This window comes from Methylobacterium sp. CM6257 (assembly GCF_054611515.1).
In genome coordinates this window covers 1080948-1304859 of sequence record NZ_CM137735.1, presented here as the reverse complement: position 1 = coordinate 1304859, position 223912 = coordinate 1080948, and the positions used below count along the sequence as shown (strand labels likewise).

General features: G+C 68.4%; 205 protein-coding genes, 1 tRNA gene and 1 pseudogene (2 of these 207 only partly in view). 87 read left to right on the top strand and 120 right to left on the bottom strand.

From position 1 onward, the window contains the following. From ACYCO6_RS06255 to ACYCO6_RS06235, 5 genes are all read right to left on the bottom strand, one after another. Nucleotides 1-397, bottom strand: the 5' portion of a protein-coding gene (locus ACYCO6_RS06255) for a response regulator (protein WP_459770387.1). 59 nt of this gene lie to the left of the window's left edge; only the first 397 of its 456 coding nucleotides appear in the window; its start codon is at nucleotides 395-397; the stop codon falls past the left edge of the window. Nucleotides 398-586: 189 nt separating this feature from the next. Further along, nucleotides 587-1459 carry a dienelactone hydrolase family protein gene (locus ACYCO6_RS06250; protein WP_459770384.1) on the bottom strand — a complete coding sequence of 291 codons (873 nt, stop codon included), beginning with the start codon at nucleotides 1457-1459 and terminating at the stop codon, nucleotides 587-589. An 82-nt stretch (nucleotides 1460-1541) separates the two neighbouring features. Next, a complete protein-coding gene (locus ACYCO6_RS06245) occupies nucleotides 1542-1946 on the bottom strand; it encodes a hypothetical protein (protein WP_459770382.1) in 405 nt (134 codons plus the stop codon). 119 nt (nucleotides 1947-2065) lie between these two features. Further along, nucleotides 2066-2596, bottom strand: a complete 531-nt coding sequence (locus ACYCO6_RS06240) for a DUF192 domain-containing protein (RefSeq protein ID WP_459770380.1) — start codon at nucleotides 2594-2596, stop codon at nucleotides 2066-2068. A 115-nt stretch (nucleotides 2597-2711) separates the two neighbouring features. Further along, nucleotides 2712-3275: a cold-shock protein gene (locus ACYCO6_RS06235; protein WP_459770379.1), complete on the bottom strand. Its 564-nt coding sequence runs from the start codon at nucleotides 3273-3275 to the stop codon at nucleotides 2712-2714. Between the two features lie 395 nt (nucleotides 3276-3670). Between ACYCO6_RS06235 and ACYCO6_RS06230 the strand changes: the two genes are divergently transcribed. Next, nucleotides 3671-4681, top strand: coding sequence for a heparan-alpha-glucosaminide N-acetyltransferase (locus ACYCO6_RS06230; RefSeq protein ID WP_459770378.1), 1011 nt, complete (start codon nucleotides 3671-3673; stop codon nucleotides 4679-4681). Nucleotides 4682-4726: 45 nt separating this feature from the next. On the opposite strand, the gene efp is transcribed toward ACYCO6_RS06230, so the two are convergent. Further along, nucleotides 4727-5293, bottom strand: coding sequence for an elongation factor P (efp, locus tag ACYCO6_RS06225; RefSeq protein ID WP_459770376.1), 567 nt, complete (start codon nucleotides 5291-5293; stop codon nucleotides 4727-4729). Between the two features lie 266 nt (nucleotides 5294-5559). Between efp and epmA the strand changes: the two genes are divergently transcribed. The 5 genes from epmA to ACYCO6_RS06200 all read left to right on the top strand — a co-directional run bounded on the left by epmA (nucleotide 5560) and on the right by ACYCO6_RS06200 (nucleotide 9934). Then, entirely contained in the window at nucleotides 5560-6615 is a 1056-nt protein-coding gene (gene epmA / locus ACYCO6_RS06220) for an EF-P lysine aminoacylase EpmA (protein ID WP_459770373.1), read from the top strand. Beyond that, a complete protein-coding gene (locus tag ACYCO6_RS06215; RefSeq protein ID WP_459770372.1) occupies nucleotides 6612-7655 on the top strand; it encodes a lysine-2,3-aminomutase-like protein in 1044 nt (347 codons plus the stop codon). The genes epmA and ACYCO6_RS06215 overlap by 4 nt, the downstream gene beginning before the upstream one ends. A gap of 15 nt (nucleotides 7656-7670) precedes the next feature. Continuing rightward, a complete protein-coding gene (locus ACYCO6_RS06210; RefSeq protein WP_459770369.1) occupies nucleotides 7671-8282 on the top strand; it encodes a glutathione S-transferase family protein in 612 nt (203 codons plus the stop codon). Nucleotides 8283-8459: 177 nt separating this feature from the next. Continuing rightward, entirely contained in the window at nucleotides 8460-9107 is a 648-nt protein-coding gene (locus ACYCO6_RS06205) for an RraA family protein (RefSeq protein ID WP_459770367.1), read from the top strand. 5 nt (nucleotides 9108-9112) lie between these two features. After that, nucleotides 9113-9934: a YdcF family protein gene (locus tag ACYCO6_RS06200; protein ID WP_459770366.1), complete on the top strand. Its 822-nt coding sequence runs from the start codon at nucleotides 9113-9115 to the stop codon at nucleotides 9932-9934. Here ACYCO6_RS06200 and ACYCO6_RS06195 read toward each other — a convergent pair. The 8 genes from ACYCO6_RS06195 to ACYCO6_RS06160 form a co-directional block, all read right to left on the bottom strand. Continuing rightward, nucleotides 9877-10179, bottom strand: coding sequence for a DUF3253 domain-containing protein (locus ACYCO6_RS06195; RefSeq protein ID WP_459770364.1), 303 nt, complete (start codon nucleotides 10177-10179; stop codon nucleotides 9877-9879). The genes ACYCO6_RS06200 and ACYCO6_RS06195 overlap by 58 nt on opposite strands. Further along, the gene (locus ACYCO6_RS06190; RefSeq protein WP_459770362.1) at nucleotides 10176-10937 is read right to left on the bottom strand and encodes a DUF599 domain-containing protein; all 762 of its coding nucleotides are present in this window, start codon (nucleotides 10935-10937) and stop codon (nucleotides 10176-10178) included. Before ACYCO6_RS06190 ends, ACYCO6_RS06195 begins: the two co-directional genes overlap by 4 nt. A gap of 96 nt (nucleotides 10938-11033) precedes the next feature. After that, nucleotides 11034-11318 carry an acylphosphatase gene (locus tag ACYCO6_RS06185; protein WP_459770360.1) on the bottom strand — a complete coding sequence of 95 codons (285 nt, stop codon included), beginning with the start codon at nucleotides 11316-11318 and terminating at the stop codon, nucleotides 11034-11036. Nucleotides 11319-11375: 57 nt separating this feature from the next. Next, nucleotides 11376-12221 (bottom strand): formate/nitrite transporter family protein, encoded by an 846-nt coding sequence (locus ACYCO6_RS06180; protein WP_459770358.1) that lies wholly within the window; start codon nucleotides 12219-12221, stop codon nucleotides 11376-11378. A 146-nt stretch (nucleotides 12222-12367) separates the two neighbouring features. After that, nucleotides 12368-12799, bottom strand: a complete 432-nt coding sequence (locus tag ACYCO6_RS06175; RefSeq protein ID WP_459770356.1) for a gamma-glutamylcyclotransferase family protein — start codon at nucleotides 12797-12799, stop codon at nucleotides 12368-12370. 232 nt (nucleotides 12800-13031) lie between these two features. After that, entirely contained in the window at nucleotides 13032-15035 is a 2004-nt protein-coding gene (locus ACYCO6_RS06170) for an acetyl-CoA carboxylase biotin carboxylase subunit (RefSeq protein WP_459770354.1), read from the bottom strand. Nucleotides 15036-15135: 100 nt separating this feature from the next. Further along, the gene (locus ACYCO6_RS06165) at nucleotides 15136-15576 is read right to left on the bottom strand and encodes a hypothetical protein (protein WP_459770352.1); all 441 of its coding nucleotides are present in this window, start codon (nucleotides 15574-15576) and stop codon (nucleotides 15136-15138) included. Nucleotides 15577-15738: 162 nt separating this feature from the next. Then, the gene (locus ACYCO6_RS06160) at nucleotides 15739-16317 is read right to left on the bottom strand and encodes a L,D-transpeptidase (protein WP_459770350.1); all 579 of its coding nucleotides are present in this window, start codon (nucleotides 16315-16317) and stop codon (nucleotides 15739-15741) included. A gap of 180 nt (nucleotides 16318-16497) precedes the next feature. On the opposite strand from ACYCO6_RS06160, the gene ACYCO6_RS06155 reads away from it, so the two are divergent. Further along, entirely contained in the window at nucleotides 16498-17427 is a 930-nt protein-coding gene (locus tag ACYCO6_RS06155; protein WP_459770348.1) for a histone deacetylase family protein, read from the top strand. 159 nt (nucleotides 17428-17586) lie between these two features. Next, entirely contained in the window at nucleotides 17587-18204 is a 618-nt protein-coding gene (locus ACYCO6_RS06150; RefSeq protein WP_459770346.1) for a LysE family translocator, read from the top strand. 9 nt (nucleotides 18205-18213) lie between these two features. On the opposite strand, the gene ribB is transcribed toward ACYCO6_RS06150, so the two are convergent. The 4 genes from ribB to ACYCO6_RS06130 all read right to left on the bottom strand — a co-directional run bounded on the left by ribB (nucleotide 18214) and on the right by ACYCO6_RS06130 (nucleotide 22278). Then, a complete protein-coding gene (ribB, locus tag ACYCO6_RS06145; RefSeq protein WP_459770344.1) occupies nucleotides 18214-19290 on the bottom strand; it encodes a 3,4-dihydroxy-2-butanone-4-phosphate synthase in 1077 nt (358 codons plus the stop codon). Between the two features lie 35 nt (nucleotides 19291-19325). Continuing rightward, nucleotides 19326-20426, bottom strand: a complete 1101-nt coding sequence (aroC, locus tag ACYCO6_RS06140; RefSeq protein ID WP_459770342.1) for a chorismate synthase — start codon at nucleotides 20424-20426, stop codon at nucleotides 19326-19328. A gap of 101 nt (nucleotides 20427-20527) precedes the next feature. After that, a complete protein-coding gene (locus tag ACYCO6_RS06135) occupies nucleotides 20528-21148 on the bottom strand; it encodes a DUF3578 domain-containing protein (protein WP_459770340.1) in 621 nt (206 codons plus the stop codon). Further along, a complete protein-coding gene (locus ACYCO6_RS06130) occupies nucleotides 21145-22278 on the bottom strand; it encodes an anhydro-N-acetylmuramic acid kinase (RefSeq protein WP_459770338.1) in 1134 nt (377 codons plus the stop codon). Before ACYCO6_RS06130 ends, ACYCO6_RS06135 begins: the two co-directional genes overlap by 4 nt. Nucleotides 22279-22402: 124 nt before the next feature. Here ACYCO6_RS06130 and tyrS point away from each other — a divergent pair, with 124 nt between their 5' ends. Then, a complete protein-coding gene (tyrS, locus tag ACYCO6_RS06125) occupies nucleotides 22403-23674 on the top strand; it encodes a tyrosine--tRNA ligase (protein ID WP_459770335.1) in 1272 nt (423 codons plus the stop codon). A 40-nt stretch (nucleotides 23675-23714) separates the two neighbouring features. Further along, nucleotides 23715-24401 carry a response regulator gene (locus ACYCO6_RS06120; protein WP_459770333.1) on the top strand — a complete coding sequence of 229 codons (687 nt, stop codon included), beginning with the start codon at nucleotides 23715-23717 and terminating at the stop codon, nucleotides 24399-24401. A 24-nt stretch (nucleotides 24402-24425) separates the two neighbouring features. Here ACYCO6_RS06120 and ACYCO6_RS06115 read toward each other — a convergent pair whose 3' ends face one another. Then, nucleotides 24426-25553, bottom strand: a complete 1128-nt coding sequence (locus ACYCO6_RS06115) for an acyltransferase family protein (protein WP_459770331.1) — start codon at nucleotides 25551-25553, stop codon at nucleotides 24426-24428. A gap of 325 nt (nucleotides 25554-25878) precedes the next feature. Here ACYCO6_RS06115 and ACYCO6_RS06110 point away from each other — a divergent pair, with 325 nt between their 5' ends. Continuing rightward, a complete protein-coding gene (locus ACYCO6_RS06110; RefSeq protein ID WP_459770328.1) occupies nucleotides 25879-26772 on the top strand; it encodes a glycosyltransferase family 2 protein in 894 nt (297 codons plus the stop codon). Between the two features lie 196 nt (nucleotides 26773-26968). Here ACYCO6_RS06110 and tatC read toward each other — a convergent pair whose 3' ends face one another. From tatC to ACYCO6_RS06075, 7 genes are all read right to left on the bottom strand, one after another. After that, nucleotides 26969-27769 carry a twin-arginine translocase subunit TatC gene (gene tatC, locus ACYCO6_RS06105; RefSeq protein WP_459770326.1) on the bottom strand — a complete coding sequence of 267 codons (801 nt, stop codon included), beginning with the start codon at nucleotides 27767-27769 and terminating at the stop codon, nucleotides 26969-26971. After that, complete coding sequence (gene tatB / locus ACYCO6_RS06100) at nucleotides 27766-28332, bottom strand: Sec-independent protein translocase protein TatB (protein WP_459770324.1); 567 nt, start codon at nucleotides 28330-28332, stop codon at nucleotides 27766-27768. Before tatB ends, tatC begins: the two co-directional genes overlap by 4 nt. Nucleotides 28333-28419: 87 nt before the next feature. Then, nucleotides 28420-28692 carry a twin-arginine translocase TatA/TatE family subunit gene (locus ACYCO6_RS06095; RefSeq protein WP_459770321.1) on the bottom strand — a complete coding sequence of 91 codons (273 nt, stop codon included), beginning with the start codon at nucleotides 28690-28692 and terminating at the stop codon, nucleotides 28420-28422. Between the two features lie 147 nt (nucleotides 28693-28839). Further along, on the bottom strand, nucleotides 28840-29844 hold the full coding sequence (nagZ, locus tag ACYCO6_RS06090) for a beta-N-acetylhexosaminidase (RefSeq protein WP_459770319.1): 1005 nt from the start codon (nucleotides 29842-29844) through the stop codon (nucleotides 28840-28842). Nucleotides 29845-30140: 296 nt separating this feature from the next. Continuing rightward, the gene (locus ACYCO6_RS06085; RefSeq protein WP_459770317.1) at nucleotides 30141-31523 is read right to left on the bottom strand and encodes an SPOR domain-containing protein; all 1383 of its coding nucleotides are present in this window, start codon (nucleotides 31521-31523) and stop codon (nucleotides 30141-30143) included. A 48-nt stretch (nucleotides 31524-31571) separates the two neighbouring features. After that, nucleotides 31572-33323, bottom strand: coding sequence for an arginine--tRNA ligase (gene argS / locus ACYCO6_RS06080; RefSeq protein WP_459770315.1), 1752 nt, complete (start codon nucleotides 33321-33323; stop codon nucleotides 31572-31574). Between the two features lie 413 nt (nucleotides 33324-33736). Next, nucleotides 33737-34984, bottom strand: a complete 1248-nt coding sequence (locus tag ACYCO6_RS06075) for a deoxyguanosinetriphosphate triphosphohydrolase (RefSeq protein ID WP_459770313.1) — start codon at nucleotides 34982-34984, stop codon at nucleotides 33737-33739. Nucleotides 34985-35136: 152 nt separating this feature from the next. Between ACYCO6_RS06075 and ACYCO6_RS06070 the strand changes: the two genes are divergently transcribed. The 3 genes from ACYCO6_RS06070 (at nucleotide 35137) to ACYCO6_RS06060 (ending at nucleotide 38108) form a co-directional block, all read left to right on the top strand. Continuing rightward, nucleotides 35137-35463 carry a HesB/IscA family protein gene (locus tag ACYCO6_RS06070; RefSeq protein WP_459770312.1) on the top strand — a complete coding sequence of 109 codons (327 nt, stop codon included), beginning with the start codon at nucleotides 35137-35139 and terminating at the stop codon, nucleotides 35461-35463. 146 nt (nucleotides 35464-35609) lie between these two features. Further along, nucleotides 35610-37544 (top strand): hypothetical protein, encoded by a 1935-nt coding sequence (locus ACYCO6_RS06065; protein ID WP_459770310.1) that lies wholly within the window; start codon nucleotides 35610-35612, stop codon nucleotides 37542-37544. A 45-nt stretch (nucleotides 37545-37589) separates the two neighbouring features. Beyond that, a complete protein-coding gene (locus ACYCO6_RS06060; protein WP_459770308.1) occupies nucleotides 37590-38108 on the top strand; it encodes a DUF2165 family protein in 519 nt (172 codons plus the stop codon). Here ACYCO6_RS06060 and ACYCO6_RS06055 read toward each other — a convergent pair. Genes ACYCO6_RS06055 through ACYCO6_RS06045 form a run of 3 tightly spaced genes read right to left on the bottom strand, consistent with a single transcriptional unit; the run spans nucleotide 38095 to nucleotide 40582 of the window. Next, nucleotides 38095-38829: an ABC transporter ATP-binding protein gene (locus ACYCO6_RS06055; RefSeq protein ID WP_459770306.1), complete on the bottom strand. Its 735-nt coding sequence runs from the start codon at nucleotides 38827-38829 to the stop codon at nucleotides 38095-38097. The genes ACYCO6_RS06060 and ACYCO6_RS06055 overlap by 14 nt on opposite strands. Further along, the gene (locus tag ACYCO6_RS06050; RefSeq protein ID WP_459770303.1) at nucleotides 38810-39547 is read right to left on the bottom strand and encodes an ABC transporter permease; all 738 of its coding nucleotides are present in this window, start codon (nucleotides 39545-39547) and stop codon (nucleotides 38810-38812) included. Before ACYCO6_RS06050 ends, ACYCO6_RS06055 begins: the two co-directional genes overlap by 20 nt. A gap of 51 nt (nucleotides 39548-39598) precedes the next feature. Beyond that, nucleotides 39599-40582: an ABC transporter substrate-binding protein gene (locus ACYCO6_RS06045; RefSeq protein ID WP_459770300.1), complete on the bottom strand. Its 984-nt coding sequence runs from the start codon at nucleotides 40580-40582 to the stop codon at nucleotides 39599-39601. A gap of 189 nt (nucleotides 40583-40771) precedes the next feature. On the opposite strand from ACYCO6_RS06045, the gene ACYCO6_RS06040 reads away from it, so the two are divergent. After that, the gene (locus tag ACYCO6_RS06040; RefSeq protein ID WP_459770297.1) at nucleotides 40772-41149 is read left to right on the top strand and encodes a 4a-hydroxytetrahydrobiopterin dehydratase; all 378 of its coding nucleotides are present in this window, start codon (nucleotides 40772-40774) and stop codon (nucleotides 41147-41149) included. Between the two features lie 12 nt (nucleotides 41150-41161). Here ACYCO6_RS06040 and ACYCO6_RS06035 read toward each other — a convergent pair whose 3' ends face one another. From ACYCO6_RS06035 to ACYCO6_RS06020, 4 genes are all read right to left on the bottom strand, one after another. Then, nucleotides 41162-41383, bottom strand: a complete 222-nt coding sequence (locus ACYCO6_RS06035; protein WP_459770295.1) for a hypothetical protein — start codon at nucleotides 41381-41383, stop codon at nucleotides 41162-41164. A 176-nt stretch (nucleotides 41384-41559) separates the two neighbouring features. After that, nucleotides 41560-44622 carry an efflux RND transporter permease subunit gene (locus ACYCO6_RS06030; protein ID WP_459770293.1) on the bottom strand — a complete coding sequence of 1021 codons (3063 nt, stop codon included), beginning with the start codon at nucleotides 44620-44622 and terminating at the stop codon, nucleotides 41560-41562. 22 nt (nucleotides 44623-44644) lie between these two features. Beyond that, a complete protein-coding gene (locus tag ACYCO6_RS06025; protein ID WP_459770291.1) occupies nucleotides 44645-45751 on the bottom strand; it encodes an efflux RND transporter periplasmic adaptor subunit in 1107 nt (368 codons plus the stop codon). Then, nucleotides 45748-46851: an efflux RND transporter periplasmic adaptor subunit gene (locus tag ACYCO6_RS06020; RefSeq protein WP_459770290.1), complete on the bottom strand. Its 1104-nt coding sequence runs from the start codon at nucleotides 46849-46851 to the stop codon at nucleotides 45748-45750. The genes ACYCO6_RS06025 and ACYCO6_RS06020 overlap by 4 nt, the downstream gene beginning before the upstream one ends. 97 nt (nucleotides 46852-46948) lie before the next feature. On the opposite strand from ACYCO6_RS06020, the gene ACYCO6_RS06015 reads away from it, so the two are divergent. Next, the gene (locus ACYCO6_RS06015; RefSeq protein WP_459770287.1) at nucleotides 46949-47512 is read left to right on the top strand and encodes a TetR/AcrR family transcriptional regulator; all 564 of its coding nucleotides are present in this window, start codon (nucleotides 46949-46951) and stop codon (nucleotides 47510-47512) included. A gap of 10 nt (nucleotides 47513-47522) precedes the next feature. Here the strand turns inward: ACYCO6_RS06015 and ACYCO6_RS06010 are convergent, their stop codons facing one another. Genes ACYCO6_RS06010 through ACYCO6_RS06000 form a run of 3 tightly spaced genes read right to left on the bottom strand, consistent with a single transcriptional unit; the run spans nucleotide 47523 to nucleotide 50916 of the window. Then, entirely contained in the window at nucleotides 47523-48587 is a 1065-nt protein-coding gene (locus tag ACYCO6_RS06010; RefSeq protein ID WP_459770284.1) for a response regulator, read from the bottom strand. Further along, complete coding sequence (locus tag ACYCO6_RS06005; RefSeq protein WP_459770282.1) at nucleotides 48584-49036, bottom strand: response regulator; 453 nt, start codon at nucleotides 49034-49036, stop codon at nucleotides 48584-48586. The genes ACYCO6_RS06010 and ACYCO6_RS06005 overlap by 4 nt, the downstream gene beginning before the upstream one ends. Further along, nucleotides 49033-50916 (bottom strand): MHYT domain-containing protein, encoded by a 1884-nt coding sequence (locus ACYCO6_RS06000; protein WP_459770280.1) that lies wholly within the window; start codon nucleotides 50914-50916, stop codon nucleotides 49033-49035. The genes ACYCO6_RS06005 and ACYCO6_RS06000 overlap by 4 nt, the downstream gene beginning before the upstream one ends. A 509-nt stretch (nucleotides 50917-51425) precedes the next feature. Between ACYCO6_RS06000 and ACYCO6_RS05995 the strand changes: the two genes are divergently transcribed. Beyond that, nucleotides 51426-52127 (top strand): hypothetical protein, encoded by a 702-nt coding sequence (locus tag ACYCO6_RS05995; protein ID WP_459770278.1) that lies wholly within the window; start codon nucleotides 51426-51428, stop codon nucleotides 52125-52127. A 6-nt stretch (nucleotides 52128-52133) separates the two neighbouring features. Here the strand turns inward: ACYCO6_RS05995 and ACYCO6_RS05990 are convergent, their stop codons facing one another. Continuing rightward, nucleotides 52134-52418 (bottom strand): hypothetical protein, encoded by a 285-nt coding sequence (locus ACYCO6_RS05990; RefSeq protein WP_459770276.1) that lies wholly within the window; start codon nucleotides 52416-52418, stop codon nucleotides 52134-52136. A gap of 453 nt (nucleotides 52419-52871) precedes the next feature. Between ACYCO6_RS05990 and frc the strand changes: the two genes are divergently transcribed. Next, a complete protein-coding gene (frc, locus tag ACYCO6_RS05985) occupies nucleotides 52872-54149 on the top strand; it encodes a formyl-CoA transferase (protein WP_459770274.1) in 1278 nt (425 codons plus the stop codon). 232 nt (nucleotides 54150-54381) lie between these two features. Then, the gene (locus ACYCO6_RS05980) at nucleotides 54382-55314 is read left to right on the top strand and encodes a methionyl-tRNA formyltransferase (RefSeq protein ID WP_459770271.1); all 933 of its coding nucleotides are present in this window, start codon (nucleotides 54382-54384) and stop codon (nucleotides 55312-55314) included. A 40-nt stretch (nucleotides 55315-55354) separates the two neighbouring features. Here ACYCO6_RS05980 and ACYCO6_RS05975 read toward each other — a convergent pair whose 3' ends face one another. Continuing rightward, the gene (locus ACYCO6_RS05975) at nucleotides 55355-56011 is read right to left on the bottom strand and encodes a class II aldolase/adducin family protein (RefSeq protein WP_459770267.1); all 657 of its coding nucleotides are present in this window, start codon (nucleotides 56009-56011) and stop codon (nucleotides 55355-55357) included. 90 nt (nucleotides 56012-56101) lie between these two features. After that, complete coding sequence (gene oxlT / locus ACYCO6_RS05970; RefSeq protein ID WP_459770264.1) at nucleotides 56102-57379, bottom strand: oxalate/formate MFS antiporter; 1278 nt, start codon at nucleotides 57377-57379, stop codon at nucleotides 56102-56104. Between the two features lie 480 nt (nucleotides 57380-57859). Here oxlT and ACYCO6_RS05965 point away from each other — a divergent pair, with 480 nt between their 5' ends. From ACYCO6_RS05965 to ACYCO6_RS05950, 4 genes are all read left to right on the top strand, one after another. Next, on the top strand, nucleotides 57860-58552 hold the full coding sequence (locus tag ACYCO6_RS05965; RefSeq protein WP_459770261.1) for a GntR family transcriptional regulator: 693 nt from the start codon (nucleotides 57860-57862) through the stop codon (nucleotides 58550-58552). Between the two features lie 406 nt (nucleotides 58553-58958). After that, on the top strand, nucleotides 58959-59219 hold the full coding sequence (locus tag ACYCO6_RS05960) for a hypothetical protein (protein WP_459770255.1): 261 nt from the start codon (nucleotides 58959-58961) through the stop codon (nucleotides 59217-59219). A gap of 111 nt (nucleotides 59220-59330) precedes the next feature. Continuing rightward, nucleotides 59331-60404, top strand: a complete 1074-nt coding sequence (locus ACYCO6_RS05955) for an HD-GYP domain-containing protein (protein WP_459770252.1) — start codon at nucleotides 59331-59333, stop codon at nucleotides 60402-60404. A 129-nt stretch (nucleotides 60405-60533) separates the two neighbouring features. After that, nucleotides 60534-61028 (top strand): CAP domain-containing protein, encoded by a 495-nt coding sequence (locus tag ACYCO6_RS05950; RefSeq protein WP_459770250.1) that lies wholly within the window; start codon nucleotides 60534-60536, stop codon nucleotides 61026-61028. A gap of 9 nt (nucleotides 61029-61037) precedes the next feature. Here ACYCO6_RS05950 and recJ read toward each other — a convergent pair whose 3' ends face one another. From recJ to ACYCO6_RS05915, 7 genes are all read right to left on the bottom strand, one after another. After that, nucleotides 61038-62864 carry a single-stranded-DNA-specific exonuclease RecJ gene (recJ, locus tag ACYCO6_RS05945; RefSeq protein ID WP_459770247.1) on the bottom strand — a complete coding sequence of 609 codons (1827 nt, stop codon included), beginning with the start codon at nucleotides 62862-62864 and terminating at the stop codon, nucleotides 61038-61040. A gap of 128 nt (nucleotides 62865-62992) precedes the next feature. Continuing rightward, complete coding sequence (locus ACYCO6_RS05940) at nucleotides 62993-64390, bottom strand: NAD(P)(+) transhydrogenase (Re/Si-specific) subunit beta (protein WP_459770245.1); 1398 nt, start codon at nucleotides 64388-64390, stop codon at nucleotides 62993-62995. Nucleotides 64391-64394: 4 nt separating this feature from the next. After that, nucleotides 64395-64850 carry a proton-translocating transhydrogenase family protein gene (locus ACYCO6_RS05935; protein ID WP_459770243.1) on the bottom strand — a complete coding sequence of 152 codons (456 nt, stop codon included), beginning with the start codon at nucleotides 64848-64850 and terminating at the stop codon, nucleotides 64395-64397. A 22-nt stretch (nucleotides 64851-64872) separates the two neighbouring features. Further along, on the bottom strand, nucleotides 64873-66042 hold the full coding sequence (locus ACYCO6_RS05930) for a Re/Si-specific NAD(P)(+) transhydrogenase subunit alpha (protein ID WP_459770240.1): 1170 nt from the start codon (nucleotides 66040-66042) through the stop codon (nucleotides 64873-64875). A 207-nt stretch (nucleotides 66043-66249) separates the two neighbouring features. Further along, on the bottom strand, nucleotides 66250-66543 hold the full coding sequence (locus tag ACYCO6_RS05925; protein WP_459770237.1) for an aa3-type cytochrome c oxidase subunit IV: 294 nt from the start codon (nucleotides 66541-66543) through the stop codon (nucleotides 66250-66252). 122 nt (nucleotides 66544-66665) lie between these two features. After that, a complete protein-coding gene (locus tag ACYCO6_RS05920; RefSeq protein ID WP_459770234.1) occupies nucleotides 66666-68027 on the bottom strand; it encodes an ABC1 kinase family protein in 1362 nt (453 codons plus the stop codon). A gap of 138 nt (nucleotides 68028-68165) precedes the next feature. Continuing rightward, on the bottom strand, nucleotides 68166-70037 hold the full coding sequence (locus ACYCO6_RS05915; RefSeq protein WP_459770231.1) for a M3 family oligoendopeptidase: 1872 nt from the start codon (nucleotides 70035-70037) through the stop codon (nucleotides 68166-68168). A 272-nt stretch (nucleotides 70038-70309) separates the two neighbouring features. Between ACYCO6_RS05915 and ACYCO6_RS05910 the strand changes: the two genes are divergently transcribed. The 3 genes from ACYCO6_RS05910 (at nucleotide 70310) to ACYCO6_RS05900 (ending at nucleotide 75709) form a co-directional block, all read left to right on the top strand. Then, nucleotides 70310-71794, top strand: a complete 1485-nt coding sequence (locus tag ACYCO6_RS05910; RefSeq protein ID WP_459770228.1) for a sigma-54-dependent transcriptional regulator — start codon at nucleotides 70310-70312, stop codon at nucleotides 71792-71794. Nucleotides 71795-72038: 244 nt separating this feature from the next. After that, the gene (locus tag ACYCO6_RS05905) at nucleotides 72039-74042 is read left to right on the top strand and encodes a L,D-transpeptidase family protein (protein WP_459770226.1); all 2004 of its coding nucleotides are present in this window, start codon (nucleotides 72039-72041) and stop codon (nucleotides 74040-74042) included. A gap of 161 nt (nucleotides 74043-74203) precedes the next feature. Continuing rightward, a complete protein-coding gene (locus tag ACYCO6_RS05900; RefSeq protein ID WP_459770224.1) occupies nucleotides 74204-75709 on the top strand; it encodes a DUF882 domain-containing protein in 1506 nt (501 codons plus the stop codon). 46 nt (nucleotides 75710-75755) lie between these two features. On the opposite strand, the gene ACYCO6_RS05895 is transcribed toward ACYCO6_RS05900, so the two are convergent. From ACYCO6_RS05895 to ACYCO6_RS05825, 15 genes are all read right to left on the bottom strand, one after another. Further along, nucleotides 75756-76010, bottom strand: coding sequence for a hypothetical protein (locus ACYCO6_RS05895; RefSeq protein WP_459770221.1), 255 nt, complete (start codon nucleotides 76008-76010; stop codon nucleotides 75756-75758). Nucleotides 76011-76200: 190 nt separating this feature from the next. Then, on the bottom strand, nucleotides 76201-78891 hold the full coding sequence (gene ppdK / locus ACYCO6_RS05890) for a pyruvate, phosphate dikinase (RefSeq protein ID WP_459770218.1): 2691 nt from the start codon (nucleotides 78889-78891) through the stop codon (nucleotides 76201-76203). 375 nt (nucleotides 78892-79266) lie between these two features. Continuing rightward, a complete protein-coding gene (locus tag ACYCO6_RS05885; protein ID WP_459770216.1) occupies nucleotides 79267-79410 on the bottom strand; it encodes a DUF3096 domain-containing protein in 144 nt (47 codons plus the stop codon). 115 nt (nucleotides 79411-79525) lie between these two features. Further along, nucleotides 79526-80623, bottom strand: coding sequence for a photosynthetic reaction center cytochrome PufC (pufC, locus tag ACYCO6_RS05880; protein ID WP_459770214.1), 1098 nt, complete (start codon nucleotides 80621-80623; stop codon nucleotides 79526-79528). Between the two features lie 10 nt (nucleotides 80624-80633). After that, on the bottom strand, nucleotides 80634-81614 hold the full coding sequence (pufM, locus tag ACYCO6_RS05875; protein WP_459770211.1) for a photosynthetic reaction center subunit M: 981 nt from the start codon (nucleotides 81612-81614) through the stop codon (nucleotides 80634-80636). Nucleotides 81615-81691: 77 nt separating this feature from the next. Further along, entirely contained in the window at nucleotides 81692-82516 is an 825-nt protein-coding gene (pufL, locus tag ACYCO6_RS05870) for a photosynthetic reaction center subunit L (RefSeq protein WP_459770209.1), read from the bottom strand. A gap of 78 nt (nucleotides 82517-82594) precedes the next feature. Continuing rightward, entirely contained in the window at nucleotides 82595-82786 is a 192-nt protein-coding gene (gene pufA, locus ACYCO6_RS05865) for a light-harvesting antenna LH1, alpha subunit (RefSeq protein WP_459770207.1), read from the bottom strand. A 10-nt stretch (nucleotides 82787-82796) separates the two neighbouring features. Further along, on the bottom strand, nucleotides 82797-83033 hold the full coding sequence (gene pufB / locus ACYCO6_RS05860; protein WP_012319767.1) for a light-harvesting antenna LH1, beta subunit: 237 nt from the start codon (nucleotides 83031-83033) through the stop codon (nucleotides 82797-82799). A gap of 127 nt (nucleotides 83034-83160) precedes the next feature. Further along, complete coding sequence (locus ACYCO6_RS05855; protein ID WP_459770205.1) at nucleotides 83161-83382, bottom strand: hypothetical protein; 222 nt, start codon at nucleotides 83380-83382, stop codon at nucleotides 83161-83163. A 35-nt stretch (nucleotides 83383-83417) separates the two neighbouring features. After that, nucleotides 83418-84884: a chlorophyllide a reductase subunit Z gene (gene bchZ, locus ACYCO6_RS05850; RefSeq protein WP_459770202.1), complete on the bottom strand. Its 1467-nt coding sequence runs from the start codon at nucleotides 84882-84884 to the stop codon at nucleotides 83418-83420. Next, entirely contained in the window at nucleotides 84884-86413 is a 1530-nt protein-coding gene (gene bchY / locus ACYCO6_RS05845; RefSeq protein ID WP_459770200.1) for a chlorophyllide a reductase subunit Y, read from the bottom strand. Before bchY ends, bchZ begins: the two co-directional genes overlap by 1 nt. A 3-nt stretch (nucleotides 86414-86416) precedes the next feature. Further along, entirely contained in the window at nucleotides 86417-87421 is a 1005-nt protein-coding gene (locus ACYCO6_RS05840; RefSeq protein ID WP_459770198.1) for a chlorophyllide a reductase iron protein subunit X, read from the bottom strand. Continuing rightward, nucleotides 87418-88356: a chlorophyll synthesis pathway protein BchC gene (bchC, locus tag ACYCO6_RS05835; RefSeq protein WP_459770196.1), complete on the bottom strand. Its 939-nt coding sequence runs from the start codon at nucleotides 88354-88356 to the stop codon at nucleotides 87418-87420. Before bchC ends, ACYCO6_RS05840 begins: the two co-directional genes overlap by 4 nt. A 92-nt stretch (nucleotides 88357-88448) precedes the next feature. Then, a complete protein-coding gene (locus ACYCO6_RS05830; RefSeq protein ID WP_459773449.1) occupies nucleotides 88449-89609 on the bottom strand; it encodes a methyltransferase in 1161 nt (386 codons plus the stop codon). Continuing rightward, nucleotides 89606-90475, bottom strand: coding sequence for a polyprenyl synthetase family protein (locus ACYCO6_RS05825; RefSeq protein WP_459770193.1), 870 nt, complete (start codon nucleotides 90473-90475; stop codon nucleotides 89606-89608). The genes ACYCO6_RS05830 and ACYCO6_RS05825 overlap by 4 nt, the downstream gene beginning before the upstream one ends. Before the next feature lie 108 nt (nucleotides 90476-90583). Here ACYCO6_RS05825 and crtD point away from each other — a divergent pair, with 108 nt between their 5' ends. Both crtD and ACYCO6_RS05815 read left to right on the top strand, forming a co-directional pair. Then, the gene (crtD, locus tag ACYCO6_RS05820) at nucleotides 90584-92119 is read left to right on the top strand and encodes a 1-hydroxycarotenoid 3,4-desaturase CrtD (RefSeq protein ID WP_459773447.1); all 1536 of its coding nucleotides are present in this window, start codon (nucleotides 90584-90586) and stop codon (nucleotides 92117-92119) included. Beyond that, nucleotides 92116-92976 (top strand): carotenoid 1,2-hydratase, encoded by an 861-nt coding sequence (locus tag ACYCO6_RS05815; protein ID WP_459770191.1) that lies wholly within the window; start codon nucleotides 92116-92118, stop codon nucleotides 92974-92976. Before crtD ends, ACYCO6_RS05815 begins: the two co-directional genes overlap by 4 nt. Here the strand turns inward: ACYCO6_RS05815 and ACYCO6_RS05810 are convergent. Continuing rightward, complete coding sequence (locus ACYCO6_RS05810; protein WP_459770189.1) at nucleotides 92973-94286, bottom strand: glycosyltransferase family 87 protein; 1314 nt, start codon at nucleotides 94284-94286, stop codon at nucleotides 92973-92975. The genes ACYCO6_RS05815 and ACYCO6_RS05810 overlap by 4 nt on opposite strands. Nucleotides 94287-94432: 146 nt before the next feature. Between ACYCO6_RS05810 and ACYCO6_RS05805 the strand changes: the two genes are divergently transcribed. Genes ACYCO6_RS05805 through ACYCO6_RS05770 form a run of 8 tightly spaced genes read left to right on the top strand, consistent with a single transcriptional unit; the run spans nucleotide 94433 to nucleotide 105711 of the window. Further along, nucleotides 94433-95671, top strand: a complete 1239-nt coding sequence (locus ACYCO6_RS05805) for a glycosyltransferase family protein (RefSeq protein WP_459770187.1) — start codon at nucleotides 94433-94435, stop codon at nucleotides 95669-95671. Continuing rightward, nucleotides 95668-96948, top strand: coding sequence for a glycosyltransferase (locus tag ACYCO6_RS05800; protein WP_459770185.1), 1281 nt, complete (start codon nucleotides 95668-95670; stop codon nucleotides 96946-96948). Before ACYCO6_RS05805 ends, ACYCO6_RS05800 begins: the two co-directional genes overlap by 4 nt. Further along, the gene (locus tag ACYCO6_RS05795) at nucleotides 96936-98888 is read left to right on the top strand and encodes a glycosyltransferase (protein ID WP_459770182.1); all 1953 of its coding nucleotides are present in this window, start codon (nucleotides 96936-96938) and stop codon (nucleotides 98886-98888) included. Before ACYCO6_RS05800 ends, ACYCO6_RS05795 begins: the two co-directional genes overlap by 13 nt. Then, entirely contained in the window at nucleotides 98885-100726 is a 1842-nt protein-coding gene (locus tag ACYCO6_RS05790; protein WP_459770180.1) for an ABC transporter ATP-binding protein, read from the top strand. The genes ACYCO6_RS05795 and ACYCO6_RS05790 overlap by 4 nt, the downstream gene beginning before the upstream one ends. Next, nucleotides 100726-101607 carry a hypothetical protein gene (locus tag ACYCO6_RS05785; RefSeq protein WP_459770178.1) on the top strand — a complete coding sequence of 294 codons (882 nt, stop codon included), beginning with the start codon at nucleotides 100726-100728 and terminating at the stop codon, nucleotides 101605-101607. Before ACYCO6_RS05790 ends, ACYCO6_RS05785 begins: the two co-directional genes overlap by 1 nt. Then, nucleotides 101604-103538: an ABC transporter substrate-binding protein gene (locus ACYCO6_RS05780; RefSeq protein ID WP_459770176.1), complete on the top strand. Its 1935-nt coding sequence runs from the start codon at nucleotides 101604-101606 to the stop codon at nucleotides 103536-103538. The genes ACYCO6_RS05785 and ACYCO6_RS05780 overlap by 4 nt, the downstream gene beginning before the upstream one ends. Then, entirely contained in the window at nucleotides 103535-104551 is a 1017-nt protein-coding gene (locus tag ACYCO6_RS05775) for an ABC transporter permease (protein WP_459770174.1), read from the top strand. Before ACYCO6_RS05780 ends, ACYCO6_RS05775 begins: the two co-directional genes overlap by 4 nt. 11 nt (nucleotides 104552-104562) lie before the next feature. Next, a complete protein-coding gene (locus ACYCO6_RS05770; protein WP_459770173.1) occupies nucleotides 104563-105711 on the top strand; it encodes an ABC transporter permease in 1149 nt (382 codons plus the stop codon). Between the two features lie 21 nt (nucleotides 105712-105732). Here the strand turns inward: ACYCO6_RS05770 and ACYCO6_RS05765 are convergent, their stop codons facing one another. Together ACYCO6_RS05765 and ACYCO6_RS05760 are read right to left on the bottom strand one after the other, a co-directional pair. Next, nucleotides 105733-107949, bottom strand: coding sequence for a sensor histidine kinase (locus tag ACYCO6_RS05765; protein ID WP_459770171.1), 2217 nt, complete (start codon nucleotides 107947-107949; stop codon nucleotides 105733-105735). Between the two features lie 55 nt (nucleotides 107950-108004). Further along, the gene (locus ACYCO6_RS05760) at nucleotides 108005-108268 is read right to left on the bottom strand and encodes an Rdx family protein (RefSeq protein ID WP_459770169.1); all 264 of its coding nucleotides are present in this window, start codon (nucleotides 108266-108268) and stop codon (nucleotides 108005-108007) included. A gap of 452 nt (nucleotides 108269-108720) precedes the next feature. On the opposite strand from ACYCO6_RS05760, the gene ACYCO6_RS05755 reads away from it, so the two are divergent. Next, nucleotides 108721-108795, top strand: a tRNA-Val gene (locus ACYCO6_RS05755). Between the two features lie 157 nt (nucleotides 108796-108952). Further along, nucleotides 108953-110485 carry an acyl-CoA carboxylase subunit beta gene (locus ACYCO6_RS05750; RefSeq protein WP_459770166.1) on the top strand — a complete coding sequence of 511 codons (1533 nt, stop codon included), beginning with the start codon at nucleotides 108953-108955 and terminating at the stop codon, nucleotides 110483-110485. A gap of 34 nt (nucleotides 110486-110519) precedes the next feature. Here the strand turns inward: ACYCO6_RS05750 and ACYCO6_RS05745 are convergent, their stop codons facing one another. Further along, complete coding sequence (locus ACYCO6_RS05745; RefSeq protein WP_459773445.1) at nucleotides 110520-110981, bottom strand: ABC transporter ATPase; 462 nt, start codon at nucleotides 110979-110981, stop codon at nucleotides 110520-110522. A 71-nt stretch (nucleotides 110982-111052) separates the two neighbouring features. Further along, nucleotides 111053-111973 carry a metallophosphoesterase gene (locus ACYCO6_RS05740; RefSeq protein ID WP_459770163.1) on the bottom strand — a complete coding sequence of 307 codons (921 nt, stop codon included), beginning with the start codon at nucleotides 111971-111973 and terminating at the stop codon, nucleotides 111053-111055. Nucleotides 111974-112171: 198 nt separating this feature from the next. On the opposite strand from ACYCO6_RS05740, the gene hemC reads away from it, so the two are divergent. Beyond that, nucleotides 112172-113095 (top strand): hydroxymethylbilane synthase, encoded by a 924-nt coding sequence (hemC, locus tag ACYCO6_RS05735; protein WP_459770159.1) that lies wholly within the window; start codon nucleotides 112172-112174, stop codon nucleotides 113093-113095. 10 nt (nucleotides 113096-113105) lie between these two features. After that, nucleotides 113106-113978, top strand: coding sequence for a PhzF family phenazine biosynthesis protein (locus tag ACYCO6_RS05730; RefSeq protein WP_459770157.1), 873 nt, complete (start codon nucleotides 113106-113108; stop codon nucleotides 113976-113978). A gap of 145 nt (nucleotides 113979-114123) precedes the next feature. On the opposite strand, the gene ACYCO6_RS05725 is transcribed toward ACYCO6_RS05730, so the two are convergent. Together ACYCO6_RS05725 and ACYCO6_RS05720 are read right to left on the bottom strand one after the other, a co-directional pair. Further along, a complete protein-coding gene (locus ACYCO6_RS05725; protein ID WP_459770155.1) occupies nucleotides 114124-115194 on the bottom strand; it encodes a phytoene/squalene synthase family protein in 1071 nt (356 codons plus the stop codon). After that, a complete protein-coding gene (locus ACYCO6_RS05720) occupies nucleotides 115175-116698 on the bottom strand; it encodes a phytoene desaturase (RefSeq protein WP_459770153.1) in 1524 nt (507 codons plus the stop codon). The genes ACYCO6_RS05725 and ACYCO6_RS05720 overlap by 20 nt, the downstream gene beginning before the upstream one ends. 246 nt (nucleotides 116699-116944) lie before the next feature. Between ACYCO6_RS05720 and fcl the strand changes: the two genes are divergently transcribed. From fcl to ACYCO6_RS05705, 3 genes are read left to right on the top strand one after another with little or no spacing between them, the layout of a single operon-like run. Continuing rightward, on the top strand, nucleotides 116945-117916 hold the full coding sequence (gene fcl, locus ACYCO6_RS05715; RefSeq protein ID WP_459770151.1) for a GDP-L-fucose synthase: 972 nt from the start codon (nucleotides 116945-116947) through the stop codon (nucleotides 117914-117916). 42 nt (nucleotides 117917-117958) lie between these two features. Beyond that, on the top strand, nucleotides 117959-119002 hold the full coding sequence (locus ACYCO6_RS05710) for an SGNH/GDSL hydrolase family protein (protein ID WP_459770149.1): 1044 nt from the start codon (nucleotides 117959-117961) through the stop codon (nucleotides 119000-119002). A gap of 4 nt (nucleotides 119003-119006) precedes the next feature. Further along, nucleotides 119007-119681 (top strand): GDSL-type esterase/lipase family protein, encoded by a 675-nt coding sequence (locus ACYCO6_RS05705; RefSeq protein ID WP_459770147.1) that lies wholly within the window; start codon nucleotides 119007-119009, stop codon nucleotides 119679-119681. Here the strand turns inward: ACYCO6_RS05705 and ilvD (ACYCO6_RS05700) are convergent, their stop codons facing one another. After that, on the bottom strand, nucleotides 119682-121511 hold the full coding sequence (gene ilvD / locus ACYCO6_RS05700; protein ID WP_459770144.1) for a dihydroxy-acid dehydratase: 1830 nt from the start codon (nucleotides 121509-121511) through the stop codon (nucleotides 119682-119684). A 128-nt stretch (nucleotides 121512-121639) separates the two neighbouring features. On the opposite strand from ilvD (ACYCO6_RS05700), the gene ade reads away from it, so the two are divergent. Together ade and ACYCO6_RS05690 are read left to right on the top strand one after the other, a co-directional pair. Continuing rightward, nucleotides 121640-123361, top strand: a complete 1722-nt coding sequence (gene ade, locus ACYCO6_RS05695; RefSeq protein WP_459770140.1) for an adenine deaminase — start codon at nucleotides 121640-121642, stop codon at nucleotides 123359-123361. A gap of 89 nt (nucleotides 123362-123450) precedes the next feature. Continuing rightward, nucleotides 123451-123876 carry an organic hydroperoxide resistance protein gene (locus ACYCO6_RS05690; protein ID WP_459770138.1) on the top strand — a complete coding sequence of 142 codons (426 nt, stop codon included), beginning with the start codon at nucleotides 123451-123453 and terminating at the stop codon, nucleotides 123874-123876. Between the two features lie 237 nt (nucleotides 123877-124113). Here ACYCO6_RS05690 and ACYCO6_RS05685 read toward each other — a convergent pair whose 3' ends face one another. The 6 genes from ACYCO6_RS05685 to ACYCO6_RS05660 form a co-directional block, all read right to left on the bottom strand. Continuing rightward, nucleotides 124114-124947, bottom strand: coding sequence for an HTD2 family dehydratase (locus ACYCO6_RS05685; RefSeq protein WP_459770136.1), 834 nt, complete (start codon nucleotides 124945-124947; stop codon nucleotides 124114-124116). Between the two features lies 1 nt (nucleotide 124948). Further along, nucleotides 124949-126097 (bottom strand): acyl-CoA dehydrogenase family protein, encoded by a 1149-nt coding sequence (locus tag ACYCO6_RS05680; protein ID WP_459770134.1) that lies wholly within the window; start codon nucleotides 126095-126097, stop codon nucleotides 124949-124951. Between the two features lie 10 nt (nucleotides 126098-126107). Next, nucleotides 126108-126857: an SDR family oxidoreductase gene (locus ACYCO6_RS05675; RefSeq protein ID WP_459770132.1), complete on the bottom strand. Its 750-nt coding sequence runs from the start codon at nucleotides 126855-126857 to the stop codon at nucleotides 126108-126110. Nucleotides 126858-126899: 42 nt separating this feature from the next. Further along, nucleotides 126900-128036 (bottom strand): CaiB/BaiF CoA transferase family protein, encoded by a 1137-nt coding sequence (locus ACYCO6_RS05670; protein WP_459770130.1) that lies wholly within the window; start codon nucleotides 128034-128036, stop codon nucleotides 126900-126902. A 154-nt stretch (nucleotides 128037-128190) separates the two neighbouring features. After that, entirely contained in the window at nucleotides 128191-131355 is a 3165-nt protein-coding gene (locus tag ACYCO6_RS05665; protein WP_459770128.1) for an efflux RND transporter permease subunit, read from the bottom strand. Between the two features lie 49 nt (nucleotides 131356-131404). Beyond that, nucleotides 131405-132694 carry an efflux RND transporter periplasmic adaptor subunit gene (locus ACYCO6_RS05660; RefSeq protein ID WP_459770126.1) on the bottom strand — a complete coding sequence of 430 codons (1290 nt, stop codon included), beginning with the start codon at nucleotides 132692-132694 and terminating at the stop codon, nucleotides 131405-131407. 297 nt (nucleotides 132695-132991) lie between these two features. On the opposite strand from ACYCO6_RS05660, the gene ACYCO6_RS05655 reads away from it, so the two are divergent. Both ACYCO6_RS05655 and ACYCO6_RS05650 read left to right on the top strand, forming a co-directional pair. Continuing rightward, on the top strand, nucleotides 132992-133219 hold the full coding sequence (locus tag ACYCO6_RS05655) for an HOOK family protein (RefSeq protein WP_459770124.1): 228 nt from the start codon (nucleotides 132992-132994) through the stop codon (nucleotides 133217-133219). A gap of 416 nt (nucleotides 133220-133635) precedes the next feature. Next, nucleotides 133636-133815, top strand: a complete 180-nt coding sequence (locus ACYCO6_RS05650; RefSeq protein WP_459770122.1) for a hypothetical protein — start codon at nucleotides 133636-133638, stop codon at nucleotides 133813-133815. 15 nt (nucleotides 133816-133830) lie between these two features. Here the strand turns inward: ACYCO6_RS05650 and ACYCO6_RS05645 are convergent, their stop codons facing one another. Together ACYCO6_RS05645 and ACYCO6_RS05640 are read right to left on the bottom strand one after the other, a co-directional pair. Next, a complete protein-coding gene (locus ACYCO6_RS05645; protein ID WP_459770119.1) occupies nucleotides 133831-133992 on the bottom strand; it encodes a hypothetical protein in 162 nt (53 codons plus the stop codon). 46 nt (nucleotides 133993-134038) lie between these two features. Continuing rightward, nucleotides 134039-134653, bottom strand: a complete 615-nt coding sequence (locus ACYCO6_RS05640) for a cysteine hydrolase family protein (RefSeq protein ID WP_459770117.1) — start codon at nucleotides 134651-134653, stop codon at nucleotides 134039-134041. 53 nt (nucleotides 134654-134706) lie between these two features. Here ACYCO6_RS05640 and ACYCO6_RS05635 point away from each other — a divergent pair, with 53 nt between their 5' ends. From ACYCO6_RS05635 to ureG, 7 genes are all read left to right on the top strand, one after another. Beyond that, on the top strand, nucleotides 134707-134919 hold the full coding sequence (locus tag ACYCO6_RS05635) for a hypothetical protein (RefSeq protein ID WP_459770115.1): 213 nt from the start codon (nucleotides 134707-134709) through the stop codon (nucleotides 134917-134919). Nucleotides 134920-134986: 67 nt separating this feature from the next. Beyond that, the gene (locus ACYCO6_RS05630; protein WP_459770113.1) at nucleotides 134987-136000 is read left to right on the top strand and encodes a LysR family transcriptional regulator; all 1014 of its coding nucleotides are present in this window, start codon (nucleotides 134987-134989) and stop codon (nucleotides 135998-136000) included. Between the two features lie 68 nt (nucleotides 136001-136068). Further along, the gene (locus ACYCO6_RS05625) at nucleotides 136069-136689 is read left to right on the top strand and encodes an urease subunit gamma (RefSeq protein WP_459770111.1); all 621 of its coding nucleotides are present in this window, start codon (nucleotides 136069-136071) and stop codon (nucleotides 136687-136689) included. Nucleotides 136690-136691: 2 nt separating this feature from the next. Further along, nucleotides 136692-138419 (top strand): urease subunit alpha, encoded by a 1728-nt coding sequence (gene ureC / locus ACYCO6_RS05620; RefSeq protein ID WP_459770109.1) that lies wholly within the window; start codon nucleotides 136692-136694, stop codon nucleotides 138417-138419. 13 nt (nucleotides 138420-138432) lie between these two features. Next, nucleotides 138433-138924, top strand: a complete 492-nt coding sequence (locus tag ACYCO6_RS05615) for an urease accessory protein UreE (RefSeq protein ID WP_459770107.1) — start codon at nucleotides 138433-138435, stop codon at nucleotides 138922-138924. Beyond that, nucleotides 138887-139600 carry an urease accessory protein UreF gene (locus ACYCO6_RS05610; protein WP_459770104.1) on the top strand — a complete coding sequence of 238 codons (714 nt, stop codon included), beginning with the start codon at nucleotides 138887-138889 and terminating at the stop codon, nucleotides 139598-139600. The genes ACYCO6_RS05615 and ACYCO6_RS05610 overlap by 38 nt, the downstream gene beginning before the upstream one ends. Before the next feature lie 9 nt (nucleotides 139601-139609). Next, nucleotides 139610-140227 carry an urease accessory protein UreG gene (ureG, locus tag ACYCO6_RS05605; RefSeq protein WP_459770102.1) on the top strand — a complete coding sequence of 206 codons (618 nt, stop codon included), beginning with the start codon at nucleotides 139610-139612 and terminating at the stop codon, nucleotides 140225-140227. A gap of 48 nt (nucleotides 140228-140275) precedes the next feature. Here the strand turns inward: ureG and ACYCO6_RS05600 are convergent, their stop codons facing one another. Continuing rightward, complete coding sequence (locus ACYCO6_RS05600; RefSeq protein ID WP_459770100.1) at nucleotides 140276-140503, bottom strand: hypothetical protein; 228 nt, start codon at nucleotides 140501-140503, stop codon at nucleotides 140276-140278. Nucleotides 140504-140700: 197 nt separating this feature from the next. On the opposite strand from ACYCO6_RS05600, the gene ACYCO6_RS05595 reads away from it, so the two are divergent. Beyond that, nucleotides 140701-140904 (top strand): DUF3311 domain-containing protein, encoded by a 204-nt coding sequence (locus ACYCO6_RS05595; RefSeq protein ID WP_459770097.1) that lies wholly within the window; start codon nucleotides 140701-140703, stop codon nucleotides 140902-140904. Continuing rightward, on the top strand, nucleotides 140901-142364 hold the full coding sequence (locus ACYCO6_RS05590) for a sodium:solute symporter family protein (protein ID WP_459770094.1): 1464 nt from the start codon (nucleotides 140901-140903) through the stop codon (nucleotides 142362-142364). Before ACYCO6_RS05595 ends, ACYCO6_RS05590 begins: the two co-directional genes overlap by 4 nt. 6 nt (nucleotides 142365-142370) lie before the next feature. On the opposite strand, the gene ACYCO6_RS05585 is transcribed toward ACYCO6_RS05590, so the two are convergent. The 4 genes from ACYCO6_RS05585 to ACYCO6_RS05570 form a co-directional block, all read right to left on the bottom strand. After that, complete coding sequence (locus ACYCO6_RS05585) at nucleotides 142371-143144, bottom strand: ABC transporter permease (protein ID WP_459770092.1); 774 nt, start codon at nucleotides 143142-143144, stop codon at nucleotides 142371-142373. Further along, the gene (locus ACYCO6_RS05580) at nucleotides 143141-144046 is read right to left on the bottom strand and encodes an ABC transporter permease (protein WP_459770090.1); all 906 of its coding nucleotides are present in this window, start codon (nucleotides 144044-144046) and stop codon (nucleotides 143141-143143) included. Before ACYCO6_RS05580 ends, ACYCO6_RS05585 begins: the two co-directional genes overlap by 4 nt. 67 nt (nucleotides 144047-144113) lie before the next feature. Next, nucleotides 144114-145172, bottom strand: coding sequence for an ABC transporter ATP-binding protein (locus ACYCO6_RS05575; RefSeq protein ID WP_459770088.1), 1059 nt, complete (start codon nucleotides 145170-145172; stop codon nucleotides 144114-144116). 4 nt (nucleotides 145173-145176) lie between these two features. Beyond that, nucleotides 145177-145863, bottom strand: coding sequence for a Crp/Fnr family transcriptional regulator (locus tag ACYCO6_RS05570; protein WP_459770086.1), 687 nt, complete (start codon nucleotides 145861-145863; stop codon nucleotides 145177-145179). A gap of 245 nt (nucleotides 145864-146108) precedes the next feature. On the opposite strand from ACYCO6_RS05570, the gene ACYCO6_RS05565 reads away from it, so the two are divergent. Then, the gene (locus ACYCO6_RS05565) at nucleotides 146109-147020 is read left to right on the top strand and encodes a UDP-3-O-acyl N-acetylglycosamine deacetylase (protein WP_459770084.1); all 912 of its coding nucleotides are present in this window, start codon (nucleotides 146109-146111) and stop codon (nucleotides 147018-147020) included. A 20-nt stretch (nucleotides 147021-147040) separates the two neighbouring features. Here the strand turns inward: ACYCO6_RS05565 and ACYCO6_RS05560 are convergent, their stop codons facing one another. Then, entirely contained in the window at nucleotides 147041-148102 is a 1062-nt protein-coding gene (locus ACYCO6_RS05560; RefSeq protein ID WP_459770082.1) for an HD-GYP domain-containing protein, read from the bottom strand. 321 nt (nucleotides 148103-148423) lie between these two features. Between ACYCO6_RS05560 and ACYCO6_RS05555 the strand changes: the two genes are divergently transcribed. After that, complete coding sequence (locus ACYCO6_RS05555; RefSeq protein WP_459770079.1) at nucleotides 148424-150289, top strand: ABC-F family ATP-binding cassette domain-containing protein; 1866 nt, start codon at nucleotides 148424-148426, stop codon at nucleotides 150287-150289. Nucleotides 150290-150360: 71 nt separating this feature from the next. On the opposite strand, the gene ACYCO6_RS05550 is transcribed toward ACYCO6_RS05555, so the two are convergent. Then, a complete protein-coding gene (locus ACYCO6_RS05550; protein ID WP_459770077.1) occupies nucleotides 150361-151662 on the bottom strand; it encodes an aspartate aminotransferase family protein in 1302 nt (433 codons plus the stop codon). A 95-nt stretch (nucleotides 151663-151757) separates the two neighbouring features. Here ACYCO6_RS05550 and ACYCO6_RS05545 point away from each other — a divergent pair, with 95 nt between their 5' ends. Beyond that, on the top strand, nucleotides 151758-152612 hold the full coding sequence (locus tag ACYCO6_RS05545) for a LysR substrate-binding domain-containing protein (protein ID WP_459770075.1): 855 nt from the start codon (nucleotides 151758-151760) through the stop codon (nucleotides 152610-152612). Between the two features lie 110 nt (nucleotides 152613-152722). On the opposite strand, the gene ACYCO6_RS05540 is transcribed toward ACYCO6_RS05545, so the two are convergent. Next, nucleotides 152723-153403, bottom strand: a complete 681-nt coding sequence (locus ACYCO6_RS05540; protein ID WP_459770073.1) for a hypothetical protein — start codon at nucleotides 153401-153403, stop codon at nucleotides 152723-152725. A gap of 956 nt (nucleotides 153404-154359) precedes the next feature. Between ACYCO6_RS05540 and ACYCO6_RS05535 the strand changes: the two genes are divergently transcribed. Continuing rightward, the gene (locus ACYCO6_RS05535) at nucleotides 154360-155424 is read left to right on the top strand and encodes a WcbI family polysaccharide biosynthesis putative acetyltransferase (RefSeq protein ID WP_459770071.1); all 1065 of its coding nucleotides are present in this window, start codon (nucleotides 154360-154362) and stop codon (nucleotides 155422-155424) included. Between the two features lie 96 nt (nucleotides 155425-155520). After that, nucleotides 155521-156555: an alpha/beta fold hydrolase gene (locus tag ACYCO6_RS05530; protein WP_459770068.1), complete on the top strand. Its 1035-nt coding sequence runs from the start codon at nucleotides 155521-155523 to the stop codon at nucleotides 156553-156555. 64 nt (nucleotides 156556-156619) lie between these two features. Here ACYCO6_RS05530 and ACYCO6_RS05525 read toward each other — a convergent pair. Both ACYCO6_RS05525 and ACYCO6_RS05520 read right to left on the bottom strand, forming a co-directional pair. Continuing rightward, nucleotides 156620-157680, bottom strand: a protein-coding gene (locus ACYCO6_RS05525) for an IS630 family transposase (RefSeq protein ID WP_459762340.1) whose coding sequence is annotated in 2 segments (ribosomal slippage) — nucleotides 156620-157179 and nucleotides 157179-157680 — 1062 coding nt in all. Because the reading frame shifts where the segments join, the coding sequence is not laid out codon by codon here. 35 nt (nucleotides 157681-157715) lie between these two features. Further along, nucleotides 157716-158084, bottom strand: coding sequence for a dihydrofolate reductase family protein (locus tag ACYCO6_RS05520; RefSeq protein WP_459770066.1), 369 nt, complete (start codon nucleotides 158082-158084; stop codon nucleotides 157716-157718). Here ACYCO6_RS05520 and ACYCO6_RS05515 point away from each other — a divergent pair. From ACYCO6_RS05515 to ACYCO6_RS05495, 5 genes are all read left to right on the top strand, one after another. Next, complete coding sequence (locus tag ACYCO6_RS05515) at nucleotides 158055-158204, top strand: hypothetical protein (RefSeq protein ID WP_459773900.1); 150 nt, start codon at nucleotides 158055-158057, stop codon at nucleotides 158202-158204. The genes ACYCO6_RS05520 and ACYCO6_RS05515 overlap by 30 nt on opposite strands. A gap of 376 nt (nucleotides 158205-158580) precedes the next feature. Further along, nucleotides 158581-159018: a GlcG/HbpS family heme-binding protein gene (locus ACYCO6_RS05510; RefSeq protein WP_459770064.1), complete on the top strand. Its 438-nt coding sequence runs from the start codon at nucleotides 158581-158583 to the stop codon at nucleotides 159016-159018. Nucleotides 159019-159020: 2 nt separating this feature from the next. Beyond that, nucleotides 159021-160610 (top strand): peptide ABC transporter substrate-binding protein, encoded by a 1590-nt coding sequence (locus ACYCO6_RS05505; RefSeq protein ID WP_459770062.1) that lies wholly within the window; start codon nucleotides 159021-159023, stop codon nucleotides 160608-160610. Beyond that, a complete protein-coding gene (locus ACYCO6_RS05500; RefSeq protein WP_459770060.1) occupies nucleotides 160607-161530 on the top strand; it encodes an ABC transporter permease in 924 nt (307 codons plus the stop codon). The genes ACYCO6_RS05505 and ACYCO6_RS05500 overlap by 4 nt, the downstream gene beginning before the upstream one ends. Then, entirely contained in the window at nucleotides 161527-162630 is a 1104-nt protein-coding gene (locus ACYCO6_RS05495; RefSeq protein WP_459770059.1) for an ABC transporter permease, read from the top strand. The genes ACYCO6_RS05500 and ACYCO6_RS05495 overlap by 4 nt, the downstream gene beginning before the upstream one ends. A 2-nt stretch (nucleotides 162631-162632) precedes the next feature. On the opposite strand, the gene ACYCO6_RS05490 is transcribed toward ACYCO6_RS05495, so the two are convergent. The 6 genes from ACYCO6_RS05490 to ACYCO6_RS05465 form a co-directional block, all read right to left on the bottom strand. Then, nucleotides 162633-163589 (bottom strand): D-2-hydroxyacid dehydrogenase family protein, encoded by a 957-nt coding sequence (locus tag ACYCO6_RS05490; protein WP_459770057.1) that lies wholly within the window; start codon nucleotides 163587-163589, stop codon nucleotides 162633-162635. A 224-nt stretch (nucleotides 163590-163813) separates the two neighbouring features. Further along, a complete protein-coding gene (locus ACYCO6_RS05485) occupies nucleotides 163814-165451 on the bottom strand; it encodes a dihydroxyacetone kinase subunit DhaK (RefSeq protein WP_459770056.1) in 1638 nt (545 codons plus the stop codon). A 54-nt stretch (nucleotides 165452-165505) separates the two neighbouring features. Continuing rightward, entirely contained in the window at nucleotides 165506-166393 is an 888-nt protein-coding gene (locus tag ACYCO6_RS05480; protein WP_459773444.1) for a carbohydrate ABC transporter permease, read from the bottom strand. A 47-nt stretch (nucleotides 166394-166440) separates the two neighbouring features. Continuing rightward, the gene (locus ACYCO6_RS05475; protein ID WP_459770053.1) at nucleotides 166441-167397 is read right to left on the bottom strand and encodes a carbohydrate ABC transporter permease; all 957 of its coding nucleotides are present in this window, start codon (nucleotides 167395-167397) and stop codon (nucleotides 166441-166443) included. A gap of 23 nt (nucleotides 167398-167420) precedes the next feature. Further along, nucleotides 167421-168731 (bottom strand): ABC transporter substrate-binding protein, encoded by a 1311-nt coding sequence (locus ACYCO6_RS05470; RefSeq protein WP_459770051.1) that lies wholly within the window; start codon nucleotides 168729-168731, stop codon nucleotides 167421-167423. A 76-nt stretch (nucleotides 168732-168807) separates the two neighbouring features. After that, nucleotides 168808-169869 (bottom strand): ABC transporter ATP-binding protein, encoded by a 1062-nt coding sequence (locus tag ACYCO6_RS05465; protein ID WP_459770048.1) that lies wholly within the window; start codon nucleotides 169867-169869, stop codon nucleotides 168808-168810. A gap of 334 nt (nucleotides 169870-170203) precedes the next feature. On the opposite strand from ACYCO6_RS05465, the gene ACYCO6_RS05460 reads away from it, so the two are divergent. Genes ACYCO6_RS05460 through ACYCO6_RS05450 form a run of 3 tightly spaced genes read left to right on the top strand, consistent with a single transcriptional unit; the run spans nucleotide 170204 to nucleotide 173115 of the window. After that, the gene (locus tag ACYCO6_RS05460; RefSeq protein WP_459770046.1) at nucleotides 170204-171397 is read left to right on the top strand and encodes a fumarylacetoacetate hydrolase family protein; all 1194 of its coding nucleotides are present in this window, start codon (nucleotides 170204-170206) and stop codon (nucleotides 171395-171397) included. Nucleotides 171398-171431: 34 nt separating this feature from the next. After that, entirely contained in the window at nucleotides 171432-172823 is a 1392-nt protein-coding gene (locus ACYCO6_RS05455) for an FAD-binding oxidoreductase (RefSeq protein ID WP_459770043.1), read from the top strand. 10 nt (nucleotides 172824-172833) lie between these two features. Continuing rightward, nucleotides 172834-173115: a DUF167 domain-containing protein gene (locus ACYCO6_RS05450; protein WP_459770041.1), complete on the top strand. Its 282-nt coding sequence runs from the start codon at nucleotides 172834-172836 to the stop codon at nucleotides 173113-173115. 103 nt (nucleotides 173116-173218) lie between these two features. Here ACYCO6_RS05450 and ACYCO6_RS05445 read toward each other — a convergent pair whose 3' ends face one another. The 5 genes from ACYCO6_RS05445 to ACYCO6_RS05425 are packed head-to-tail and all read right to left on the bottom strand — an operon-like array spanning nucleotide 173219 to nucleotide 179785. Further along, the gene (locus ACYCO6_RS05445) at nucleotides 173219-174148 is read right to left on the bottom strand and encodes a beta-keto acid cleavage family enzyme (protein WP_459770040.1); all 930 of its coding nucleotides are present in this window, start codon (nucleotides 174146-174148) and stop codon (nucleotides 173219-173221) included. A gap of 2 nt (nucleotides 174149-174150) precedes the next feature. Continuing rightward, nucleotides 174151-175074, bottom strand: coding sequence for a 3-hydroxyacyl-CoA dehydrogenase (locus ACYCO6_RS05440; RefSeq protein WP_459770039.1), 924 nt, complete (start codon nucleotides 175072-175074; stop codon nucleotides 174151-174153). Beyond that, nucleotides 175071-177629 (bottom strand): branched-chain amino acid ABC transporter ATP-binding protein/permease, encoded by a 2559-nt coding sequence (locus ACYCO6_RS05435; RefSeq protein ID WP_459770037.1) that lies wholly within the window; start codon nucleotides 177627-177629, stop codon nucleotides 175071-175073. Before ACYCO6_RS05435 ends, ACYCO6_RS05440 begins: the two co-directional genes overlap by 4 nt. 13 nt (nucleotides 177630-177642) lie before the next feature. Continuing rightward, nucleotides 177643-178518, bottom strand: a complete 876-nt coding sequence (locus ACYCO6_RS05430) for a branched-chain amino acid ABC transporter permease (RefSeq protein WP_459770035.1) — start codon at nucleotides 178516-178518, stop codon at nucleotides 177643-177645. A gap of 7 nt (nucleotides 178519-178525) precedes the next feature. Next, a complete protein-coding gene (locus ACYCO6_RS05425) occupies nucleotides 178526-179785 on the bottom strand; it encodes an ABC transporter substrate-binding protein (protein WP_459770033.1) in 1260 nt (419 codons plus the stop codon). Nucleotides 179786-179904: 119 nt separating this feature from the next. Between ACYCO6_RS05425 and ACYCO6_RS05420 the strand changes: the two genes are divergently transcribed. The 5 genes from ACYCO6_RS05420 to ACYCO6_RS05400 all read left to right on the top strand — a co-directional run bounded on the left by ACYCO6_RS05420 (nucleotide 179905) and on the right by ACYCO6_RS05400 (nucleotide 187138). After that, nucleotides 179905-180618, top strand: a complete 714-nt coding sequence (locus tag ACYCO6_RS05420; protein WP_459770031.1) for a GntR family transcriptional regulator — start codon at nucleotides 179905-179907, stop codon at nucleotides 180616-180618. 2 nt (nucleotides 180619-180620) lie between these two features. Continuing rightward, nucleotides 180621-181388 carry an SDR family oxidoreductase gene (locus tag ACYCO6_RS05415; protein ID WP_459770030.1) on the top strand — a complete coding sequence of 256 codons (768 nt, stop codon included), beginning with the start codon at nucleotides 180621-180623 and terminating at the stop codon, nucleotides 181386-181388. Between the two features lie 140 nt (nucleotides 181389-181528). Further along, nucleotides 181529-183334 (top strand): IlvD/Edd family dehydratase, encoded by a 1806-nt coding sequence (locus tag ACYCO6_RS05410; protein ID WP_459770027.1) that lies wholly within the window; start codon nucleotides 181529-181531, stop codon nucleotides 183332-183334. A 115-nt stretch (nucleotides 183335-183449) separates the two neighbouring features. Further along, complete coding sequence (locus ACYCO6_RS05405; RefSeq protein WP_459770024.1) at nucleotides 183450-186398, top strand: FAD-binding and (Fe-S)-binding domain-containing protein; 2949 nt, start codon at nucleotides 183450-183452, stop codon at nucleotides 186396-186398. Between the two features lie 59 nt (nucleotides 186399-186457). Then, nucleotides 186458-187138, top strand: a complete 681-nt coding sequence (locus ACYCO6_RS05400) for a GntR family transcriptional regulator (RefSeq protein ID WP_459770022.1) — start codon at nucleotides 186458-186460, stop codon at nucleotides 187136-187138. A 15-nt stretch (nucleotides 187139-187153) separates the two neighbouring features. Here the strand turns inward: ACYCO6_RS05400 and ACYCO6_RS05395 are convergent, their stop codons facing one another. Beyond that, the gene (locus ACYCO6_RS05395; protein ID WP_459770020.1) at nucleotides 187154-187807 is read right to left on the bottom strand and encodes a GntR family transcriptional regulator; all 654 of its coding nucleotides are present in this window, start codon (nucleotides 187805-187807) and stop codon (nucleotides 187154-187156) included. 191 nt (nucleotides 187808-187998) lie between these two features. On the opposite strand from ACYCO6_RS05395, the gene dctP reads away from it, so the two are divergent. From dctP to ACYCO6_RS05375, 4 genes are all read left to right on the top strand, one after another. Further along, nucleotides 187999-189021, top strand: a complete 1023-nt coding sequence (dctP, locus tag ACYCO6_RS05390; protein WP_459770017.1) for a TRAP transporter substrate-binding protein DctP — start codon at nucleotides 187999-188001, stop codon at nucleotides 189019-189021. After that, nucleotides 189018-189710 (top strand): TRAP transporter small permease, encoded by a 693-nt coding sequence (locus ACYCO6_RS05385; RefSeq protein ID WP_459770015.1) that lies wholly within the window; start codon nucleotides 189018-189020, stop codon nucleotides 189708-189710. The genes dctP and ACYCO6_RS05385 overlap by 4 nt, the downstream gene beginning before the upstream one ends. Next, the gene (locus ACYCO6_RS05380) at nucleotides 189707-191059 is read left to right on the top strand and encodes a TRAP transporter large permease (protein ID WP_459770013.1); all 1353 of its coding nucleotides are present in this window, start codon (nucleotides 189707-189709) and stop codon (nucleotides 191057-191059) included. The genes ACYCO6_RS05385 and ACYCO6_RS05380 overlap by 4 nt, the downstream gene beginning before the upstream one ends. Before the next feature lie 266 nt (nucleotides 191060-191325). Then, a complete protein-coding gene (locus ACYCO6_RS05375) occupies nucleotides 191326-191793 on the top strand; it encodes a YbaK/EbsC family protein (protein WP_459770011.1) in 468 nt (155 codons plus the stop codon). A 7-nt stretch (nucleotides 191794-191800) separates the two neighbouring features. On the opposite strand, the gene ACYCO6_RS05370 is transcribed toward ACYCO6_RS05375, so the two are convergent. From ACYCO6_RS05370 to ACYCO6_RS05355, 4 genes are all read right to left on the bottom strand, one after another. Then, complete coding sequence (locus ACYCO6_RS05370) at nucleotides 191801-192613, bottom strand: enoyl-CoA hydratase/isomerase family protein (RefSeq protein ID WP_459770009.1); 813 nt, start codon at nucleotides 192611-192613, stop codon at nucleotides 191801-191803. Between the two features lie 23 nt (nucleotides 192614-192636). Next, nucleotides 192637-193857 carry a CaiB/BaiF CoA transferase family protein gene (locus tag ACYCO6_RS05365; protein ID WP_459770007.1) on the bottom strand — a complete coding sequence of 407 codons (1221 nt, stop codon included), beginning with the start codon at nucleotides 193855-193857 and terminating at the stop codon, nucleotides 192637-192639. A gap of 7 nt (nucleotides 193858-193864) precedes the next feature. After that, nucleotides 193865-195157, bottom strand: coding sequence for an MFS transporter (locus ACYCO6_RS05360; protein WP_459770005.1), 1293 nt, complete (start codon nucleotides 195155-195157; stop codon nucleotides 193865-193867). Between the two features lie 221 nt (nucleotides 195158-195378). Beyond that, the gene (locus ACYCO6_RS05355) at nucleotides 195379-196629 is read right to left on the bottom strand and encodes a nitrate/nitrite transporter (RefSeq protein ID WP_459770003.1); all 1251 of its coding nucleotides are present in this window, start codon (nucleotides 196627-196629) and stop codon (nucleotides 195379-195381) included. 486 nt (nucleotides 196630-197115) lie between these two features. Here ACYCO6_RS05355 and ACYCO6_RS05350 point away from each other — a divergent pair, with 486 nt between their 5' ends. Then, nucleotides 197116-198051, top strand: coding sequence for a L,D-transpeptidase (locus ACYCO6_RS05350; protein ID WP_459770001.1), 936 nt, complete (start codon nucleotides 197116-197118; stop codon nucleotides 198049-198051). A 101-nt stretch (nucleotides 198052-198152) separates the two neighbouring features. Here ACYCO6_RS05350 and glpX read toward each other — a convergent pair whose 3' ends face one another. The 3 genes from glpX to ACYCO6_RS05335 form a co-directional block, all read right to left on the bottom strand. Then, nucleotides 198153-199136: a class II fructose-bisphosphatase gene (gene glpX, locus ACYCO6_RS05345; protein WP_459769999.1), complete on the bottom strand. Its 984-nt coding sequence runs from the start codon at nucleotides 199134-199136 to the stop codon at nucleotides 198153-198155. A gap of 145 nt (nucleotides 199137-199281) precedes the next feature. Beyond that, entirely contained in the window at nucleotides 199282-200598 is a 1317-nt protein-coding gene (locus tag ACYCO6_RS05340; RefSeq protein WP_459769997.1) for a homoserine dehydrogenase, read from the bottom strand. Nucleotides 200599-200707: 109 nt separating this feature from the next. Then, on the bottom strand, nucleotides 200708-201394 hold the full coding sequence (locus ACYCO6_RS05335; protein WP_459769995.1) for a ceramidase domain-containing protein: 687 nt from the start codon (nucleotides 201392-201394) through the stop codon (nucleotides 200708-200710). Nucleotides 201395-201489: 95 nt separating this feature from the next. On the opposite strand from ACYCO6_RS05335, the gene xth reads away from it, so the two are divergent. Together xth and ACYCO6_RS05325 are read left to right on the top strand one after the other, a co-directional pair. Then, complete coding sequence (gene xth / locus ACYCO6_RS05330) at nucleotides 201490-202284, top strand: exodeoxyribonuclease III (RefSeq protein WP_459769993.1); 795 nt, start codon at nucleotides 201490-201492, stop codon at nucleotides 202282-202284. 70 nt (nucleotides 202285-202354) lie between these two features. Beyond that, nucleotides 202355-202978 (top strand): glutathione S-transferase family protein, encoded by a 624-nt coding sequence (locus tag ACYCO6_RS05325; RefSeq protein WP_459769991.1) that lies wholly within the window; start codon nucleotides 202355-202357, stop codon nucleotides 202976-202978. Between the two features lie 24 nt (nucleotides 202979-203002). Here ACYCO6_RS05325 and ACYCO6_RS05320 read toward each other — a convergent pair whose 3' ends face one another. The 9 genes and pseudogenes from ACYCO6_RS05320 to poxB all read right to left on the bottom strand — a co-directional run bounded on the left by ACYCO6_RS05320 (nucleotide 203003) and on the right by poxB (nucleotide 214050). After that, nucleotides 203003-203905 carry a tetratricopeptide repeat protein gene (locus ACYCO6_RS05320; RefSeq protein WP_459769989.1) on the bottom strand — a complete coding sequence of 301 codons (903 nt, stop codon included), beginning with the start codon at nucleotides 203903-203905 and terminating at the stop codon, nucleotides 203003-203005. Further along, nucleotides 203892-205622 carry a dihydroxy-acid dehydratase gene (gene ilvD, locus ACYCO6_RS05315; RefSeq protein ID WP_459769986.1) on the bottom strand — a complete coding sequence of 577 codons (1731 nt, stop codon included), beginning with the start codon at nucleotides 205620-205622 and terminating at the stop codon, nucleotides 203892-203894. Before ilvD (ACYCO6_RS05315) ends, ACYCO6_RS05320 begins: the two co-directional genes overlap by 14 nt. Before the next feature lie 501 nt (nucleotides 205623-206123). Next, complete coding sequence (gene eutC, locus ACYCO6_RS05310) at nucleotides 206124-206915, bottom strand: ethanolamine ammonia-lyase subunit EutC (RefSeq protein WP_459769984.1); 792 nt, start codon at nucleotides 206913-206915, stop codon at nucleotides 206124-206126. Further along, a complete protein-coding gene (locus tag ACYCO6_RS05305; protein WP_459769982.1) occupies nucleotides 206912-208291 on the bottom strand; it encodes an ethanolamine ammonia-lyase subunit EutB in 1380 nt (459 codons plus the stop codon). Before ACYCO6_RS05305 ends, eutC begins: the two co-directional genes overlap by 4 nt. Before the next feature lie 64 nt (nucleotides 208292-208355). Next, entirely contained in the window at nucleotides 208356-209216 is an 861-nt protein-coding gene (locus ACYCO6_RS05300; protein ID WP_459769979.1) for a transglutaminase-like domain-containing protein, read from the bottom strand. A 123-nt stretch (nucleotides 209217-209339) separates the two neighbouring features. Then, nucleotides 209340-209945, bottom strand: coding sequence for a LutC/YkgG family protein (locus ACYCO6_RS05295; RefSeq protein WP_459769977.1), 606 nt, complete (start codon nucleotides 209943-209945; stop codon nucleotides 209340-209342). Further along, entirely contained in the window at nucleotides 209942-211513 is a 1572-nt protein-coding gene (locus tag ACYCO6_RS05290; protein ID WP_459769975.1) for a lactate utilization protein B, read from the bottom strand. The genes ACYCO6_RS05295 and ACYCO6_RS05290 overlap by 4 nt, the downstream gene beginning before the upstream one ends. After that, on the bottom strand, nucleotides 211510-212253 hold the full coding sequence (locus tag ACYCO6_RS05285) for a (Fe-S)-binding protein (protein WP_459769973.1): 744 nt from the start codon (nucleotides 212251-212253) through the stop codon (nucleotides 211510-211512). Before ACYCO6_RS05285 ends, ACYCO6_RS05290 begins: the two co-directional genes overlap by 4 nt. 65 nt (nucleotides 212254-212318) lie before the next feature. Beyond that, a pseudogene (gene poxB, locus ACYCO6_RS05280) lies at nucleotides 212319-214050 on the bottom strand (ubiquinone-dependent pyruvate dehydrogenase). A gap of 221 nt (nucleotides 214051-214271) precedes the next feature. Here poxB and ACYCO6_RS05275 point away from each other — a divergent pair. Then, nucleotides 214272-214664 (top strand): DUF2267 domain-containing protein, encoded by a 393-nt coding sequence (locus tag ACYCO6_RS05275; protein WP_459769971.1) that lies wholly within the window; start codon nucleotides 214272-214274, stop codon nucleotides 214662-214664. Nucleotides 214665-214837: 173 nt separating this feature from the next. Further along, on the top strand, nucleotides 214838-215056 hold the full coding sequence (locus ACYCO6_RS05270) for a hypothetical protein (RefSeq protein ID WP_459769970.1): 219 nt from the start codon (nucleotides 214838-214840) through the stop codon (nucleotides 215054-215056). A gap of 12 nt (nucleotides 215057-215068) precedes the next feature. Here ACYCO6_RS05270 and ACYCO6_RS05265 read toward each other — a convergent pair whose 3' ends face one another. Both ACYCO6_RS05265 and ACYCO6_RS05260 read right to left on the bottom strand, forming a co-directional pair. Beyond that, on the bottom strand, nucleotides 215069-215977 hold the full coding sequence (locus ACYCO6_RS05265; protein ID WP_459769968.1) for a hypothetical protein: 909 nt from the start codon (nucleotides 215975-215977) through the stop codon (nucleotides 215069-215071). Between the two features lie 84 nt (nucleotides 215978-216061). Then, a complete protein-coding gene (locus tag ACYCO6_RS05260; protein ID WP_459769966.1) occupies nucleotides 216062-218137 on the bottom strand; it encodes a M3 family metallopeptidase in 2076 nt (691 codons plus the stop codon). 157 nt (nucleotides 218138-218294) lie between these two features. On the opposite strand from ACYCO6_RS05260, the gene ACYCO6_RS05255 reads away from it, so the two are divergent. The 3 genes from ACYCO6_RS05255 (at nucleotide 218295) to ACYCO6_RS05245 (ending at nucleotide 221075) form a co-directional block, all read left to right on the top strand. Then, nucleotides 218295-219209, top strand: a complete 915-nt coding sequence (locus ACYCO6_RS05255) for an extensin family protein (RefSeq protein ID WP_459769964.1) — start codon at nucleotides 218295-218297, stop codon at nucleotides 219207-219209. Between the two features lie 75 nt (nucleotides 219210-219284). Further along, nucleotides 219285-220424, top strand: a complete 1140-nt coding sequence (locus ACYCO6_RS05250) for a L,D-transpeptidase family protein (protein ID WP_459769962.1) — start codon at nucleotides 219285-219287, stop codon at nucleotides 220422-220424. A 261-nt stretch (nucleotides 220425-220685) separates the two neighbouring features. Continuing rightward, the gene (locus ACYCO6_RS05245; protein ID WP_459769960.1) at nucleotides 220686-221075 is read left to right on the top strand and encodes a response regulator; all 390 of its coding nucleotides are present in this window, start codon (nucleotides 220686-220688) and stop codon (nucleotides 221073-221075) included. 9 nt (nucleotides 221076-221084) lie between these two features. On the opposite strand, the gene ACYCO6_RS05240 is transcribed toward ACYCO6_RS05245, so the two are convergent. Together ACYCO6_RS05240 and rsmI are read right to left on the bottom strand one after the other, a co-directional pair. After that, nucleotides 221085-221474, bottom strand: a complete 390-nt coding sequence (locus tag ACYCO6_RS05240; RefSeq protein ID WP_459769959.1) for a YraN family protein — start codon at nucleotides 221472-221474, stop codon at nucleotides 221085-221087. Beyond that, a complete protein-coding gene (rsmI, locus tag ACYCO6_RS05235; protein WP_459769958.1) occupies nucleotides 221471-222445 on the bottom strand; it encodes a 16S rRNA (cytidine(1402)-2'-O)-methyltransferase in 975 nt (324 codons plus the stop codon). Before rsmI ends, ACYCO6_RS05240 begins: the two co-directional genes overlap by 4 nt. A gap of 136 nt (nucleotides 222446-222581) precedes the next feature. Between rsmI and ACYCO6_RS05230 the strand changes: the two genes are divergently transcribed. Next, nucleotides 222582-223847, top strand: coding sequence for a penicillin-binding protein activator (locus ACYCO6_RS05230; RefSeq protein WP_459769956.1), 1266 nt, complete (start codon nucleotides 222582-222584; stop codon nucleotides 223845-223847). Here the strand turns inward: ACYCO6_RS05230 and hemW are convergent, their stop codons facing one another. Beyond that, nucleotides 223848-223912, bottom strand: the 3' end of a protein-coding gene (gene hemW / locus ACYCO6_RS05225) for a radical SAM family heme chaperone HemW (RefSeq protein ID WP_459773443.1). 1111 nt of this gene lie beyond the right edge of the window; only the last 65 of its 1176 coding nucleotides appear in the window; its start codon lies off the right edge, out of view; it ends in the stop codon at nucleotides 223848-223850. It lies immediately after the preceding gene.

The window sequence follows — 223912 nt, the reverse complement described above, 5'->3', positions numbered from 1 at the left end:
AGGTGCTCGACGGCCGGCCCGCAGCCTGCTCCACCCAGGCCAAGATGTCCTCGGCGCGCCAGGGCTTCGGGATGAAGGTTGCCGAAACGCGCAGGTCGCTCGGCTGGTCGCCCGCGTCGCCGGAGGTCAGGAGCACCCTCACCCGCGGCCAGGTCACACCGATTATCCGCGCCAGCTCGAAGCCGCCGATCGGACCGGGCGTGCGCACGTCCGAGAACACGACGCTCACCTCGTCGGCCCGGTCGTTCAGGATGGCCAGCGCCCGGTCGGCCGTCTCGGCCTCGATGACCGTGAAGCCCGTATCCTCCAGAAGCGTAGCCGCAAGGAAGCGCTCGTCGGGTTGATCTTCCACGACGAGGATCACGGGCTTCTGGCCGGGCTGTACAGAATCGCTCATGGGCCAGGACACTCTACAGGGGCTGAACGGCGGCCGCTTCGATCGGTTCAACGCACGAACGTCGCGGTGGGCCGGACCCGCGCAGGCACAGATCCTCCTTTGATCCTTGCACAATCGACAAGTTGTGGCCGTGTCTTAGGTAACACAGCCCGCGAGGAACGTCCCGGCCAGCGGTGTATCGGCGTCGTGTCAGCCGACGCCGTGCGCCTTCAGGAAGGCGAGTGCGCGGGTCCAGCCGTCTTGGGCGGCGTCCGGGCGATAGCTCGGACGATAATCCGCGTGGAAACCGTGCGGAGCGTCGGGATAGATCACCAACTCGACACTCTTGCCGGCGGCCTTCGCCCGGTCGCGCGCCTCCTGCACGGAGGCGACCGGAATGCCGGTATCGGCACCCCCGTAGAGGCCGAGCAACGGCGCGTTGATCTCGGCGGCCACGTCGCCCGCCGTGCGCGGCTGGATGTCAGTGCGCTCGCCGCCGACCGGCCCGTACCAGGCGACCGCAGCCTTCAGGTCGCGACGATGCGCCGCGTACAGCCACACGTCCCGTCCGCCGCGGCACCAGCCCATGACCCCAAGCCGGCTGAGGTCTCCCTTCGCCGCCGAGGCGGCCCAGGCCGCCGTCGCGTCCAAGTCGCCGATCCATTGGACATCCGGCGTCTTCGCGATCACGTCCCGAATGATCGCCTTAGGGTCGGTCATGGTCGAGAGGTCGCCTTGCCGGGCATAGAGCTCCGGGGCGACCGTGCAGTACCCCGCCTTCGCCAGCCGGCGGCAGATGTCCTTGATGTACTCGTGGACGCCAAAGATCTCCTCGATGACCAAGACGATCGGGAAGGGACCTGCCCCGTCCGGAACGGCGCGGTAGGCCGGCATCGGTCCGTCGGCGGCGGGAATCTTCACCTCGCCGGCTTCGATACCGTCTGTGTCGGTGCGGATCACCTGTGCCTCGACCCGGGTGGTCGCCAGGGTCAACCCGCTCGTCAATGTGGTCATGACAAACCCGCGCCGCGACAGCGGCGGCGTTATCAACCCGTCGAGGCCCGTCTGATCCTGAACCGCCATGTGATGATCACTCCTCGCTTTGCAGCGAGGGCTATCCGGGCGTGGCCGGCGCGGTCAAATCAGCGGGCGGAGCGCGAAGCGATCACGCTCCGGCGGCAGCGAGTGCGCGGGACGGGCGACGTGCAACCACCCTGACCGTTTCCGGAGCCTCGCGCGGCTGCAGCACGTCGGCGAGGGCGACGAACGTCTCGCCGACCGGCGATTCCACCGCGCGGATCCCGAAGCCCAAAGCGAAGGTGCGGCTCAGCGCGGCGTCACGCGCAATCCCGAAGCGATCGAGCGCGGCCAGGAATGCCTCGCGGAACAGGCTTGGCCGACACCACCGCTTTTCGGCCATCTGCAGGGGCCAGTCCCACAGCCCCTCAGCCCGACGTGCCGGGAGCACGTCACGCGCGATGAAATAGCCGGTGGCACGGTGCTCGATCCCGTCCGCACATACCGACCAGTCGTCGTTGCCGAACAGCTCGGCCACGGCTGCATCGCTCATCGGGTCCTCCGCGCTGCGTCGGCGTCCCGGCGCACCGGAACATTGCCGGAACACTGCCGCGGATCCCCGCGTTGGTCAAGGCACTTGTTCCCGGTGCGTTCGCGATTTGCCCGGAGCTGTCAGCGCGCCTTGAACATCGGATGCTCGATCCGGTCGCCGGGTTGAATCCCGAGCTTGGCGGCCGTACCGGCATTGAGTTCCAGAACTGCGAGGACCGGACTTCCGGAAGAGATGATCGCGGTCGACAGGGGCTCGGTGTCGGCCGCGATCCGGCTGATCGTTCCGTCCCTCTGGATGAAGACCATGTCGAGCGGCAGGTAGGTGTTCTTCATCCACATTGTCACGGGTTCGTCCCGCTCGAAATCGAACAGCATGCCGTGGTCGGCCGGCATATGCCGCCGGAACATAAGACCGCGGGCACGGCCGGCATCGTCGCGCATCACCTCCACATCGAACCGCTTCGGTCCAGACTTCGTGAGAATTGTCAGCGGCTCGGACTTGGCGGTGGCGGCACGCGCCGGGGCCTGCGCGAGAGCCGCCGGGAGGGGCACGGCGGCGGTCAGGATCAGGCAGGCGACGGCCGCCGCCTTCACGACGGGGAATCCGGATTTCACAGGCGCAGGCCTTTCTTGGGACGACAAAGGGGCCATCCGGCCCGCTGCAGACATAGAACAGGACGCCGACGAGGGGAATCGACGTCCGGAATCATCATGCAAGACAACGGGATAGCTTGAACTGGCCCGGCTCGATGCCCGCTCCGCCCCGTCAGTGCGAGGCCGGCAGCGTGCCGTCGATCAGGCGGACCTCGGCGGCCATGACTCCCTTCGAGCCGTCCCCGTAGCGCACGAGAACCGCTTCCCCAGGCTTCAGCTCGGCGATGCCGTAACGGCGCAGCGTCTCCATATGCACGAAAATGTCGGGCGTACCGTCGCCACGGGTCAGGAAGCCGAACCCGCGCAGGCGGTTGAACCATTTCACCACGGCGGTTTCCAGGCCACTCGTCGGCGTCACCGTCACATGCGTCCGCGGCAGCGGCATTTCGGACGGATGGACCGCCGTGGCCTGATCCAGCGAGATGACCCGGAAGGCCTGCCACCCGCGCGGGCGCTCCACGGCCTCGACGACAATCCGCGCGCCCTCGCTCGCCGCCTGATAGCCGTCACGTCGCAGGCAGGTCACGTGCAGCAGGATATCGGGCGCGCCATCATCGGGGACGATGAAGCCGAAGCCCTTCGCGACGTCGAACCATTTGATGCGCCCCGCGACCTCGACGAGATCGAGGGCCTCGTCGCCATTCTGGCCGGCCTCGTCAGCCCGGGGGCCCGTCATCCGATCAGGGTTCTCCGGCCCGGATCCGCGTTCGTCAGACATGGCCGAGCAACCTACACCGAATCACGCCACGCGCTCTCAGAGCAAGATTAACGAAGTCCTGATCTCCGGGAAGCCCATTTCGCCGGCAAGCGAGCCCCGCCAAGATGCAATCTTGGCCCTGGGAGGCAGGGCCGCAACAGTCGATCCGCCAAGCTTGGCCCGTCAGTGATCGTTTAAGCATCGGGACGGCCGGGCGGATTTCCGGGTTCGCAGCACACGGCCGAATGGTGGCCGTAGCTCGAGAGTGCCTTTCACGTTTTCGAGAGCGTTCCGCCGTCAGGCGCGGCGGGCCGGGCCGCGGAACGGCCGACATGGTGGCGTTGCCCGTCCCGACATGGTTTGGGATCCGCCTTATGTCCGTTGATGCCGTCCTCGACCGTCCAGCCGCCGCGACCGCAGCGACGCCGCTGCGCCGCCTTCCGGTGATCGATGCGGCTCGGGCCGCCGCCCTGGCCGCGATGGCGAGCTATCACTCGATCTGGGATCTGGGCTACTTGCGGCTGACGGCGGAGAACTACGCCGTGACGCCCACGGGGCGTCTCGCTGCCCAGATGATCGCCGGCAGCTTCCTGGTGCTCGTCGGTGTCGGCCTCGTGATGATGAACGGCCGTGGCATCCGGCCGAGACCGACGCTGCTGCGTCTCGCGCGGATCGGAGGCGCGGCGCTCCTCGTGACCCTGGGGACCCGGATCGCCTTTCCCGACTCCTACGTGTTCTTCGGCGTTCTTCACTGTATCGCGGTCGCGAGCGTTTTCGGCCTGCCGTTCCTGTTCCTGCCGATCCCCGTGACGGCACTGGCGGCCGCCGCGGTAATCGCCGCGCCGCATCTCGTGCACGCCCCCGTCCTCGACGCGCCGTCCCTCTTCTTCCTGGGCCTCGGCGCTGTGACGCCCCGGACCAACGATTACGTACCGCTCTTCCCGTGGTTCGGATTGGTTCTGGCCGGGATCGTCCTCGGCCGACTGGCCATGCCCAGCTTGGCGCGTTCGCGGCTGGGCGCTTGGAGGCCCCACTCCGCGCTCGGCCGCGCTTCAACCTTCGCGGGGCGCCACAGTCTCGCGATCTACCTCATTCACCAGCCGGTTCTGCTGGCGCTGCTCACCGGCGTGGTGGCGATGACGGGCGCAAACCCGCGAGCGGGGCTGCGGGCGTTCCGGGCCGATTACGTGACGATCTGCACGCGGACCGGCGGGGAACCACCCCTGTGCCGGATCGCCGCCCGATGCACCTCCGACGCGCTGCTCCGGGAGGATCTCTTCCGGGAGGATGGCCGGCCCTTCTCGGGGCCGGAACGCCTGCGGGCGCAGGCGCTCTCGCAGGGATGCTACGCGACGCTCGAGAACGCCGCCCGGTCGGCGCGCTGACGCGGGCCGACCCGGGTGCCGGACAGGCGTTCCGACCGCTCCGGCTCAGTCCTTCGCGCGCTCCACGTAGGAGCCGTCCGCGGTCATGACGACGATACGTGTGCCGGCGGCGATGTGGGGCGGCACGGTGGTGCGGACTCCGTTCGACAGCGTCGCCGGCTTGTAGGAGGACGACGCCGTCTGGCCCTTGAGCACCGGCTCGGTCTCGGCCACCTCCAGGGTCACACGCTGGGGCAGCTCGATGGTCAGCGGAACGCCGTTATGGATCGAGAGCATCACGGCCATGCCCTCCTGAAGGTAGGGTGCGGCATCGCCGACGACGTCCGCCGGCACTGCGACCTGCTCGTAGTTCTCCGGGTTCATGAAGTGGAACCCTTCGCCGTCGCTGTACAGGAAGGTATGCTCACGATCCTCCACGAAGGCACGCTCGACCTGCTCGGTGGTTCGATAGCGCTCGGACACCTTCACCCCATCCGTGATGCGGCGCATGTCGAGCTGTGTCACCGGGGTGCCCTTGCCGGGGTGGATGTTCTCGGCGAACAGGATCACGTAGAGCTTGCCGTCCTTCTCGACGACGTTGCCCTTACGGAGCGTAGAAGCGATCACCTTCACGGAATTACGTCCTGCATTGACAAGGGGGGGCGGCACGCCCCAAGCGCGGGCGCTGCATTTCGGACACCGCCACTATCCCATCTGCGGCGCGGTTGCCAGCGGGCGGGGGTACCCCGTCAACGGTCGCCGCAGCCCGCGCGGCTCATCACTGTGCCTGGGAGCCGGATCGAACAAAGTATGAGCTTGCTCCGGAACGTCCTGTCCGCAGGGAGCCGCCCGCGTCGACGCGAGCCGCCTTCGCGGCCCTCCGAAAGCGAAGGCCATCTGTGAGCGCGTCCGCATCCCCTTGGTGGTCCCCGGGCCGCCACGCCGACCGGCGGCCGGCCCTGCTCCTGCGCAACCGTGTTCTGGCCGCGTTCCGTGCCTGGTTCGCCGAGCGGGACTTCGTCGAGGCCGAGGCAGCCTGCCTCCAGGTCTCGCCGGGCAACGAGGCGCACCTGTCGGCCTTCGCCACGGAGGCGCTCGGCGCGAGCGGGGCGCGCACGCCCCTCTACCTGCACACGTCGCCGGAATTCGCCTGCAAGAAGCTGTTGGCCGCGGGCGAGACGCGGCTGTTCAGCGTCGCCCGCGTCTTCCGCAACCGCGAGCGCGGACCGCTGCATCACCCTGAATTCACGATGCTGGAATGGTACCGGACCGGCGTGCCCTATACGGCGCTGATGGAGGATTGCGCCGACCTGCTCCGGCTCGCGGCCGAAACGGCTGGCGCGCGCCACTTCGTTTTCCGCGGCCGGGAGGCCGATCCTCAGGCGGAGCCGGAGCGGCTGACCCTGGCCGAGGCCTTCGACCGGTTCGCCGGCATCGACCTGCTGGCCACCGTGGCGCGGACCGGCGAGACCGACCGGGATGGTCTGGCTTCGGCTGTCGCCGACGCTGATCTCCGGGTCGCTCCGGACGATACCTGGGCCGACCTGTTCTCCCGCGTGCTGGTGGCACGGATCGAGCCCCATCTCGGCCTCGGCCGCCCAACCATCCTCTGCGAGTATCCGGTGAGCGAGGCGGCCCTGGCCAGGCCGGCGCCGCACGATCCGCGCGTGGCCGAGCGCTTCGAGCTCTATGCCTGCGGGGTCGAACTCGCCAATGCCTTCGGCGAACTGACCGACGCGGCCGAGCAGCGCCGCCGCTTCGAGGCCGAAATGGCCGAGAAGCTCCGCGTCTACGGGGAGCGTTACCCGATCGACGAGGATTTCCTCGCCGCCCTCGCTGTGATGCCGGAAGCTTCGGGGATCGCGCTGGGCTTCGACCGGTTGGCGATGCTGGCCTGCGGGGCGAGTCGCATCGACGAGGTGATCTGGACGCCGGTTGCGGAGACCCGTCCGTGAACCGGGTCCTGCGCAGCGCCGACGACCTGGCCGCCGCCGGCCTGATCTCCGGCCCCGAGGCCGAGGCCCTGCGCGGGGTCCTCGCCCGCTACGCCGTCTCGGTGACGCCCGACATGGCCGAATTGATCGACGTGAGCGATGCCGACGATCCGATCGCGCGCCAGTTCGTCCCGCGCGCCGAGGAATACAGGGTCGAACCGGAGGAGCGTGCCGATCCGATCGGCGATGCAGCCCACGCGCCCGTGACGGGGATCGTCCACCGGTATCCCGATCGTGTGCTCCTGAAGCCGCTGCACGTCTGCCCGGTCTATTGCCGCTTCTGCTTCCGCCGGGAGATGGTCGGGCCCGACGGTCTCGGAACACTGAGCGATACGGAACTCGACGCCGCCCTCGCCTACATCGCGGCCGATGCGCGAATCTGGGAGGTGGTGCTCACCGGCGGCGATCCGTTCGCACTCTCGTCCCGGCGGCTCGGCGCCATCGCCGAGCGCCTTTCGGCCATTGACCACGTGCGCGTGATGCGGATTCACACGCGCGTGCCCGTCGTGAAGCCCGACCTCGTGTCCGACACCCTCGTGCAGGCCTTGAAGCGCTTCGGGCGCGCGGTCTTCGTAGCCTTGCACGCCAACCACCCGCGCGAATTCGCGCCGGCGGCCCGTGCTGCCTGCGCCCGACTGGTCGACGCCGGCATCCCGATGGTCAGCCAGTCGGTGCTGCTGCGCGGCGTCAATGACGATGCCGGGACACTCGAACGGCTGATGCGCGCCTTCGTGGAGAACCGGATCAAGCCGTACTACCTGCATCACGGCGATCTGGCGCCCGGCACCGCGCATCTGCGCACCGACCTCGCCGAAGGGCAGACGCTGATGCGTGCCCTGCGCGGTCGCCTCTCGGGCCTGGCGCAGCCGACCTACGTTCTCGACATCCCCGGCGGCCATGGCAAGGTGCCGGTCGGGCCCGACTACCTGCGGGATTCCGAGGACGGGCTCCGGGTGACCGATCCGAACGGGTGCGAGCACCCCTACCCGCCGAAAGCGTGACGGAGATCTTTGACAATGCGCAGGCTTTGGGGGCGGCTCACCTCGGTAAACGTGCAGAAGGCGGTCTGGGGGTTGGACGAAGCCGGCCTCGGCTACGAGCGTGTGGAAGCCGGCGGCGCCCACGGCGTGGTCAACGATCCGGCGTATCGCGGCCTGAATCCGAATGGCTTGGTCCCGACGCTTGAGGAGGACGGTTTCGTCCTCTGGGAGTCGAACGCCATCCTGCGCTATCTCGCGGCCACGAGCACTGCCCTCGCGCTTCCGGACGATCCCAGGACGCGCGCCCATGTGGAGCAATGGGTCGACTGGCAGGCCACGAGCTTCACACCGGCGATGCGCGACGCCTTCTGGCAGCTCTTCCGATCTGCCGAGCCGGACAGGACCGTGATCGCGGACTCGCTGAAGAAGAGCGACGCGATGGCCGAGATCCTCGACCGCCATCTGGCCGGTCGTGACTTCGTGGTCGGCGACCGGTTCAGCATCGCCGATATCGCGCTCGGCTGCGCGGCGCATCGCTGGCTCAACCTGCCGGCTGAGCGTGCCGAGCGCCCAGCGCTGCGCCGCTGGTACGAGCGGATCGCTGCCCGGCCGGCTGCCAGTCGGGCCCTCGGCGAGCCGATTGCCTGAGCGATTGTCGCTGCACGGGCATCCGGCCGGACCGAGCCCGATGGAGCTCGGCGAGTCCCGACGGCCTCGTGCGATCCGGGACCGATTGGGCCGGTGTGGCCTTGCCGGCGCGTTTGCGTGTTCCACCTTGCCCTGGCTCGCTGCCCGGAACGGCGCCGGGCTTCCACGGAGCCCTTGATGGCGATCGACTCGACCCTGCGCGACGCGCTCTCTGCGGTGACGCCGGCAAGCCTGGCTCGCGCCCTGACGCGAGCTGGCGTGAAAGCCTTCAGCCCACGGGGGCTGTCCGCAAGCGGCGGGACCGCCATCGGACGGGCCTACACCGTGCGGATGATCCCGGCCCGCGATGATGCCGTGGGTGATGTCGCCGCCGCCATAGACGCCGTTCCGGAGGGCGCGGTGGTGGTGATCGATGCCGCCCGCTCCGGACTGGCGCTGCCCTTCGGGCCGATCCTGGCGGCGCGACTGACCCAGCGGGGCGCTGCTGGCCTGATCACCGACGCCGCCCTGGCCGAGGATGTCGGGCTTCCGGTGTGGTCTGCGCCAGAATCCGGGATTGGCGCGCTGGCTCTGGTCGGCACGCAAGAGCCCGTTGCCTGCGGCGGCGCGACGATACATCCGGATGATATCATGGTCTGCGGACCTGGCGGCATCGTGGCCCTTCCGGCCGGCATCGCAGAGCGGATTGCGCTGGAGGCCGTAGAGCAGCAGCGGCTCGATCTCTGGATCCAGCGCGAGGTCGAGAAGGGTGAGAGCCTCGCAAGCCTTCTCCCGCCGGATACGGCCGCGCTGGCCCGATTCGAGGTCGAGACCAAGCCGGCCTGAGCGCCGTGTTCTTCCCGCTCTCGAAGGTGATCTACTTCCTGATCACGCCGTCGAACTTCTTCATCTTCGCGGCCCTGGCCGGGCTGATCCTGCTCGCCGCGACACGCCTGCGGCGGACGGGGCTCGTGCTCGCCCTGCTCGGACTGCTGGGGCTCGGGCTCGGCGGATTGTCGCCGCTCTCGGAGATCGCCCTGCTGCCCCTGGAGCAGCGCTTCGCCCCCCACCCCGCCGACGGGCCCGCCCCAACCGGCATCATCGTGCTCGGCGGCGGCATCGAGGCGGGCCTGTCCGAGGCGCGTGGCCAGGTGATCGTCAATGATGCCGGCGAGCGGCCGATCTACCTGGCCGATCTGGCGCGGCGCTTTCCGGCAGCGCGGCTGGTGTTCTCGGGCGGCAGTGGCTTCATCGGCGGCGGGATTGCGGAGGCCGACATCATCAGCCAGCAGGCGGACGTCCTCGGCGTGCCCCGCGCCCGCCTGATTCTGGAGAACCGGTCACGCAACACGCACGAGAACGCGACCTTTTCGGCAGCCCTGGTTCAGCCGAAGCCCGGAGAGCGCTGGCTGCTCGTGACCTCGGCTTGGCACATGCCCCGGGCGGTCGGATGCTTCCGGCAGGCCGGCTTTACGGTGGACGCCTTCCCGGTGGATTACCGGACTCGCGGCTGGGGCGACTTTGCCCGATTCAACGGCTTCGCCTCGGACGGCCTGCTCCAGCTCGATCTCGCCGTGAAGGAGTGGCTCGGGCTCGTAGCTTACCGATGGTCCGGCTACACGTCGGACTTGCTGCCGGGACCCGAGCGGTCGGCCGGCAGCGACAGCCGGTAGACACCGCGGAAATCGTCCGGATCCACCGGCTTGCCCTTGCGCAGGATCGCGATCCGGCCCGCACGGGCGAGGCGCACGGCCGTGCGCCGCACCGGCTGCATGAGCGGCCCCCAGCCGTCCGGGTGCGGACCGCCCAGGGCGCGTGCAACCTCCGAGGGGCAGACCGTCTTGTCTGCACCGCGCTCCGCCACGAGGTCGAGCATCGTCGTCTCGATCGCCGCGTCGTCCGTTTTCACGTCGGTCATGTCCGCGCCTCCTCCGCCGGCGCCAAGAGCGGACCCTCGTGCGGCCCCTCCCCTGCCTCAAGCAGCGCCCTGCGGATCTCCGAGGCGAACTGCCGACGCCACATGATGATCACCACCGCGGTTGTCGAGGCGATGAGCACGTAGGGGCTCACGAACCAGCCCAGATAGGCGAGCGCGAAGAAGAATGCCCGCTGCCCGCGGGCGAAGTGCCGGCCGGCGCTGACATTCATCGCCGCGAGGCGGCGCACTGCCCGCAGCATCTCGGCCTCGCTCGCCCCGGATCCCTTCGGTGGCACGGCACCGAGCAGGATCGCCGCATAGTTGAACAGCCTGTAGGCCCAGGCGAACTTGAAGAAGGCGTAGACGAACACCACCGCGAGTCCGGCGACCTTCAACTCCCAGGTAAGGCGGTTCGCCACCGTCCCGAACGGCAGCGTGGCGAACAGGTTCAGCACGTCGTCGCCGGAGCGCGACAGGGTGAGCACCGAGCCGAGGGCGATCAGCGAGGTCGAGGCGAAGAAGGCGGTACCGTTCTGCAGGGAGGCGTTGATCTGCGTGTCGACCACGCGGTTCTCGCGCCCGATCACCTGCCGTGCCCAGTTCGAGCGGTGGCCGTTCATGATCTGGCTGAGGGAGACCATCCGTCCGCGCAGGCGCCCCACCGACAGGCCGTAGGCGACCCAGGCAAGGACGAAAAAGAGCAGCGCCCCGAGATCGATGGGCGAGAAGGCGGCACTGCCGCTCGACAGGTCGGTCATGATCTCCGGACGGCGGAATCGCAGTGGTCGCGAGGCCATACCAGTCCGGGCGGCGATGCAGAACCCATCCGAAACGGCCCGGCGATCACCGCGGTTTCAACGACGCAGGATCTCGAAGCCCTCTGCGGCCGGACGATCGTCCATCTCGCGGACAGTGACTTCGGTGACGCGGGCGCCGGGCGGTCCCGACCAGCACAGCGTCTCCATCAGTGCGACGGCGTCCGGCGCTCCGCTGAAGACCGCCTGGACCGAACCATCGTCACGGTTGCGCACCCAGCCCGAGAGCCCCCGGGCTCGGGCCTCGGACTGCGTCCAGGCGCGATAGGACACTCCTTGGACCCGGCCTCTGATCACGACGGAGATCGTCCGTGTTTCGATCATTCGGGCCATACCCGCCTGGAAGTGGCCCGCGCGATGATGGCGCGGGCCCGGATTGCCTCACTCGGCCGCCACAGGGCGACGGAGGCTCACGCCCACCGCCGCCCGCGTTGCGCCGGTCCTAACGTGCGTGGAGTAGAGCATCAGGCCCGTGAAGGCGATGCCGCCGACGATGTTTCCGATGAGCGTCGGGATCTCGTTCCAGAGCAGGTAGTCCATGACCGTCAGGTGGCCGCCCATGAGGATCGCCGATGGGAACAGGAACATGTTCACCACCGAGTGCTCAAAGGTCATGAAGAAAAAAACCGTGATCGGCATCCACATCGCGATCACCTTGCCGGGCACCGAGGTCGACAGCATTGCGCCGATGACGCCCGTGGAGACCATCCAGTTGCACAGCATTGCACGGACGAAGAGCGTCAGCATCCCGGAGGCGCCGTACTTCTCGTAGCCGAGCGTGCGGGCCTCGCCGATGCCGGCGATCAGCTTGCCCACGGCGTTCGGCTCGGTGGCGAAGCCGAAGGTGAACACGATCGACATCATCACGGCCGTGGTGAGCGCGCCGGCGAAGTTGCCGAAGAAGACAAGCACCCAGTTGCGGGTGACGCCCGCGACCGTCACGCCGGGGCGCTTGTCGATGAGGGCGAGAGGTGTGAGCACGCAGACGCCGGTGAACAGGTCGTAGCCCAGCAGGTAGAGCATCGAGAAGCCGACCGGGAACAGAAGGGCCGCGACCAGCGGCTGGCCGGTGGTCTGGTTGATGGTGACCGCGAAGGCAGCGGCGAGCGCCAGGATCGCGCCGGCCATGTAGGCACGGATGAAGGTGTCTTTGGTGGCCATGAAGACTTTCGATTCACCGGCATCGACGGCCTTCTTCACGAAATCGGCTGGCGCCAGATACGACATGCGGAGCTCTCCCTCGCAGGCACGTGCCGATCGCCGTTGACCGACGGGCGCGCTGCGCAATCACGGACGGCTGGCCGGGCGCAGTGATCTCGTCCACACGCCCGGTGGATCGTGGGCAAGCATGTTGCGTACCAATTCCGAGCTTGTCAGGCGGGTGCTCCCCGCCGCCAACCATTGAGTTCGCGGATATAGGCGGCTGGCAGTTGAGCGGCGCGTGCAGCGGCGAGGACGGCTTCGAGATAGCCCGGGCGTGGGCGGCCGGGCGCGGTCGAGCCGCCGAGATAGATCAGGGCGCGCTTGACCCCATCCGTCGCTCTCACAGGAAGCGTGGCTTTCACGTAGAGGCCGGCGGCGACGCCCTCGTATCGATCGAGAGCGGGGATGTCGTCCAGGGCGAGTTCCCACAGCACGCCCCAGACGGTTCGGGCCGGATCTCGTACGACCGAGGCGTAGCCCTCACGCATGATGATGAAGCGGTGGTTCGGCAGGTGACCGCCGCCGACAAGCCGCGAAACCGGGCAGCGCAGCGCCATCGCGGCGGCATCCATGTTGGCGCCGTAAGCGAAGTAGAGGGCCATGCCGGTCAGCCAAGCGAGAAGAGTGCCGCGCGACAGCTCAAAAGCCGGAGGTGGTGTCCAGCCAGCGAGCCGTGCGCTCGTTCAGAGATACGGACGGACGGCCAGGGGCCGAATGCCACATCGCAGTATGATCACGTTGATCGCTCGATACGCCACCGCGATGGAGCGCAACGCGGTGGCAAACACGGTCATGGCTACGCCGTGATCCGTACGGATTGAGCGCTCTCACCGCTCAGGCAAATTCCAGGATCACGGCATCGACCGCGAGGCTGTCGCCCTCCTTGGCGTGGATCTTGGCCACCTTCGCGTCGCGCTCGGCGCGCAGCACGTTCTCCATCTTCATCGCCTCGACGATGGCGATCGGCTCGCCGCTCTTCACTTCCTGGCCTTCGGACACGAGGATCTGCTTCACGAGACCCGGCATCGGGCAGAGCACCTGCTTGCCCGAACCCGCCTGCTCCTTCACCGGCATCAGCGCGGCGAGCTCGGCCTCGCGGCGGGTGTAGACCCGGGCGTCGCCAGCCGCTCCGGCATGCTGCAGGAACACGCCGTTGAGCAGGCTTCGCACTTGGATCGCCACGCGGTCCGATCCGATCGTGCCGATCCAGACCGGCTCGCCCGGACGCCATGCGCTGGCCACGGTCAGCGCGGTGCCGTCCTCCTGGGTCACCAGAAGATCCGGACCCTCCGGCTCTACGGTGACCGGGTAGGACTGTCCCGCCAGGATCACGACGCGGTCCCGCTCGAAGGCAAAGAGTCCCGGCGCGCGCATCTGTCCGGTGATGCCGCGCTTGCGCTGGTTGAGCTTGTGATCGATGGCCGCGGCCGCCGCCATCATGCGGACCGCCGTTTGGCCCGCAGGCTCCGGGGCGGTGAAGCCCTCCGGGAATTCCTCCGCGATAAAGCCGGTGGAGAGGCGGCCCTCCTGCCACCGGGGATGGGCCATCAGCGCCGACAGGAACGGGATGTTGTGGCGGATGCCGTCGATGGCGAAGGCATCCAGCGCCTCGGCCTGCGCGGCGATCGCTTCATCGCGGGTCGGCGCCCAGGTCACCAGCTTGGCGATCATCGGATCGTAGTGGATGGCGATCTCGCCGCCCTCCTCCACGCCGGTATCGTTGCGCACGATGGCGGCACCCTGCCGACCTTCTTCCGGCGGACGGTAGGTCGTCAGCCGCCCGATCGACGGAAGGAAGTTGCGGGTCGGATCCTCGGCGTAGACGCGACTCTCCACCGCCCAGCCGTTCAGCTTCACGTCGTCTTGGGTGATCGGAAGCTTCTCGCCGGCCGCGACCCGGATCATCAGCTCGACGAGGTCGAGGCCGGTGATCATCTCGGTCACCGGATGTTCAACCTGCAGGCGGGTGTTCATCTCCAGGAAGTAGAACGACTTGTCCTGACCGGCGACGAATTCGACCGTGCCGGCCGAATCGTACTTCACCGCCTTGGCGAGGGCGACGGCCTGCTCGCCCATCTTCCGGCGGGTCTTCTTGTCGAGGAGCGGCGACGGCGCTTCCTCGATCACCTTCTGGTTACGCCGCTGAATCGAGCACTCGCGTTCGCCGAGATACACGACGTTGCCGTGCTTATCGCCGATCAGCTGGATCTCGATGTGGCGCGGGTCTGTGATGAACTTCTCGATGAAGACGCGGTCGTCGCCGAAGGAGGAGGCGGCCTCGGAGCGCGCGCGGGCGAAGCCCTCGGCCACCTCGTCGCCCGAGAACGCGATTCGCATCCCCTTGCCGCCGCCGCCCGCGGAGGCCTTGATCATCACCGGGTAGCCGATCTCATCGGCGATCTTCCTGGCGTGCTCAGGGGATTCGATCACGCCGAGGAAACCCGGCACGGTCGAGACCTCGGCCGCCGCTGCGGCCTTCTTCGATTCGATCTTGTCGCCCATGGCGGCGATGGCGCCGGGATTCGGGCCGATGAACACGATACCGGCGGCTTCGAGTGCCTTCGGGAAGGCCTCGCGCTCGGAAAGGAAGCCGTAACCGGGATGGACCGCCTGGGCGCCAGTCTGCTTGCAGGCGGCGACGATCTTGTCGATGACCAGATAGGACTCCGCCGCTGCGGCGGGGCCGATGTGGACGGCCTCGTCGGCCATGGCGACGTGCACGGCGTCGCGGTCGGCGTCCGAGTAGACCGCTACGGTCCTGATGCCCATTCTCCGGGCGGTCTTGATGACCCGGCAGGCGATCTCGCCCCGGTTGGCAATCAGGATCTTGTCGAACATCGCTGGCGCACTGCTTTCGAGATCGCCGGATTGCACACCGGCTTGACTGTCCCGATAGATCAGTTGCGCGGCGGACGGAAGCTGCGCCTTTGTCGAAGGCTCACGCCGCCAGGGCGAAGGTGATACGCGCGGGCTCGGCCGTGTCGCGGACTCGGCGGTTGGCCTCGAGGGCGAAGACCATCAGCGATTCGGCGCTGCCCTGCGCCTCACGCACGACCTCCATGGCGATCCGGGCGCCCACCGGGCTCGGGCCGTCGCGGCCGCTGAGCGAGGCGGCGAGCCAAGCCGCGACGTCGCGGTCGATATAGCCCGTCGGGCGCGTGCCCCACACCGCGAAATCCACCACCGAAGCCACCAGGAAGTCGGCGAAGGCGTCGGACCCGATCACCGCCCGCTCGAGAGCGATCAGCAGGTCGGCATCCTCCCGGCTCATGAGGCCGTCCGGCAGGACCTCGCGCTTTAGGACGATCAGGTCCTCGTCGCTGATCGTGCCCGCCGACACAGCATGGTTGCAGAACTGTTGAACGGAAATCATGGTCATGGTCGCCTGCTCCTCCGACCTTTGCTGCGGTCGGTGCTTGTCCCTGTGTGTCTTCAACTTACGGGACGGCTTCCCTGCCAGAAGTTAATGGCCAGATCTGAACGGAAGTTCAGGTAAACACGTCCCGAGCAAGCAGGCTTATTGGGACGTTGATCCGTTGCGTTACCGGACGATGACCGTGGCCCCGACGGGGACGCGATTGTAGAGATCGACCACGTCGATGTTGCGCATGCGGATGCAGCCGGAGGAGACCGCCCGACCGATCTTCTCCGGCTCGTTGGTGCCGTGGATCCGGTACAGCGTGTCCTTGCCGTGATCGGACAGGTAGAGGGCGCGAGCACCGAGCGGGTTCATCGGGCCGCCCTGCATGGCGTGGACATGCGGCCAGCGCTTGATCATCTCGGCCGGCGGGTTCCAGGCCGGCCATTCCGCCTTGCGGTCGACCTTCGCCGTGCCGCTCCAGCCATACGCCTCGTCGCCCACCGACACGCCGTAGCGGATTGCCTTCCCCTCCGGCAGGACGAGGTAGAGCTGCCGCTCCTTCGTCTCGACCACGATGGTGCCGGGCGGCTGATGCGTTGAGTCGCTCACCTCGTAGCGTGCGAAATGAGGGTCGAACTCCGCCTCGGGAACGAGCGCCATGAATTCCGCATCCCGTGCGGTCAGAGCCGGATCGGGAACCCCCTTGAAGTTGCAGCCCGACAGCAGAAGGGCGCAGGCCAGAACAGGAATGACGCGCATCGGGCCGCCCTCGACAGGTGGACGCGCTCCGGACGCGTCGTCCTACGGCCGTTTCGCGCGAGAGAATCGGGCAACCATAACCAGGGCGGGCACCCGCCCGTAGTCCGCGCGTTTCGCCCATGGCACATTGCCGGCTCCTGTTGCAGGCACGCGACAGGACCGCATCCCGGAGCGACCGTCGTGACCACCCTCTACGTGAGCCATCCCGCCAGCTTCGATCACGAGGTTCCGGAGGGACATCCGGAGCGGCCGGCCCGGATGCGGGCCGTCGAGCGCGCACTGGAGGACGAGCGTTTCGCCGGCCTCGTGCGGGCGTCGGCACCGCGCGCCGCCGTCGAGGTCGCCACGCTGGCCCACCCGCGCGAATACGTCGACGCGCTGGTCGCCGCGATCCCTGAGCACGGCATGGTCGGGATCGACTCCGACACGATCCTGTCTCCGGGCAGCCTGGAGGCGACCCTGCGGGCCATCGGTGGCGCGACGCACGCCCTCGACGCGGTCATCGCCGGCGAGTGCCGGAACGCGTTCGTCGCCATGCGGCCGCCGGGTCATCACGCCGAACGAACCCGCTCGATGGGGTTCTGCCTGTTCAACCACGCCGCCATCGCGGCGCGCTACGCCCAGGAAAAGCACGGTGCCGAACGGGTCGCCCTGGTGGATTGGGACGTCCACCACGGGAACGGCAGCCAGGACATCTTCTGGGACGATGCCTCCGTGCTCTACTGCTCCACGCACCAGATGCCGCTCTACCCGGGCACGGGCGCCTCATCCGAGCGGGGCGACAAGGATACGATCGTCAACGTGCCGCTGCGGCCGAACGACGACGGCGAGGTTTTCCGCGAAGCCTTCGAGACGGGCATCCTGCCGCGCCTGGAGGCCTTCCGGCCGGACGTGATCGTGATCTCGGCGGGATTCGACGCGCACCGGCTCGACCCGCTGGCGAATCTGCGGCTCGAAGCGGAAGATTTTGGCTGGGCGACGCGCCGGCTGATGGAGCTGGCAGAACGGTGCGCGGGCGGCCGCATCGTCTCCGTGCTGGAGGGCGGCTACAGCCTGGAAGGGCTCGGCAAATCGGTCGCGGCGCACGTGGACGCCCTGATGGGGCGCTAGGCCTCAATCCGCAGGCCGGCGATCGGCGCCGGCCCGGATCGGGCTTTATCCTGCCGCTCGAGGGAAGCGGATCGTGAGCACATCGGATCGTCTCATCATGGCCGTTTGGATGCATGGCCGGGTTGGCGCGGCCTGTCCCCGGCGTCCGGGAAAGATCCGATGACAGCGGACGGCTTCCTGACCTACGCGCTCGCGCTGGGCGTGGTCGCCGCGGTTCCGGGTCCGGGCGTCATCGCCCTCGTGGCCCGCGCGCTCGGATCGGGCTTCCGATCCGCCATGGCCTTCGCGCTGGGCCTTATCCTGGGCGACCTGACCTACCTCGCCGCCGCGGTGTTCGGGCTGACCCTCGTCGCGGAAAGGCTCGGCCCTGTCTTCGTCGTCGTGCGCGTCATGGCCGGCCTGTACCTGGCCTATCTGGCCTTCCGCCTGTGGCGCTCGACCGCGGCGGCGACGGGAGTCGAGGGCGATGCAGCCGACGGACCGCTCGCGAGTTTCGGCGCCGGACTCAGCATCACCCTCGCCAATCCGAAGACGATCGTCTTCTACCTAGCCGTGCTGCCCACCCTGATCGACCTCGGCGCCGTCACCCGCCAGGACTTCGCTGCCCTGGTTTCGCTCACCGCGCTGGTGCTCGTGACGGTCATGACCCCCTACGCGGCACTGGCCTCGCGGGCGCGGGTGGCGCTGCAGAAACCGGTCTTCCGCCGCCGACTCAACCGGAGTGCGGCCGCGGTCATGGCCGGCGCCGCGATCTGGACGGTCGCGCGGCGCCCCTGACGCGCCCGCTCAGCCGTCCAGCGGCTCGTCGCCCAGAAGTTCGATGCCGAAGCCCGAGAGGCCGACATAGGAGCGCGACGAGGTCGCGAGATTGCGGATCGAGACGACGCCGAGGTCGCGCAGGATTTGCGCGCCCAGACCGATTTCGCGCCACTGCCGGGCGCGCAGGGCCTCCGTACCCTCGTCGGTGACGCTCTTGACCGGGACGCCCGCGGTGCCGTCCCGGAGATAGACCAGAACGCCCCGGCCCACCGCCGCGAAGCGCTTCAGCACCGCGTCGATCTGCTTGCCCCCGCCGATCACGTCGGCGACGACATTCGAGCGGTGCAGGCGCACGAGTACGTCCCGGCCGTCGCCGATCTCGCCCATCACGAAGGCGAATTGCTGGATCGTCTCGAACGGGGTCGAGAACACGTAGGCGTTCATGTCGCCGTGGTTCGAGCGCACCGGGAAATGACCGACCCGCTCCACCAGCCGGTCCCGGGCCTGCCGGTAGGCGATCAGATCGGCGACCGAGACCTGCTTCAGCCCATGCGTCTCGGCGAAAGCCTCGATCTGCGGCCCCTTCATCACCGTGCCGTCGTCGTTGGCGAGTTCGCAGATCACGCCCACGGGCGGCAATTCTGCCAGGCGGCAGAGGTCGACCGCGGCCTCGGTATGGCCCGAGCGCATGAGCACGCCGCCGTCGCGGGCGATCAGCGGGAAGACGTGCCCCGGACGCACGAAATCGCCCGCGCCCATGTTGCCGTTGGCGAGCGCCCGCACCGTGTTGCAGCGCTGCTCCGCCGAGATGCCGGTCGTCAGACCGTGCTTCACATCCACCGTGACCGTGAACGCCGTCCCGAGGGGCGCGTCGTTCGAGGCGACCATCGGGGCGAGTTGCAGGCGGCGCGCCTCGCTCTGGGTGATCGGCGCGCAGACGATGCCGCAGGTGTTGCGGATGATGAACGCCATCTTCTCCGGCGTGCAGAGCGAGGCCGCGACGACCAGGTCGCCCTCGTTCTCGCGATCATCGTCGTCGGTGACGACCACGATCTCGCCGCGGGCGAAGGCCGCGATGGCCTCGGTGACGGTGCAGTGGGGCACGGGCAATCTCGAATCAATTGAGGCCAAGGCCGGGATCAGGGCTGCGGCCCGACCTGCCCCCGATGGCGCAGATAGTGATCGGCCAGCACGCAGGCCATCATGGCCTCCGCCACCGGCACGGCGCGGATGCCGACGCAGGGATCGTGGCGGCCCTTCGTGACGAGGTCCACCTCGGTGCCGTCGCGGGTGACCGAGCGGCGTGGCGTCAGGATGGAGGAGGTCGGCTTCACGGCGAAGCGGACCACCACGGGCTCACCGTTGGAGATGCCGCCCAGGATGCCCCCCGCGTGGTTGGCCAGGAAGCGCGGCCGACCGCCGTTGCCGGCGCGCATCTCGTCGGCATTGTCTTCGCCACGCAGGGCCGCGGCGGCGAAGCCGTCGCCGATCTCGACGCCCTTGACGGCGTTGATCGACATCATCGCGGCGGCGAGGTCAGCGTCGAGCTTGCCGTAGACCGGCGCGCCGAGGCCCGGGGGCACGCCCTCGGCCACCACCTCGATCACCGCGCCGACCGAGGAGCCGTCCTTCCGGATGCCGTCGAGGTAGGCCTCGTAGTGCGCGGCGGCCTCGGCGTCCGGGCAGAAGAACGGGTTGTTGCCCACCTCGGCCCAGTCCCAGCGCGACCGGTCGATGGCGTGCGGGCCCATCTGCACGAGCGCTGCGCGGATGGTGACACCCGGGATGATCTTGCGCGCCACGGCGCCGGCCGCGACCCGCGCCGCGGTCTCGCGCGCGGAAGAGCGACCGCCGCCGCGATAGTCGCGGATGCCGTACTTGGCGTCGTAGGTGTAGTCCGCGTGACCCGGCCGGTAGCTGTCGCGGATCTCGGAATAATCCTTGGAGCGCTGATCCGTGTTCTCGATCATCAGCGCGATCGGTGTACCGGTGGTGAGCTGACGCCCGCCGGTGCGGTCATCGGAGAACACCCCCGACAGGATCCGGACCTGATCGGGCTCCCTGCGCTGCGTGGTGAAGCGCGACTGGCCGGGTTTGCGGCGGTCGAGCTCGGCCTGGATCTCCTCGGCCTCAAGCGGCAGGCCGGGTGGACAGCCATCGACCACGCAGCCGAGCGCGACCCCGTGGCTCTCGCCGAAGGTCGTGACGCGGAACAGGTGGCCGAAGGTGTTGTGAGACATGACGCCGGTGCCTTAGCGCGGGAGCGGCGGGGGCACAAACGGCACCGCACCCGGCTGCGACGAAGATCCGGCGGTCGCGGCGCGTCGACGGATGCCGCGGTTCAAGCCGGGCCGGTTCCACGCGCCCCGGGCAGATCGAGCCCGCCCCGTGCCTTCAGCGCGCGGTAGGCCGCGACGGCTGCGGCGAGATCACGGCGCAGACGCCTCTCGTCGCTGAGTGCGTCGCGATCGTAGCTGAGCCCGCGAATATGCGCGGCCTCGTAGCCCTCCGGGAGCTCACCGGCACTTCCCAGCGTGATGGTCGCGTCGGGCAGCGCGTCGGCGAAGTCTGACAGCCGGGCCCGCAGCGCGTCGCCGCTGGCGCGCAGATGGGTGCCGGCGCGCGGCCCGTGCTCGCGGAGCGCCGCCACGGTTCCTTGCGCCAGCGACAGGTAGACCGCTTCGCGATGCGCCGGGAACAGGTAGACGAGATAGAAGCCCCGCGTGGCGCTCGTCGTGACGGCGGGATCGAAGATCGCGATCCACGGGACGGCCGCCCAATGGCTGCCGCGCCCGGAGCTTCCCCTGATCAGGAACGGCCCGTCGATCGGCGCCAGGGCCGCGCGCAGCTCGTCCGGCGCGCCTCTGCGGATGACGGCCGCCAGGGGATGCCCGGCCACCGGCTCGACGCGAGCGAGCGGGTATTCCTCAACGATCCGCCGAAGGGCGAAGCCGAGGCTCACGGCCGCGCGAGCACACCGCCGGTCATCGCCTCGCGCACACCAGTGGTCGCGGGAAAGGTGATCGGCAGGCCCTGGAGCGAGCGCACCGCCAGGTAGGCGAAGGCTTGCGCCTCCAGATAGGCCGAGGACCAGCCGATGGCGTCGGCCGTCGTGATCTCGGCCCGGAGATGGTAGTTCAGGAGCCGCACCAGCTCGCCGTTGCGCGCGCCGCCGCCGGCCACGATCCAGCGGGTCGGGATCTCGGGGGCATGGTCCAGCGCCCGCGCCACCGCCCGCGCCGTGAAGGCCGTGAGCGTCGCCGCGCCGTCCTCAGTCGAGAGCTGGCCCGCGAGCTTGTGCGAGAACCAGTTCCGGTCGAGCGACTTCGGGGGCTTGCGGAAGAAGAACGGATGCGTCAGCAGCCAGGCGAGCAGCTGCTCGTCGGGCCGGCCCCGGGCAGCGGTGCGGCCGCCGTCGTCGAGGTTCTTGCCCTCGCGCTCCTGCATCCACTCGTCGATCAGGGCGTTGCCGGGGCCGGTATCGAAGGCGATCACGCCGCCCTTCGAATCGATCAGCGTCGCGTTCGCCACGCCGCCGATGTTGAGGATGCCGAATGGGCCGTCGAAGCCCGAGGCTTCTGCGAGTGCCTTGTGGAAGACCGGCACCAGCGGCGCCCCCTGCCCGCCCGCCTCGATATCGGCGCGGCGCAGGTCCGAAACAACCGGAATGCCGAGCCGGGTCGCCAGCGCCTGACCGTCGCCGATCTGGATCGAGATGCGCTGGTCCGGCCGGTGAATCACCGTTTGGCCGTGAAAGCCGATCACGTCGATGTCGGCCGCACCGAGGCCGTTCTCCTCTAGGAAGCGCTCGACGGCCTCCGCATGGGCCTGGGTGACGAACTCCTCCGCCTCGGGCAGGCGCCCGGGCCGGTCGCCCGGATGAAGCACCGACTCCGCGTCCTTCGTGGCCGCGCGCAGGAGCGCCTTCTCGTCATCCGTGTAGCCGCGGTAGCCGGTCGGCCCGAGCGGCTCCAGGAAGTTGTTGTGGCCCTTGACCACGTGGACCCGCTCTCCGTCGGTCTCGATCAAGGCGATGTCCACGCCGTCGAGCGAGGTGCCGCTCATCAGCCCGATCGCGCGCATCATCGCCATGCCGCCCTGCCCCGTGCCTTTCGGCCAACGCCCTGCTAAGAGCGCGCCGTATCCTGAACCCAGCGCGAGCTAGCACGCGGAGCCTCGGCCTGTCGCGCGAAGCCCGCGACCCGAGATTGAATCCATGACCGCCGAGAGCTTCGCGCCGAAATCCGACTTCCTGCGGATCCTGACCGAGCGCGGCTATATCCACCAGACCTCCGACCTCGCCGGGATCGACGCCGCAGCCCTCGAAGGCCGGTTGACCACCTATGTCGGCTACGACTGCACAGCGCCGTCGCTCCATGTCGGGCACCTCCTGTCGATCATGATGCTGCATTGGCTCCAGGCCACCGGCGGACGTCCGATCGCGCTCATGGGCGGAGGCACCACCCGGGTCGGCGACCCGTCCGGCCGCGACGAGACCCGCAAGATCCTCACCGTCGAGCAGATCGACACCAACAAGGCCGAGATCCGCAAGACCTTCGACCGGTTCCTGCGCTTCGGTGAGGCCGCGGGCGACGCCGTGATGGTCGACAATGCCGAATGGCTGACCAAGCTCAACTACATCGAGATGCTGCGCGACGTCGGTCGCCACTTCTCGGTGAATCGCATGCTGTCCATGGACAGCGTCCGCCTGCGCCTGGAGCGCGACCAGGAACTCTCGTTCCTGGAGTTCAACTACATGATCCTGCAGTCTTACGACTTTGTGGAGCTGAACCGCCGCTACGGCTGCATCATGCAGATGGGCGGATCGGACCAGTGGGGCAACATCGTCAACGGCATCGATCTCGGCCGGCGCATGGGCACGCCGCAGCTCTACGCGCTGACCTGCCCGCTCCTGACCACGTCGTCGGGCGCCAAGATGGGCAAGACCGCGGCCGGCGCCGTCTGGCTCAATCCGGACATGCTCAAGCCCTACGATTACTGGCAGTTCTGGCGGAACACCGAGGATGCGGACGTCGCTCGCTTCCTCAAGCTTTTCACGCTGCTGCCCATGGAGGAAATCGCGCGCCTCGCGGCGCTGGCGGGCTCCGAGATCAACGCCGCCAAGACGGTCCTGGCCACCGAGGCGACCGCGCTGATGCACGGCCGCGAGGCCGCCGAGGCCGCCGCCGAGACGGCACGGAAAACCTTTGTGGAAGGCACTTTGGCCGCGGATCTCCCGAGCGTGACGGTGCCTGCCGCCACGCTGGAATCAGGGCTGGGCGTGCTGACCGCCTTCGGGCCGGATGTCGCCAAACTGGTGCCGTCGACGAGCGAGGCGCGGCGGCAGATCAAGGGCGGCGGTCTTCGCGTCAACGACGTACCGGTCACCGATGAGAAGGCGGTTCTGACGCGGACCGACCTGACCCAGGACGGCGTGATCAAGCTCTCGTTCGGCAAGAAGCGGCACGTCCTGCTGCGGGCGGAATGAGCCGCCGCCCGCACCGTAAGCCCGCTGGAGACGCCGACGCTTGAGCGCTTCCGCGCGCATCCTGGTCATCGACGACGAGCCGCCGATCCGTCGGCTGCTCCGGACCGGTCTCGGCACGCAGGATTACGCGGTGATCGAGGCCGCCGACGCGGCCGCGGCGCTTGCCGCCCTGGATGCGGGGGGTGTCGACCTCGCGATCCTCGATCTCGGTTTGCCCGACATGGCCGGCCACACGCTGCTCGCCGCGGTCCGCGAGCGCTGGCCCGACCTGCCGATCCTGGTCCTGTCGAGTCGAGACGACGAGCGCGGCAAGGTCGAGGCCCTGGATCTCGGCGCGGACGACTACGTCACCAAGCCCTTCGGCATGAACGAGCTCTTGGCGCGCATCAGGGCCGCCTTGCGTCACCGCCTTGCCATGCAGGGCGAGCGGCCGGTCTTCCGGCTCGACGATCTCTCGGTCGATCTTGTGCGGCGGATCGTGCGCGTCGGGGATCGCGAGGTGAAGCTGTCGCCGCGCGAATACGAGTTCCTGCGGGTGCTGGTGCAGCATGCCGGCAAGGTGCTCACGCATGCGCAGCTGATGCGCCACGCGCCCTCCTCGTCGGATCCGCAATACCTGCGCGTCTACATCCGCCAGCTCCGCCAGAAGCTGGAGCCGGATCCGGAGCGTCCCCGCTATCTTCTGACCGAGACCGGTGTCGGCTACCGCCTGCGCGCTCCGGAGTGATCGTTGTTCCGGGGCTGCCGAGCCTCAGCCCCTCTCATTGCGCCGCATGAGGCCATCCGGCGAACCGGGCGCTTGCCGGTACCAGCTCTCGACCCATCGCCCGAGCTTCTGGCCTGGGACCTCGACGAGGTAATAGCCCAGGACCGAAAATACGAGGGCCAAAACCAGAGACACGACCAGGACACCGCCGGCAGCGACGTAGTCCTGGGCGATGTCCATCGCGAAGCCGTGGAGGAGGTAGGTGGAGAAGCTGATTGCCCCGAGCCAGCCGATCACCCGGCTGTTGACGAGCCGCGAATCCCGCACCTGCGGCAGCAGTGCCACGACGGCGAAGAGGATCGGCGCAGCGACCCACGGATAGACAGCCTGGCCCATCGTGATGTTCGGGTGCCGAAAGTATCCGAAGGACACGACGTTGCAGATCGTCATGACGGCCATGAAGACCAGCAGATCGACGAGAACGCGATCCCGGCTCACGGTGCCACTCTGTCCCCGGTAGAAGCGTGCGCCGAGAATGGCGGCGTAGACCATGGCCATGCGCGCCAGCGGCAGCCGGTGACCGGAGGCGAGCGACAACAGAGCCAGGCCCAGCAGGAGGATCGGTGCGGCGATCGCGAGCCGGTCGTCGAAGCGGGGACCGATCACGAGCAGCGACAGGGCGAAGAGGGTGTACCACGCTATTTCCAGGTTAAGGGTCCAAGTGACGCCCCAGAGCGGGAGGGCGCCGACATAATCCTGAACGAGGAGCAGGTTCGCGATCCAGTCACGGGCTGTCGCATCCTTCAGGTAGGACAGGCTCGGCAGGAGGCCGCTGTACCCGACGACCGCCAGAAGTGCGAACGTCGTCAGAACCAGCGGATAGATCCGGAATACCCGCCGCAGCGCGAATGTCCCCAGGCTCAGGCGCTTCTTCGCCGTCATCGGGATCACGAAACCGCTGATGATGAAGAACAGGACGACGCCAAACACGCCGGGGGACAATGCCGCGACAACGGCCTGACCCCACGGGCCCTCACGCTCGATGACATGCTGAAATACGACGGCTGCAGCGGCGACGAAGCGCAGGGCGTCCAGGAAGACGATGCGAGGGCCCGTGGGAGATCGGACACGATCACCCTGCCCCGGGATGCGTCCTTCTGCGACGGAGTGCATCGCTTCGAGGCTCACTGACCGATCACCGGACGCCAATCGCATTCCAAAATCTCCACACATGTCGCCGGTCCGAAAAGAGAGGCAAAGTCTTCCCGCAAGCGCGATCACACCGTCACCGTGCAACCCCTGCTAGGTTTCGACCCTTGATCGGACCCATGCGGGTGCTGTGCCGCGGCGATTGCCGCGGCCCAACGCATCGCGCGTTCCGAATGTGCTTCTGGAACATAATGCTGAGCGCAGCTGGATTCGAGAATACGGGCTTGACACAACAGATTTGACATGTCACGCATATTCGATTCTCTATAGTATTGTTTTCGTATGGCCAATGGAAAATCTTCCGGCATTAAGAGTTGCTATTGTCATAGCAAGCAAGGGGCGTCCGCATACACTTTCTCAGTGGCGCGAACTGCTTGAGGATCAGACGATTAAGCCGTCCAGCGTCGTGTACTCGGTTTCACACGACCGCGATTTGCCCGAGGAGAACCGGCTTTTTCCCTCGCATGTGATCGTCAAAGGGGCGGCAGGTGCGTCGCGGCAACGGAACCGAGGTATCGAAGCGGTCCTGCACGACTGCGATTTATTGGCTTTTTTCGATGACGACTACATCCCGGCGACGAACTGCATCGAAAATATCGCGGAATTCATGCATCGCAATCCGGATGTTGCCGGCGCGAACGGATTGCTGTTGCGCGATGGCATCAACAGCGAGGCCGTCGATTTCGAGGACGCGAAGGCGATCTTGAAGGACTATATCGAAGGTCAGCCGGACGACTTCAGCATCAAGAAAGATTTGGTCGGCCTCTACGGCTGCAACATGGTCTTTCGCGCGTCCGCAATCGGGAACATCAGATTCGACGAGAAGTTGCCGCTGTATTCCTGGCAGGAAGATATCGATTTTGCGGTTCAGGTCGGAAGGAATGGTCGCACTGTCGCCACGAACAGCTTCGCGGGCATTCACCAGGGCATCAAATCCTCACGGACGTCCGGAAAGCAGCTCGGATACTCGCAGATCGCGAACCCGATCTACCTGATCCGCAAAGGAACGATGCCCGCCACATTCGGCGTGCGACTGATGATCAAGAACGTCATCAGCAATCATGTAAAGTTATTCAAGCCGGAGCGCTGGGTCGATCGCCGGGGGCGCACCGTGGGTAACTGGCTGGCCATCCGGGATCTGCTGACCAACAGACTCGATCCAGAGAAGATACTGCGCTTTTAGATCGGTACCGAGAACGAGCCGGCCAGCATTTCCTTGCTCGAGGGATAGGCGCGCATGGCGATTTCGGCCATTCCACAATCAAGACGCGGGCTCGGATCGGCGCTCTGAATGTGAGCGTCTTCGGCCGGGATGGCGTTCCTTCACGCGTGCGCACCGACTTGACGTTGCCCCCTCTCGGGGGCCGGCGAACGAGCTCTCAGGGGTCCAGCCCCTCTTGGATCCGCCGCGCAGCGCGCAGCTTCTCGACCCGGGCCACCGAGAAGACCGAAGCCTCGTAGAGAAGCAGCATGGGCAGCGCCAGGGACAGCTGCGAGATCACGTCCGGCGGCGTCAGCACGGCGGCGGCCACGAACACCAGCACGATGGCGTAGCGACGCTTGTCCCGCAGGAAGGCCGAATCGATGATCCCGATCTGACCCAAGAGGGTCAGGATCACCGGGAGCTGGAACGCGATGCCGAAGGCAAAGATCAGCGTCATGATCAGCGAGAGATACTCGTCGACCTTCGGCAGCAGCTTGATCGTCGGCTCTCCGGCTACGCCCACCTGCTGGAGCGAGACCGAGAACTTGATCAGGAGCGGCATCGCCAGGAAGAAGACCACCAGCGCGCCCAGCACGAAGAAGATCGGCGTCGCCACGAGATAGGGCAGGAAGGCCTTTCGCTCGTTTCGGTAAAGACCCGGTGCCACGAAGGCGTAGATCTGTGTGGCGATCACCGGGAAGGCAAGGAAGGCCGCGCCGAAGACGCTCAGCTTGATGTTGGTGAAAACCTGCTCGAGGAAGTGCGTCGCGATCAGCTCGGCGTTCTGCGTACCCACCACTGACGTGTAGGGGTAGACGAGCACGTTGTAGATGTCGCGCGAGAAGAAGAAGCAGACGAAGAACATCACCACGAAGGCGATCAGCGACTTGATCAGCCGTGAGCGCAGCTCGATCAGGTGCTCGAGCAACGGTGCCCGGGACGCCTCGATCTCGGCCTCGTCCGCCTCGGTAATCATCGGGCTGCTGCGCCGTTCTTCGGATCCACAGATGTTTCGTGCGGGGTGCGCGGCTCCGCCGGCGGGCCGAAGGGGTCGTCGACAGAGGCTGGGACCGGGAGCGGCACGTCGGGCGCCGGAGCCGTCACGGCATCCGCGGCCGCCGCTTCAGGAGCGTGGACCGAACCGACGGCCTCCTGCTCGGCCTTGAGCTGGGCGGTCGCGTCGGCGAGCGAGCGGACTTCCGGAGCCGGTTGCTCGGGGCCAAGCTTCTCGGGCCCGAGCTTGGCCGTGCGTCCTTCCACGGCCCCCTTCAGTTCATCGCGGATGGTCTGAACGGGGTTGAAGCTGGAGCCCGCGGAGCGAACGGTGTTGCGGATGCCGTCGACCTCGCGCCGGACCTCGTCGAGTTCGGCCTCGCGGATCGCCTCGTTGAACTGCATCTGAAACTCGCCGGCCATGCGGCGCAGCTTGGACGTGATCTGCCCGACGGTGCGTAACGCCTTCGGCAGGTCCTTCGGTCCGATGACGATGAGGGCGACGCCGCCGATCAGCATCACCTCGCCCCAGCTCATGTCCAGCATGTCGTCGACGGTCCTGCTGCCCCGAGATCCGGACCTGCGTCCGGTCCCCGTCAGGCTCTACACGAGCGCGCGCGCCCTGACAGTCCTTCAGACCGGCTTGCGTTCACCACCCGGCAGGTGGCTCGCCGGGATCGCCGTGCCGGGGCTGGTCTCGGTCGCATGCGGGATGGTGCGGACCGGCTCGCTCGGCGGTGCCACGGTCTGATTCGCCTGAGGGGCCTCGTCTTCGGCCATGCCCTTTTTGAACGCCTTGATGCCCTTGGCGACGTCGCCCATCAGGTCCGACACCTTGCCGCGTCCGAAGAGCAGCATCACGATGACGGCGACGATGACCCAGTGCCAGATACTCATGCTGCCCATGGCAACCTCCTGCGTGCGCCCCCTCGATACGAGAGCGTGACGCCACGTCCGGTTGATGATTTCCGGGCGAACCTAGGGATCGCGCCGCCCGAACACAAGCAGAGGCGATATCAGGGCCGGTGGAAGGCCGCGGTGCGAGGTCGCGGGTCAGGCCGCAGCGAGTGCGGCCGCGAAGCGCGCGCGCGCTTCCGGCAGGTCGAGCGCGTCGCCGGCCGGATCGAGGCGCGCAAGCGCGGCGGCCGCCCGCTCGGCCGCCTTCCCCTCGAGGACGGGTGCAGCTTCGGCGACCGCCCGCATCTCGTCCATGGCACCGTTGCAGTGCAGGCCGACATCAATACCCGCCGCGAAAGCCAACTGCGCCCGCTCGCGGAAAGTCCCGGAGAGCGCGTGCATGGAGAGATCGTCGGTCATCAGCAGGCCGTCGAAGCCGATCGCGGTGCGGATCACATCCCGGATGACGGTCGCCGACTGGGTTGCCGGCCGCTCCGGGTCGATGGCCGTGAAGACCACATGGGCACTCATCGCCATGGGCAGGTCGGCAAGCGCCTGGAAGGGCCGGAAATCCTGAGCCGAGAGGGCTTCCCGGCTCGCCTCAACCACCGGCAGGCCGTGATGGCTGTCGCAGGCCGCGCGCCCGTGCCCGGGGATATGCTTCATCACCGGAAGGACACCGCCGGTCATCAGGCCCTCGGCGATCGCGCGGCCGATCTCGGCGACGGACTCCGGATTCGTCCCATAGGCGCGGTCGCCGATGATGTCGTGGGAGCCCGGCGCCGGCACGTCGAGGACGGGCGCGCAGTCGACGTTGATGCCGACCTCGGCGAGATCGTGCGCCATTAGCCGCGCGCCGAGCCGGGCGATCGCGGTGGCGCTGCCGTTCAGGCGCCCGTAGCGGCCGCCGGCCGGATAGGCCGGCCAGTGCGGCGGCCCCATGCGCTGCACTCGGCCACCCTCCTGGTCGATCAGGATCGGCGCCTCGGCGGAGCCGAGGCAGTCCCGCAGCGACTCCGTCAGCGCCCGCACCTCGTCGGGCGTGCCGATATTGCGCTTGAACAGGATGAAGCCCCAGGGCCGCACGTCGCGGAAGAAGGCGACCTCCTCGGCGGAGAGCGACTTGCCGGCGCAGCCGAGGATCAGGGCACGGGAGGTCATGAGGACGGCTCGGAGACTTCTCGGTTGCTGCGCGCAGGAGGCAGAAAAAACGTCGGGCGAGCGGAATCGATGCGGGCAGACTCGGGCGGGATCGGGGTGGCGGCAAGACGAAACCGCGCCCGCGGGGCCGTTGCTGATTGAAGGGGTGGCCGGTGTTGCCCGGCGGACTCGGATTTGCGCGACCGGGCGTGGCGGGCCCGGATCGCGTTGGCCCAGGGCCGCCGTCCCAGGGAGGCAAGGTGGGCAGCCCGGGCTCGACCGCTCCGGCCGGCTCGGCGCCGGCCGTCAGTGGCCCATCAATTCTTCGCCACGAAGCACTGACCGCCCGCGCCCTGCAGCGCGCTGCACAAGCTCGCGGCCTCGGATTTCTCGAGCGGTCCGACGCGGACGCGATAGAGCGTCTTCCCGTTGACCTCGGCCTGCCGGATCAGCTCCGGCTTGCCGGCGAGCTGCGTGTACTTGGCCTGCATCTGACGGAAGGCCGCCTTCGCCTCGGCGGCGCTGCTGCGCACGCCGAGCTGAACCGAGAACCCGCTGACCGGGCCGGATTTGATCGCCGCGTCGTCGCTGCCCGTCACGCTGCCGGTCGATTCCTGCGCCGTTGCGGATACGGGGGCCGCCGCGGCGATCCGCTGCGCGGCTTTCGGCGGCGGCTTCACGGCGACGGGCTTGGGCGCCGGCGGCTCTACCGGGGTCGGCGGCGGCGGTGCCTCGACCGGCGCGGGGACGGCCGGGGGCATGCTGGCCGCGGCTTGCCGGACAGGCTTTGCCTTGGCCTGCGCAGCCGGCGGAGGCTCGTCCGTCGGCAGGACCATCGTGGGAATCGGGGCCGGCCCGGCGTCGGCCTGGGCTTCCCGCTGCGGCGGGGGAGCCGGCGGCGCCTCGGGCTTCACCGCGACGGTACGGACCCGCCGCGGCTCGCCGAACGCCTCGAACGGGCTGCTGCCCGGCGTCGTGCCGCTCTGCGCGCCCGGAGCGGGATTGGGCCCCTGCGCGGTGCGCGCGGCCTCGGCCACGTCGAGGGGCTGTTCCTCGCGGTTCACGATCTTGATCTGGCCGTCCTTCTTGCCCTTCGGATCGTAGATCTGCCGGTTCTGATCGGGGATCTCGACTCCGTCCGCCACCTTCGGGGCGACCTTGAGGGGGGTCGAATCGGCCTGGACGACGGGCACGCCGGTGTGCCCGGAGCCGTGGAGCCCCTTGTAGGTCAGGGCCCCTGTGACGGCGACGGCGACGACGGCGATACCGGCACCGACCGAAACGAGCCGCCGGCGCGGATTCACGCGCCGAAGCGTGTGGCCATCCTCGTAGGCGCCATCGGCACTCTGGCGCGCCTCGTCGCCCTGCCCGGCATAGGCCGGCGCCTCCTGATGCGTGTCGCGCTCGACCGAGGCGAGGTACTGGTCGAAGGCGTCGGCCGGGGTCGACTTTGCCGGCTCAGGCGAGAAGCTCGGCTCGACACGGCCGTTCCAGTCAGGCTGTGCGTGCGACGGCGCGCCGGTCCGCATCCCGTCTCGGGCAGCCAGCAGCGCCCGGAAAGGGTCGTCCTGGCCGACGATCCGCGCCAGTTCCGCCAGAGGGTCGGGCTTGCCCCCCGCCTGCGGCGCACGGGCATTCTCCTGACGCAGATCGCGCGCGAGGGCGTCCAGATCGACCTGAGCGCGCGAAGCGTTCGTCATGGCAGCATCCTCACATCAGCGCCGGTCACCGGCCCGATGCTCCCGGGCCTATCGCATCTCGTCGGGCGCGGTCACACCGAGAACCGCGAGGCCGGCAGCTAGCGTGCTCCGGAGAGCTTCGATGAGCGCCAGCCGGGCCCAGGTCGACTTTCGGTCGGTTGCATTAACAAACCGTAATTGCGGCAAGTCTTTGCCCTTGTTCCAGAAACTATGAAGCGCGGAGGCTAGTTCATAGAGGTGGAACGCGATTCTGTGCGGCTCATGCGCCAGGGCTGCGGATTCCAGGACACGCGGGTACTGGGCGATGAGGCGCATCATCTCGATCTCGCCCGGGTCGGTGAGCAGCGAGAGATCAGCCTCGCGCAAAAGTCCGGCCACCGAAAGGTCCGCGTCCGGGAAGGCCTCCCGCGCCTGCCGCTGCACCGAGCGTACCCGGGCGTGGGCGTACTGTACGTAGAAGACCGGGTTGTCCTTGGATTGCTCGACAACCTTGGCGAGGTCGAAATCCAGCGTCGCGTCGTTCTTGCGGTAGAGCATCATGAAGCGGATGGCGTCGCGTCCGACCTCATCGATCACATCGCGGAGAGTGACGAACTCGCCGGCCCGCTTGGACATCTTGACGGGCTCGCCTGCGCGCAACAGCCGCACCAGCTGACAGAGCTTGACGTCGAGCGTCGCCTTGCCCTCGCTGACCGCCTTCACGGCGGCCTGCATGCGCTTCACGTAGCCGCCGTGGTCGGCGCCGAGCACGTCGATCAGCTCGGTGGCACCCGCGAGGTACTTCGCCCGGTGATAGGCGATGTCGGAGGCGAAGTAGGTGTAGGAGCCGTCCGACTTCAGCAGCGGCCGGTCGCTGTCGTCGCCGAACTCCTTGGTGCGGAACAGCGTCTGCTCGCGATCCTCCCAGTCCTCGGGGAGCTGACCCTTCGGCGGCGGCAGCCGGCCCTCGTAGACGAGGCCCTTCTCCCGCAGCTCCTGGAGCAGCGCCTTAACGGCGCCGCTCTCCTGGAGCGTGCGTTCGGAGAAGAACACGTCGTGCCGGATCCCGATCGCCTCCAGATCGGCCCGGATCATGTCCATCATCATGCCGAGCGCGGTCGCGCGCACCACCGGCAGCCACTCCGCCTCGGGCTGGTCGAGAAGTGCGCGTCCGTAGAACTCGGCGAGCTTGGCGCCGACGGGCTTGAGATAGTCGCCCGGATACAGACCCTCGGCGATGGCGAAGGGCTCGCCCAGCGCCTCCCGGTAGCGCTGGAACGCCGAGCGGGCGAGCACGTCGACCTGTACGCCGGCATCGTTGATGTAATATTCCCGCGTCACCTGCCGGCCGGCAGCGACCAGAAGGTTGCACAGGGCGTCGCCGAATACGGCGCCTCGGCCATGGCCGACATGCATCGGCCCGGTGGGGTTGGCCGAGACGTACTCGACGTTGATCGGGCCGCCGGGCAGCCTGGCGCGGCCGAAAGCCTCCGGCTCGGACAGCGCGCTGCGCAGGACCTCGTGAAAGATCTCCGGCATCAGGCGCAGGTTGATGAAACCGGGCCCGGCCACACTCGCCTCCGCGATGCGCGGATCGGTGCGCAGCTCCGCCGCCAGCGCCTCACCCAGAGCCTTGGGGTTTGTCCGCGCCTCCTTGGCGAGCACCAGGGCGGCGTTGGTGGCGAGATCGCCGTGCGACGGGTCGCGCGGCGGCTCCACAACCACGCGACCGAGGTCGAGGCCCTCAGGCAGTCGGCCGGCGCGCGTCAGCGCCTCCACGGCCTCGCGCACGCGCGCCTCGAACAGGGCGAAGATGTTCATCGATCTCGGTCTCGCTTGCGCGGGAGTCTCGTCGCCCGGCCGACCCGGCCTGCGCCCGCCCGGGCCGTCTAGCAAGGGGGCGTAAGGGTGTCACGGCGCGGGATGGGCGCGCAGCGCATGCGGGCTCGACGATCCGGGCAGGGAACCGGTGACCGGGCAGGCCGGCTAAGACCTACGGCCGGGGAGACCTACGGCCGGGGCTACGGCTATCGGTACGGTTACGGCCGTGGGCTCGGCTACGGCCTGGCCGGCGCTGGCAGCGGCCTGGGACTCGGGCTGGCGGCGGGCAGCCGGGCCGCGGGGTACGGCTATGGCGGTAACGGATACGGGTATCCGGCCTCATAGGGCGGGTATGGCTACGGCGGCTTCACCTACGGCTGCGATTGCTGATCAACGCCGCTCCTCGCCGCTCTTCAAGGATCGGTGAGGGGCAGTCCCCGGCTCGGCAACTCCCAATGCAGGTCCGGAGTCGTGTCGTAGAGCTTGCGGTGCGCGAGCACCGCGTAGGTGTCGGTCATGCCGGCGATGTAGTCGGCGACCCGGCGGGCGATGCGTCCCTCCGAGGCGCCGCCGAGCCCGGCGCTCCACTCGTCGGGCATCCGCGCGGGCGCAGCCGTGAACGCCCTGAACAGGTCGTTGACGATGGCGTCTGCCTTTCTGCGCACCGCCACGACGCCCGGATGCCGGTACATGCGCGCCCAGAGAAAGCGCATGATGTCGGCGTCGGCCGCCGCGATATCGGGCGAGAACGCGATGACCGGAGCCTCCGCCCGGCGGATGTCCTCGACCTGCCGGGGATCGAGCGCGGCGATCCGGCGTCCGCCCTCGCGGATCACGTCCTCGACGAAGCGCGTGATCACGCGCCGCGCCAGCTCGTGGATCTTGCGCGACGCCTCCAGGCCCGGATGGAGCCGGTCGATCTCGTCGAGGAGATCGGCCAGGAACGGGACCTCGCGCAGCTCCGGAATCTCGAACAGTCCCGCCCGCAGCCCGTCGTCGAGATCGTGGGCCGCGTAGGCGATATCGTCGGCGAGTGAGGCCGCCTGCGCCTCCGGTCCGGCCTGGCTCCACAGGTCCAGTGGGTTCAGCGCGTCGTATTCCAGGATGGCGGCCGGGATGCCGCGCTCGGCGTAGCGGGGAGTCGGCTGCCCGTCGGCGGTGAGCAGCGGCCCATTGTGCTTGACGAGCCCTTCCAACGTCTCCCAGGCGAGATTGAGCCCGTCGAAGCTGGCATAGCGCCGCTCAAGACGGGCGACGATTCGCAAGGCCTGCGCGTTGTGGTCGAAGCCGCCATGGCCGGCCATACAGGCATCCAGGGCATCCTCACCGGTATGGCCGAAGCAGGTGTGACCGAGGTCGTGGCTGAGTGCGAGCGCTTCGGCGAGATCCTCGTCGAGCCCCAGCGCCCGCGCCAGCGCCCGGCCGATCTGGCTAACCTCCAGCGTGTGAGTCAGCCGAGTGCGGTAATGGTCGCCCTCGTGATGCACGAAGACCTGCGTCTTATGTTTCAGACGGCGGAACGCGGTCGAGTGGATGATCCGGTCGCGGTCGCGCTGAAAGTCGCTGCGGGTCGGCGAGGCCGCCTCAGGGATCAGGCGCCCGCGAGTTCGGGCCGGATCCGTGGCGTAGGGCGCGCGCCAGCGCTCACCGTTGGGGCGCACGGCGTCCGCTCACGATCTCGCACAACCTGGTCATGACCCCTCCCTGCCCGGCGCGTTGCGGCGCGGACTTGCGCCTCATATCTTGTGGGCATTGGCGCCTTCGGCAACGGCCGGGCGGCGCCGTCCACCGAACACTGCGTGGCCAGACCCTGATGGCTGAGATCACCCTGACCCCCCGCGCCGCCAAGCGCATCAACGAGATCATGGGCTCGGAGCCGCCCGGCTCGTCGCTGCGGATCAGCGTGAACGGCGGCGGCTGCTCGGGCTTCTCCTACGCCTTCGATATCACCCGCACCCGAGAGGCGCAGGACGTCGCGATCGAGCGCGACGGCGCCACCGTGATCGTCGATCCGGTCTCGCTGGAGTACATGGCGGGCTCCACCATCGACTTCGTGAACGACCTGATCGGTCAGTCCTTCAAGATCGAGAATCCGCTCGCCACCGCGTCCTGCGGCTGCGGCACCTCCTTCTCGCTGTAGAGGACGGAGTTCGGGCGACCGTGCCGTTGCGTCCTTACGACACCCCTCCCTGCTCGAGAGCCTGACAGCACGGGCGCGATTGCCTCGCCCGGCAAAACGCGGCACCCCTGACGGATTCCCGAAAGAGCCCTGGTCCGGACCCTGCCATGATCCATCCGAAGGCCCGCTTTCGCCTCCGGTCGGCCTTGGCGGCGGCCAGCGTGCTGGCCCTGCTCGGGCTCGCTGCGGCCCCGGCGCCACTGGCTGCGCAGGAGGGAGCCGCCGCCGTTCAGGACGTCACGGTGACCGATGTGGTCCTGCCGCTCGGCGGTACATTGCTCAAGGCGCCGAAGCTGACGGCGAGCGGCACCCGTCTCTCGAAGGAGGATCTCGCCAGGATTCTGCGGCCCGATTCCGCTGAGTCCTGGGAAGCGCGGCTGGCGCGCCTGGATGCCGGCAGCCTGTCGGTGCCGGTTCTCACCTCCGAGAATGTCGGGCCGGGCGACAACCGCCAGACCGTCACCTACCGCGACGTGGTCGCGCGCGACGTCCGGGCCGGCCGTGTCGGCGAGTTGACAGCCGCGGGTGCCACGGTCAGCGCCGTGGCTGGCCCGAACCGCGGTTCCGGCACCTACGGCCAAGTGCGCGCCACCGATCTCGATCTCGCGGCCCTCAGCCGTCTCTACACCGTGCCGGGTGACGGCAAGGGACCGGTTCAGCGGGTGTACGGGACGATCCAGGTCTCGGACGTCACCTACTCGGACGCGCGCGGGACCACCGTGAAGATCGCCCGACTCAGCGGTCGCGATCTCGGTGGCCGCCAAGTGCCGGATGGCTGGAACGGTGCCTTCGAGATCCTGGCCGCGGGCTTCCAGGGCACAAGCGATCGGCGCGCCTTGGCGGGGGCGGCGGCCGATCTGATCGAGGCGAGCGCACTCGGCAGCCTGGAGATCCAGGGCCTCAGCGTGAGCGATTCCGACCCGAACGGTCCGGTGCTCCTCGAGATCGGCCGCGCCGCCTACGCGTCTTCGGGAACAGAGGTCGGCACCACCCTGGAGGACCTGTCGCTGTCGCGGGGCAGCCTGCGTGCCCATATCGGTCGCTTGGCGCTTGCCGGGACCTCTCTGGCTCCGACCGTCGCAGCCCTGCACGACATCGCCGCGGAGCCCGCTGCAGGAAAAGGCTTCTCCGACGTCGAAATGCGGCGGCTCGCACCGAAGCTCGGCAACTTCACTTTGAGCAACTTGACCGTCGAGCTTCCGCCCGAGGCGGAGCCGGAAAGGTCACCCCTTCGGGACGGACGAGTCCAGGCTCAGCGCAGCGTGCCCGACACGGGCCGGCCGATCGGCGGCAGGCCCGCGGCGGACGCCAAGGGGGCGGAGCCGAAGGCCGCGGATCCCCTCGCGGTCACGGTGTCGCCGCGCCCGACGCGGCGGATCGCTCTGCGTGAGGCCGCGCTCGCTTTCGGCCCTCCCAGCGACGGCCTGCCGAACACGAGCCGCCTCAGCCTCTCCGGCCTGAGCCTGCCGGCCGATCTGCTGGCCGGCGCGCCGATCCTCGGTATGCTGCCGGTCTACGGCTACCGCGATCTCGATCTTGATGTGCTGGCCGACGCGACCCTCGACGAGAAGGCACGCGACCTCGCGCTCCGCGAGATCACGGTTTCCGGGCGCGATATCGGCACGGTCCGACTGGCCGGAACCCTCGGCGGCATAGGGCCCGAGCTGTTCTCCGGCACCTTGCCGGCGGCGACCATGCTGATGTTCTCAGGCAGCGCCAAGACCCTCGACCTGACAGTGGAGAATGCCGGATTGTTCGAGCGATTCCTCGCCGCGCAATCGAAGGATCTCAGCCTGAAGCCCGACGAGCTGCGCAAGGAATACGTCACCGCTAGTCTGCTGGGCGTTCCGATCATCCTCGGCAACAGCGCGGCCGCCAAGGGCATCGGCGCCGCGATGGGTCAGTTCGTGATGAAGCCCGGCAAGCTGGTGCTGCACGCCAAGGCGAAGGAGCCCGCCGGTATCGGCTTCATTGATCTCGGCGCGGCGCGCTCGCCGGCCGCGGTGCTCGACCGGCTGGATGTCGAGGCCAAGGCTAACTGAGGGCGGGGCGGCCATCGGGTCGTCACCCGTGCGGAGAGGCCCGCGATGATCGCGGTCCGCCTCTCGAAGATCGTGCTCGTCGCCGCCGTGGCGCTGACTTGCACGCTGGTGGTATTCGGCAATGTCGTCGATCCGTCGGTCAATCTCAGCTTCGTGCAGCATGTCCTTTCGATGGACACTGTCCTGCCCGGCTCCGGGGTCGCCGACCGGTCGATCACGAACCCGACCCTGCAGCGCGCGGCCTTCGGCCTGATTGTCGCCGGCGAGGCGCTGACCGCCCTTCTCCTCTGGCTCGGCGCACTGCTGATGCTGATACGCCTCAGATCGACGGCGGACATCTTCGGCCGGGCCAGATCCTGGGCGATCGCCGGCCTGAGTATCGGCTTCCTCGTCTGGCAGGCTGGCTTCCTCGGCATCGGCGGCGAGTGGTTCGGCATGTGGATGTCGAAGGAGTGGAACGGGCAAGAGTCCGCGTTCCGTTTCGCCATGACGGTGCTCGGCGTGCTGATCTACGTCTCGCTGCCCGAGGGACCGGCGCCGGTGGGCCCGCCTACAGGGCGATGATTTCCGGATGCCGGGCGGCGAGATTCGCGCGTGTTGCCTCGGCCCAGGCCCGATCGCGCGCCTTGCGGGGACGCTCAAGCGGCACGTCCGCGATCAGGCTCGCGGGACGTCGCGACACGAGCAGCAGCCGGTCCGCGATCCCGATCGCCTCAGCGACGTTGTGGGTCACCATGAGGACGCTCATGCCGGCAGCGTCCACGGTGTCGACCACGAGGCCGCGCAGCTCGGCAGCGGCGGCATCATCGAGAGAGACGAATGGCTCGTCGAGTACGAGGACCCGCGGATTGTCGGCGAGCGCGCGGGCGAGCGCCACCCGCCGCTGCATGCCTAGCGAGAGCGCCTTTGGATAGCTGGCGCGCCAGGGCATGAGGCCGAGGCGGCCGAACAGGGCGTCGAGGTCGCGCCCGCGCCGCGCCCGCGGCAGCCCGAGGCGGACGTTGTGCTCGACGCTACGCCAGGGCAGCAGCCGAGGCTCCTGGAACACGATACCGGCCCGCTCCGCGCCGGAGACACGGCCCTCGAAGGCGGTGTCCAGGCCGAGAAGGATCCGCAAGGTCGTGGTCTTCCCGGCACCGGAAGGGCCGATCAGGCAGACGATCTCCCCCGCGCCGACCTCAAAGGCGAGGTTGCGGACTGCCTCGACCGGCTCGGCGCCGCGCGGGCGGTACCATTTCGACTCGATCGTGACTTGGAGAACGGGTTCAGCGCCAGCGGCGGACATAGGCTTCGAGGCGCTGCAGGAGGAGGACATCGATGCCGATCATCACGGCCATGAAGACGAGGCTGTAGCCGATGATCGCGGCCACGTCGGTGCTCTGGACGAAATAGTAGTTGATCGCGAAGCCGACGCCGTCGGGCCGGCCGAGCAGCTCCACCACCAGCACGATCTTCCAGGCGAGCGAGAGGCCCGAGCGAGCGGCGGTGACCATGTAGGGCTGGAGCTGCGGGATCAGGACGTCGCGGGTCCAGGTACGCCGGTCGAACCGATAGGCGCGGGCCATCTCGTCGAGGCCGGGATCGAGGTTGCGCGCGCCCTCCCGTACAATCACCGCGACGTTCGGCAGCTTGTTCAGCACCACCGCGAGGATCGCCGCGGTCTCCGTCAGCCCGACCCAGACATAGGCCAGCACCGTGATCACGAGCGCCGGCGTGTTGAGCAGCACGAGGAGCGGCGTATCGAGGGTGAGGTCGGCGGCCTTCGAGCGCCCGAGCGCAACGCCCAACGCGATCCCAAGGACCATCGCCACGGCGAACGAGATCGCGACCCGCAGCAGCGTCACCCCGACATTGTGGGCGAGGTCCCCCCGCTCGGCCTCCTGCGCGATGAAGCGCAGCACCGCCATCGGGGCGGGCAGCAGGCGCGAGCCGGCTTCCAGCGCCGCAGCCTGCCACGCGGCGACGAGGACGGCCAGCGACGCGATGCGTGTCAGCGCGCCCATGCGGTCCCGGCGTTCGGGATCACCGTCACGGAAGCCCGGCAGGCGGGCATCTCAACCATTGCGGCCGCTGTCGTAGTAGAGGTCGGGCGGGAGCCCGTTGCCGTTGCCCACGAGACGCGACCCGCCGAGCCGCGCCATCACCCCGTAGAGCTTCTCTGCATCGGCGCGCTCCTCCGCTACCGGCCGGCGCGGGATGCCGGACAGGAAATCGCGCTTGAGGGCCTCGAAGGTCGCGTCGTTCTCCGCCGCCATCAGCGGACGCACGATCTCCCAGGTGCTGGGATCTGAGGCGAGCATGTCCTTGGCGGCGCGCGAGGCTCGGGCGAAGCCGGCCACGGCGGCGGGCTTCTCCTTCACAATGGCATCCTGGAACAGGTAGCCGATCAGCGCCACGTCACCGGTGATGCCGAGCGCGTGCATGATGTCCTCGGCGCCAACGAGCCGGCGGAAGCCCTTTGCCTCCAGGCGGGCGCAGTAGGTCCAATAGGTCAGCGCCGCGTCGAGGGCGCCCTGCTCCAGCTTCAGCGTGATGAGCGGCGGCGCGCCGTAGGCGATCTCGGTGGCCCGCTCCAGATCGATGCCGGCGGCATCCTTGGCCTGCGCCTTGAGAAGCAGCCAGTTCTTGTCGAGGGCGCCGCCGGCCACGCCCAGGCGCTTGCCGTCGAGGTCCTTCAGGCTCCTGATCGAACTCTCGCCCGGCACCATCACGGCGCCTTCCGAGGTGGAATAGGGCATAAAGCGCACCGCCTGCCCGTCATTGCCGAGCCGCGCCGCCCAGAGCAGGTCGCCGATAATCGTGTCCACCTGCCCGCCGATGAAGCTGATCCGAGCCGCGTCGTTTCCGGCGAGCTTCACGGCGTCGAGCTGGAAACCGTTAGCGGTGTCGAGGCCCCGAGCCTTGATCACCGCCGCCTCCCAGGTCGAGGTCCCGAAGGGCAGGCTTCCGAGGCGGATCACCGGCACGTCTGCCCGCGCTGCGCGCAGGCCGAGGCCGCCGAGCAGGCTCCCGGCGAGCATCGCGCGCCGTGACAGCATCACGCCTTCTCCCATCGTATAGCGCGGACTTCCGAGGCGACAGACTGCGGTGCAGACTTGTTCCGACGCCATTGGAAAAAGGTCATAGGGCCCGCTTGAGCCTGCGTCCACCGGCCGTGACCTGCTTGCGCACGGCCGGCAGCAGCGTCACCCTCGCCTTTTGACAGCTTCACGAGAGGGAGGAAGTCGATGAGCGAGAGACGCGAGGGTGCCCTGGACCAAGCGACCGTGGAGGCACGGCTCAAGGCCGAGCTTCCCACGTGGCGGCTGGAGGATGGCTGGATCCGCCGCACCTACAAGACGGCGGGCTGGAAGAGCACGCTCATGGTGATCAACACGGTGGGCCACCTCGCCGAGGCGGCCTGGCACCATCCCGACATCACGGCCTCCTATGCCTGGGTCGAGGTGCGGCTGATGAACCACGCCGCCAAGGGCATCACCGACAAGGACTTCGCCCTGGCCAAGAAGATCGAGGAGGTCGTGTCGTGGCAGCCCGGCCTGGAGGGCCACGGGCTCGAAGGCACGCCCACCGATCCGCGCTTCGCCTACATCAAGTACGACAAGTAGCGGCGCGGGCCGTCACTGCGGCTCCTTCACCCTGCGGCACTCGGTCTTCAGGTAGGCGGACTTGCCGATCTCGTCGCGGCGCTCCGTGCGGGCGATGATCTCCTGCCAGCCTGTGGCGCAACCAAGTTCATTGGCGACCCGGACCTTGCGCACCTCCAGCGCGCGTTCGTCCGTGCAGGCGTCCTGCGCGAGACCGTTGGCGCAGACCAGGACGACGGCGATGAAGGCGTTCATGCAGGTGAGGCTCCTCGTATCCGCCCCACCCTACGCGCCGGAGGCATTCAAGGTTTCCGGTTCGGAAGGCTGCCACGGTCCTGGATCCTCACGGTCGGCCCGCCCCGAGGGGGCGAACAGGCGGGCCGACCGCTTCTCGCAGCACCGGCCGGCACTGCGATCTCTCTTACCTGCGGTCAGGCGATCCATGTCGCCGCGCCCCGGGTCTCCGGCCGGATGCGGTAGCAGCCGACGTAGAGGGCAGGCAGGAACAGGAGCGTCAGGAACGTCGCCGCCAGGATGCCGCCGATCATCGCGTAGGCCATCGGCCCCCAGAAGACCTCGCGGGCGATCGGGATCAGGCCCAGGCTCGCCGCCGCGGCGGTCAGCAGGATCGGCCGCATGCGGTGATGGGTCGCTTCGAACACGGCGTCCCACGGGGCCATGCCCTCGTCCCGGAACTCCTCGATCTGGCTCACCAGGATCACGGCGTTGCGGATGATGATGCCGATCAGCGCCAGCACCCCCAGGATCGCGACGAAGCCCATCGGCTTGTCGAACAGCAGCAGCGCCGGCACCACGCCGATCAGCCCCAGGGGCGCGACCGTGAAGACGAGCAGCATCCGCCCGAAGCTCTGGAGCTGCATCATCAGGAGCAGCGCCATGGCGAGCAGCATGACGGGCACCACGGCCGCGATCGGGCCCTGACCCTTGGCGGATTCCTCGACGGCGCCCCCGGTCTGGAGCGTGTAGCCCTCGGGCAGCCTGTTCACGAAGGCGTCGATGCCGGGCTGGAGGGCGGCCACGATGGTGGCGGGCTGCGTCGAATCGTGGATCGTGGCGCGCACCGTCACGGTGGGCAGCCGGTCGCGGCGCCAGACGATCGGCTGCTCGAGGTCGTAGCCGATCCGCGCGAAAGCGAGCAGCGGCACGACCGAACCGTTCGCGAGCCCGACCTGCAGGGATTGCAGGGTGTCCAGCGACGACCGTTCGGCCGCCCGGGCCCGACCGACGACATTCACGAGGTAGATCGAATCGCGCACCTGCGTGATCGCCTGCCCGCCCTCGATTCCGTTGAGGATGCCGGCGACGTCCTGGCTGGTTACGCCGAGCTGGCGCGCCTTGTCCTGGAGGATCTCCACGCGCAGGACCTTGCCGGGCTCGTTCCAGTCGAAGGTCGGCACGTCGAGGCGCGCATCGGCGGCGACGACATTGGCGAGGTCGAGGGCGAGGTGACGAACCTTCTCCATGTCGGGACCGCTGAGGCGGTACTGGACCGGTCGGCCCACGGGTGGGCCGAGGCTCAGCGGCTGCACCAGCACGTCGGTGCCGACGAAATCGCGCAGCGCGATCTCCTGGAGCCGCGCCATCACCCGGTCGCGCACCTCCAGGGATTTCGTGACGATCACGATCTGCCCGTAGAAGGCATTGGCGAGCTGCTGGTCGAGGGGCAGGTAGAAGCGTACCGCCCCCTGGCCGACATAGGACGACCAGCTCGAGACATCCGGATCATCCTTCAGCTTCGCCTCGAACCGGTCCATCTGGGCCTTGGTCTCGGCGATGGTGGCGTTCTGCGGCAGCGTCAGGTCGACCAGAACTTCGGAGCGGTCCGAGGACGGGAAGAATTGCTGCTGGACGTGGCCCATGCCGATGATTGCGGTGGCCATCAGCGCCAGACAGACGAGCACCGTCGTCCAGCGCCAGCGCATGGCGATCCGGAGCGCCGCCAGGAACAGGCGGGTGAAGATCCCCCGCTTCTCCGTGTGATGCTTCATGGTCTTGGGCAGCAGCGTCACGCCGATCAGCGGCGCGAACAGCACGGCCACGACCCAGGAGACCAGGAGTGCGGCGGCGATCACCACGAACAGCGAGTAGGTGTACTCGCCGGCGCCCGAGCCGTTGAAGCCGATCGGTAGGAAGCCCGCCACCGTCACGAGCGTTCCGGTGAGCATCGGGAACGCCGTGGAGGTGTAGGCGAAGGTGGCCGCCTTCCGGAGCGTGTCGCCGCGTTCCAAACGGGCGACCATCATCTCGACGGTGATCATGGCGTCGTCGACCAGCAGGCCGAGGGCGATGATCAGGGCGCCGAGCGAGATGCGCTGCAGCGTCACGTCCATCATCTGCATGATCACGAACACGATCGCCAGCACGAGCGGGATCGACACGGAGACCACCAGCCCGGCCCGGACGCCGAGGCTGACGAAACTCACGGCCAGCACGATGATCACGGCCTCGACCAGGGCCTCGGTGAAGCCGCCAACAGCGTGCTCCACCTGCTTGGGCTGATCCGACACGAGGTGGACGCCGACGCCGACCGGCAGCGTCGCCTCGATCTTCCGCATCCGCTCCTTCAGGGCCTCACCGAAATGGAGCAGGTTCGCGCCCGGGCGCATGGCGATGGCGAGGCCGATCGCCGGCTTGCCGTCGACCCGGAACAGCGGTGAGGGCGGATCTTCGTAGCCGCGGCTGATCTCGGCGATGTCGGCGAGGCGGAAGAAGCGATCGTTCACCCGCAGGTTGAAGTCTTGGAGCGCGGCTTCCGACGCGAACGAACCGCTGACCCGGAGCGAGACGCGCTCGGGTCCGGCCTGGACCACGCCGGACGCCGAGACCGCGTTCTGCGCCTGCAGCGCCTTGATCAGAGCCTGGAAGTCGATGCCGTAGCCCGCGAGCTTGCGGGTCGAGAAATCGAGGTAGATCGTCTCCGCCTGCGTGCCGATGAGCTGCGTCTTGCCGATGTCGGGCACACGGAGGATCTCGGTGCGGATCCCTTCGACGTAGTCGCGCAGCTGCCGATAGGTCAGACCGTCCGCCGTGAAGGCGTAGATGTTGCCGTAGACGTCGCCGAACTCGTCGTTGAAGAACGGCCCCTGCACACCGTCCGGAAACTGCCCCTTGATGTCGCCGAGGCGCTTGCGGACCTGATAGAAGGCCGGCTGCACCTCAGACTTCTTCAGCGTGTCGCGGAACTGGACGAAGACCGTGGAGGAACCTGGCGTGGTGTAGCTGCGGACGTAATCCAGCCCGTTGAGCTGCTGCAGCTCCTTCTCGACCCGGTCGGTGACTTGGTCGAGCGTGTCCTTGATGGTCGCGCCCGGCCACGTCGTCTGGACGACCATGGTCTTGATCGTGAAGGGCGGGTCCTCCTCGCGGCCGAGACGGGTGTAGGCCATCACGCCCGCCACGAGCGAGACGAGCATCAGGAACCAGACGAACGAGCGGTGCCCGAGCGCCCAGTCGGAAAGGTTGAAGTCCTTCACGCGAAAACCTCGTGCGGCCGGCTCAGACGGCTCCGTCGGTCAGGCGCACGGCCTGACCCTCTTTGAGAGCGTGGACCCCGGCGACGACGACCCGGTCCCCCGGCTGCAACCCGTCGGTGATCGTGATGCGCCCAGCCTCTGCCCTGTCCGGGTTCGCCGCCACGACCACGTCACGGCGCGTCACCGTTTTGCCGTCGGCGGAGACGACCCAGATCGCGTGACGGTCGCCCTCCTCCAGAAGTGCCGATGGCGGCAGCAGAAAGTGCCGCGGGACCTTGCTGGACAGTGCCACGTTGATGGTGGCGCCCAGCCGGAAAGCCGGCCCGGGATCCTCAAGGGTGATACGAATGCGCTTGGAGCGTGTTCCCGCCTCGGCGAGCGGCGCGACCTCGCGCACGCGCCCGCGCGCTGTCAGCTCCGGCGCGCTCTGCAGCGCGACGGTGAAGACGCAGTCCGCCGGCAGCGCGCCCACATAGGCTTCGGGAACGTCGACCACGGCCTCACGGACGTCCGGCCTTGCCACGGTCACGACCCCCTGGCCGGCACTGAGAACCTGCCCGACCTCGGCCAGGCGCTGGGTCACGACGCCGTCGAACTCCGCTTTCAGTTCGGTGTAGCGCATCTGGTCGCGGGCCTTCTGGAGGCTCGCCTGGGCTTGGTCGACCCGCGCCCGCGCCGTCTCGCGCCTTGCCACGGCCTGATCCAGGGTGGCCTGCGCGACGGCGTTGCCCGTCATCAGGCGGCGGGTCCTCGACTCGGCGGACTCGGCGTTCTCGGCCTGGGCGCGGGCGTCTGCGAGGTCTGCCTCGGCGCGGGTCAGGTCGAAGCGCGTGACGATGGTGTCGAGGGCGGCCAGACGCTGGCCCTTCGTGACGATGTCGCCGACCGTGACGTCCCGCGCCACCATCCGGCCGGGGATCTGGAAGCCGAGCTGCGCCTGATAGCGCGGCTCGATCGTGCCCGCGAAGGGACCGAACCTGATGGTATCAGTCGGTTCGGCGACCTGCGTCAGCACTGGGCGCACCGGCTCGGCCGCGGCGGAGGGATCGGACGCCCCATCGCCGTGGCCGTTGCAGCCGCCCAGCCCGCTCGCGAGGAGGATCAGGGAGAGGAACGCGCGCGATCTCATGGCTGCCCACCGATCTCGGCGGCCGCTACCTTCTGCCCCGGCCGCAGGAACTGGATCCCGGCGACGACCACGCGCTCGCCCGGCGCGACGCCATTTTTGAGGGCGATGATGTCTGGCCCGAACCGGTCGATCTCGACGGCTCGGACCGACACGGTCCGTTGCGCCGGATCGTAGACCCACACGGAGGGGCGGCCGTCGTAGCGATAGAGAGCGGACCAGGGCAGGATCACCGCCTCGTGCGGGGCGAAGTGTCCTCGTCCGACGACAACCGCTCCGAGCCCCATGGCAGGTGGCGTCGCGGGAAGACCGATTTTGACCCGAACCGTGCCGCTCGCGGAATCGACTGTGGGCGAGATCTCGCGCACGGTCCCGGTCGTCGTGATGGATGGGTCGGCCTGCAGCGCAACCGTGACTGTGTCGCTCGCCGGCGGCTGCGCCGTGAGCGACTCGTAGACGTTGAACACCGCGTCGCGCGGGCCGTCCTGTGCGAGGACGAGCACGGTCTGGCCGGATTGCACGACCTGACCGACCTCGAAGCTGCGGCTCGTCACGATTCCGGGGACACCGGCCCGGAGCTCCGTGTAGGAGAATTGCTCCTTCGCGGTGCCGAGGGCGGCCCTGGCCGAGTCGACGGCGGCCTGCGTGGTCCGCAGCTCCTGCTCGGCGTTGTCGAAAGTCGAGCGCGTGGTGAAGCCGCCGGCCAAGAGCTGCTTCTGCCGCTCGAACGACATCTTGGCCTGGGTGAGAAGCGCTTCGGCCGAATTCAACGCCGCTTTGGCGTTGTCGAGGTTCGCCTGCTGGGTCAGAGGCTCAAGGACGGCGAGGACTTGGTCGGCCTCCACATGGTCTCCGACCTCGACCCGACGCTCGGCGACTTTGCCGTTCGTGCGAAATGAGACGTTGACCTGCGCCTGAGCCTGGATATCGCCGGTCAGCACCACTTCGGAGGACAGGGGTGTGCGACGAGCCTCGATCACCCTGACCCGGGCGAGCGACGGATCGGACACGGCCGCCGATTCTGCATGAGCGCACCCGATCGCGCCGAGCGCGGTTATCGCAAGGAGGAGAGGTGCGTGACGGTGAGCGGTCCTGCGGATCATGCGGTCGATCACCTCGGCCGGGTTCGAACGAACGGCGTGACGCGTCCCTACCCGATCCCTTACATACCGTCCAGTCGGTTTTTAATTTAGGTGAGTGATGCGAGCGAAGCGTAAGCGGCTGGCAGAACGGCCCGAGATCATCCTCGAAGCCGCCGATGCCGTCCTCCGGAAAGGCGGCGCGCGGGCGCTGACCATCGATGCCGTCGCCTCAGAGGCCGGGCTCAGCAAGGGCGGCGTGCTGCACCACTACGCTTCGAAGGATGCGCTGATCCTCGCGCTCGTCGCCCGCAAGCTCACCGTGCTTCGCGAGGAGATCGCCGCCTGCGAAGCCGAGATACCGCCCGGCCCGTCACAGCTTCCGCGGGCGATGGTGGCGCATGTCCGCGGACATTATTGCGACGATGACGAATCGTCGCGCGCGCTTCTGCTGGCCTCCATCGAGTATCCGGAAGCCTTGAAGGATTATCGAGCTTTCGTGGCGGACCAGCTGGGTCGCCTGGGCCAGATCAAGGGCGCCTGCCCCGGCGATGGCGCCGTGCTGTTCTTCGCGATCCTCGGCCTGTTCATGGGTCGGACGCTGGGCTTCCACCAGCTCGGGGACGACGAGCTTCAGCCGATGCTCGACGCGCTCGATCGCATCGCCCGGCGATCGGAACCCTAAGCGCGGCGGCTCAGGCCTGGAACGACAGCACCGCGCGGGTGCCCGGGCAGCCTGGGACATAGGAGAGCGCCGAACGCAGGTTCGTCGCCATGGCGCGCACGATCCGGGATCCGAGGCCCGTGCCGCGAATCTCGCCCTCCCCGGTCCAGCCGATCCCGTCATCCTCCACGGCGAGCAGCACGTTGTCGGAGCCCTCTCGGTCCACCGCGACCCGGATCTCGCCCGACGTGCCCGCAGGGTAAGCGTATTTATAGGCGTTGGTCACAAGCTCGGTGACGACGACACCCACGGAAACCGCCTTGTCGGTCGACAGCCGCACCGGCGCGGCCCGCAGCCGGATCGCGTGGTCCCGCCCGCTCGCCCGCATAGCCGCCTGCAATTCCTCGACGAGGCTCTCGAGATAGGCGTCCAGCTCGACGGACTCGACATCGTCCGAGGTGTAGAGGCGCCGATGGATGCCGGCGATGGCCGAGATCCGCGCCTGCATCTCGTCGAGCGCCGCCTTGGCGGCGGGGTCCGTCACGGCATTGCGCTGCATGTGCGCCAGGGCCGCCACGAGGGCCAGCGAGTTGGCGACGCGGTGGTTGACCTCGCGCAGCAGCAACTCGGCCCGGTCGCGGGCCTCGCGCATTTCGGCTTCCGCCCGCTCCTTGGCCCGCCGCAGCGCCTCCTGCCGGAGTGCGGTCGCGACAGCCTCGCCGAGGAGTTCCCGGAATTGCCCCTGGATATCCTTCCAGACATAGTCGACCGCGCCGGCCTTCAGCGCGGCCACAGCAACGCGGCTGTCCTCGGAGCCGGTCACGTAGATGACCGGCGGCGCGTGCGGCAGGGCGCGGATCGCCGGCAGCAGATCCAGGCCCGTCTGGCCGGGCATGTGATGGTCGAGGGCGACAGCGTCGATCCCGCCCTGGCCCAAACGCGCGAGCCCCTCCGCGCCGCTCGCGCAGAGTTCCACCGTATAGCCGCGCGCCTCCAGCGAGCGCCGAACCAAGCGGCCGAGACCGGGATCGTCGTCGATGTAGAGGATACGCCCCGCCGCGGCGGTGCCATCCGCGCTGGCGCGCTCCGCCGTCATGGATTCTGGGGAACCTCCATGACGGAGAAGAACAGCCCGAGTTGGCGGATCGCGTTGGCGAAGCCGTCGTAGTTCACCGGCTTGGTGATGTAGACGTTGGCGCCGAGATCATAGCAGCGCTGGATCTCGCGGCTGTCGTCCGTCGTTGTGAGCACCACCACGGGGGACCGCCGCGTGTGCGGGTTTGCCTTCACCTTCTCGAGGATGTCCAGCCCGGTCATATCCGGCAGGTTGAGGTCGAGAAGGATCAGCAGGTGGCGCCGGGCACTGGCTTCTCCGGAGCCGTCCGGACCAAGGAGGTAGGCCAGCGCCGACGTGCCGTCCCGGAACGGGACGATCTCGTTGTTGACGCCGGCGCGTCGGATATTGCGCTCGATCAGTCGCGCATGCCCCTCGTCATCCTCGATCATCACGATGCTGACTGGGTGCACGGCTCGCTCCACGCTCATTCGGCGGCGAGGGGCGCCGGCTCAGGGTAGTCCCGAACCGCTGTAACCGCCCCGCGCGGCAAGGTCACGGTGAACGTCGTCCCCTCCCCGAGTTTCGAGGTGACCTCGATCCGACCACCGAACGAGCGGACCAGGGCTTTGACATGGGCGAGACCGATCCCTTCGCCCGGCCGATCCTGAACGCCCGACCGTCGGAAGAGTTCGAAGACGCGCGCATGGTCGCGGGCGACGATGCCGCGCCCGTTGTCGGTTACGGAGAAACAGACCCCGCCGGCACCGGCCGGGCGGGCGGTCACGGTGATGCGGCCCGGCCGGGTCGGATCGAGGTATTTGACTGCGTTGTCGAGAAGATTTCCGAAGATCTGCTCGACGGCCAGCCGGTCGGCGACGATCGACGGCAGGTCCGGCGCGATCGTCACCGTCGCACCGGCGGCTTCCGCCTGGTGCCTCTGGGCGTCCGCCACGTCGCTTAGCAGGGCCGTCATGTCGAGGGCCTCCGGCGTGAATTGCCGTCTCCCCTCGCGCGACAACTTCAGGATGGCGGCGATCAGCCCTTCCATCCGGTTGACCGCGGCTTTGATGAACCCGAGCGCCTCGCCGAGATCCGCGTCGATCCGCCCGGCCTGCGGGTTCCCCGCCAGAGCGGCGCGTACCTCCTCCCGGATCGCCTCCAGCTCACTGGTGAAGCCCATCACGTTCACGAGGGGAGCGCGCAGATCGTGGCTGACGATGTAGGCGTAGCGCTGGATCTCCTCGTTCGACTCCCGCAGATCGGCCTCGGCCTCCCGCTGCTCGGTGATGTCGGTGTGGACGCCGACCCACTCGCGGATCTCGCCGCGCGCGTCGAGCACCGGGACGGCGCGGATGGCATAGTGCCGCCAAGTCCCGTCGCGCGACCGGACCCGGTGCTCATGCACGTAGGTCCGCCGTTCTCTGACCGTCTCGTTCCACGACTCCACCGAGGCCTGCATGTCGTCAGGATGCACCGCGTCGGCCCAGCCGTAGCCTTGATACTGCTCCAAGGTCTGCCCGGTGATCGCGCTCCATCCTGGCTGCGCGCCGACCATCCGTCCGGCGGCATCGTTGGTCCAGAGAACGCCGCGCACGGCCTGAACCGCGGCGCGGAACCGCGCCTCGCTGGCCTGAAGCTCCCGCTGGACGCGCTGCTGGTCCAGCGACGAGGCGAGCATCGCCAGGAACAGAATCAGGAAGGTGGTGGCGCCCACGTAGAGCGCGAGGTTCTGCTGCCCCTGCGCCACCATGCTCGCATGGGCGGCGTGGGCGCCGGCATGCTCGGCCGTGACTGTCGCGGCCGCCATGCCCGTATAATGCATCCCGGCCACCGCGACGCCCATCACGCAGGCGGCCAGCAATTTCTGCCAGACGCCGTTCTGGCGGAAGGCGAGCCACAGGGCCGCGGTCGCCGCTGCGACCGCGATGGCCACCGATACGGCGACGATGGGCAGGCTGTAGGCGAGAGTGCCGGGCATCCGCAGGGCCGCCATGCCGGTGTAGTGCATACCGGCGACGCCGAAGCCCATCAGCGGGCCAGCCAACAGGATGCCGGCGGGGCCCTCGCCCCGGTACGCCACCCATATGAACGCCGCTCCCGTCACCGCGACAGCGATCAGCAGAGACAGCAACGTCAGGCCGAAGTGATAGGCGGCGGGCATGCCCATCTCGAAGGCGAGCATGCCAACGAAGTGCATCGACCAGATGCCTCCACCCATGGCCAGGGCCGCCCCGGCGATCCAGGGCCAGCGCGGCCCGGGCACGGGCCCGCGGATACGGGCGCCGAGATCCAGCGCCGTGTAGGACGCCAGCACCGCGATGCCGATCGACAGGGCGACGAGCGCCGGGTTGTAGCCGGTATGGACCATGGACGCGTATCGGGCGCGAAAAGCGCAATCCGTGGTGTAACCTGTGCCGAACGGCAGCGCTATCGGGATCACCAAGCGGTGCTAAGCCATTCGATTACCGATACGCTGCCCGGGCGCTTGCCCGCGATGTCATGCGCCGGATGTAGATTCGGCCCGCGCGTCGGCGGCCGCATCTATCCAGCGGCACCCGGATGCCGCATCGCTTCGTTCGAGGACCCGCGACATGATCTCTCGCGCCTGCAACAAGCTTGACGAGCGATCTCCGCTCCTCCGACGAGCGGCGCTCAAGATCTGTGCTGGGCAACGGGCCGGCGCCGGTCCATAAAGATGAAGGTCACCTGTCCTTCTGATCGAGAAAACGACGATGCGGCCTCGCGGGATCGACGTTGCCGTCGCCGAGGCGCGATGACATCACGGAGAAAAGCTCGAATCTGTCACGCTCTCACGGTCTCTCCGTCCGACCGGGCGCGTTGTAGGCTTGGTCGATTGCTCATCGCGAATGCAGGTTCATGAACGAACACGCCGCGGCACGACTCCCTGGCGACCTGCGCACCTCCCTCGCGCGCGCTCTGTATGATTGTGAGCGCAGCGATGGTGCCGGCCAGCCAGCCTGGGACTGCGACGCTCTCGACGCCAGCCACCCGGGTCTGCGGGAGCGCTATCTTCAGCGTGCCGACACCCTCATGGCCGGTCCCCTGTCCGGGATCCTGGCAGACGTGGCGGAAAGGTCAGCGGGCGAGGAGGAGTTGCGGGTGCTGCGCCGGCAGCGGATGGCTCCCGAACGGGAGCGCGAGTTGTTGGAAGCCAACAATCGCATGCACGCCAGGGCCGCGGCGGCCGAGGCGGCCCGGGATGCCGCGGAGGAGGCTCTCGCCATCGTCCGGCGCGAGCGGGACGTGGCACGGGAGGCGGAAGCGTTTTGGCAGCAATTCGCGTTCGACGCCGACGACCTCGCCACGAGGCGGCTGATCGAGCTGACGGATGCTCGGGCTGCCGCCGAGCGGGAAGCGATCCGGGAGCGGTGCCGCCGGGAACGCGCCGAGAGCGCGCTGCGTCTGTTCGCGGATCGCGCCGAGGTGATGCCCAAGGAGGGTTGGGCCTCGGACCTGACGAAGGCCAATCGCGACATACCGCTCTGGTGGTTCCACGCGGCCCGCGTCGCACTGGAGTCGCCCGAGCCGTCAGAAGGCTCGCAGGAGCAGGACGCCTGACGGGCTTCAGGCGGCCGCAGGATGCGTGGCCGTCGTAGGCGGCTCGCGGAACAGGGCCGTGCAGCCGGAGCCGCGATGCATGCTCAGGATCGAGGCGCGGTCGATCTCCGGATGCATCTTGAGCACCTTCTGCACGCAGCCGAGAACACGCTCGTATTGTGCGGCGTCGAAGTTAGGCTCCAGCGGACTCACGGCAATGTAGGTCTCGACCACGAGCACACGTTCCGCCTTCTCGCGGCCGACATCGACGGCGATCCAAGACGATTTGATCAGGCTGGTGCTGGCGAGCATGGGCGTTCCTCGTTCAGCGGTGAACCATTCGACCCGCCGCGCCGGCGAGCAATTTTGTCGAAATCATGGACCGCCAAGGCGCGATTGCCAAGGGCCGATGCCCCCTGCCGCTCGCTTCGGTCTACAGCCGTGTTGAGTGCTCCGGATTGTCAGCCTAGGCTCGACCGACAACGCGCGGGCGCCGTACCCACAATAGGCTCTCGCCTCGAACAGATGGCATGTGGTATACAAATCGTCGGACTCGTCACCGCGGGTCCAAGTGACGGTTGCGCGATTCGACGAAACCGCACGGTGGGAGGGAGCGCAGACATGATTCGATCGACGATGGAAGGCGCCGGCCTTGGCGGTGCAGCCCGCGTTCACTTCGCTCCCGCAGGCACCGCACCGATCACCGAAGCGGCCTGAGCCGCATCCGTTGCAATCCGAAGACCGACTCCAGCTCCGAGACCGATCATGACCAAGGCCCTTGAAGGCGTTCGCATCCTGGACTTCACCCACGTCCAATCTGGTCCGACCTGCACGCAGCTTCTGGCCTGGTTCGGGGCAGACGTGATCAAGGTCGAGCGGCCGGGCGTGGGCGACGCCACGCGCCAGCAGCTCCAGGACATTCCGGATGTGGACAGCCTGTATTTCACGATGCTGAACCACAACAAGCGCTCGATCACGCTTGATTCGAAGAACCCGAAGGGCAAGGAGGTGCTCTGGCGCCTCATCAAGGAATGCGACGTCCTGGTGGAGAACTTTGCCCCCGGCGCGCTGGCCCGGATGGGGCTCACCTGGGAGAAGATCCACGAGGTCAACCCGCGCATGATCCTGGCGTCGGTCAAGGGCTTCGGGCCTGGCCGTTACGAGGATTGCAAGGTCTACGAGAACGTCGCCCAGTGCGCCGGCGGCTCGGCCTCGACCACCGGTTTCCGGGACGGCATCCCGATGGTCACGGGCGCGCAGATCGGCGATTCCGGCACCGGCCTGCACCTTGCGCTCGGCATCGTCACCGCCCTGTACCATCGCACCCAGAGCGGGCTCGGCCAGAAGGTCGACTGCGCCATGCAGGACGGCGTGCTCAACCTGTGCCGGGTGAAGCTGCGTGACCAGCAGCGGCTGCAGCACGGTCCGCTCAAGGAGTACAGCCAGTTCGGCGAGGGCATCCCGTTCGGCGACGCGACCCCGCGCGCGGGCAACGATTCCGGCGGCGGCCAGCCTGGCCGCATCCTCAAGTGCAAAGGCTGGGAGCACGATCCCAACGCCTACATCTACTTCATCACCCAGGCCGCGGTGTGGGAGCCGATCTGCGACATCATCGGCGAGCCCGGCTGGAAGACGGACCCGAACTACGCGACCCCGAAGGCGCGCCTGCCGCACCTCAACGAGATCTTCACGCGGATCGAGGCGTGGACGATGAAGGTGACGAAGTTCGAGGCGATGGACACCTTGAACAAGTACGACATTCCCTGTGGCCCGATCCTGTCGATGAAGGAGATCGCCGAGGACGAGGCGCTGCGGAAAACCGGCACCATCGTCGAGGTCGACCATCCGACCCGCGGCAAGTACCTGACGGTGGGAAATCCCATCAAGCTCTCGGCGAGCCCCAGCGAGGTGAAGCGGTCTCCGCTGCTCGGCGAGCACACCGACGAGATCCTGCGCGATGTGCTCGGGTACTCGGACGCAGAAGTCGGCGAGATCGCCAATTCCGGCGCTATCGGCGCGGTGCAGAAGTTCGCCGCGGAGTAATCGGTAGTGGGCGTCCCGGGCCAAGTCCCGGGGCACCGTCAATCGGATGCGGGATCCGGCCAGGAACCCCTGATCTGCAACACGCTTGTCCGAGGGCGCGTCCGGCGGCTTCGGAGACATCGTAACTTCTTCGATCGGACGCGCGGGATCCGGCCACGCGGTGCCGGGCTCCGTATCCTGAAGTTCCCCTCCCCCACCCCGCGAGGGGTGCGAGCGACGCCCAGGAGATCGCATGCGCATCGCCTTCATCGGTCAGCAGGATTTCGGCAAGGCCGTCCTGGAGGCGTTCCTGAAGCGAGGCGACGTGGTGGCCGGCGTGTTCTGCGCGCCCGAGAAGCCCGGTGCCAAGCCGGACGTGCTGAAGACCGCGGCCCTCGAGAAAGGCCTGCAGGTCTTTCAGTTCCCGAGCCTGAAGAGTCCGGAGGCGGAGGCGGCGATGCGCGGCCTTGAGGCCGATATCGGCATCATGGCCTACGTGCTGCAGTTCGCTCCGCAGAGCTTCGTCAACATCCCGAAGCACGGCACGATCCAGTATCATCCGAGCTTGCTGCCGCGCTATCGCGGCCCGTCCTCGATCAACTGGCCGATCGCGAAGGGGGATGTTCAGACCGGGCTCACGATCTTCCGTCCGACGGACGGTCTGGATGAGGGGCCGGTGATCCTCCAGAAGACCTGCCCGATCGGCGCGGACGCGACGCTCGGACAGGTCTATTTCGATAACCTGTTCCCGATGGGTGTGGACGCGATGCTCGAGGCCGCCGACCTCGTCGTGGCTGGCCGGCACATTGAGGTCGAGCAGGACGAAGGCGCCGCGAGCTACGAGGGCTGGTTCCGCTCGGCCGAGGCCGAGATCCGTTGGTCCGCCCATGCCGAGCAGATCTACAACCTGATCCGCGCGGCGAACCCGGCTCCCGGCGCGTGGACGATCCTCGACGGCAAGAGGCTCCAGATCTTCGACTCGTGCCTGCACCCGATGCGCCGCCTGGCAGACGTGAAGGGCAAACCCGGCGAGGTGATCGCCGTCGACGACGACGGTTTCAGCGTCTGCGCGCAAGGCGGCCGTATCGAGGTGCGCAAGGTGAAGCCGGAAGGCGGCAAGAAGATCTCGGCCGGCGAATTCGCCCGCGAGACTGGCCTCGCGGTCGGTCAGGTGCTCGGCCGCTGAGAAGGCGCGTCGGCGCCTTCCTGCGCGGGCTTCCGGCAGTTCAGCTTCGACCGGTCGCGTTGAGCCCATAGCCGCGAAATCGCTCGACCGTGGTCCCGATCTCGTGGTCGGACAGGATGGTCGGCGTGCCAACCTGAAGTGCGACCGCGTATTGCTGGCACAGCGTCTCCAGCTCGACCGCGAGCCAGAGCGCCTTCTCCAGGCTTGCGCCGGCCGCGATCATACCATGATTGGCCAAGAGGCAGACGTTGCGCTCCGAGAGCGCAGCGAGGGCCAGTTCCGAGAGCTCCGCGGTGCCGTAAGGCGCGTAGGGCGCGCAGCGCACGTTCGGCCCGCCGAAGGCCGCGAGCATGTAGTGCACGGCCGGGATCTCGCGCCCGCACATCGCGAAGGCGGTGCAGTAGACCGGATGCGCGTGGACGACGGCGCCGACCTCGGGCCGGGCAGCGAGAATGTCCCGGTGGAAGCGCCATTCCGAGGAGGGTTTCAAATCCGGCGGATGGGTGCCGTCGAGGGCCATCGTCACGATGTCGTCCGGGCCCATCCGCTCGGTGGGCACGCCGGAGGGCGTGATCAGAAGACCGTCGCGGAAACGCACCGAGACGTTGCCCGAAGTGCCGCGGTTCAATCCTTGCGCGTCGAGTCCGCGCGCCGCCGCCACGACGCTCTCCCGCGCGATGCGTTCGTCCGTATCCATGCCCGATCTCCGGAAGCTCCGGCTCCGGGTATGCAGAAGCCCGGCGCCGGTAAAGCCGGCGCCGGGCTCTTTTTGTCGTCGCGGTGACGGCTACTGGGCCATAACCGGCTCGAGGCTCGCCTCGGGCTTCTTGGTGTAGGCCGCGCGCATCGGCTTCAGCACGAAGAGCGCCAGCAGGGCGGCCAGGATGTTGAGCGCGGCCGCGGCCAGGAACACCGCGTGCCAGCTCCCGGTCATGGTCGTGAGCACGCTGGTATAGGGCACGATCAGCGCCGCCGTTCCCTTGGCCGTGTAGAGCAGGCCGGCATTGGTGGCCGCATATTTCGACCCGAAGGTGTCACCGCAGGTCGCCGGGAACAGCGAGTAGATCTCACCCCAGGCGAAGAACACCAGACCCGTGAGCAGCACGAAGGCGATCGGGTTCTGGCCCAGCTGGCTCAGCGCGTAGATCCCCAGCCCCTCAATCGCGAAGGACAGGAACATCGTGTTCTCGCGGCCGATATGGTCGGAGACCCAGCCAAAGAACGGCCGCGTCACGCCGTTGAGCACCCGGTCCAGGGTCGCCGCGAAGGTGAGCGCCGGCAGCGTGATGCCGAGCAGCGACACCGGCACGTCGGCGATCTTGAAGTCCTTGGCGATGGGGCCGAGCTGCGCGGTCGCCATCAGGCCGCCGGCGGCCATCATGACGAACATCGCGTACATCACCCAGAAGATCGGGGTGCGGACCATCTCGGAGGGCTTGTAGTCGCGCTTCGACTGGCTGACCCGCGCCACCTCCGGAACCTGACCCTTGACCGGCGCGCGCAGGAAGAGCGCGAGCAGCATCACGATCACGCCCTGCCCGATGCCGAAGTAGAAGAACGCGGCCTCGTAGCCCTGCGACTTGATCATGGCCTGGATCGGCACGACGGTCAGCGCCGAGCCGGCACCGAAGCCCATCGCGGTGATGCCGGCGGCGAGCCCGCGGCGATCCGGGAACCACTTCAGGGAGTTGCCCACGCAGGTGCCGTAGACCGCGCCCGCGCCCGTCCCGCCGATCGCGGCAGCGACGTAGAGCATGGTGAGCGAATCGGCATAGGAATTCATCACCCAGGCGACTGCGCAGAGCAGGCCTCCGAACAGGGTGACGATGCGCGGGCCGTATTTGTCGACGAACCAGCCCTCGATCGGCACCAGCCAAGTCTCGGTGACGACGAACAGCGTGAAGGCGACCTGGATCGCTGCACGGTCCCAGCCGTGACGCTCCTGCATCGGGTTTACGAAGAAGGTCCAGCCGTATTGCATGTTGGCGATCATGCACATGCACACGACGCCGAAGGCCAGCTGTAGCCAGCGGCCCCGACCTATCGGTTTTTGAATCTCGGACATACGCTTCCCTCCTAAGCAGTTTATTGTCGGCGTCTGTTCTCAGACGGTTTTTATGCCCTGATTGAACCCGGCTTGGCAGAACAAAGCGGCCGACGTCCGTCGAAAAATTCTTGACCGGCCGTCAAACAAAGTCTCGGGTCTTTCGGCGCTCGTCGGCCAAGCCAGCGCCGAATATCGAATGGTCGACGGTATGCCAGCAGGATCGTGCTGATATCGCCGAAGACTGTCAATCGAGCCTGCATAAAAATACAGGATTTGCGGATTGGATTAAATCGCAGGGCCGGACGTGCGGCAAATTCACGATCCGGCCAGCCGCGTTTTCGCGGCGCGCGGGTCGACGCGGGCGGGCCAGCGGTCACAGGTCTGTGGGACCCGCACGTGATAGACTAGGAACTGGAAAAGGTTTGGGTTAGTCCGCTTATGAGCGCACGACAGAGAACGCGTGCGAGAAATCATGCCTGTGAGCCGACTGGACGAGGGATGTCGAACTCCGAACCGTTGAGCGTTAAGCCGATCGTCGCCAGCTCCAGTCTCCGGACCTTGGCCTACGAGGCGCTCAAGACTGCCATCACCAACATGGACATCTATGGGCGTCCGGACGAGGTGCGCCTTGATGAGCGGAAGCTGTCGCAGGATCTCGGCGTGAGCCGCACCCCGGTGCGGGAGGCTCTCACCGTCTTGGAGCAGGAGGGATTCGTCCGCTCCGAGGCGCGGCGCGGCGTCTTCGTCATCAAGAAGAACAAGCGAGAAATCGTCGGGATGATCCACGCCTGGACGGCGCTGGAGAGCATGGCGGCCCGCCTCGCCTGTACCCGAGCTACCGACGCGCAACTCCGCTCGCTGCGAGAATCGTTCCCGGAGTTCTACGAGGGGCAACCGTCCGAGCATATCGACGAGTATTCGGATGCGAACATCCGTTTCCACCAGCGGATCATCGCCCTCGGGCATTGCGAGCCGATCGCCGAGCTGACGAGCAATCTTCTGATGCACGTCCGCGGGATCCGCAGCACGGCCCTGCGCCAAGGCGATCGGGCAGAGAACTCGATCCGCGAACACGTGGCTATCATTGCAGCCCTGGAGGCCAGGGATGCAGACCTCGCCGAACGTCTCGTGCGCCAGCATGGCCTCGGCTTGGCAGAACACGTCGACACCTACGGCGACTACCTGGACTGATCCGCCCCCAGCGGAAGCGGTCGCGGGCTCCGCTCTAAAGGGGAAAGGGGCGTGACTTCTCCGGACTGTTTTTGCCCTCCGCCCGAACGCGAGCGGGAGCGCGTCCTGCCGGACGAGCTCTCCGATGGCACGTTATCCCGCGGCGCGGGACGTTTCTTCTATCGGACACGGATGCGAGCCCCTTGGCCGTGAGGGATAGTCCGCGGGACGAGGCCTAGCGATGGCAAGTGCCATGGTCCGACCTACTCGGACTATTGGTCCGTGGACCGTGCGGCGGCACCAGTCCGGCTGCACTGCAACATCAAATTTGCTCTGGTTTCACGGCGAATTTCTTTTGGGCGCGCCTTCTAGGCGTATGTGAACGCCATCGTTCCAAGCAATCCGACTCCTCTCTTGCAGCCAATGCATGCGCGTAATGATTGTCATTCGCGGCTTGGCATACCAGTTTGCGGTGCGATATGGCATTTTTGCGCCGCAACATACAGGGCCGTTCAGCGACTCCGGACTGCCCAATGGTCGCCAGCTTCCTCAATTCATTTTCGTAGCGTTCGCAGCCTGTCAGGCCCTGCTGACCGTGACGCAGGCCGATTTCCTGAGCCCCGCCTCCGGCACCGGCCGCGCTCCGGTTAAGCTGGCCCATGATGTCGGCGGCGCCAAGCTCGCCTAAGAGTGGCCTTCTGGCGCGATCGCGCCGGAGAATGCGTAGGGTTAACGCTTTCCTCAAGGCTTCGCGATAAGGTCAACGGATCGTTGACCATGCGGGCGAGGAGCAACCGCGTTGGCCCTCGGCTCTCTTTCGCGCTTCTCGGACGGCCCCTTCGTCCTGCTGATCTCGGACCGACCGTCCGAACGCGCGGCCCTGGAACGGGCGGTTGCGCTGGTGATGAATTGCCGGGCTATCCCGGCTGGCGCGGCGGTGCCCCCGGGCCGTCCCCATCTTATCGTCTTGGATTTGCCCCCGACGCAGGCTGCCAAGCTGGAGCCGGCCCTCGTCTTCCACGGCCAGCCGGTCCCGCGCCTCGTTCTTGTCCGCGGAGATCCCCTGCCGGCTGCGCCGCATATGCGCCAGATTCCGGCTGCAGCCCCGCGCCAGCTCGTGCTGTCGAATGTCTTCTCGATGATCGAGGAGGCCACCCGGTCTGCTGAGACGCGCCAACGGAGATTGCAGGATCGCGTCGCCGGCGCCACCGCGATCGTCGCCGAGATGTTCGACAGCGCTGCCCTCGGGGCCGGGCTTCAGCGCGCCGATGTCGACCGAGGCACCGAACTGGTCCTGGCGGCTGTTTCGGAAACTGGCATCTCGGCTTGGCTCGCCGAGGTCTGGCGTCACGACATCGGCGTCTACCAGCACACGCTCGGCGTTGCCGGGCATGCCGCGACCTTCGGCGCCCAGATCGGGCTGAGCCGGATCGACCTCGGGCGGCTTGTCCGCTCCGCACTCCTGCACGACATCGGCAAGTCGCGCATCCCGACCGAGATTCTGAACAAGCCCGGACCGCTCAATCCCGAGGAATTCCGGCTCATGCAGCGGCATCCGGATATCGGCGCCGACCTGCTCCGGGCGCAGGGCGAGTTCGAGGAAGAGGTGATCGACGTGGTGCGTCACCACCATGAACGCCTCGACGGAAAGGGCTACCCGGATCATCTCGCCGGGGCGGCGATCAGCGACCTCGTGCGGATCGTGACCATCTGCGACGTATTCTCGGCGCTCACGGAGCGCCGAACCTATCGGCAGCCCGCCAGCGCGGCGGAAGCGCTGGCCATCATGGTCGACAGCACGGGTCACCTGGACCCGGATCTGCTGCGCGCCTTCGCGCCGGCTATGCTCGGAAGTGATGCCCTGGCGGCGTGACGGGTCAGAACCGTGGCTCGCCTGCCACGGACAACCGGAACCGTCCGCGGTGCGTCGGGGACGCCGCGCTTTCGCCGCAAGACAGCCGGAGGGAAGCGCGCGATTCCCTCAAACCGCGCCGCCCGAACCGTGTCGAAGCTGACCCTTGCCATCGCCGCCGCCGTTCCCCTTGCCCTCGCAGGGTGCGGTGGCCTCCCCTTCATTGCTGAGCAGACCGTTGAGAATGCGACGCAGCCGGCGGTGCTCGACGAGACGGCGGCTGCGGCGGCGATCTCGGCCTACCGGGTCCAACATGGCTTAAGCCCCGTGGTGGTGGACCCGATTCTGGTGAAGGCCGCAGCCTTCCAAGCCGGCAATAATGCCCGTCACGGGCAGCTTAGCCACGAGATCGGTGGCACCTTCACGTCCCGCATGGCTTCGGCCGGCTTGGCGAAATCCTGGGCCGCCGAGAATCTCAGCGCGGGCTCGGAGACGCTGGATCAGGTGCTCGCCCGCTGGAAAGCGAGCCCGGAGCACAACAAGAACATGCTGCTCCCGCAGATCCGGCGAATCGGGATCGCCCGCGTCGACGCCCCGGGGACGCGCTACAAGCGCTTCTGGGCGCTGGTGATGGCGGGCGGCTGAGCGGCCGCGTCACGCGTCAGCCGGCGCGAGATCGACGATTCGCAGCTGGGCCCGTTCCGCGCCGCGCCACCGGTCGCAGGACAGAGTGCCGGCAACGTGCATCTCCCGGCCGATGCCGTTCAGCAGGGCCACTCCGAGCGGGCGCTCGGCCGCCCGGAAACAGATCGCCCCTACGGCCTGCCCGTCCCGGCTACGCAGGCGCGCCCGGACATGACCCGACCCGACCACCGCCGCATCGACGAGGCGATGGCGACCGAGCGCGAAGAGCGGCTCGGGTGCACCCTGACCGAAGGGCCCTGCCCGCTGGAGCAGCCGGACCGTCTCCGCGGTCGCGCCCCCGGCGCTGAGGCCGCCATCGATCAGCAGGGCATCGGCCGCCCGCGCGACGGCGACGCTCGCGCTGAGAAGCATGCCCAGATGCGCCTCGAAGCGCGGGATATCTTCAGCCCGCACGGTGACGCCGGCTGCCATGGCATGGCCGCCGCCTTTGCTGGCGAGGCCGGCCGCGACGCAGGCGCGCACGGCCATGCCGAGATCGGCTCCGGCAATCGAGCGCCCGGAGCCGGTGGCGCTGCCGTCGGGCCGGATCGCGAAGGCGAAAGCCGGGCGGTTGAAACGCTCCTTGAGACGTGATGCGATCAACCCGACGACACCCGGATGCCAATCGACGTTCGCCGTCACGAGTATGGGGCGGGACGGATCCCGCGTCAGTGCGCGGTCCATCTCGGCTTCGGCCTCCATGACGGCCTGGGCCTCGATGGCCTGACGCTCCCGGTTGAGGCGATCGAGATCGGCGGCGATACGGGCCGCCTCCACGGGATCGGCCGTGGTCAGCAAGCGGGCGCCCAGGGCAGAGTCGCCGATCCGGCCTCCGGCATTGATGCGCGGGCCGAGCACGAAACCGAGGTGCCAGGCCTCCGGAGGCTCGCTGAGGGAAGCGGCGTCGAGAAGAGCCGCGAGGCCGGTCCGGCCGCGATGGCGCATCACCGTCAGGCCCTGCGCCACGAAGGCGCGGTTGAGCCCGACGAGCGGCACAACATCGGCAACTGTCGCGAGCGCCACGAGGTCAAGGGCGTCGGTCAGGCGCGGCTCGGATCGACGTGGACCGAAGAAGCCCTCTAGGCGCAGGGTACGATTGAGGGCGACCAGAGTCAGGAACACGACGCCGGCGGCGCAGAGATGGCCGAGACCCGACAGGTCGTCGAGGCGATTGGGATTCACGACGGCTCGAGCCGGCGGCAGCACCTCGGAGGCGGCGTGGTGATCGAGCACGATCACGTCGAGCCCCGATTTTTCGGCATCCTCCAGGGGACCGTGACCACTCGTGCCGCAATCGACGCAAACCAGGAGCGTCGCGCCTTCAGCGGCCAGCGTTTTGATGGCGGCTATGTTTGGGCCGTAGCCTTCCGTGATCCGGTCTGGGATGTGAATCGGCGCCTTCAGGCCGAGATCGCGCAGATAGCCCGCCAGGATAGCCGCGCTCGCCGCACCGTCGACATCGTAGTCGCCGAATACCGCCACGGTTTCGCCGCGTCGCACGGCGCGCGTAAGCCGCTGCACGGCTGCGTCCATGTCGAGCAGCGTGTCGGGGTCCGGCATCAGGTCGCGCAGGCGCGGCGCCAGATGGCGTGCAGCCCCCTCGGGCTCCACCCCGCGGCCGGCCAGCACCCGGGCCAGAAGCTCGGGCAGGCCATGAGCCTGCACCATCTTGGCGATCTGATTCTGTACGGCCCCGCTGGCACAACGCTCCTGCCAGCGCCGGCCGGTCACGGAGGCGGCAACACCCAGGAAGGGCGGCGAATCGGCGAGGAGCGGGGCGCAGGACACGGCTGTCATCCTACACGGGCGCGCGCCGAGAATCCCGGGCGTGGCCGCAACAGCGCTTCATGGATGGATTACCGCGGCGAAACGACAAAGGGCGGGCATCGCTGCCCGCCCCGCCGAACCATCCGAGGATGGACGGTTCAGAGTGACTTGAGAATGTTGTCGACGACTTTCTTGGCGTCGCCGAACAGCATCATGGTGTTGTCGCGGAAGAACACCTCGTTCTCGACGCCCGCGTAGCCCGAGCCCATGCCGCGCTTGATGAACAGCACGGTCTTGGCCTTTTCCACGTCGAGGATCGGCATGCCGTAGATCGGCGAGGCCTTGTCGGTCTTGGCCGCCGGGTTGGTGACGTCGTTGGCGCCGATCACGAAGGCCACATCGGCCTGCGGGAACTCGCCGTTGATGTCCTCCAGCTCGAACACCTCGTCGTAGGGCACGTTCGCCTCGGCCAGCAGCACGTTCATGTGACCCGGCATGCGGCCCGCCACCGGGTGGATGGCGTACTTCACGTCGACGCCTTCCTTCTTCAGCATGTCGGCCATCTCGCGCAAGCTGTGCTGCGCCTGGGCGACCGCCATGCCGTAGCCCGGGACGATGATCACCCGCTCGGCGTTCTTCATGATGTAGGCCGCGTCGTCGGCCGAGCCCTGCTTCACCGGCCGCGTCTCGACCTGGCCCGTGCCGGCCGCGGCGGTGTCGCCGCCGAACCCGCCCAGGATGACCGAGATGAACGACCGGTTCATCGCGTGGCACATGATGTAGGACAGGATCGCGCCCGAGGAGCCGACCAGCGAGCCGGTGATGATCAGCGCGAGGTTGCCCAGGGTGAAGCCGATGCCGGCCGCCGCCCAGCCCGAGTAGGAGTTGAGCATCGACACGACCACCGGCATGTCGGCGCCGCCGATCGGGATGATGATCAGACCGCCCAGAACCAGCGCGGCGATGACGATCAGCCAGAACAGGGCCTTCGACTCGGTGCCGATGAACAGCGCGATCAGCAGCACGAGGCCCGCGGCCAGCAGCCCGTTGATCAGGTGGCGCTGCGGCAGCAGGATCGGCTTGCCGGACATCCGCCCGTCGAGCTTGGCGAAGGCGATCACCGAGCCGGTGAACGTGATGGCGCCGATGGCCACGCCCAGCCCCATCTCGAACAGCGACTGCTTGTGGAAGTGGCCGTTCTCGATGATCCCGAAGGCCTGCGGCGCGTAGAGCGCCCCGGCCGCCACGAACACCGCCGCCAGACCCACCAGCGAGTGGAAGGCCGCCACGAGCTGCGGCATCGCGGTCATCGGCACGCGCTTGGCGATCACCGCGCCGGCGCCGCCGCCGATCCCGAGGCCGAGCAGGACCAGCACCCAGGCGCCGATCCCAGCCGGCGGATGGCCGATCAGGGTGGTCAGGATGGCCAGCCCCATGCCGACCATGCCGTACAGGTTGCCCTGACGGGAGGTGGTGGGGTGCGAGAGCCCCCGCAGCGCCATGATGAACAGGACGCCGGCGACGATATACAGAAGGGAGGAGACGTTCTCGGACACCGGCTCAGCCCTTCTTCTTGTACATGCCGAGCATGCGCTGCGTGACGAGGAAGCCCCCGAAGATGTTCACGCTGGCGAGCACGATGCCGATGAAGCCGAAGAACCGGGCGAGCCCGGTGCCCTTCTCGATCAGCGGGACGCCGACCGCCAGGATCGCGCCGACGATGATCACCGACGAGATCGCGTTGGTGACCGACATCAGCGGCGTGTGGAGCGCCGGGGTCACCGACCAGACCACGTAGTAGCCGACGAAGATCGCCAGCACGAAGATCGCCAGCCGGAACACGGTGGGATCGACCGCGCCGCCGGTGGCGGCGCTGAGCCCGTGGCCCATGCCGTCGGCGATGGCCTGGGCCTGGTCGGCGGCGTTGCGGGCGACCGCGGCCGCGGCGCGCGCGGCGTCGGCCAGCACGCGGGCCTGATCGGCCGCCTGATCGGGAGGAACGACGACGTTTGCCATGCTGGTTTCCCTCGCGATCGGATCAGGCGGCGCCGACCGCCGGCGCGGCGGTCTCGGCCTTCGGCTGGAAGGACGCGTGCACGACGGAGCCGTCACGCGTCAGGTTGGTGGCCTTCACCAGCTCGTCGTCCCAGTTGATGGCCAGCGCCTTCGTCTCCTTGTCGATCAGCGTCTCGACGAAGGCGTAGAGGTTGCGCGCGTAGAGGCTCGACGCGGTGGCGGCGAGGCGGCCCGGCACGTTGGTGTGGCCGACGATCTTCACCCCGCGCTCGGTGGTGACGACCTCGCCGGCCTTCGCGCCGGCGACGTTGCCGCCGCGCTCCACCGCGAGATCCACCAGGACCGAACCGGGCTTCATCGACGCGACCATCTCCTCGGAGACGAGCTTCGGCGCCGGACGGCCCGGGATCAGGGCCGTGGTGATGACGATGTCCTGCTTGGCGATGTGGCCGCGCACGAGCTCGGCCTGCTTCTTCTGGTACTCGGCCGACATCTCCTTGGCGTAGCCGCCCGCGGTCTCGGCCTGCTTGAACTCGTCATCCTCCACGGCGACGAACTTGGCGCCGAGCGATTCGACCTGCTCCTTCGTGGCCGGGCGCACGTCGGTGGCGGTCACGACCGCGCCGAGGCGGCGGGCCGTGGCGATGGCCTGGAGGCCCGCGACGCCGACGCCCATCACGAAGACCCGGGCGGCCGGAACCGTGCCGGCGGCGGTCATCATCATCGGCATGGCGCGGCCGTACTCGGCCGCGCCGTCGACCACGGCGCGGTAGCCCGCGAGGTTCGCCTGCGAGGACAGCACGTCCATGACCTGCGCGCGGGTGATGCGCGGCATCAGCTCCATGGCAAAGCCCGAGACGCCGGCCTCGGCCATGGCCTTGAGGGCGGTCTCGTTGCCGTAGGGGTCCATGATCGCCACGACCGTGGCGCCGTGCTTGAAGAGCGGCAGCTCCTCGGCGCCCGGGCGGCGGACCTTGAGGACGAGATCGGCGTCGCGGGCGGCGTCGGCGGCACTCCCGGCGATGCTCGCCCCGGCAGCCTCATATTCGGAATCGAGGATCCCGGCCTTCATGCCGGCGCCCGACTGCACCACCACGTCGGCGCCGAGCGCCTTGAACTTCTTGACGGTCTCCGGGACCGCGGCCACGCGCGGTTCCGCGGAGTCCGTCTCGGACAGCACAGCAATGCGCATGCGAGGTTTCCCCTGGATAAGCTCGGCCCTTCGAATGCGCGAACCGACGCGGCTTTTCGAGTGCGGGGAGCTGGGATGGGATGATGGAAAAGGGCCGAATGTAACCTGAGTCAGCTCGGCTCGACGGTCACGCGTCGAGAGCCCGCTCTGCTTCTCGCGAGCGGGCTCTTCCTCGAGACGGGCGGTGCCTCGACCGCCCCGACAAGGTTAGGCGAAGAAGAGGTAAAGAAGCAGCAGGATGCCGACGACGAGCGGTCCGCGCCAGCTGATGGCGGGAGCCAGGGCACCCACGGCCCCGGCCGCGCCCGCTACGATCACACCGAGGATCGCCAGAAGCCACGCTTCCCGGATGCCCCCGACGGCCAGGGCGAGCACCCAGCACACCACGACGCCCGTCGCGATCTCGACGAAGCGGACGAAGCCGCGGTAGGTCTGCTCGTGGGTCCCCGCGTCCATCGCCGGGCTGTAGGTGTGCCCAGCCACCGTGTCACTCTCAGCCATCGTGCGCTCGTTTCCCTAAGACGCGACTTCTTGCGGTCACGGTGGGATGTAGCTCAAGCGTTTACCTGCCGCAATCGGACGCACGCAAGTTGATCGCTCTCTCGGTGGATCTCCGAAGGGTTTCAGGCGGGCTTCGGAAGTCCCGCCTCAGAGAGGGCCCTGCCCTGCCGCTCCGTGAGCTTGTCGAGGGAGAAGTGCTCGATCTCGGCCTCGAACAACCGGTGGTAGTTAAGTTCGGACCTTAAGTGGAGGAATACCGCGCCGAGCCCCACGGCCGCACGATCCATAAACACGAATTCCTGCGGCACGGTCACGGGTCCGCGCTCCTTGAGGGCCTGATGCACTTCGAAGGCCTGGCGCCGGCCGTACTCGCCGGGCTTGACGCCGTCAGCTACGGTGCGGGTTCGGTCCTCCAGGAGGGGCCCGTAGATGAAGCGGGCCCAGATGTTCAGGATCTCGATCTTCTCCCGGTCGAGGTTCTTGAAGCCCCAGACCTCGTAGGCGTGGACAATGCGAGCATCGTCGTTCTCCAGAAGCCCGCGGTAGAGGTCCACGACCCCGCCGACGAATCGCGGGTGGAAGATCCGCACGCAGCCATAATCCAGCAGGTTGATGCCGGCAGCCTCGCCGTCCTCCGAGAAGACCGTGTAGTTGCCGAGATGCGGGTCGCCGTGAATCACCGCGGCTCGGCTGAACGGGTGCCACCACGCCTTGAACATCGACTGCGCGATTCGGTTGCGCACCTCGACCGGCTCCTCGGCGAAGCCCAGGATCTTGTCGCCGTCGAGCCAGCCCAGCGTCAGCAGGCGCTTGGTGGAGAGGTCCGGGAAGACGCGCGGGACGCGCACCGCGTCGATGTCCTTGAGCACCGCGCCGTAGAGGGCCGCGTGCTTGGCCTCGCGCTCGTAATCGAGTTCCTCACGGACCCGCGCACCGATCTCCTTAGCGATCTCGCGGGTGTCGAGCCAGGAATTCATGCGGCGATGCAGTGCGAAGGCGAGTTCGAGCTGCTTGAGGTCGGCTTCCACGGCTGACTGCATATCGGGATACTGGAGCTTGCAGGCGAGCCGCTCGCCGCTCTTGGCGGTGGCGCGGTGAACCTGACCCAACGAGGCCGCAGCGGCCGGCTTCAGATCGAAGCTGCCGAACCGTTCCTGCCAGCCGGGTCCCAACTCGGACTGCATCCGCCGCCGGACGAAGGCAGCGCCCATCGGAGGGGCATCGGCCTGAAGCTTCTGAAGCTCCGCGGCATATTCAGGCGGCAGCAGGTCCGGCACGGTGGCCAGGAGCTGGGCCACCTTCATGATCGGCCCCTTCAACCCCCCCAGCGCCTGGGCCAGAGCGGCCGCGTTGGTGGTGCCCTCCTTGCCGAAGAGCCGGGACATGGCCATGCGGGCGGCGACCCCGCCGACATTGGCGCCCACGCTGGCATAGCGCCCGGCGCGGGCGGAGAAGCGGTTGGCTTCGCGATCAGTCTCGGCCATCTCTCGATCTGCTTGTCTGCTGCTGCGCGGGAGATATGCCGCGCTTCAGCAGACACCAGGGGCATGGGTCCCTGCGCCGCGGGGATCAGGCGGGCCGGCACGCCCGGACGGGATCGACGGCCGCCCCTGGGCCACCCATCACGCCTGCCCTTCCATCCCCTCCAGCTCCGCGATCATCCCCTCGATCATTCCCAGACCGATCTGCCAGAAGCCGGGATCCTTCGCATCCAGGCCGAACGGGGCGAGCAACTCACCGTAGGGCTTCGAACCACCTGCGGAGAGCAACGCGAAGTAGCGCTCCACGAAGCCCTCCTCGGCCCGGGCGTAGACCCCGTAGAGCGAGTTCACGAGGCAGTCTCCGAACGCGTAGGCGTAGACGTAGAAGGGCGAGTGGATGAAGTGCGGGATGTAGGCCCAGAAGGGCTCATAACCCGCATCCAGCGTGATGGCCGGGCCGAGGGATTCCGCCTGGACCGAGAGCCAGAGGGCGTTGATCTGATCCTGGGTCAGCTCGCCTTTCGCGCGGGCCAGATGCACCTTCCGCTCGAACGAGTAGAAGGCGATTTGGCGAACCACCGTGTTGATCATGTCCTCGACCTTGGCGGCGAGCATCGCCCGGCGCTGGGTCGGATCGGTGGTGGCCCCGAGCAGCTTGCGGAAGGTCAGCATCTCGCCGAACACGCTCGCGGTCTCGGCGAGCGTCAGGGGGGTTGGGGCCATCAGGGCGCCGTTCGGGCCGGCCAGAACCTGGTGGACGCCGTGCCCCAGCTCATGGGCCAGCGTCATCACGTCCCGCGGCTTGCCCTGGTAGTTCACCAGCACGTAGGGGTGGACGGAGGGTACGGTCGGGTGCGCGAAGGCGCCGGGTGCCTTGCCGGGTCGGGTCGGCGCGTCGATCCAGCGATCGTCGAAGAAGCGCTTCGCGATCCCAGCCATCCTCGGTGAGAACGAGTCGTAGGCGGAGAGTACCGTGTCGCGGGCTTCCGTCCAGGGAATCGTGCGCTGCTCGACCTTCGGCAGCGGCGCGTTGCGGTCCCAATAGGGCAGCGTCTCCTGCCCGAACCACTTCGCCTTGAGCCTGTAATAGCGGTGCGACAGGCGCGGATAGGCGGCCCGGACGGCATCCACCAGAGCCTCGACGACCTCGGGCTCGACCCGGTTGGAGAGATGGCGCGCGTCGGCCACGTCCTTGAACCCGCGCCAGCGGTCGGAGATCTCCTTGTCCTTCGCCAACGTGTTGGTGATCAGCGTGAATACCCGGAGCTGACCCCGTAGAACCTCGCTGATTGCCCCGGCAGCCTCCTTGCGGACGGCACCATCCGGATCCTGGAGTTTGTTGAGGGTTGGCTCCAGCGGCATCTCTTCGCCCTGAACCGTGAAGCGCAGGGAGGCGATGGTCTCGTTGAACAGCCGGTCCCAGGCGGCATTCGACGTGACCGATTTCTCCAAGAAAAGTTTCTCGGTACGGTCGTCGAGCTGGTGCGGCTTCTCCCGGCGCAGATCCTCGATCCAGGGCGCGTAATGGGCGAGCGGTCCCTCGGCCATCGCGGCGTTCATCACCCCGTCATCAACCCGATTCAGCTCCAGGGCGAAGAACAGGAGGTCGGCAGAGGCATTGGTCAGGCGCTCGCGCGTGTCGCCGTAAAACTTCGCCCGGGCCTCGTCAGTGGTGTCGCCGGAATAGACTAAGCCGGCGAACGACATCAGCTTGCCGAGCAGGTCCTCGATCGCCTCGTAGGCCTTCACGGCCTCGGCGAGGCGTTCCGATGCGCCGGCAGCCCCGGCGATCTCCACGATGCGACCGGAGTAGGCTTCCGAAAACCGTCGGCAATCCTCCTCGGCGCGGGTCATGTCGGCAGCGAATTCCGGGTCGTCGAGGCCGCAATACAGGTCCGACAGATCCCATTCCGGGAGATGACCGAGGTCGACGGCCTTTGCGGCGGCCCGCGCGGCGCTCACGCCTTCCGGCAGACGGACGCTCACCGGCGACGCGGTGTGGCTCGGCATCATGTCGTGCGTTCCTCTCAGGGGACCTTGGCGGATCCCGGCCTCCGTACCCTGATATCGAATGCGCCGCCACGCGTTCAACGTGGCCGGTTGGCCATGTTCCCCGCGATGCCATGACGATGCCATGACGGAGCGGGTGAAACGTCGTTAAGCGGCACTTTACGTCTCTCGGTCACCATCCGGTTCGAAACGAAACAGTCGCCGAATCGGAACCCGCGTCCGGGATGCCACCCGGGCCGTGCGTCCGACCCTCGCGTGCCGTCCCGGGAGCCGCCATGTCCACCACCGTACTGATCGTGGACGACGATCCGGTCCAGCGGCGCCTCGCCGAGGCGGCGGTGCGCCGATTCGGCTTCGAGGCCCGGGTCGCCGAGACCGGGGCGGATGCGCTCGCGCTGCTGAAGGCCGAGGACGCGGACGTCGTGCTGCTCGACCTCGTCATGCCCGGCCTTGACGGGCTCGGCGTGCTCGCCGAGATGCGCAGGAGCGGCCTCGCCACGCCGGTGATCGTCCAGACCTCCAACGGCTCGATCGACACGGTGGTCACCGCAATGCGGGCCGGCGCCGTCGACTTCGTGGTCAAGCCGGCGGGCGCGGAGCGCCTGCAGGTCTCGATCAAGAACGCGCTGCGGGTCGACACCTTGGAGGAGGAGGTGCGCCGCATGCGCCGCCGTGCCTCCGGGGCGCTGACCTTCAAGGACCTGACCTCCAAGAGTCCCGACATGGAGCGGGTGATCCGGCTCGCTGAGCGGGCGGCGAAGTCCAACATTCCGGTTCTGATCGAGGGCGAGTCCGGCGTCGGCAAGGAGGTGCTCGCCCGGGCCATCCAAGGCTCCGGCGATCGGCGCGGCAAGCCGTTCGTTACGGTCAATTGCGGCGCGATCCCCGAGAACCTCGTGGAATCGACATTGTTCGGCCACGAGAAGGGGGCGTTCACCGGCGCCACTGAGAAGCATGCCGGCAAGTTCGTCGAGGCCTCCGGCGGCACGCTGTTTCTGGACGAGATCGGCGAGCTTCCCCTTGATGCGCAGGTCAAGCTGCTGCGCGCCCTCCAGGAAGGCGAGGTCGATCCGGTCGGCGGCAAGCGGTCGGTGCGGGTGGATATCCGCCTCATCTCGGCCACCAACCGGTCGCTGCTCGACCTCGTGAAGCAGGGCAAGTTCCGTGAGGACCTGTATTATCGCCTTAACGTCTTCCCGATGACGCTGCCGCCCCTGCGGGCGCGCCGCGAGGACATTCCGGACCTTGTCCGCTCGTTCTGCGCACGCTTCTCAGCCGAGGAAGGCAAGCGGGTGCGGGCCATCACCCCGGAGGCGATGGCGCTCCTCACGCGCTATCCCTGGCCCGGCAATGTCCGCCAGCTGGAGAACGCCCTTTTCCGTGCCGTGGTGCTCGCCGACGGTGACGAGCTGACGGTGACGGAGTTCCCGCAGATCGCCGCGCAGGTCGAGGGATTCGACGTCCGTATCCCGGCGGCGCCCAGCCAGCCGCAGATGCCGGCCTACGTTCCCGAGCCGGTGCGCGAAATCGTGCGCGTCGAGGTGCGCGATCCGCATGCCATGTCCCTCGTGGCCGAGGAGACCGGCGAGATGAAACCCATGGATGTGCTGGAGGCGGAGATCATCCGCTTTGCGCTGCAGTATTACCGCCAGCGCATGTCGGAAGTGTCCCGGCGCCTCGGGATTGGACGCTCAACCCTGTATCGCAAGCTGAAGGACCTCGGTCTGGACAGTGACGACAAAGCCGAGGATGCGGCCTGATTGCGTGCCGCGTGCGCTAGCGCACCGGATGAATTCATGGGGCAAAGCGAAACAGAGCGGGCGTCGGCGCAGCGTGAGCTGCGCTGACGATTGGCCAGATTAAAAGTTTTCAAGAATTGGTCCTGATCGCATGGCATCAGAACGGTCTTCTCCCTCAGGAAGACTGCGGTTGCTGAATGCCACGCTTGCGCCGATAATCACAATTTAAGCGTGCGGCCGTGCCGCGGCGCCCTGGGAGATCACGATGCGCGTCCCGCGCTCCAGCCTCATGGCGCTGGCCGCCCTGTTGACCGGCACTTTGGCTTCGGCCGGTGCCTTCGGCGCCGAAACCGCCGCGCTCGACACGGTGCCCATCGATACTTCTGCACCGGCGCGCCCGGCGGAGCCCGCGCCGACCGAACCGGTGTCGACGGTGATCCCGGATTACAAGCCCGAGCCTCCGTCGCCCAGCACCGAGCCTGCACCGGCTCCCGCCGTCGCTGCGCCGGTCGTCCCGGCCGATCCGCTGGGGGCTGCCGTCCTCGCCCGGCTCACCGACAACGTGCCGCTGCTGATGCGCCTGACGAGCAAGGATCGAGACGGGATTCGGAGCTTCTACGAGGCCCGCGCGTACAAGCCGATCTGGATCGCCGACGGAGTCTGGACGGAGGCCGCGAAAGCCGTGTCGGCGCGCCTTGCCGCCGCAGGCGAGGACGGGCTTGATGCTCGCGCCTACACGGTCCCGAACCTGGGCGAGAAGCCGGACGAGAAATCGGTGGCCGACGCCGATCTCCGCCTCTCTGCCGCGGCGGTTCTCTACGCTCGGGATGCGCGGGGTGGCCGGGTCAACCTTGCCTCGATCTCGCGGCTGATCACACCGCATCTTGATCTTCCGGCCGGCAACGAGGTGCTGACCAAACTGAACGATGCCGGCGCCAAGGCCGGCGAGGCCCTCCAGGGCTACAATCCGGCGACGCCGGGCTACCTGGCGCTCAAGGCCCGGCTCGCGGCGCTGCGCGGGCCGGCAGCTGCTGCCGTGAAGCCTCTGCGGCTGCCGGCCGGGCCGGCTTTGCATGTCGGCATGCGCGATGCCCGCGTGCCGCTGCTGCGCGCGCATTTCGGCCTCGCGGCGCGCCCTGCCGGGACGCTCGACCGGGCTCCCGGCGAGCCGGAGGAGTACGATTCAGCGGTGGCCGATGCAGTCGCCAAGTTCCAGCGCAGCCGCGGGCTGCCCGGAAACGGGGTCCTGAACGTGCAGACGGTGCTGGCGCTGGCCGATGCTGGCCGGTCGGCACGCCCGACGGGGAGCGAAGCCGAACTGATCGTCAATATGGAGCGCTGGCGCTGGCTGCCGGGTGATCTCGGATCGGACTACATCCTGGTCAACGTGCCGGAATACCGCCTGCGCGCCTACCGAGGCGGGATCCTGCGCGACGAAGCGCGGGTCATCGTCGGAAAGCCGGAATCGCGGACGCCGCTGTTCTCGGGAATGATGGAATACGCGGTCGTCAATCCGTCTTGGTTCGTGCCGCCCTCGATCCTGAAGACCATGGCGCCGAAGCTCGCGGGGTATGGCGGCAAGACCTGGGGCGGCTACGAGGTGGTGCGTCGCGGCGGCCACATCTCGCTGCGCCAGCCCCCGGGCGAGCGCAATGCGCTGGGCTTCATCAAGTTCATGTTCCCGAATCAGCACGCGGTCTACCTGCACGATACGCCGAACCGTTCGCTGTTCTCCGCATCGAAGCGCGACTTCAGTCATGGCTGTGTGCGCGTGGACGATCCGTTCCGCCTTGCCGACGTTGTGTTGCCGAACTGGTCCGAGGACCGGCTGAAGAAGCTGATCGGCAAGGGCGAGCGCACGATCCGACTACCGGAGAAGCTGCCGGTGCATCTCGCCTATTTCACGGCCTACGTGGATGACGGCGGTACCTTCCGCACCCTGCCCGACCTCTACGGCTACGATGCGCCGATGCGCGCGGCGCTGGGGCTGCCCGGCGGCGGCGGTCCGGCGATCGCCCGGCTGACGGATGAGCCGCCGCGCCGCAAGGCCGAGCGCGCGCCGTCTCCCTCGCACGCCACAACGGCCCAGCGCCGGATGAAGCACCGCCATGTCGCCGCGGACCAGTGGCCGGACGGCCGCTACGACGAGGCAAGCCCGCCGCGTCGCAGCCTGCGCCGGGCCGCCCGCGCCGACAGCGCTCCGGAATACGGAGAGCCCGCCCTGTGGACGCCCGCGCCTCCGCAACCGGCCTCGCGCGGGTGGTGGTAGGCGGTCGCGCCGGGGCGCATCGATCACCGCGGCTCATCAACTTTGGGGTGCGCACCCGCACAGCCGGGCACGATTTCGCCACGGTCCAGCTTTAGCCCTTCCCGCCAAGAGCTTGGCCCGACACGGCCGGGCGCAGCACTCGGGAGAGGATCAGGACTGTCGTGCCGAGTCTCCCGCGCCGCCTCCGCCGCCTCGCCCTCGCCCTGTCGGGGATCACCCTGGGCCTGATCGCGACCACCGCCGAGACCGAGGATGCGGTCGCCAACGGCGATACCCGTTCGCTCACGATCTATCACACGCACACACAAGAGAGCGCGACGATCACGTTCAAGCGCGATGGTCGCTACGACCGTGCGGCCCTCGAGCAGTTGAACTGGCTCCTGCGCGACTGGCGCATCAACGAGCCCACCAAGATGGATCCACGCCTGTTCGATACGGTGTGGGAGGCCTACCGGCAGGTCGGCTCGAATCAGGCGATCCACATCGTTTCCGCCTATCGCTCGCCCGGCACCAACGCGATGCTGCGCCGCCGCTCCAAGATGGTGGCCGAGTACAGCCAGCACATGCTCGGGAAGGCGATGGACTTCTTCCTGCCGGACGTGTCGATCGACCGGGTTCGCGAGGTCGGGCTGCAGATGCAGCGCGGCGGCGTCGGCTGGTACCCGCATGCCGGCACGCCCTTTATCCATCTGGATGTCGGCTCCGTGCGGATGTGGCCGCGCATGACGCACGACCAGCTCGCCCGCCTCTTCCCCGACGGCAAGACGGTCCTGCTGCCGAGCGACAACCGCCCCTTCCCCCGCTACGAGGAGGCGAAGGCCGAGATCCTCGCCCGCGGCGGCACCGTCGCAGGCATCACCACCCAGATGGCGAGCGGCGAGGAGGAGGACGGGCCTAGCCTGTTCGGCTTCCTGGCGAGCCTGTTTGGGGGGCGCTCATCCGCACCGGAGCCCGCCCCTGCGCCGCCGCCGGTCGCCGCCGCGAAGAAATCCCGCCGCGCGCCCGTCGTCGCCGTGGCAAGCGCCGACCCGCAGGATCCGGTGGGCGCGCGGGCCGCCCTCGCATACGCCGCGCCTGCGGCCGACGATGCGCTGCGCGGCCCGCTCGTGCAGCGCGGAGATGCCAGGGCTGCCGACGGAAAACCTGCGGACGCGCGGTCCCTGCTCACCGCTGCGCAGCCGGCTCCTGCTGCGGATGACACCATGCCGGCCGTGGTCGCACCCTTGCCGCCGCGGCGGCCCTCTGAGCTCGCTGCCGTCGACGCAGCCATCAGCATGCCGCTGCCGCCGCCGCGTCCGGTCCAGTTCGCCTCTCTGGAGGGTGGTATGGCCAACCTCTCGGCCCCTGACCAAGCGCGCGCGCTCGAAAGGTCGGCCGCGCCGGAACCGGTGCGGGCCAGAACGCTCGTCGCGCCGAACGCCGACTCCAAGGCTCAGCTGCGAGCATTGTTCGAGGCGGTCTCAGCGGGTCCGGTTGCGGCGCCCGCCAGTCGCAGCGCTCCGATACGGCTCACGGCCGCCCGTGTCCGAGAAGCCGCGCCCGACGCCGTTGTGGCGGCAGCCCCCGAGCGGGTTGCGACCCGCTTCAGCACGCGCAGCCCTGGTGATGACCTGACCGCAGCCCGCTTCACCGGCTCCGCCGCTCGGGCGCTGCCGGGGACACGCTGACCGTCGCAGACGCCGACCGGAACCCTGCGGATCGCGCTTTGGATGCTCAGCGCAGAGGTTTCGAGAAATTGACCGCCAGCGCCGCCACCAAGGTCGCCGCGTAGCCGTCGTCTTGCGTGGCCGCAATCCGCTCGGCCTCGCCACCGCTGTTGGTGGCTACCGACGTCATCAGCATCGCGGCGGTCGCAAGACCGCCGAGTGCAGCGACGAGGGCTAGATAGGCGCGCACCATGGCGCGCGGGGCGGCGACGACCGCCGGGGTCTCGCTGAGGTACAGCGGGGATGGGCTGCGATGAATCATGGCCGGTGATTCTGACGGGTGACGCTGGACCCGAGGCGGATCGACTAGGGACACGCACAATCCGCCGGCTCAACCGTTCAACGTGCAGAAGGAAGCCCGGTTCGTCCAAAAGGAGCTAATTTTCAACCAGTATTCGTCCGGTTGGTTGATGGCCATTAGGAGGGCGCCCGCGGGCGCCCCCGGTGCAGCCTCAGCCTTCCTTGCCCGACACCTTGCCGAGGGCGGCCTGGGCAGCCGCGAGGCGCGCGATCGGCACGCGGTAGGGCGAGCAGGACACGTAGTCGAGCCCGACTTCCTGGCAGAAGCCGACGGAAGCCGGGTCGCCGCCGTGCTCGCCGCAAATGCCGAGCTTGATGTTTGCCCGCGTCTTGCGGCCGCGCTCGACGCCGATGCGCACCAGCTCGCCCACGCCCTCCTGGTCGATGGTGATGAACGGGTCGGCCGGCAGGATACCCTTCTGCGTGTAGGGGCCTAGGAAGGTCGCCGCGTCGTCGCGGGAGATACCGAGTGCGGTCTGTGTCAGGTCGTTGGTGCCGAAGGAGAAGAACTCGGCGGTCTCGGCGATCTCTCCGGCCTTCAGAGCGGCGCGCGGCAGCTCGATCATCGTGCCGACCTGGTAATCGAGGGTTGCGCCCGTCTCCTCGGCCACGGCCTTTGCCATGGCGTCAATGCGCGCCTTGACGATGTCGAACTCGGCGCGCGTGAACACGAGCGGCACCATCACCTCGGGCGTGACCGGGCTGCCGGTATCGACCGCGGCCTGCACGGCCGCCTCGAAGATGGCCCGGGCCTGCATCTCTGCGATCTCCGGGAATGCGATCGCCAGGCGGCAGCCGCGGAAGCCGAGCATCGGGTTGTGCTCGGACAGCTCGCGCGTCCTGTTCCGGATCTTCTCCTCCGGGACGCCGGTCGCTTCCACCACCTCGCGGACTTCGGCATCCGTGTGCGGCAGGAACTCGTGGAGCGGCGGGTCGAGCAAACGGATCGTGACCGGCAGCCCGGACATGATCGTGAACAGCTCCAGGAAGTCCTGGCGCTGGTAGGGCAGGATCTTCGCGAGCGCCGCGCGGCGGCCCTCGGTGTCGTCCGCCAGGATCATCTCGCGCACCGCGATGATCCGGTCGCCCTCGAAGAACATATGCTCGGTGCGGCAGAGGCCGATCCCCTCGGCGCCAAAGTTGCGCGCCGTCCGGGCATCCGTCGGCGTGTCGGCGTTCGCCCGCACCTTCATCCCGCGGATCGCGTCGGCCCACTCCATCAGCGTCGCGAAATCGCCCGACAACTCGGGCTCCAGCATCTTCACCTCGCCCTGGATCACCTGCCCGGTGGATCCGTCGATGGTGATCTTGTCGCCGGCCTTCAGCTTGGTGTCGCCGACCGTCAGCGTCTGCGCCTTGTAGTCGATCCGGATCGATCCGACGCCCGAGACGCAGGGCTTGCCCATGCCGCGGGCGACCACGGCCGCGTGGCTGGTCATGCCGCCACGGGTGGTCAGGATGCCCTCGGCGGCGTGCATGCCATGGATGTCCTCAGGCGAGGTCTCGACGCGCACCAGGATGCATTTGCGCTCGGCCTTGCGGTGCGCTTCCGCGTCCTCGGAATTGAAGACGATCTCACCGGTGGCGGCACCCGGCGAAGCCGGCAGGCCGGAGGCGATGACCTTGCGCTCGGCCTTCGGATCGATGGTCGGGTGCAGGAGCTGGTCGAGCGCGGCGGGCTCGACCCGGCCGATCGCCTCCTCCCGCGAGATGAGCCCCTCGCCCGCCAGATCCACGGCGATGCGCAGGGCGGCCTTGGCCGTGCGCTTGCCGTTGCGGGTCTGAAGCATCCAGAGCTTCCCCTTCTCGATGGTGAACTCCATGTCCTGCATGTCGCGGTAGTGCGATTCCAGGACCCCGTAGATCCGGGTCAGCTCCGCGAAGCTCTCGGGCATGGCCTTCTCCATAGAAGGCTTGTCGCTGCCGGCCTCTTCCCTGGCCTTTTCCGTGATGTTCTGCGGCGTACGGATGCCCGCCACCACGTCCTCGCCTTGGGCGTTGATCAGGAACTCGCCGTAGAGCGCCTTGTCGCCGGTAGAGGGGTTGCGGGTGAAGGCGACGCCGGTGGCCGAGGTGTCGCCCATGTTGCCGAATACCATGGCCTGCACGTTCACCGCCGTTCCCCAGCTCTCCGGAATATTGTTCAGCTCCCGATACTTCTTGGCGCGCGGGATCATCCAGGAATCGAACACGGCACCGATGGCGCCCCAGAGCTGGTCGTCCGCACCCTGCGGGAAGTCGGAGCCGTGCTCGTCGCGGACGATCTTTTTGTAGGTCTGGATCAGGGTCTTCCAATCCTCGGCGCCGAGCTCGGTGTCGAGGTCGAAGCCCTTGCTCTCCTTATAATGCTCCAGCGCCTCCTCGAAGGCGTGGTGCTCCACGCCCAACACCACGTTCGAGTACATGGTGATGAAGCGGCGATAGGAATCGAAGGCGAAGCGCTCGTCGTCCGCCTCCTTGGCCAGCGCCAGGACAGTCTTGTCGTTCAGCCCGAGGTTCAGGACCGTGTCCATCATGCCCGGCATAGACGCCCGCGCTCCGGAGCGGACAGAGACGAGGAGCGGGTTCGTCGAATCGCCGAACTTTCGCCCGGTGAGCGCGCCGACCTGGGAGAGCGCGGCCGCGACCTGGTCCTTGAGCTCCGGCGGGTAGGACTTGCCGTGGTCGTAATAGTAGGTGCAGACTTCCGTCGTGATCGTGAAACCGGGCGGAACCGGCAGGCCGAGGTTGGACATCTCGGCGAGGTTGGCCCCCTTGCCGCCGAGCAGGTCGCGCATCTGCGACTTGCCCTCCGCCTTGCCGTCGCCGAAGGCATAGACCCACTTCGCGCTGCCGGTCGCCATGTCGATCCCGTCCGTGTCTGGTGCCCGGCGCGGGCCGAGCTGATGGGCGGGGTTGGACCATCCCGCAGCGCAACGCAAGATGAACACGCGATGGGCTTGTGCGTCCGGGGCTGACGGCACTGGCGGTCTGTCAGGTCCGATCCGTCGCGGCCGCTGCACTGCCGCGCCGAGCCCGTCTGACCTCACGACCCCGAACCCGTGACGCGCGATGCGACTGAAGTCCGACGCCCTGCCACATTCTGACGCGCCGGGGTGAAGCACAGGCCGCGAATGAGATCTTCAAGGATCACGCGGGTGGCCAGAGGCCTCTTGGAGTCTGCTGCGCAGCACCTCGGCAGGAAATCGCGGGTGAGACGACTCCAGACGAAGGGATCTTCAGTGAAGAATACCCAGGCCGATCACGCCGACCACGATCAGGTAGATCGCGACGATGTAGTTCAGGAGGCGCGGCACCACCAGGATCAGGATTCCGGCAAGGATCGCGATGAGCGGCTGGAGATTCGAGATGGTGATGGTCACGGACGCCTCCTGGGGCCGAGCTTGGCCGCCGGTGACGACGCCCCTACCCGACGGAGGTTCCCCGTGGCTTGAGCGCGGCGGAGCGGCCGGTGTGTCGGGCCGCTCCGCTGGCCGATCAGGGCTTCGGCGTTTGCGTACCGGGGATCGGATCCTTCGCCTCGCCGGTGGGCAGGTTCGCCGAGATCGTCGGATGCGACAGCTCCGGATAGGGTCCGATCACGTTCGCTCCGTTGAGCGGCTTGTTTGCGCCGTTATGACAGGTGGCGCAGTTGACCTTCGGCGCATCGCCCAGCACCCCGAGGCGGTTGCGCGGGAAGACCGAGGTCAGCGGCGTCAGGTAGTCCTGGTTGAGGTCGCGCACCATGCGGATGCCGTACCAGGCATGGACACGGTTCGGGGTGCTGGTGTCCCACTGCGCCACCGAGCGGGTGTTATGGCAGAAGGTGCAGTTCACCCCGAGCGATTGCGACATGCTGATCATGATCGCGAAGGTCTTCTCCGCGTCCTGGATCGGCTTGCCCTTCGTGACGGGCAGCGCCGTGGTGGCGTTGACCCGCACCGCGTCCTCGGGCGTGTCTTTGTGCTGGTAGAAGGCCTGATAGACGTCATAGGGTAGCGAGGTATTGCCGACCTCCGCGGAGGCGAGATTCTGGCTGTTGTTGCGCGGGATGAACCGCCCTTCCCCCTGGATCGGACGATCGAACCAGATATTCGCCGGCACCGGGTTGCCCCGGTGGCAGGTGTAGCAGGTCACACCCGCCTGATGGACGTGGCTCTCCTTCCACGATGTGTTGATATACTGCGTCATCTGGATCATGCGCCGGGCGACACGCTTCTGGTAGAGCTCGTCGGAGGCCATGTTCTCGGTGCTGTGGCAGTAGGTGCAGCCCTGCTGCGGCGCCACCCACTCGGTGATCGACACCATCAGACGGTTGAACTGCTCGGCCGAGAGGTCGCCCAGAACTTGCACATTCTGGTAGACCGCCGAGGCCTTGTCGCCGCCCGCCTCGGCCGGATCGGCCGGTGCCGGGGCGACGTTGGCCGCCGCCAACGCCTCGTTGCCGGCACGGGTGCGGATCAGATCCATCCCGGTTCCGCGGAAGCCGGTCTGCTTGTTGGCCATGGGCGGGTGGGTCCAGCCCGCGCCGCCGAACATCGCGATGGTGAGGAACAGGGCGAGCGCGCCGCCGACCACCGCCAGTATCGTCTTCATGACGGCCTCCTCACGGCTTCATGCCGGGTGCGAGATGGGCGGGATCGACGATCGGGCCGTAGACCTGCGGATACGAGGGTGCGACGCCGTGCTTGACGGCCCAGAGATACCAGTTGTCCACCACCGTTCCGGTGAGCAGGATGCCGATGCCGCCAGTCAGGGTGGTCAGGACCGCGAACCACCACGCCCAGCGGTGGACCGATTCCATCGTGGCGTTGAAGCCCATGGTCCAGCGCCAGAACAGGGCGGCCCGCTCCGTGGCGGTTCCACGGTCGACGATCTGGTCGATCTCGCGCTCGGCGCCGTAGCGCGAGCAGGCCAGGATCGTGCCCCCGTGCATCGCGAACAGCAGCGTCGATCCGTATAGGAACGTGATCGAGAGCATATGGAACGGGTTGTAGAAGAGGTTCCCGTACCGGAGCGAGAAGGCCGCGGTCCAATCGAGGTGGGGGAAGATCCCGAAGGGTACGGCCTCCGACCACGAACCCATCAGCAGCGGCCGAATGAAGCCGAGGACGAGGTAGAGCCAGATCGCCGACGCGAAGGCCCATGGGACGTGAGTCCCCAGGCCGAGCGCCCGCGCCCGCCGATAGAGGTGCACCCACCAGAGCAGGATCGACGTGGTGAGGAAGAAGCCGGCGATCAGCCACCAGCCGCCCTCGTTGAGGGGCGGCAGGACCTTCAACCCGTATTTCGGCAGGGGCGGCTCCAGGGCGAGCCAGGGCAATTGCCGGACGAACTGGACGGGATCCCAGTTCACCGAGGCCCACATGTTGAGGCCGATGATCTCGAAGGCGATCAGCCCGCAGGTGATCGACAGCGCCGCGATATAGCCGATGTAGATCGGCCCGACCTGGCTGTTGCCGATGAGCCCGAACAGGTAGCTGTTGAAGGGCTTGCCCACGCGGTCGTCGACCGCGACGGGAACACCGTGCTCCGGCACGAGCGGGCGCACCTGAACCTGCGTGAAGATGTTCTGGTAATAGGCCATGGGCTGCCCTCCCCCGGGAGTGCCGCGCGCCGGGCGCGGCTCGCATCATTTGTTTCGTCGCGCCTTCGCCCCGTCGCTCATCGCCAGACCGGAAGGTTGAGCCACCAGCCCCACCATTGCGGCCAGCCCTGCGTCCAGAACGGCCCGCTGATCACGATGCAGACCGCGCTCCAGAACCCGGCCGACAGGGCCAGGAACAGGCCCAGCCGGTGGATGCCGAGGGTGCCGATGGAGTAGCCGATCGTGTCGCGGAAGAAGGTGTCCTCGTGCTCCGGCGTCTTCACGACCTCGCCCTTCTTCGGGTTGGTCGCTGAGAGGATCAGGCCGCCGTGCATCGCCAGCGCCAGCGTGGTCGTGAAGAAGAATGTCACGGCCAGCATGTGCGCTGGATTGTAGTGGAAGTGGAGGTACTGATATCCGGTGTTCGAGACCCAATCGAGATGGCTGAGGATGCCGTACGGGAAGCCGTAGCCCCAGGCGCCCATCAGGAGGGGCCGGATCACCACGAGGGTGAAATACGCGAAGATCGCCATGCCGAAGGCCGCCGGCACGTGATAGCCGATGCCGAGCTTGCGGCAGATCTCGACCTCGCGCAGCGCCCAGGACACGAACGAGCCCAGCGCGCACATCGTGATGATCTGCCAGAGGCCGCCTGACTTCAGCGGCGCGAGCTTGAGGCCGTAGCTGATGTCGGGGGGCGCGATATTGATCTGCCAGATGTTCCAGGTCGGCCCGATCGCTGCGCCATAGATCACCAGCGCGGTGCCCAGCACCGTGAAGAACATACCGACCACGCCGAAGAAGCCGACGAAGAACGGCCCGACCCAGAAGTCGAACAGGTCGCCGCCGAGCAAGGTGCCGCCGCGGATCCTGTATTTGCGCTCGAAGCTCAGCATCGCCATGGCGGCTGCTCCCCAGTCAGGCCGAAGAAGGACAGTGAGGTGACCGCGGCCCTTGCGCGCCGCGGTCCGGACCGGCCGTCAGGCCGGCAGTTGCGGCAGCGCGAGCGTGATGGTGTTCTCGGCGGCCTTGTTGTTTCTCGGGCCGTCCAGCCAGTTGAATCTGTCGGTCGAGAGCAGGATGAAGTGGATCAGCAGCGCCAGGATGAAGAGGAAGGTGAACAGAGCCACCAGCGTGCGCCGCGGATCGAACAGCAACCAAACCTTGTGCATCCGATCCTCCTCAGCCGATCATCGTGACGAGGGCGTGGGCCGCATCGCGAACGCCCTCGAGAGAGGCGTAGCCCTGCGGTCCGGGAAGCCACGGGCGCCACAGCCAGACGAGGATGTGCGCGACCACGGCAATCGCCGTGAAGATGAGGAAGCTCGTCAGGAAGATCGCGTGGAACTCCTTGGCCTCCGGTTCCGTCAGCCCGGATAGGCTGCTCGGTCTTTCTGTTGTGACGGGTCCACTCGCCATCGTTCAGACCTCCGTGTGTTGGCCGCGCCTCTGACGAAGCGCGACGGGTTCAGCCGTGAGGCCTCGCGGCGTCCACGGCCCGACTTCCCCCGCGTCACCGGACGGAAGCGTCTCGTTCACGGGCGCGTCAGCCCATGAAGGCGAAGGGGATCGCCTGAACCGCCATGGCGCGGGCTTCGCCGAAGACGGACCGGCGCGTCGCCACGAGGCCTGGGCGGGCCATCTCGCGGCTTGGCCTGAACCGGTTCAGCGCCGCGGCCGCGAGGAAGAACGGATAGGTCGCCGCCAGGATCAGCCGGAACTGGATCGCCTCCTGGTGCTGGCGGCTGGTCGGGACCATCGTTCGCATCGTCAGGTCTCCTCTGGGTAAAATGGAAAGGCGGCTCATGCCGGGATCCCTCCGGCGAGATCGGCCCGGGCCCGCGCCACGTGGGCGGGCGCCACGGCACCGGATTCGGCATCGCGGGCGGCGCGCTCGGCGGCGTCGCGCAGACGCTTGGCGGCGGAGATCCGGGCGAGCACCGGCTGCGCCTCGACCAGGGCGTCGAGGGCCTGCCGCGCCGCCTCGTCCCAGGGCAGCTCGGCGTGGCGCCGCGCCGGGGTGGCCTCGACCGTGTCCATGTCGCGGGCGAGCGGCAGGATGTGGAAGAGGGTGTCGAATAGGGCGTTGGAGACCTCCTGGATCAGGTAGGTCGCCCCGGCGTAGCCCATGAACGGCGTCCCGGTGTGCCGCCGGATGATGGCGCCGGGGAACGAGGCCGGGACGTAGGCTGCCCGGGCTCCGGTCTCGGCGAGGTACATCCGCTCGTTGAACGAGCCGAACAGCACCAGCGGCGGCTTCTCGGCGATCGCCGCCCGCACGGCTGAATTGTCGGGCTTCACGCCGGCCGAGCGCCCGAAGGCGAAGTGGCAGGGCAGACCCATCTCGTCTTCGAGAAAGTGGCGCACGCCCCGCGCGTAGGTCTCGGTGGCGACGATGCCGAAGCTCGCGGTGCCGAAGAAGTCCTGCGTCACCGACCGCCAGAGATCCCAGACCGGCTTGATCGTGGTGTGGCGCTCGCGTTCGATGAACGGCTCCGGATCGAGGCCCAGGATCTCGCCCAGCGAGCGCAGGAACTTGGTCGTGGAGAGGATGCCGATCGGCGCCTGCAGGAAGGGCCGGCCGAGATCCTCGCAGAGCAGGCGCCCAAATTCCCGGTAGAGGCAGATATTGGCGTCGGCATTGACGAGCTTGCCGACATCCGCGAGGTGCGCGCCCAGCGGGAAGGTGAGGTTCACCTCCGCGCCGATGCCCTCCACCAGCCTCCGGATCTCTGCGAGATCCGAGGGCATGTTGAAGGTGCCGTAGGCCGGCCCGATGATGTTCACCCGCGGCCGCTCGCCGGCTTTCCGCTCGGGCCGGGGCGGGATGCCTGCCTTGGCGTACTTCCGCGCCCCGTATTCTTGCCAGAGCCAGCGCATGGCCCGGTCGGCCGCCTGCCACTGATCCTCGTCGATGGTGCGGGGGAGGAAGCGCTGAAGACCGGTGCCCTCGGGCGTGACGCCGCCGCCGATCATCTCGGCGATGGAGCCGGTGACGACCACGCTGGGCTGGCCCGGATCGAGGGTCGCGTGGGCGCGCTTCATGGCGCCCTCGGTCCCGTGCCGGCCGAGTTCCTCCTCGGCGAGCCCGGTCACGACGATCGGCAGCTCGTGCGGCGGCAGCGCGTCGGTGTAGTGCAGCACCGAGGTCACCGGCAGGTTCTCGCAGCCGACGGGGCCGTCGATGACGACCTGAAGGCCCTTGATCGCCGTGAAGACGTAGACCGCGCCCCAGTATCCGCCGGCCCTGTCGTGATCGAGGATCAGCATCAAGCCATCTCCCCGATCGGCTTTTTCGGACCCTCAATCTTCGGGCCCTGGCGGCGCTGCGGCACCTCCTGCCAGACGCCCGCAGCGTGGCCGGTACCGACGCCCTCGAAGAAGTCGCGCATGGCGTCAAACCGCGCCTTGTTGCCGAGCGCGGCGTTGACCACCGTGGCGAGCGAGCCGGCTCCGGCAGCGCCCATGAGCGGGCGGGCCGAAATCAGGTTGGTGAAGTAGAGCGCCGGGGTGCCGCGCTCCTTGGCCCTCTGCACCACCGGCGTGGTCCCGATGGCGAGGTCGGGCTTGAGCGCGTCGAGGGCGCAGAGATCGTCCTCCAGGGAGGCGCGATAGCGGACCTCGGTCCCGCGGGACTCGAGCCAGTCGCGGTCGGCCTCGGACCAGGGCGTACGCGGACAGGCGGTGCCGACATACGGCACCTCGGCGCCGCTCTCGACGAGGAGGCGGGCCACCAGCAGCTCCGACCCCTCGTAGCCGGACAGGGTGATCCGGCCCTTGATCGGCATCGCGCCGAGCGCCCCGCGGATGCCGGGCAGGATCCGGTTCTTGGCCGCCTCGACGGTTGCGCGGGGCACGCCGCAGGCCTCGCCGATCCGGTCGAGCCAGTCGGCGGTGCCGTCGACGCCCACGGGGGCCGAGCCGACGATCGGGCGGCCCGCCGCCTCAAACTCGCGGATCGAGGCCGTGTAGAACGGGTGGATCGCCGCCACCGCGGCGCAGTCGAGGGCGGCGTAGAGCTCGCGCCACTCGCGGGTCGGCACGACCGGCCCGGCCGCCAGACCCAGCGGCTCCAGGAGCGAGCCGATCACGACGGGATCGGCCGGAAACACCTCGCCCAGCAGCGCCACGCTCGGGCGCTCCGAGCGGCCGCCGCGGGGCGCGGCGACTGGGCCCTGCTCGGCCTCCGAGCGGGCGACCTTCAGCATGGCCCCGGCCAGCACGTCCTTGGCCTCGGCATGAGTCGGAACGCCGAAGCCCGGCACGTCGATGCCGATCACCCGGACGCCATCGATCGCCTTCGGCAGCAGGCGGAGCGGGACGCCCGACGCGGTGGGAACACAGAGATTGATGACGACGACGGCGTCGTAATCCTGCGGCTTCGCGGTGGCGTGGACCGCCTCGCGGATGTCCTCGAACAGCTTGCCGGTGACCAGGGTCTCGGAGTTGAACGGCACGTAGCCGACGCTGCGCTTTGCGCCGTAGAAATGCGACGTGAAGGTCAGGCCGTAGACGCAGCAGGCGCTGCCCGAGAGAATCGTGGCGGTGCGGCGCATGCGCAGGCCGACCCGGAGCGAGCCGAAGGCCGGGCACATGCTCTGCGGCTGGTCGTGCGGACCCTGTGGGTAGTCCTTTCGCAGCTGTTCCAGCGTCTCCGACATCCCGGCCGCCTCGGCGGCTGCCGCCATCGCGTCCTTGCCCGCGTGGCAGCCGAGCCCGTCGCCCTGCGTGGCGGCGGAGTCGAGTCCTTCCGGAGCCTTGCGGGCCCGCAGCGCGGCGATGTCGAGGGAGACGGCCATGCCTTAGACCTCGTCGTAGACGACTTCGAGGGACGGCTTGGACACGTGGGCGACGCCGCACATGTCCTCGTGGGTCGCCGGGACCAGCACAACGTCGCGACCCGTCGTTTCGCTGGAGAACAGGGCGAGCAGCCCGTCCTGCGAGAGCGGCGCCGGGCGGTGCGGCGCGGCGTCGGCGACGTTGGCGGCCAGCTCCGCGAACAAGTCGCCCCAGCGCCCGTCCGGCTTGCCGATGATCTCGTAATTGGCGCTCTTGCGCCGGATGTCCTCGTCGGCCGGGATCGAGGCCAGGACCGGGATGCCGGCGGCCTCCGCGAAGGCCTGCGCCTCGCCGGTGCCATCATCCTTGTTGATCACGAGTCCGCCGACGCCGACATTTCCGCCGAGCTTGCGGAAGTACTCTACCGCCGAGCAGACGTTGTTGGCGACGTAGAGCGACTGCAGGTCGTTCGAGCCGACGACGATGACCTTCTGGCACATGTCCCGGGCGATCGGCAGACCGAAGCCGCCGCAGACCACGTCGCCCAGGAAGTCGAGCAGGACGAAGTCGAACCCCCATTCGTGGAACCCGAGCTTCTCCAGAAGCTCGAAGCCGTGGATGATGCCCCGCCCGCCGCAGCCGCGGCCGACTTCGGGGCCGCCGAGTTCCATCGCGTAGACGCCGTCGCGTTTGAAGCAGACATCGCCGATGGCGACCGTCTCGCCGGCGAGTTTCTTCTTGGTCGAGGTCTCGATGATGGTCGGGCAGGCCTTGCCGCCGAAGAGGAGCGAGGTGGTGTCGCTCTTCGGGTCACAGCCGATCAGCAGGACCTTTTTGCCCTGCTGGGCCATCATGTAGCTGAGATTGGCCAGCGTGAACGACTTGCCGATGCCGCCCTTGCCGTAGATCGCGATGATCTGCGTCTCTTTCTTCGCCGGCGCGGTGGCGACCGCATCGGGCTCGATCGCGGCCTCGGCGCGAAGCTGGGTCGCTTGGGACAGGGCGGCCTTGTTGAGCTGAACGTTCACGCGGCGTCCCTCCAGTCGAGGATCATCTTCAGGCAGGCGGGATCGGCGAAGGCAGTACGGTAGGCGTCCGCAGCCTCCGTCGCCGCGGCCCGGTGGGTGATCAGCCCGTCGAGCGAGAGTCGGCCGCCGTCGATCAGCATCGTCACGGCGGCGAGGTCTTCCGGCCGAAACTCCGCGGAGATCCGAATCCGGGCCTCGCGCATGAAGGCGGGCGGGAAGGCGAAACTGAGCGGCGCCTCGTAGAACCCGGCAAGGACAATCTCGCCGCCGGGTGCCAAGCGGGCGATCAGGCCGTCGAGCCCGGCAGCATCGCCGCTGACGTCGGTGATCACCGCGTAATCGCGCCTGGAATCGTCATCCGGTGCCAGGACTGGGTAGCCGTGCGCCCCCTCGGTGCGGCCCGGATTCGTCTCCCACACCGTCGGTTCGGCGCCGGCCGCCAGCGTCAGGCGGGCCAGAAGTCGGCCGAGCACGCCGTGCCCGACGATGAGCGGGGTCGCGCCGGGCCGGATCCCGCCGAGCGCTCGATAGGCGGTGGCAGCGAGGGCGAGGAGGCAGGCGCGCTCGCCGAGCGCCGGATCCACCGGCACGAGGCGTGCGGCCGGCGCGACGAGGTGCGAGGCGGCGCCGCCGAACAGGCCGCGGACGGCACCGAAGCAGCGGGCGCCCGGCACGTAGACGGTCTGGCCGATCCGCACGGTTCCGGCGGCATCGGCCTCGACGACAGTGCCGACGGACTCGTAGCCTGGAACCAGCGGGTAACCCATCCCAGGGAACGGCGGCATCCGGCCCGACCAGAGCAGGTGCTCGGTCCCGGTGCTGATCCCGCTCCACGCGATGGCGACGATGGCGTCGGGTGTCCCGGCCGGGGTCAGCGGCAGGCGCTGCACCGCCAGGTGCTCAGGGCTTTCGAGAATGACGGCGAGAGTGTCCATCCAGGATCCGTCCGCCTCATGTCGTGCGACTCTCGCCATTGGGAGTCGCTGGGTGTCATCCTAGATAGACATATGATAGCGTCAAGCAAGACTTACAGAATGTCGCCTGTTTTTTGGGCGATCAAGACGCGGGTGAGGAGTGGGCGACGCGTCGGCCGCTCGCGTGAGCTTGCAAATCCGGCAGCGTGCAGCATCGCGTGCAGCTCCTCGGCGCGTCGTGGCCTGCCTGAGCCCATCGCGAGCAGATAGAAGCCGAAATACGCATCCCCGACGGGTTCGGCGCCGGCTGTTCCGGCCATCGGCTCAGCGAGAAGCAGGGTGCCACCGGGCGGCAGCGCCGCGTGCGCGGCCGTGAGGAGCGCCAGGGCGGGGCCGTCGTCGTGGTCGTGAACGACCCGCACCAGAGAAATTGCATCCGCGCCAGTCGGCAGGTCATCGTGGAAATCGCCGCCCCGGCAGGCGATCCGCCGATTCAGGCCGGCCCGGGAGAGACGGGCGGCCGCGCGTTCAGCGACGGCGGGCAAGTCGAACAGCGTGAGGCGCGGTGCGGGGTAGCGCGCCGCGACCGCCTGAAGGAAGGCGCCTTCGCCGCCGCCGACATCCATCAGGTGACCGATTCCCGACAAGTCGCAGGCGTCGATCACATCGTCGGCGATCAGTCCCTGCGAAGCGCCCATCAGACCGCTGTAGGGGCCGACGGCACCCGCGTGGCTCTCCGCGCCGATCGCGTAGGGCCAGTAACCGGAAAGCCGCGTCGGGGCCGCTTGGCCGCGCAGGAGCGCCACCGGGTCCGCGAGATCGGCGTAGAGCAGGGCATGGTGCTCGATCATCGCGGCGATCCCGGGATTGCCGACGAGCGCGGCGCCGAGATCGGCGAGTCCGAAGCGGTCGCCGGAGAGCGCCCGGAGGAGCCCCAGCGACTCGGCCGCCCGGAGCAGGCGTCTGGTGTTCTCGGGCGGGAGGTCGAGGCGCCGCGCCAGCGTGTCGACGGCCTGCGGACCGTCGGCCAGGATTGCGAACAGGTCGAGGCGTATGCAGGCGGTCAGGATCTGCGCATAGACGAAGCCAGCGCAGAGATCGAATAGGGCGCGGGTGTTCCGGCGCGCGATGCGGCGTGTCAGCGGAAAACCTGCGGCCCAGCGCTGGAAGCGAGGGCTCGCCACGAGGCGATTCCGCCAGGCCAGCCAGCGCTCGGTCCAAGGAACCGGGACCGGCCGCGTCGCCTGGGCACCGGGGAGAGAGTCGGCGCTCAGGCCCCCACCGCCCGCAGGCTCGCGGGCAGGAACAGCCGCGCCTGCGCCTCGATCTCGGCGGTGAGTTCGGCCGCGCCCGGGCAGGCCGGGATTGCCATCACGGCCTCCCGGGTGAGTCGCGACAGCCGCTCCAGCGCCCTGCCGGTGCCCAGCAACGCCGCGGCGTTCGGACGTCCGAGCGTGGCGTCGCGCCCGGCGGGCTTGCCGATCTCCTCTTGGCGGCAGGCCACGTCGCGCAAATCGTCGGCGACTTGATAGGCTTCGCCCAGACACTCGCCCAGGCGGCGCCAGGGCTCCGGTTCGGCGCCGGCCGCCGCCGCGCCGGTCACCGTGGCGGCGGCGAACAAAGCACCGGTCTTGGCCTGTTGGTAGTCGCTGAGGTTGACATGCGCTTCAGATTCCCAAGCTTGGCCCGCCGCGATGCCGGCCGGTGAGCCCGCCGCGCGCCCCAGAAGAGCCACGAGGTGGCCGAGCCGGCTCGGATGCCGGCCGGCGGAGCGCGCCAAAGTCTCGAACGCGAGCACGATCATGGCATCGCCGGTCAGAACGGCGATCGGTTCGCCGAAGGCGACGTGAACCGAAGGCTTCTGCCGGCGCAGCGGCGCGTCGTCGAAACACGGCAGGTCGTCATGGACCAGCGAGGCGCAATGCAAAAGCTCGATCGCCGCAGCGGCGGCCTCGGACCCGGCGGGATCGTCGTCGCCGCAGGCGCGGGCGACCGAGAGGCACAAGCGCGGCCGGATCCGGTGGCCGCCTGGAAAGACCGCGTAGCGGAGCGCCTCCGCGAGGAGAGGCGGTGCGCCCGGCGCCTCAGCATGCGCCACCGCGCGATCAAGCGCGATTTCGATTCGCCGGCCCGACTCCATCGCGTTGCCTCCCGTGTTAAATTCGGTTGTCAGCGATAAGTGTCATTTCTTATTGACACTTTGCCGGGCAGAGATCAATCCCGTTGTGTGACGAAGCGCGGGGCGAGCGTGGCGCAGGAGCGCGTCATCGTGATCGGGGCGGGAATCGGCGGCCTTGCCGCCGCGCTGCGGCTCGCCCAGGCCGGGCTCGACGTCACGGTTCTTGAGCGCGCCGCCCAGCCGGGAGGAAAGATGCGCAGCGTCGCGGTCGGCGGCCGCGCGGTCGAGGCCGGGCCGACTGTCTTCACCATGCGGTGGGTCTTCGAGGAGCTGTTTTCCGAATGCGGCGCGCGATTCGACGATCGAGTCGCGCTGACGCAGGCACAGCTCTTGGCCCGCCATGCCTGGAGCCGCGATGAACGGCTCGACCTCTTCGCTGACATCGAGGCTTCGGCCGATGCCATCGCGGCCTTCGCCGGGGCACGCGAGGCCGACGGATACCGACGCTTCTGCGCACGCTCGGCCGAGGTCTATCGGACCCTGGAAGGTCCGTTCATCCGCGAGGGGCGGACCAGCCCGGCCGGCCTCGCGCAGCGCGTTGGCCTGTCGGGCCTCGGCGACCTCTGGCGGATCCAGCCCTTCGCCACCCTGTGGTCGGCCCTGGGCGCGTTCTTCCGGGATCCACGGCTGCTGCAGCTGTTCGGGCGCTACGCCACCTATTGCGGTGCCTCGCCGTTCACCGCACCGGCGACGCTGATGCTCGTCGCTCATGTGGAGCAAGCGGGCGTCTGGACCGTCGCGGGCGGCCTCAGCGCTCTGGCCCAGGCCGTGGCGGATCTCGCGGCCGAGCGTGGGACGAGGTTCCGCTACGGCGCGCATGTGGAGCGGATCGTCACCGAGGGAGGCCGGACCGCCGGCGTGATCCTGGTGGATGGCGAGCGGATCGCCGGCGACCTCGTCGTCTGCAACGCCGACGGAACGGCGCTCGGTGTCGGGCTGCTGGGCCCCGACGCGGCCGCTGCCGGCGAGCGTCTGAAGCCGAGCGAACGGTCGCTCTCCGCCGTCACCGTCTGCACGACGGCGATCCCGGGCGGCTTCCCGCTCGCGCACCACACCGTCTTCTTCTCGCGGGACTACCAGGCCGAGTTCAACGCGATCCTGCGCGCGCGCCGCCTGCCGGAGGATCCCACCGTCTACGTCTGCGCGCAGGACCGCACCGATATGGGCGCGGCTCCGGCCGGTCCCGAACGCCTTCTCATGCTCGTCAATGCCCCGGCGGATGGCCGGGAACGCCCGCTCACGCCGCCGGAGGTCGAGAGATGCGAGAGGAACCTGAGCCGCAGGCTGGAAGCCTGCGGCCTGCGCTTGGAGGAGGCATCGCCCGCCGTGACGACGACGCCGCAGGCGTTCGACGCCCTCTTCCCGGGAACGGGTGGCGCCCTGTACGGCCGGGCGGCGCAGGGGTGGGCTGCGACCTTCAAACGTCCGGGGGCACGGACCGCTCTTCCGGGCCTCTACCTGGCGGGGGGCTCGGTCCATCCTGGCCCGGGCGTGCCGATGGCGGCGCAATCTGGCCGGCTGGCCGCGGCGGCGATCCTGGACGACCTCGGTTCGACGGCCCGGTCGCGCGGGGCGGCTACGCGTGGTGGTACGTCGACGCGGTGAGCGACGACGGCCGCCAGGGACTCACGATCATCGCGTTCATCGGTAGCGTGTTCTCGCCCTACTATGCCTGGAGCGCCGGCAAGGACCCGTTCGCGCACTGCGCCATGAACGTCGTCCTGTACGGCGGCCGCAGCCGCTTCGCGATGACGGAGCGCCGCGCATCCAGCCTGTCCAGGAGCGCGGACCACATCGCCATCGGGCCGAGTGCCATGCGCTGGGACGGCACGGCGCTCACGATCACGATCGACGAGCGCGGGGCACCCGTGCCCTATCGCCTGAGAGGGACGGTGCGGCTCGTCCCGCGTGGCTTCACCGCGGGACCATTCCATCTCGACCGCGCCGGTCGCCATCGCTGGTGGCCGATGGCGCCCTCGTCCCGGGTCGAGGTCGCCTTCGATCAGCCGGTCCTGCGCTGGCGCGGAAGCGGCTACTTCGACACCAATGACGGTGACGAGCCGCTGGAGGATGCCTTCTCGCGCTGGACTTGGTGCCGGGCGGATCTGCCGGACGGAGCCGCGATCCTGTACGACGTGCACCATCGGGACGGCGACGGACAGAATTTGTCGCTGCGGTTCTCCAGCGACGGCAGCCGTCGCGAGATCCGGCCGCCGCCGGCCGCGACGCTGCCGGCGACGAATCTATGGCGGATGAAGCGGGAGACGCGTAGCGACGCCGGCCGCTCGCGCGTCCTCGCCACTTACGAGGATACGCCGTTCTATGCTCGATCGCTGCTCGCCTCGACCTTGGGCGGCGAGCCGGTGAGAGCGATGCATGAGAGCCTCTCGCTCGACCGATTCCGCCATCCGCTGGTGCGGCTCATGCTCCCCTTCCGCATGCCGCGGCCGCTGGCTTGCTAGGACACGCGGCGCAGGTGCGGTACGCCCCTGCTGCCCCGGTCAGGCGACCGCCCGCCGGATAATCGGGATTGTCCAGGGGCGCACCGAAAGGCGATGCAGCCAAGGGTCGCGAGGCTCAGAAGCAGGCCGCCGGAAAGCCCGGTCAGGCCAGCACCCTCGCGCAGGAGCGCGAAAAGCGGGGTCGCACACAGAAGCCCGCGCTCGTGGGCAGACAGGCCGCCGGCCCGGTGCGCGACGAGCGCCAGCAGGAGCGTGGCCGGAACCAAGGGTGCGAGATCGTAGACCGGAACGTAGGGGGACAGGAGCGGCGCCGCGGCGAGGAGCGAGGCGGTACGCAGTTCAAGGCCGGCCGGCATCCGCCAGGCGCGACAGGTGAACCCGAGGGCCAGCACGGCCACGATGGCCTGAGCGCCCCAGGCGGCGGCCATTGAGCCGCCGAGCAGCCGCACGGCTCCGAAGGCACTGGCATTGAGCTCGAGGCCGGCTGCTGCCTTCTGCAGGATGATTCGGTTCGTCTCGCCGAGCGTTCCGAGGAACCCGATCCACGGCGCTGTGCCGAACAACGCCAGCGAGGCGAGGCAAAGGGCGAAGATCGTGGCGAGGCAGGCCGCCAGGCAGGCGCGCCGGCCTGTGATGAGCAGGAGCAGCGGCGCGAGGGCCGCGAACTGGGGCTTGTAGGCGAGGAGGCCGAAGCACAGGCCGGCGAGCCAGGGGCGCCGGTCGACAAGCAGTCCGCCGAACGTCAGCAGCGCCGCGGTGAACAGGCCGTTCTGCCCGTAGGCGAGATTGCAGAAGACCAGCGGATGGGCGAGCGCGACGCAGGCCGTGTCGCGGCGGCCTCCGGCCACCCGCATCGCCAGAGCGAACGCGGCCAGCGAGAGGGCTGTCCAGAGCAGGAAGGCCGGCTGCGGCTCCAGCAGCGCCATGGCGGCGGCGGGCAGCAGGAACACGGGCGGATAGTGCCAGGCGAACCGGCATTCGGGACCGAACGCGGTTTTCAGGTTCTCAAGATGTACCGGCAGGTCGTAAGGCTCGCCGCCCCGTCCCTCCAGCGCGGCGCGCCCGGCCACCCAGACCTGGCTGAAATCGTTGCCGAGCATGTCGCCGTACCAGTTCCGGCGCGGCTCCGGACCCGTGCCGTACACGACGACAACGATGGCGAGGCTCAGCGGGACCAGAACCCAGGCTGCGCGCTTCGCGAAGGCGATCATCCGGGCATCGCTGCCGAAGAGATCCGCGAGATCGGCCCTGAGCGCCGCCAGGCGCGACTCGGGACGGCCCGGCGCGGTGGTCTCTGGATGCGCGCGCATGGGCGGCCTTCTGCGGGTCGGGGTCAGCGGCAGCCTAGGTGAGTCCGGTTCCGGCGCCGTTAACAGAGATGTTTGCCCAATGGCCCCGCTTGTGCGAGAGGGCCGCGGCTGCGATCCTTGCGCCGTCAACCGGGGCGGTCACCTTGATGCGAGCGGACGAGGCATCACCCGCCCCGCGCGTCCTGATCTACAGCCACGATACCTTCGGGCTCGGTCATCTGCGCCGTTCGCGGGCCATCGCCAACGCGATCGTGGCATGCAGCCACGGCGCCCGGGCGGTCATCGCCTCGGGCTCGCCGGTCATCGATCGCTTCGCCTTCCATTCCGGTGTGCAGACGGTTCGGCTGCCGCCGGTGACCAAGTTCCCGGACGGGGGCTACGCCAGTCTGGATGCGGTCACGCCCCTCGCCGAGACGGTCGAACGTCGATCCGCGATTCTCGCGCGCGCCTGCGAGACGTTCCGGCCCAACCTGATCATCGTCGACAAGGAACCCGCCGGTTTTCATGGCGAGCTGATGCCGGTGCTCGAGCGTGCCACCGCGCACGGCATCCGGCTGGTTCTCGGGCTGCGCGACGTGCTCGACGACGCCGACCGCCTCGTGCCCGAATGGGAGCGCAAGGGTGCCGCCGAGACGATGGCGCGCTTCTACGACGAGATCTGGGTTTACGGCCTCAGCCGCATCCACGAGCCCCTGGCCGCGCTTCCGATGGACCCGGCTATGGCCGCCCGGATCGAGGCAAGGCTGATCTATACGGGGTATCTTCGCCGCGAACTGCCGGAGCGTCGTGCCGATCGCGAGGAGCCGGCCGTCGCGAACGGCCCGTTCGTTCTCGTCACGCCGGGCGGCGGCGGGGACGGCGCCGCCCTGATCGACTGGGTGATCGCCGCCTACGAGGCGGATTCCGGGATACCCCTGCCCTGCCTCATTGCCTTCGGCCCGTTCCTCGATGCCGCGACCCGCGATGGTTTCACCGCCCGGATCCGTTCGCTGCCCGGCCGGATCTCGGCCATCACCTTCGATAGCGAGATCGAGTTCCTGATGCGCAAGGCAGCCGGCGTCGTGGCGATGGGCGGCTACAACACCTTCTGCGAGATCCTGTCCTTCGACCGGCGCGCGATCCTGGTGCCACGGACCGAGCCGCGCCGGGAACAGGCGATCCGCGCGCTCGCCGCGGAGCGGCTGGGCCTCGCAAGCGTCCTGATGGAGGCGGAGGGTCGGGCGCCGGAGCGCATGGCCGCGGCCCTCCGCGCCTTGCCAGACCAGACCGAGCCGTCGCGGGTGCTGGTCCCCGGCCTGCTCGACGGCCTGGATGCGGTGGCCCGCCGGGTCCGGGCGCTGGCCGGCCCCGGTGCAGAGCGCTCCTGCGCGCGGGCCTTCTCGTGACGACGCGGCGCATCGCGGTGGTGCTGAAGGGCTATCCGAGGCTGTCCGAGACCTTCATCGCGCAGGAACTGCTCGCTCTGGAGCGGCGCGGCCTGCCGCTGGAGATCTGGTCCCTTCGCCGACCGACCGACCGCGCCCGTCATCCGATGCATGCGGCGATCCGCGCCCCGGCCAGCTACCTGCCCGAGTATCTCTACGAGGGGCCACTGCGTGTACTGCAGGGGCTCGCCTCGGCCCTGCGGCGGCGGCGGGTGATCGCGCTCCTCGCCCTGTTCGCGCGCGACTTCCGGCGCGACCCGACGGCCTCACGTGTCCGGCGGCTCGGGCAGGCCCTGGTGCTCGCCCGGGAGCTGCCTCCCGACATCGCCCACATCCACGTGCATTTCCTCCACGCGCCGGCCAGCGTCGCCCGCTATGCAGCGCTGCTGACCGGACGCGGGTGGAGCTTCTCCGCCCATGCCAAGGACATCTGGACGACACCCAACTGGGAATTGGCCGAGAAGCTGCACGATGCGAGCTGGGGGGTGACCTGCACCCGCGACGGGCTGGCGCGCCTCGACGGGCTCGCGTCCGGCCGGACTCAGCTCGCCTATCACGGCCTGGATCTCGCGCGCTTTCCCGCTCCGCCGCCACGGCGCGAGGCCCGCGACGGGAGCGACCCTGCGGCACCGATCCGGCTTCTCTGCGTCGGCCGGCTGGTGGCCAAGAAGGGGCATGACGACCTGCTCGACGCCCTGGCCTCATTACCGCCGGGCCTGCATTGGCGCCTCGACCTGATCGGCGGGGGCGAGTTGCGGAGCGCCCTGGAGGCAAGGGTCCGCACGTTAAGCCTAGAGGGGCGCGTGGTCTTCCGCGGGGCGCTGGCGCAACCCGATGTGGTGGCGGCGATGCGCGACGCCGACCTGTTCGTGCTGCCGACGAAGCCGGCGCCGGGCGGCGACCGAGACGGGCTCCCCAACGTGCTCATGGAAGCGGCAAGCCAGACTTTGCCGATCCTCGCCACGGCTTTCGCGGGCACGCCGGAATTCATCGCCGACGGGGTGCACGGCATCCTGGTTCCGGCCGGCGCGCCTGCGTCCCTCGCGGCAGCCCTGGCCCGCCTGACAGCGGATCCGTCCCTGCGGCACCGCCTTGGCGAGGCGGCGCGGGCACGGCTCGTGCAGGACTTCTCGGAGGAAGCCGCCGTCGACCTGATCGCGGCCCGGCTGCGTGCATCCGCGGGGCTCGCCGCCACCGTTGCCGCAATCGAACCGGAGCTGTCCACGTGCGCGTCCTGATCGCGGTCACGCACCTTCTCGGGGCCGGGCATCTCACCCGCGCGGCTGCGCTGGCCCGTGCCTTCGCGGCCGCCGGCCACGATGCGATGCTCGTCTCGGGCGGCGTGCCGGCCCCGATGGTGCGCCACGACGGCGTACGCCTCGTGCAGCTGCCGCCCCTTCGCGTCGCCGGGACGGCCTTCTCGACGCCGCTGGGACCGGACGGACGACCGGCGGATGCGGCACTGCTCGCGCGCCGCCAAATGCTTCTGGTCCAGACCTTCGAAGGCTTTGCGCCGGACGCGGTCATCACCGAGCTGTTCCCCTTCGGCCGGCGGGCGCTCGCAGCCGAGTTCCTGGGCTTGGCGGAGGCAGCCCGCGCGCGCCGGCGACGCCCGCTCGTCCTCGCCTCCGTCCGCGACATCCTGGTCGCTTCAGCCAAGCCCGAGCGCATCGCGCAGGCCCATGCGCGAGCGGCGGCGCTGTACGATGCCGTGCTGGTTCACGGTGATCCGGCGCTCGTGCCCCTCGACGCATCCTGGCCGCTCGACGCTGCGACGGCGGCCATGATCCGCTACACCGGCTACGTCGAAGAAGGCACCCGCGTCGAGCCGGCGGCCGCGCGCTCGGGGGTGCTGGTCGCCGCCGGGTCCGGCCCGGCCGGGACCGATCTGCTGCGGGCCGCCGCCGACGCCGCCCGGCAACGGCCAGACCTCGGCTGGCGGATCCTGGCGGGTCACGGCGTGCGGGAAGAAACCCTCTCTGAAATCGGGCGCGGCTTGGCCGACGGCGTCCTCGGCCGCGCCCGGCCCGATTACCGGACCCTGCTGGCCGGCGCCGCGCTGTCGATCAGCCAAAGTGGCTACAACACCGTCACGGATCTTCTGGCTACAGGAACGCCCTCCGTGCTGGTGCCTTTCGAGGCCGGCGGCGAGACCGAACAGCGGCTGCGCGCGGAACGCCTGGCCGCGCGTGGTCTCGCCCGGGTTCTGCCGGAGGCGGAGCTGACCGGGCGGACGCTCCTCCAAGCGGTGGACGCGCAGACGGCGGCGCCGCGGCCTAGCCCCCATGAGATCGACCTCGGCGGTGCGCGGCGCTCGGTGGAGATCGTCGAGGACCTGCTCGCCGGTCATCGCGGGGAGAGTCGCCGCATGGGGGCCGCGAGCCCGGGCTTCGATGCCCTGCGGCGGGCTCTGGACGACGCTGCCGAGCGCGGCCTGCGGGTGCCGTTCCTGTGGCGCGACGACGACGCGGTGGCGGCGACTCCGGCCCTCGACCGGCTGATCGGACTCGCGGAAGCCCATGACTCCCCGATCCTTCTCGCTGCCATCCCGGCCGGCATCGAGCCCTCCTTGGGGCATAGGCTCGCTTCAGCCCGCAGCGTGTCTGTCGCGGTCCACGGCCTCGCCCACCACAACCATGCCCCGGCGGGCGAAAAACCCGCGGAATTCGGCGCGCACAGGCCCCTGGGCGATCTGGCGGCGGAGGCTGCGGCCGGCCTGCAAATCGCCGGCGAGCGGCTGCCGGGCGCGGTCCTGCTGCCGGTCTTCGTGCCGCCTTGGAATCGGCTGGCCCCGGACCTCGCGACCGCTCTGCCGAGCCTCGGCTATCGCGGCCTGTCGGCATCTCCCGGGCGGAACATTCCCGGCCTCGTTCGCGCCGACGCGACGTTCGATCCGATCGACTGGCGCGGCTCCCGCTCCCTGCGCGATCCGGCGGCAATGCTGCGCGATCTCGCCAACAACCTCTTGCGGCGACCTCTGCAGCCGTTCGGTCTTCTGACCCATCACCTCGCCCACGACGCGGCAATCTGGACATTTATCGAGGACTTGCTGTCGGTGCTGCTGAAGCATCCGGCGGTTGATGCCCTGGATCCGCGCTCCGTATTCGACTGTGCGGCGATGGAAACTGGCAAGACAGCAACTAAATCCCCCGTCTCAAAGATTGCGAGGACGGGTTGAGCCCGCTGCTGTCCATCCGCGACCTCGCGGTCGCGTTTCGTACGGAGGCCGGACCGTTCGAGGCTCTGCACGGTCTGTCTCTCGACGTGCAGCGCGGACGCACACTGGCGCTCGTCGGTGAATCCGGCTCGGGCAAGTCGGTGACCGCTCAGGCGATCCTGCGCATTCTGCCGCCTTCCGCCACCATCACCGCAGGCCAGATGCTGTTCCGGGATGGAGCCACGGAGATCGACATCGCCCGCCTCGCCCCCGAAGGCGGAGCGATGCGGGCAATCCGCGGCCAGCGGATCGCCATGATCTTCCAGGAGCCGATGACCTGTCTCTCGCCGCTCCATACGATCGGCGACCAGATCGGTGAGGCCCTGCGCATCCATACCGGCGCCGGCCGCAAGGACGCCGATGCGCTCACGCAGGAGGCGCTCGCCCGAGTCGGCTTCCCGGATCCGCGCCGTGCGCTTCGGACCTACCCGTTCGAGCTGTCCGGGGGCCTGCGCCAGCGCGCCATGATCGCCATGGCGCTGATCCTGAAACCTGCTCTGCTGGTCGCCGACGAGCCGACCACGGCGCTTGACGTCACCACCCAGGCTCAGATTCTCGCTCTGCTGTCCCGCCTCCAGGAGGCGACCGGGATGGCGATCCTGCTGATCACACACGATCTCGGCGTAGTCGCCAACATCGCCCACGACGTGGCGGTGCTCTATCGCGGTCGACTCGTCGAAGCCGGGCCGCGGGATACGGTGATGCGCATGCCCGGCCACGCCTATCTCCGGGCGCTCCTCCACGCCGTGCCCCGGTTCGACATGGCGCCGGGTGAGCGGCTCACCCCGATCCGTCCGGCACGGGCCGAGATCCCGCCGGGACAAGCTCCGGCGAAGCTCGCGGGCCCGCTGCTGCAGGTCCAAGGGGTGAGCAAGAGCTTCACCCTGCGCGCCGGCCGGCTCTGGCAGAAGCCCCGGATCGTCCACGCGGTCTCGGACGTGTCTTTGAACCTCGCAGCGGGCCAGACGCTCGGCCTCGTGGGGGAGTCCGGCTCCGGAAAGACAACCGTATCCAAGATGATCATGCGGGCGATCCGGCCGGATTCCGGCCGGATCCTGTTCGACGACGGGACCGGTCCGCGGGACGTCCACAGCCTCAGCGGTGACGCCCTGTTCGCCTACAGGCGCACAGTCCAGTTCGTGTTCCAGGATCCCTACGCATCCCTCGACCCGCGGATGACCGTCCGCCAGATCCTGTCGGAGCCCATGGAGATCCACGGTGTTCCGGCGGCCGAGCGGCGGGAACGCTGCCGGGCCCTGATGGCGATGGTCGGCCTCGATGCCGCGGGTCTGGGACGCTACCCGCACGCCTTCTCGGGTGGTCAGCGCCAGCGCATCGGCATCGCCCGTGCGCTGGCTCCGAAGCCCCGGCTCCTGGTGCTCGACGAGCCGGTTTCGGCCCTCGACGTGTCGGTGCAGGCGCAGATCCTGAATCTGCTCAAGGACCTTCAGGCGGCCCTGGGTCTCTCCTATCTCATCGTCTCCCACAACTTGGCAGTGATCGACTACATGGCGGACACCATCAGCGTGATGTGCCGGGGACGGATCGTCGAGGAAGCACCCCGCGCCGCCCTGTTCCGCCGCCCGGTCCATCCCTACACGCGGGCGCTGCTGGCCGCGGTGCCGGACCCCAGCCTCGACCACCCGCTCGACTTCGGGGCCATCACGGGCGACCAGAACGACCCATCCCGCTGGGACGCACCCTACCGGCTGGCGCCGGACGAGGCGGGCACCATGCAGGCGGTGGAAGCCGGCCACCGGGTGCGGTTCGGCAATGCCCGAAGTGCGGAGGCCGCGTGATGCAGCCGCGCCCGCCCGTGATGCTGGAGCGCCTGCGGCGCAAGGTTCTGTCGCCGCTCTTCGACCGTCTCGGCTACGACCTCGTCCCGGCCGCCCCCGATTGGAGCCACCGGCCGACCTCGCCGCGCGAGGTGGCGACACTCCTCGATTCCGCCGCCTCGATTCTGGAGCGGGACTTTGCGGCCGCCGGTATCGTGCCGGACGGCGAGGTCCTCGATTGGGTGCGGGAATTCTGGACGCTGATCCCCTCCGCGCCCGTCCGGCAGCGCCGGGGCGGGAGCGGCTTCAACGGGGCGCTCCAGCTTTACGTGGCGATGCGGGCGCTGAAGCCGGGGTTCGTCATCGAATCCGGGGTGTTCCGCGGGCTCACGACCTGGGTCATCCGGAAGGCGTGCCCACGGGCCAGCATTTTCTGCCACGATCCGAACCTGTCCGGGCTCCAGTATCGCGATCCGCAGGCACGCTACAGCACCGCTGACTGGTCGATGGCGGATTGGTCCATGCTCGATCCGGCTGCGACCGTGGCGTTCTTCGACGATCACGTGGCGCAGGGGCGGCGCGTCGTGGAGGCGCACGCGCGGGGCCTCACGCGGCTCCTCTTCGACGACGATGCCGCCGGCCACCGGATCCATGCCCATGGCGGCCCTGCCCACCCGACCATCGCGATGATCACCGGGCCCGAGCGCAGCCCGGAGCCGATCCGCTGGACCCGCAACGGCCGCCATTTCGAGCAGCCGGCCGATGATGCCCTCGTCCGGCAGGCGGCCGGGCTGATTGCGCGCTCCCACGCGTTCGATGATCTCCACCGCGCCACCGGATATTCGCCAGCGCGGCTGACCTCCGTAACGTTGCGCGCCGCCACGATAGGGGATGGGCCGTGAGCGGTCTCGACGAACGCCACGGTCACTCCTCCCTTCCCCGAGGAGCGGGAAGGGAGGACGGCATATCCCGCCGCACCCTTCTCTCCGGTCTTGGCGCCACTCTTGTCTGGCCCTGCACCGGCCGGGCTGACGCGGACGCCCCCGCCCCGCCGGCCTCCCCCTTCGTGATCGACCTTCCCGCCCGCGGACGCCGCACCGGCACCGCCGGCGGAACGATCCGCACGCTGATCGCCAAGGCTCGGGACGTGCGCTATCTCTCAGTCTACGGCTACACGCGGCTGGTCGGCTACGACGCCGATCTGAACCTCCGGCCCGACGTGCTGGAGCGTGTCGACATCGAGGGTGGGCGCTTCACCTTCACCCTGCGCAAGGGTCATCGCTGGTCGGATGGACACCCGTTCACCACGGAGGACTTCCGCTACTATTGGGAGGACGTCGCCAACGAGAAGGCGCTGAGCCCCGAAGGACCGCCGGCCTTCTTCATGGTCGACGGCAAGCCGCCGCGGGTCGAGTACCTGGATCCGCTGACGGTTCGCTACACCTGGGACCGGCCGAACCCGATATTCCTGCCCGCGCTGGCGGCGCCGCGGGACCCGCTGATCTACCGCCCGTCCCACTACCTGAAGCCTTATCACGCCCGTTACGTCGGTAAGGACGCGGCCGATGCGAAGGCCAAGGCGCAGAAGCTGCGCAGCTGGGCAGCGCTTCATAACCGCCTCGACGACAATTACGAGCTGAACAACCCGGAATGTCCGACGCTCCAGGGCTGGGTGCCCCGCACACGCTCGCCGGCGACTCGCTTCCGGTTCGAGCGGAACCGCAGTTACCACCGCGTTGACACCGCGGGCACACAGCTCCCTTACGTCGATTCCATCGTGATGGACGTTGCCTCTCAGGGTCTGCTGGTCGCCAAGACCAATGCCGGCGAGGCCGACCTGATGTTCCGCGGTCTGTCAATGCCCGACATCCCGAGCCTCAAGGAAGGTGAGGCGACCCACCACTATCGCACTAACCTGTGGCCCGTGGCCCGCGGCTCGGAGATCGCGCTCTACCCCAATCTGACCGCGGCGGATCCCGTCTGGCGGCGGCTCAACCGCGATGTGCGCTACCGACACGCCCTGTCGCTCGCCATCGATCGCCGGACGTTGAACAACACGCTGCTGTTTGGCCTGGGAATTGAGGGCAACGACACGATCGTGGCGGACAGCCCGCTGTATTCACCGGAGTTGCGGACCCTCAACGCCGGCTACGACCCGGCGCAGGCGGCGGCCCTTTTGGACGCGCTGGGCCTCACCGGCCGTGATGGATCCGGGACGCGTCTTATGCCCGACGGGCGCTCGCTCGAGATCGTGGTCGAGAGCGACGGTGAGGCCGAGATGGTGCTGGACGCGCTCCTGCTCATCACGGAGTTCTGGCGCGAGGTCGGCATCCGTCTCATCACCAAGCCGCAGGAGCGCACGAATCTCCACCGGCGGTCCGTCGGAGGGATGACCGTCATGGTCGCCGCCCAGGGACTCGATCTCGCGGTTCCCACCGCGATCATGCCGCCGACTGAGCTGAGCCCCGCCCAGCCCGAGCACTATTCCTGGCCCCTCTGGAGCCTGAACGTGGAGAGCCACGGCAAGAGCGGCGAGCTCTGCGACGTTCCGGACGTTCAGCGCCTTCTCGACCTCGATCGCCAATGGCGCGACACCGACGATTCCAGGAAGCAGGCCGCCATCTGGCGCGAGATGCTCATGAACCACGCGCGCAACACCTGGGTGATCGGGACGGTGGCCGGTGCGCTCCAGCCGGTCGTGGGCGCCGAACGTCTGATCAACCTGCCCAAGCGCGCCCTCTACTCGTGGGAGCCCACGGCGATGATCGGCGTACAGCGGATCGACGAACTGTTCTGGGACGGCGGTGCCGACAAGCGTGCGGAGGTTCGGTGATCGGCCAGATCTTGCGGCGCGTTGTGACCATGGCGCTGACGCTCCTGGTCATCTCGGCGCTCGTCTTCATCATCATCAAGCTGCCGCCGGGCGACTACCTGACCAACCGGATCATGGAGCTGCGCGCGACGGGCGATGCGGGCTCCGTGGCAAAGGCGGAGCTGCTCATCCGCCAATACGGGCTCGATCGGCCCGTCTGGCAGCAGTACCTGATGTGGATCGGCGTGATGCCGGGGCCCGCGGGCTTCTCGGGCCTGCTCCAGGGCGATTGGGGCTGGTCGTTCGAATACGACAAGCCGGTGGCGGACGTCTTGGGTGACGCGCTCTGGCTGACGCTCCTGATCAATCTCACGGCCGTGGTCTTCGTTCATCTCGTGGCGATCCCGGCCGCAATCTACTCGGCGACGCACCGACACACCTTCGGCGATGGCGTCGTGACGCTGCTCGGCTATGTCGGGCTTGCCGTACCGGGCTTCCTGCTCGCGCTGATCCTGCTGTTCTATGCCAATCGGTGGTTCGGCCTCTCGATCGGCGGCCTCTACGATTCCGCCCTGACCAACCGGCCCTGGGACTGGATCAAGGTCCGCTCACTGCTGGCCCATCTCGTCGTGCCGACTCTGGTGATTGGGCTTGGCGGAACCGCGGCGATGATCCGGCGGATGCGCGCCAACCTGCTCGACGAACTGGCCAAGCCCTATACGGTCACTGCCCGCGCCAAGGGCCTCCCGCCCCTGCAGGCGCTCCTGAAATATCCGTTCCGGATGTCGCTGAACCCGTTTGTCGCGGATATCGGCAACCTGCTGCCGCACCTCGTCTCGGGGTCGGTGCTCGTCTCCCTGGTTCTGAGCCTGCCCACGGTGGGGCCGCTGCTCCTCGACGCCCTGCGCAGCCAGGACCAATTCATGGCCGGCTTCATCCTGATGTTCGTGGCGGCCCTGACGCTGGTCGGCATGCTCATCTCGGACCTGACCCTCGTCTGGCTCGATCCGCGCATCCGCATGGGCCTGCGATGAACAGGCCCGGGATGAGCGGCGCGATCCCCGCCGCAGACCACTTCGTCGATCCCGCGCCGTTCGAGCCCGAGGCGCGGGGCGAGAGCCCGGTCGGATCCGCCTCCGCGTGGCGGCTGATCCTGCGCAAGTTTCTGCGCCACCACCTCGCCGTCGCCTCGGCGCTGATCCTGCTCGTCCTCTACGCAACGGTGCCGTTCGTGGAGCTGCTGGCGCCCTACGGCCAGGCACGGCGCAACGGTGACTTCCTCTACGCGCCGCCTCAGGGCGTCCACCTGTTCCACGACGGACGCTTCGTCGGGCCGTTCGTCTACCCGTACCGGGCGCACCTCGATCTCGACACGTTCCGCCGGGACTACGTGGTGGACACCAGGAGCCCGCAGCCGCTGCGCTTCTTCTGCCGGGGCGACGGCTACGACTGGCTCGGACTCGTCCACACCGATCTGCACCTCGTCTGCCCGCCCGAGCACGGCACGCTGTTCCTGCTCGGCACCGACAAGCTCGGGCGCGACCTGTTCTCCCGCATGATCTACGGCGCGCGGATTTCCCTCACGATCGGCCTCGTGGGCGTGGCGATCTCCTTCGCCCTCGGCCTTCTGTTCGGCGGCGTCGCGGGCTATTTCGGCGGGATCGTCGATGCCGGCGTGCAGCGGCTGATCGAGGTCGTGCGCTCTCTGCCCGAGCTGCCGCTCTGGCTCGCCCTCTCGGCGGCGCTGCCGCCGAACTGGAGCCCGCTGCTCGTCTTCTTCGGCATTACGGTGATCCTCGGCCTCCTCGACTGGCCGGGTCTGGCCCGGGCCGTGCGGGGCAAGCTCCTCGCCCTGCGCGAGGAGGATTTCGTGCAGGCGGCCGAGCTGATGGGCGCCTCGCCGGCGCGCGTCATCGGGCGGCATCTGATTCCCAACTTCATGAGCCATCTGATCGCCTCGGCGACCCTGTCGATCCCGACCATGATCCTCGGCGAGACCGCCCTGTCGTTCCTGGGCCTCGGCCTGCGGCCGCCCGTGACGAGCTGGGGCGTGCTCCTCAACGAGGCGCAGAATCTGGCGGCGGTGCAGCTTTACCCGTGGCTGCTGCTGCCGGTGCTGCCCGTGCTGGTGACGGTGCTCGCCTTCAACTTCATGGGAGACGGACTTCGGGACGCGGCAGACCCCTATCACTGAGGAGCTGGACGCGGGCGGACGTCAGCCTGCCAGCGGCAGGGGCGCGATCCGCGCTGGAGCGGCGACGTTCTTGCGCTCAAGAAGGCCCGGCGGCGGGACGGGCGCGCTGATGGTGCAGATCACCCCGGTGGGTTCGTAGGTGAGCGCGACCTCGCCGGCGAGCTCGCGGGCGAGGCTGCGCTCGATCAACCGCGAGCCGAAGCCCGTGCGCGTCGGCTTCTTCACGGGCGGGCCGCCGCACTCGGCCCAGCGCAGGAACAGGTGCGTCTCGCCCTCGCGGCGGACCGTCCAGGATATCTCCACCCAGCCGCCCTCGCTTGAGAGGGCGCCGTATTTCACAGCGTTGGTGCCGAGTTCGTGCAGCGCCATGGCGATCGAGAGGGCAAGCCTCGGCGGCAGGCGCAGGGCTGGGCCGACGACGCGGAAGCGCGACGCGCGGCCATTGCCCGCCTCGAGCGGCCGGATCGCGTCCGCGACGACGGCCGAGAGCTCCGCGCCCTCCCAGCTCTCCCGGGTCAGCACGTCGTGAACGCGGGCAAGCGCCAGGAGCCGCGCCTCGAAGGCGGCCCGTGCGGCGTCGGCCTCGGGGCCTTCGAGCCCGCGCAGGGACTGGGCGGCGATCGACTGCACCGTGGCCAGGGTGTTCTTCACCCGGTGGTTCAGCTCGTGGATCAGGAGGAGCAGATGCTCTTCGGCGTTCTTCGCGTCAGTGATGTCGATGTTGCAGCCCGTGAATCCGAGGAAGTTTTGGTCGTCGTCGAGGCGCGGCACGCCCTCGCATTGCAGCCAGCGCACGGCCCGTGCCTTGTCGATCACCCGGACTTCCGTGCGGAAGGCGGTGCGCGCCTCGAACGCCTCCGCGAAGGCGGCGCGGAAGGCTTCGAGATCGTCGGGATGGACGATCCTTTGCCAGCCGTCGTCGGTCAGTTCGGCAGCCGGCATCCCGAACAGGTGCTCGAAGTGGAGATTCGCGAAGCTGACCGATCCGGTCTCGTCTGTCATCCAGATCAGGGCCGGCGCCGAGTCTGCCATGTGGCGGAACCGCGCTTCGCTCTCGCTGAGAGCCGTGAGGCCGCGCCGCGTGTCGGCGAGCGCCCGGTCGCGCTCCGCCTCGCGGGTGCGCAGCCGCAGGGATGCGTCGGACAGCACCGCGCCGAGCCGCTGGATCTCGTGGACCGGCGAGGACACGCGCGGAATGGCTTCGCCGCGCGCCAGCGCCGGCCCGGAGGCGGCGAGGACCCGGAGCGGACGCGAGACCCGCGACCACAGATTGACGGCCAGCACCGATGAGGTGGCGAGCACGAGCATCCCGAAACCCGCGAATGCCCAGATCCAACGGCGCACGCGCGCATCGACCAGAGCCTGGGGGATGCTGGTCGCGACCATCCAGCCCGTGAGGCGGGAGCGCGCCTCGATCACCACCACCGGCTTGTGCTGGCGATCCTGGCCCTCCCAGACCCCCGGCGTCCCCGACTGCACCTGCCGCAGGCTCGCGAGCCTCGGCCGGCCGACCACCGAATCCGGATCGGGCAGCCGCGCCAGCACGATGCCGGCCCGGTCGCTGATGCCGGTGGTCCAGCCCGGGACGACCTCGCGCGAGAGGATGCCCTGGAGCCGGGAGAGCGGCACGGTGAAGCTGAGGATGTAGGCGACTTCGCCGTCGACCATCACGGGCACGCCGACCGCGTAGGTCGATTCGGCGGGAGCCGGTCCCGGGATGTAGCCGCTCACCATCGCGCGCTGCGTGCCCTTCACGAGGTCCTGATCGAAGGGCAGCGGCACGACCGGCATGGGCGCTCCGCGCGGGACGCCGGTATTGACGACCTCCTGCCCATTCGGTCGGCGCAGCAGCACGTCGAGGTCGATCGACTCGCGCACGAGGCGCGCCTGGGCATCGAAGGCCTCGAAATCGCCCTGGCGGATTCGCGGCGACGTGGCGAGCGTCTGCAGCACAGAGACGAGGCCGGCGGTATCGCGGTCGAGCGACAGCCCGATCCCACGGACGTTCTCGCGCGCGTCCTGCTCGAACCGCGCGCGCTCGGCAGAGGCGTAGCGCATCAGCAGGATGCTGGTGAACAGAAGCCCCGGACCGATCAGCGCGATCACCAGCGCGATCAGATAGACCTGCGTCGAGAAGCCGTTGCGTCCGAAACGATGAAGCCGCCGCGACAGCCACGACCGCCGCGCGGGGATCACCGCCGGGACGCCCGCGCCCTCGGCTTGGTGGTCCGGGCTCAAGCGGTGCCCGTCCCCGGCCCGCGGTGCCCCGCGGGCTCCTTGCCGTTCCCTGCCCTCATGACCTGTCGATATGGCCGAGATCGCGCGCCGGGTCGAGGTGGTCGCGCACCCGCTGCTTGAGCGCCTTCACGTCGGGAAAGCCGCCGTCGCGGACCCGCTCCCACAGCAACGCCCCGCCCATCTCGATGCGGAAGGTGCCGCCGACTGCCGGAATCAGGGCCACCTCCCCGAGATCGTCGCGGAAGGTCGAGAGCAGCTCCTGGGCCATCCAGGCGGAGCGCAGGAGCCAGTTGCACTGCGTGCAGTAGGTGATCGCCACGCGCGGCCGCTCTGGCCGCGCTGGGTTCTCTGACGTCACGTCGCTGCCGGGCTTTGCACCCGATGGCCCCTCGTGCATCCCGGAACAGCGCACCGTACCGGCGGCGTTGTCAACCGCCCTGTGCACCGAAGCTCCCTGGAGCTGCGAACCCCGGCGCGCTCAACGGGAATGCGGCCGTGCGTTACGGGCTGCCGCGCGGCGACGAAGGCATCGTTCTGGTATCGGTGCTGCCCCCGTCCCGGAGGGGCGGAGCGAGGCGCAATCCGGTTCTTGACCCAGCACGAGAACCGGCCGCGGGAGTGGTTCCACATCCGTCCCGCACCGCCGAGCTCAGGAACATGACGAACTGTGCTTGACGTCCCGTGCCGCTGCACCCTAGAAGGCCCGCCACCGGGTCGCCGCGCTTCCGCGCACGGGTGACCACGTGGCGCCCGCCTCAAGCGTGCCGGTACGGACGGTTAGCACAGCGGTAGTGCGTTCCCTTCACACGGGAAAGGTCGCAGGTTCGATCCCTGCACCGTCCACCATTCTCTCCCCTCCCCCTAAGGTTCAACGACCCGGCCCGCCGCGTCGGTTTGCCACCTGAAATGCCCGTGCTAAGGGCGCTCCATCGGTGAATGCATAAGCTTGGACCCGGCCTGATCCGGGTCGCAGGTCACGGGCAGGGGAAGGGCGGAAGCAGCCATGAAGGATATCCTCGACAAGCTTGCGGAGCGTCGGGCGCGGGCCCGGCTCGGCGGCGGTGAGAAGCGCGTCGAGGCCCAGCACAAGCGCGGCAAGCTGACGGCGCGCGAGCGCATCGAACTCCTCCTCGACCACGGGTCGTTCGAGGAATTCGACATGTTCGTGCAGCATCGCTCCACCGATTTTGGCATGGAGAAGCAGAAGATCCCGGGCGACGGCGTCGTCACCGGCTGGGGCACGATCAACGGCCGGACCGTCTTCCTGTTCTCCAAGGACTTCACGGTGTTCGGCGGCTCCCTGTCGGAGGCGCACGCCCAGAAGATCGTCAAGGTCCAGGACATGGCGCTGAAGATGCGCGCCCCGATCATCGGCATCTTCGATGCCGGCGGCGCGCGCATCCAGGAGGGCGTGGCGGCGCTCGGCGGCTACGGCGAGGTGTTCCGCCGCAACGTCATGGCCTCGGGCGTGATCCCGCAGATCTCGGTGATCATGGGGCCTTGCGCGGGCGGCGACGTCTACTCGCCGGCCATGACCGACTTCATCTTCATGGTCCGCGACACGAGCTACATGTTCGTGACCGGCCCCGACGTGGTGAAGACCGTCACCAACGAGGTGGTCACGGCCGAGGAGCTCGGCGGCGCCAAGGTCCATACGACCAAGTCGTCCATCGCCGACGGCTCATTCGAGAATGACGTGGAGGCGATCCTCCAGATCCGCCGGCTGCTCGACTTCCTGCCGGCCAACAACATCGATGGCGTCCCGGAGCTGGAGAGCTTCGACGACGTCAACCGGCTCGACATGTCGCTCGACACGCTGATCCCGGACAATCCGAACAAGCCCTACGACATGGGCGAGCTGATCCGGCGGGTGGTCGACGAGGGCGACTTCTTCGAGATCCAGGCGGCCTACGCGCGCAACATCATCACCGGCTTCGGCCGGATCGAGGGACGCACCGTCGGTTTCGTGGCCAACCAGCCGCTGGTGCTGGCGGGCGTTCTGGATTCGGATGCCTCGCGCAAGGCCGCGCGCTTCGTGCGCTACTGCGACGCCTTCGGCATCCCGATCGTCACCTTCGTGGACGTGCCGGGCTTCCTGCCGGGCACGGCTCAGGAGTATGGCGGCTTGATCAAGCACGGCGCGAAGCTGCTCTTCGCCTATTCGCAGGCGACCGTGCCGCTGGTGACCATCATCACCCGCAAGGCCTTCGGCGGCGCCTACGACGTCATGGCGTCCAAGCACGTGGGCGCCGACGTGAACTACGCCTGGCCCACGGCCCAGATCGCCGTGATGGGCGCCAAGGGCGCGGTGGAGATCATCTTCCGCAGCGAGATGGGCGACCCTGAGAAGATCGCGGCCCGCACGGGCGAGTACGAGGACCGCTTCCTGTCGCCCTTCGTGGCGGCCGAGCGGGGCTACATCGACGAGGTGATCATGCCGCACTCCACCCGGCGCCGGATCGCCCGGGCGCTGGGCATGCTCCGGACCAAGAAGATGGAGCAGCCCTGGAAGAAGCACGACAACATCCCGCTCTGAGGTGGGGTTGGGCCGGCAGTGCGATCCGCCGGCCTCAGCTCCGGTCGCTGTGCTCGATCACCGCACAGAGCGTCAGCGGTCCTTTGTCGGGAGAGACCATCGCCGAGCAGGTGACACGGGCCCCGCCGAGCTCGACATTGCTGTGGCGCAGCTTCACCGACGCGGCCTGTGCCCTGTGTGCGGCCTCCGTGATCACCGCCGCGTCGATGCCGGTGACCGCGTGACCGGCATGACCGAACAGGTCGTAATAGGCGTCCGGCGGGCTCGCACCGCGGAATTGGGCTCCCACCGAAGACAGGTCAGGGCCGCCGCAGGCGAGCGTCAGGGTCATGTCGGGCCCGGCCGTGAAGGTCGCATAATCGCTGCGGCGCTCCGCGGCCTTGGCGGACGTCTCGGAGGTGACCCTGTCGACGAGCGTATCGCAGGACTGAGCCTGCGCCGATCCGGGGCCGGCCGCGAGGGCTGCGAGGGCGAGAAGCGGAAGTATCGCGCGCATGACAGTGAGGTAGTGCGGATGGCCGGAGACGGCGAGCGGCGCGGCGGTCGGGCGCTTTCGCCGCTCCCGGGTCACGCGGCTTCCGCCGCCGGACTGGGCTGCCCGAGTTCCAAGAGAACGATCTCGGGCGGCACGCCGAGGCGCACCGGGATCCGGCTCATCCCGAAGCCGCCGGATATGATCATGTGGCGACCGTCCTGGACGATGTGGCCGTAGGAATAATCGTTCCCACGAACCTTGCGGATCGCGGGAGAACGGCCGAACAGCCGGACCTGCCCACCATGGGTATGGCCGGCGAGCGTCAGGGAGACCCGGTCGGGCACGGTCATGAAGATATCGGGCTCGTGCGCCATCAGGATCACGGGCGCGGAGTCGGTGACCGCATTGAGCGTGCGCGGCACGTTCGCGTAGCTGAACGACATCCACGAGCCCATGTAGGGCTGCTGGTCGGCGAGCCCGGCGATCCAGAACGGCCGGCCGTCCTTCACCAATCGGACAGCCTCGTTCTCCATCACCGGAATCCCGCGCGCCTCCAGCAGGCGTTTGACCACGGGTGATCCGCGGCGGGATGTCTGAACGGCGGCGTCGTCCCACCAATCATGGTTGCCCAGGATCGCGTGCGTGCCGAGCGGCGCCTTCAGGTCCTCCATCATTCGGGCGAATTGGGTGAGCGGCAGCTTGCGCCACGCGATCCGGCCCGCCGGATAGTCGCCGAGCAGCAAGATGAGGTCGGGCTTCAGGGCGTTGGCAGCGTCGACGATCTCCGCCACGCGATCGAAGGGCATGAATGGCTCGCAGACGTGGAAATCTGCCAGCACCGCTACGCGCAGACGCAGAGCCGGGTCCCAACGCGGCAGGGTCGGCGCGTAGGACGTGACCACAAGCCGGTGCATCGGCTCGACATCGAGGGCGTAGACGCCGGTCGCCGCCAAAACACCGGCACTCGCGCCGAGCCCGGTAAGGAACTGCCGTCGGCTCGGCAGGATCAGCATCGCGGTGTATCCGTTGGCTCTGAGAATGGGCGGCGACCCGCTAGGCCCGCAGTCCGGCGAAAGCGGGGCGAGGCCGCGACCTGCGCCAGCCTGACACGGGCGCGGTTCAGCAAGTCTGAATCCCGCACCGGAGCATGGCCTGACGCGGCGGTCGGTCTATAAGGCGTTGTCCCGTCCAGCGAATAGACCCGGAAGCAGATGTTGAACCGTCCCCTGCGCATCGGCACCCGCGGCTCTCCGATGGCGCTCGCGCAGACCGGGATGGTGCGCGACCGGATCGTGGCGGCCAATCCGGGTCTGGAGACCGAACTCGTCGTCGTCACCACAGTGGCCGACAAGATCCTCGATCGGCCGCTGTCGGAGATCGGCGGCAAGGGCTTGTTCACCAAGGAACTCGAGCAGGCGCTTTTCGCCAACGAGGTCGACGTGGCCGTGCACTCCATGAAGGACGTGGAGACCTGGCTTCCTGAGAGCCTGACCATCGCCTGCATCCTCGAACGCGACGATCCGCGGGACGCCTTCCTGTCGCCGCACGCCGACGGGCTGGCGGGACTGCCCGAAGGCGCGCGAGTCGGGACCTCGTCCCTGCGCCGCGGGGCTCAGGTGCTGATGCAACGGCCGGACCTTCGCGTGGTCCCACTGCGCGGGAACGCCAACACCCGGATGCGGAAGCTCGAGGCCGGCGAGTGCGACGCGACGCTCCTGGCTCTGGCAGGCCTCCAGCGCCTCGGCCTCGAAGGAATGGCGCGCAGCATCCTCCCCGTCGAGGAGATGCTGCCGGCGGTCGCGCAGGGAGCCCTCGGGATCGAGTGCCGGTCGGATGACCGGGCGATCCGCGACCTGCTGGCGCCCGTGTCCTGCCCGCGCACCACGACGGCGATCACGGCCGAGCGGGCCCTGCTGGCGGAGCTGGACGGCTCCTGTCGGACCCCGATCGCGGCCCTGGCGCAGATCGAGGGCGAGATGCTGAAGCTCGACGGACTCCTGTTCCTGCCGGACGGGAGCCGCCACTGGTCCGTCTCCCGCCAGGGTCCCGCGTCGGAGGCCGAGCGGATCGGCCGCGATGCCGGAGCTACCCTGAAGGAGGCGGCCGGCGACACCTATGCCCGCCATCTGCAGTGAGGAAGGGTCCATGCCGACGGTGACCCTGGTCGACGTGTTCACGCACCAGGGACGCGGCGGCAATCCCTGCCCGGTGGTCTCGGATGCCCGCGGTCTCGACCCCGAGGCCATGCGGGCCATCGCGCGGCGCTACGGCCACGAATCCGGCTTCGCGCTGCCCGCGGAGGAGGACGCGCACGATCTGCGCTTCCGCTTCTTCGTGCCCAACCACGAGATGGAGATGTGCGCCCACGCCACGATCGGTGTGCTCTGGGTGCTGGCCCGCGAGGACCGGCTGCCGGGCTCTCCGGTGCGGATCGCCACCGGCAGCGGACCCGTCACCGGCTTCGTGGCCTCGCGCGGCGAGGGGCAGTGGAGCGTCGCAATCACGCAGCCCGTCGGCAGCGTGCGGCCGTTGGCGCCCGGGCCAGCCGCCGAAGTGCAGGCGGCGCTCGGCATCGACCGCGACGTGCTGGCCTCCCGGCCGATCCACAATGCCGTGACGTCGCGGGTGAAGACCCTGGTGCCGATGCGGGATGCCGAAGCCCTCAACGCACTGGCGCCCAGTGCCCAGGCGATCGAGGCCGCCTGCACGCAGATCGGCTCCACCGGCCTCTATCCCTATGCGGTCCTGGACGAGGCCGCCCGTCTCTTCGAGGCGCGGCAATTCCCGCGCTCCTCCGGTTATCCGGAGGATGCGGCGACGGGGATCGCCGCGGCGGCACTGGCCTTCGGCCTGCTGCAGGACGGCCTCATCGCGGCCGATGATCGGCCGATTCGCATTCTGCAGGGCCGGGCCATGGGGCGCCTGTCGGAGATCCGGGTGCGCCTCGGCTTCGCGGACGGGCGCCCGATCGGCTGCCTGTTGGAAGGCGACGTTGCCCTCGGTATTCCGGCCGCGTAGCAGCCGCTCTGTCCGGCCTGCCGTCGCGGTCGCGGCGGATGCTGCGGCGGACGGCGACGAGCTGCCAGAGGCCCAGCCCGAAGGCCAGGGCGAAGGCGAGGCCGATGTCGAGGACCGCGAAAAGGTCCTCGCTCACCGGCCGGGCTCAGGACGGCGCCGAGCGGCCGAAGGCCTCCCGTTCGCGCATCCGCTCGATCAGGTCGAGGACGTGCACAATCCGGCCGCCCACATCCCACCAGGGCCGCAGCGCAGGGCGCAGGCGGGCGGGAGCGAGCGGCTGGCGCGCGATTGCCGCGATCAGGAACAACGCCTCGGGCAAGGCGGGCGCGGCGAGCGGCGCGCCGACCGTCGGCGACCGGAAGGCGGCGGCGAGCAGCGCCAACTTCCGACCGGCCCTGACGCGGGCGCGGCGGGACACGGAATCAAATTCCTGTGCAGCGACGACCCGGCCGATCTCGGAATAGATCAGACTAGCGGCGCGGATGGCTGGACGGCAGCGGGGAGGCAGAGCTGTGATACCGGGCTGCGCGCGGGTGTAGAGCCGATCCGCCTCGCCGAGCAGCCGAGCGACCACGCGCGATAGAGCCGGGCTCGGCCGCGGATCGGCCACGAACGCATCCGGATCGAGCCCCGCCTCTGCCATCCAGTTGAGGGGCAAGTAGAGCCGGCCCATCCGGGCGTCCTCGCCCACGTCACGGGCGATGTTGGTGAGCTGCATCGCGGACCCGAGATCGCAGGCGCGCGCGAGCGCGTCCGGATCGCGGGTCCCCATGATCAGCGCCATCATCGCCCCCACGGAGCCCGCGACCCGCGCCGCGTAAGCGTGGAGCGCACCGGAATCGGCATAACGCCGCTCCTCCGCGTCCCACGCGAACCCTTCGATCAGCGCGCGCGGCAGGGCTTCCGGGATGGCGTAAGCGCTTACGAGTTCCGAGAAGGCCCTGTCGGCGGGCGCGTCGGCGGGGCAGCCCGCATAGGCCAGGCTGACCCGGACACCCAGGCGTTCCACGGCCTCGCGCCGGTCGGACGCGCTCGCGGCGTCGTCCACGAGGTCGTCGGAAAGACGGCAGAAGGCGTAAAGGCCGTAGGCCGCCTCGCGCACCTCTCCTGGCAGCAGACGGCCCGCCGCGAAGAAGCTTTTGGAGCCCGCCCGGATGGCGGCCCGGCATGCGGTCCGGTCGGCTGCCGCGGCGAATTCAGGCGGTAACACGGGCATCGGGGACCACGCTGTCGAGGATGCGGGCGGAGGAGAGAACGCCGGGCAGGCCCGCTCCGGGATGCGTGCCGGCGCCGACCAAGTAGAGGTTGCGCACCGCGCCCGACCGGTTGTGAGGGCGGAACCAGGCGGACTGGGTCAGCACAGGCTCCAGGCCGAAACCGGAACCCCGGAAGCTCAGGAAGTCGTCCTGGAAGTCCTGCGGCGTCGTCACCTTCGAGGTGACGATGGAATGCGAGAGTCCCGGCAGGACACTCGCCTCCAGGATTCCGGCGATCCGCCGCCGGTAGGGCTCGGCGAGGGCATCCCAGTCCTGGCCGCCCGCGAGGTTCGGCACCGGCGCCAGGACGTAGAAGGCGTCGCATCCCGGCGGCGCCAGGCCGGGATCTGTGGCGGTGGGCCGGTGCAGATAGAGACTCGCATCCTCGGCCAGAACCTTGCGGTCGAAGATGTCGGCGAGCAGCCCGCGATAGCGCGGTCCCAGCAGGATCGTATGGTGATCGACATCCGGGTAGCGGCTCTTCGTGCCGAAGTACCAGACGAACAGCCCCATCGAGGAGCGGGCACGCCGAAGCCGACGGGGACTCCAGCGCTGCGCCTCCGGGAGGAGCCGTGCATGCGTCAATGCCGAATCGGCGTTCGAGACCACGAGGTCGGCCGCGACCGTCTGGCCACCCTCGAGTTCGACCCCGGTTGCCACGCCGTCATCCACGCAGATTCGGGAGACCTCCACGCCGAGGCGGACCCGCCCGCGCTGGCCCCGGATCAGCCGCACGAGCCCGTCCACCAGCTGGCCTGTTCCGCCCATGGCGAAATGGACGCCCCAGCGCCGCTCCAGATCCGCGATCAGGCAGTAGATCGCGCTCGCCCGAAACGGATTGCCGCCGATCAGCAGCGGGTGGAAGCTGAAGACCGTGCGCAGCCGCTCGTTGCGGATGAAGCGCGCCACCACATCGTGCACCGAGCGATGGCCGGACAGGCGCAGCAGGTCCGGGGCGATCCGCAGCATGGCGCCGACGCTGTCGAAGGGGACATGGCCGAGCTGCTCGAAGCCGATCCGGCAGACCGCCCGGCTGTGCGCCATGAACCGTTCGTAGCCGGCGATGTCCTCCGGCGCGAAGCGTGCAACCTCCGCACGCATCCGCTCCGGGTCGCCGCTATAGGCGAACGAGGCGCCGTCGGCGAAACGGATCCGATAGAACGGATCCATCGGCACCAGCTTCACGTCATCGGACAGCCGGCGGCCGGCGAGGTGCCAGAGTTCCTCGAAGAGCTGGGGCGCGGTGACGATGGTCGGTCCGGCGTCGAAGGTGAAGCCGTCCTGCCGGTGAACCCGCGCTCGGCCCCCCGGCTGCGCGAGCCGCTCGAGCACGGTGACCCGGTAACCTCGCGCCCCCAGGCGAACAGCCGCAGCGAGACCGCCGAAACCCGAGCCGATCACCACGGCGTGGAGTCGCCGATCGCGCTCTTGAACCACGGGCTTGTCGACCGCAAGTGTCAGCATCACTTGACACTACAGCGGCGCTTTCATCGCGCGCAAGGCCCAAATATCAGCAGCACCGTACGGCAGTCGGTGATCGACCCACCCTGCTTCGCGGACGGCACCTCGCTTCCGCGGAGATCACCTGCAGCCTACCGTTGCGACGATGCCATTCGCCTCAGAAAACGCGTGTTTGCGCGGCGATATCGAGCCGGAACGGGTCTATACGGCCCTGGCGTGCCGAGCTTTTCGCAGGGACTTGGAAGTGTGATGGACGGTCGGGGTCAGACCATCTTCGTGGCGGGCCATCGCGGGATGGTGGGCTCGGCGATCGTGCGCCGCCTGTGCGCATCGGGATACGAGCATATCCTCACGGCCGACCGGCAGGCGCTCGACCTGCTCGATCAAGCGGCGGTTCGGCGGTTCTTCGCCGAGCACCGTATCGATCAAGTCTACCTCGCCGCCGCCAGGGTCGGCGGCATCCACGCCAACAACACCTATCCGGCCGAGTTCATCCACGACAACCTGGTCATCCAGTCCAACCTCATCCATGCCGCGCACACGACCGGCGTCGATCGGCTGCTGTTCCTGGGCTCCTCGTGCATCTACCCGAAGCACGCCGAGCAGCCGATGCGCGAAGACGCGCTGCTCACGGGTGTGCTGGAACCGACCAACGAGCCCTACGCCATCGCCAAGATCGCCGGCATCAAGATGTGCGAGAGCTACAACCGACAGTACGGGCGGCGCTATCGCAGCGTCATGCCCACGAACCTGTACGGGCCCAACGACAACTTCCACCCCGAGAACGCCCACGTCCTGCCGGCGCTGATGCGGCGCCTGCACGAGGCGAAGGAAGAGGGACGCCCGACGGTCACGGTCTGGGGCACGGGCCGGGCGATGCGCGAGTTCCTGCACGTGGACGACATGGCGCGCGCCAGCGTGTTCGTGATGGAGATGGACGACGCGCTCTACGCGAAGAACACCCGTCCGGACCTGTCGCACATCAACGTCGGCACGGGCGAGGATTGCACCATCCGCGCGCTGGCCGAGGCCTTGGCGCGGGTGATCGGCTACGAGGGCCGGCTAGAGTTCGACGCCACCAAGCCGGACGGCACGCCGCGCAAGCTGATGGACGTGTCGCGGCTGACGGCCATGGGCTGGCGGCCGGAGATCGGGCTTGAGGACGGCCTGCGCCAGACCTACCGCTGGTTCCTTGAGAACCACGCGACCCTTCGGGGCTGAACGGCGCGAAGCGAACGCGGCACGCCAGGGGGAAGACTGACCATGGCCCAGCGGCCGCCCGACGACAGCGAGCACGCGCGACGCCGGAAGTTCCTGAAGAGCTTCCAGAACTTCGACGCCAACATCCGGTTTCCCGCACCCTACGCGCAGTTCGCCGGCAAGCCGCTCGCGTCCGTCCACGAGAAGGGCTGGCGCTACGACGCGCTCGGCTACCGCAACGACGTCCACGTCGACGCTCGCCCGGCCTCGGAGGCGCTGCGCGTCTTCGTGGTCGGCGACAGCACGATGGTCGACGGGCAGGTCTTCGCCGACACCGTGCCGGGACGGCTGGAAAGCGGTCTGAAGCATGTCCATGGCGAGGGTGCGCGCGTCTACAATTTCGGCGCGATCTCGGCCTGCCTGAACCAGATGATCGCTCTGGTGACGACCCGCCTGATGGACCTCCAGCCCGATGTAATCCTGATCGTCGGCGGCGGCACCGACATCTTCCAGCCCTGGAGCTTCGATCCGCGCGCGGGCTATCCCTACAACCACTTCGCCAACGAGTGCCTCTACGACTACTTTTTCGATCCAAGGAAGACGGATGGCGATGCCGCAGACCTGACCTACGACGCTCTCCAGGCGATGATCTTCAATCGTCTCGAAAACCTGCGAGCCTTGACCAACTGGCAGTCCGACATCTGGGAATGGGAGGTTGTACGGCAGTTCGAGCTGTCGCTGAAGCGTCTTGCCCGTCTCGCGCCGGGCATCGGGGCGCCGATCCGCTTCCTTCTGCAGCCCACGGTGGTCCGAAAGGCCGAGCGTGTGGGCGAGGAGACCAGCGTCGCCTCAGGCGAGTTCCTGGCGTATCTCGACCGGCAATACACGCGGTTCGAGGGCGTCCTCCAGCGGCTCGGCGCGGAGGACGGCGCGGGTTCGCCCTTCGCGGTCCGGGATCTGAGCCGGATCTTCGCCGATGACAACCGCCTTCTGTTCACCGATATCGTGCACGTCACGTCGGAGGGACGGCAGAGGATGGCCGAACGGCTCCAGGCGGAAGTGGCCGACGTACTCGGCGCGCGAGCGGGATCGACCGCGGAAGCCTGAGCCTATGGCGGAGCCGATCGTCTTCATCGGAGATTCGATCACCGAGTTGTGGGGCTTCCACCGGGCCGGCACCTTCGAGGCCTACGACCTGATTCCCCGCGGCGGATCCGGCCAGACGGCGCGCTGGATCACCATGCGCTTCCGCCGCGACCTCGAGGAGACCGGCGCCCGGGGTGTCCATCTCCTCTGCGGCGTGAACGACATCGGCCGCAACGAGGGTTTCTTCGTCCCCGCCGAGGAGATCGCCCGGACGCTCGCCGGCATACTCGACGAGGCGCGCGCCATGGGGGTGAAGGCCTGGATCGGCTCGATCATGCCGGCGGCCCGGATCCCGTGGAATCCCGAGGTGCAGGATGCCCCGGCGATTATCGCGGCGGTCAACGTGTGGCTGCGCGATCACGCGCACGAGCACGGCGCGACCTTCATCGATTACCATTCCGTTCTGGCGACCGAAACCGGCGCCCTGCGGGATGAATACGGCACGGACGGGCTTCATCTCAGCCCGGCCGGCTACGCGGCGATCGAGCCGCTGATGCTCACGGCGCTGGGCCGCATCGCCGAGCCAGCGGACGAACATAACGCGCTGCGCGCGAAAGCTGGCGGGCGCCACGCGATCGTCCTGGCGGCGGTCGCGATCCTCTTGGCCGCGTCCGCTGCCTTTCTCCTCGCCGTGCGCTGATCAGACCCGGCGCACCGCCCCGTGCGCCGCACTGGTGGTGAGCATCGCATAGGCGCGCAGGGCCGCGCTGACCTTGCGCTTGCGCGGGCTCGCCGGCTGCCAACCTGCCGCGTCCTGCTCGGCGCGCCGCCGCTCCAACTCGGCTTCGTCCACGTCCAGGCGGATGCTCCGGGCCGGGATGTCGATGGCGATGGTGTCGCCGTCGCGCACGAGGCCGATCAGGCCGCCCTCGGCCGCCTCCGGCGAGACGTGGCCGATGGACAGGCCGGAGGAGCCGCCGGAGAACCGGCCGTCCGTGACGAGCGCACAGGCTTTGCCAAGCCCCTTCGATTTCAGGTAGCTCGTCGGGTACAGCATCTCCTGCATGCCGGGGCCGCCGCGTGGGCCCTCGTAGCGGATCAGCACCACCTCGCCGGCCGTGACCTTGCCGTTGAGGATTCCGTCCACGGCCGCGTCTTGGCTCTCGAACACCCGGGCCGGTCCCGAGAAGGTCAGGATCGAGGCGTCGACGCCCGCCGTCTTCACGATGCAGCCCTGCTCGGCGAGGTTGCCGTAGAGCACCGCGAGGCCGCCATCCTTCGAATAGGCGTGCGCGGCATCGCGGATGACGCCGCCCTCCCGGTCCAGGTCGAGCTCGTCGAAGCGAGATTCCTGGCTGAACGCCACCTGGGTTGGAACACCGCCGGGAGCCGCCCGGTAGAAGGTCTGGACCGCGGCGCTCGGTGCGGCGCGGACGTCCCAGCGGGCGAGTGCGGCGCCCAGAGTCCCGGCCGAGACGTTGCCGACCTCCGTGTCGATCAGACCGGCCCGGTCGAGCTCGCCGAGAATCCCCATGATCCCGCCGGCCCGGTGCACGTCCTCCATGTGCACGTTGGCGACCGCCGGGGCGACCTTGCACAGGACCGGCACCCGCCGCGACAGGCGGTCGATATCGGCCATGGTGAAGGGCACCTCGCCCTCGTGGGCGGCGGCCAGCAGGTGCAGCACGGTGTTGGTCGAGCCGCCCATGGCAATGTCGAGGGTCATGGCGTTCTCGAACGCCTTGAAGCTCGCCACGGCCCGCGGCAGGACGCTGGCATCGTCCTGCTCGTAGTGGCGGCGGGCGAGGTCCACGATCAGGTGGCCGGCCTCGACGAACAGGCGCTTGCGATCGGCATGGGTGGCAAGCACCGAGCCGTTGCCGGGCAGAGCCAGCCCGAGCGCCTCGGTGAGGCAGTTCATCGAGTTCGCCGTGAACATGCCCGAGCATGATCCGCAGGTCGGGCAGGCGGAGCGTTCGATCACCGCAACGTCGGCGTCGGAGATCCGGTCATCGGCCGCCGCGATCATCGCGTCGACGAGATCGACCTTCTTGGCAATGCCCGGGAGTTGGACCTTACCCGCTTCCATGGGTCCGCCAGAGACGAACACCGTCGGGATGTTGAGGCGCAAAGTGGCCATCAGCATGCCGGGGGTGATCTTGTCGCAGTTCGAGATGCACACCATCGCGTCGGCGCAGTGCGCGTTGACCATGTACTCGACGGAGTCGGCGATCAACTCCCGAGACGGCAGCGAGTACAGCATCCCGTCGTGGCCCATCGCGATGCCGTCATCCACCGCGATGGTGTTGAACTCCTTGGCGACGCCGCCGGCGGCCTCGATCTCCCGGGCGACGAGCTGACCGAGATCCTTGAGGTGCACGTGTCCGGGCACGAACTGCGTGAAGGAATTCACCACCGCGATGATCGGCTTGCCGAAATCGGAATCCTTCATGCCGGTGGCGCGCCAGAGGCCGCGGGCTCCGGCCATGTTGCGGCCGTGGGTGGTGGTGCGGGAACGGTAGGCAGGCATCGCGATATTCGATCGGTTCGAAGGTAGAGGGCTTCTGCGCCCCCTCTCGCGCACCTGCAAGCGTCGCGGACGAGCACGCACCCGTGGCATGCTCCTGGCAGATACCCGGGATGAAGGGCGGGCGCGCGATGAGACAGGTGGATTTCCTGCAACGGGCCATCGATCAGGGTCAGGGTCGCGCCGAGGCCGACCTCGTGCTGAAGGGCGGCCGGTTCCTCGATCTCGTCACCGGCGATCTGGTGGCCTCCGATATCGCGCTCTGCGGCGACCGGATCGTCGGGACTTTCGGCCAGTATCGCGGCCGCCGGGAGATCGACCTGTCCGGCCAAGTCGTGGTGCCGGGCTTCATCGACACCCATTTCCACGTCGAATCCTCGCTGATGCCGCCGCAGGAATTCGAACGCTGCGTCCTGCCGCACGGGGTCACCACCGGCGTGTGCGACCCGCACGAAATGGCGAACGTGCTCGGCACCGACGCCTTTGCCTGGTTCCTCGAATCGGCTGGAACCCTGGCCATGGACCTGCGTGTGCAGCTCTCCTCCTGCGTCCCGGCCACGGACCACCTCGAAACCTCGGGCGCGCGGATCGCGGCCGCCGACCTTCTGCCATTTGCCGGGCATCCGAAGGTGATCGGGCTCGCCGAGTTCATGAATTTCCCGGGCGTGCTCGCCTGTGACGCTGGCGTTCTGGAGAAGCTCGCCGCCTTCCAGGGCCGGCACATCGACGGCCACGCGCCGCTCCTGCGCGGCGCGGCGCTGAACGGCTACATCGCGGCCGGCATCCGCACCGAGCACGAGGCGACGACGCCCGAGGAGGCCTTGGAAAAGCTATCCAAGGGTATGACCGTGTTGATCCGGGAGGGCTCGGTCTCCAAGGATCTGCACGCCCTCGCGCCGATCCTGACCGAGCGCACGGCGCCGTTCCTGGCCTTCTGCACCGACGACCGGAATCCGCTCGACATCGCCGAGGAGGGGCACCTCGACTACGTCATCCGCACCGCGATCGCGCTGGGGGCACCGCCGCTGGCGGCCTACCGAGCCGCGTCGTGGTCGGCGGCCCGGGCGTTCGGGCTCCACGACCGCGGCCTCGTGGCGCCCGGCCAGCGCGCCGATCTCGTCGTGCTCGACGATCTCGCGCACTGCACCGTGTCCCGCGCGTTCAGCGCTGGCCGGCCCGTCGACGAGGCTCTGTTCGCCGGCCGGCCTCCCGTCGCGCCGATCGGACGTGGCAGCGTCCGGGCACGGCGCGTGACGGCGGCAGACTTCGCGGCGCCGGGTTCCGGTCCGTCGACACCGGTCATCGGCGTGGTGCCGGGCAAGATCATCACGCTCCGGCACGATCTCTCCCTCCCTTATTCGGGCGGCGAGCGCCGGATCGACCTCCATCAGGACGTCATCAAAGTCGCCGTGGTGGAGCGCCACGGCCGGACGGCGCCGGGGGCAAGCGGTATCGGAATCGCTTTCGTGAAGGGGTTCGGCCTGCGGCGGGGTGCCATCGCCTCCTCGGTGGGCCACGACAGCCACAACATCACGGTGGTCGGCGCCGACGAGGCCGACATGGCGGTCGCCGTGAACCGGTTGGGCGAGATCGAGGGCGGCTTCGTGGTGGTCGAGGGAGGCCGGGTGCTGGCCGAGATCGCCCTCCCACTCGCGGGTCTGATGAGCCTGATGCCGTTCGCGGCGATCCGGCAGTCGCTCGCAACCCTGCGGTCCGCGGCGCGAAGCCTGGGTGTCGTGCTCCCCGAGCCGTTCCTGCAGGTCGCCTTCCTGCCGTTGCCCGTGATCCCGCACCTCAAGATTACCGACCGGGGCCTCGTGGATGTCGACCGCTTCGCCCTGATCGATGCTTAAAATTAAATTGTGCGCAATTAAACTAGGGGCTATGCGCAGAGAGGGCGGCCCCTACATGCCGACTCTCGTTCTGTACCCGGAGACCACCCATGCCCGTCGACGTGAAATATCGCACCACCGCCACCGCCACCGGAGGGCGCGACGGCGCCGCTCGCACCGCTGACGGCAACTTCGAGGTGAAGCTCTCGACCCCGAAGGAACTTGGCGGCGCGAGCGGTCCGGGTGCGAACCCGGAGCAGCTCTTCGCCTCCGGCTACTCGGCCTGCTTCCTCGGCGCCATGAAGGCGGTGGCTCCGTCGCTGCAGCTGAAGGTCCCGTCCGACACCAGCGTCACCGCCGATGTGGGCATCGGTCCGCGCTCCGAGGGCGGCTTCGGCATCACCGCCGACCTGACGATCAGCCTGCCGGGCCTCGACCGCGCCGACGCTCAGAAGCTCGTGGAGGCCGCCCATCAGGTCTGCCCCTATTCCAACGCCACCCGCGGCAACGTCAACGTCGGTCTCAAACTCGCCTGAGACGAGCCGCCCGTCGAACGACCGCCGTGTCCCGGACCGACGCCCAACGCCGGGGACACCGCCCCGTTCTCCACCGTCTCGGGGGTCGCCGATTCCACCCGCGCTCTCATCCTGAGGTGCGGGCGTGAAGCGGCCGCCGCGAAGGAGCAGCCCAGCCGGCGACGCGATGCCGGGTGGCCTCCTTCGAGGCCCGCTGACGCGGGCACCGCAGGGTGAGGTGGAGGATGGGGGAGGCTCCTAAGCGACCGCCCGGGCCCGCATGCAGACGCGGCCGACCGCGTCGAGCGTGACGCCGTCGAATCCGTCCGCGGTCCGCCGCCCGCAGACCCGGACGGTCTGATTGGCGGTCATCGGTGACACGCCGCGGTAGCTGAACGTGCGCGGTACCTTCCCCAGCAGCGTCGCGGCGAGGTTCATCAGCAGCGTTGCCTGCATGGGTCCGTGGACCACGAGATCCGCATAGCCCTCGACCTGCGTGGCATAGGGCCGGTCGTAGTGGAAGCGGTGGCCGTTGAAGGTCATCGCGGAGTAGCGGAACAGCAGCGTCGGCGTCGCCGCCACCTCCCAAACGGCTTGGTAAGCGGCGGGATCGTCGCGCTTGGGTTCGGCATGCGTGCCGGTCTGTGCCCCGGCCGCCTCGCGGTAGACGATGTCCTGCCGCTCGCGCAGAGTGAATCCGCGACCCGTCGCCACGACGTGATCGACGGTGACGAAGCACAGCGTCCCGCTACGCCCCGTCTTGAAGGCCACGTCCCGTACGGTCTCGGTGCGGGTGACCCGGTCGCCCTCGCGCAGGTCCGCGAGGATCTCGATCTCCCCGCCCGCCCACATGCGCCGCGGCAGCGGCACTGGCGGCAGGAAACCGCCCTTGGCGGCATGACCGTCGGGCCCCAGAGCATCCGCGGGCGGCGTCTCCGGGGCGAGGCACCAGTGCAGCGCCGGCGGCGCGATCCCGTCGGGCCTCGACGCGAGATACGGCGTGAAGGTCGCGCGGAACTCGGCGAGCAGGCGTGGGGTGACCAAGTCGGACAGCTCTCGCGTCCGACCGATCCAGGCGGTGAGATCCGTCATGTCAGTACGAGCGCGGCAGGCCGAGCACGTGCTCGGACAGGTAGGCGAGGATCAGGTTCGTGGAGATCGGCGCGACTTGGTAGAGGCGCGTTTCCCGAAACTTGCGCTCGATGTCGTACTCCTCGGCGAAGCCGAAGCCACCATGGGTCTGGATACAGGCATTGGCGGCCTCGAACGAGGCGTCGGCGGCGAGCATCTTGGCCATGTTGGCCTCGGCACCGGGATTCGCGCCGCCCTCGTAGAGGGCCAGCGCCTCGCGCACCATCAACTCGGCTGCCCGCATGTTGGCGTAGGCACGGGCGATGGGGAACTGGACGCCCTGGTTGGCGCCGATCGGCCGGCCGAAGACCGAGCGCTCTCCCGCGTAGGACTTTGCCTTGTCGATGAACCACTTGGCATCACCGATGCACTCCGCGGCGATCAGGATGCGCTCGGCGTTCATGCCCGACAGGATGTAGCGGAACCCCCTGCCCTCCTCGCCGATGAGATTCTGCGCAGGGACCCGGAGATTGTCGAAGAAGACCTCCGTGGTGGCGTGATTCATCATGGTTCGGATCGGCCGGATCGTGAGGCCATGGTCCTTGGCCTCGCGCATGTCGACGAGGAGCACCGACAAGCCGTCCGTCCGCTTCATCCCCTCGGCCCTCGGCGTGGTGCGGGCCAGCAGCAGCATCAGGTCTGAATGCTCGGCGCGGCTGGTCCAGATCTTCTGGCCGTTGACCACGTAGTGATCGCCCTCCAGGCGCGCCGTGGTCTTCAGGCTGCCGGTATCGGTGCCGGAGGTCGGCTCGGTGACACCGAAGGCCTGCAGCCGCAGCCGCCCCTCCGCGATGGCCGGCAGGTACTCGGCCTTCTGGGCCTCTGAGCCATGCCGGAGCAGCGTGCCCATCGTGTACATCTGGGCATGGCAGGCGCCGCCGTTGCAGCCCGCCCGCTGCACCTCTTCCAGGATCGCCGCCGCCGCCGAGAGGGGCAGGCCGGAGCCGCCGTATTCCTCGGGGATCAGGACGGAGAGATAGCCGCTTTCGGTGAGGGCGTTCACGAACTCGGTCGGGTAGGCCATCTCCCGGTCGAGGGCCCGCCAGTACGGTCCCGGAAAGCCGGCACAGAGCTTGGCGACCGCCTCGCGGATCTCGGTATAGGCTTCCATAGGGAGCTCCTCAGGCCGTGCGGCCGCCGTCGACCGGCAGGTCGATTCCGGTGATGAATTCGGCCTCGTCGGACGCCAGGAACAGGGCCGCCGCAGCGATGTCGCTCGCCTGCGACAGCCGCCCGAGGGGGATCGTCGCGATGAAGCGGTCGCGGTTTTCGGGCGTGTCCAAGACGCCCATGAAGTGCTCCAGGAGGCCGGTGGCGCCCATGACCGGGCAGAGGGCATTCACCCGGATCTTCCAGGGCGCCAGCTCCAGGGCCAGGGACTTGGAGGCGAGGCTCGCCGCACCCTTCGAGGCGTTATACCAGGTCAGGCCCGGCCGCGGCCGGAGCGCTGCCGTCGAGCTGACGTTCAGTATCACGCCACCGCCCCGATCGCGCATCAGCGGCGCCACCGCGCGCACATAGTGGAAGATCGATTTCACGTTCACCCGGAAGACCCGGTCAAACTCCTCCTCGGTCACCTCCATCAGTGGCTTGTTGCGATGGGTCGTGCCGGCATTGTTGACCAGGATGTGGGGCACCCCGAACCGGTCTTCGGTCTCGGTTACGCTCGCCCCAACATCGGCGGCGTTCCCGACATCCGCCGCGATGGCGATAGCGTTCGCGCCGAGATCCGCGGCGACTCTCTCGGCCGCCGCCCCGTCGATATCCACGCAGGCGACCCGGGCTCCTTCGGCTGCGAAGCGCTGGGCGATACCCGCCCCGAAGCCGCTCCCGGCGCCTGTCACGATCGCGACCTTGCCGACCAGCCTCATCGCGTCCTCCGATCTTGTCGTTCTGCCTGCGAATCTAGGCACTCACGTCCGGGACGCGAACTCTACCCGAATCCGTGCACCGTGCTCGTCGATGGCCGGCACCCGGCCGAGTGCCCGCACCTGACCGTCGATCAAAACCGGCGGAGCGACGATGCGCGCCGGACCGGCCGGCGTATCGACCTCCGCGCGGATGAGAGCCGGGTGGGTGGCGAGGTCAGCGAGCGTGTTGACGAAGCCGTAGGCGGTGCCGGCGGCCTTCAGCCGGGAGGCGGCTGCGTCGCGGCTCAGCCGCGCCAGTTCGGCGCCGATGCGCAGGTCGACGGCGGCGCGATTGGCCACCCGGGCGTTGTTCGACGCGAAGCCCTCGGCCCGTGCAAGGTCAGGCTCGCCGAGCACGCCCGCACAGAAATTCGCCCATTCGCGCTCGTTCTGGATCGAGATCAGCACGAGGCTGCCGTCGGCGGTGGGAAAGGCGCCGTAGGGGCAGATCGACGGATGCGCGAGACCGACCCGCTGGGGCGCGCGTCCGGTGCCCTCGAAGTAGAGCAGCGGCACGTTCATCCAGTCGGCCGCGCCGCTGAACAGGCTGACCTCCAAAGCACAGCCCTGCCCGGTGATGCCGCGGGCGATCAAGGCCTCGAGGACTGCCGCATGGGCATCCATCCCGCAGGCGACGTCGCACACGGAGACGCCGACCCGGCCGGGGCCTGCGGGATGCCCGGTGATCCCGGCAAGCCCGCTCTCGGCCTGGACCAGCAGGTCATAAGCCTTCATGTCGCTGTAGGCGTGGCCGTTGCCGTAGCCCGAAATGTCGACGGTGATCAGTCGCGGGTAGCGCGCGCGCAAGTCCGCCGAACCGAAACCCGCGCGGGCGGCGGCCCCGGGCGCGAGGTTCTGCACGAACACGTCGGCCTGCGCGAGGATCGCGTGCAGCAGACGCGCGTCCTCCGGCGCCTTGATATCGGCGACCAAGCTCTCCTTGCCGCGATTGAGCCAGACGAAGTAACTCGCCAGCCCGCTGACGGCGTCGTCGTAGCCGCGGGCGAAGTCGCCTTCCGGACGCTCGACCTTGATGACCCGGGCTCCGGCGTCCGCGAGCCGCGACGTGCAGTAGGGCGCGGCGACCGCCTGCTCGAGGGCGAGGACGGTCAGCCCTCGCAGCGGCAGGTTCTGACTCATCCGCGCCCTTCGATCTTACGAGGCCCCGTGGGGCTGGAAATGGCTGAACTGGGTCGGCGCCGGGCTGCGCCAAGCGGGGACCGGTGACACGGGCGCGCGGCCGTGGGCATCGCGTCGTCACCGCTCGCGAAGACGGCGCGGGTCGGACCCGGCATCACTCTGCCGCGCGCAGCGTGGGCGGTCCGCGGACTTCCTCCACCGGCTCCGAGTCCTGCACCGCCTCATCCACCGCTTCCGGCTTGTCGCGAAAGGACAGGCGATGCGCCAGCCGGTCGAGGTAGATGTAGATGACCGGCGTCGTGAACAGCGTCAGCACTTGGCTCACGGCGAGGCCGCCGACCATGGCGTAACCCAGCGGCTGACGGATCTCCGATCCGGTCCCGGTGGCGATCATCAGCGGGATGCCGCCGAGAAGCGCGGCCATCGTGGTCATCAGGATCGGGCGGAAGCGCAGCAGCGCGGCCTGCCGGATCGCCTCCTCGGGCGTGAGCCCCTCCTCCCGCTCCGCCACGATGGCGAAGTCGACCAACATGATGCCGTTCTTCTTCACGATGCCGATCAGGAGGATGATCCCGATCAGCGCGATCAGGCTGAAGTCAAATCCCGCCCACATCAGCACTGCCAGGGCGCCGACGCCGGCCGACGGCAGCGTCGACAGAATCGTGATCGGGTGGATGAAGCTTTCGTAGAGGATGCCCAGGATCAGGTAGACCACGAAGAGGGCAGCCAGGATCAGGAGCGGAACCGTCGACAGCGATTGCTGGAAGGCCTGCGCGGTGCCCTGGAAGCCGCTCACGACGGTGGGCGGCACTTGAAGGTTCCGCATCGCCCGGCCGATCGCCTCGGTGGCCTGACCGAGGGCGATGTCGGGAGCGAGGTTGAAGCTGATCGTCACCGCGGGAAACTGACCCTGGTGGTTCACCGAGAGCGGCGCCACCGGCACGGTTGTCCAGCGGGCGAAGGCTGCGAGCGGCACCTGCCCGCCGCCGTTCGGTGCCTTGATGTAGATCTTGTCGAGGCTCTCGACGCTGCCCTGCAGCACGGGAAGCACTTCGAGCACCACGTGGTAGCTGTTGAGCTGCGTGAAGTACTGCGCGATCTGGCGCTGGCCGAACGCGTCATAAAGGGTGTCGTCGATAAGCTGGGGCGTGATGCCGTACCGCGAGGCGGCGTCGCGGTCGATCGACAGCGTCAGGGTCGTGCCCCGCGTCTGCTGGTCAGTGGCGACGTCGCGCAGCTCCGGCAGTGTCTTCAGCCGATCGAGGATGCGCGGCGCCCAGGTGTTCAGCTCGGCGAGATCCGGATCCTGAAGTGTGTACTCGAACTGCGTGCGTGACGTGCGGCCGCCCGTGCGCACGTCCTGCGTGGCCTGGATGAAGGTCCGGATCCCCCCGACCTGCTCGAGCTTCGGGCGCAGGCGGCCGATGACCTGGAACGCGTTGACGTCACGCTCGTCGCGCGGCTTCAGCGTGATGTACATCCGACCCGAATTCAGCGCCTGCCCGTTGCCGCCGAGCGACATGCCCACGGTGGCCACCGCCGGATCGGCCTGAACGATCGCGCCGACCTTCTCTTGGAGCGTTTTCATGGCCGAGAAGGAGATGTCCTGGGACGCCTCCGTGACGCCGATCATGAAGCCGGTGTCCTGCTGCGGGAAGAAGCCCTTCGGGATGGCGACGAACAGGTAGCCGGTCAGCGCCAGCGTGGCGAAGAAGACCAGGAGCGTGACGCGGCGGAAGCGGAGGGCGACATCGAGGGCGTCGGCGTAGACCGAGAGGAGCCAGTCGAACCCGGCCTCGCTCATCCGGTAGAAGCGGCCGTGGCGCTCGGCGCTGTGCGGTTTTAGCAGCCGTGAGGCCATCATTGGGGTGAGCGTCAGCGACACGAAGGCCGAGACCGCGATCGTCATCGACAGCACGACGGCGAACTCGCGGAACAGCCGTCCGATGATCCCGCCCATGAGGAGGAGCGGGATCAGCACGGCGATCAGCGAGACCGAGATCGACACGATGGTGAAGCCGATCTCGCCCGCGCCTTTGAACGCGGCCTCCATGGGCCGCATTCCCTCCTCGACGTAACGGCTGATGTTCTCCAGGACGACGATCGCGTCGTCCACCACGAACCCCACCGAGATGGTCAGGGCCATCAGGGAGAGGTTGTCGAGGGTGTAGCCCGCGATCCACATCAGCGCGCAGGCGCCGAGCAGCGCGAGCGGCACGGTCACGCTGGGGATCACGGTCGCCCAGAAGCTGCGCAGGAAGACGAAGATCACCGCTACGACCAGCACGATGGTCAGCATCAGGGTGAACTGCACGTCCTCCACAGAGGCCCGGATGGTCTGCGTGCGGTCGCTGAGAATGCCGACCTTGATGGCGGCCGGGAGGGTGGCGGTCAGGCGCGGCAGCTGGGCCTTGATGCTGTCCACCGTGTCGATCACGTTGGCGCCGGGCTGCTTGAACACCACCAGGAAGATGCCGCGCTGGCCGTTGGTCCAGCCGGCCTGCTTGGTGTCCTCGGGCCCGGCCACCGCGCGGCCGATGTCGCGCACGCGCAGCGGCGCGCCGTTCTGGTAGGCAACGATCACGTCGTCCCAGTTCTTGGCCGCCGTGAGCTGGTCGTTGGCGTAGATGGTGTAGCTGTGGGTCGCGCCGTCGATGCTGCCCTTGGGGTTGTTGACCGTCGTGAGCGTGAGCTGCGTGCGCACGTCTTCCAGTGAGAGCCCCTTGGCTACGAGCTTGGCGGGATCCACCTGAACCCGCACCGCGGGCTTCTGCTGGCCGCCGATGAAGACCTGCGCAACGCCGGAGATCTGGCTGATGCGCTGGGCGAGCTGCACGTCGACTGCGTCATCCACCTCGATCAGCGGCATGCTGTCGGAGGTGGCCGAGAGCAGGAGGATCGGTGAGTCGGCTGGGTTGACCTTGCGATAGGTCGGTGGGCTCGGGAGGTTCTTCGGAAGCTGGCCGCCGGCCGCGTTGATCGCCGCCTGGATGTCGCTGGCCGCACCGTCGATGTTGCGGTTCAGGTCGAACTGGACGGTAACCGTCGAGATCCCGAGGGAGCTCGTCGATGTCATCTGCGACACGCCCGGGATCTGCGAGAATTGCCGCTCCAGCGGCTGCGCCACCGAGGACGCCATGGTCTCGGGGCTCGCGCCGGGTAGCTGTGCGGTCACCTGGATCGTCGGGAAGTCCACCTGCGGCAGGGGCGCGACGCCCAAGAGCGGGTAGGCCACCACCCCGAGGAACAGGATGCCGATCATGATCAGCGTGGTCGCCACCGGGAACCGGATGAAGGGCGCCGAGATGCCGCCTTTCATCGCTGGCCCCCGCCAGAATGCGAAACCGCCATGCCAGGATGCGCTCTCATCAGCGGCCGGTCTCCGCCTGCCGGCCCTGTCCCTGCTCGCCCGTCGGCTCTGCCTGGGCGGTGTCGGATGCGTGCGGATCGGCCACGAGGCTGCCCTCCTGAACCTTGTACTGCCCGGCGGTGATCACCCGCTCGCCGGGCTTCAGGTCGCCGCTCAGAATCTGGGTCCGACCGGAATCCGAGCGCCCCGCCTTCACGGCGCGCTGGTGCGCCCGGCCGGCCTCGTCCACCGTGAAGGTGAACAGGCCCTCGGGGCCGTGCTGGATGGCATTGTCCGGCACCGTCGTGGCGGTCGCGACCGTGCCGACCCGCATCTTGGTGGAGACGGACAGGCCCGGCCACAGAACGTGGTTCCGGTTCTCGTAGACGGCCTTGAGCCGGATCGTGCCGGTGGCCGTGTCGACTTGGTTGTTGAACAGGGCGAGCTTGCCGTCCGCGAGCTTGGTGACGCCGTCCGAGCTCCAGGCCTCTACCGGGACGTCGCCCCGGTGCAGGGCCGCGGTGATGGCCGGAAGCTGGTCCTCGGGTGCTGTGAACACCACGAAGATCGGCTCCACCTGTGTGATCGTGACGATGGCCGACTGGCCCGAGGCGTTCACGATGTTGCCGATATCGACCTGCCGGAAACCCGTGACGCCGTCGATCGGTGCTCGGATCGTGGCGTAGCCGAGCTGGGTCGCCGCGTTGTCGATCGCGGCCTGATCGGAGGCGACCTGCGCAGTGAGCTGGGCGACCAGAGCAGATTGCGTCTCGGTCTGCTGTCGGGACGCGTAGGCGCCGAGGCCCGTGTAGCGAACGAGATCCGCCTTGGCGTTGTTCAGGTTCGCGGTGTCCTGCTCCTTCTTGGCCTTCGCCTGATCCAGGGTCGCCTGGTACGGTCGCGGATCGACCTGAACCAGGATGTCGCCCTTGTGGACGGTCTGGCCCTCGCGGAATGCGACCTGCTGGATCTCACCGTCGACGCGGGTTCGCACCTGAACGGTGTTGTAGGCCTGGACGGTGCCGAGCCCGTTCGACACAAGGGCGAAGGGCCCCTGCTCGACGGTGCCGAGGGTCACCGGCACCGCCGCCGGTGCAGCCGCCTTCGGCTTGATGACCGGCTGATTGAGCCGCGTGTACCCATACGCGCCGCCGCCAGCGACGGCGAGCAACAGCAGGAGGATCCCGAACCTGCGTGACCGCCGCGGGGGTTGGTCACCCTTCGTCCGCGGCGTGCCGCCGCCGGCATGAATGGCAACGACGTCCTCCGACGGAGATGCGTCGCGAGGGTGCTCATCGCCGCTCAGCATGCGCCTGTTCCCGCCCCAAGGTCTGGCCGTTTTGAGAGCCGAACGAATTTTGCATTCAGTAGCATACAATCCGAAGCGCCGACACCGCGGCGAAACGCCGATTCGGGCGGTGTTGCGCGACTCCGGGGCGTGCAACGGATGACGGTGCGGGCTAGCTTCGGCGCACTGGCCGCCCAGCGCCGGCCGCCGGTCCGGCATGACGATCCGGCGGCAGATTCGCCACGAAGGGCGAAATGGGATGGCGCGGCATCAGGGGCCCGCGACCGTCGCGTCGTGGAAATGAGAGCAGGACGCCGTATGGCTTCGACTTTGGAACTGGACGGACTGCTTGAACTGCGCGCGGCCCTCCTCGAGGAGCGGCAGATCATCGTGGCCTCCGTGCGCAAGCTGCGGGATGCGCGCCGGCAGAAGGGCACATTCGTGCTGGGCGACGGCTCGGAAGCCGGGCCGCGCCTCGTGGCCGTGCAGCAGCAGATCGACGTGGTGGAATCCATCATCGCCACAGTGACGAAAGCCGAGAGCTGACGCGCATCGATGGAGCACCATTCGGAAGCCCTGCGCGCGTCGCGATCCAGTGGAGGCTTCGCACGGCTCGGTATCCGGCATGTTTCTGAGCGTTGCGCAAGCCGATCGCCAGATGGCTCCTCCCGAGCGCAGACCAGATGTTGAATTCGCGCAAGGGCGCACCGGGCCGAAATCTAAAAATTACCAATTTCATCAAAGCTGGCAGGAAGAGAACTCAAATAACGGCGAGAGAAGATCGCGTCTTGTTCCGAGAAAGCGCCCGAAGCCCCCGCATCGACCCGAGTGAAGCTTCGCCCGCGGCGATCCTCCGGAGTGACGGTCGCGTCGGTTTGTAGGGACGTTGCGCGAGTTTCGGGCTGGACCAAGGAAGTGCTGTCCTGATAGCCCACCGCAACCCGAGGCGCAGGACTACTCAGATGGACGTCTTTGAGCAGACCGACTCTGCGCTCGACGCAGGAGAGACTGTCGAACCGCCGCGCCGGACCGACGCCGAGGCTCTCTGGATAGCCATCGAAGCGGATAGGCGGGCGCGGGACGAGCGCACGGCACGGTTGCGCGCCATGCGTCTTATCGACGGGGACGACGAGGCGGCCTGACCCGGCCGGGCTACGTCAGCCCTCGTCCATGGCGGTATCGGGCAGCCGCGCCGCCAGAGCGAATCCGACCGCCATCGCGATGGCCTCGGCCTGTGCGATCAGCGCCGGATCGCCGGCGTCCCGCGCGGCCTGCAGCAACGCGATCGCGTGTCCGCCGAGCCGCACATCCGCATCCACGGCCCCGCTTTGGGCATCACGCCTCGTGCTGTCGTTCTGAACTCGGTCAGTCATTGGCGTGTGTGGCCGTTGATGCGGCAGCCGCAGGTGCAAAGGGCGCGGAGGCGGCAATCCAGGATTGCGTGTCGGTGACATTGGCGAAGACGCGCATGACCGCGCTCACCGAGCGGTGGATCTCGTCGGCGGCGATGCCTTCGAGGTCGTGGCTGGCCGAGGCATCCGACAGGAAAGTCACCTCCTGGCCCCGGTGGAAGCCGTCGACCGCGGTGGCCAGGCAGGCTGCCTCGCCGGCGAAGCCCGCGATCACGAGGGGGGAACAACCACGCTCCATCGCGTCGGCGAAGGCCGGGCTCGCGTAGCAGGAGGGACGGTCCCGGTCGAAGATCATATCGCAGCCATGCGGCTCGAAGCCCTCGATCCAGCGGGCAAAACGGGTTCCCGCCTGAAACAGCGGGGCGCCGATCCAGCGGACATACGCGACCTGGATGCCGCTCTCCCGGGCGTGGTCCAGGGCACGGCGGCAATTCTTCAGGGCCGGCGCGATCCCCGCGAGGGCGAGCGGACGGCCCGCGACCTCGTATTCCTGCTGGATATCCACCAGCACCAGCACTGGAACGCTGCGCGGGCGACGGTAGAGCGCCGGGTTGATCGGCCGCGTCATCGCGCCGAGACCCACTGAGCGACGGAGGGCCGAGTGACCGGGCGGGTCCGGGAGTGATCGAGGGTGCCGGCCTTGAGCCAGCGGCCCTCGGGCCGGATGAAGACAACGAGATGGCGGGCGACGTGGTCAACCTGCAGGGAGCCCAAGCTATGGCGCGGCTTGCCCAGCAGCAGCGTCGCATCGCGCTGATCGGCGTCGCGCGCGGTGAACGCGGATCGTGCAACGTGAACCGCCATCGGACGACCTGTCATTCGGACACGGATTGACGTTGCAGCACTTCGCATCTAGCGCTCCCGCTGTATGTGCAAAAATTGAAACAGGGGTGTTCCGCGGATGGAACAAGCCGAGGGCGATCGCACCACGATGCCCGACTGGCAGAGCGTCCGGGTTTTCCTCGCCCTGCATCGATCCGGCAGCTTCCGCGCCGCGGCCTCGCAACTCGGCCTCTCGATCAATTCGGTGCGGCGACGGGTCGGTGACCTCGAAACCCTGACGGGTGCCCCGCTCGTGACCCGCCACGTCGACGGCGTGCGGCTGACGGCAGAGGGGCGGGCGATCCTGGAAGCGGCCGAGCGCATGGAAGCCGCGGCCTTCGGTCTGGTGCGGGCGGGCGAGATCGGGCCTCTCGCAGAGACGGGCGAGGTGCGGATCGCCGTAACGGAAGGGCTCGGCGCATTCTGGCTGGCACCGCGCCTCGTGGAGTTTCAACGCGCCAACCCGCGGCTCACCGTGGACCTGCGCTGCGCCATGGAATCCGCGGATGTCCTGAGGCTCGAGGCCGATGTCGCAATCCAGCTGACGCGACCGACGAGCCCGGACCTGCGCGTGGTCAAGCTCGGTCGGATGCACGTTATGCCCTATGCCGCGCGCAGCTACGAGCAGACCTACGGCCTGCCCGCCAAGCCGGCCGATCTCGAACGTCATCGGATCGTGATCCAGGCTGCCGGCCAGACGATCGGTCTTCAGGACTACGCCCGGAATGTCCCGGGCTTCCCTTCCGCCGTACCGGTGACGCTAAAGATCAATGTCAGCAGCGCGTATTACTGGGCGATCGCCAAAGGTGCCGGTATCGGCCTGCTCCCAACCTATGCCACCGCCATAGGGGCGCAGGTCATACCGATCGATAATCTCGGCCGGTATAGTCTCGACATCTGGCTGACTTACCATCCCGACGGAGAGCGGATCGGTCGCGTGCGCCGAGCCATCGACTGGCTTCGGGCGTCGTTCGATCCCAAGCGCTTTCCGTGGTTCCGCGACGAATTCATCCATCCGCGCGACCTGCCGAGCAGCGTCATGGGCGAGGCGCTTTCCAACCTGTTCGCGGGGTTCTCCGCGATGGCGGAATAGCCTGCGCCGTCCTTGACCGCGCTTCGCGCATGATCCTTGCTCCCGCGCTCGCGACGACGAGGTTGCCCGTGCTCTTGACGCCCCGTGAGAAGGACAAGCTGCTGATCGCCATGGCCGCGCAGGTGGCGCGAAACCGCCTGGCGCGCGGCGTCAAACTCAACCACCCGGAGGCGGTGGCGCTGATCACCGACTTCGTGGTCGAGGGCGCCCGGGACGGGCGCACCGTCGCCGAGTTGATGCAGGCCGGCGCCACCGTGCTCACCGCCGAGCAGGTCATAGAAGGCGTGGCCGAGATGATCCACGACATCCAAGTCGAGGCCACCTTTCCGGACGGAACGAAACTCGTCACCGTCCACCACCCAATCCGGGGCGCGGCATCCGTCGACGTGCCCGGGGTCGTGACCACCCAGCCCGGCGAGATCGTGTTCAACGCCGGTGCAGAGCGCACGGTGGTCGAGGTCGCCAACACGGGCGATCGGCCCATCCAGGTCGGTTCCCACTACCACTTCTACGAGGTCAATCCGGGTCTCGTTTTCGAGCGCGAACGGGCCCGGGGCATGCGCCTCGACATCGCTCCGGGGACCGCGGTGCGCTTCGAGCCGGGTTCGACCCGGGCGGTCACGCTGGTACCGCTCTCCGGCGGGCGCACCGTCTACGGGTTCCGGGGCGACGTGATGGGCAAGCTGTGACCATGGCCAACTCTCCGAAGCCCGCGAGCCTTCCCCGCGCCGCTTACGCCGACATGTTCGGCCCCACCGTGGGCGACAGGATCCGCCTGGCCGACACGTGCCTGGAAATCACGGTCGAGCGCGACTTTACCACCTACGGGGAGGAGGTGAAGTTCGGCGGCGGCAAGGTCATCCGGGATGGAATGGGCCAGAGCCAGGCGACGAATGCCGGCGGCGCGGTCGATACCGTCATCACCAATGCCGTTGTGCTCGACCACTGGGGCGTCGCGAAGTGCGATGTCGGCATCGTGCGCGGCCGGATCTTCAAGCTCGGCAAGGCCGGCAATCCGGACGTGCAGCCCGGCGTCGACATCGTGGTCGGGCCGGGCACCGAGGTCATCGCCGGCGAGGGCAAGATCCTGACGGCCGGCGGCTTCGACAGCCACATCCATTTCATCTGCCCGCAGCAGATCGAGGAGGCGCTCTGCTCCGGAGTCACCACGATGCTCGGCGGCGGCACGGGGCCGGCCCACGGGACCTTCGCCACCACCTGCACGCCCGGTCCGTGGCACATCGCCCGGATGATCGAGGCGGCCGACGCCTTTCCGATGAACCTCGCCTTCGCCGGCAAGGGCAACGCCGCGCGTCCTGACAGCCTGGTCGAGATGGTGCGGGCGGGCGCCTGCGCGCTGAAGCTGCACGAGGATTGGGGCACCACGCCCGCGGCGATCGACACCTGCCTGTCGGTGGCGGATGCCCACGACATCCAGGTCATGATCCACACCGACACGCTCAACGAGTCGGGCTTCGTCGAGGACACGATCGCGGCCTTCAAGGGCCGGACCATCCATGCCTTCCACACCGAGGGCGCCGGCGGCGGGCACGCGCCCGACATCATCAAGGTGGCGGGGCTGCCGAACGTGCTGCCCTCCTCCACCAATCCGACGCGGCCCTACACCCGCAACACCATCGACGAGCATCTCGACATGCTCATGGTCTGCCACCACCTCGACCCGTCGATCCCGGAGGATCTCGCTTTCGCGGAGAGCCGGATCCGGCGCGAGACCATCGCGGCCGAGGACATCCTGCACGATATCGGCGCGCTCTCGATGATGTCGTCGGACAGCCAGGCCATGGGCCGGGTGGGTGAGGTCATCATCCGCACCTGGCAGACAGCCGACAAGATGAAGCGCCAGCGGGGCGCCCTGCCGGGCGATACCTCGGGCACCGACAACCTGCGCGCCCGGCGCTACGTCGCCAAGTACACGATCAATCCGGCGATCGCGCACGGCATCTCCAGGCATATCGGCTCCATAGAGCTCGGCAAGCTCGCGGATCTCGTGCTGTGGACACCAGCTTTCTTCGGCGTGAAGCCCGATCTCGTCCTGAAGGGCGGGAGCATAGCGGCCGCTCCGATGGGCGACCCGAACGCTTCGATTCCGACGCCCCAGCCGGTGCATTACCGTCCCATGTTCGGCGCCTACGGCCGGGCACCCTACGCCACCGCCCTCACCTTCGTCTCGAAGGCAGCCGTCGAGGACGGCCTGCGGGAACGTTTGGGCGTGCAGAAGGAAGTGGTCGCCGTCGAGAACGTGCGCGGCGGCATCTCGAAGAAGAGCATGGTGCTGAACGACGCTACGCCGGTGATCGAGGTCGATCCCGAAACCTACGATGTGCGGGCCGACGGGGAACTTCTCGTCTGCGAGCCCGCCGAGGTACTGCCGATGGCGCAACGCTATTTTCTGTTTTGAGATGTCTCCCTCCATGATCCGCGCCACCCGCATCCTCCGCCGGGACGCCCTGGCCGGCGGCGAGATCGTCGACCGCGTCGTGCTCGACCACGGCGACCGGCATCGCCGTCGCGTCGCCATGCGCGGGACCGGCGGTCTCGACTTCCTGCTCGACCTGCCGGAACCGGCGGTGCTTGAGGATGGGGATGCGCTGGTTCTGGAGGACGGACGGCTGGTCTGGATCGAGGCGGCCCCCGAGCGGCTCCTGGAGATCCGGGCCCCGAGCGATCACGCCCTCAAGCGGCTCATCTGGCACATCGGAAACCGCCACATCCCGGCCGAGATCGGCGCGGACGCCGTGTGGATCGCCTACGATCATGTGCTTGCCGAGATGGTCCGGGGGCTGGGCGGCAGCGCCGAGCCGGTGGAACGCCCCTTCCGTCCGGAGGGGGGTGCCTATTCCGGCGGGCACGGCCACGACCATCCGCATGGCGGATACCACCATCACCACCATGCCGCCGGCTGAGACCCTGGACGCGCTCCGGCTCATGGCGTGGCTGTCGCCAGGGTATCCGGTCGGTGCCTACGCGTACTCGCACGGCCTGGAATGGGCGGTCGAAGCGGGCGACATCCGGGATGAAGCGAGTCTCACGGAGTGGCTCGGCGACCTCTGCGCGCGTGGCTCCCTGCGCAACGACCTGATCCTCGCGGCGCACGCCCACCGGGCCGCGCTGGCGCACGATGGGAATGCGGTCGACCAGATCAACGACCTCGCCCTGGCGCTGGCCCCGTCCCGCGAACTGCACTTGGAGACCAGCCAGCAGGGTCGCAGCTTCCTCGACGCGACGCTCGGGGCGTGGCCCTGCGAAGCGCTCGCGGCGTTGGCCGAGCACCTTCCGGGTGCGATCGCCTATCCCGTGGCTGTCGGGACGGCAGCCGGCGCGCATGGCATGGCGCTGGCGCCCGTGCTCGCGGCCTACGGTCTCGCCTTCGTGCAGAACCTCGTTTCGGCGGCCCTTCGGGCGGCACCGGTGGGCCAGGCGGCGGGAACGCGGGTGGTTGCCACCCTGGCGCCGCGCGTCGTCATGCTCGCCGAGGTCGCGCGCGCGGCGGAGCTCGACGCGATCGGCGCCGCCACGTTCCGCCTGGATCTCGGCTCCTTCCGGCATGAGACCCAGTATTCCCGCATCTTCAGATCCTGAGCGCGCACCATGACATCCGCGAACGGCCCTCTCCGCGTCGGCATCGGTGGCCCGGTGGGCTCCGGCAAGACCGCCTTGGTGGAACAGCTCTGCAGGCGCTTCCGCGATCGCTACGAGATCTGCGCGATCACCAACGACATCTACACCAAGGAGGATGCGCGCATCCTCACCGTCGCGGGCGCGCTGCCGGAGGAGCGCATCCTGGGTGTCGAGACCGGGGGCTGCCCTCACACGGCGATCCGCGAGGATGCCTCGATCAACCTCGCCGCGGTGGCCGAGATGAGCCGCCGCTTCCCGAAACTCGATCTGGTCCTGATCGAATCCGGAGGCGACAACCTCGCGGCGACGTTCTCGCCGGAACTCGCCGATATCACACTCTACGTGATCGACGTGGCGGGCGGCGAGAAGATCCCGCGCAAGGGCGGCCCCGGCATCACCCGGTCGGACCTCCTGATCGTCAACAAGACCGACCTCGCGCCCCTGGTCGGCGCGGACCTGTCGGTGATGGAAGCGGATACGCGCCGGATGCGCGGCGCGCGTCCCTACGTGTTCGCCTCTCTGCGCGGCGGCGCGGGTGCCGACGACGTGGCGCGCTTCATCGAGGAGGCTGGCGGCCTCGGCCGCTGATCGGCCAGCCTCGCTCTCGGTCGCGTCACTCCCGGCGGTGCGTCGAGACTATCGCCCGGCCTCAGCGGAGCGCGATCGCGCCGCGGTCGTCGACGGCATGCCCATCAACGCATCGAGCCGGCTCATCCGGGCGCTGAAGCCGTCCATCGCGTTCTGCCGGGCCTTGAGTGCCGCGTTGGCCGGCGGCTTGGCCGGCGCCCGGACTGGACGGGCCTCGGCGACGGCGGTCGCCGCAAGCAGAGCGGCCAGGGACAGGATGGTCAGCGTTCGGGTCATGACGGAGGTCCCTCACGATCCGCTGCGTCGACCAGCGGAAGCCTCACGAGATTATGTCTGTGCCAAGCGTGGCCGCGTGCGCAAGCGCACAATGCATCGCGGACCGGCTTAGGCGGATCTCTATCGGGCCGGAGGATTGACAGTCCAGGACGACTGATCCACGCCGCGGTATCGGGGGCCTCTAAACGGTATCGCGCATGCGAAATCTGCGGTGGCTCGCCGCCCTGCCCTTTTTCGGCATCCTGGTCGGCCCCTTCTTCCTGAACCGGGTCGAGCCTTTTGTCCTCGGTCTCCCGCTGCTCCTCGCCTGGCTCGTGTTCTGCGTGATCGGAACCGCGGCCGTGATGGGGCTGATCTACATGACCGATCCCGACAACCGCCGACCGGAGGACCCGCGATGAGCGTCGCGCTCCTCATCGTCGCGGCCGGCTTTGCGCTGGCGATCGGGCTGGGGCTCTATGCGCGCCTGGGCCGGGAGATGGGCCTGGAGCAGTGGACGGTCGGCGGCCGCGGCTTCGGCACGGCGCTGGTCTTCCTGCTGATGGCCGGCGAGATCTACACGACTTTCACGTTCCTGGGTGGCTCAGGGATTGCCTACGGGAAAGGTGGCCCGGCGTACTACATCCTCTGTTACCTGACGCTGGCCTACGTGACCTCCTACTGGTTGCTGCCGCCGGTCTGGCGCTATGCCAAGCGGCACGGCCTCTACACGCAGCCGGATTTCTTCGCGCGCAAATACGAGAGCCGGGCTCTCGGCATCCTGGTGGCGCTGGTCGGGATCGTCGCGCTGGTTCCCTACCTCGTGCTCCAGTTCAAAGGGCTGGGGATCATCGTCTCCACGGCCTCCTACGGGGCGATCTCAGCGACAAGCGCGGTCTGGATCGGGGCTGCGGCGCTGACCGCCTACGTGGTCGTGTCGGGCGTGCACGGATCGGCCTGGACGGCGGTGATCAAGGACATGAGCATCCTGGCCGTCGTGATCTTCCTCGGGATCTACCTGCCCCTGCACTATTACGGCGGGTACGAAGGCCTGTTCCGGGCGATCGAAACCGCGAAGCCCGGCTTCCTGGCCCTGCCCGAGCGCGGCCAGAGTCCGACATGGTTCTCCACCACGGTCCTGCTGACGGCCCTCGGCGGCTATATGTGGCCGCACACCTTCGCGTCGCTCTACACCGCGCGGGAGCCCAGTGCATTCCGGCGCAATGCCGTCATCCTGCCGGTCTATCAGCTGATCAACCTGTTCGTGTTCATGATCGGCTTCACGGCAGTGCTGCAGGTCCCGGGCCTGACCGGTTCGGATGTCGACCTGTCGCTGTTCAAGCTCGCGCTCCAGAGCTTCCCGCCCTGGTTCATCGGCATCATCGGCGCCACCGGCGTGCTCACGGCCTTGGTCCCGGGCTCGATGATCCTGATCGCCGGCACGACCCTGGTGGCCAACAATCTCGTCCGCCCGCTGCGGCCGGGCATGGACGACGCCGCGACCGCGCGGCTGTGCAAGATCCTGGTGCCGGTGCTCGCGCTGATCTGCGTCGGGTTCACGCTGAAGGGTGGCGACACGATCGTGCAGTTGCTGCTGATGGGCTACAACTTCGTCACGCAGCTCTTCCCCTGCTTCATCGCCAGCTTGATGCGGCACAATCCGCTGGATCGGCGCGCGGCGGCGGCCGGCATCCTGGCGGGCGTGGCCACAGTCGCCGCGACGGTCCTCAGCGGATTCAGCCTGTCGAAGCTCGCCTTCCTGGGTCCGCTCCAGGATGTGAATGTCGGCGTTGCGGCGCTGGTGGTGAATGTCTTGGTCACGGTCGCGGTGGCGCAAGTGACGCGCGCGACCGCGACGGCCGACACGCAAGCCGCGGAGTAGATCGCGTCAGACTTGCCCCCGCCGGGCGGTCAGCCAGGAGGCGAGGATCACCGCCGCGCTCACGAGCCCGACGAGGAGCGTGGATGCGGCGTTGATCTCGGGGTTCACCCCGAGGCGGACCCGGCTGTAGAGCCGCATCGGCAGCGTGGTCGAGCCCGGGCCCGAGATGAAGCTGGCGATCACGAGATCGTCCAGCGAGAGGGTGAAGGCGAGGAGTGCCCCGGCCACCACTGCCGGTGCCAGCAACGGCAACGTGACGGTGGTCAGGACGCGCAGCGGCGGCGCACCGAGATCCGCCGCCGCCTCCTCCAGGGACCGGTCGAGGCCGCGCAGGCGCGCCGCGACCACTACGGCGACGAAGCCCGTGCAGAACGTGGCGTGCGCGATGATGATCGTGATCATGCCGCGGTCGAGGCCGATGCCGATGAACATCAGCAGGAGCGACAGGCCGATCATCACCTCGGGCATCACCATCGGCCCGAAGACGAGGCCGGTGAACAGCGACCTCCCCCGGAACCGGCCCTGCCGTTCCAGGGCCAGGGCCGCCATCGTGCCGAGCACTGTGGCGATCAGGCTCGATAGCACCGCGACCCGCAGCGACACCCAGGCGGATGCCAGGAGAGGCGCATCCGCCAGGAGTGCGCCGTACCATTGGGTCGAGAAACCGCCCCACACGGTCACCAGGGGTGAGGCGTTGAACGAGTAGGCGATCAGCACGAGGATCGGCGCGTAGAGGAAGCCGAGGCCGAGGATTAGAGCGGCGCGGGTCACCCAGGTCATGGCCCCTCCTCCGCGCGCAGACTGTCGCGGAACAGCACCACCGGGCCGATGACGATGGCGAGGATCAGGACGGCGACCGCGGAGGCCAGTGGCCAGTCGCGGTTCGAGAAGAACTCGGTCCAGAGTACTCGGCCGAGCATCAAAGTCTCCGAGCCGCCGAGCAGGTCGGGGATCACGAACTCGCCGACCATCGGGATGAAGCAGAGCCCCGCGCCCGCGACGACGCCGGGCAGGCTGAGGGGCAGGGTCACGCTCCAGAACACCCGGGTCGGCGAGGCGCCGAGATCCGCGGCCGCCTCACGAAGGACGGGGTCGAGGCGGTTCATCACCGCGTAGAGTGGCAGCACCATGAAGGGCAGGTAGGCGTAAACGAGGCCGATGATCACCGCGGCGTCGGTGTTGAGGATCGTCAGCGGCTTGGTGATCAGCCCGAGGCGGATCAGTACGAGGTTGAGCAATCCCTCGGGTTTGAGGATGGCGATCCAGGCGTAGATCCGGATCAGGAAGCTCGTCCAGAACGGCACGACCACCAGGGCGACGAGGACGGGCTGCCAGCGGGAGGGTGTCCGGGCCAGGGCATAGGCGAGCGGAGTGCCGAGGGCCACGAGGATCAGGCTCGCGGTGGCCGCGTAGATCAGCGAGCCGAAGGCGGCATCGCGGTAAAGCGGGTCGGCGTAGAGCGTAGCGTAATTGTCGAAGTTCAGGGCTTCGAGAAAGGCCGACCAGCCGTCGAGACCGGCCCGCCAGTCGAGCACCGGCAGGTAGGGCGGGATCGCTGTCGCCGGCTCGGACAGGCTGATCTTCAGCGTGATCGTGAACGGCAGGAGGAAAAAGGCCGACAGCCAGATGAATGGCGGGAGCCGCACGAGCCGGCCGGACTGCGTCCGCGCTTTGCCACTCACGAGGGTTGCTCCACGGATGCAAGCGGCGCTGGGAGGACGTGTGGACGGTTCGTCGGCGCGGACGACCTCATGCGGGCAGGATCACCGCGGCGTCGGCCACGAAGCCGGCGCGCGACTCCGAACCCGCAGGCTGACCTGCATCCGTCGGGCGCCCGCTGGCCCGCAAGGTGGATCCGTCGGGCAGGCGCAGCGTCCGGCGCAGTCGATCACCCAGGAAGGTGGCATCGGCGATGACGACCGGTAACCCCTCGGTCCCGAGGACGAGATCCTCCGGACGCACCGCCACCACTACCGGCGTGCCCTCTGCCAAGGGCGCCGCTGTGACGCCGTACACCGTTCCGTGCGCGGTCCGCACCGCGCGGGCGCCACCCATCCCTTCGGGCCCGAGCCGGCCGGAAATGAGGTTCACGTCGCCCAGCAAACCCGCCACGAAGCGGCTGGCCGGCCGCCTGTAGAGTTCGGTCGGCGGCCCGATCTGCACGAGACGGCCTGCTTCCATGACCCCGATGCGATCGGCGAGCATCATCGCCTCCTCGGGATCGTGGGTGACGACCACGAAGGCTGTGCCCAGCCGCCGCTGCACCGCGCGCAGCTCCCCTTGCGTCTCCTCGCGCAGGCCGCGGTCGAGGGCGCCGAGGGGTTCGTCGAGGAGAAGCAGCTTCGGCTCCCGGGCGAGCGCCCGGGCCAGGGCCACCCGCTGCCGCTGACCGCCGGAGAGTGTTTCGGGGCGCCGATCTCCGAACCCGTCGAGGCGGACGAGGCGCAGCAGTTCCGCCACCCTTGCTGCAACCTGAGCCCGTCCCAACCCCTTGAGCCCGTAACCGATATTGGCCGCCACGCTCATGTGCGGGAACAGGGCGTAGGACTGGAACATCATGTTCACCGGCCGCCGGTGCGGGGGCAGCGCGGTGAGATCCTGATCGCCCAGGCGGATCCGCCCTGACGTCGGTGTCTCGAATCCCGCGATCATGCGCAGGAGGGTGCTCTTGCCGCAGCCGGACGGCCCGAGCAGACAGAAGAACTCCCCGGGCCGGAGGTCCAGCGTCACCGCGTCCACGGCGCGGTGCGTGCCGAAGACCTTGGTGACCTCCTCCAGCCGTAGCCGCGGCGCCGACGTCTCGGACAAGGGCTCAGGAATCCTCGCGCAGCGCCTCGGCCACGCGCGCTTCGAGGAGATCCGGCCGGCGCAGGACCAGGGCGCCACGTGTACGATCGACCAGCCCCTCGGCGGCCATGGCGGTGAACTCCCGCGTCACCTGCTCGCGGCGGCAGCCGATCCGGGCGGCGAGGACATGGTGGTAGGGCGGCGGTGAGACCACTCGCTCCCCCGACGCCCCGGTCCGCGGCACCGACAAACGCAGCAGTTCGGCGTAGAGACGATGTTTCAGGTCGAGCAGTGCGTGCTCCATGAGCCGGGTGTTCAACTCGCGCACCCGCTTGGCAAGCAGCCGGAACAGCCGGTCGGCGATAGCCTCCGAGGCGAATACGATCTGCCGGAACACCGGCGCCGGCACCACGCAGACCTCGCCGCGGGTGAGCGCCGTGACGTTGGCCGAACGGCCGATCCCGTCGATGGCGGCCAGTTCCCCGAAGAACGCTCCGCCCCGCATCTCGCCGAGGATCACCTCCTTGCCGGATTGGGTGCGGTTCAGGATCCGGACCTCGCCGGCGGCGATGAAATAGACGTCCGTCGAGATGTCATCGAAGTCGACCAGCACTTCGTTCTCGTCGAAGCGGCGCCAGTGGCAGCGCGACTCGTAGGTGCTGAGCTCGATGCCCGGATCCTTGAAGAAGGGTATCGTCCCCAACCGCGCCATCGATCGTGTTCCCTTAATTCCGGCCTCCGTCCCTGCCCTGACGGGTTCCGGCCAGCAACTCTAAGGACGGGAGCAGCCCGCACAGTAAAGCCGCGCACCGTCCCGGCGGCGCTCGATCGATTGGGCAGGATTGATGGTGACGGCGACGGGCGGGTCGGTCAAGCCAGGCTTGGCTGAACAGGAGTTTATTAGCGTGGATCCGGAAGGAGGGCTAACTTGCTGCGCCGCCCCGGCTGGCGACTCCGATGCTGCAAGAGTTCCGCGTTACCCATCCCGATCCCTGCACGGCCGCACCGCCCTCACGCCGGCAGGCCACCCTCTCCGCCGCGTTCGAACGTTCGGGGCGCAGCCTGCATTCCGGGCGGCACGCCACCGTGCGCGTCTGCCCCGCCCCGGCCGGACACGGCATCGTCTTCCGCCGGCACATGCCGGACGGGTGCACCGTCGACGTGCCGGCGCTCTGGCAGTACCGGGAGTCGCAGCCGCTTTCCTCGGCGCTCCGCCGCGAGGGTGTCCTCGTGCGGACCATCGAGCACCTGATGGCATCGCTCAGCGCCTTGCGGATCGACAACATCCTCGTCGAGATCGACGCGGACGAGTTGCCGATCTTCGACGGCAGCGCCGCGCCCTGGTGTGAGGCGATCCGGATCGCGGGTCGCAGCGAGCAAGGGCAGCCGTGCCGGGTGATCCGGATCCTACGGCCCGTCGCCGTCGAGAGTGGACGGCGGCACCTCCGGATCGAGCCTGGCGCGGGCCTGCAGATGACCGGCCATATTGCGCTCGCGCATTTCGGATCCATCAACTGGTCGGGCGTCATCACGCCGGAGAGCTTCGAGCGCGAGATCGCGCCGGCGCGCAGCTTCGGCCGGTACGCCCGTGCCATGGCGGGCCGCGCCTACGGATACGTGACGCGCAAGGATTTCCTGCAGGGCGTATCGCCCCGATCGGCGGCGCTCCTCGTGCGGGGGCGGGTGCTCGGGGGAATGCGTGTCCCGGAGGAGCCCGTGCGCCACCGGATCCTCGACTTAATCGGGGATCTCGCCCTGGCGGGAAACCCGGTCGAGGGACGCGTCTCTGCCTTTCATACCGGGCACGAGCTGAACCACGCCCTCGTCGCGGCCCTGATGCGCGACACCTCGGCCTGGGTACTGACCTGAGGCCGTCGCACGGACTGCCGTCAGGCCGAGGCGCGCACGGGCGTCTCGCAGGCAGCGGCCACGCGACCGAAAGCGCGCACGAGATCGACGTCGAGCTTGGAGCCCATCTTCTCGAGGATCCCGTAGGCCTCCCGGGCTGGCTTGGGGGCCTTGTACGGACGCGCCTCAATGAGCGCGGCGAAGATGTCGCAGATCGTGATCAGCCGTACCAGATCCGGGATTTCCTCGCCGCGAAGGCCGTCCGGGTAGCCCGACCCGTCGAGAAATTCGTGGTGTGAGCGGACGACCGACAGGGTGAGTGCGTCGTAGCCCCCCTCAAGGAGCATGCTGTGACCGAGCACCGGGTGCCTGTCCATCTCGTGCCGCTCCTCCGGCGTGAGCGGGGCCGGCTTGTTGAGGATGGCGAGGGGGATTTTGGCCTTGCCGATATCGTGGAGCAGCGCACCCTTGATCAGGTGGTGGGAATCGGACTCGTTCAGGCCGAGCGTCTGCGCGAAAGCGGCGGCAAGGCCGGCGACGGTCAGGCAATGCTGGTGGGTCACGTCGTCGAAGCTCGCGACCACGTTGAGCCAGTCGCGGACCTTCGCCTCGCGGATCGCCCGGTTCACGAGGGCTGCACCGGCTTCCACGACCACCGGCGCCGGCGCCCGATCCCGCCGGAAGATCTGGGTGAACGCGGCCCGCGCCTCCCTGGCCTGGTTCCGCAGATTACCCCTCACCGGGGCGGCGCCCGTGCTAGCCGTCAGGTTGGCAACCGCATTGAGCAGCATGGCGCTTGCCGCGGAGGCCGACAGCACCCGTGTCGCCCCGAGGGCGGTCGCCTGGATCTCACCGCGCCCCAGATTGCCGTGGACCAGCGCGAGGAAAGGCGTTTCGACGCCGCGCGCGATCGCCAGGGCCTGCCGGAGGCGACGTACGGATTCGGAGGTCATCGCGCTCACGTCGCTGATGATCAGCGACGCCCCCGTCGGCGGAGCGCCATCGCCGTAGAGGTCGTGGAGGACGGCGGTCCCGCCGCCGAGACCGCGCGCAAGACGATCGCCCCGGCCGATATCGTCGGTCAGGATCAGGATTCGGCCCAAGACGTCCCTCCTGTCATACGCCCCCTCCCGGCGTACAGTTCCCGAGCCATGGCGCGTCGCTCGACAGCGCGTCCAGCCGCAACAATCACCGCCGGCGTCCGCAATCGGACCAATGGAACGAGCATTGCGGCCTGGTCACTGGCGATAGAGACAACAATCGCCGCTCGATTGATGCGATTCCGTTAAAATGCCAGCCGATGTTGGCGTTGCGCAGCACCGAAACCATCTCCGCGTCCGTCCGTAAGCTTGCGGTCCCCGGCACGATCGGGCTGCGCCGACGCAGCGCTTGCCTCGCCGCCTCCGGACGGCCAGAACGCCGCCATGCTGCGCGTCAATGACCTCACCTACCGCATCGGCGACCGTCTCATCCTCGATTCCGCGAGCTTTACGATCCCGGAAGGCGCCCGCGTGGGTCTCGTCGGGCGCAACGGCGCCGGAAAGACCACCTTGTTCAAGGCGATCCTCGGCGACCTGCCGGTGGACGCCAAGTCGATCGCGCTGCCCAAGGGCATGCGGATCGGCGCCGTCGCCCAGGAAGCGCCGGCCGGTCCGGAGACGCTGCACGCGGTGGTGCTGGCCGCCGATACGGAGCGCGCCCGGCTGATGGCGGAGGCCGAGCACGCCGACGGTCTGCGCAGGGCCGAGATCGAGACCCGGCTTGTGGATATCGGCGCGCATTCGGCGCCCGCCCGCGCCGCCGCGATCCTGCACGGCCTGGGCTTCGACGCTGCCGCGCAAGCGCGGCCCTGCTCGGACTTTTCCGGCGGCTGGCGGATGCGAGTGGCGCTCGCCGCCGTGCTGTTCTCGGAGCCCGACCTGCTCCTCCTTGACGAGCCGACCAACTACCTCGACATCGAAGGAACCCTCTGGCTGTACGACTATCTGGAGCGCTACCCGCGCACCGCGATCATCATCAGCCACGACCGGGACCTGCTCGACACCAGCGTCGACCACATCCTCCATCTCGATCGGGGGAAGCTGGCGATCTATCGCGGCGGCTACACCAGCTTCGCCAAGCAGCTCTCCGAGAAGCGCGTTCTACAGGCCAAGGCGAAGGCCAAGCAGGATGCGGAGCGGGCGCATCTTCAGAGCTTCATCGACCGGTTCAAGGCGAAGGCCACCAAGGCACGCCAGGCACAGTCCCGGATGAAGCGGCTCGCCAAGATGGAGCCAATCGCGGCGCTGCTCGAGGACGACGTGCCGGTGATTCACCTGCCGAGCCCCGAGAAGCCGCTATCCCCGCCCATCGTCGCCATGGAGCGGGTGAAGGCCGGCTACGGCGATCGCATCGTGCTCACGGGCCTCGACCTCAGCCTCGCCCCGGATGACCGGGTAGCGCTGCTGGGCGCCAACGGCAACGGCAAATCGACCTTCTGCAAGCTGATCGGCGGACGCCTCGGGCCGCTCGCCGGCGAGGTCAAGCGCTCGTCCAAGATGGAGGTCGCCTACTTCGCCCAGCACCAGCTCGACGAATTGCGCCCTGCCGAGAGCGCCTACGCGCATGTCCGGACGCTGATGCCTGACGTGCCCGAGGCCAAGGTGCGGTCGGCCACCGCCCGGCTCGGCTTCGGCGCCAACAAGGCCGACACGCCGGTGGAGAAGCTCTCGGGCGGCGAGAAGGCGCGGCTGCTCATGGGGCTGGCCGCCTTCCACGGTCCTCATCTGCTGATCCTCGACGAGCCCACCAATCACCTCGACATCGAGAGCCGGCAGGCGCTCGTCGAGGCGATCAACGATTACGAAGGGGCCGTCATCCTGGTCTCCCACGACCGCTTCCTGGTCGAAGCCTGTGCGGATCGGCTGTGGCTGGTTTCCGACGGCACGGTGAAGACCTTCGACGGCGATATGGACGATTACCGCCGGTTCGTCCTGTCCGGCCCGGAACGGGAGACCGAGCGCGACTCGGAACCCTCCGGCGGCCAGAAGGCCGAGGCGCGGCGCGCCGGCGTCGAGCGCCGCGCGGCGCTCGCCCCGCTGCGGAAGCGGCTGGAGGCGATCGAGGCGCGGATGGCGAAGCTCACCGCCGCGATCCAGAAGATCGACGCGGCCCTCGAGGATGGAACCGCCTTTCGGGAGAACGCCACCAAGGCTGGCGAGATCGCCAAGATGCGAGCGGACGCCGCGAGCGCGCTCGCGACTGCCGAGGAAGAATGGCTGACTGTGAGCGCCGAGATCGAGGCGGCGTGAAGCCCGGGCCTGACGGGGCCGGCTGAGGCGCGCGGAGCCGCAGCCGTCGTCATTGCGAGCCCAAGACAGCTTCAAACAGACGTCTCGATCGCCCGCTCAAGGATGTCGACGCCGAGGTCGATCTCCGCGTCCGTCGCCGTCAGCGGCGGAGCGATCCGGAATACGCCGCCCATTCCCGGCAGCTGCACGATGTTCATGCTGAGCCCGAGTTCGAGGCAACGCTTGGTGATCGTCTCCCCGAGTTCCGGCGCCGGCACCTTCGTGTCGCGGTCGGCGACGATTTCCACGCCCTGCAGCAGGCCGCGCCCGCGTACGTCGCCGATACAGGCGAAGCGGTGCTGAAGCGCCCGGAGCCGGATCGCGAGCCGGGCGCCGGCCTCCTCTGCCCGGGCGACGAGCCCGTCGCGCCGGACGATCTCGAGCACCTTGAGGCCGACCGCGGCCGGAAGCGGATCGGAGACGTGCGTGGTGTAGAATAGGAACTCGCGCTTGTGGCACAGATCCTCGATCTCCGCACTCGTCGTAACCGCCGCAAGCGGCAGGCCGGCGCCCAGGGTCTTGGAGAGCGTGAGGATATCCGGCACCACCCCGTCCTTCTCGCAAGCAAACATCAAACCCGTGCGACCGATGCCGGTCTGCGCCTCGTCGAGGATGAGCAGCATGCCGCGCTCGGAGCATTTGCGTTTCAGCGCGGCAAGATAACCGGGCGGAAGGTCGATGATCCCGCCCGAGCTGAGGATCGGCTCGGCGAGGAAGGCCGCGAGGTTGCCGGTGGATTGCCGGTCCACGAGCGCGAAACCGTAGTCCAACTCGGTCTGCCAGTCCGGGGCGCCGTCCCGCATGAAGGCCGGACGGTAGGCGTTGGGGGCCGGAATCGCGAAGGAGCCGACCGGGGCCGGGCCGTAGCCCTTGCGGCCGGCGCTGTAGGTCGCCGAGGCGGCGCCCGCCGTCATACCGTGCCAGGACTGTGCGAAGCTCACCACCTCCCAGCCGCCCGTCACAAGCTTGGCCATGCGCAGCGCGGCCTCGTTGGCTTCCGCGCCGGTTGTGAGCAGCATCGTGCAATCGAGGTTGCCCGGGGCCAGATTGGCCAATTCGGTGGCCAGATCGACCACGGGGCGGCTCAGCATGCCGCTGACCAGGTGGTCGAGATTCCTGACATGGTGCGCCGCGACCGCTGCAATCTCAGGGTGACCGTGCCCCAGGATGGCGCTCATCTGGCCGGAGGTGAAATCGAGGATCTTGCGGCCGCCGGCGTCGTAGACGAAGCTTCCCTGTGCGCGCTCGATGATGACGGGCGCAAAGCTTCCGCCATAACGCACCAGATGCCGGCCTGCGCGGGCCCAGAAATCCGGGTCGGCGTTGTGCGTCATGGTCGATCCTGCTCCCTCGGCTGTTCGCGGGATGCTAGGAGCAGGGCAGCCTGTCGAAAAGCTTATCGTTCTGAACCGAGACTTCAGCGATTCTGATGGCGCACAGCCTGGACATCGATCTGCTACGCAGCTTCGCCTCAGTGGCAGAGACCGGCGCGCTCAGCCGGGCCGCGGAGCGGATCGGCCGGAGTCAAGCCGCACTCAGCATGCAGATGAAGCGCTTGGAGGATCTCGTCGGCCAGCCGCTCCTGACGCGGACCGGGCGTGGCGTGCTGCTGACTGTGCAGGGCGAGCGCCTTCTGATCCACGCCCGCCGCATCCTGACCGCGCACGACGACGCCCTCGCCGAACTCTCGGGCCGGAGGCTGAACGGCACCCTGCGGTTTGGGTGCCCGGACGATTACGCGCAAGCGTTTCTGCCGGTTCTGCTGCGCGGATTCGCGCAACAGCATCCAGCGGTGGCTATCGAGGTTGTCTGTGCCGCAACGCCCCGCCTCGAAGGACGGCTTGGGCGCGGTGGCCTCGATCTGGCGCTGGTCTCCGTCCCGCTCTCTGCCGGGCGCGAGATTCTGCGGCGCGAGGATCTCGTCTGGATCGCTCCGAGAGATGCCATCACGCCGTGGCCAGAGCCGCTGCCGCTGGCGCTCGGCGATCCCGACACCCTCGATCATCGCGCAGCGCTGTCTGCGCTCCACCAAGCCGGGCGAACTTACCGGCTTGCCTATGCGAGCGGCAGCCTCTCCGGGCTCTTGGCAGTGGTGCGGTCCGGCCAAGCCGTCGCGGTGCTGACCCGCTCGGCGGTCCCGGCCGACCTGCGCATTCAGGCGCGGGCGAGCGGATTACCGCCCTTGCCGCGGATAGGCCTGGCGATCCGCATGGATGATCGTCACGCGACGCTGCTGACGCGAGCTTTCGGCTACCATCTTCGCGCCGTCCTGCCGGTGCTCTGAGCCGATGGGGCAGGATCGGTTTCGCCATCGCCGCATCGGCGAATGTGCTGTCGAAGAGTGTGCGGTGCAGGGTTCGGCATCACGGATCGCTGCACCGCGCCTTCGGGTGCTCATTCTTGAACCGGATTCTTCGGCCAGAAATATAAAATGTTGTCGTTATCAACGGAAATCCAGTTGATGTGAATGTCTGGATGGTCCTCACTGAATATGCGGAAATGCTCGCTGTTGCAGAGCAGGTATATATCCTTATTCGATCCGCTGAATCCGCTCTCACCGATTTCGCGCAGAGCAATTTTGACATTCGCCTCCGACACCAGAAGACCTCTGAACTTGCGGCCTAAAATATCTGGAAATGCCGTGCTCCACGCCGCCATCACCCGAGGGTTATCGTATTGAACGAGTGTATCCGTTCCGACCCTTCTGTAGGGATCGTGATCCAGCCGGACGTCCTCGTTCCAGTTCCGATTCGCGGCACTGACCGTCTTTGTCGTCTCCGGTGATACGACTGGGGTGGCGGCCACGGCTGTCGCGATCACTGCTCTCGAGAATTGCGGGCCATGACCGTACTTGGTGTTGAACTCGGCAATTTCCGTAGCCTGCACCCGCGCTTGTGCGAGGGATAGAACGGCGCCGGCCGCTTCAACGGACAGCGTGTAGATCGACCTCGGATCCAGCGACGCCGGATCAACGGTCGAAACATTGTGCCCAGCTACTGGGAGTACTGTGGTCTCAGGATGCTGCAGCTTCTGTGAAGCTGCCGCGACTGCTGACATCGAAGGTATGTAGTCCATAGCGAAGCCTCCAGCCGTTCGAGCCGATGCAAAATTTTTAACGCACTATCCTAGACATTTCCTAATGATACAGAAGAAAATAATCTATAGTTTCTGAAATAAAATAAACATCGGGATCAATGACAAATCGTTCATGCGAGATTCTCGGTCCAGAATTACAATCTGGCCTATGAAGGAGCGCTCCAATTTTGCGCACTTGGAAGCAGGATTGGCGTTTCGAAACCGAAACCGAGAAATGTGAGCATAGCGTCGTGCTCGACGGGTTATCGAATGCAGATTGCGGATATACAATGAAGAAATGTAGTTCCTATCAAATATTCACGCCTGCGCCATGTCAGCGATGTTCGTCTGATGGCCAACCGCGATAGGCCAACGTCACTTTCGCAAGAGAGATGAAGAGCCTCGACTATCGCACACCCAGTGATCGTCATGCTCAAGAGTGCATTGTTCTAGAGCTTCATGCTCCGTGGCTACGAACATGTACAATTTAGCACAGATCTGTCAATGGTCAGTTTCGCTACGCCCACAGCATTGTTTGGTCGAACCATAAAGCACGCGCGGGGCGGGACCTCAGTCGTCAGGACCGACATCTTATTCTTCGCGAGCAGTAGATCGACTCGCCGGTGCGCTTATCAGCGGTATGACGGCTCACAGGCCCGGCAATTCGCACGCCGCCGACGGCGCGGAACCCGCGGTCGAGGCACAGGGTCGCTCAGGCCCGAATCGGCTGGTCCGACCGGCTGCCGCCCCGCCTGAGACCGACGACCAGCAGACAGCCTGCTCCGGAGAGTGCAACTCGCAGGCTCATCCCGCAGACCAGAGATTGCCGGCGACACCACCAATCGCCTGTCATCGCGCCGCGATTCCGAGGCCGCGGCCGGCCGGTTACGCCCGAATAGCGGTCGTTACAGACGGCGCCGTTTGCCCGCGGCCCACGGACATGCGAGAGAAGCCGCATGTTGACCGTCGATAGCCTCTGGCGCGCGCGGCATCGGCTCGCGCAGTTCGGGAAGAAGCGGACCGGTTCGCCGCGCATCCTCGTGATCGGTGTCTGCCAGGCCGGCGCCATCGCCAAGGCGATGCGCTACCTGCTGCCCGACGCGCAGGTTGATTTCGTGTCAGCCTTCACGGCGGCCCGGCGCTTTCCGCGACTCGCCGATCTGATGGCGCATGCCGACGGCTACGACCACGTCTTCTCCAGCATCTATCTGCCCCGCTTCAAGGGCGGCGGCACGATCGACACCCTGAGGACGCACCCCAAGGTGCGCCTGATCCCGACCATCGTGTTCGGCGCCTATCATCCCGACCTCGTCCATGTGGGCGTGCAGGATTCCGTCACGCTCAACGGCCTGATCTCCGGACCGATGGGGCATTCCCACTCGGCGATCACGCTGTTCGCCTATCTGTCTGGCTTCTCTCAGGCCCAGGCGCTGCGGCTCTTCGCGGAGCCCGTCTTCGAGCGACTCGGTTACTTCGATCTCTGGGATGAATCGGTCGCCTACCTGCGCGGCCTAGGCGTCCAGGCCGGCTACGACCTCGACACGCACCTCACGCGCTGGGCGCGGCGGGGCTGCTTCATGCACTCGATCAACCACACCAAGCTCTACGTCGTCGCCGATCTCGCACGGGGCCTGCTGACCAAGGCCGGCGTGCCGTTCGAGGAATGCGACCTGGACGCCTTCCTGCCCGATGATCTCGGCGGCCAGGGCAGCTGGCCGGTCTATCCCGAGATCGCCCAGCACTACGGCATCCCCGGCAGTGCCCTGTTCTTCAAGGCGGAGACGCGCCGTTCCGGCCCGGCCCGCACCATGTCCCGGACCGAGTTCGTGGCCGCCTCGTACGCGAACTACGATCGGCGCGAGCGCAATCTGCTGGTCTCCCAGCGCGTTCAGGGCTGGCGCAACGATCCGCCGACCGTGGACTTCCTGCGCGAGGCAGCGGGCCGCGGCGGCGCCCCTGCCCGGCCGGCGGCCCGGGTCCCTGCGGTAAACGCTGGCAGCTTCGCCGGTCACGCCTCTTAGGGCGCTCGTCGTCCCGGCGGACGGCAGGGCACTTACGCGCCTCGCCGGCGTTGTTGCGCACCGCCCGCGATGGCGGGCGCGACGCGAGGTGCCTCGATGAGCCTCCAGTTCCAGGACAGGCATGGCGCCGGCCGCTTCGCGGCGGGGGCGGCCCTGGCCCTTGTCGGCTCGGCCGCCGGCCTCGTCGGTTGGAGCCGGCTGCTGGTGAACGGGCACATGCCCCTGCCGCCTGCCCTGCCCGGCCGGCACGAACGCCTTTCCAGCCGGCGCGCCGGGGATCTCTCGTTCTACGGTTCGGCCGAAGTCGACGGCGTGCCGCTCCTCTTGATTCATTCCATCAACGCGGCGGCAAACGCCTACGAGGTCCGCCCCCTCTATCTGCACTATCGCAGGGAGCGGCCGGTCTATGCCCTGGAACTGCCGGGCTTCGGCTTCTCCGAACGCTCCCGACGTCTCTACACGCCGCGGCTGATGGTGGAGGCGATCCACGCCGCAGTCGACGAAATCCTGCGCCGTCACGGCGGCCGCCCGGTCGACGCGCTCGCTCTGTCGCTGTCCGCATCCTTCCTGGCCCGGGCGAGCCTTGAACAATCCCATGCCTATCGCAGCCTCGGCCTCATCAGCCCGACGGGCTTCGACAGGCAGCTCTCCGGCGAGGGGCCGCCGGACGGCCACCGCGGGCGTGACTGGCTGCGCGAGGCCCTCGACCGGCCGCCCTTCGGCCGGCCGCTCTTCGATGCGCTGGTGACGCAGCCGAGCATGCGCTTCTTCCTGCAGAAGACCTTTGGCTCGCCGAGAATCGACGAGGGATTGCTCGCCTACGATTACGCCTCGGCGCACCAGCCGGGCGCGGAGCACGCTCCCTGGTGCTTCATTGCGGGCCATCTCTTCCCCACCGACACGACGCGGCTCTACGAACAGCTGCGCCTGCCCGTCTGGATGGTCCACGGCCTGCGCGGCGACTTCGTCGATTACAGGCTCGTTCCTCGGGTTGCCGACCGGCCGAACTGGCGCGTCGAGGCGCTGCCCACCGGTGCCTTCCCGCATTTCGAGCGGCCGGACGCGGTCACCGCCGCGTACAACGCGTTCCTGGGCGCCATCACCCGTTCGTCAGCGGGTCGACCGGCGTGATGCGATAGCGCAACCAGATCACCCCGCCGGGCAGGCGCTCGCAGGAAGTCATACCAGCGGCGGGTTATGCTGACACGTTTGCCCATGTCCGGTTTGCGATGGCGGTGATGGTGTCTGGCGCGGCAATGAGCCAGTTCCAGGCGTCGCAGCACGCTTCGACAATGGCCTCGTAGCTGTCGTAGAGGCGATGGGCGAGTTTGTTGCGGCGTAAGTATTGCCAGATGTTTTCGACCGGATTGAGTTCAGGTGCGTATGGCGGCAGCATCAGGAGCGAGATGTTGCTGGGAACGACGAGATCAGTGCTCTTGTGCCAGCCAGCACCGTCCAGGACGAGAACGGCGTGGGCCCCCGGCGCCACGGTTCGAGCGAGTTCGGCCAAGTGCGCGTTGAGACCTTCGGTGTCGGCGCGCGGCATCACCAGGCCCGCGCCGACGCCGCGCTGCGGACAGACGGCACCGAACAGGTAGGCCGAGGCGTAGCGCGTGTCCTGCACGGCGCGCGGGCGCGTGCCTCGGCGCGCCCAGACGTAGGCCAGCGTGCCCTTCTGGCCGATCCGGGCCTCGTCCTGGAACCAGATCTCAAGCGGCTGGCCGCGGGCTTCCTCGGGGATCACCTGCGCGACCCGCGCGGCGAAGGTTTTTTAAAATCCGCCTGGGCCGCCGCGTCACAGTTCGGGTGACGCGGCCGCACCGAAACGTGGCGGAAGCCGCGGGCGTGCAGCAGATCCCCGATCGTGCGCTCGGCCATGACCACGCCGAAGCGAGCCTCTACCACCCGCTTGAGATCGCGGCGGCGCCAGCGCACCACCCCGTCCGCCGCCACGTCTGGACCCGCCTCGACGATCCGGTCGAACTCCGCCCGTTGCGCCGCACTCAGCAGGCCGGGACGTGCTGGACGCGGCCGATCCATCAGCCCTGCAACGCCGTCCACATTGTAGCGGTGCACCCAGTCCCGCAGGGTTTGTCTCTGCATCCCGGCGCTCTCCGCTGCCGCCGTACGCGATTGGCCATCCAGGACGGACGCAATCGCAAGACAGCGACGGGCTTGGGCAACACTCCGGCTCGACCGCGCCGCACGCCGAAGATCCTCGGCCGTCAGATCCAGGCGTGTGATCGCAAGTGTCATCGTACCGCTCCCGCCACTCAGCAGGACGCACAGAGTCACGCCAAACCCAGTCCGTCATTCAAAAAGGAGTCACGCCCGGCCGCCGTTGGTATCAGGTCGAGCTTGCGCCGGCTGCCCATGGACTCGTCCTCGTCCCCTGCGAAATCGAAAACCGCGGGCGTTCCGGTCAGGCCGTCGAACGTTGACGCGAGGAGAAGGCTCAGCTCGTCGATCACGCCGGCCCTCAGCATCGAGCCGTTGATGTGGCCGCCCCCCTCCACGAGGAGCCGTTCGATCCCGAACAGCGTCTTCAGCTTCGCCAACGCAAGGGCGAAATCCACCGACCGATCTCCCGCGAACAGGTAGGATTGTCCGCCGGCCCGAAGCGCCCGCAGATGGGCATCCGGCCCGGATTCGGTGAGCACGACCACAACGTGGTCGCCCTCGATCTCGTTCCGCGCACCCCAATCCAGACGGCCGCGCGCATCGAGAGCGACGGCGTAGCCGGCTGCCTCGCGTCGAGCGACGTGATCCTCCCGGGATAGCGGGCTGCCGTTATTCGGAATGGGCCCGGGCAGCAGCTCGGCGCTGTCCCCTTAGCCCTGCATGGTCACGCGCCCGCACATCCAGGCTTCGTCCTTCAGCTCCGCGTGGACGCGCTCGTAATGGCTATCCGCGTCGAGCGTCGTCCAGCGGCGGACCATAATCCGGCCATCGACCGATGAGGTCTCATGTGGCAGATCACGCAGGGTCGCTCAGCGGTGCCATGACGTATCCGCATCGGCCGCCGGTCGCGCCGGCATCCGGCACGAAGTAGCCCGACGGAACGGCACGGCCAAGGGGATCACACGGTGGACCGGCCATGGCCCGATCCCGTAAGGAGGGGCGCGCCGCCCGGAGCGGCGTCCGCACGGAATTCCGATGATCGACCTGACCCTTGAGGCTGCCCGCACCATCGTGGATACGGCCCTGCGCGAGGCCCGGACGCGCGGACTGAAGCCGCTGGCCGTGGTGGTGTACGACGCCCGCGGCGCCCTGAAATCGGTCGCGGTGGAGGACGGCACGTCGCTGCGCCGGGCCGAGGTGGCCTGCGGCAAGGCGAACGGCGCGCTCGCGCTGGGTCTCGGCTCAAGGGCGATCCATGCCCGTGCGGAGGCGCAGCCCTATTTCGTGGCGGCCGTCTCCCATCTGGCCGGGCCGGCCGCCGTCGTCCCGGTCCCCGGGGGCGTCCTGATCCGCTCCGGCGATGGGCGCCTCCTCGGCGCGGTCGGCATCTCCGGCGACACGTCGGACAACGACGAGATCTGCGCGGTGGCCGGGATCGAGGCGGCCGGTCTGATGCCGGAAACCGGCGCCTGACCATGCGCCTGCGTCGGCGCGACTGGCTGGCCGGCGCAGCCGCCCTCGCGGCCGCAGGGCCCGCCCGCGCCGCCGGAGAGCCGCTCTACCGCCGCGGCAACGATGCCGACCCGGAGACGCTCGACCCCCACCGCTCCTCGACGGTGGCGGAGGCGCACATCCTGCGCGATCTCTGCGACGGCCTGCTCACCTACGACAACACAGGCGCCATCATCCCGGGTGCTGCCCGGGCCTGGACCATGTCGGAGGACGGCCAGACCCTCAGGTTCGAGCTGCGGCCCGACGGCGGATGGTCCAATGGCGACCCGGTCACGGCGGCGGATTTCGTCTACTCCCTCCGGCGCATCCTCGACCCGGCCACGGGCGCGAAATACGCCGAGATCCTGTTCCCGATCCGGAACGCCGCCGCGGTCAACCGCGGCGAGAAGCCCCTCGACACCCTCGGGGTGGCCGCGGACGGCCCACTTGCGCTCTCGATCAGCCTCGAACAGCCGACGCCGTATATCCTCGAACTCCTGACCCACCAGACCGCCCTGCCGGTGCACAAGGCCTCCGTGGAGCGCTATGGCGACTCGTTCACGCGGCCGGGCAACCTCGTCACCAACGGGCCGTATCGGCTGCGTGACCGGGTGCCAGGTGGCCCCATCACCCTGGAGGCCAACCCCCATCATCCCGAGGTCGGAACCGTCGCGATCCGGGGCGTCACCTTCCTGCCGACGCCCGATATCGCCGCGGCCGTGCGCCGCTACGCGGCCGGCGAGATCGACTCGCTCTCCGATCTGCCCGTCGATCAGATGGCCGACCTGCGCCGCCGGTTCGGGCCGCAGGTGGTGCTCGGGCCATCGCTCGGGGTCGCGGCGCTGGCGGTCAACACGCGCAAGGCACCGTTCTCGGACCGCCGCGTCCGGCAGGCCCTGTCGCTGGTCATCGACCGCGAGTACCTCGCGGTCGGTCTCAACGCCGGCACGATGAGCCCGGCCTATTCCCTATGCCCGCCCGGCCTCGACCATTACCGGACGCCACCCGAGACCGAGGGCCGGGAGGGGCTGCCGATCGACCACGAGGAAACCGCGCGCCGGCTCCTCGCCGAGGCGGGGTTCGGGCCGGATCGGCCGCTTACCGTCGAGTACCGGTTCAACGTCAGCGACAACAACCGAACCGTCGCTGTGGCGGTCTCCGAGATGTGGCGGGACCTCGGGATCGTGACGCGCTTCGTCTACACCGACGCCAAGACGCACTTCGCCTACCTGCGCGACGGTGGCGATTTCGACGTCGCGCGCATGAGCTGGATCGCCGATTATTCCGATCCGCAGAATTTCCTGTTCCTGCTCCAGAGCGGGAACGACGGTCTCAACGTCGGGCACTGGTCGAACGCCGCCTACGACGGATTGCTGGCGAAGGCCGCCGCCGAGCGCGACCTCGGCCGCCGGGCCGACCTGCTCTACGACGCGGAGGCCATCGCGCTGCGCGAGCTGCCCTGGATCCCGCTGATGCACTACTGCTCCAAGGCGCTGATCGCGCCGCGGCTGCACGGCTATCAGCCGAACCTGCGCAATGCCGCGCCCACGCGGTTCATGAGGCTCGACGCGTGATCCGCTTCATCCTGCGCCGCCTCGCGCAGGCGGTGCCGACGCTGCTCGCCGTCGTCGCCGTCAGCTTCTTCCTGATGCGGCTCGCCCCCGGCGGCCCGTTCGATCTGGAGCGCCCGCTGGCGCCCGCCGCCATGGAGAATCTGCGCCGCGTCTACGGGCTCGACCGCCCGCTGGTCGCGCAATTCGGCAGCTATCTGGCATCCTTGGCACAGGGCGATCTGGGGCCGTCCTTCTCCTTTCGCGACATGAGCGTCCTGGATCTGATCGCCCGAGGCCTGCCGGTCTCGGCGACGCTGGGCGCCCTCGCGCTCCTCCTCGCCACCGGACTGGGCGTGGGGCTCGGAATCGTCGCGGCGCTCCGGCGCGGCGGCGCCGTGGACGGCCTGCTCGGATTGGGTTCGGCCCTCACTCTGTCGCTGCCGAGCTTCGTCGTCGCCCCACTGCTCCAGATCGCCTTCGGGCTGACGCTCCGCTGGCTACCCCTCGGGGGCTGGGACGGCGGAGCCCCGAGCCACCTCGTCCTGCCGGTGATCACCCTGGCGCTGCCGCAGGTCGGTGCGCTGGCCCGGCTGACCCGCGCGTCTCTGGGGGAGGTCCTGCGTACGCAGCCGGTGCGGACGATGCGCAGCCTCGGGTTGCCGCCGGCCCGGGTCACCCGACACGCGCTTCGGGGTGCGCTGCTTCCGGTGGTGGCGTATCTCGGACCACTCGCCGCGGCCCTGCTGACCGGTTCGGTGGTCGTCGAGACGATTTTCGGGCTGCCGGGGATCGGGCGCTACTTCGTCGAGGGGGCGCTGAACCGCGACTACACGCTCGTCATGGGCACGGTGCTGCTGGTCGCCTGCCTGGTGATCGCGCTCAATCTCGCGGCCGACCTCGCCTGCGCTTGGCTCGACCCGCGCCTGCGGGTGGCGGCGTGAGCGCGGTCCCCGCCCTGGCACGTCCCGGCGGACGGATCCTGAGCCGCCTCGTCCGGGAGCGCACCGCGATGGCTGCGCTCGCTCTGCTTACCCTGATCGCGTTCGCGTGCCTGATCGGCCCCGGCCTGACCGGGCACGACCCCGAGCGCGCCTATCCCGATCTGCGCCAGCTCCCGGCCAGTCTCGCGGCGCAGCCGGATGCCGAACACCTCGGCCCCGCGCTGGAACGCCTCGCCTTCCGGATGCGCACCCGGCTTGATGCGGTGGCGCAGACCGGTGACAGGCTGCGCCTGACGCTCGGCTCCGACGCGGGCGTCGACCGGCGCAGCCTCGTCTACCTGCCGCGCTCCGCCCTGTTCGGTGCCCCCGAGATCCTGGAGGACCGGGATGGCGGCCGCCGCCTCGTGATCGCCGTGCCGCTGCGACACTTGCGATTCCCGCTCGGCACCGACGTGCAGGGCCGCGATCTCCTCAGCCGCTGCCTCGTCGCCGGCCGTGTCTCGCTTGCGATCGGCCTCGTGGCGAGCCTCGTGGCGCTCCTCATCGGCGTTGCCTATGGCGCGACGGCGGGATTCCTCGGCGGTGCCGTCGACGCGGTGCTGATGCGCGTCGTCGACGTGCTCTACGCTCTGCCCTTCGTGTTCTTCGTCATCCTGCTGCTGGTGTTCTTCCGCCCGAGCCTCCTGCTGATGCTGGTGGCGATCGCGGCCGTGGAGTGGCTCGACATGGCGCGCGTGGTGCGTGCCCAGACCCTGTCGCTGCGCGAGCGCGATTTTGTCCGTGCGGCCCGCGCCCTGGGGATCGGGACGCCCCGGATCATCGGGCGCCATATCGTGCCGAACACCCTCGGCCCGGTGGCGGTGACAGCCACGCTGCTTGTGCCGCAGGTCATCCTACTGGAGAGCTTCCTGTCGTTCCTCGGGCTCGGCGTGCAGGAGCCGCAGACCAGCTGGGGTGTCCTCATCGCCGAAGGCGCACGCTCCATCGAGGCGGCGCCCCATATGCTCGCAGCCCCGGCGCTCTTCCTGATCGCCACACTGGTGGCACTCAACCTGCTCGGCGACGGGCTCGCCGACGCGCTGGATCCGCGCGTGGGGTGAGGTCAGGCCAGTTCCCGCACGGGAGACCCGGCGAGCCACGCTTCGATATTCTCCACCGCCTGGGTGAAGAAGGTCCTGTAGTTGTTACGCGAGACGTAGCCGAGATGCGGCAGCGCCAGGACGTTCGGGAGGCGGCGGAACGGACTGTCCGCAGGGAGCGGTTCGGTCTCAAACACGTCGAGCCCGGCGCCGGCAATCCAACCCTCTTCCAGCGCCCGAACCAGCGCCGCCTGATCGACGATCGGCGCCCGGGAGGTGTTCACCAGGATGGCGTCCCGCCGCATCCGGCGCAGTTCCGCCTCGCCGAGGAGGCCGCGCGTCCGGTCCCCCAGCACGAGGTGGATCGTGACGACGTCGCTCGCTTCCAGTAGCGCCTCCTTCGATGCCGCCCGCTCGACCCCGGCCGCCGCCGCGCGCCCGTCATCGAGATTCGGACTCCAGGCGATCACCCGCATGCCGAAGGCGCGTCCGATTTCGGCGACCCGCGTGCCAATCTTGCCGAGACCGAGGATGCCCAGGGTCGCGCCCGCAAGATCGGTCCCGATCGTGCTCTGCCAGGGGCCTCCGATGTGAAGATTCCGGCTCTCTAGGGGCAGGTGGCGCGCGAGCCCGAGGATGAGCGCCCAGGTCAGCTCGGTGGGCGGCGTCGGGCTCGACTCCGTTCCGCAGACCGTGATGCCGCGGCCCCTGGCGGCAGCGACGTCGATGGCGAGGTTGCGCATGCCGCTGGTGACGAGCAGTTCGAGCCGGGGCAGCCGCTCCAGAAGCGTCGCCGGAAACGGCGTACGCTCGCGCATGATCACCAGGATCTCGGCCTGCTGGATCCGGGCCACGAGGGCGTCGCGATCCGGGATATGTTGGGATATGGCGGAGACGGCGACGCGGCCGGCGAGACGCTCCCAATCGGCCAGCGCGAGGGCCGCCTGCTGGTAATCGTCGAGGATCAGGCAGGTCCGCATGGCGATGTCTCCCGAAGCCGTTCCCGGGAGGGCGGCGCGGTCGCGTAGGCCGGCGACGGCCGAGGGTCAATCGACGGCGCGCCAGGAAGGAGGCGTTCCCGACGAGCTGTCAATCCGGGCTCGCCACAGGTCGGAACCGGGACGCGAGAGCGCGATGCGGAACCACCGTCTCACGTTGGCGGATCGAGGACCAGTGATCGCCTGCGGCACCCTGGACGATGGGTTTACGAGGTGCCCTCTGTCCCCGCCAAAGCCGCGAAGGCCTCGGCCACGCCGGCCGCACCTGGATCCTGCACGCCCGCGAGATCTCCCGCAGACAGGTAGCTGGAGCGGCCGGCTCCCGCGTGCTCCATGCGGGCGGTCGCGGTGGCGCCCTCGCGGGCAGCCGCGGCCGCGGCCTGAAGGCCGCCACGCCCCAGAGCCTCGACGGCGGGAATCAGAGCGTCGAGGAGCGTGCGGTCGCCCGGAATGGCTCCGCCATAACCCTGCACCCGCGCGACCCCCTGGGCCAGGGCTTCGGGCCAGGCCATCCCATCCGCGAGCGCGGACGCCGCGGCGGCGAAGAAAATCGAGCCCAGCACGCCGCTCGATCCGCCCACGGCCCGGCCGATCCGCTCGGCGAGCGCGCGGCACAGGGCGGGGGGATCCGCGATCGGCAGCCGGTCAAGATCGGTCAGGACCGCCCGCGCCGCGCCAGCGAAGGTCGTGCCGGCATCGCCGTCGCCGACCTTCGCGTCGAGGGCGTTGAGCGAAGCCTCGGACGCGATCAGCGCCCGCGCCACCGCGGCGATCCGGGTCTCCGTCAGGACGTCGCGCGATGGGGTGAAGGCCTCGCCCGCGAGCCCGTCCGGCACCGGGCGCAGGACGGGCGGCGTGATCCGGACGACCCCGGGCCAGGACGGCACCGTCACGGGTGCCACCAGCGCCGCTTCCAGTTCGTCATCGAGCGGCAGCACCGACAGCGAGGCGCCGTGCATGTCGAGCGCCGTCATCAGCGGCGCCGGGCCGACAAGCAGGCGCACCCGCCTCCCGAGGTCGCTGGCGAGCACGGCCCGCGTCAGGATCTGCATCTCCAGCGCCGAAGCCGAGCCGAGATTGTTCACGAGCAGCGCCAGACGTTCGGCGCCTGCGACCGCACCCGAGAGGCGCTCGGCCATCATCCGGGCAAGGTCGCTCGCCTTCGGCAACGCAATGCGCTCAGCGCCCGGCTCGCCGTGGATGCCGAGGCCGAGTTCGGCCTGTCCTTCGCCCATGCGCTCGCTGCGCGGAGACCCGGGAATCGTGCAGGTCGAGACCGCGATGCCGAGCGATCTTGCAGCGGCGGCCCGGCGCGCGAGCGCGGCGACGCTCTCCAGCGGTGCCCCCGCCTGGGCCGCGTGGCCCGCAACCTTATGCACGAACAGGGTGCCGGCGATGCCGCGAGGCTGCTTCGCGTCCGGGAGGGCCACGTCGTCGGAGACGATCACGGTCTCGACCTTGTGGCCGAGCGCCCGCGCCCGCTCGGCGGCGAGCCCGAAATTCAGACGGTCGCCCGCGTAGTTCTTAATGACGAGCAGGCACCCGGCCGGACCCGTCACGGCCAGGATCCCGGCCAGCACCGCATCGACGCTCGGCGAGGCGAAGACGTCGCCACACACGGCGGCGCTCAGCATTCCCGGCCCGACGAAGCCCGCATGAGCCGGCTCATGGCCGGATCCACCGCCCGACACCACCGCAACCCTGCTGCCGTCGGTCTCGGCGCGCAGCACGACGCGGATGCCGGGATCCCCGTCGAGCCGTGCGAGGCGTCCGCCGCTCGCGACCAGCAGACCGTCGATCGCGTCGTTGACCAGGTTGGCGCGGGCATCGATGAAATGGGCCATGCGTGACCGTCTCCGGATTTCATCCGCGCCCGGGCGGCCGGCCCCGGCGGAGGGTCACTCCTTCACGGCGCCGGTGAGCGCGGAGACGTAATACTCCACGAAGAAGGAGTAGAGGATCACCAGCGGCAGCGAACCGAGCAGCGCGCCGGCCATCAGCGAGCCCCACTTGTAGACGTCGCCGTCCACGAACTCGCTCACCACGGCGATCGGGACCGTCTTGTTCTGCGTCGACGACAGGAAGGTCAGCGCGTAGATGAACTCGTTCCAGCACAAGGTCAGCGAGAAGATCCCGGCCGAGATCAGACCCGGGAAAGCGAGCGGCAGGATGATCTTGGTGAGGATCTGCCACCGGCTGGCGCCATCCATCAGCGCGCATTCCTCCAGCTCGTAGGGGATCGTCTTGAAGTAGCCCATCAGGAGCCAGGTCGAGAACGGGATCAGGATGGTCGGATAGGCCAGGATCAGGGCGATCGGCGAATCGAACAGACCGTAGGCCTGCACGATGGTGGCGAGCGGGATGAACAGGATCGAGGGCGGCACGAGGTAGGCGAGGAAGATCGCCGCGCCGACCCAGCCGGCGCCCCGGTAGCGGACCCGCACGCATGCATAGGCGGCGAGCACGCTCGCGAACAGCGAGAGCACCGTGGCCGCCACCGACACGTACATCGTGTTCCAGAGCCAGCGCGGATACTGGGTCTCGAACAGCAGCTTGTGGATGTGCTTGAACGTCGGATCCACGACCCAGAACGGGTTGTACCGCTCCATGTCGATCAGCTGCTCGTCCGGTTTGATGGCCGTGAGCGCCATCCAGTAGAATGGGAACAGCAGCACGACGAGGATGATCAGGAGCGGCAGGTAGGTGGTCACCAGCCGCCGGGGCAGGCGCTCCAGATAGGCCATGCCCTCCGAGTTGTCGGTGAGCCCGGCCGGCCGCGCGGCCATGACGGGCGCGACCTGCGGGTCGGCATGGGCGGGCGGTGCGGGCGCGCTCATCGGTCAGACTCCCCAGCCTGCCAGGCCCGGCGCTGCAGGCCGAACCACGAAATGCCGATGGCCGCGAGCAGGAACGGCACCATGGCGGTGGCGATGGCCGCGCCCTCGCCCAGCGTCCCCGAGAGAATGCCGCGCTGGTACGACAGGGTCGCCATCAGGTGCGTGGCGTTGACCGGGCCGCCGCGTGTCATCGCCCAGATCAGCTGGAAGTCCGTGAAGGTGAACAGAACCGAGAAGGTCATGACCACGGCGATGATCGGCGTGAGCAACGGCAGGGTGATCCGCGAGAAGATCTGCCAGTTCGAGGCGCCGTCGAGCGTCGCGGCCTCGTAGAGCGAGGGCGACACCGTCTGGAGGCCGGCGAGCAGCGTGATGGCGATGAACGGCACGCCGCGCCAAATGTTGGCGAAGATCACGCAGGCCCGAGCCATGGTCGGCTCACCGAGGAAATCGATGTTGCCGTCGATGATCCCGAGGTGGCGCAGCGACCATGAGATGATCGAGAACTGGCTGTCGAAGATCCACCAGAACGCGATGGCCGACAGCACGGTCGGCACGACAAAGGGGATCAGCACGACCGACCGGATGATCGCCTTGAACGGCATGTTCTTGTTGAGGAGCAGCGCGAGATAGAGGCCGATCCCGAACTTCACCACCGAGGCGACCGCCGTGTAGAGGCAGGTGTTGAACACCGAGAGCCAGAACACGTCGTCGTCCCAGAGCCACTCGTAGTTCTCCAGGCCAATGAACACGCCGTCGCGGCCGATCCGGGCATTGGTGAACGACAGCCAGATTCCCTTAAGCAGCGGGTAGGCCAGGAACAGGCCGAGGATCAGCGCCGTCGGCAGCATAAACCAGAACCCCGCCCAGCCGCGGCTCGCGCGGAGGCGCTGCCAGGCTGAACGGGTCGGAACCGCGACCGCGGCGGGCTGTGTCAGGGCCGTATGCGCCATGGTCTCGGTTCCGCTTCCCGGGCTCAGGTGTTCCTGAAGATGCGCGTGGCGGCGCGCTCGGCGTTCTTGATGGCGCCCTTCACGTCCTCGCGGCCGGTGCAGTGGCTCGCGAACATGTCGACGATCACGAAGTCGGCCAAGACGGCGGCGATGCGCTCGCTCACCGGCGCGAGGCCGCCGGCCGCCAGGGAGCGGCGTCCCGCCTCGGCGAAGACCGCGTTCTTCGGGTCGGCCGTCCAGATCGGGTTCTTCGGATAGTTCGCCAGCGGCTCGCACAGGTAGCCCTGGGCGGCTTCGAGCCACGGATTGTAGTTTTGCGCCTCCATCATGAAGGCGATAAACGCCTTACAGGCATTCGGCGCCTTCGAGTACTTGAAGGCCAGGATCGGGAAGGCGAGCTGGAACTCGGTCGGCTTGCCGACCGGGCCGACGGGCCAGACCGCGTGATCCATGTCCTCGGCGAGTTGCGGGTTGTCCTTTTTGGCGGCGGCATAGATCGAGATGCCGTTGTTGGTGAGGTACAGGTCACCCGCCAGGAAGGCCTTGTTGTTGGAGGAATCGTTCCACGACACCGTGCCCGGCACGAAGGTCTCGTAGAGCGCCTTGACGTATTCGAGCGCCTTGGCGGTCTCGGGGGAGTTGATGACGATCTTCTCGTTCGCGTCCACGAGATTGCCGCCATGGGACCAGAGCGCCCAGTGGCACCAGGTGTTGCCGTCGCCGGTGGCGTGGCCGAGGGCGAAGCCGGCCGGCGTGTTGTTCTTCTTCAGGCCGCGGCACAGTTCGAGGAAGCCCGCCGTGTCGGTCGGGAACTTGTCGAAGCCCGCCTTCTTCATCGCCGAGATGCGATAGTTCGGATAGCCGCCGTTGAACGCGACCGGAATCGCGATCCACTGCCCCTTGACCTTGCCGTAGGCTTCCGCGGATGGGAACCACGGACCGTATTTCTTGGCGATGGACGCCGCGACGTCCTCCAGCGGCAGGCACTTGTCGGGGAACAGCGCCGGAAACGAGAACAGGCCCCAGACCATGTCGGGGCCCTGGCCGGTATTGGCAGCCACGGACGCCTTAGGCTGGATGTCGTCGTAGGATTCGTTGCTGACCGTGATCTTGACGCCCGTCGCCTTCGTGAAGGCGTCGACCATCTTCATGAAGGCTTCGTCCTCGCTGGGGACGAAGCGCTTCCAGCGCAGCAGCGAGAGGCTGGCCCCCGGTTCGGGCTTCCACTCGGTGGTCTGCGCCCAGGCCCGGGCGAAGCCGAGTAGGTCGCCGCCGGCGGCAAGCCCTGTCGCGGCAGCGCCCGCGAGAAGTGAACGGCGATCGAGAACAGGCATCGGGTGGTACTCCCTCGGTGGTCCTGTATCGCGGGCACGCGGCGCGTCCCGTCACCTGCCGCCGGCTCGGCGCAGGTCAGCTCGGCAGGCGGCGGCCGGTCTCTGCATCGAAGAAATGCACGCGATTCGGCCGCAGGAATACGGTTTCCCCCGGATGCTCGCGCACACGCTCGCGCAGCACACAGGTGAGGTCCTGGCCCACGGCCCGCACCGCCAGCATGGTCTCGGAGCCGGTCGGCTCCACGACCACCACCTCGGCGGCGAGGCCGTCCGGCGCGAGATCGAAATGCTCGGGCCGGATGCCGAGGATGAGGGGTCGCCCCTCCGCGCCGGCCGGTGCCTCGTTCAAGGGTATCGTCAGTCCCGTATCGGTGACGAAGACCAGATGGCCGTTCGCCCGGACCTTGCCGGGCACGAAATTCATGGCCGGCGAGCCGATGAAGCCCGCGACGAACAGGTTGTCGGGCCGATCATAGAGATCGAGCGGCGGCCCGATCTGCTCGACGACGCCGTCGTGCATCACCACGATCCGATCGGCCATGGTCATGGCCTCGATCTGGTCGTGCGTGACGTAGATCGTGGTCGTCTTCAGTCGCTGGTGGAGCTCCTTGATCTCGGTGCGCATGGCGACGCGCAGCTTGGCGTCGAGATTCGAGAGCGGTTCGTCGAACAGGAAGACCTGCGGATCCCGGACGATCGCGCGGCCCATGGCCACGCGCTGACGCTGTCCGCCGGAGAGCTGGCGGGGGTAGCGATCGAGGAGATGCGTCAGCCCGAGAATCTGGGCGGCCCTGCTGACGCGCAGATCGATATCGGCAGCCGGCGCCTTCCGGATCCGCATCGAGAAGGCCATGTTCTCGCGGACCGTCAGATGCGGATAGAGCGCGTAGTTCTGGAACACCATGGCGATGTCCCGCTCCTTGGGCGGAACGTCGTTCACGACCCGCTCGCCAATGCGGATCTCGCCACCGGAGATGTTTTCCAGCCCGGCGATCATCCGCAGCAGGGTTGATTTCCCGCAGCCCGACGGGCCGACCAGGATCACGAATTCACCGTCCCGGATGTCCACCGACACGCCGTGCAGGACGTTCGTCGATCCGAAAGCCTTGCGAACCTCGCGGATTCCCACCGAGGCCATGCTTCCTCCCGATCAAGGCCGCTCTGACGGCAGCTCTATGGGAAGCAGTACAAAGGAGCCGATGTAGGAAAGCAAGCGCTCTCTTCCGCTATCCTGCATAATGTCTTCACTTCTGTCAGGCTGAGGACGCGGTGCGGGTGACGGCCGCCGCGGGCTGAAACATTCACCCGGACCGCTCCCGGCGCGAGATGCTAAAGCCTGCATCGCTCGGGATTCGCCGTGGCCGCGCCGCAGAATCCGGCTGGGCGGGGGCGCGCGACCGATGCATCGCCGTCTGTGCCGGGTAACACCCTGCCGCGCGCGGTGGGCCGGGCACCAGGAGGAATAGACGCGCATGTCCTTATCCGGTCTCACCGCACGCCAGATCCTGCCCAGCGACGGATGCCGCGGAGCGCTCGTGGGGCGCGTATGGCGCCCGGACGTGAACGGTCCGAGCGTCGTGGCCGTCCGTGCCGACGCGGCCGGCGAGACACGGGCGATCGACGTCACGAAAAGCCTGCCGACGGTGAGCGATCTGTGCGAGGCGCAAGATCCCGGAGCCGCGCTGCGCGGCGCGGAGGGCGACGATCTCGGCAGCCTCGACGCGATCCTCGCCAACACGCCGCCCGGCGGCCGCGACCCGGGCCGGCCGTGGCTCCTCGCCCCGGTCGACCTTCAGGCGCTGAAGGCGGCAGGCGTGACCTTCGCCACCTCCATGCTGGAGCGCGTCATCGAGGAGCGGGCGCGGGGCGATCTCGCCGCCGCGGCGGCGATCCGCGCCGAGGTCGAGCGGCTCGTCGGCCGCGACCTTCGCCGGCTCAAGCCCGGCTCGGCCGAGGCGATGGCGCTCAAGGAGGTGCTGGTCGCCCAGGGCGCCTGGAGCCAGTACCTCGAGGTCGGCATCGGCCCGGACGCGGAGATCTTCACCAAGGCGCAGCCGCTCTCTGCCGTGGGCTGCGGGGCGGATGCCGGCCTGCATCCGGAGTCGCAGTGGAACAATCCCGAACCCGAGGTCGCGCTCGCCGTCTCATCCGACCAGCGCATCGTCGGAGCGACGCTCGCCAACGACGTAAACCTGCGCGATTTCGAGGGCCGCTCGGCGCTGCTGCTCGGCAAGGCCAAGGACAACAACGCCTCCTGCGCCCTCGGCCCGTTCCTCCGCCTGTTCGACGACACGTTCGGCCTCGACGACGTGCGGCGCACCACCGTAACCCTGGAGGTCACGGGCACGGACGGGTTCCGCCTTGAGGGCACCTCGCCGCTCGCCGAGATCAGCCGCGATCCCGACGAACTGGTTGCCGCGCTGATGGGGCGGACCCACAATTATCCGGACGGCGCACTCCTCCTCCTCGGCACGATGTTCGCGCCGATCCAGGACCGGCATGGGCCGGGTCTCGGCTTCACCCATGCCGATGGAGACCGCGTCGTCGTGGCGAGCCCCGAACTCGGCAGCCTCGTCAACCGCATGCGTCCGTGCGATGCCTGCGAGCCCTGGACGTTCGGAGCCCGCGCGCTGATGCGCAACCTCGCGGCGCGCGGGATTCTGTGACAGAGCGTCGACCGAAGCGCCGCCCGAGCCGGCGGTGACGACCGCAGAGATGATGCCGATGACGAATGCCGCCCTCCTCGACCGCCTCGCCGCGCTCGTCGGACCGTCGGGTCTCGTCACCGGCGAGGAACTGCGGGGCCGATCGGCGAACTGGACCCGACCGGCAGAGCCCTGTGCCGCCCTCGCGCTGGTTCGTCCGCGCAGCACCGCCGAGACCAGCGCCGTGATGGCGGCCTGCCACGCGGCGGGCGTGGCGGTGGTTCCGCGGGGCGGCGCCACCGGCTTGGTGGACGGGACCCTGTGCGCGCCCGACGAGATCACGCTGTCGACGGAGCGCATGACCGGCATCGAGCCGGTGGACCCGCTGGGCATGACCGTTGTGGTCGGGACGGGCGCCACGATCGAGAGCGTGCAGGACGCGGCCGCGGCCAGCGGTCTGTTCTTCCCCCTCGATCTCGGCGCCCGTGGCTCGGCGACCATCGGGGGTGCCATCTCGACGAATGCCGGAGGTCTGCGCGTCCTGCGCTACGGCATGATGCGCGAGATGGTGCTGGGCTTGGAGGCGGTGCTCGCCGACGGCACAGTCGTCTCGTCCATGCGCCCGCTGATCAAAAACAACACCGGTCTCGACCTGAAGCAGCTCTTCGTCGGCACCGAGGGGACGCTGGGCATCGTCACGCGCGCCGTCCTGCGCCTGCGTCCTGAGCCGGCCGGCTACGCCACCGCGCTGATCGCCTGCCTGGGCGTCGATGACGGCGCGCGGGTGCTGCGCGCGGCCCAGAGCGCCTTCCAGGGGCGCGTCTCCTCGTTCGAGGGGCTGTGGCCGGATTTCTACCGGGTGATGACCGGCCCCGGCCGGGCGACCCCTCCGCTCAACCAAACCTATCCATTCTACGCGATCATCGAGGTGGAATGCGTGGCCGAGGAATCCGACCGCTTCCTCGGCCTGCTGGAGGGGCTGATGGGCGACGGCACGATCCTCGACGCCGCGATCGCGTCCTCCGAGGAGCAGCGCCGGGCGATGTGGCGCATCCGCGACCGGGTGGAAAACCTGAATGCCGACGGGATCGAGCGCGCCTTCGACGTCAGCGTGCCGCTCGCCAAGATGGACGGCTACGTTCGCGGAGCGCTGGAACGGCTCGCCGCGATCCCGGGCTGCCGGGCCGTCGTCTACGGACATATCGGCGACAACAACCTGCACTGGAACACGACCCGCCTCGATGCCGCCGGCAACGCGGCCATCGACGCGGCGATCTACGAGCCGCTCGCCGAGCTGAACGGCTCGGTCTCGGCCGAGCACGGGATCGGCTTGGAGAAGCGGGGCAAGCTGCCCTTGTCGCGCTCGCCCGAGGAGATCGCCACGATGCGGCTGGTCAAGCGGGCGCTGGATCCTCAAAACCGGCTGAACCCCGGCAAGATCTTCTGAGGCTTCCGCGGTGGCTTTCCGGCTGGCCGTGCGGCTCACGCCCCGCGGCGGCCGCGACGGTGTGGAGGGGTGGGCCCGGGACGAGCACGGTCTGCCTCACCTGAAGGCCCGCGTCGCGGCCCCGCCGGTGGACGGCGCCGCCAACGAGGCTCTGGTGGCGATGATCGCCAAGGCGCTCAAGGTCGGGCGCGGCTCGATCCGGATCGTTGCCGGGCATCAGAGCCGCTTCAAGGTTTTAGAGATCGACGGCATCGCGCGGGCCGATCTGGATCGGGTATTCGGCCAGCCGTGAGGAGCGCGCCGACGGGTTACCGCCGCCTTTGCGCCCGCACCCAGCCCGTGGACTGTGGGTCGCGCCAACCGCGACGCACATTCCCGGTGCGTAAGGAGCGTCGTTAGAACGCGACCTTGTCGCCGCCCTTCAGCGCCAGCATCTCGCGCGCCTCGTCGGGCGACGCGACCGCAAGGCCCAATCCCTCGATGATCGAGCGAACGCGCCGGACCTGCGCGGCGTTGGTCTCGGCGAGCTTGCCGGGCCCGTCCCAGAGGCTGTCCTCCAGCCCGACGCGGACGTTGCCGCCTATCGCGGCCGCCATGGCGGCGATGTTCATCTGGTTGCGGCCCGCCCCCAGCACCGACCAGCGATACTGGTCGCCGAACAGTCGGTCGGCCGTGCGCTTCATGTGCATCACGTCGTCCGGATGCGCACCGATGCCGCCCTGCAGGCCGAACACCGTCTGAATGAACAGAGGCGCCTGCACAAGGCCGCGATCGAAGAAGTACTTAAGATTATAGAGGTGCGCGGTATCGTAGCACTCGAACTCGAACTTCGTGCCGTTCGGCCCACAGGTCGTCAGGATGTGCTCGATTTGGCCGAACGTGTTGCGGAAGATAATGTCCTTGTTGCCGAGATAATCCCGCTCCCACTGGTGTTTCAGGTCCTTGAAGCGGTCGAGCATGCCGAACAGGCCGAAATTCATCGAGCCGAGATTCAGCGAGGCGACCTCCGGCTTGTAGGTCGCGGCCGGGCGCACCCGCTCCTCGATCGACATGGTCGGCGCACCGCCGGTCGTGAGGTTCACCACGCAGTTGGAGCGCTGCTTGATCACCGGCAGGAACTTGGCGAAGGCCTCGGGCGACTGGTCCGGCTGGCCGTTCTCCGGATTGCGCGCGTGCAGGTGCACGATGGCCGCGCCGGCCTCGGCGGCACCGATAGCTGCGTCGGCGATCTCCTCGGGTGTCACCGGGAGATGCGGCGACATGCTCGGCGTGTGGATCGCGCCCGTCACCGCGCAGGTGATGATGACTTTCCGCTGTGAGGCCATGCTCAGTCCTTCTGTGAAGCCTTGTGGGCCCGGAGTGCCGCGAGCCGCGCATCGCGGCGGCGCATGCGGGCGGGCAGGTCGGCGGGCGCCTGCCAGTCTGCCAGGATCGCCTCGGTGGCCGGCGCCTCATAGACTGTGGGCGGCGCCGGATCGGCGGCAAGGCGCTTGTAGAAGCCGGTGTAGCGCGCGCAGTAATCGGCGATGCCGCCCGGCGCGTTCAGCTCGATCGTCTCGAACGGACCCATGAAGCTCCAGCGCAGCCCGAGCCCATCCGAGACGGTCTTATCGAGATCCTGAGGCGTCGCGTAGCCCTCGGAGGCGAGGCGGAACGCCTCCGCGAGAAGCGCCCCCTGCAGCCGGTTGAGGATGAAGCCCTCGATCTCCTTGAGCACGGTGATCGGGACTTGGCCGATCGCCTCGTAGACCGCCCGCGCCCGTGCCAGGGCGTTCGGGTCGGTCCAGGGCGCGCCGGAGATCTCGACCAGCGGGATCAGGTGGGGCGGGTTCACCGGATGGCCAATGAGGCAGCGCGCCCGGCCCGGCAGATCCTCCGTGAACAGGGAGCAGCGGATCGCCGAGGAGGACGAAGCGATGATCGCATCGCGCGGAGCATGGGCATCCAGCTCGGCGAAGAGGCTTCGCTTGACGTCGAGAAGCTCCGGTCCGTTCTCCTGGACGAAGGCGACGCCGTCGAGGCAGGCGGCGAGGCTCGCCGCCGGCCGGATGCGACCGGCGGCCCCTTCCGGGTCCGGACAGAGCCCGTTGGCCGCCAGACTGCGCAGTCCCTCGGCACAGAGCGGGAGTGCGGCTCCGGCGACGCCCTCGGCGACGTCAAACAAACGCACGTCCCAGCCGGCGCGGGCGAAGATCATCGCCCAGGCGCGGCCGATCAGGCCGGCACCGACGATCGCGACGCTTTCGGTCATAGCCACAGCACCTTCCGTCTCAGCTCCTGATCCTCGCGCAGGAGGCGCGACTCTCCGGTCCACTGCACGCTCCCTCGCTCCAGCGCGACGGTGCGGTCGGAGAGCGCCAGGGCGAGGTCGAGGTGGTGGTCCACCAGGATGATCGCGATCTCGCGGCGAAGCCGGTCGAAAGCCTCGAACAGCTCCTCCGTCACGGCCGGCGACAGACCCTCGAAGGGCTCGTCGAGAAGCAGGAGCCGGGTGTCGCCCGACAGAGCCCGCGCCACCGCCACCATCTGCTGCTCGCCCCCCGACAGGCGCGCGGCGTCGACGCTCCAGCGCTCCCTCAACCGGGGGAAGAACTCCAAGACCTTGTCCTCATCCCAGTGGATGCCGGCGCCGGTGAGCCGCCGCAGGCGCCCGAGACCGAGATTCTCCGCGACGGTCATCCCGGCGAACAGCGCCCGTCCCTGCGGCACGTATCCGATGCCGAGTCGGGCGATCCGGTCCGGCGACAGGCCGGCAATGTCCTGGCCGCCGAGCACGATGCGGCCGCCGGCCGGCGGCGCGGTGCCGATCAGGGTCTTGAGCAGGGTCGACTTCCCGGCGCCGTTGCGACCGAGCAGCGCCACCACCTCGCCCCGGCGCACCGCCAGGTTCACGCCGTTGAGGATGTGCGACTTGCCGTAGAAGGTATCGACTCCCTCCATGGCGAGGAGCGTCTCGGTCTCGGCGGCGCTCGCCCGGGGCTTGGCGGCGATCGCCGCCGTGCCGGAGCCGAGATAGACAGCCTGCACCCGCGCATCGTCCCGGGCATCCGCCACCGACCCGTCGACCAGCACGGCACCGTCGGCCATCACGGTCACCCGGTCGGCCAAGCGAAACACCCGGTCGATGTCGTGTTCCACGAGCAGCACCGGAATGTCGGCCGACAGTGCCTTGATCAGGTCGCCGACCCGCTCGCGCTCGGCGGCGGCGAGGCCAGCGAGCGGTTCGTCGAGGAGCAGCACGCGGGGCCGTGTGGCCAGCGCCAATCCCATGTCGAGGAGCCTCTGACCGCCATAGGAGAGGCTGCCGGCCTCCGCCCGTTCGATGCCGGACAGGCCAGTCCAGCGCAGCAGCTCGGTGGTGTCGTCGGCGACCTCGCGGATCGCCAGGGCATCCCGCCAGAGGCTGAAATGCGCCGGATGTCGCGCCTGCACCGCGAGGCGGACGTTCTCCTCCACCGAGAGCCCCGGGAACAGATTGGTGATCTGGAAAGAGCGCCCGATCCCGGCCCGGGTGATAGCGTGCGGTTCCAGGCCCGCGATCTCGCGGCCGTCGAGGCGAATGCTGCCCCCGCTCGGCGGGAACATCCCGGAGAGGAGATTGAAGGCCGTAGTCTTGCCGGCCCCGTTCGGGCCGATCAGGGCGTGCAGCGTCCGGTCGGGTACGGCGAAGGAGACCTCGCGCACCGCCGCCACCGGCCCGAAGCTCTTCCGGATGGTGTCGGCGACGAGGACCGGGCCTGCGCTGCGCCCCTCCGCGATGAAGCGGGCGGGGACACGACCCGACGCCCCGGCGCGGCGGGCCGACATGGCGGCACTCTCGGTGGGTACGCGCCGGAACGGCCTCAGCAGCCGCGCCGCGATGCCGACGAGCCCGTCCGGCGAGAACACGATGAAGGCGACGAACAGCAGCCCGAAATACAGCAGCCAGTCCGCGGTGTAGATCGACAGGAACTCCCGGAACAGGATGTAGAACAGCGCGCCCAGCGCCGGCCCCAGGAACGAGCGCATCCCGCCGATCACCACCATGGCGAGCAGCTCGCCCGAGAACGCGATGGAGATCGGGTCGGCCGAGGCGAATCGGTGGCTGTAGGCGGACAGCGCTCCGGCGAGCCCCGTGATCGTCGCCGAGATCACGAAGGCTGCGAGCTTGTAGCGATTGGTGGCGTAGCCCAGGAAGCCGGCGCGCTGCTCATTCTCGCGGATCGCCACCAGCACGGTGCCCATCGGCGAGCGGCGGAAGCGCCAGAGCCCGATCAGGACCAGGAAGGCGATCCCGGACACGGCGGCGTAGTAGGTGCCGGGCTCCTGCAGCACCGCCCAGCGGTGCAGGTTGCCGATGCCGTTCTCCCCGCCAGTCAGGTCGGTCCAGCGGAACGCGATGGCGTACAGCATCGCCGTGAAGGCGAGCGTCAGCAGCGAGAAGTAGACGCCGCGCCGCCGCAGGATCAGCGCCCCCGCGGCCAGCGACGCGAGGCCGGTGATCGCCAGCGCGCCGACGAATGGCAGCGCCATGTCGCCGGGGAACAGCCGGGTCTGAAGGATCGCCACCGCGTAGGCGCCGATCCCGAACCACGCCCCGTGGCCGAAGGAGACGAGACCCGTCCAGCCGACCAGGATGTTGAGACCGAGCACGGCGAGCGCGAAGATCACCACGTCGGTGGCAGTGATCAGCGTCAGGCCCATCGCGTCGAGGGCGAAGGGCAGGACGATCAGGGCAGCGAGCGCCGCCCAGAGCTGGCGGCTCTCGCGCAGGATCACCCCGCGCTGGGGTGCGGCGAGCGGCAGCGGCTCGGCGGTTCCGGACATGGGACGCTCTCCGCTACTCGAACCGGGCGATGTGCTCGCCGAACAGGCCGCGCGGGCGCAGCAGCAGGACGAGCACCATGAGGGCGTAGACGGCGGCCTCGGTGGCCGGCGGATAGGCGTATGCGGTCAGTCCCCGGACGACGCCCACGATGAGTGCGGCGAGCACCACTCCCCAGAAGGATCCGAGCCCGCCGATCACCACCACCACAAAGGCGAAGGTCAGAATCTCGGCGCCCATGGCGGGCTGAACGCCGGTGACCGGGGCCATCATGGTCCCGGCGAGCGCGGCGAGCCCCACCGCGATGGTCACCACCGCGGTCATGTAGGGCCGGAGCGATATGCCCAGCGCCGCCACCATGTCGGGGTTCTGGACGCCGGCCCGGACCACCCGCCCGAAGCTGGTGCGGGTCAGGAGCAGCCACAAACCGCCGACGCAGGCGAGCGCCACCACCAGGATCGAGAGCCGGTAGCGCGAGTAGATCAGGTCGCCGATGAAAACCTGACCGCGCAGCCACAGCGGGATCCCGAACGGCACGGGCGCCGCCCCGAAGGCCATGCGCAGGGCCTGCTCGGCCACCATGGCCAGCCCGAAGGTGAGGAGCAGGCCCAGCGTCGGGTCGCCGCGGTAGAAGCGCCGGAGCAGGAAGCGCTCGATCAGGAGACCGAGGATGCCCACGGCCAGCGGCGAAGCGACGAGGGCGCCGCCGAACCCGATGGATGGTGTCAGCAATACGGCCAGGTAGGCGCCGATGGCGTAGAAGGCGCCGTGGGCGAGATTGACGATTCCGCCGAGACTGAAGATCAGTGACAGACCCAGCGCGATCAGCAGGTATTGAACGCCGATCAGCAGGCCATTGAGCACCTGCTCCAGAATGAAGACGAACTGCATCGCCGCCTCACGCCGGGAAGGTGCAGGCGTTCTCGTCACGGGTGGTGGCAAGCAGCTCCAGGCTCTCGCCGGGTCCGGGCAGTGGCCCGGTCGAGGTGAAGATGTCGTATGGGTTCTTGACCTGATCCGCCGGTAGGGCGGTGATCGCGAACATCTCCTGCATCAGTTCGTGGTCCCAGGGGCGGAAATAGCCCTCGCGGACCTTGGCGATGTCGAACTTGGCGCCCGATTCCAGGTGCTCGACGACCTTGATCGACTCGGTCGACTTCAGCTCGTTCATGGACTGCGCCACGATCTTGAGCGCGGTATAGTCGCCCCAGGCCTGGTTCTCCGGAGGCTTCTTGTACTTGGCCCTGAAGGCAGTGACGAACTTCTTGGCCGAGGGCGAGTCGATCAGATGGTGCCAGATCACCGGCCAGGTACCGAGGAAGTTGCCTGGCCCGGCACCCCAGGCGAGCGCCGTGTCGAAGCCGAAGCCGGCGACCGGGAATGGCAGGCCGAACTCACTGTACTGCTTGAGGAAGTTGGTGATCTGTGCGCCCGCAAGGTTGCAGATCACCAAGTCCGGCTTGGCCTGACGGAGCTTCAGCAGGAAGGGCGAGAAATCGGTGAGTTCGGTGGGTATCAGGTCTTCGCCGACGAGGGTCGCGTCGTTGGCCGCGAAGTACTTCTTGGCCTGCTTCAGCAGGTCGTGGCCGAAGGCGTAGTCGGCGGTGAGGGCGTAGACCTTCCGGCCCTTGATCAGCCCCCGGTCGAGCAGGGCGCGCCCGCAGGCGCGCACCATCATGGTGTTCTGCGATTCGACGTGGAACATGAACCGCTTGCAGTCGGAGCCGCGCAGCGCGTCCGAATTGGCGCCGGTGTTGATGAACAGGATCTTCTCCCGCTGGGCCACCTGGCTGATCGCCAGCGCCGAGGCGGAGTTGATCTCGCCAACCAAGCAGGCGACGCGGTCGCGCTGGACCATGCGTTCGGCCTTGGCTGAGGCGGTCTGCGGATTGACGCTGTCCTCTGAGAGGAGTTCGACCTTCCGGCCAGCGATGCCGCCCGAAGCGTTGATCTCCTCGACCGCCAGCTGCGCAGCCTGAACGGCGAACTCCCCGAGCGGTCCGAGGAAGCCCGTGCGCGGAGTCAGGTGGCCGATCCGGATCACGTCCGACTGGCCCTGCGCCAAGGCCGGGCTTGCCAGCGCGGGCGCGAGGAGCGCCGCGCCGCCGGCTCTGAGAAGGCTGCGGCGAGAGAGAGAATCCCCAAACCGATCCGTCATCGTTCCGCTCCCGTACGTTTCCTTCAGCCGGGCCATTTTGGCGGGCTCTGGCGGCCCTCACCCAAACTGTGATCACAGATCACTAGCGCGATAGTGCTGGTTCCGTCTAGTGTCGGCATATGAGTTCCATATCGGCACTGGCCGAACTCCCACAGCTCGAGCGGCGGACCCTGTCCGACACGGTCTATGAGGCGCTCTCGGATCTGCTTGCCTCGGGGCGTCTGGCGCCGGGCGACCGGCTGTCCCTTCGCCAGAGCGCGACGGCTCTCGGGGTCTCTGTGATGCCCGTGCGCGAGGCGGTGAGCCGCTTGGCGGCCGACGGCGTGCTGGAGGTCGCCCCGAATCGGGTGATCCGGGTGCCGGTCATGACGGCCGAGGCGTTTCGCGCGTTGGCCGAAACCCGAATCGCCGTCGAAGGGGTTGCCGTCGCCCGTGCCGCGGAGCGGCGGACCGAAGCTGAGCTCGCGGGGATCCGGCGCGCCGAGGCAGCCTTCCGGGCGGAAGCGGAGGCCGCTCAGCCCGATTGCGCACGAGCGGTCCAGCTCAATCGCGACCTGCACTTCGCAATCTACGGCGCCTGTGGACTTGCGCCTCTGCAGGAGATCATCGCCCGGCTCTGGCTGAAGGCCGGTCCGGTGATCAACCTGGATTTGCGCGCCCATCCGGAGCGGCTGCTTCAGGGCTTCGCGCTGCGGCGGCACGCGGAGGCCCTGACGGCCATCGAGAGGCGCGATGGTCCGGCGGCCTCGGCCGCGATCGCGGCCGACATCCGCGAGGCGGCCCAATTCATCATGTCCCGCGACGGGTTGCGGGACGCTCACGGGGAGGTTTGACCATGGATCTCGGGATCGCCGGCCTGCGCGTCTTGGTGACGGCAGGTGCCGCCGGTATCGGGCGCGGCATCGTCGACGCCTTCCTGGAGGAAGGCGCTCGGGTCTTCGCCTGCGACATCGACGCGGACGCTCTGTCGGGACTACCGGACACTGTCGGGCGCAGCCGGACCGACGTGGCCGACCGCGAGGCCGTCGCCGCGATGATGAATCAGGCGGTCGACTTTCTCGGCGGCCTCGACGTGCTGGTCAACAATGCCGGCATCGCCGGTCCGACCGGCCGCGTCGAGGAGATTGCTCCCGAGGAGTGGGACCGATGCCTGACGGTCTGCCTGACGAGCCAGTTCAACTGCGCGCGACTCGCGGTGCCGCACCTCCGGCAGAGCGCGAACGCTTCGATCGTCAACCTCTCCTCGGCCGCCGGCAAGTTCGGCTTTGCCCTGCGCAGCCCTTACGCGGCGGCCAAGTGGGGGGTGATCGGCTTCACCAAGTCGCTCGCGATCGAGCTCGGCAGCGCCGGCATCCGGGTGAACGCGGTTCTGCCGGGGCTCGTCGCCGGAGACCGGCAGCGCCGGGTGCTCGAATCGAAGGCGCAGCAGCAGGGCACGAGCTTCGCCGAGATGGAGGCCCGCGCATTCTCGTTCGTCTCCGTCAAGGAATATGTCACCGCCCGGCAACTCGCAGACCAGATCCTGCTGCTCTGCTCACCGCGCGGCCGGACAATCTCGGGTCAGGCGATCTCCATCGACGGTGACACGCGGATGCTGTCGTAAGATCAACTCAGCGTGGACGATGCTGCGGAGTTCATCGCGGCAGAGTAGGTACATCCAGGATGTGAAGAGCGAGGGCTGCGGCGCGCGGGGGCGACCGGAGCCCGTCTGCCGGTTGCGGCTGACGATGTGAGGAACCGACCATGAGCGACAAACGCCGGATCACGCCCGCTGACCTGCGCTCGAAAGCCTGGTTCGACAACCCGCACAATCCCGGCATGACCGCGCTCTATCTGGAGCGCTATCTGAACTACGGGCTCACGCCCGAGGAGCTGCGCTCCGGCAAGCCGCTGATCGGCATCGCCCAGACGGGCTCCGATCTCTCACCGTGCAACCGCCACCACCTCGAACTCGCCAAGCGCGTGCGGGAGGGCATCACGGCGGCGGGCGGCGTCGCTTTCGAGTTCCCCTGCCACCCGATCCAGGAGACCGGAAAGCGCCCGACGGCGTCGCTCGATCGCAACCTCGCCTACCTGTCGCTGGTCGAGATCCTGTACGGCTATCCGCTGGACGGCGTCGTGCTGCTCACCGGCTGCGACAAGACCATGCCGGCCTGCCTAATGGCGGCCGCAACCGTGAACATCCCGGCGATCTCGCTCAACGTCGGGCCGATGCTGAACGGCTACTTTCAGAAAGAGCTGACCGGCTCGGGCACCATCGTCTGGAAAGCCCGGGAGCGCCATGCGGCCGGGGACATCGACTACCAGCAGTTCATGGACATCGTCGGCTCGTCGGCGCCCTCGACGGGGCATTGCAACACGATGGGCACGGCCTCAACGATGAACGCGCTCGCCGAAGCGCTCGGCCTTGCCCTGCCTGGCTCGGCCGCGATCCCGGCGCCCTACCGGGAGCGCGGGCAGGCGGCCTACGCCACCGGCCAGCGGATTGTCGAGATGGTCTGGGAGGACCTCAAACCCTCCGACATCCTGACCCGCGCGGCTTTCGAGAATGCCATCGTGGCCAATGCCGCGATCGGCGGCTCGACCAATGCGCCGATCCACATCAACGCCATCGCAAAGCATATCGGCGTGCCGCTGACCTGCGACGACTGGGAGCGGGTCGGCTTCGAGATCCCGCTCCTGGTGGACATGCAGCCCGCCGGCCGCTGGCTCGGCGAGGAATATTTCCGCGCGGGCGGCCTGCCCGCCGTCTTCGCCGAGCTGATCGAGGCTGGGAAGGTTCACGAGGACGCCCTGACCTGCAACGGCCGCACCGTCGGCGAGAACTATCGCGGGCGGCACAGCTGGAACCGCGACGTGATCCGCGCCTATGGGACGCCGCTGATGGAGCGTGCCGGCTTCCTCAACCTCAAGGGAAGCCTCTTCGACTCGGCAATCATGAAGACCTGCGTGATCTCCGAGGAGTTCGCTGCCCGCTACCTGCGCAATCCCGCCGACCCGATGGCCTTCGAGGGTGGGGTGGTCGTGTTCGACGGGCCGGAGGACTATCACACCCGCATCGACGACCCGACGCTCGACATCGACGAGAACACCATTCTGATTATGCGCGGCGCCGGTCCGATCGGCTATCCGGGTGCCGCCGAGGTGGTGAATATGCAGCCGCCCGGCGCCCTAATCCGGCGCGGTGTGACCTCTCTGCCCTGCATTGGCGACGGGCGCCAATCCGGCACATCCGGCACTCCTGCCATCCTCAACGCCTCGCCGGAAGCCGCGGCCGGCGGTGGCCTGGCGCTGCTGCAGACCGGCGATCGCATCCGCATCGACCTCAACCGGCGCAGCGCCGACATCCTCCTCCCGCCCGAGGAGTTGGAGCGGCGACGGGCGGACCTGGCGGCGCGCGGCGGCTTCCCCTACCCGGCTACGCAGACGCCCTGGCAGGAAATCTACCGCGATCAGGTGGATCAGCTCGACCAGGGCATGGTGCTCAAGGGCGCGGTGAAGTTCCAGAAGGTCGCACAGGCCTCGGGGGTGCCGCGGGACAACCACTGAGGCTGGCGTCTCCCGCGCCGGAAGCGCGCAGCCCGTTCAAGGCGATTTCCGAACCGTTGAATTTTGAATACAATCCCTGCCCGGTGGTCACGGACCACCGCGGGAGGATGCGGACGTGACGGGAACAAGGGCGCAGATCGCGACGCCGCGCGCAGCGGCGCGCCTGGATGCCGGCTTGGCACGCAGGCTTGCGGAGCAGCTGCAGGGGGAAGCGCGCTTCGACCTCTTCACGCGCGGGCGCTACAGCACGGATGCGTCGATCTACCAGATCATGCCGGCCGGCGTGGTGCTGCCGCGCTCGGCCGCCGACATCGCCGCGACCCTGCGGATCGCCGCCGAGCACGGCGCGCCGGTGATCCTGCGCGGCGGCGGCACGTCGCAGAACGGCCAGCCGATCGGCTCGGGCCTCGTGGTCGACTGTTCGCGCCACTTCAATGGCGTCCTGGCCTACGACCCGGAGGCCGGTACCATCACGGTCGAGCCCGGCATGGTGCTGGAGCGGCTGAATGCCCGGGTGAAGGCGGACGGCTGGTTCTTCCCCGTGGAGCCGTCAACGGCGACCCGCTGCACCATTGGCGGCATGGCGGGCAACAATTCCTGCGGTGCCCGCTCCCTGCGCTACGGCAAGATGAGCGACAACGTCCTCTCCATGGAGGCGCTGTTCCACGACGGGGAGGCCTTCGGGTTCGGTCTCACCGGCAACGCGCTGTCGGGCGTCACGGGCTCCGGCCGGGCCGAGGCGCTGGCAGAACGCGTGCTCGCCCTCGCCCAGGCTCACCGGGACGAGATCGAGGCGCGCTATCCGAAGGTGCAGCGGCGCGTGGGCGGTTACAACCTCGACGCGCTGATCGAGGCGCGGCCGAACCTCGCGCATCTGCTGGTCGGGTCCGAGGGCACGCTCGCCGCCACCACGGCGGTGACGTTGAAACTGTCGCGCCTGCCGGCGCACCGGGTCATGGGGGTCTGCCATTTCCCGTCTTTCCGAGACGCCATGGAGACCACCCGGCACATCGTGGCGCTGGACCCGGTCGCGGTCGAGCTCGTGGACAACAACGTCTTGGTGCTCGGCGCGGACATCCCGCTGTTCCGGACCACATTGGTGGACATCACCCGCGGCAAGCCGAACTGCCTGCTGCTCACGGAATTCGCCGGCGACGACCTCGCCGCCCTGAAGCGCGACCTGAAGCGCCTCGAGGTTTGCATGGCCGATCACGGCTTCCCCGACGCCGTCGTGGAGGTCGTGGAGCCCGCCCGCCAGAAATCGGTCTGGGAGGTTCGGGAGGCCTGCCTCAACATCATGATGTCGATGAAGGGCGACGCCAAGCCGGTGTCGTTCATCGAGGATTGCGCGGTCCCGCTCGAGCACCTCGCCGACTACACCGATGCGGTCACCGAGGTCTTCACCAAGCACGGCACCCGCGGCACGTGGTACGCCCACGCTTCGGTAGGCTGTCTCCACGTCCGTCCGATCCTGAACATGAAGGATGCGGGCGACACGCGCCGAATGCGGGCAATCGCCGAGGAGACGTCCGAGCTTGTCCGCCGCTACAAGGGTTCGTATTCCGGCGAGCACGGCGACGGCATCTCGCGCTCGGAATACATCGCGCCCCTGTTCGGCCCGGTGCTGACCCGCGCCTTCGAGGCCGTGAAGGACGCGTTCGACCCCGAGAACCGACTCAATCCCGGGAAGATCGTCCGCCCGCTGACGATGGACGACCGGTCTCTGTTCCGGTTCAACCCGGACTACGCGGTGACGCAGCCGATGAAGACGGCCCTCGACTGGTCGGACTGGGGGGGCTTCGGCGCGGCGGTCGAGATGTGCAACAACAACGGCACCTGCCGGAAACTCGCCGGCGGCGCCATGTGCCCCTCCTACCGGGCGACCCGGGAAGAGCAGCACCTCACCCGCGGCCGCGCCAACTCCTTGCGGCTCGCCATCTCGGGCCAGCTCGGCAAGGACGCCTTCACCAGCCCGGAGATGAAGCGCACGCTCGATCTCTGCGTCTCCTGCAAGGCCTGCCGGCGGGAATGCCCGACCGGCGTCGATATGGCCAAGATGAAGATCGAGTTCCTGCATCACTACCACGCTCAACATGGGCTCCCGCTCCGGGAGCGGCTGATCGCCCTGATGCCGGTCTATGCCGGAGTCGCGGCGAAGCTCGCGCCGCTCCTCAACCTGCGCGACCGGCATCCGGCGCTGGCCGCTCTATCCGAGCGGTTCGCCGGACTCTCGGCCAAGCGCTCGCTGCCGCGCTGGCGCCGGCCCTGGAGCGAACAGGGCGAGCCCGCCCACCCGAACGATGTCGCAGGCGACTTCCGCGACGTGATCCTGTTCGGCGACACTTTTAACCGCGCCTTCGAGCGCGAGAACCTGGAAGCCGCCGAGCGTGTGCTGCGGGCTGCGGGTTACCGTCTGCACCGTGTCTACCCGGCGCGCGGACGGCGTCCGCTCTGCTGCGGCCGGACCTGGCTCGCCTCGGGTCAGACGGACCGCGCGCGGCAGGAGGCGCGGCGGACCCTCGACACGCTGCTGCCCTTCATCCGCGCCGGCGCCCGCGTGGTCGGCCTGGAGCCGTCCTGCCTGCTCACATTCCGGGATGAGTTCGCGGCGCTGTTACCCGGTGCCGACGCTGCCCTGCTGGCCCGCCAGTCCGTCCTGTTCGAGGAGCTGCTGGCCGCCGATCTGGCGGCGGGGCGGATCGAACTTCCACTCGCGCATCAGGGCGGCCGCGTCGCCCACCTGCACGGCCACTGCCACCAGAAATCTTTCGGCCTCATGGGCTCGGTCGAGACCGTCCTGCGCGCGGTGCCGGGGCTCGACGTGCGGGTGATCGAGTCGAGTTGCTGCGGCATGGCCGGCGCGTTCGGGTACCGCCCCGAGTCGATCGAAACGTCCTTCGCCATGGCGGAGCTGTCGCTGTTTCCGGCGCTTCGCGCCGCCGGTCCCGGGGATCTCGTCGTGGCCGATGGCACAAGCTGCCGTCATCAGATCCACGACGGCCTCGGTATCCAGGCAGAACATGTGGCTCGCGTTCTCGATCAAGCCCTCGTGCCTCGACACTGAATTGCCGGGCCCCTACACATGGGCGACAGGTTGGTTTGACCTGCGTGTGTCGGGGGACCATGAACAAGATCGAATCCGGGATCGGTATCAGCCGTCGCTACCTCCACGACGAGGTCGCGGACCGGATGCGCGAGCTGATCCGATCCGGCGAGATGGAGCCGAAGGCGCGGATCAACGAAGGCGAGCTGACGGAGCGCTTCGGCATCTCGCGTACGCCGCTGCGCGAGGCGATCAAGATTTTGGCCACGGAAGGGCTGCTGGAACTCCTTCCGAACCGCGGCGCACGCGTCGCCAGCATCTCCGACACCGAACTCGAAGAGATGATGGAGGTGATCGCCGGCCTGGAGGCGACCGCCGGGGATCTCGCATGCCGCACGATCACCGAGGCCGATATCGACGCCATCGCGGCCGACCACGAGGCGATGGTCGCGGCCTGGAAGGCGGGGGACGAGGCGGGCTACTTCAGCCACAATCGCCGGATCCACGAAGCCATCATGGCGGCGAGCCGCAACACGATCCTGGCCAATATCTACGCGAGCCTGTCGGGGCGGATCCAGAGGTCGCGCTACTCCGCCCACCAGACGCCGGACCAATGGGCCAGGGCGGTGTCCGAGCATGAGCGGATGATCGAGCTGCTGCGCGCGCGCAATGGCGCGGCGCTCGCGACGCTGATGCGTGAGCACATCCGCGGCAAGAAGCCGGTGATCGCCGCCAGTTACGGGGTCGTCGAGGACGCGTGACGTTCGTCGGGCGTGTCAGGCTGCGCTCGGCGCCCGCAGCCCGGCCACGAGGTCGGTGAAGCGGTCGCCCTGCACGATGACGTGGCTGCGCAGGGCTTCCGCCGCCCCGGCCTCGTCACCCGCCACGATCGCGGCGACGATCGCCTCGTGCTCGGCGAGGGATTGCGGCAGCCGCTGGCGGACCCGCAACTGCAATCGACGATAGGGCGCCAGCCGGCGGTGCAGCGACAGTGCCTGGTCCGCCAGGAAGGCATTGTGGCTCGCCCGATAGACGACCGTGTGGAACACGTAGTTCTCGGCGTAATAGGCCTCCGTGTCCTCGGCCGCCAGGGCCACCCGGCAGCCCTCCAGGGCCGCGTGCAGGGCAGCGGCATCCTCGGGGACGAGGCGCCGCGCAGCGAGCCGGCCGCACGCCGCCTCAATCTCCGCCATAGCCTCGAACATGGCGAGCAGCAAATGCGGCTCGGGGGCGCTGACGATGGCGCCGCGTCGAGGTTTGGTTTGCACGAGGCCGGTGACCGCCAGCTGCAACAGGGCTTCGCGGATCGGCGTGCGCGAGACTCCAAAGCGGGCGGCGAGTTGATTCTCGTCGAGGCGTGCGCCGAGCGCGAGTTCGCCCGAGACGATCTCGTCCTCGATCCGCTGCCGCAGCCGCTGGGCGTGGCTCATCCCCCGCTTTCCTCCTGCCAGCGCGCGGGCTGCTCGCCGGGCCATTCGACCTCGGTGCGTGCACGCACGGGCAAACATTATGCTCAAGCGTTGACAAAATATACAAGGCAGTTCTTCATGCATACAAAGCGGCCGGGCAATATTGCGCCGCACAACATTTTGCCGCCTTGTTTGCGGCGCGGGAGAGCACAATGACGCCCACTCGTCGATCGCTGGTCGCCGCCACTCTCGCAGCGCCGGTCGTCTTAAAGTTCGGTCTCGGTGCGGCCCGAGCTGCCACGACGCTGAAGCTCTCGCACCAGTTTCCCGGCGGGACGATCGACGAAGGCGATTTCCGGGACCGCATGTGCCGGAAATTTGCCAAGACGGTCGGCGAGCGTTCGAAGGGGGCCCTGGATGTCCAGGTCTATCCCGGCTCGTCGCTGATGAAGACGAACGCGCAGTTCGGCGCCATGCGCAAGGGCGCCCTCGACATGTCGCTCTATCCGAGCCCCTACGCGGGCGGCGAGGTGCCGGAGCTCAACATCGGCCTGATGCCGGCGCTCGTGACCTCCTACGCGCAGGCAGTAGCCTGGAAGGCGGCGCCGGTCGGTCGCAAGCTCACCGAGATCCTCGACGCCAAGGGGATCATCCTGGTCTCCTGGGTCTGGCAGGCCGGGGGTGTCGCGAGCCGCGAGCGGCCGCTGGTCTCGCCGGCCGACGCGAAGGGCATGAAGGTTCGCGGCGGCTCGCGCGAGATGGACATGATGATGAAGGAGGCCGGCGCCGCGACCCTGTCGATTCCGTCGAACGAGTCGTATGCGGCGATGCAGACCGGCGCGTGCGATGCGGTGATCACCTCGTCCACCAGCCTGATCTCGTTCCGGCTGGAGGAGCTGTCCAAGGCACTGACCTCGGGTCGTGAACGGTCCTACTGGTTCATGCTCGAGCCGATCATGATGTCGAAGATCGTGTTCTCCGGGCTGCCGAAGGATCAGCAGAACCTGATCATGACGGTGGGCGCCGAGCTGGAATCCTTCGGACAGGCGGGTGCCAAGGAAGACGACACCCGCGTCGAGCAGATCTTCTCCAAGGCCGGCGCCAAGGTCTCGCAGCTCGACCAGCAGTCGCTCGGGCAGTGGCGTGACCTGGCCCGGAACACCGCCTGGAAAGATTATGCCGGGCGAAATGCGAACTGCGCGGAGCTTCTGAAGCTCGCGGAGCAGGTCGCGTGAGCCACGGCTTCGACGCGGCAACGGCGGGGCCGGAGGCGCATACCGCCGACGAGCCGCGCCTGCCCGGCCTTCTCGGCGTCCTCGACCGGATCATGCGCCTCGTGAACCGGGTGATCCTGGCGCTGGGCGGTGTGTGCCTCGTGGCGGCCTGTCTGGTACTGAGCCACAGCGTCGTGGTCCGCTACCTCCTCAAGGAGCCAACGGAGTGGCAGGACGAGATGGCGGTGTTCCTGATTATCGGGGCCACCTTCCTGTCGGCTGCCGGCGTCCAGGCCAAGCGCGGCCACGTGGCCATCGAGGCGGTGACCGGCCTCCTGCCGCCCGCCGCCAACCGGGTCCGGCTCCTGCTGGCCGATCTCGTCAGCCTCGCCTTCTGCCTGTTCTTCGCCTGGAAGAGCTGGTCCCTCGATCACGAGGCCTGGGTGGACGGCCAGATCTCGCAATCGACCTGGGGGCCGCCGCTCTGGATTCCCTACACGCTCATGTCCGCCGGCATGAGCCTCCTCTGCCTGCAATTCGCCCTTCAGATCGTTGAGGCGCTCGCCTTCGGCCCACGCGCCGCCGGCTGGGCCAAGCCCAAGATCGGTCTGGGCGCCGACGTGAACAAAGACATGCACAACGCGCCGAACATCGCACCCCGGGGCCCGGATCCGCTGGGTCAGTCCGTGACCGCAAAGGTTGAGCGATGAGTACGGCCGCGATCGGCTTCCTGTACGCGGGGGCCACCCTCGGGGCGATGCTGTCGGGCATCCCCATCGCGTTCGCGCTGGGCTTTGTGGCGCTCGCCTTCATGGTGGCGTTCATGCCCGGCGCCTCCCTCGATACGGTGGCACAGAACGTCTACGAGGAGATGGCCTCCATCACCCTCCTGTCGATTCCGCTCTTCATCCTCAAGGGTGCGGCGATCGGCCGATCCCGGGCGGGCCAGGATCTCTACTCGGCCATGCACGCCTGGATGCACCGCATCCCCGGCGGGCTCGGCATCGCTAATGTGTTCGCCTGCGCGCTGTTCGCCGCCATGGCGGGCTCCAGCCCGGCCACCTGCTCGGCGATCGGCTCGGCCGGCATTCCGGAGATGCGCAAGCGCGGCTACTCGCCCGGCTTCGCCGCCGGGATCATCGCGGCCGGGGGCACGCTTGGGATCCTTCTGCCGCCCTCGATCACGATGATCCTTTACGCCGTCGCGGCCGAGCAATCTCTCGGGCGCCTGTTCCTCGCCGGGATCGGGCCGGGGCTGCTCCTCGTGTCGCTGTTCGCCGCCTGGTCGATGGTCCGGTTCCGCTCCGAATACGGAGCCGCGAAGGCGGCTCTAGAGCGGGGCGAGCCGGCCTCGCCGATCCTGGCGGACGAGCAGTACAGCATGGCGCAGCGCTTCTCGACGCTGCCGCGGGTGTTGCCTTTCGTAGTCCTGCTCACTGGCGTCATGGTCGCGCTCTACGGCGGCTACGCAACGCCATCCGAGACGGCGGGCCTCGGCGGGCTGCTGGCGCTGGCGCTCATCGCCGCAATCTACGGAGTGTGGCGGTTCCGGGATGTCAGCCCGATCCTGACCGCGACGCTGCGGGAATCGACCATGCTGATGCTGATCATCGGCATGTCGCTTCTTTACGCCTACGTGATGAGCTACCTGCACATCTCGCAATCGGCCGCGCAAGCGATCGTGGCGATGCAGCTCTCGCCGTGGGTCCTGCTCGTGACGATCCTGGCCCTGGTGATCGTGCTCGGCTTCTTCCTGCCGCCGGTCTCGATCATCCTGATGACCGCGCCGATCATCCTGCCACCGCTGAAGGCTGCGGGCTTCGATCTCGTGTGGTTCGGCGTGGTGATGACCATCACGATGGAGATGGGCCTGATCCACCCGCCGGTCGGCCTCAACATATTCGTCATCAAGAACATCGCCCCCGATATCCCGCTCTCGGACATCATCTGGGGCACCCTGCCCTTCGTGCTGCTGATGGCGGTGGCGATCCTAATCCTGTGCCTCGTGCCGGGCATCGCCATGTGGCTGCCCGACTGGCTGCTCGCCACGACACGGTAGGGACGCGCGCCTCAGCTGAAGCAGAGCACGGCCCCCTTTCCCGAACGAAGAGGGGGCCATCACGGCTGCAGCGATCGAAGTTCGGCTGTTCCGCTCCCGGAGCGGCCGTCCTGCAGGCAGTCGAACCCGCACCCCGACATGCAGTTACAGTAGCGCCCTCGGCCGCGAGCGCTTATTCCGCCTCGAACAGCGTGCCGGATCTGCGACGATGCTTCGCTGCTCTGGCGATACGCGGCATTGCAGCTTCCGGGATCTCAGAGACAGCTATGAGCCTCGAATCGGTCCGGACCTTCTTTGCCGAGAAGGCACCCGACATCGCGGTCCTGGAACTCGAAACGCGCACCGCGACCGTGGCGGAGGCCGCTGCGGCCCACGGCGTCATCCCGGCGCAGATCGCCAAGACGCTGTCGGTCCGCATCGGCGAGCAGGTCGCCCTGGTCGTCGCCCGAGGGGATGCGCGCCTCGACAACAGGAAAGCCAGGGCGGTGTTCGGCGGCAAGGTGAGGATGCTCGATCTCGGTGAGGTCGAGGCGGTCACCGGCCATCCCGTCGGCGGGGTCTGCCCCTTCGGGCTTATCGCCCCGCTGCCCGTCTATTGCGACGTGTCGCTCAAGGCCTTCGACGAAGTTGTGCCGGCCGCCGGGAGCACCCACAGCGCGGTCCGCATCGCGCCCGATCGCATGGCCGAGCTGACGGATGCGGCCTGGGTCGATGTCTGCCAAGAGCCGGGCTGAGGCGCGCTCAGCGCCCGGTCCATTCGGGCGCGCGCTTGCCGAGGAACGCCTCCATGCCCTCCCGGAAATCCTGGCTCATGTAGCACATGAGGATGAGGTCATCGCCGGGATGGGACGCACCCTCGGCAGGAGCCTCCTCCTCGGCAAGACGCCGTAGCCCTTCCTTGGTCGCCTGCATGGTCAGCGGCGCGTGGCTCGCGAGGAGCCTGGACAGGGCATCGACCCGCTCGGTGAGCGCCGCACGGTCCTCCACGACCTCGCCGACCAGCCCGATCGACAGCGCCTCCTCGGCTCCGACGAGGCGGGCGGTGAAGATGATGTCCTTGACCCGCGCCGGGCCGATCAGGCCCGAGAGCCGCTTCAGGTTGCCCTGGCTGAGACAATTGCCGAGCGTCCGCGCAATCGGGAAGCCGAAGCGGGCGTCGCGCGTGGCAACGCGCAGGTCGCAGGCCGCCGCGATGGCCGCGCCCCCACCGGTGCAGGCACCGGCGATCGCCGCTATGGTGGGCACCCGCAGCCGCTCCAGGGCGCCGAGCACCCGGTCCATGAACCGCTCGTAGCCCAGCGCATCCTCGGCGGTCTTGAAGCTGCGAAACTGGGCAATGTCGGTGCCGGCCGCGAAGGCCTTATCACCGGCGCCGGTGATGATCAGCGCCTTGACGGCCGGATTTTCGGAGATCGCCTCGCAGCAGGTGATCAGGCCCTGGTACATCGCGAAGGTCAGCGCGTTGCGGGCTTGGGGCCGGTTGAGGACGACGCGAGCGATGCCGGCCTCGTCCGTCGTGAACAGCAGCTCGTCGGTGGCGGGCTGGGCACTCATCGCAGCGTCTCCGGAAGGCGGGTTCAGGCCACGGTCTCGCGGACCACGCCCCGCGCGATCAGACCGTCGATCTCAGCGGCCGAGTAGCCGGCCTCAGCCAGGATCGCCCGGGAATGCTCGCCGAGCAACGGGGCCGGCCCGTGGACCCGGCCGGGCGTATCCGAGAATTTTACCGGCAGGCCGAGGGTCTTCATCCGCCCGACCCGCGGATGCTCGACCTCAACCACCATCTCGCGGGCAAGCGTCTGCGGATCCCGGTGCATGGCATTCACGTCGAACACGGGACCGGCCGGGACACCGCCCGCCTCGAGCCGCGCAAGCCACTCCGCGGAACTCTGCGCCCGGAAGATCGGCGCGAGCGTCGCGGCGAGCACGTGCCGGTTGGCCATCCGGTCGCGGTTGTGGGCGAAGCGCGGATCCTCGGCGAGGGCTTCCGCGTCGATCGCCTTGAGAAGGCGCAGCCAGTTGGTCTGGTTGGCCGCCCCGATGGTGATCCAGCCATCGGCCGTCTCGAAGGCCTCGTAGGGCGCGTTCAGCGGATGCGCCGAGCCCATCGGACCCGGCGCGATCCCAGTCGCCATGGCGATGGCCGACTGCCAGTAGGTATGGGTAATCCCAGCCTCGAACAGCGACGTGTCGACCGCCTGCCCCTTTCCGGTTCTGAGCCGGTTGGAATAGGCCGCCAGAACGCCCATCGCGGCCAGGATCCCGGCGGTGATGTCGGTCACCGGCGGACCGCATTTCATCGGCGGCCGGCCAGGGCCCTCCCCCGTCACCGACATGAGGCCGCTCATGCCCTGGGCGACCAGATCGAAACCGGCGCGGTCGGCGTAGGGTCCGGTGCGGCCGAAGCCCGAGAGCGAACAGTAGACCAGCGCGGGGAACTCCTCGCGCAGGGTCTCGTAGCCGATCCCCAAGCGCTCCATCGTGCCGCCGCGGTAGTTCTCGATCAGCGCGTCGGCGCCCTTGAGCAGCCGGCGCAGCACCGCGACGCCGTCCGGGTCCTTCAGATCGAGGCTGATGCCGCGCTTGCCGCGGTTCATCATCATGTAGGCGGCGCTCTCGCCCTCCTGGGCGGGCGGGACGGTGCGACGGGTGTCGTCGCCGTCCATCTTCTCGACCTTGATCACCTCCGCGCCCATGTCGGCGAGCATCAGCCCGCAGACAGGCCCGGCCATAATGTGCGCGAGCTCGATCACCCGCATTCCGGCGAGCGGGCCGGACCGTCCCTTCTGTCCCAGCATCGCGGATCTACTCCCCGGCCGGGACCGTCGCGACCGTGCCGGCAGACCCGGCGGCGGGCTCCACGAACTCCCGCTCCGGGTGCATCGTGAAGGCGAGGCCCGCTCCGAGCAGGCACAGGCCGATGGAGCCGACGAAGGGCAGCGTCCAGCTCCCCGTCAGGTCGACGATGAGCCCGAAGACGATGGGTGAGACGATCGCCGCCATAGCCGAACCGGTGTTCATGAGCCCGCTGGCGGTGCCGGCGAATTTCGGTGCGATGTCCATGGGCACGGACCAGATCGGCCCGATCACCAGCTCGGAGAAGAAGAAGCCGGAGGAGAGGAGCAATGCCACCAGGGTCAGGTCGCGCGTCATGAACACGCCGGCGAGGCTCGCGGCAGCACCCAGGAAGCCGACCACGATCACCGACAGGCGGGCGAGCTTCACGTTGCCGGTCCGGTGCAGGATCCCGTCGCTCATCATGCCGCCGACCGTGTCGCCGATGACGCCGGCGAAGAAGACGCCCGAGGCGAACAGCGCCGAGTTCTTCAGGTCGAGGCTGTAGTTCTCCTTGAAGAAGCTCGGCAGCCAACCAAGGAACAGCCACAGGGTCCAGCCGTAGCAGAAGTACGTGATCGTCACCGGCAGCATGCGCCGGGTCAGCGCACCCCACGGTACGGTCTGCTTCGCGCCGACCTTGCGCGGCGGGGGCAACGTGTCGAGCTCCTCGCGGGTGATCGCCGGATGGTCGGACGGGTCGTCGCGGAAATAGAGGTACCAGATCGCGACCCAGATGAAGCTCACCGCGCCGAGGATCACGAAGCTGGTGCGCCAGCCGAAATGGTAGATCAGGAAGGCGACGATCGGCGGGGCCACCGCGTTGCCGAGCCGCGCGAAAGCGTGCGTGATCCCCTGCGCGAAGCCGCGCTTGCCGGGCGCCGTCCAGTTCTGCATGGCGCGGGTGGCGGTCGGGAACGTCGCGCCCTCGCCGAAACCGAGCAGGACCCGGGCCAGGAACAGGCTGGCGAGGCCGCCGACCATGCCGGTGAGGATGGTCGCGGCGGCCCAGATCACGCCGCAGGCCAGCAAGGTGCGCCGGGCGCCGAACTTGTCGCCCACCGAGCCACCGATCACCTGGAAGATCGCGTAAGGATACGCGAAGGCCGACAGGATGAGACCAAAATCGGTCTTCGACATGCTGAAATCGCGCATGATTTCAGCACCGGCCGTCGCGATGTTCACCCGGTCCAGGTAGGTGATGAAATACATCACGCAAAGCAGGCCGAGCACGCTGTTTGTGGCGCTCAAACGCTTCGCCATCGACCCTTCCTCCACGCAGGGGCGCCGCCTCTCGCGGCCGCCTGGCGCCTCAGCCAAGTGGGCTGGGCACTCTCTCGTAATGCATTATTCAAACGCCTTACGAGGCGGAACGCAACCTCGCAAATGCCTCCTGCTGCGAATCGTCGGGGTTGGCTGCAACGAAAACGGGGGCGCACAGGCCCCCGCTTCCAGATCGGCTGGCGGCCTGAGCCGCGCTTGGATCACACCGTCGCCGGTCGGAGCTGGCCCGACTCCATTTCGGCAGCTGTGCCCAGCGCCTTGCCGCGCGGCCCCACCCAGCGGCCGACCCATTTGCGTTGCCAGAGGGCCAGGCAGCCGAGAACGAGGGCCGTGAATGCGGCGTAGCCGACGAAGCCCAGCGAGAACGACCCGGTATATTGTTTGGACAAGCCCATGACGTTCGGCAGGATCGCGCCGCCGAGCGCGCCGATCTCGCCGATCATCGAGCCTGCCACCGCGGTGTTGCTCGGCCAGCGCAAGGGGACGAGCTGGAACAGCGCGCCGTTGCCGGCGCCGAGCGCCGCGAAGCACAGCATGAACAGGAGCGTGGTGATCACCAGCGAGGGGGTCGCGGTCAGCGACAGGAAGGCCGCGATCGCCGCGAGCAGGACTACTGACAGGACCGCGATCCCGCCCATGCGATCGGCGAAGTAGCCGCCGACGATCCGGATGCCCGAGCCCATGAAGGCGGCCAGCATGGTCAGGCGCCCGGCTTCGACCTTGGTCACGGCGAACTGCTCGTAGAAGAAAGTTGGCAGGAAGTTCGACAGGCCCACGAAGCCGCCGAAGGTGATCACGTAGATCAGCGAGAAGGCCCAGCCGTCCTTGGTGAACAGGCAGGAGATGTGCTCCTTGAGCGATTGGTGCTCGCAGTCCGGCGGCTCCTTGGCCAGCACGATCATGATCGCGAGCGGCAGCAGCATCACGACGCCCGCAAAGGCGTAGGTCGCCTGCCAGCCATAGGCCTGCGCCAACGGCGGGGCGAACAGCACAGCGAGCACGGTCCCGGAATTGCCGGCACCGGCGATCCCCATGGCGAGGCCCTTGTGCTCCGGCGGGAACCAGCCCGAGCCCAGCGAAAGGGCGACGCCGAAAGAGGCGCCGGCGATGCCGAGCAGCACGCCCATGGCGAGAACGTCGTCGTAGGAAGAGACCCAGAAGTAGCCGTAGGCCATCGCCAGGATGATCACGCTCATCTCGGTGATCGCGGCATTCTTGCGGCCGATATACTGAGCCAGCACCCCGAGCGGGAAGCGCATGAGCGCGCCGGCGAGGATCGGCAGGGAGATCATGAAGCCGGTCTGGGCCGGCGAGAGCTTGAAGGCTTCGGTAATGAACGGACCCATCGCGCCGTTCAGGACCCAGATGGCGAAGCAGAAATCGAAGTAGAGGAACGCAGCAAACAGCGTCGGAGGGTGCCCCGACTTCATCACCGTCTTGAAGCTGGCCATAGCTGGTGCTCGTCTAAAGTGGGCGAACCGTCACGCGGTCGCTCATGCCGGGGATCCGGACTCACACCGTCCGCTGTTGGAGCGCCGTTGCTCCGCCGCCGCAGCAGGCGCGGCTCAAGCTGCGATGCAGCAAGCGTGCCACGCTCGCCCTACGGAACGCGACCGCAGCGCGAGCGAGCGCTGGGCCCGGCGCGAAGTCTCCGGTGACGCCGATCGAGGCACGCATGCCGAGCAAACACGCTTGCAGGTGCCGCCGTCACGGAACAGCGAGCGCCGGCGGCACCTCGATTGCGGCACGCGAGCAACACAGGTCATGAGAAACATGCCGTGAGACCCTCTTCGTCGCAGGCCGACGGTATCGGCAACTTGGCGGTTACGCGCGATATTTGCTAAGCCCCGGAATGAGCTTGGCCGCGTCTACGTGCTGGCCCGCTCGATCGCGCGCCGTCGCAGAATCCGGTGTCGCCATCCAGGGAAATCCGTATCATGTCCGCCCCGATCCGCCGCCTTCTCCTGGCCGGCTTCACGATCCTAGCGCTTGCCGCGACCGCTCATGCTCAGGGCCGCGGCCCGGTCGGCGATGCCGGAATCGACGGGTTCGGCGACGACGGGCAGCTCTATCAGGACCAGAACGGCGCGCTCTACGTGCGGCGCGGCGGCCGCTACCTGCCCTATACGGGCCGCACCGATATCGTGCGCCCGGCCCCGGCAGCCCCCGCCGCGCAGCCGGCGCCGGCCGCTGCCCTGGATCAAGACCCGACGGTTCCGGCCCGGCCGGGCGCCGTGCCGCCGGCCGAGGGGCTCTCCCCTCTCGAAGCCGCTAAGGCCAAGGCGGTGCTCCGCGCCCCCGACGACGGACCGATCGACTACGCCAAGGCTTACGGGCCGATCACGGACGACGTGTTCCCGATCCAGGCCTTCAACTACAAGAAGATGAACCCCGCCTTCCTCCGGCAGGAGATCGCCTATCGTGGGCCGTATGAGCCCGGGACGATCATCGTCGATCCGCGGGCGCACCAGCTCACACTGGTCGAGCCTAACGGCCGGGCGCGCCGCTACGGCGTGGGCGTCGGCAAGCAGGGTTTCTCGTGGTCTGGCACCGCCACGATCAACTCCAAGCAGGCTTGGCCGGATTGGTATCCGCCCAAGGAGATGATCGCCCGCAGCCCGAAGCTCGCCAGCGAGGTCGACAAGCTTCAAAGCGGCCTTGGCGTCGCGGGCGGCCTGCGCAATCCCCTCGGCGCCCGTGCCATGTATCTCTGGCAGGGCAACAAGGACACGCTCTTCCGCATCCACGGCACGCTCGAGCCGTTCTCGATCGGAAAAAGCGTGTCGTCGGGCTGCATCCGGATGATCAACCAGGATGCGATCGACCTGTTCAGCCGCGTCAACGTCGGCACCAAGGTCGTCGTGCTGAACTGACCTGGGACGCTACCCCAGGCCGCACCGAGCTCAAGGACGTTCGGTGCGGCCTGAGCTTGGTGATACAATAAAGGTTGTCCCGGCCCGGCCGCGAGGGCTTCTCAGGTCAGGCCGCGGCGGTGCTCGCCGAGGATCCGACGGACCGTTCCGGCTTCAGACCGGTAGACCACCGTCTCGGTCTGGATCCGGTCGGGCCGGAACCGGACTCCGCGCAGGAGCGAGCCGTCGGTGACGCCGGTAGCGGCCACGATCACGTCGCCGCTGGCGAGATCGGCCAGATCGTATTTCCGGTCGAGGTTCTCGATACCCATCTCGGCGGCCCGGCGGCGGCGCTCCGGTGTATCCAGGATCAGCCGACCCTGCATCTGGCCGCCGATGCACCGCATAGCGGCAGCCGCCAACACGCCCTCCGGGGCGGCACCGGTCCCCAGATAGAGGTCGATGCCGGTCTCCTCGGGGCTCGCGGTGAAGATGATGCCGGCGATGTCTCCGTCCGAGATGAGGCGCACCGCTGCGCCCGCCGCGCGCACTTCGGCGACCAGGGCCGCGTGCCGGGGACGATCCAGAATCAGCGCGGTGATCTGCTGGGGGCTCACACCCTTGGCGCGTGCGAGCGCCGCGATGTTCTCGGTGGGGCTCGCGTCGAGATCGACCAAGCCGGGCGGATAGCCGGGTCCGATGGCGATCTTCTGCATGTAGACATCGGGCGCCGCGAGCAGCGTGCCCCGCTCGGCCATCGCCATCACGGCAATCGCACCAGGCATGTCCTTCGCGCAGAGCGTGGTACCCTCCAGTGGATCGACGGCGATGTCGACCTCGGGCCCCTCCCCGAGACCGAGCTGCTCACCGATGAACAGCATCGGCGCCTGATCGCGCTCGCCCTCCCCGATCACCACGGTGCCCCGGATGGGCAGCGCGTTGAGTTCGTCGCGCATCGCGTCCACGGCCGCCTGATCGGCGGCCTTCTCATCGCCCTTGCCACGCAATCGCGCAGCCGCAATCGCGGCCCGCTCCGTGACACGGGCGAGCTCAAGCGCGAGCGTGCGTGGGACACCGCGCGACGCGGACCTGGAGGTGTCGGCCATCGTTTCCTGCCTTTGTCCGAGCCCGATCTTGAAGTCGGATCCCGGGTTAAGCGCCGCCGAGCGGCGGCCATTCAGCCTACGCTCGGCTCATTGACGCCCAATATCCTGCATTAAGGTGTAGCTGGACCGCATCGAAGATGCATTCTCATTCGCGCTCGATCCGGATCACCTGCGGAGGCTCGGCGAGTAAGCCGTCGTCGCCGATAGCGTCGAGGGCAGCCCGGATGCTGCCCTCGGTGGCCGCGTAGGTGATCAGCACCAGCGGCACGGGCCGGCCGGAGCGTCCACGCGGGTCGGTATCCGCACCCTCAGTGCGGCGCTGGAGAATGCTCTCCAGGGAAATCTCGCGCTCGGCCATCCGCTGCGCGACACCCGCCGCGACGCCGGGTCGGTCATGGACGGTCAGACGGATGTAGTAGCCGCCCTCGTGGCGCTGCATTTCGACGCGCTCGCTCGGGCGCATTGCGGTGGCCGGGACGCCGAAGGTCGGGCGTATGATCCCGCGCGCCACGTCGGCGATGTCGGCCACCACCGCGGAGGCCGTCGCCTCGCCGCCGGCGCCGGGACCGATCAGGGTCAGTTCACCCACCGCGTCGGCGTCGATCGTCACGGCGTTGGTCACGCCCATCACCTGCGCGATGGCCGAGGATTTCGGCACCATCGTCGGGTGGACTCGCTGCTCGATACCGGCCTCGGCGGCCTGGGCGACGCCCAGCAGCTTGATCCGGTAGCCGAGTTCGTCCGCCATGCGCAGGTCGAGAGGCTGCACCCGCGAGATCCCCTCCACCGACACGCCGTCAGCATCGACGGCCGTGCCGAAGGCGAGACTCGTCAGGATCGCAAGCTTGTGGGCGGTGTCGAAGCCCTCGACGTCGAAGGTCGGATCCGCCTCCGCGTAGCCCAAGGCTTGCGCGTCCTTGAGACAGGCCTCGAAAGTCAGCCCCTCGCGCTCCATGCGGCTGAGGATGTAGTTGCAGGTGCCGTTGAGAATTCCGTAGACTCGAGAGATCGCGTTGCCGGGCAGACCCTCGCGGAGGGTCTTGATCACCGGGATCCCCCCGGCCACCGCCGCCTCGAAGGCGAGCGCGACGCCTTTCTCCTCGGCCAGGGCCGCGAGCGCCGCGCCATGGCGGGCGAGAAGGGCTTTGTTGGCGGTGACCACCGGCTTGCCGGCCTGGAGCGCAGCCTCGACCACCGCCTTGGCCGCCCCTTCTGAGCCGCCGATCAGCTCGACCACGCAGTCCACGGCACCCGAGCGCGCCAGCGCGACCGGGTCGTCGAACCAGTCGACGTTGGTCAGGTCAAGGCCGCGGTCGCGGCTGCGATCGCGCGAGGAGACCGCCGTGACCTGGATGTCGAGGCCGGCCGCAGCGAGTGCCGCACGGCGGCGCTCGACCATCCGGACCACGGACGCACCGACGGTGCCGAGCCCGGCGATCCCGAGGCGAAAGCTCACTGTCATGATCCCTTCCGTGCCCGGGTGCCCGTTACAGGCCGATCACCCGATGCGGCGCACTTCTGCAAGAATTCCGCCCCGCCCGCAAGGAAAGCGCCCGGACTTGCCGGTTGCCTTACCCGGCAGCCTCGCGGTGGCGGGTTGCCGTCGCCACAAGGGCGTAGAGCACGGCCGCGTTCAGGACGTGCCAGAGGGGATGCGTGCCGGTGGGCAGCAGAGCGCAGGCGGCCTGGTCGGCCGTGCGGGCGGCGAGCGAGATGAGAAACAGAACACCGATGCCGGCGAGTCGCCGTCCGGTGTTGACGAAGCGCTCCTCCGTCCGGCCCAGCACGGCCCAGGCGACGCCGAAAAGAGCGAGCAGCGCCGGCAGGTAGTCGACCGAGCCGTTGGTCAGGCGCGCGACGTCCGCACCGGTCAGCCCGTCGAGCAGAGGCGTCAGCGCGAAGCCGAATAGGGCGAAGCCGGCCGTCGCCGCGACGACGCGCACCGGAGGGAGTCTCAGAAAGCGATGCAGCGCCACGGCGAGATAGGCGTAGATGAACAGCGCGATCGGGATCACGTCGGCGAGCATCGACCAGTAGACCGCGAGCGTGTGGAACAGGAACGAGCCGACGCCAACCAGCGCGATCAGCGCGGCGAGTCCGAGCCCGGCACGGTCCGGCGGATCGGCCGCGCGGGCCCGGCGTGCCGCCACCGCGGCGGCCAGAAGGAAGGCGGCGTTGGACAGCGCATTGGCCGGCTCGGCCCAGAACTCCGGGCCGCCGCGCTCGCAATAGGTCCTGACCGGCTCGAACCACTCCATCGATGGACCCTAGATTCCCGACCTTGCGCCAGGATGGCCTTGTCAGCGCGACGCGAAGCGGGGATGACGGCCCGGCGGCGACCGGATGCGAGGCGATGCGGATCACCACCTGGAACGTCAATTCGATCAAGCAGCGGCTGCCGCATCTGCTGGGATTCCTGGAGGAGGCGAAGCCGGACGTGGTCTGCCTTCAGGAGCTGAAATGCCAGGATGCGGCCTTCCCGCGCGCCGAGGTGGAAGCCGCGGGCTACGCAGTCGAGACGGTCGGCCAGAAGGCCTATAATGGCGTTGCGCTTCTGGTCCGCGGGCCACTTGCGATGAGCGAGATCCGGTGCGGGCTGCCCGGCGATGCCGAGGACGAACAGGCCCGCTACATCGAAGCCCTGATCTCGGGCGCGGACTCCAAGCCGGTGCGGGTCGCCTCGATCTACCTACCCAACGGCAACCCGGTGAACAGTCCGAAATACCCCTACAAGCTGGCCTTCATGGAACGGCTTCGGCTGCACGCCCGCGCGCTGATGCAGGATGAGATCGCGGTGGTGCTGGCCGGCGATTACAACGTCATCCCGGAGCCCGCCGATGCGGCGGACCCGGAGGCCTGGCGCTCCGACGCGCTGTTCTTGCTCCAGATCCGGGCCGCGTTCCGGGCGCTCCTCGCCGAGGGCTACACCGACGGCCTGCGCGCCTGCGACCCACGCGACGGGCTCTACACGTTCTGGGATTACCAAGCTGGGTGCTGGCAGAGGAACGCCGGAATCCGGATCGACCACCTGCTGCTCTCGCCGCAAGCCAGCGACCGGCTGGTTTCGGCCTCGGTGCAGAAGCACCTGCGCGGCCTCGACAAGCCGTCGGATCACGTACCGGTGACGGTGGAGCTGTCGGCAGGCTGAACGGCGACCCTATGTCGGTGGGCCGGGCGGCGGATCAGATGCTGCCGCGCCCCGAACACAGGAGTTACGTTTGATCGTCTACGGCACCGGTTATTCGCCCTACGTGCGCAAGGTCCTGGTCTCGCTCGCCGAGAAGGGCGTCTCCTACGAACACAGGCCCGTGATGTTCCACGCGCCCGATCAGGATTTCCAGGCCTGCAGCCCGCTCGGGAAGATCCCGGCCATCGAGGATGACGGCTTCCGCCTCGCCGACTCGTCGGCGATCCTCTGGTATCTCGAGCGCAAGCACCCGACGCCGGCCCTCGTTCCGACCAACCCGCAGGCGCTCGGCCGCGCCGTCTGGTTCGACAAGTTCGGTGACACCGAGCTTTTCGGAAAGCTGATCGTGCCCTTCGTCGAGCGGGTGCTGAAACCCAATATGATGAAAAAGCCTACCGACGAGGGCGCCGTGACCAGAGCCCTCGATGAGGATCTGCCGCCACTCTTCGACTACCTGGAAGGCGAGATCTCGGGCCCGTACTTGGCGGGCGAGGCGTTCAGCATCGCCGACATTTCCATTGCGACCGGCATCTTCAACTTCCAGTTGGCGAAGGCGCAGATCGATGCCGGCCGCTGGCCGAAGCTGGCGGCCTACGTCGCCGCCACGCTGGCGCGGCCGTCGTTCAAGGCCGCCCTGGCCGCCAAAAAAGGCTGAGCCGACGTGCGCAGCCGGCGGCGGTCAGCGCCGCCGCCGGATTGAGCCGACCGTCTGGAGCTGCGACTGGGCCTCGGCCCGGTCGTCCTCGTTCGCAGCGGCCCAGTTCTTGTCGTAGAGTGCCACGATCCAGTCGTCCTTGCGGCCCTCAGCACCCTCCCGCGCGAGGGAGAGCCACATCAGGCCCCTCACGCGCTGGATGGGGATGCCCCCGAGGCCGTTGACCAGCATGTCGCCGAGCAGCGCCTGGGCTGGATGGTGGCCCTTCTCGGCGGCGAGGTTGAACCAGCGCGCCGCCTGCCGCGGGTCGGCCTCGACGCCGGTGCCGTCGAGATAGAGCCGGGCGAGATTGTACTGCGCGTTGGGGTCGCCGTAGTACGACGCCGCGTAGTTGAACATGTCATAGGCGCGCTCGGGATTCGGGCGCACGTAGGTCCCCTTGATCCCCTCCAGAAAGTAAGTTCCGAGGGCCGTGAAGGCGCTGCCCAGAACCGCGGAATTCTGCGGATCGGGCCCGTCGTCGGTGCTGGCGTCGGCGATCCGGGAGAAGAACTCGAACGCCTTCAGGTCGTCATGGGGCACGCCGTCGCCGTCGGCATACATCCGGCCGAGCTTCCACAGGGCCAGGGCATGACCCTGCCCGGCCGCGTATTCCAGAGCACGGGCGGCGCCTTGCTTATCGCCGGCATTGTACTCGCGCATGCCGGCCCGGAGCGCATCCTTGGCGGAGCGGTAGCTCCTGTCCGCCACAGGCACCTGGATCGGCGTACGCACATTGGCATCGAGCGCACGGGGCGCATCGGCCGGCAGAGCGAGCAGAGCGAGGGCCCACGTCGCGGCGGCGAGCTTGGCGACAGACCGGGGTCGACTTGGATCGGCCCCGGCCGGCGTCGCGCGCCGGCTGAGGTCAGTCCTAGACGTCGGCATAGCTCTGCGTCTCCTTGGCACCTCCTGGATGGGTCACGGCGCCGTAAAGCGCCGGGCCGACGCCCTGCGCGTATTTCCAGAGGTAGCCGGAGGTCGCAGTGTTGGTCCGCGGGGTCCAGGCTTGCCGACGCTCGGCGAGTTCCTCGTCCGACAGGGCGACGCTGAGCGTGCCCTGAATGGCATCGAGGGTGATCATGTCGCCGTCGCGGATGAGGCCGATCGGGCCGCCCACCGCCGCCTCCGGACCGACATGGCCCACGCAGAAGCCGCGAGTCGCGCCGGAAAAGCGACCGTCGGTGATGAGCGCGACCTTGTCGCCCATACCCTGGCCGTAGAGGGCCGCGGTGGTGGAGAGCATCTCGCGCATCCCGGGGCCGCCGCGCGGGCCCTCGTAGCGGATGACCAGAACCTCGCCTTCCTTGTAGGTGCGCGACTGAACGGCCTCGAAGCAGGCCTCCTCGCCGTCGAACACGCGGGCCGGGCCGGTGAAGACCTGCTTGTCTGCAGGCATGCCCGCGACCTTCACGATCGCACCCTCGGGGGCGAGGTTGCCCTTCAGGCCGACGACGCCGCCGGTGGGCGTGATCGGCTTGTTGGCCGGGTAGACCACGTCCTGGTCCGGGTTCCAGGTCACCCGATCCATATTCTCCGCGATGGTGCGACCGGTGACCGTCATGCAGTCGCCGTGCATGAAGCCGTGGTCGAGAAGCGTCTTCATCAACAGCGGGATGCCGCCGACCTCGAACATGTCCTTGGCGACGTAGCGCCCGCCGGGCTTCAGGTCGGCGATGTAGGGCGTGCGCCGGAAGATCTCGGCCACGTCGAACAGCGTGAACTCGATGCCCGCCTCGTGGGCGATGGCCGGCAGGTGCAGGGCCGCGTTGGTCGAGCCGCCGGAGGCGGCGACCACGGTGGCGGCGTTCTCCAGTGCCTTGCGGGTGACGATGTCGCGCGGGCGGATGCGCTTGTCGAGCAGCTCCATGACCTTCTCGCCGGCCGTGGCGCAGAACTTGTCGCGGATCTCGTAGGGCGCGGGGGCGCCCGCCGAATAGGGCAGCGCCAGTCCGATCGCCTCGGAGACGGTCGCCATGGTGTTGGCGGTGAACTGCGCGCCGCAAGCGCCGGCGGACGGGCAGGCGACCTGCTCCAGCTCGTCGAGATCCTCCAGGCTCATGTCGCCCACCGCGACCTTGCCGACGGCTTCGAACAGGTCCTGGACGGTCACCGGCTTGCCGCGGAAGGAACCTGGCAGGATCGAGCCACCGTAGATGAAGATCGACGGCACGTTGAGCCGGACCATGGCCATCATCATCCCGGGCAGCGACTTGTCGCAGCCGGCGAGGCCCACCAGGGCGTCGTAGGCATGGCCGCGCATGGTCAGCTCGACCGAGTCGGCGATCACTTCGCGGGACGGCAGAGAGGCGCGCATGCCGCCATGGCCCATGGCGATGCCGTCCGTGACGGTGATGGTGCAGAACTCGCGCGGCGTGCCGTTGGCGGCGGCGACACCCTTCTTCACCGCCTGCGCCTGACGCATCAGCGAGATGTTGCAAGGCGCGGCCTCGTTCCAGCAGGACGCGACGCCGACAAGCGGCTGGTGAATCTGCTCGCGGGTCAGACCCATGGCGTAGAGATAGGAACGGTGTGGGGCGCGGTCGGGCCCCTCCGTGACGTGGCGGCTGGGCAGCTTCGACTTGTCGTTCAAACGCGTCACCATGACCTCAGACCAAGCCTTCGCACAGCCAATCCCGAGGGTGCGATGGACCGCGGCGCGTCGCCGTTCGCGATGCGCCGGAGCAGCCGTCCGCGTCCTCGGGAAGTCCTCGTTTCTGATCGGTAAAGCGTTGTCGAAATTGCCGTTTACCGCGGATCTTGAGGTGGGCCCGGACTATGGCGGGATCGCGGCGTTTGCGGGCAGGTCTCGGGGCGGACCCGGGTTCGTTTTACGGTGTTGCGACCCCGCCACAGCCACGCTTCGGCTGATTTCGCGCATCAGGGTAAAGTCAAGGGTAATGACGGCCACGTCGTAATCGCCGCCGGCGCACGGAGACTTCTCCGCCGGCGCGACATGGATGCCGGTCGCGTGCCCGGGATCATAGGCCCCAGTCGGGCAGCCGGAATGCTTGGCCGTGACTGAGCGGCGCGGCATTCAGAACCTAAAGAATGCTGCTAAAGTTTTAGCCAAGCTCCGGGAATGTCTCGCCTGTGAGGCCGGGATTCAACCCGATGTGCCGGGCAGCCCCGGCAGCGCGGTCGCCGGACTTCCTGAGATCAATGCGCGGTCGCTCTCGTCCTTCAGCGTCACGCCGGTGAGGCCGAGGGCGAGCGCGCGCGCGAGCAGCCAGTCGAGCTTGAACGCCGCGAGGTCGGGCGTCAGGCCCGCCCCCCGCACGTTTGATATGCAGTTCCGCTCGGCATCCGAGCGGCCGGGCCGGGGACCGAAGGTCAGGTAGATACCGAGGCTGTCGGGGGATGACAGGCCGGGCCGCTCGCCGATCAGCACGGCGACGGCGCGCACGCCCAGCGCGTGGCCGATATCGTCGCCGAGCGCCACCCTCGCCTGCCGAGCGATGACGATCGGTGCCAGCGACCAACCGGCCTTCTCGGCATGAGGCCTGAACGCCGCCAGCACCGACGCGGCGTTCTCATGTACGGCCCGCGCCGACAGACCGTCCGCGACCACGATGGCGAGGTCGGCTTGTGCGGCTCGCGCCTGGAGCGCGGCGCGATCCTCGGCTGCAAGCCGGCGGCCGAGATCCGGGCGGCGCAGATAGGTTGTCCGGTCCGGTGCCTCCGAGGCGACCGTGACGGTGGCGTAGCCGAGATCCGCGAAGCCGCGCGCGAGCGCCGCCTCGTCGAGCGGCGCGTGGACCGCGTCGCGGGCCTGTGCATGGTCGAGGCCGAAGCGCAGCACCTCCCGGGTCGGCAGCCCGCTGCCCGCGCGGCCGAGGCCGATCCGGGCCGGCGTCAGGCCGGCGAGCCGTTTCCAGATCGCGCCCGGGTCGCTCATGCGGCGAGGTCCGGTGCCGACGCCAGGAGCGGCGCTTCCGCACCCTGGATCAGGTTGCCCCCACCGTCCGTCAGCCCGATCCCCTGCAGCCACGCCTCAAATTCCGGGGCGCGCTTCAGGCCGAGCACCTCGCGCAGGTAAAGAGAATCGTGGAACGACGTGGATTGGTAGTTCAGCATCACGTCGTCGGCCCCGGGCACGCCCATGATGTAGGTGCACCCGGCCGCCCCGAGAAGCGTCAGCAGCGTGTCCATGTCGTCCTGATCGGCCTCGGCGTGGTTGGTGTAGCAGACGTCGACGCCGAGCGGCACGCCCATCAGCTTGCCGCAGAAATGATCTTCCAGCCCGGCCCGGATGATCTCCTTGCCGTCGTAGAGGTATTCGGGGCCGATGAAGCCCACGACGGTGTTGACCAGGAGCGGCCGGAACACCCGCGCCACTGCGTAGGCACGGGCCTCCAGGGTCTGCTGGTCGATCCCGTGATGGGCGTCGGCCGAGAGCGCCGAGCCCTGGCCGGTCTCGAAATACATGCAGTTGTCGCCGAGCGGCCCGCGCTTCAACGCCAGGGCCGCCGCGTGCGCCTCCTTCAGGAGGGACAGGGTCACGCCGAAACTGGCATTGGCCCTCTCGGTGCCGGCGATCGACTGGAAGACGAGATCGACCGGCAACCCGCGCTCCATGGCGGCGAGCGTCGTGGTGACGTGCGTGAGCACGCAGGCCTGCGTGGGGATCGCATGGCGGCAGATCAGGGCATCGAGAAGCTGGAGCAGGTCGCCGATCGCCTGCACGGAATCCGAGGCCGGGTTGATGCCGATCACAGCATCCCCGCAGCCGAGGGCGAGCCCGTCGAGGATCGCGGCCGTGATCCCCTTCGGGTCGTCGGTCGGGTGATTCGGCTGGAGGCGCACCGCCAGAGTGCCGGGCAGGCCGATCGTGTTGCGGAAGCGTGTAACGACCCGGCATTTCCGGGCCACCGAGATCAAATCCTGGTTGCGCATGATCTTCGAGACGGCGGCGGCGATCTCGGGCGTTATCCCGGGCGCGATCCGGGCCAAGGTCTTGGAGGTGGCGGCGAGCAGGAACTCCCGGAAGTCGCCCACCGTCAGATGCGCGAGCTCCGAGAAGGCCTCCCCGTCATGCCTGTCGAGGATGAGGCGGGTAACGTCGTCCGCCTCGTAAGGGATCAGTGGCCTCGCCAGGATCTCGGCGAGCGATACTTCGGCGAGGCACCAGCGGGCGGCGGCGTTCTCCTCCGCGGATTCCGCCGCGATGCCGGCGAGCCGGTCGCCCGAACGAATGGGGGTCGCCTTGGCCATGAGAGTGGCGAGGTCGGCGAAGACGTGGGTGCGTGGGCCGACGACGTGACGGTAGGCCATGCGGTCTGCTCCTGGGGCAGGATCACCGGATCACAGGATAGGGCGATCCGGTGCGGATGTCCGCTCAGGCCGCACCAGCATGGGGCGCGGGGATCTCCGTCGAGATGGCATCCACCGTGCGCGGCACCGGGCTGCCGAGCCCGTCCGAGCGCTGGATCCGCACCTGCTGATTGACCGGCTGCATGTTGCCGAAGGGCGTCGAGAAGGCGATCTCGGCGGCGTCACGTCCGACGCCGATGCGTACCAGCCCGTCGAGATCGGCCTGCCGGGTCGCGTCGAACAGCCACCAGCGGCCGTCGAGATAGGCCTCGAACACCGCGTGGAAGTCGCTCGGGACGAGGCCGTGTGCGTAGCAGCTCACGAACCGCGCCGGGATGCCCAGCGCGCGGCAGAAGGCGGTGCCGATATGCGCGAAGTCGCGGCAGACGCCGGCGCGCTTGAGCAGCGACTCGTGCGCGGTCGTCTCGCCGTCGCTAGCGCCGGGCTGGTAGGCGATGTGGTCGTGGATCCAGTTGCAAATCTGGTTCACGCGGCCGTGGCCCTTCGGCAGTGCCCCGAACTCCGCTTGGGCGAAAGGCGTCAGCCGGTCGGAGGAGACGAACCGGCTCGGCAGCAGGAACGGCAGGATGTCGAGGGGCAGTTGCCGGATCGGCGTCTCGTTGATCGTTGCGGGATCGGCCCTGTGGACCGTGAGATCCACCTCCGCATTGTAGTCCAAGGCAAACTGGCCGGTGGGAACGTTGACGCCGAGATAGCGGTTCTGGAGGTCGGGCGTGACATAGATGTCGCGCTTCAGATCCGGCGTCAGGACCAGGCTCTCGCTTAGGATCTCGACGCTCTTCAGCTTGGCCACCTCCAAGTTGAAGATGAAGGTGGTGTCCGCGAGGATGTTGTAGGACAGGCTGCAACCGAGAGTGTAGCGCATCGGACCTCCTTGCCGGGCGACGGCCTATCCATCGCCCAAGCAAGGCGCGCGCCCGATCGCCGGTTGCGCGACCCGGGGTCACTTGGTCGGAGCCCAGGGGACGGACTTCCAATCGGTAGGCTGTCAGCCGCGCTCTCCGGCGCCTCTCGGAACCAGAAGGACAGTGAGCGAGCGCACGCCCTGCGCCCCGTGGATCAGCACGCCTTCAATGTCGGCGGTGGCCGAAGGGCCGGTATGCAGCACCGCATAGGCGGCGCGGCCGAATTCCGGCCGCCGGTAGGCTGCCTGCACGTTCGGCAAAATGTCGGCCGGGTCGAGCAGCACGACGAGGTGCTGCGCCAGATAGGCGACCGCATTCACGATCAGCTGGTCCTGGGTGAACAGCACGGAGCCCGTCTCGGCGATACCGAAGACGGCACGGACAACCGCCACGTCCACATCCTCAACCTCCTGCGGATAGCGGATAGCCCGCAGGTCGCGGTTGCCTGCGAGTTCCGGGACCGCGGAGGCCACGACCTTCGCGACGTCGAGGCGCTCACGGACACCCGTGAAGGCGTCGCCGGTGCCGGGCTCCGCAACCCGGCCGCCCATGCGCTTCAGCCGCTCGCCGAATTCGGCCACGAGGTCGTCGCCGACGAGGGGCGCGAACATCGGCACCTCCGGCAGCGGGAAGTCTCCGGACGGCCGGTTCTTGCGGATGTCGGCCAGGATGCTGTCGCGCGCGCTCACCGCTGCGTGTCCTTCATGCGGTTCTGCTTGTACCAGGCGTGGAAGGTCTGGCGCGGCGCCTCAGGCATCTCGCGCTTCTTTCCCCAGGTGTTGAGCGGGTTGTAGACCGCGAAGCGCGGCAGGACCTTGAGCGCGGAATCCGCCGCACCGATCGCCGCCCGGTAGGCGGCGGGTCGGGACAGCACCGCGCCGGCGGCCTTCATCATGCCCTGCTTGAGCGCCGGGATCTGGTGCTCCTCGACCAGCACCTTGCGCCACGCAAAGATCTGCTCGTGGATGTTGATCTTCACCGGGCAGACGTTGGTGCAGGAGCCGTTCATCGTCGAGGAAAACGGCAGGGTCGAGTATTTCCGCTTGTTGAAGGTCGGATCGATGATGAGGCCGATCGGCCCGGAATAGGTCGCCCCGTAGGAGAGGCCGCCCGAGCGCCGGTAGACCGGGCAGGTGTTCATGCAGGCGCCGCAGCGGATGCATTTCAGCGAGGTCCAGAACTCCTCCATGCCGAGGCGGGCCGAGCGGCCGTTATCCACCAGGACCATGTGCATCTCGGTACCCTTGCGGGGTGCGCGGAAATGCGAGGTGTACTGGGTGATCGGCGAGCCCAGCGCCGAGCGCGACAGAAGGCGGATGAAGACGCCCAGATGCTCGACCTTCGGGATGATCTTCTCGATCCCGATCGAGTGGATCTGCAGCGGCGGGACGTTGCCGGACAGGTCGGCATTGCCCTCGTTGGTGCAGGTGACCACCGTGCCGGTCTCGGCGATGGCGAAGTTGCAGCCGGTCATGCCGGCATCGGCCTTCAGGATGTAGGGTCGGGTCGTCTCGCGCTGGCTCTCGGCGAGGTAATGGGCGTCGTCGTTGTCCGGATCGGTACCGAGCGTCTTGGCGAAGACCTCGGCCACGTCGAGGCGGGTCTTGTGCACGGCCGGGGCCACGATGTGACTGGGCTCCTCCTCGTCGAGCTGCTGGATCCGCTCGCCGAGGTCGGTCTCGATGATCTCGATGCCGTTGGCCGCCATGTGGTGGCGGAAGCCGCACTCCTCGGTGAGCATCGACTTCGACTTCACCAGCGTCTTGGCGCCGTGGCTCCTCATGATCTCCAGGACGATTCGGTTGTGATCGGCCCCGTCCTTCGCCCAGTGGACATGGACGCCGTTGGCCTTCGCGGCCGCCTCGAACTGCTCGAGGTAGCGGTCGAGGTGGCTGAGCGTGTGCGTCTTGATCTGCGAGGCGAGTTCGCGCAGCTCCTCCCACTCGGGGATGCCGTGGGCTGAGGCGTCGCGCTTCTTGCGCAGGTCCCACAGGCGCTCGTCATGCGCGGCCTGATGCAGCGGCGCGGCGAGGAAGCGCTCGGCGGCCTCGGCCTGGTCGATCGGCCGGTCGCCGCGGATCTTCGCGCCGCGCGGCTGCGGCTCACGGACCTGCGGCGCGCGGATCGGCTTCGAGGCGGCCTCGGCGTGCTGGAGGCGGCGGCCGTCTTGGGAGCGCTCGCTCTCGTCGTTGCCGGCGCGCACCTCCGGATGGATGACGCCCTCGCGCTCGCGCGGATTGAGATCCTCGGCGCTCATGCAGCGGCTCCGTTTAGCACCTGCGCGATGTGGATGTACTTCAGCGGCAATCCCAGACGTTCAGCGCAGCCCTTCTGGTGCATCAGGCATGAGGAATCCGCCGAGACGACGTATTCGGCGCCGGCCCGATTTTGATCGGCGACCTTGTCATAGCCCATCTTGGCCGAGACCGCGGGCTCGAACACCGAGAAGGTCCCGCCGAAGCCGCAACACTCGTCCGGCCGGGCGAGGTCGACCAGCTCGACGCCCTTCACGAGGCGCAGAAGGTCGAGGGGCTTGGAGAAGTAAGGCTTCACCAGCTCCGAGGGCCGGGCATGGTGGATGCCGCGGAGCGCGTTGCAATTGGCGTGATAGGCGACCTTGTGGGGAAAGTTCGCCCAGGGGAGCGCCTCGACCTTCAGCACGTCGTGCAGGAACTCAACCAGCTCGTAAGTGCTGGTGCGGACGTGCCGGACCTCGTCCGTCTGCGGGATCGCCGTCAGGTGCTCACGTACCTGATGGACGCAGGATCCGGAGGGTGCCACCACGTAGTCGAATCCGGAGAAGTTCTTGACGAACAGAGCCTCCGTGGCGGCCGCTTCCGCGTGGCAGCCGGTGTTGGTCATCGGCTGGCCGCAGCAGGTCTGGTCGTAGGGATACTCCACCGTGCAGCCGAAACGCTCCAGAAGCTCGAGCGTGGCGATCCCGACCTCGGGCTCGAAGGCATCGACGTAGCACGGCACGAACAGGCCGACCCGCATGGTCCGGCAACTCCCTGGATCGCCGTTCCGCTGGTCTGGAACGGTTCGAGACTGATCGAGGGGGTCTATCGGATGAGGTTGGTTTTGGCGAGGTCGAGCACCGCGTCACCGCGTCCGTCCATCACTGCGCGCAGGACATAGAGGCTGAAGCCCTTCATCTGGTGCCCGTCGATCCGGGGCGGCATCGAGAGCTCGTTGCGGGCGGTACGCACGTCGAGGAGCGAGGGACCGTCGAAGTCGAGGAACTCCCGCACCGCCCCGGGCAGCTCGGCCGGATCCTCGACCCGCAGGGCGAAGATCCCCGCAGCCCGCGACATCGCGGAGAAATCCGGATTGTCGAGGGCGACGCCGGTCTCAAGGTAGCCAGCGGCCTTCATCTCAAGCTCAACGAAGCCCAGCGTCCCGTTGTTGAACACCACCACCTTCAGCGGCAGGCGGTGCTGCCGCAGGGTCAGGAAGTCGCCCATCAGCATGGCGAAGCCGCCGTCGCCGCAGAGCGCGATCACCTGCCGGTTAGGCTGTGCCGCCTGAGCGCCGATGCCCTGCGACAGGGCGTTGGCCATGGACCCATGCACCCAGGAGCCGAGGAGCCGCCGCTTCCCGTTCATCTTCAGATAGCGCGCCGCCCAGATCGTCGGCGTGCCGACATCGGCGGTGAACACGGCGTCGTCCGATGCCGCTTCGCTGATCGTGCGGGCGAGGTATTGCGGGTGCAGTGGGCCGCCTGGCTTCCCCGTAGCAAGGTCGTCGAGGCCGGTGCGCGCCTTGGCGTAGTGCTTCAGGCTGGTATCCAGGAAGGAGCGATCGGCTTTCGGCTTGAGCCGCGGCAGGACTGCGCGGATCGTAGCGCCGACATCGCCCACCAGACCCAACTCGATGCGGCAGCGCCGTCCGAGTTCGGCGGGACGCAGATCGACCTGCACGACCTTCGCGTCCTGCGGATAGAACTGCTTGTAGGGGAAGCCTGTGCCGAGCATCAGCAGGGTGTCGCAGGCCATCATCGCCGCGTAGCCCGACGCGAAACCGATGAGGCCGGTCATGCCGACGTCGTAAGGGTTGTCGAACTCGATGAACTCCTTGCCGCCCAGCGCATGCACGATCGGGCTCTTGAGGACTTCGGCGAGCTGAAGCAGGTCGGCATGGGCGCCCGCGCAGCCGCGCCCGCAGAGCAGCGTGACACGTTTCCCGGCATTGAGCAGCGCCGCGAGGGCGTCGAGTTCCGCATCGGCCGGCCGCACGACGGGCTTGGCGGGAATCAGTCCGGCTCGGGGCGCAAGCGCGCGCTTGGGCGCCTCGCGCAGGGCGACGTCCCCCGGGATGACGACGACGGCGACGCCCCCCTCCCCCAACCGCGGCGCGGATGGCGTTCTCGAGAACGAACGGCATCTGCGCGGAGTCTGAGAGAAGCTCGCAGTAATGGCTGCACTCCCGGAACAGCTCGGTGGGCTTCGTCTCCTGAAAATAACCGGAGCCGATCTCGGCGGAGGGGATATGGGCGGCGATCGCCAGCACCGGGCTGCGGCTGCGATGCGCGTCGTAGAGACCGTTGATCAGGTGCAGGTTGCCCGGACCGCAGGAGCCGGCGCAGACGGCCAGATGCCCGGTGAGCTGGGCCTCGGCGGCGGCCGCGAAGGCCGCGGCCTCCTCGTGACGGGTGTGGATCCACTCGATCCGCCCGCGGGCCCTGAGCGCCTCGGTAATGCCGTTCAGGCTGTCGCCGACGACGCCGTAGACGCGGGAGACACCAGCCTCCTGGAGGGTCTCGGCAAAGACATCCGCGACGTTGTTGATGCGCATGGTCCGGCTCCGCATTCGGGAATGATGCGGACAAGTGGAACCCTGTTCGCCGAAGTCACCATGCGCTCGGCAGCCGAACCGGCCGATGCGCGGCGATGGTCCGCAGCGGTGCGATGCGGACACGCCACTCCGCGACGTTCCCGGGCGGACCCGGCCCACGCTTGATTTCCAGCGCCTCAGAGTCGAAGGACGTCTGGAAGCGTTCCGAAGAGATCATGGCCATGGAAGAATTGCTCGCCCGCGTCACCGCCCGCACCGGGCTCGACGCCGCGACCGCGCAGACCGCCATCGGGCACATCCTCGCCTTCCTCCAGAAGGAGGGGCCCGAGGCCGAAGTCAATCAGCTCCTGGCAGCTCTGCCTGGCTCCGAGGCGCTGGTGACCGAATCGAATGCCGGCGAGAGCGGCGGCGGCGGGCTCATGGGCATGCTCGGCGGCATGATCGGCGGCGGCGGCGTCATGGCACTCGGCCAGAAGCTGATGGCGGCGGGCGTTCCGATGGGTGAGATGCAGCCGCTCGGCCAGGAGCTGTTCGCCTTCGGCCGCGAGAAGGTCGGCGAAGACGCGATGGGACCGATCATCGGCTCGATCCCGGGACTCAGCCAGTTCGTCTGACGACCGGTCCACGTGCGTTGCCGCACTGCATTCGTGGATCGCTTGGACAAACGTAAAAAAGAGGTTTCGTGGCGAAAGCTTGGCGGAACCTGTCCACGCGATCCCCGTTATCGGGGATGTGGTTCTATTGGACGCGCTCGGCGTGCCCGTAACCGCACCCAAGCAGGCCGGTTATGCCCGTCTTCGAAGCGAAGAATTTGGACAGCGAGTTCGAGGGGCAGGCGCTCCTCGCCGCAATCCTGCACCCGACGCGCACGGCGCAGACCCGCGCGCTTCGGCATGGCCGCCGCCGCGCCGAGCGCGCAGCCGCTCTCGCCGACCCGATGACGCTTGAGCCGCGCCATCCGCTCACAAGCGACGAGCTCGCCCCGACCCCCTGGGCCACGCGCTGACCCGTCGTCGGTCTACCAGGGCTGCGGCGTGACGAGACCCTGGCGGGTCACGACCACCCATTCGCGCCCGCGGCGCTCGACTCCTTCGACGCGGCCGACCCCCGGCAGGATGTCGCCCGGAGCGACCTCCACGAGGTGACGGCGGCGGTTCTCGAGGATCGCTGTCCCGTCGTAGATGTCGCGAAGCGCCCAGGCATCGATGATGGGCTTCTCCGACGCGGACGGCTTTGGCTTCGCTTCAGCCGGCTTCGGTTCAGCGAGCTTCGCCTCGGTGACCTTGGCGTCCGCGACCTTGATATCCGAGGCCTTCGCCTCCGCGTTCCGAGCCTCAGGCAAGCTTCCCGTCTGCGTCGGCTCGGCCTTTGCAGCTGGCACGGCGGCGGCCCGACGGTCGAGCTGCGCGGCAAGGTTAGCGATGCGGGCATTCTGCTCGCGCTCGACCTGTTCGAGTCGCTCACCGAGCGCAGCGGTCTTGGCGTTCAGGTTTTTGTCGAGCTGCGCGAGACGCTCACCGAGAGCGCTGCTGCGGGTGTTGGCCTCCTTGCGGCCGGTGTCGGTCGAGGCGCGCAGGTCGGCAAGCACCTGGTGGAGCTGCGCAATGTCGCTGCCGAGACGCGCCGTCTCGGTCCGGCCGGCATCGAGGGTGGTGCTGAGCGCGACCACGGCATCGTTGGACAGGGCCGTCGGCCGGGAGAGAGCCATGACTCCGCCGCCCAGCACGGCACCGATCGCCAGGGCGGCAGCCGGAAGGGCGAAGCGATGCAAATCCTGACGTGTGAGCGAGGGAAGCGCGAGGCGCTTGGTGGCGGAGATGTCCGCCCCGGCGGTCTCAGATTGCGGCTGCGGCTCCGTCTTTCCGGTCACCGCGGCCTTCAGCAGGTCGTCCGGAGAGACGGCCTGCTTGGCTTCGATCTTCGTCATCGCCCCCAACTCCGCAAGCAGGATGTCGCTGCAAGCGTTCGTTAAGGACGTTTGTTTACGAAAACCTTACCGCCGGCTCGTGGTTCACGCCGCCAACCCGCGCTTCTTCAATAGAGGTTCGATGCTCGGCATCCGTCCGCGGAAGGCCGTGTAGGCCTCGCGCGGGTCGCGCAGGTTTCCGGCGCCGTACACGAAGGTTCGCAGACGCTGTGCCGTCTCCGGATCGAAGATATCGCCGGCCTCGCGGAAGGCGTCGAAGGCATCGGCATCGAGGACCTCCGACCAGAGATAGCTGTAGTAGCCCGCCGCATAACCGTCGCCCGAGAAGATGTGGGCGAAATGGGGAGACCGGTGCCGCATGCTGATCTCGGCCGGCATGCTGATCCGCCGCAGAGCCTCGGCCTCGAAGGCCGGCACGTCGAGCCCGGCTTCACCCTCGGACGAGAGATGCAGCGTCATGTCGACGATCGCCGAGGCCGTATATTCTACGGTGGCGAAGCCCTGGTTGAAGGTCCGCGCCGCGAGGAGCTTCTGCAGCAGCGCATCGGGCATCGGCTCGCCGGTCCGGTGGTGCCGCGCGTGCGTCCGCAGCACCTCCGGCTGTTCCAGCCAGTGCTCGTAGAGCTGCGAGGGCAGCTCTACGAAGTCGCGCGACACCGCAGTGCCCGAGAGCAGCGGATAGGTGACGTCCGACAGGAGCCCGTGGAGGGCGTGACCGAACTCGTGGAAAAGCGTGCGCGCATCGTCAAAGGACAGGAGCGTGCTCTCGCCCGGAGGCGCCTTGGCGAAGTTCATCACATTGACGATGATCGGCGTGATCGGCCCGTTCAGGCGTTCCTGAGAGCGAAAGGCGCTCATCCAGGCCCCAGAGCGTTTTGACGCGCGCGCGAAGTAGTCGCCCAGAAACAGGCCGACCTCGGAACCGTCCGGGTTGCCGACCCGCCAGACGCGCACGTCCGGGTGGTAGCGCGGAACATCGGCCAGTTCCTCGAAGGTCAGGCCGAACAGGCGCGAGGCCGTGTCGAAGGCAGCCTGGATCATCCGCTCCAAGGGCAGGTAGGCCTTGATCTCGCTCTCATCGAGGTCGTGCTCGGCGCGCCGGAGCTTCTCGGCGTAGTGGCGCCAATCATGAGCCTGAAGCGCGAAGTTGTGGCCCTCGGCCTGGACCATCCCCTGGAGGCGATCGCGCTCGTCGCCGGCCCGTGCTCGGGCCGGAGTCCAGACATCGCGCAGGAGCGCCGTCGCGGCGTCGGGGCTCGCTGCCATCGTGTCGTCGAGGGCGAAATGCGCGAAGCTCTGGAAGCCGAGAAGCCGCGCCCGCTCGGCGCGCAGCCTGACGATCTCCGCGATGATCTCTCTGTTGTCCGTCTCGCCCCCGTTCTCTCCGCGCCGCGTCCAGGCCGCATAGGCGCGCTCGCGCAGATCCCGGCGGGTGGAGAAGACCAGGAACGGCTCGATCAGCGAGCGGGACAACGTGATGACGTGTCCTTCGAGGCCGCGCTCCTTGGCCGCGCTCTCGGCAGCGGCGCGCAGGAACGGCGGCAGGCCCGCCAGATCCTCCTCGCCCTGGAGCGGCAGCACGAAGCTGCTCTCGTCGGCGAGCAAATTTTGGCTGAACCGGGTGCCGAGCTCCGACATGCGTGCAGCGATCTCAGCGACGCGCGCCTTGTCCTCCGGTCCGAACTCGGCCCCGGCCCGACGGAACCGGATGCGGTAGCGGTCGAGGACGCGGCGCTCCTCCGGACCCAGACCCTCGGCTTCCGCGTCAACGGCCGAGATGCGCGCCCATAGTTGCGGGTTGAGATAGATCGCGCTCCCGTGCCGGGCGAGTTTCGGACCGATGGCCCGCTCGATCGCCTGAAGGTCAGAGTTCGTGTGGCTGCCGGTCAGGTTGTAGAAGACGCTGGCGACCCGTTCGAGAGCGAGGCCGGCCCGCTCCATCGCCGCTACCGTGTTGGCGAATGTCGCGGGTTCCGGCTCTGTCGCGATGGCATGGATCTCGGCATCGTGGGCCGCGAGCGCTGCCGCGAAGGCCGGCATGTAGTGTTCCGGAAGGATGCGCTCGAAGGGCGGGAGACCGTACGGCGTCGTCCAGTGCGCCTCGCGGAAGGGATTGTCCTGCGGCAGGCTCGGGAGCCCGGCATCGGCTGCGTCCGGCATTCGGTCCTCGATAGGCTTACGGTCCGACAGCGACATGGGGGTCGCGGCCGCGGTTCGGAAGACAGTGGCCCGCTCAGCGTCTCCGTCAACCGGGTTTGAGCGATCCGAACGGCGTTCCGTTCGTTACTACCGGCCAACGCCCACGCTTCGAGGCCCCATGCCGGGACGAACCATCTCCATCCACCGACCGATGATGCGCCTGGTGCGCGGCGTTCTCGCCCTCGGCCTCGCCCTGATTCTTGCCGCGCCGGGTCGGGCCGCCGAGTCACCCGCCGGCACCCCGGTTCCTCCGCCTCTGCCGCCTGAGCGGCCGGGCGCGCTGAAGCCGCCCCCTGCGGTCGAGTCCGCTCCTCCGACGCCACCGGCCAGGCCGCCCGAACTGACGCCCAAGGGCAAAAATTCGGCTCACGACCCCGTCACGGAGAAGCCGACTGAGGCTGCCAAGCCAGAGATTCCGTCGCCGCCGCCGGCGCCGCCTGGACGGCCGCCGGAGCTGTCCGGCGCGGCCGCCCTGGCCCTCAAAGTCGCCCCCCCGGACGATACCGCCTGTCGGACACGCCTCAAGCGGCTGGGGGTCGATTTCGAGCCGATGACCCCGATCGCCGAGGGCCAGTGCACCGCGCCCTTGCCCCTCAAGATCACCAAACTCGCCGACGGTGTCGCGCTGCCGCAGGGCGCGACGCTGACCTGCCGCGCGGCCGAGGCCCTGGCGCGCTGGGTCACGGAGGTGCAGGTGGAGGCCGACCGGACGCTCAAGCACGGGCTTACCGGACTCGAACTCGGCGGCACCTACATCTGCCGCGGGCAGAACCACGATATCGACGCCAAGCTGAGCGAGCACGCCTTTGCCAATGCGGCCGATGTGATGGGGTTCACCTTCGCCGGACGCGCGAGCATACCGGTCAAGGCGATGCCGGAGGGATCCGAAGAGGCTCAGTTCCTCGGTGCCGTGCGCGGCAAGGCCTGCGAGTTCTTCCGCACCGTCCTGGGTCCTGGCACGAACGCGGCCCACGCCAATCACTTTCATCTCGACGAGCGCGAGCGCAACGCCGGGCATCGCCTTTGTGAATAGCGCATGATGGAACGTTCCGGCCCGCTCAACACTTGAGCGACGGGAGCGCGCACGCTCCCGGAGACGACGACGTCGATGATTCCGACACGCTGGCGGCCGGTTTGCGCGGCGATTCTGGCAAGCTGCATTGCCGCACAGGGAGCGGATGCCCGGCCGGTTAAGGCGCACGCAAAGGACGCCGCTCAGGAGAGCACGAAGCCGTCCGCGCTGACCGCAGAGGCGATCAATGCGGCCACCCTGGGTCCGGGTGACGCCGACAGCTCCGATCAGAAGCGGTCCCACCGGAAGAAGCACGGCGCCAAGTCGCGCAAGGGCGGGAAGACGGGCGAGAAGCCGGACCCGCTCATCGTGAAGGCGCAGGTGCTGCTGGACCGCGCGCATTTCTACCCCGGCGCGATCGACGGCCGGAAGGGCGACAACTACCAGGGGGCCCTGTCGGCCTTCGCGGTGGCACAGGGCCTTCCCGCCACCCGAGACCTGACTCCGGAGGTCTGGGACAAACTTCAGGCCACCAGCGATAAGCCTGTCGTGACCGACTACACGATCACCGACGCTGATGCCTCTGGTCCCTACGTCGACAAGATCCCGCCCAAGATGGAGGAGCAGGCCGACCTGAAGACGCTGGGCTACACCAATCCCCGAGAGATGCTGGCCGAGCGCTTCCACATGAGCCGCGATCTCATCAGCGCCCTGAACCCCGGCAAGCCCCTCGACAAGGCCGGCACGTCCATCGCGGTGGCGGCGGTCGATCCCATGAGTCTGGATAAGCCCAAGGGCAAAGAACTCGCGCAGGAGCCGAAGGTCGAGCGCATCGAGGTCGACAAAAGCAGCCGGGACGTGCGCGCCTTCGGAGCGGACGGGAAGTTGCTGGCCTATTACCCCGCCTCGATCGGCAGCGCCGAGAAGCCGGCCCCGAGCGGCGACACCAAGGTGAAGGGCGTCGCCTTCGACCCGGACTACACATACGATCCGAAATATGCGTTCAAGGGCGTGGAAGCGCAGCAAAAGTTTACGATCCACCCGGGCCCGAACAACCCCGTCGGGCTCGTCTGGATCGATCTCGCCATTCCGAGCTACGGGATTCACGGCACGCCGGAGCCCGAGAAGGTCGGCAAGACCGAGTCTCACGGCTGCATTCGCCTGACCAACTGGAACGCGCGCGACCTCGCAACGCACGTCAAACGCGGCGCCAAGGTCAGCTTCAAGGACGATTGAGAGGCCGCCCCCAGCGGCCGCGAGCGATGCTCAACCCCGGCGGGTTGAAAATATGTATCATCGGTTAACATACCGGTCGCCATCGGCGGCGGAACGGCCGGGGAACGCTTGACACGTTGCGCATTACGGGCGACGCCACGGGCTATCTCACGGGCCGCCCGTCGAGGCTGCGTCGGCGTTTCCGACTGCGGCTCGCGAGGCGAGACCAATCGCACGGCAAGATCCCCGGCGACGGGGCGTACGAAGGGAAGACGGCCCGGCGTGACTGCTGACCCTAACGATGACGTTCTGAACGGCGTCCGCGTGCTCGTCGTCGAGGACGAGGCCGCAATCTCGATGTTGCTCGAGGATATGCTCCTGGATTTCGGCTGCGCCGTCGTCGGTCCGGCCGCGCGTCTCTCGACCGCGCTTGAGATGGCCTCGCAGGAAGCCTTCGAGGTCGCCATCCTCGACGTGAACGTGGCGGGTGAGCCGATCTACCCGGTCGCCGAGGCCATCGCGAAGCGCGACCTGCCGCTGGTCTTCTCCACCGGCTACGGCGGGGCAGGCATCCGCGAGCCGTTCCGGGACAGGCCGGTCGTGCAGAAGCCGTTCAGCCAAGCCGATCTCAAGCGCACGCTGATCGGGGCGATCCGCGCAGCTCGCGACTGAGCCGTCCCGTCACAAGCCTTCGATGGGGAAGGCGTCGGGAAGGTGGGCCGGCCACTGGCGCATCCCGACGAACACGGCATCCGCGCGGAAGGTCATCCCAGCGCACCACGCGTTGTGGCCGATCCATGCCCGCACAGCCCGGGAGAAGCGACGACGTTTGGTGGCGTCGATGGCTTCCCGGGCATCGTCGCGCCTGACACGCGCCTTCACCTCGACGAACGCGATCGTGTTCCAGCGCTGCACGATCAGGTCGATCTCGCCGCCCGCGAAGCTGACGCGCCGTCCGATCGGCCAGTAGCCCTTGAGCATCAGCGATGCGAGGGCCAGCCATTCGGCCCGGTGACCCCTGAGATAGGCGGCACGGCGCCGGACGGACTGATCGGGCAGCAACCCCGTCATCCCTCGCCCTCGCGGGCGAGCGCGAGCGCCCGGGTATAGACCAATCGGCGCGGCTGGCCGGTCTCATCGGCCACGAGGCTCGCGGCGTCCTTGATCGAGTGGCGCTCGAGGGCGGTCCTGAGCAGCGCATCGAGCGCTGGGTCTCCTTCGGCGGTTCGCTCTGGAGCCGTGGCCGCGCCGATGATGACGACGATCTCACCCTTCGGCGGCCCATCCTGCGCGAAACGCTCGCTCAGGGAGCCGAGGGTATCGCGCCGTACGGTCTCATAGAGTTTGGTCAACTCCCGGGTCACCGCGGCGGGCCGGTCCGGCCCTAACACCGCGGCTGCGTCGGCCAGCATTTCCGGGAGCCGGTGGGGCGACTCGAACAGCACCAGCGTTCCGGGCACCTGGACCAGTGCTTCGAGCCGGTTCCGCCGGGCACCCGCCTTCTGAGGCAGGAATCCCTCGAAGAAGAACCGGTCGGTCGGCAACCCAGCCGCGACCAGCGCCGTCATCACGGCGGACGGTCCCGGGACCGGGGTGATCGCGATCCCCGCCTCGATGGCAGCCTGAACGAGCTTGTAGCCCGGATCCGACACCAGCGGCGTTCCGGCATCGGAGACGAGTGCCAGCGCCTCGCCGGCGCGCAGACGGGCGACCATCCGCTCGCGCACGGTATCGTTGGAATGTTCGTGATAGGCTAGCAGCGGTGTCGTGATGCCGTAATGGGCGAGCAGCGTCCGGGTGACCCGGGTATCCTCGGCCAGGATGGCATCCGCAGCCGCCAGGGTCGCCAGGGCGCGGATCGTGATATCCCGCAGGTTGCCGATGGGCGTCGCCACGATGTGCAAGCCCGGCGCCAGTGGCTCGGCCTCGCTCGCCAGGCCGAAAGCCGTGAAGGTGTTGGTCCGCAGGCGGTCCATGCCGGGCTTCTGGGACGGGGCTCTGGCCGAGGCAGCGGGCCCCGAGGAGTCGAATCGGCGGGTCATCGCCGACGATCTTGCCACACTGGGCGCCTGTCGTCGCGCCGAGCCTTCACGGCCAGGGGGCAAGTCTTCGTCCGCGCGTTTACATTTCTCCAGCCGGCGGTCAGGCTGCCGGAACCTGCCCGAAGGAGCCCGCGCCATGGCGCGTCCGATAGGCGCGCGGGGCCGTCTCGTGCGCGTTACCGCCCTGACCGCCGCCCTGTGCACCACGCTGCTGTCTCTCGGCGGCTGCATCGGCATCGACGCTGGCCGACGCAGATCCGCCCCGGAGGCCGAGTTGGCGCCGCCCGCGGACGTGCCGCAGGCGGCGGGGGCGCCTGCCCCTGCCCCGATCACGCCGGCAGCGGCCAGCGGCCAGCGGATCGGCTCCGGTTCCGTCAAGGTCGCTCTCGTCCTACCCCTTAACGGACAAGGCGCGGCAGTCGGGAGCGCGATGCGCAACGCGGCACAGCTCGCCTACGACGAGGCGCAGCAGCCGGATCTGACGATCCTTGTCGAGGACGACCGGGGCAGCCCGGACGGCGCCCGGGACGCGACCCAGGACGCCCTGCGGCAGGGCGCCGAGATCGTGCTCGGGCCAGTCTTCGCGGCGAGCGTGCAGGCCGCAGCGAGCGTGGCGCGGACGACGGGCAAGCCGGTGATCGGCTTCTCGACGGATGCGACCGTGGCGGCGCGCGGCGTCTACCTCCTCAGCTTCCTGCCGCAGCCGGAGGTCGACCGGATCGTCGCCGAGTCCGTGGTCGGCGGCAAACGGTCGTTCGCGGCGCTGATCCCAGAGACCGCCTACGGCAACGCCGTCGAGGCGGAATTTCGGGAAGCCGTGGCCCGCAAGGGCGCGCGGGTCGCGGCCGTGGAGCGCTACGCCCCGGGCGCCCCAGGTCCGGCCGTGGAGCGGCTGGCACGCGTCATCACCGGCCCCGGCGCGACGGCCGACGCGCTTTTCATCCCGGAAACCGCCGAAGCCATGCCGACCGTCGCGGCAGCCCTGACCCGGGCCGGCTTCTCGCCCGCGCGGGTGCGCCCCATCGGGACGGCGCTGTGGAACGAGCCGGCGCTGTTCGCGCTGCCGGCGCTGCAGGGCGGCCATTTTGCCTCGTCGGACCGGAGCGGCTTCTCGAACTTTACCGGACGCTATCAGGCGCGGTTCGGCGCCGTTCCACCGCGCGTCGCCTCCCTCGCCTACGACGCGGTGATGCTCACCGCGGCGCTGTCGCGCCAGTACGGTTCGCAACGCTTTGCGGAGACAACCCTGACGAGCGGATCGGGCTTCGCCGGGATCGACGGCACCTTCCGATTCCGCCCGGACGGGCAGAGCGAGCGCGCGCTGGCGGTCTACGAGATCCGCAACAACGCCGCCACCTTGGTGAGTCCGGCGCCGCGCGTCTTGGCCAAGCCGGCGATCTGATCAGGCCGCGAGTTCGGCCACCACGGCGTTGAGCACAGGCGCGCCCCGCGCCGTGGCGGCGATCC

What these genes read in the sequence shown, in the direction of transcription:
- ACYCO6_RS05915 (WP_459770231.1), bottom strand. Translation starts at nt 70,037, where the DNA reads ATGATGCCGAGCCACACCGCGTCGCCGGTGAGCGTCCGTCTGCCGGAA.
- ACYCO6_RS05365 (WP_459770007.1), bottom strand. Translation starts at nt 193,857, where the DNA reads ATGCTGGGACAGAAGGGACGGTCCGGCCCGCTCGCCGGAATGCGGGTG.
- ACYCO6_RS06045 (WP_459770300.1), bottom strand. Translation starts at nt 40,582, where the DNA reads ATGCTGTCACGGCGCGCGATGCTCGCCGGGAGCCTGCTCGGCGGCCTC.
- ACYCO6_RS05610 (WP_459770104.1), top strand. Translation starts at nt 138,887, where the DNA reads ATGGCGGATACCACCATCACCACCATGCCGCCGGCTGAGACCCTGGAC.
- ACYCO6_RS06130 (WP_459770338.1), bottom strand. Translation starts at nt 22,278, where the DNA reads ATGGCGATGATGCGCGCGATCGGGCTGATGAGCGGCACCTCGCTCGAC.
- tatB (WP_459770324.1), bottom strand. Translation starts at nt 28,332, where the DNA reads ATGCTGGACATGAGCTGGGGCGAGGTGATGCTGATCGGCGGCGTCGCC.
- ureC (WP_459770109.1), top strand. Translation starts at nt 136,692, where the DNA reads ATGGCCAACTCTCCGAAGCCCGCGAGCCTTCCCCGCGCCGCTTACGCC.
- ACYCO6_RS06190 (WP_459770362.1), bottom strand. Translation starts at nt 10,937, where the DNA reads ATGACCGACCTGTCGAGCGGCAGTGCCGCCTTCTCGCCCATCGATCTC.
- ACYCO6_RS05440 (WP_459770039.1), bottom strand. Translation starts at nt 175,074, where the DNA reads ATGACCGAAAGCGTCGCGATCGTCGGTGCCGGCCTGATCGGCCGCGCC.
- ACYCO6_RS05340 (WP_459769997.1), bottom strand. Translation starts at nt 200,598, where the DNA reads ATGACAGTGAGCTTTCGCCTCGGGATCGCCGGGCTCGGCACCGTCGGT.
- ACYCO6_RS06000 (WP_459770280.1), bottom strand. Translation starts at nt 50,916, where the DNA reads ATGGTCCATACCGGCTACAACCCGGCGCTCGTCGCCCTGTCGATCGGC.
- aroC (WP_459770342.1), bottom strand. Translation starts at nt 20,426, where the DNA reads ATGTCTCACAACACCTTCGGCCACCTGTTCCGCGTCACGACCTTCGGC.
- ACYCO6_RS05690 (WP_459770138.1), top strand. Translation starts at nt 123,451, where the DNA reads ATGCCCGTCGACGTGAAATATCGCACCACCGCCACCGCCACCGGAGGG.
- ACYCO6_RS05770 (WP_459770173.1), top strand. Translation starts at nt 104,563, where the DNA reads ATGAGCGGCGCGATCCCCGCCGCAGACCACTTCGTCGATCCCGCGCCG.
- ACYCO6_RS05510 (WP_459770064.1), top strand. Translation starts at nt 158,581, where the DNA reads ATGATCGACCTGACCCTTGAGGCTGCCCGCACCATCGTGGATACGGCC.
- ACYCO6_RS05920 (WP_459770234.1), bottom strand. Translation starts at nt 68,027, where the DNA reads ATGGCCGAGACTGATCGCGAAGCCAACCGCTTCTCCGCCCGCGCCGGG.
- ACYCO6_RS05935 (WP_459770243.1), bottom strand. Translation starts at nt 64,850, where the DNA reads ATGGCAAACGTCGTCGTTCCTCCCGATCAGGCGGCCGATCAGGCCCGC.
- ACYCO6_RS05355 (WP_459770003.1), bottom strand. Translation starts at nt 196,629, where the DNA reads ATGGCCAGCTTCAAGACGGTGATGAAGTCGGGGCACCCTCCGACGCTG.
- frc (WP_459770274.1), top strand. Translation starts at nt 52,872, where the DNA reads ATGACCAAGGCCCTTGAAGGCGTTCGCATCCTGGACTTCACCCACGTC.
- ACYCO6_RS05270 (WP_459769970.1), top strand. Translation starts at nt 214,838, where the DNA reads ATGCCCGTCTTCGAAGCGAAGAATTTGGACAGCGAGTTCGAGGGGCAG.
- oxlT (WP_459770264.1), bottom strand. Translation starts at nt 57,379, where the DNA reads ATGTCCGAGATTCAAAAACCGATAGGTCGGGGCCGCTGGCTACAGCTG.
- ACYCO6_RS06050 (WP_459770303.1), bottom strand. Translation starts at nt 39,547, where the DNA reads ATGGGCGCGCTGACACGCATCGCGTCGCTGGCCGTCCTCGTCGCCGCG.
- ACYCO6_RS05445 (WP_459770040.1), bottom strand. Translation starts at nt 174,148, where the DNA reads ATGGCCTCACAGCGGAAAGTCATCATCACCTGCGCGGTGACGGGCGCG.
- ACYCO6_RS06085 (WP_459770317.1), bottom strand. Translation starts at nt 31,523, where the DNA reads ATGACGAACGCTTCGCGCGCTCAGGTCGATCTGGACGCCCTCGCGCGC.
- ACYCO6_RS05425 (WP_459770033.1), bottom strand. Translation starts at nt 179,785, where the DNA reads ATGACGGATCGGTTTGGGGATTCTCTCTCTCGCCGCAGCCTTCTCAGA.
- ACYCO6_RS05415 (WP_459770030.1), top strand. Translation starts at nt 180,621, where the DNA reads ATGGATCTCGGGATCGCCGGCCTGCGCGTCTTGGTGACGGCAGGTGCC.
- ACYCO6_RS05745 (WP_459773445.1), bottom strand. Translation starts at nt 110,981, where the DNA reads ATGCGCGCGATACTTCCGCTTCTCGCCCTCGCAGCCCTCGCGGCCGGC.
- ACYCO6_RS05260 (WP_459769966.1), bottom strand. Translation starts at nt 218,137, where the DNA reads ATGCCGGACGCAGCCGATGCCGGGCTCCCGAGCCTGCCGCAGGACAAT.
- fcl (WP_459770151.1), top strand. Translation starts at nt 116,945, where the DNA reads ATGGACGGTCGGGGTCAGACCATCTTCGTGGCGGGCCATCGCGGGATG.
- ACYCO6_RS05475 (WP_459770053.1), bottom strand. Translation starts at nt 167,397, where the DNA reads ATGGCGCATACGGCCCTGACACAGCCCGCCGCGGTCGCGGTTCCGACC.
- ade (WP_459770140.1), top strand. Translation starts at nt 121,640, where the DNA reads ATGAGACAGGTGGATTTCCTGCAACGGGCCATCGATCAGGGTCAGGGT.
- ACYCO6_RS06035 (WP_459770295.1), bottom strand. Translation starts at nt 41,383, where the DNA reads ATGAACGCCTTCATCGCCGTCGTCCTGGTCTGCGCCAACGGTCTCGCG.
- ACYCO6_RS06150 (WP_459770346.1), top strand. Translation starts at nt 17,587, where the DNA reads ATGACAGCGGACGGCTTCCTGACCTACGCGCTCGCGCTGGGCGTGGTC.
- ACYCO6_RS06115 (WP_459770331.1), bottom strand. Translation starts at nt 25,553, where the DNA reads ATGCACTCCGTCGCAGAAGGACGCATCCCGGGGCAGGGTGATCGTGTC.
- pufC (WP_459770214.1), bottom strand. Translation starts at nt 80,623, where the DNA reads ATGAAGACGATACTGGCGGTGGTCGGCGGCGCGCTCGCCCTGTTCCTC.
- ACYCO6_RS06110 (WP_459770328.1), top strand. Translation starts at nt 25,879, where the DNA reads ATGGAAAATCTTCCGGCATTAAGAGTTGCTATTGTCATAGCAAGCAAG.
- bchZ (WP_459770202.1), bottom strand. Translation starts at nt 84,884, where the DNA reads ATGCTGATCCTCGATCACGACAGGGCCGGCGGATACTGGGGCGCGGTC.
- ACYCO6_RS05230 (WP_459769956.1), top strand. Translation starts at nt 222,582, where the DNA reads ATGGCGCGTCCGATAGGCGCGCGGGGCCGTCTCGTGCGCGTTACCGCC.
- ACYCO6_RS06020 (WP_459770290.1), bottom strand. Translation starts at nt 46,851, where the DNA reads ATGATCCGCAGGACCGCTCACCGTCACGCACCTCTCCTCCTTGCGATA.
- ACYCO6_RS05290 (WP_459769975.1), bottom strand. Translation starts at nt 211,513, where the DNA reads ATGAGCGCCGAGGATCTCAATCCGCGCGAGCGCGAGGGCGTCATCCAT.
- ACYCO6_RS05250 (WP_459769962.1), top strand. Translation starts at nt 219,285, where the DNA reads ATGATTCCGACACGCTGGCGGCCGGTTTGCGCGGCGATTCTGGCAAGC.
- ACYCO6_RS05285 (WP_459769973.1), bottom strand. Translation starts at nt 212,253, where the DNA reads ATGCGGGTCGGCCTGTTCGTGCCGTGCTACGTCGATGCCTTCGAGCCC.
- ACYCO6_RS05420 (WP_459770031.1), top strand. Translation starts at nt 179,905, where the DNA reads ATGAGTTCCATATCGGCACTGGCCGAACTCCCACAGCTCGAGCGGCGG.
- ACYCO6_RS05965 (WP_459770261.1), top strand. Translation starts at nt 57,860, where the DNA reads ATGTCGAACTCCGAACCGTTGAGCGTTAAGCCGATCGTCGCCAGCTCC.
- ACYCO6_RS05540 (WP_459770073.1), bottom strand. Translation starts at nt 153,403, where the DNA reads ATGGACTACATACCTTCGATGTCAGCAGTCGCGGCAGCTTCACAGAAG.
- ACYCO6_RS06170 (WP_459770354.1), bottom strand. Translation starts at nt 15,035, where the DNA reads ATGTTCGACAAGATCCTGATTGCCAACCGGGGCGAGATCGCCTGCCGG.
- ACYCO6_RS05660 (WP_459770126.1), bottom strand. Translation starts at nt 132,694, where the DNA reads ATGCTGAGCGGCGATGAGCACCCTCGCGACGCATCTCCGTCGGAGGAC.
- ACYCO6_RS05530 (WP_459770068.1), top strand. Translation starts at nt 155,521, where the DNA reads ATGAGCCTCCAGTTCCAGGACAGGCATGGCGCCGGCCGCTTCGCGGCG.
- ilvD (WP_459769986.1), bottom strand. Translation starts at nt 205,622, where the DNA reads ATGGTGACGCGTTTGAACGACAAGTCGAAGCTGCCCAGCCGCCACGTC.
- ACYCO6_RS05595 (WP_459770097.1), top strand. Translation starts at nt 140,701, where the DNA reads ATGCGAAATCTGCGGTGGCTCGCCGCCCTGCCCTTTTTCGGCATCCTG.
- ACYCO6_RS05930 (WP_459770240.1), bottom strand. Translation starts at nt 66,042, where the DNA reads ATGCGCATTGCTGTGCTGTCCGAGACGGACTCCGCGGAACCGCGCGTG.
- ACYCO6_RS05675 (WP_459770132.1), bottom strand. Translation starts at nt 126,857, where the DNA reads ATGAGGCTGGTCGGCAAGGTCGCGATCGTGACAGGCGCCGGGAGCGGC.
- eutC (WP_459769984.1), bottom strand. Translation starts at nt 206,915, where the DNA reads ATGAGCGACCCGGGCGCGATCTGGAAACGGCTCGCCGGCCTGACGCCG.
- ACYCO6_RS05705 (WP_459770147.1), top strand. Translation starts at nt 119,007, where the DNA reads ATGGCGGAGCCGATCGTCTTCATCGGAGATTCGATCACCGAGTTGTGG.
- ACYCO6_RS05360 (WP_459770005.1), bottom strand. Translation starts at nt 195,157, where the DNA reads ATGGCGAAGCGTTTGAGCGCCACAAACAGCGTGCTCGGCCTGCTTTGC.
- ACYCO6_RS05650 (WP_459770122.1), top strand. Translation starts at nt 133,636, where the DNA reads ATGGACGTCTTTGAGCAGACCGACTCTGCGCTCGACGCAGGAGAGACT.
- ACYCO6_RS05465 (WP_459770048.1), bottom strand. Translation starts at nt 169,869, where the DNA reads ATGGCCTCGGTGGGAATCCGCGAGGTTCGCAAGGCTTTCGGATCGACG.
- glpX (WP_459769999.1), bottom strand. Translation starts at nt 199,136, where the DNA reads ATGGCCGACACCTCCAGGTCCGCGTCGCGCGGTGTCCCACGCACGCTC.
- ACYCO6_RS05255 (WP_459769964.1), top strand. Translation starts at nt 218,295, where the DNA reads ATGCCGGGACGAACCATCTCCATCCACCGACCGATGATGCGCCTGGTG.
- argS (WP_459770315.1), bottom strand. Translation starts at nt 33,323, where the DNA reads ATGAACATCTTCGCCCTGTTCGAGGCGCGCGTGCGCGAGGCCGTGGAG.
- ACYCO6_RS05590 (WP_459770094.1), top strand. Translation starts at nt 140,901, where the DNA reads ATGAGCGTCGCGCTCCTCATCGTCGCGGCCGGCTTTGCGCTGGCGATC.
- ACYCO6_RS05305 (WP_459769982.1), bottom strand. Translation starts at nt 208,291, where the DNA reads ATGGCCTACCGTCACGTCGTCGGCCCACGCACCCACGTCTTCGCCGAC.
- ACYCO6_RS05730 (WP_459770157.1), top strand. Translation starts at nt 113,106, where the DNA reads ATGCCGACGGTGACCCTGGTCGACGTGTTCACGCACCAGGGACGCGGC.
- ACYCO6_RS05485 (WP_459770056.1), bottom strand. Translation starts at nt 165,451, where the DNA reads ATGGCCCATTTCATCGATGCCCGCGCCAACCTGGTCAACGACGCGATC.
- ACYCO6_RS06245 (WP_459770382.1), bottom strand. Translation starts at nt 1,946, where the DNA reads ATGAGCGATGCAGCCGTGGCCGAGCTGTTCGGCAACGACGACTGGTCG.
- ACYCO6_RS05720 (WP_459770153.1), bottom strand. Translation starts at nt 116,698, where the DNA reads ATGCTGACACTTGCGGTCGACAAGCCCGTGGTTCAAGAGCGCGATCGG.
- ACYCO6_RS05265 (WP_459769968.1), bottom strand. Translation starts at nt 215,977, where the DNA reads ATGACGAAGATCGAAGCCAAGCAGGCCGTCTCTCCGGACGACCTGCTG.
- ACYCO6_RS06160 (WP_459770350.1), bottom strand. Translation starts at nt 16,317, where the DNA reads ATGCGCGTCATTCCTGTTCTGGCCTGCGCCCTTCTGCTGTCGGGCTGC.
- bchY (WP_459770200.1), bottom strand. Translation starts at nt 86,413, where the DNA reads ATGGCCGTCTCCCTCGACATCGCCGCGCTGCGGGCCCGCAAGGCTCCG.
- ACYCO6_RS06065 (WP_459770310.1), top strand. Translation starts at nt 35,610, where the DNA reads ATGATCCATCCGAAGGCCCGCTTTCGCCTCCGGTCGGCCTTGGCGGCG.
- ureG (WP_459770102.1), top strand. Translation starts at nt 139,610, where the DNA reads ATGACATCCGCGAACGGCCCTCTCCGCGTCGGCATCGGTGGCCCGGTG.
- ACYCO6_RS06055 (WP_459770306.1), bottom strand. Translation starts at nt 38,829, where the DNA reads ATGTCCGCCGCTGGCGCTGAACCCGTTCTCCAAGTCACGATCGAGTCG.
- ACYCO6_RS05685 (WP_459770136.1), bottom strand. Translation starts at nt 124,947, where the DNA reads ATGACGGATCTCACCGCCTGGATCGGTCGGACGCGAGAGCTGTCCGAC.
- xth (WP_459769993.1), top strand. Translation starts at nt 201,490, where the DNA reads ATGCGGATCACCACCTGGAACGTCAATTCGATCAAGCAGCGGCTGCCG.
- ACYCO6_RS05570 (WP_459770086.1), bottom strand. Translation starts at nt 145,863, where the DNA reads ATGGCGCGGTTGGGGACGATACCCTTCTTCAAGGATCCGGGCATCGAG.
- ACYCO6_RS06005 (WP_459770282.1), bottom strand. Translation starts at nt 49,036, where the DNA reads ATGAGCGTGGAGCGAGCCGTGCACCCAGTCAGCATCGTGATGATCGAG.
- ACYCO6_RS05785 (WP_459770178.1), top strand. Translation starts at nt 100,726, where the DNA reads ATGCAGCCGCGCCCGCCCGTGATGCTGGAGCGCCTGCGGCGCAAGGTT.
- bchC (WP_459770196.1), bottom strand. Translation starts at nt 88,356, where the DNA reads ATGGACACTCTCGCCGTCATTCTCGAAAGCCCTGAGCACCTGGCGGTG.
- dctP (WP_459770017.1), top strand. Translation starts at nt 187,999, where the DNA reads ATGACGCCCACTCGTCGATCGCTGGTCGCCGCCACTCTCGCAGCGCCG.
- ACYCO6_RS05750 (WP_459770166.1), top strand. Translation starts at nt 108,953, where the DNA reads ATGAAGGATATCCTCGACAAGCTTGCGGAGCGTCGGGCGCGGGCCCGG.
- pufA (WP_459770207.1), bottom strand. Translation starts at nt 82,786, where the DNA reads ATGCACAAGGTTTGGTTGCTGTTCGATCCGCGGCGCACGCTGGTGGCT.
- ACYCO6_RS05435 (WP_459770037.1), bottom strand. Translation starts at nt 177,629, where the DNA reads ATGTCCGGAACCGCCGAGCCGCTGCCGCTCGCCGCACCCCAGCGCGGG.
- ACYCO6_RS05535 (WP_459770071.1), top strand. Translation starts at nt 154,360, where the DNA reads ATGTTGACCGTCGATAGCCTCTGGCGCGCGCGGCATCGGCTCGCGCAG.
- ACYCO6_RS05600 (WP_459770100.1), bottom strand. Translation starts at nt 140,503, where the DNA reads ATGACCCGAACGCTGACCATCCTGTCCCTGGCCGCTCTGCTTGCGGCG.
- rsmI (WP_459769958.1), bottom strand. Translation starts at nt 222,445, where the DNA reads ATGACCCGCCGATTCGACTCCTCGGGGCCCGCTGCCTCGGCCAGAGCC.
- ACYCO6_RS05350 (WP_459770001.1), top strand. Translation starts at nt 197,116, where the DNA reads ATGTCCGCCCCGATCCGCCGCCTTCTCCTGGCCGGCTTCACGATCCTA.
- ACYCO6_RS05470 (WP_459770051.1), bottom strand. Translation starts at nt 168,731, where the DNA reads ATGCCTGTTCTCGATCGCCGTTCACTTCTCGCGGGCGCTGCCGCGACA.
- ilvD (WP_459770144.1), bottom strand. Translation starts at nt 121,511, where the DNA reads ATGCCTGCCTACCGTTCCCGCACCACCACCCACGGCCGCAACATGGCC.
- ACYCO6_RS06015 (WP_459770287.1), top strand. Translation starts at nt 46,949, where the DNA reads ATGCGAGCGAAGCGTAAGCGGCTGGCAGAACGGCCCGAGATCATCCTC.
- ACYCO6_RS06240 (WP_459770380.1), bottom strand. Translation starts at nt 2,596, where the DNA reads ATGGCCCCTTTGTCGTCCCAAGAAAGGCCTGCGCCTGTGAAATCCGGA.
- ACYCO6_RS05460 (WP_459770046.1), top strand. Translation starts at nt 170,204, where the DNA reads ATGTCCTTATCCGGTCTCACCGCACGCCAGATCCTGCCCAGCGACGGA.
- ACYCO6_RS05725 (WP_459770155.1), bottom strand. Translation starts at nt 115,194, where the DNA reads ATGCCCGTGTTACCGCCTGAATTCGCCGCGGCAGCCGACCGGACCGCA.
- ACYCO6_RS05335 (WP_459769995.1), bottom strand. Translation starts at nt 201,394, where the DNA reads ATGGAGTGGTTCGAGCCGGTCAGGACCTATTGCGAGCGCGGCGGCCCG.
- ACYCO6_RS05710 (WP_459770149.1), top strand. Translation starts at nt 117,959, where the DNA reads ATGGCCCAGCGGCCGCCCGACGACAGCGAGCACGCGCGACGCCGGAAG.
- ACYCO6_RS05400 (WP_459770022.1), top strand. Translation starts at nt 186,458, where the DNA reads ATGAACAAGATCGAATCCGGGATCGGTATCAGCCGTCGCTACCTCCAC.
- ACYCO6_RS05240 (WP_459769959.1), bottom strand. Translation starts at nt 221,474, where the DNA reads ATGACGGGGTTGCTGCCCGATCAGTCCGTCCGGCGCCGTGCCGCCTAT.
- ACYCO6_RS06180 (WP_459770358.1), bottom strand. Translation starts at nt 12,221, where the DNA reads ATGTCGTATCTGGCGCCAGCCGATTTCGTGAAGAAGGCCGTCGATGCC.
- ACYCO6_RS05370 (WP_459770009.1), bottom strand. Translation starts at nt 192,613, where the DNA reads ATGAGTGCCCAGCCCGCCACCGACGAGCTGCTGTTCACGACGGACGAG.
- ACYCO6_RS05855 (WP_459770205.1), bottom strand. Translation starts at nt 83,382, where the DNA reads ATGCGAACGATGGTCCCGACCAGCCGCCAGCACCAGGAGGCGATCCAG.
- ACYCO6_RS05825 (WP_459770193.1), bottom strand. Translation starts at nt 90,475, where the DNA reads ATGGAGTCGGGCCGGCGAATCGAAATCGCGCTTGATCGCGCGGTGGCG.
- ACYCO6_RS06250 (WP_459770384.1), bottom strand. Translation starts at nt 1,459, where the DNA reads ATGGCGGTTCAGGATCAGACGGGCCTCGACGGGTTGATAACGCCGCCG.
- ACYCO6_RS05895 (WP_459770221.1), bottom strand. Translation starts at nt 76,010, where the DNA reads ATGATTCATCGCAGCCCATCCCCGCTGTACCTCAGCGAGACCCCGGCG.
- ACYCO6_RS05410 (WP_459770027.1), top strand. Translation starts at nt 181,529, where the DNA reads ATGAGCGACAAACGCCGGATCACGCCCGCTGACCTGCGCTCGAAAGCC.
- ACYCO6_RS05395 (WP_459770020.1), bottom strand. Translation starts at nt 187,807, where the DNA reads ATGAGCCACGCCCAGCGGCTGCGGCAGCGGATCGAGGACGAGATCGTC.
- tatC (WP_459770326.1), bottom strand. Translation starts at nt 27,769, where the DNA reads ATGATTACCGAGGCGGACGAGGCCGAGATCGAGGCGTCCCGGGCACCG.
- ACYCO6_RS05380 (WP_459770013.1), top strand. Translation starts at nt 189,707, where the DNA reads ATGAGTACGGCCGCGATCGGCTTCCTGTACGCGGGGGCCACCCTCGGG.
- ACYCO6_RS06070 (WP_459770312.1), top strand. Translation starts at nt 35,137, where the DNA reads ATGGCTGAGATCACCCTGACCCCCCGCGCCGCCAAGCGCATCAACGAG.
- ACYCO6_RS05585 (WP_459770092.1), bottom strand. Translation starts at nt 143,144, where the DNA reads ATGACCTGGGTGACCCGCGCCGCTCTAATCCTCGGCCTCGGCTTCCTC.
- ACYCO6_RS06235 (WP_459770379.1), bottom strand. Translation starts at nt 3,275, where the DNA reads ATGACGGGCCCCCGGGCTGACGAGGCCGGCCAGAATGGCGACGAGGCC.
- ACYCO6_RS05640 (WP_459770117.1), bottom strand. Translation starts at nt 134,653, where the DNA reads ATGACGCGGCCGATCAACCCGGCGCTCTACCGTCGCCCGCGCAGCGTT.
- ACYCO6_RS06175 (WP_459770356.1), bottom strand. Translation starts at nt 12,799, where the DNA reads ATGGCCCTCTACTTCGCTTACGGCGCCAACATGGATGCCGCCGCGATG.
- ACYCO6_RS05905 (WP_459770226.1), top strand. Translation starts at nt 72,039, where the DNA reads ATGCGCGTCCCGCGCTCCAGCCTCATGGCGCTGGCCGCCCTGTTGACC.
- ACYCO6_RS05630 (WP_459770113.1), top strand. Translation starts at nt 134,987, where the DNA reads ATGGAACAAGCCGAGGGCGATCGCACCACGATGCCCGACTGGCAGAGC.
- ACYCO6_RS05480 (WP_459773444.1), bottom strand. Translation starts at nt 166,393, where the DNA reads ATGGCCGCGCGGCCGGCCGGGCTCACCGACAACTCGGAGGGCATGGCC.
- ACYCO6_RS05960 (WP_459770255.1), top strand. Translation starts at nt 58,959, where the DNA reads ATGCGCGTAATGATTGTCATTCGCGGCTTGGCATACCAGTTTGCGGTG.
- pufL (WP_459770209.1), bottom strand. Translation starts at nt 82,516, where the DNA reads ATGGCGATGCTGAGCTTCGAGCGCAAATACAGGATCCGCGGCGGCACC.
- ACYCO6_RS05925 (WP_459770237.1), bottom strand. Translation starts at nt 66,543, where the DNA reads ATGGCTGAGAGTGACACGGTGGCTGGGCACACCTACAGCCCGGCGATG.
- ACYCO6_RS05740 (WP_459770163.1), bottom strand. Translation starts at nt 111,973, where the DNA reads ATGCTGATCCTGCCGAGCCGACGGCAGTTCCTTACCGGGCTCGGCGCG.
- ACYCO6_RS06230 (WP_459770378.1), top strand. Translation starts at nt 3,671, where the DNA reads ATGTCCGTTGATGCCGTCCTCGACCGTCCAGCCGCCGCGACCGCAGCG.
- ACYCO6_RS05430 (WP_459770035.1), bottom strand. Translation starts at nt 178,518, where the DNA reads ATGCAGTTCGTCTTCATTCTGGAGCAGGTGCTCAATGGCCTGCTGATC.
- ACYCO6_RS06025 (WP_459770291.1), bottom strand. Translation starts at nt 45,751, where the DNA reads ATGAGATCGCGCGCGTTCCTCTCCCTGATCCTCCTCGCGAGCGGGCTG.
- ACYCO6_RS06060 (WP_459770308.1), top strand. Translation starts at nt 37,590, where the DNA reads ATGATCGCGGTCCGCCTCTCGAAGATCGTGCTCGTCGCCGCCGTGGCG.
- ACYCO6_RS05810 (WP_459770189.1), bottom strand. Translation starts at nt 94,286, where the DNA reads ATGCGCGCGCATCCAGAGACCACCGCGCCGGGCCGTCCCGAGTCGCGC.
- ACYCO6_RS05980 (WP_459770271.1), top strand. Translation starts at nt 54,382, where the DNA reads ATGCGCATCGCCTTCATCGGTCAGCAGGATTTCGGCAAGGCCGTCCTG.
- recJ (WP_459770247.1), bottom strand. Translation starts at nt 62,864, where the DNA reads ATGACAGCCGTGTCCTGCGCCCCGCTCCTCGCCGATTCGCCGCCCTTC.
- nagZ (WP_459770319.1), bottom strand. Translation starts at nt 29,844, where the DNA reads ATGACCTCCCGTGCCCTGATCCTCGGCTGCGCCGGCAAGTCGCTCTCC.
- ACYCO6_RS05300 (WP_459769979.1), bottom strand. Translation starts at nt 209,216, where the DNA reads ATGCGCTACACTCTCGGTTGCAGCCTGTCCTACAACATCCTCGCGGAC.
- ACYCO6_RS06205 (WP_459770367.1), top strand. Translation starts at nt 8,460, where the DNA reads ATGGCGATCGACTCGACCCTGCGCGACGCGCTCTCTGCGGTGACGCCG.
- ACYCO6_RS06095 (WP_459770321.1), bottom strand. Translation starts at nt 28,692, where the DNA reads ATGGGCAGCATGAGTATCTGGCACTGGGTCATCGTCGCCGTCATCGTG.
- pufM (WP_459770211.1), bottom strand. Translation starts at nt 81,614, where the DNA reads ATGGCCTATTACCAGAACATCTTCACGCAGGTTCAGGTGCGCCCGCTC.
- ppdK (WP_459770218.1), bottom strand. Translation starts at nt 78,891, where the DNA reads ATGGCGACCGGCAGCGCGAAGTGGGTCTATGCCTTCGGCGACGGCAAG.
- ACYCO6_RS05545 (WP_459770075.1), top strand. Translation starts at nt 151,758, where the DNA reads ATGGCGCACAGCCTGGACATCGATCTGCTACGCAGCTTCGCCTCAGTG.
- ACYCO6_RS05975 (WP_459770267.1), bottom strand. Translation starts at nt 56,011, where the DNA reads ATGGATACGGACGAACGCATCGCGCGGGAGAGCGTCGTGGCGGCGGCG.
- ACYCO6_RS06165 (WP_459770352.1), bottom strand. Translation starts at nt 15,576, where the DNA reads ATGACCATGATTTCCGTTCAACAGTTCTGCAACCATGCTGTGTCGGCG.
- ACYCO6_RS05515 (WP_459773900.1), top strand. Translation starts at nt 158,055, where the DNA reads ATGGGCATCCGGCCCGGATTCGGTGAGCACGACCACAACGTGGTCGCC.
- ACYCO6_RS05505 (WP_459770062.1), top strand. Translation starts at nt 159,021, where the DNA reads ATGCGCCTGCGTCGGCGCGACTGGCTGGCCGGCGCAGCCGCCCTCGCG.
- ACYCO6_RS05490 (WP_459770057.1), bottom strand. Translation starts at nt 163,589, where the DNA reads ATGCGGACCTGCCTGATCCTCGACGATTACCAGCAGGCGGCCCTCGCG.
- ACYCO6_RS05680 (WP_459770134.1), bottom strand. Translation starts at nt 126,097, where the DNA reads ATGGAAGCCTATACCGAGATCCGCGAGGCGGTCGCCAAGCTCTGTGCC.
- ACYCO6_RS05670 (WP_459770130.1), bottom strand. Translation starts at nt 128,036, where the DNA reads ATGAGTCAGAACCTGCCGCTGCGAGGGCTGACCGTCCTCGCCCTCGAG.
- ACYCO6_RS06185 (WP_459770360.1), bottom strand. Translation starts at nt 11,318, where the DNA reads ATGATCGAAACACGGACGATCTCCGTCGTGATCAGAGGCCGGGTCCAA.
- ACYCO6_RS06210 (WP_459770369.1), top strand. Translation starts at nt 7,671, where the DNA reads ATGCGCAGGCTTTGGGGGCGGCTCACCTCGGTAAACGTGCAGAAGGCG.
- ACYCO6_RS05565 (WP_459770084.1), top strand. Translation starts at nt 146,109, where the DNA reads ATGCTGCAAGAGTTCCGCGTTACCCATCCCGATCCCTGCACGGCCGCA.
- ACYCO6_RS06040 (WP_459770297.1), top strand. Translation starts at nt 40,772, where the DNA reads ATGAGCGAGAGACGCGAGGGTGCCCTGGACCAAGCGACCGTGGAGGCA.
- ACYCO6_RS06195 (WP_459770364.1), bottom strand. Translation starts at nt 10,179, where the DNA reads ATGACCGACGTGAAAACGGACGACGCGGCGATCGAGACGACGATGCTC.
- ACYCO6_RS05995 (WP_459770278.1), top strand. Translation starts at nt 51,426, where the DNA reads ATGAACGAACACGCCGCGGCACGACTCCCTGGCGACCTGCGCACCTCC.
- ACYCO6_RS05990 (WP_459770276.1), bottom strand. Translation starts at nt 52,418, where the DNA reads ATGCTCGCCAGCACCAGCCTGATCAAATCGTCTTGGATCGCCGTCGAT.
- hemC (WP_459770159.1), top strand. Translation starts at nt 112,172, where the DNA reads ATGTTGAACCGTCCCCTGCGCATCGGCACCCGCGGCTCTCCGATGGCG.
- ACYCO6_RS05655 (WP_459770124.1), top strand. Translation starts at nt 132,992, where the DNA reads ATGGCTTCGACTTTGGAACTGGACGGACTGCTTGAACTGCGCGCGGCC.
- tyrS (WP_459770335.1), top strand. Translation starts at nt 22,403, where the DNA reads ATGACCGCCGAGAGCTTCGCGCCGAAATCCGACTTCCTGCGGATCCTG.
- ACYCO6_RS05665 (WP_459770128.1), bottom strand. Translation starts at nt 131,355, where the DNA reads ATGAAAGGCGGCATCTCGGCGCCCTTCATCCGGTTCCCGGTGGCGACC.
- pufB (WP_012319767.1), bottom strand. Translation starts at nt 83,033, where the DNA reads ATGGCGAGTGGACCCGTCACAACAGAAAGACCGAGCAGCCTATCCGGG.
- ACYCO6_RS05555 (WP_459770079.1), top strand. Translation starts at nt 148,424, where the DNA reads ATGCTGCGCGTCAATGACCTCACCTACCGCATCGGCGACCGTCTCATC.
- ACYCO6_RS05375 (WP_459770011.1), top strand. Translation starts at nt 191,326, where the DNA reads ATGAGCCTCGAATCGGTCCGGACCTTCTTTGCCGAGAAGGCACCCGAC.
- ACYCO6_RS05910 (WP_459770228.1), top strand. Translation starts at nt 70,310, where the DNA reads ATGTCCACCACCGTACTGATCGTGGACGACGATCCGGTCCAGCGGCGC.
- ACYCO6_RS05550 (WP_459770077.1), bottom strand. Translation starts at nt 151,662, where the DNA reads ATGACGCACAACGCCGACCCGGATTTCTGGGCCCGCGCAGGCCGGCAT.
- ACYCO6_RS05275 (WP_459769971.1), top strand. Translation starts at nt 214,272, where the DNA reads ATGGAAGAATTGCTCGCCCGCGTCACCGCCCGCACCGGGCTCGACGCC.
- ACYCO6_RS05805 (WP_459770187.1), top strand. Translation starts at nt 94,433, where the DNA reads ATGCGAGCGGACGAGGCATCACCCGCCCCGCGCGTCCTGATCTACAGC.
- ACYCO6_RS06010 (WP_459770284.1), bottom strand. Translation starts at nt 48,587, where the DNA reads ATGACGGCGGAGCGCGCCAGCGCGGATGGCACCGCCGCGGCGGGGCGT.
- ACYCO6_RS05320 (WP_459769989.1), bottom strand. Translation starts at nt 203,905, where the DNA reads ATGCCGACGTCTAGGACTGACCTCAGCCGGCGCGCGACGCCGGCCGGG.
- ACYCO6_RS05615 (WP_459770107.1), top strand. Translation starts at nt 138,433, where the DNA reads ATGATCCGCGCCACCCGCATCCTCCGCCGGGACGCCCTGGCCGGCGGC.